Below are 222,393 nucleotides of genomic sequence, written 5' to 3' on the forward strand. Positions count from 1 at the left end.
TGGCATTCAAATCGATTAACGACAAGCGATTCTTGAGAAAATCACTCCTTTTCGGGCTTGCCGTCGCCATCGTCGAGCACCCGCCATGAGGCACCTTCGAGGTCTTCGTACTGGCCGCTCTTCAGCGCCCAGAGGAAGGCGACGAGGCCAAGCCCGCCCAGGAACAACGCAATCGGAATGAGATAGATCAGCGTGTTCATGAGGCGCTCCCGATCGCATCCATGGTCGCAGGCGCGGGCCGCGTTGCCGTCTCGGCCTTCTTCACGCTGGCGCCGCGCAGCCTGAGTGCGTTGGCAACGACGATCACCGACGACGTCGACATGGCAACGGCGGCAATCAGCGGCGTGGCATAACCCATGATGGCGATCGGCACGGCGATGATGTTGTAGCCGATCGCCAGCGCGAAGTTCTGGCGGATCAGGCGTCCCGCCTGGCGCGAGGTGTCGATCGCCATCGGCACGGCGTCGAGGCCCTGGTGCAGGAAGACGAAATCGGCGGCCTGCCGGCCGACATCGGCGGCCGTTGCCGGTGCCATCGACACATGCGCCGCGCGCAGCGCCGGCGCGTCGTTGATGCCGTCTCCGACCATCAGCACGCGGTGGCCGCCGTCTGCCGCAGACGCGCATTCGTCGACCTTGCCGCGCGGCGACAATTCCGAACGCCAGCGCGCGATGCCGAGTCTGAGGCCCAATGCGGAAACCACCGGCTCGCGGTCACCGGAGAGAATGCCGGTGGCAAAGCCCATGCGGGTGAGCTTGTCGACGCTTTCGCGCGCCTGTGGCCGCAGGCGATCCTCGAAGCGGAAGCAGGCGAGTTCACGCCCGTCGAGCGACAGGATAACCTCCGACTGGCCGCTCGCCTCACCGGCGTCGCCGCAGGCAAAGACGCGACTGCCGAGGCGGTAGACACCGTCCCGTGTCTGCGCCTCGATACCGGCACCGGGAATTTCGAGGATATCGCCGGAGACCACCGGCGCGATCGGCGCCGCATCGTGGATCGCCATCGCCAGCGGATGGCGCGAATGGACCGCAAGGCCGGCGGCAGTCGACAATACCGTCGGCTTGATGTCTGCGCCATTGACAAGGCGCGGCTCGCCCGAGGTCAGCGTGCCGGTCTTGTCGAACAGCACGGTATCGATTTCGGCCAGCCGCTCCATGGCAGAGCCATCCTTGACCATGACGCCGTTCTGGAAGAGCCGACCGGCGGCGATGACCTGCACCACCGGCACCGCCAGCCCGAGCGCGCAGGGGCAGGTGATGATCAGGACGGCAACGGCCACCAGCATGGCATGATGGAAATCGCCATCGATGAACATCCAGCCGGCAAAACTCAGGAAAGCCAGCAGATGCACCGCCGGCGAATAAAATTGCGCGGCGCGATCGGCGATGCGGCGATAGCGCGCCCTGCCCCCCTCGGCGGCCTCCATCAGCCCCATGATTTCGGCCAGCAGCGAATCGCGCGCGGCCGCGGTCGCCTCGATCGTCAGCGGCCCTGTCAGGTTGAGCGTGCCGGCTTCGACCGTGTCGCCTGCGTGAACCGGCGCCGGCGCGCTTTCGCCGTTGACGATCGACCGGTCGAGGTCGCTCGAGCCGAGAAGGATGCGGCCATCGACGGGAACGCGCTCGCCGGCCGATATCGCCAGCCGTTCACCCGGCTTGATTTCGTCGACCGGTCGGTATTCGCGATTGCCATCGCTATCGACCACCATCGCACCGCGCGGCGACAGGCGCGCGAGGCTGCTGATCGCAGAGCGGGCGCGGCCGCGCATCATGTGGTCGAGCGTGCGACCGATGAGCAGGAAGAACAGAAGCATCACCGTGCCGTCGAACCAGGCATGGGTGCCGTGCGTGATCGTCTCGTAGAGCGAGATGCCATAGGACAGCGTGATCGCCAGCGCGATCGGCACATCCATGTTGGTGCGGCCATGCTTCAGCGCGTTCCAGGCCGACGAATAGAAGAACCGCCCGGCATAGATCAGCGTCGGCGCGGCGATCAGCGCCGAAATCCAGTGGAAGAGATCGCGCGTTGCCGCCTCGGCGCCGGACCAGACCGAGACCGAAAGCAGCATGATGTTGGTGGAGGCAAAGCCGGCGACGGCGACAGCCCGCACCAGCTGTTTCAGATGCGTGTCGCCGTCTTCCTCGCCGGGGGCGAACAGGTGGGGCTCGTAGCCACGCTCACGGATGGCGCGCGCGAGTTCACGCGGATCTGTGCGCGTGCCTGCGACATCCTCCTTCCAGACGATCGAGACCCGGCGCGAGGACAGGTTGACGCGCGCGCGCTCCACCTCCGGCCGGGTCTTCAGTGCCGTCTCGATCGTGGTGATGCAGGCACCGCAATGAATGCCCGGCACGCTGAGGTCCGTCTGGCGCAGGCCACTGCCGAGCGCGCGGCTCGTCAGCCACAACTCTTCGGAGCTGGGCAACCCCTGCCCTGATCTGTCGATCTCCAGCGCGGTTTCGGCGCCGGCAGCACAGCAGCTCATGGACGCTCTCCCGGGGCGATGAAGCGAATGGCCTGGCGGTAGACCACCTTGTCGCCCGATGTCGCGGTGATATCGGCGATCCATTGCCCGCGCTTCAGGTCGGTGACTGCAACGAAGACACCTTCGCCCTGGTGCACCATTTCGATCGTCACGTCCTCGTGCTCCTCGACCGGACGCTTGAACACGGCGACCACCTTATCGGCCGAAGTCTCTGCCTTGCCCTGCCGCGTCAGCGTGTAGCGCACGGCGCCCTGCTCCAGTACGAGCTTGCCTTCGAGGCCACTTTGCGCAAAGGCGCGCGCTTCCTTGACCTTGCCGTTGAACTGCTGGCTGGCGACGTAGGTGTTCTGGACGACCAGCCCGCTCCAGCTGTGGCTGGCGTTCCAGGCCATGATCAGGTTGACGGTGATGATGGTGCCGAAGAACAGCACCATCACGCCCAGCATGTGCCAGCCGGTGAAGACACGGGGTTGCCTGCTTTGCTCAGCGGTCATTTCGCAGCTCCCGGGCTGTTGAAGTTGGCCTTGTAGACGTCGCGTTCATGGCTCGACGGGTCCTCCGCTATCAGGCTGAAGCCGTCTTCCGCTTCACCGAGTTTTTCCTTCGGCAGCGTCACGAACACCTTGAGTGCCGTTACCTTGTCCGGATCGACGCCGACTGCAAAGCTGCGCCCGTCCCCCGGCGCCTGGCCGGCGATGCGCATCGTCGCCGACGGCATGCCATCGATGGTGAGGCTGATCGTGCGCTGTTCGGGGATCATGTTCAAGAGCTTGACCATGTAGCCGTTGCGCACGGAGCCGTCGGATTCCACGACGAATTGCGGGTTGCGGTCGTGCAGCACGTTGAGTTCCAGCCGGTCGCGCGCCAGCAGCGCATAGAGCAGGCCGATACCGACAAGCGTCCAGACGCCGAGATAGAGCAGCACGCGCGGGCGGAAGACGATCTTCCAGTTGAAATGCCTGACCTTGTCGACGAACGTGCCGTCGGCATCGCGCACCCGGCCGGGATCGATCGCCGTCGTGCCGCCGTTGGTGGCGAGCGCCATATTGGCGGCGTAGTCGTTGAGCGTCGCATAGGCGATCAGCCCGCGCTCGCGGCCGAGCTTGTCCATGACGTTGTCGCAGGCGTCGATGCAGAGCGCGCAGGTGATGCATTCGAGCTGCTGGCCGTCGCGGATGTCGATGCCCATCGGACAGACGACGACGCAGGCGTTGCAGTCGACGCAATCGCCCACACTCTCGCCAGCCGCGGCCGCCTTCTTCTGGTGACGCGAGCGCGGTTCACCACGCCAGTCGTTATAGGTGACGACGAGCGAGTTTTCGTCGAGCATCGCCGCCTGGATGCGCGGCCACGGGCACATGTAGGTGCAGACCTGTTCGCGCATCAGGCCACCGAAGACATAGGTGGTGGCGGTCAGGATCGCGACGGTCATGTAGGCAATCGTCGGCGCCTCCAGCGACACGAAGCTTTTCAGAAGGGTCGGCGCGTCGGCAAAGTAGAAGATCCAGGCGCCGCCGGTGGCGATGCCGATCAGGATCCAGATCGAGTGTTTGGTCACCCTCTTGACGATCTTGGCGAGCGTCCACGGTCCGGCATCGAGCTTCATGCGGGCGTTGCGGTCACCCTCGATATAGCGCTCGACGACGAGGAACAGGTCGACCCAGACCGTCTGCGGACAGGTATAGCCGCACCACGCACGGCCGACCGCAGACGTGACGAGGAAAAGGCCGAAGCCCGCCATGACGAGCAGGCCGGCGACGAAGAAGAATTCCTGCGGCCAGATCTCGATGAAGAAGAAATAGAACCGGCGGGCGGCGATATCGACCAGCACCGCCTGGTCGGGTGCATGTTCGCCGCGATCCCAGCGGATCCATGGCGTCAGATAGTAGATGCCGAGCGTCACCAGCATCACCAGCCATTTGAACTGGCGGAACCGACCCTCGGCGCGCTTCGGGAAGATCTTCTTGCGCTTTTCGTAAAGCGGCTTTCGCACATGCGCCGCGTTGACCGCCTCGGCTTCGTGGCGTTCGACGGTGGGGGCGTTAGTGGCGGATTGAGGCTGCATGTGTGGGAAATCCCCGAATATATCGCGTAGTGGGCTTTGTTTTGCCCGATTTGCCCGCCGAAAACGTTGATCTGTGTCAAGTTTGCGGGCTAAAGCGGCGGGATGCGTCGAAACGTCCGGCCTTCGTGCCGCACGACCCTGATGGCGATCGCCACACCAAGACATTCAGCCAAACCAACGAGGACCGCATGGACACGATCATCGGCTTTCTGAACACGATTTTCTGGGGCTATGTCCTGATCTATGGCCTGCTCGCCGTCGGCATCTTTTTCACCATCCGGCTCGGCTTTCCGCAGATCCTGCATTTTGGCGAAATGTTCCGCGTCTTGAGCTCGGGCGGCTCCAAGGATGCCGCCGGCATCAGCCCGTTCCAGGCGCTGACCGTCAGCCTCGCCTCGCGTGTCGGCACCGGCAATCTCGCCGGCGTTGCAGTGGCCCTTTATCTCGGCGGCCCCGGCGCCACCTTCTGGATGTGGATGGTGGCCCTCGTCGGCATGGCGACCGCCTATGCGGAAAGCGCACTTGCCCAGCTCTACAAGGTCAAGAACGACAACGGCCAGTATCGCGGCGGTCCGGCCTTCTACATCGCCCGCGGCCTCAACGCGCCCTGGGCGGCGACGATCTTTTCCGTCTGCCTCATCCTCTCCTTCGGTCTGGTCTTCAACGCGGTCCAGGCCAATTCGATCGCCGACGCGGTCGAGGGCGCCTTCGGCGTTCCGAAGATCGCGGTCGGGATTGCCGTTGCCGCCCTTTCGGGCATCGTCATCTTCGGAGGCATCCGCCAGATCGCCCGGGTGGCCGAAATCGTCGTGCCGTTCATGGCTGGCGCCTACCTGCTGACGGCGGTCTGCGTGCTGATCGTCAACGCCTCGCTGGTTCCAGGCGTGCTGTGGACAATCGTTTCCAGCGCCTTCGGGCTGCAGGAAGCGGCTGGCGGCGTTGCCGGCGGCGTGACCGCCGCGATGATGAACGGCGTCAAGCGCGGCCTGTTCTCCAACGAGGCCGGCATGGGCTCGGCCCCGAATATCGCAGCCGTCGCCACCCCGGTTCCGCATCATCCGGCCTCGCAGGGCTTCGTGCAGTCTCTCGGCGTCTTCATCGATACCATCCTGATCTGCACCGCGACATCGGTGATGATCCTGCTGTCGGGCACGCTGGAGCCCGGCTCCGGCGTCACCGGAACACAGCTCACCCAGGCAGCGATGAACGCCCATATCGGCTGGGCGGGCAGCTACTTCATCGCCATCGCGATCTTCTTCTTCGCCTTCACCTCGATCATCGGCAACTATTCCTACGCCGAGAATGCGCTGACCTATCTCGGCGGCGCCAACCGGCTCGGCGTCACGCTCATGCGCTGCGCCGTTCTCGCCATGGTCGTCTGGGGTGCCTATGAGAGCATCGCCACCGTCTTCGATGCCGCAGACGCATCGATGGGCCTGATGGCGACGATCAACCTGATTGCCATCCTGCTCCTGTCCGGTACCATTGCCAAGCTGACGAAGGACTATTTCGCCCAGCGCAAGCAAGGCGTGGAACCGGTCTTCCATGCCGCCGACTACCCGGAACTGCAGGGCCAGATCGATAGCGAAATCTGGTCGCGCGACTAGGCGGACAGGGCCCCGGACCGGGTGCGCCGCCAATGGAGGGCAAGGCATGCACGGTTCGCTCCGGCCGATGATGCTGGCCAAGCGCTGCGGCACCTATCGGGAGCAACCGGCGCCGCTGTCGCTTGCCGCGCACGTGGAGTGCCTGTGGAGCCACAGCCTGCCGCAGGCACAGCCCGCGCCGATGGCGGTCGTTCCCGATGGCTGCGTCGACATCATCTGGTCGCAGCGGGGGCTCGTGGTCGCGGGCCCCGACCGGACCGCCGCCTTTCCCGTCATCGATCCGGGCACGACACTGGTCGGCCTACGGTTTCGCGCCGGCATTGCATCGTCCTGGCTGAGCGCGCCGCTCGGGGCGCTCACCGGCAGCGTCGTGCCGCTCGATGCTTTCTGGGGCGCCGCCGCCCGCCAGTTGCACCAGCGGATGATCGATGCCGAAAACACCGCGGCGCGGGCATCCATCCTGGCCGAGGCAGCAGTGCACAGGCTCGCTGCCGTCACGCACCCCCCTGCCGATATCGTCGCCTGCCTCGCGCAGTTGCGCCGCCGGCACCCGCCCGAAAGCGACAACCCGATCCGGCTGCTGGCGGAGACGACCGGAACAAGCGCGCGAACGTTGCGCCGCCATTGCCACGAACATTTCGGCTATGGCGCAAAAACACTCGAGCGCATCCTGCGCCTGCAGCGTTTTCTCGCTGCCTGCGCAGCCGACAAACAACCGGGTCTGACAGCACTGGCGCTTGATGCCGGCTATGCCGACCAGGCTCACCTGTCGCGCGAGGCGCGGGAACTGACCTCGCTGTCGCCGCGTGAAATTCGCGCCCAGCTCGCCGGCTGACAGGTCGCCAGCGAATTGGCCGTTTCGTTCAAGACGGATGCGACGGCCGATGCTATCCCTCGACGGCAACAGCAAGGGCGACGCGACGCATGACGACATTGGCGGCAAGGATCATCCACATCTCGATTACGCGTGACTGGCGCGACGTCTATGCCTTCATGGCCAGGCCGGAAAACATGCCGCTCTGGGCATCGGGCCTTTCCTCCGGCCTGACACCCGACGGCGCGGACTGGATCGCACCCGGCCCGCTTGGAAATGCGCGGGTGCGTTTTGCGCCAGACAACGCCTTGGGCGTCGTCGACCATCTGGTAACGCTCGAAAACGGCCTGACGGTGCACAATGCGCTGCGCGTCGTGCCGAACGGCGACGGCGCCGAGGTGATGTTCACGCTGTTGCGGCAGCCCGATATGAGCGACGAACAGTTCGCCGGCGACGCCGAATGGGTGGCAAGGGATCTCGCCACGCTGAAATCAATTCTCGAACAGAAAAACGACGGGACACATCATGGGTAACAAGGGCAACGATCGCCGCATCGACTATGTCGAGTTCAACGTTTCAAACATCGCCGCCAGCAAAAGCTTCTATGGCGGCGCCTTCGGCTGGACTTTCACCGATTACGGTCCGGAATACTGCGAATTCCAGGATGGGCGGTTGACCGGCGGCTTTACCACGACAGGTCCGGTCAGGGCCGGCGGACCGTTGGTCATCATCTATGCCGACGAACTGGAGGCGTCCTTGAACAAGGTCCAGGCCGCGGGCGGAAAGATCCTGCAGCCGATTTACGCCTTCCCCGGCGGACGCCGCTTCCATTTCGCCGATCCCGACGGCTACGAACTGGCCGTCTGGTCGGCAAACTAAGCCAATCCCCCTCGCCGGCCTCCACGCCCTGTGGACAGCCGGCGCAGGCACGTCGCCATTTTACCGCGACTTAATCTTTGCACCCCAAGATTGCGCGCGAAGAGAGATCGCGGCAAAGGGTGCTGGGCAATGTCTTGCGAATACGAGTTTCTGCGCAATTCCGTCATCATCGGCGCCCATCCCGACGACGAACTCCTGTGGTTCACCTCGATCCTGAAAAAGGTCGACGAGGTCATCATCCTCTATCGCGACATCTGGTCGGAGCCGCAAATGGGCCAGGCGCGCGTTGCCGCGATCAAGGCCTACCCGCGCGACAATGTCCGCTTCCTCGAGATGGAGGAAACCGGCTCATTCGACTGCGCCGACTGGACGACCCCCAGACCCGGCCCTTTCGGCATGGAGTTCGGCACCGAGGGGACGCGGCGCGAAGCCAAGCGCGTGGTGAAAAAATCGCTGTCGCAACTGATGCCTGGCAGTTTCCGCCACTCGACGCGGCCGATCGCCCAGGCTTATCGCGACAACTACGAAACGCTTTACCGCACCTTGCTGCCGCTGCTGAAACCCGACATGAACGTCTTCACCCACAATCCCTGGGGCGAATATGGCCACGAGGATCACGTGCAGGTGTTTCGCGTGCTCGACCGGCTGCGCGACGAAATCGGCTTCAAGCTGTGGATGTCGAACTATTGCACCGAACGTTCGATGCCGCTGGCCATGCAGTATTTCAGCCGCAAGCCCGTCAACTACATCCGGATGCCGGCCGACAAGGCCTTTGCCGAGGAGGTCGCCGCCGTCTATCGCGACAATGGTTGCTGGACCTGGCGCGACGACTGGATCTGGTTCGATGACGAATGCTTCATGGAGGCCCCGCGCAGCAAGCCCGAGGGCAACGGCTTTCACCTCCTGCCGATGAACCTGTTCAACTTCGGAACCGTCGTGCGCCGGCCGGTCAGCGCGCCGCTCATTCTGGGTGCGGCCCTTTCGAGCGTCGTCGTCGGCGCCACCATCGCCGCAGCGCTGGAATGACAAAGGCCGCGTCGTTGGACGCGGCCATTTTCCAGAATTGCCGTATTTCTCGGTCTGCTTTTGGGCTTTGCCCCTCACTGTCCTGCCGGACATCTCTCCCCGCTGGCGGGGAGAGAAACGCTGGCGGCCCGGGCACCGCCCTACGGCCTATGTTGATGCCTGCCGAGCGCTCGCTCGTTGTTGCCTTCTCCCCGCGCGCGGGGAGAAGGTGCCGGCAGGCGGATGAGGGGCAATCCGCGGCGTAACAGCCTCGCGCGCCTTACTCGCCCCCACCCAGCGAATGAACGAACACGGCAAGCTGCTTGACCGTGGTGTCGCCAAGGCGCGGCAGCCAGGCGGGCATGACGCCGTGCTTGGGTGCCTTCATCTGCGCGATGATCGCCTGCTCGCTCGAACCGTTGAGCCAGAGCGCGTCGGCAAGATCGGGCGCGCCGAACTCGCGGTTGCCCTTGGCGTCGGCACCGTGGCACGAGGCGCAGTTGGCCTCGAACAGCGCCTTGCCGGGCTCGACCAGCGCCGCATTCGACGGCGTGCCAGTCAGGCTGACGACGTAGGCGGCAGTCTGCTTGATCTCTTCCGGCTTGAGGATCTCGGTGAACGACGGCATTTCAGAGACGCGGGTCTCGTCATCGCCGGCATAACGAATGCCATGTGCCACCGTCTGGTAGATCTCTTCGGGCTTGCCACCCCACAGCCAGTCGTCGTCATTGAGGTTGGGGAACCCGGCCGAACCGGCCGCGCCCGAACCGTGGCACTGGGCGCAGTTGACCTTGAAGGCCGAGGCGCCGGCTGCAACCGCGAACTGGTGAAGCTGCGGATCGGCGATGATCTGGTCGAGCGAGCTTGCGGCGATCTTTTCCAGATTGCCCGCCTGCGCCGCCTTGGCGTCGGCAAGCTCGACGCTGAGCTCACCCCGGCTGGAGTAGCCGATCACGCCCTTGGTCGCATCGGTCAAAAGCGGCACCGCCGGATAGACGATCATGTAGCCAACCGCCCACACGATGGTGGCGTAGAAGGTATAGACCCACCAGCGCGGCATCGGGTTGTTGAGCTCGCGGATCCCGTCCCATTCGTGGCCAGTGGTCTCGACGCCGCTGATCTCGTCGACGTGTTTGTCCGCCATTATCAGTCCTCCTTCAGGGGGATGGCTGCGGCATCTTCGGCGGCCTTCTTGGCGCCGGGCCGGAACATGAAAGCAACGACACCCAGGAAAAAGAGGGTCATGGCAAGGAGCGCCCAGCTGTCGGCAAACTGCCGCATGGCGGTGTAGGTTTCCATGTCCGTGCCTCCTCAGCGATAGCCGGTTGTGTCGTCATAGGTGGAGAAGTCGACCAGCGTGCCGAGCATCTGGAGATAGGCGACGAGCGCGTCCATCTCGGTCAGCTTCTGCGGATCGCCATCGAAATCGCCGAGCTTCGCCTTGGGGTAACGCGCCTCGACACCCGACGTGTCCGCGTTCGGATCGGCCTGCGCCTTGATGTCGGCCGTCGCGTTCTCGATCATCTCGTCGGTATAGGGCACGCCGACGGCCCTGTTGGCCTTCAGCTGCCCGGCGACGGTCCTGATGTCGAGTGGCGTCGACTTGAGGAACGCATAGCTCGGCATCACCGATTCCGGCACCACCGAGCGCGGCTCGATCATGTGCTGGACGTGCCACTCGTTGGAGTAGCGGTCGCCGACGCGGGCGAGATCCGGACCGGTGCGCTTGGAACCCCACTGGAACGGATGATCGTACATCGACTCCGCCGCCAGCGAGTAGTGACCGTAGCGTTCCACCTCGTCGCGGAACGGACGGATCATCTGGCTGTGACAGACGTAGCAGCCTTCGCGCACGTAGATGTCGCGGCCGGCGAGCTCCAGCGGCGAATAGGGCCGCATGCCTTCCACCTTCTCGATGGTGTTTTCGAGATAGAACAGCGGCGCGATTTCAACGATTCCGCCGATCGAGACGACGAGAAGCGAGCCGACGAGAAGCAGTGTCGCGTTGCGCTCGAGCGTGGCGTGTTTGTCGAGAATGGACATTGTCTATGCCCTCCTATTCCGCAGCCTTGAGCGCGGGCGTCGCACCGAAGATCGGAGCTTCGTCGCGCACGCGGCCAAGGATGGTCATTGTTACGTTGAAGGCCATGAGCAGAGCGCCGGCGAGGAACAGGGCACCGCCGAGTGCGCGCAGCACGTAGTAAGGCAGCATGGCCGCGACCGATTCCGCGAAGGAATAGACGAGGAAACCCTGGTCGTCGTATTCGCGCCACATCAGGCCCTGCTGGATGCCGGCGACCCACATGACGGCGGCGTAGACGACGATGCCGAGCGTGGCGAGCCAGAAGTGCCAGTTGACCATGCGCACGCTATAGAGCCGCTCGCGGTTCCACAGCTTGGGCGTGAGATAGTAGATGGCGCCGAAGGTGATCAGGCCGTTCCAGCCGAGCGCGCCGGAATGCACGTGGCCGATAGTCCAGTCCGTATAGTGGCTGAGCGAGTTGACCGTCTTGATCGACATCATCGGACCTTCGAAGGTCGCCATGCCGTAGAAGGCGACGGCCATGACCATCATGCGGATGATCGGGTCCGTACGGATCTTGTCCCAGGCGCCCGAAAGCGTCATCAGGCCGTTGATCATGCCACCCCACGAAGGCATCCACAGCATGATGGAGAACACCATGCCCAGCGTCTGCGCCCAGTCGGGCAGAGCGGTGTAATGCAGGTGGTGCGGGCCGGCCCAGATGTACATGAAGATCAGCGACCAGAAGTGGATGATCGACAGACGGTAGGAATAGACGGGACGGTTGGCCTGCTTGGGGATGAAGTAATACATCATGCCGAGGAAGCCGGCCGTCAGGAAGAAGCCGACGGCGTTATGCCCGTACCACCACTGCGTCAGCGCGTCCTGCACGCCGGCAAACGCCGAGTAGCTCTTGGAGCCGAGGAACGACACCGGGACCGCCAGGTTGTTGACGATGTGCAGCATCGCGATGGTGACGATGAAGGCGAGGTAGAACCAGTTCGCCACATAGATATGCGGCTCCTTGCGCCGAAGCAGCGTGCCCATGAACACCGCGAGATAGGCGACCCAGACGATCGTCAGCCACAGGTCGACATACCATTCCGGCTCGGCATATTCCTTCGACTGGGTGATGCCCAGCAGGTAGCCGGTGGCCGCCATGACGATGAACAGCTGGTAGCCCCAGAACACGAACCAGGCCAGATTGCCGCCGAAGAGGCGAGCGCGGCTGGTGCGCTGGACGATGTAGAACGAGGTGGCGATCAGCGCGTTGCCGCCGAAGGCGAAGATCACGGCCGAGGTGTGCAGCGGCCGCATGCGGCCGAAATTGAACCACGGCTCGATATTGAGATCCGGAAAGGCCAGCTGGAGTGCAACCACGACACCCACGAGGAAGCCGACGACGCCCCAGAAGACGGTGGCGATGACGCCATACTTCACCACGTCGTCAGAATATTCCGATTGCGGTGCGGCCGCCCTGCCCGCCGCCGCCGGGCTGAAATCCAGGCGGCGCAGCATGACGATCGTGCTGCCGAGCAGCACGAAGAACAGCACCCACATATGGGCTTCAAACTGCCGGTCCTGCGCAAAACCCGCGCCCAGAAGCGCGAGGAATGCACCGATCCCGAGCAGGATCGTCTCGAAAGAGTATTTCATGGTTGGGTCCCCAACTTTATCCGATGCAGACGCGTGCGCACACCTGGAGGTGGCATGGCAGCGCAGCTTGCCGGAACGTGGCAGAATCGGGGCACGCGCACCTTGATTCAGATCAAGGCCGGCGGTGCCGACTTGCATCACCCTCAGAAAACAATGAGGGAGCGCCATAGGAGCTGGCGTCAGAACAGCATGAAGAGAACGAACGACAATGGCCGGATCAGGCCGTGGACCGGTCTGCCGCCGCGCCCGGCCCTTTCCGGCGAACCGCGGGCCCTGCTTGCACGGGCACATCAGGAGCAGCTTGCGCTCTGCAACAGCCTGGAAGAAATCGCCGACAGCCTGCCGGCCGACATCGACCGGCAGAAATGTGCCTATGCCGCCAAGATGCTGGAGCCGCTGATCCGCGAGCTGCACTCCGGCGAGGAAAGTGCGGTGTTTCGCTGGGTCGAACTCAACTGCGGCGACGACCCTTCGATCGCGGCAACGCTGGCGCGGCTGAAATACGAGCACTGCGAGGACGAGTGCTTTGCCGAGGAGCTGGCGGAAATGCTGGTCAAGCTGGGTACGGCCGACGAGCGAGTGAACGCGGAGACCGCCGGCTACATGCTGCGCGGCTTCTTCACCAACCTGCGCCGGCATATCGGCTTCGAGCAGGAATGTCTTCGCACCTTGCTGCCCGCCGGTTCGGAGATCGTATCGGCCGACCTCAACTGACGGCACGGCAACACCCGATCGCACCCGATTGCGGGAGCGATGCGATTGCGGGGTGAAACAATGGACGTTGAAAACAATAGAGCGCCGCGCGTCACATTTGGCGCGCGGCGCATTTGCGCGCTTCGCAACCGGGCGGCATGAACCGGATCAGGCGGCGATCGCCCGGCGCCGGTCCGCATGTTCCTGGATCACCAGGATCGCGCCGATGAGCTTGCCGGTGCTTGACATGCACGGCGTCAGCTTGCAGCGCACGACCACGGTGCGCCCCTCGACGGTCTTGGCAAAGGTGTAATCCACCACCTCGCCGGCGAAACAGCGATCCAGATAGTTCCGGACCCGCTGCTCGAAGCGCTGGATGCCGATGAATTCGACGATATGCCGGCCGATGAGATCCATCGGGCGGCTTTCGAGATGGCTGGCGTTGAGCGGATTGGTATAGAGGTAGCGATAATCGGGCGTGATCACCGCGATACGATCGGGAAAACTGTCGAGGATCGCCTCGTTGAGCAGCCCCTCGTCGGCCCGACCCTTGGTGGGTGACGCAGGCGTGCGCTCCAGCCGCAACTCCGCGGCGTTGACGGCGCCCGTGGCCGCGAAATAGCGATTGATCAGCGACTGCAGCAGTTGCGAATGGCGCAGCACGCAGGAAATGTCGTCCGCCTCGACGCGCAGGATATCGATCAGAAACTGGAACTGAAGGCGGGCATCCTCGACGCTCACGGCCTTCTCGTCATAGACGGACTTCAGGATAGGATCGAGTTCACGATCCAGAAGTCCGATCAGATGCTCATCTGCAGTACGTACCGCATACTGCAGTTGTGAATACTTGAACCAGAACAGCTCAATCAGTGCGTTCAATTCGAAACCCCAATTCCCCCACGGCATGAAGCCGCGCCGATGCACTCAATAAGACAGGCTTTGATGGTGTAGATGCTGATCCAGGCTCTGACGGCGTTCCCCCACCCCTCGCGAAAACCGCCTGACTTTGGCCACCCAAAGCGCTTGCAGTCTGTTCCCCGCGACACAAGCCAGAGTTTACACTCATTGCCGTGCCGTTCAACATCAGAAAGGAAAGCTTGCACGCACGAAGCGCTGTGAACGGCGCAAAGACACCGAATTTCGCCAACAAATGCTTTAAGCATAGACAAAAAATGGCGCCGCAGCCTTCCGGCCGCAACGCCCTTTTGGGGGTCGTCAGGAGAATCAGTCTTTCAGGTGGCGCTTGATGTGCCAGCGATCGTGATACCAGAGCCACTGGCCCGGATACTCGCGCACCCAGCTCTCGACCTTGTCGTTGAGTACCTGCGCCGTGGCATTGACGTCGACGGCGCCTTCAGCGTTGCGCGGGATCTCGATCGCCGGCTCCAGCTCCAGCCGGAAGCGACCGCCGGGCAACCGGACGCAGCGCGCCGGATAGACCTCGCAATTGAACTGGCGCACCAGCTTGGCGAGCAGCGGATTGGTCTGGACGTCCTGGCCGAAGAATTTCGTCTTCAGCCCCTTGCGGAACTTCTGGTCGACAAGCACGCCGACGCCGTTGCCGCGCTCGAGCTGGCGTGCCAGCGCAAAGGACGAGCCCGCATGCGACGGCACGAGATTGCCCATGCGCTCCTTGCGGAACTCGAACACCTTCTCGGCAACGTAAGGGTTGTTCGGCGGGCGGAAGAGCACGGTGACTTCGAGGCCGAAGGCCGAGCCTGCCACCGGCAGCATTTCGAAATTGCCGCTGTGGGCGGTAAAGACGATGAAGGGCCGCGGATTGTCGCGCAACTCGAGAAAGAGCGGCACGCCGGAGACTTCGACGCGGCCGGGCGTGGTCGCCTCGGGGTCGAAATCGAACAGCCGGTCGAGAAAGACATATTCGGCCGCCATGCGGCCCATATTGCCCCAGCTCTCCATGGCGATCGCTTCGATCTCGGCCTCGCTCTTTTCGGGAAAGGCGTTGCGCAGATTGGTCAGCGTCAGCGTGTGGCGGCTGGTCTTCGGACCGATGAAGCGCGCGACGCGATCCATGAAACGGATCGCGCCGTCGGCCGGAAACAGCTTCAGCACCGTCAGGAGCAGGAAGACGAATTGCGCGATCAGCCACTGCCGGAAATGATCCGCCGCCAGAACCAGCCGTGTGATCAGCATGCGCACGGTGGTCAATCCATCTTCAGGATGATCTTGCCGAAGATCTGGCGCGATTCCATCCGCTCCAGAGCCCGGTCGATCTCATCGAAGCCGACCTGCGTATCGATGACGGGATGCACCAGGCCCCGCGCCATTTTCTGCATGGCGTTGGCCATGTTTTCCATGCGGCAGCCGAAGGAGCCGAGCAGCTTCAGCTGCTGCTGGAACAGCATCATCAGGTTCATGTCGGTCGACACGCCCGAAGTCGAGCCACAGGTGACGAGACGCCCGCCCCGCTTCATGCAGAGCATGGAGCCGGCCCATGTGTCCTTGCCGACGTGTTCGAACACGACGTCGACGCCCTTCTTCTTGGTGAGCTTGCGCACGACGCCTTCAAAGCGATCGGTGCGGTAGTTGATGACGTGATCGGCGCCGAGCGCCTTTGCCTTCTCGATCTTGTCGTCGGAACCAACCGTGGTGATGACGGTGCAGCCGATCTTCTTGGCGAGCTGGATGGCTGCCGAGCCGATGCCGGAGCCGCCGGCATGAACGAGGATGGTTTCACCCGGCTCAAGCTTGGCGTTATCGAACAGCATGTGCTCGACCGTGCCGAAGGTCACCGGCGCAAGCGCTGCGGCAACGGCGTCGATCCCCGGAGGTGCGGGCACCAGCAGGCGCGCCGGCAGGTTGATCTTCTCCTGCGCAAAGCCGTCGAGGTGGAAGCCGTGCACGCCGCCCACATGTTCGCAGAGATTGTCGCGGCCTTCGCGGCACGGGCGGCAAAGGCCGCAGGTGCGCGCGCCATAGATCGACACGAGCTGCCCCGGCAGGACGCTCGAAACGCCAGGGCCGATCGCGTCGACGACGCCCGCTGCCTCGGCGCCGATGACCAGCGGCATCTTGCGCTTGGCGAACGCCATGCCGCGCCAGCCCCAGACGTCGATATGGTTGAGCGCGACCGCCTTGACGCGGAGCGTCACTTCGCCCGGGCCTGGCGCTTCCGGCTCGGGAATGTCGGTGATTTCGAGCTTGCGGTCATCGAGCAGTTGCAGGGCGCGCATGGTCTTTCCTCTGCCTAGTGTGGCATCAATTCGTCTGGAGTTTCTGCGGCGCGGCCCTTGCTCAAACCGGATCCGGTTTCACGAGGGACCACGCTGCAGGTCTAATGCGTTTCAGCATCCTTCGCGCGCCCTATCGGCGCGCGACGCTGTCGCCGCCGGCTTAGGCCGGCTCGGCGGTCATGACAAGGCTGGCGTTCTGTCCGCCGAAGCCGAACGAATTCGACAGCACCGCAGAAACCTGCTGGCTGCGCTTCACGTTCGGCACGACATCGAGCACGATGGCCGGGTCCGGGTTCTGGTAGTTGATCGTCGGCGGCAGAGTGCCGGTCAGCATCGTCTGGATCGAGAACACCGCCTCGACGGCGCCGGCCGCCGTCAGCGTGTGGCCGATCATCGACTTGTTCGACGAGACCGGGATCGACGGCAGATGCTCGCCGAAGACGGCCGACATCGACAGATACTCCATCTTGTCGTTTTCCGGCGTCGAGGTGCCGTGGGCGTTGATGTAGCCGATGCCGCCTTCGTCGATGCCGGCGTCGGCAAGAGCCGCGCGGATCGTCGCGATCGCAGGGCCACCATCGGGCGAGGAGCGCGTGCGGTGGAAGAGATCGGCCTTCTCGCCGCAGCCCTTCAGGATACCGTAGACGCGGGCGCCACGGGCAACAGCTGCTTCCAGCGATTCCAGCACCAGGGTCGCTGCACCTTCGGCGATGACGAAGCCGTCACGGTCCTTGGTGAAGGGCTTGGAGGCCTTTTCCGGCGGGTCGTTCTGGGTCGACAGCGCCGACAGCAGCGCGAAGCGGATGAGTGCCTCGGCGCTGACGGAACCGTCGGTCGCGACCGTCAGCGCGCGATCGGTGCGACCCTGGCGGATCGCCTCGACGCCGAGCTGGATCGCGGTTGCGCCCGAGGCGCAAGCGGTCGATAGCGTCACCGGCAGGCCGCGGGTGCCGAACCGGTCGGCAAGACGCTCCGAAATCGCGCCGAACAGCACGGCTTCATGGAACGCGGGATCGGCCTTCTCGCGCATCGCCGTCAGGAAACGGTTATAGGCGTCGCCCGGCTGGGTCGACGGCGGCGAACGGTCGGCGAGTTCGAAACGCGCGCTCCATTCCGGCTCGATCGGCGGGGCGGCGAGAAACAGCGGGCCGTTGAAATCGCCGGAAAGGCCGGCCTGCGCCAGGGCTTCGAGCGTCGTCTCGCGCGCCATCGCATAGGAACGTTCGACCGAGTTGGCGACCGGAACCTCGATGAAATCGACCATGCCGGAGATGCGCGTGTTGAGGCCGTCGGTCGGAAACCGGGTGATCTTGCGCACGCCGGAGACGCCACCGGTCAGCGCCGACCAGTTGTCCTCGAGGCCCTGGCCGAGCGAGGTGATGACGCCCATGCCGGTGACGGCGACGATCGGACGACCGAGATGATCCTTGTAAGCGTTGCTCATCAATCGTTCCTCTTATTCGGCCGAAAGGACCGCGACGCCTTCGCCGCGTGAATGACCGACGGTGGTCACGACCGCCGACCGGGCAGCCGCCGTCATCGGCTTTTCAAAGCTGGCATCGAAGGCCGGAACCTTGGCGCCGTGGCCGAGCGTGAGTGCCGCAAGCGCGAGACCTGCCGGAAACTGTGCCTCGATGCTGTGGCCGACCACGCCGCCATAGGCGCGCACCGGCGCACCGGCAAGCCTTGTCTGCAGGAAGGCCTTTTCGCTGCCGACGAGGTCATGCAGCCCCGAGGTGCCGGAAAAGACCACCGTCTGTGCCGGATCGAGCGTCTCGGCCGGTTTTGCAAGGTCTGCAAGGCGCGCTTCGAGCTTGCCGTCGGCGCGGCTGCCGCGGTCGCTGCCGATCGCGTCGATCGTCGCGTAGATGCGGGCGCCACGGGCCTCGGCGTATTCGCGCGATTCCAGCACCAGGAAGGCGCCGACCGACCCGGGGATCATGCCGCCGCCGTTTTCACGGCTGCGCGACCAGATCGGGTGCCAGTCGCCGGTCGCCTGGCCCTGGATCGCCTCGATCATCAGCATGATGTCCAGACGCTCGGCCGAGAACGCACCGCCGACCAGCGTATGCGTCGACTGCCCGGCCTTGATCCGGAAGAAGGCCGTTTCGATCGCGGAAATGCCGGCCGCCTCTTCGCCCATGAAGGTGCGCGACGATCCCGTCACCTTGTGGACGATCGAGATATTGCCGGCGAGAAGATTGGAGAGCTGGGCCAGGAACAGCGTCGGACGCAGCTCGGTCGTCAGCTTCTCGTTGAGCAACTGCTCACGGTCGTTGCGCTTCAGCGCCTCGTCGACGATCAGCGAATCGACATTGATGTCGCGCTCGCCACCGCCGGCAGCCACGATCATGTCCATGCTGCCGCAGGCGTCGAGATTGTCCTTGAGGCCGGCATCGTCGAGCGCGAGCCCGGCGGCGAACACGCCGAGGCGCTGCCAGTTTTCCATCTGGCGCTGGTCGCCACGCTTGGCGATCTGCTGCGACCAGTCGATTTCCGGCAGCGGATGCACGGGATAGGGCTTGAACTTTTCCGTCTCGACGCGTGCCGCCGGCGTCTCGGCCGCGCTCAAAAGCGCGATATGCGGCTCGACGCCGACCCCAAGGCTCGTGACGATACCGACGCCGGTGATCACCACGTCGTTTGCGGATTTGCTCATCTTCACTTCTCCGAAGCGGCGTTTGCCGCAATTGCCGCCATCAGGCCAACCTCGACGGCGCGCTTGCGCACGATATCGCCGAGCGGCACCTGATCGAACGGCATCGTCCTGAGTTTCAACTGTGCGTCACAGACCTTCTTGCCCGCCGACGTGATCTTCGCCTTGGTCACGGCAAAGCCGGAACCGTCATGCTCGAGGAAGGCTTCGATATCGAGTTCGGCCGAGGGCTCGACGAAGGTCCGCATCTTGGCACCATCGACCGACATCAAAAACGGCATCGCTGCGAAATTGGTCGCCGCCAGCACGAGAAATCCCGAAGCCTGCGCCATCGTCTCGATCAAAAGCACGCCCGGCACCAGCGGATAGCCTGGAAAGTGGCCCTCGAATACCGGGCTCTTTTCGGGAACGACGGAACGCGCCGTCAGCCGGCCAGCCGAAAGATCGACCGTTTCGACACGATCGATCATCTGGAAATATTCAAGGAGCATGGAGGCTCACCCCGTTGGTTTCGGGCTCAAGTAAAAACGCCAATGCCGCCTGTCAAGCGCAGGGCGCGACCGGCGGCATTGGAAATCGAGTGAAAAGGCTTGAACCTTGGCCCGATCAGGCCTTGGCAGCCCGCAGCTCGTCGATCTTGGCGCAGAGGTTCTTCAGCACGAAGTACTCTTCGGTCGAAACCTTGCCTTCGTTGACTTCCTGCGTCCACTGTTCCAGCGGAATCTTGATGCCGAATTCCTTGTCGATCGCAAAGACGATGTCGAGGAAGTCCAGGCTGTCGATGCCCAGATCGTCGATCGTGTGGCTTTCCGGCGTAATCGTCTCGCGATCGATCTCGCTCGTTTCCGCGATGATGTCGGCAACCTTGTCGAATGTAGCAGTCACGCGCATACCTCTTTATTATTTTATTCCGAGTCTCGGCGATCCTATAGGTAAATGCGCCGCAAAAGCCAATGGCCTTGATCGCAACCTTGGCGTTTTGAAATGCGGTGTTGCTAAACAGCGACCGAATGGCGGCCCCTGCCGCTCTGCAGATGGGCGTCGAAAACCGCCGCCACCGACCGGGCAAAGGGCCGCCCGCGCGCGGTCAGCCGGAAGATGCCGTCCTCGATCGTCGTCAATCCGTCCACATCCCTGGCACGAAAGAGCTTTGCCTCCTCGATGACGGCGCCGCCACCTGGAAATTCGCCGGAGACCTCGGCAAAGGAGAAGGAGAAATCGCACATGATCGAGGCGATGACCCGCGCCCGCAGCCGATCGTCCGGTGTCAGCCGGTAGCCGCGTATGGCGGCGAGACCCGTCTGCTCGGCCTGGCGCAGATATTCACCGGTTGCCGGCATGTTCTGGACATAACCTTGACGAAACTGGCCGATCGACGAAGCGCCGAGGCCGATCAGGGTTTCGGCACTGTCGGTGGTGTAGCCTTGAAAATTCCGGCGCAGGCGCCCTTCCCGGCTGGCGATCGCAAGGCTGTCATCGGGCTTGGCGAAATGGTCGATGCCAACCGCCTCGTATCCGGCGGCGACAAGCATCTCGGCGGCCCGGCTCATCTGATCGAAGCGCTCGACGATGCCCGGCAGGCTTTCATCCGGTATCATCGACTGGTGCTTCTTCATCCATGGCACATGCGCATAGCCGAAGAGCGCGACACGGTCGGGAGCAAGCGACGTCACCGCGTCGATCGTTGCCTCCAGCGACGGCAGGCTCTGATACGGCAGGCCGTAAAGCACGTCGCAATTGACCGAGCGCACGCCGCGTGCCCGCGACGCCTCGATCGCGTCGCGCGTCTGCTCAAAGGTCTGGATACGGTTGATCGCCTTCTGAACCACGGGGTCGAAGTCCTGGACACCGAAACTCGCCCGCGTCATGCCGATCGCCGCCAGCGCGTCGTGGCGCGCCTCGTCGAGATCGTTCGGATCCATTTCGACGCTGATCTCGCAATCACCAGAAAACGCGAAATGGCGTGCGAACGCCTGCTTGAGCGCGATCAGGTCGTCCGGCCGGAGCAAGGTCGGCGATCCGCCGCCCAGATGCAGCGCCGTGACCTTCGCCTGGCCGTTCACCCGCCCGCCAATCGCCGCGATCTCACGGTGCAAACCGTTCAGATAGGTCGCCACGGGCTCATAGCGCAGCGTCTGCTTGGTGTGACAGGCGCAGAACCAGCAGAGCCGGTCGCAATAGGGAACATGGGCATAAATCGACAGCGCCTCGCCCGGCTCGATCGCCGAAAGCCAGGTCTCGTATTCGCTGCAGCCAACCGCTTCGGAAAAATGCGGCGCGGTCGGATAGCTGGTATAGCGCGGCACCGGCTTTGCGTTCTTCAGGATCAGGTCGTCGTCCATCGATTTCTCCGTCTGGTTGACAACGGCATAGGACGCGGAGCGAAGGGCGGCTTTGATTTTGATCAAGTTGCCGAATTAACACGTTAAATTTGACAATCCGCAATTTCGCATGAGACATTGTTTCGCGCCTCCGGAATTAGCAGCTGTCAACTCTTGATTTAACCGCCCTCATCCTCTTTGGTCCTCCCAACAGACCCGATGCAGGGAAGAAAGATTTGCAGATCGTGACCGAACAACGCCGCAAGGATATCCACAATTCGGACATTCCATCCGTATGCGCTGCCTGCGAGGCGCGCCACGGCGGCGTTTGCGGCACGCTGAGTGCCGATCAGCTTCTTGACCTCAGCCGGCATTCCACCCGGCGCCGGATCGAGCCCGGCCGCGAGGTCGTCGGACAGGGCGAAATGACCGACAGCTACGCCAACATCATCTCGGGCGTCGTCAAGCTGAGCAAGGTGCTGTCTGACGGGCGCCAGCAGATCGTCGGCCTGCAGTTCGCGCCGGATTTCATGGGCCGCCCCTTCACCCGCGAAAGCGCACTGACCGCAGAAGCGGCGATCGACACCGACATCTGTTCGTTCCCGCGCAACGTCATGGAGCGGCTCGTGACAGAGGCGCCGGGGCTTGAGCATCGCCTGCACGAGCAGGCCCTGAAGGAACTGGATGAAGCGCGCGACTGGATGCTGACGCTCGGCCGCAAGACCGCGCAGGAAAAGGTGGCGAGCTTCCTCTATATCATCGCCACCCACATCGATCCGGAAAACGGCACGGCGACCGCCTTCGACCTGCCGTTGTCGCGCGCCGACATCGCCGACTATCTCGGCCTGACGATCGAGACGGTCAGCCGGCAGATCACCAAGCTACGCAAGGATAACGTCATCCGCATTGAAAACAGCCGGCATGTGACCGTTCCGAGCATGGACCGGCTGATGCATGTGGCCGGGATCGACTGAAGCATTTCCAGGAAAAGTGCGAAGCGGTTTTCCGTCCGGAAATGCGCAAACACGTTTCCGGAAAATGCGAAGCGGTTTTCCTCCCGAGGTGCTGGGACGGAATCGGCGGCGCTCTGCCGCGCTCAGCGCGTGATCACGATCCGCGTGTTGCTGAGGCCATGCTCGCGGGCAAGCGCAAAGAACTCCGCAGCATTGTTGGGGTGCAGCCGGACGCAGCCATGCGAGGCGGGCCGGCCCAGCCGCTTGACGTCATAGGTCGCGTGCACGGCATAGCCGCCATTGAAGAAAACCGCGTAAGGCATTGGCGCATTGTCATATTTTCGCGAGCGATGATTTCGCGAAAGCCACTTCGCCTTCCAGCTTCCCTTGGGGGTGACGTAACCCTTGCGGGCGGTGGAAACCTTCCACCGATACATCACCACGCCGTTTTCTTTCACGACCATGGTCTGGGAAGACAGGCTGATATTGGCAACGAGATTGGCAGCGCTCAGCGGCTGCGCGGGAAACTGCATCAGTGCGGCCATCAGCACAGTCACGAATACATGTCGCATGCTTCACTCTCCGCATGCGCACCCTGTCGGGCGCACACCGCTGCATCAGGTGGAACCAAACGTCAGCAGAGAATAGCCGTCCCGTAATGCTACAAGTTTAATACACATGGAAAGCAAAGTCTTAACGCCATTATCAACTTGTCGTGGATCGACGGTCTCAGACGATCAATTCATGGCGATCAGATCGTGGCGATCAAGGCAACCATCAAGGTCATCGCCGAACAGGCGCCATAAAAGACAGAAACGCCGGCATCGATGTCTTCACGTGTCGCCACGGAGCGACCCGGGCCGTTGATCATCGGCTCGCTCACCTTGACGCCGCCATAGATGCGCGGGCCTGCAAGCTGCAGGTCGAGCGCACCGGCCATGGCAGCCTCCGGCCAGCCGGAGTTTGGAGAGCGGTGCAGGCCATGGTCACGCAACGCCACCGCAAGCGCATCGGCAGCCGCCGGCCGGCCCCGTCGGAAAAACGCACCCGCCGCGATCAACAGGATCGACAGCCGTGCCGCCGGCAGGTTGGCGACATCGTCGAGCCTTGCCGATGCCCAGCCGAAATGGAGATATCGCGGCGATTTGTGGCCGATCATCGAATCGGCGGTGTTCAGCATCTTGTAGGCGAAAAGCCCAGGAAGACCGGCGACCGCATACCAGAAGGCGGGCGCAACCACGCCGTCGGAAAAATTCTCGGCAAGGCTTTCGATTGCCGCCCGGCAGACGGCGGGCGCATCGAGCGTCTTCGGATCGCGCCCGACGATCATCGACACGGCAGCACGGCCGCCATCCAGCCCGTCCCGACGCAAACCGTCCGCAACGCGCAGGACATGATCGCCGAGGCTTTTTTGCGCCAGGAACACCGCGACGACGACGATCTCCAGCAGGTAACCGATGAGGCCGAGGAGGCCGAACGCCTTGTGCAGGATCGCGCCCGCAGCGACGCTTGCGAGCAGCAGCAGGCCGATCGTCAGCACGCCGCGAAGCTTCAACGCGGAGGGCTTCAGCGCCTGGTGCCGGTTGAGGGCGCCATCGAAGGCGGCGATCGCCTTGCCGAAATAAACGACCGGATGCGTCAGGCGCGACCAGAGCCAGTCCGGGTCGCCGACGAGACGGTCGAGCAGCAGCGCGGCGACGAGAATGAGAAGGATTTCGCTCGACACGTCAAATGGCCCCGGAAGGTCGCATCGCCACAGACCGCAACGCCTCCGCCAGCCGAAGGTCGCCATCGGCATCGGGCGCAAGCCCGATCCTCAGCCAGCGGGGGGCGTAGTCGAATTTGCGCGTCAGGATCCGCGCCTCGCAGAGCTGGCGATGAAGCGCGCCGGCTTCCGCATGCTCGACCAGCACGAACAGGCCGGTTCCGCCGATGCGCTTCAAGCCGGCATGGTCGAGCACCGCATCGAGGCCCGCGCGCCGCTCCAGGATGCCGGCCGCGATCACGCCGGTGTCGCCCGCCATCAGGGCGGTGGAGATCACCAGCGCCGGCCCGGACACCGCCCAGGGACCGAGCCATTCGCGAAACCCGTCGAGCACGGCATCGTTTGCCACCACGAACCCGAGGCGCAGGCCGGCAAGACCAAAGAATTTTCCGAAGGAACGGAAGACGATGAGGTTGTCGTTTTCACCCACACGGCCGGCCACGCTCAACTCAGGCTGCAGGTCGCCGAAAGCTTCGTCGACGACGAGCACGCCGCCGTTTGCCTTCATCAGCCCGGCGATCTCAAGGATGTGCCCCGGCGCAAAGGCCCGGCCGGTCGGATTGTTGGGATTGACCAGCACGGCAAGGCCGTGGTCGGGCGTAAGGTCTTCTGCGCGCTCGACCTGGTCGACGGCAAAGCCTGCCGCCAGGAGCACGCGCGTGTACTCGCCGTAGGTCGGCCCGAAGACCGCGACGCGGCGCCCGGCCGCAACCAGCCGGGGCAACAGCTGGATCACCGACTGGGTGCCGGGAACAGGCAGCGGCTGGACGCCGTTGGTTGCGTAGTGGCTGGCGGCGGCTTCCCGCGCGCGATCGACCGTCAGCCTGTCGGGCAGCCTGTGCCAGGCCTGCTGCGGCACGTCAGGCAGCGTTGCCGGACGCGGATTGATGCCGGTCGAAAGGTCGAGCCACTCCTCGAAGCGGCCGCCGAAGCGTGCGGCGGCTTCGGTGATGCCGCCGCCATGCACGATCGGCGCGCTCATGCGTTACTCGCGATGTCGATCAGATGCATGAACGAGCCGGCGACATTGCCCCGCCTCAGGCCCGCTTGCCCGAGATCGACGCTCGCCGCATCGCTGACGGAAAACAGCCGCTCGGCCGCACCTTCGGAAACGATGGTCGCGTAGTGGAATTCGTGCGCGGTCATGGGTCCATCGAAGAACGTGGTGTCGACAGGCACGACGCGGCGGTAGCCGAGGTGCCGCCTGCGTTCGGCAAAACTGGTGGTGAGCGGCAGCAGGCCGAGCATGTCGTAACGCGCGCCATCGGCCGCGACAAGCCCCTCGCCGAGCACCATGTAACCACCGCACTCGCCGAAGATCCGCGCACCGCGCTGTGCGGCCGCGCCCATGCCCGACCGGAACGAGCTGGCCGCCTGCAGCCGGCCGGCATGCAGCTCGGGATAGCCACCCGGAAGGTAGACGGCATCGGCTGCCGCATCCGGCGCCTCGTTGGCGAGCGGCGAAAAGAAGGAAATCTCCGCCCCGGCACCGCGCCAGCCGGCGAGCAGATGCTCGTAGCAGAAGGCAAAGGCCACATCGCGCGCGACCGAGATACGCTGGCCGAACGGTTTGAACCTGGCGACCTCGGGTCCTGCCCGCTCGCCGTTTGAGAGCGTCGCGGCTGCGCGGATGCCGTCGAGATCACAACTCGCCTCGACCCGGTCTGCGGCATTGTCGACGAAGGTATCGAGCGCGCCATGCTCTCCGGCCTGGACCAGGCCGAGATGCCGCTCGGGCAGCTTCAGGGCGCTATCGTGCCGCAGCACGCCGAAGACAGGCATGCCGACCCGGCTCAGCGCATCCCGCAGCATCATCTCGTGGCGGTCGCTGCCGACCTTGTTGAGAATGACGCCGGCAACGTGGATATCCCCCCTGTGATCGGCATAGCCGCGCACAAGGGCCGCCACCGAATGCGACATGCGGGCGCAATCCACCACCAGGATGACGGCGAGATCGAGCGCGGCCGCAAGGTCGGCCGGCGTGCCGGTTCCGTCGGCAGCGCCGTCGTGCAGCCCCATCATGGCTTCCACGACCAGAATGCGTCCGTCGGCGACGGCGTGGACCGCGTTGGCCGCAAGCAGTGCCGGCCGCATCGCCCAGGGGTCGTAGTTGAGGCACGGCTCGCCGCTTGCAAACGTATGGAACGCCGGATCGATATAGTCGGGGCCGGCCTTGCCCGGCGCGATCGCCATGCCGCGCCGGCGCATGGCGCGCATCAAGCCGAGTGTCACCGTGGTCTTGCCGGAGCCCGATGCGGGCGCGGCGATCAGCAAGCCGCTCATGCGGGATCCCTGAGTTCGCGGCTGGCGAAGGGGTCGGCGACGAGCGGACGCCCGCCGAGTGCCCCGATCCAGTCGAGCGAAGCCCTCAGCCGGACGACTTCGCCGACGACGACGATTGCGGGCGGCTGCAGGCCTGATGCCGTAACATCGGCTTCCGCGCGCGAAAGCGTCGTCTCGAGCACCGTCTGCTCCGCTGTCGCCGCGTTGCAGACGAAGGCGACCGGCTCGTCGGGCGAACGACCGGCAGCCATGAGATTGGCGGCAATCGCGCCGATATGCTTCATCGCCATGTACATGACGATGACAGGCGAGCCCGAGGCAATACCCTGCCAATTGATCCGGTCCGGCACGAGGCCCGAGGAATCATGCCCCGTCAGGAACGTGACGGCATGATTGACCTCCCGGTGGGTGACCGGGATGCCGGCATAGGCAAGTCCGCCGATCCCGGCGGTGATGCCCGGCACGATGCGAAACGGAATGCGGTTTTCCACCAGCGTCAGAGCTTCCTCGCCACCGCGCCCGAAAACGAAGGGATCGCCACCCTTCAGACGCAGAACGCGCTGGCCGGCGCGCGCCAGCTCGACGAGCCGGAGCGAAATATCGCGCTGTTTCGGTGACGGCTTGCCGCCGCGCTTGCCGGCAAACTCCAACACGGCGCCCGGCCGCGCGAGCTTCAGGCAATCCTCGTTGACCAGCGCATCATGGACGATGACATCGGCCTGGCGCAGCGCATTGGCGGCGTGAAGCGTCAAGAGCCCGGGGTCGCCGGGGCCGGCGCCGACAAGCCAGACGGTGCCGGGCTCAAGCGCCGGCAGGCCGGTAAAGATCGTGTCGCTCATGCCCCGCCTCCTGAAGCTTGCCCAGGGCCAGATGCTGCACTGCTTTGGCAAGACGCGGATTCGGATTGACAGAAAATCCGCATAGGCAATTGAATTCTTTGCGATATTATCAACGTTTCGGCCAAAGATATCTGCGTCATGGCGCGACCGCCATTTTCGCCGGCTCGCCGACAAGGCGGCGTTCGCCTGGCCCGGCAATGGCAGCCGTCGCATGCGACGAGGTGATCTTGGCAACCAGCAGCACGCTGTCCGGGCCCGCACCGACGAGCGCGGCACCCTCGGCGACCCCATGGCAGCCGGTATGGGCAAAGACGATCGCCGAAGGGGTCTCCAGCCGCGCGGCTTCCGCCTCAAGCGTCGCCGCATCGAAGAACCGGGCCTCCGCGGCAAAATGTTTCGCGGCTGCGTGGATCGCCGGCTCGTCGCGCCGTGCATCGAGCGAGGCGACGTAGCCGATATCGTCGCGCCGGGCGCCCGCCCTGGCCAAAGCCACTTGTGCAAGCGCGATGACTTCGTCGGCCGGCGTGCCGCGCTCGCAGCCGAGACCGAGGACGAGCGACCCCGGCGGCGCTATGCTGAATGAATTCATTGTCGACCCCGGCTCCCTTCGCGGCAATTCACACGAAGCGCCGTCCGGATAAAGGTCCGGATCGGTCTGGACAGCACCGGTCAAAGCCCCCTGCCTGGGTCGGCCGCACCGGACGCTCTTACAGTCCGCTCGAAGCGGACGCCGTCGCACATTCGTCATTTTTACCGGAGGCGGCCGCACGGGTCAAACCGGTTTGCGGCATGGACGTGTCGCAGCTGGCCAATTCCAGCCCTTTGCACCGATGTCGCGAACGGACCCGTCACCGGTGCGCGACACCCCGGAAACATGGGCTTTGCATTTCCGCTCATGCTCTGACACAAGGCGTTGACGCTCTCCCGCAACCGTTTTCTCCCTTTGAGTCCCTGCCGTGCAAGATCTCGCCTTTCACCTGCTCGTGTTCCTGTTCGTCGCCGCCTTCATTGCCGGCTTCATCGATTCGATCGCCGGCGGTGGCGGCATGATCACCATTCCCGCCATGCTGATTGCCGGCATCCCGCCGCTGCAGACACTCGGCACCAACAAGCTGCAGGGGTTGTTCGGCTCGGGTTCGGCAACGCTTTCCTATGCGCGCAAGGGCCATGTGAATCTGAAAGAGCAATTGCCGATGGCGCTGATGTCGATGGCGGGCTCAGTGCTTGGCGCGCTGCTCGCGACCATCGTTCCCGGCGATGTCCTGAAGGCGATACTGCCCTTCCTGCTGATTGCCATCGCGCTTTATTTCGGGCTGAAGCCCAACATGGGTGACGTCGATCAGCACCGCCGCATCACGCCTTTCCTCTTCACGCTGACGCTGGTGCCGCTCATCGGCTTCTATGACGGCGTGTTCGGTCCCGGCACCGGCTCGTTCTTCATGCTCGGCTTCGTCACGCTCGCCGGCTTCGGCGTGCTCAAGGCGACCGCGCACACGAAATTCCTGAACTTCGGCTCCAATATCGGCGCCTTCGCCGTCTTCCTGTTCTTCGGCGCCATCCTCTGGAAAGTCGGCCTGATGATGGGCGTCGGCCAGTTCCTCGGCGCCCAGGTCGGTTCACGCTACGCCATGGCCAAGGGCGCCAAGATCATCAAGCCGCTGCTGGTGGTCGTCTCCATCGCCCTTGCGATCCGCCTGCTCGCCGACCCGACGCATCCGCTGCGGATCTGGCTGGGGCTCTGAGCCGGAGCGGCGGCGTGGTTTGACAGAGCGCGGAGACCGGTCCTGCTGTCGCTCACAATGGTCGAGCGGCAGCCAGCGAAGAGGTCGCGGCCTTGCCCGTCACCTGAGGGCACCCATGGAGATTTCGTATAACCGGGCCGATGTCCGGTTTCTTTGTTCCGGCATGCGCGGGACGCCAGCGCCCGGTGATCGCCGCGTCCGCCGATCCGATGGGCTTGCCGGTTGAGATCATCATCAGGCAATGTTCGATTGCTAAGGGTGAAGCCTCGCACGACGATGTAACGCGACCGGGAAGCCAGGATGACCGCCGTGACGGAAGATCAGGTTCAGGCCGCTGGCCAGTCCGCAAAGTCCGCCAGCCGCCCCTTTTCCGCCTTCGAGCGCATGGTCGCCTGGCGCTACCTGCGCTCGCGGCGCAAGGAAGCCTTCATTTCGGTGATCGCCGGCTTCTCCTTCATCGGCATCATGCTCGGCGTTGCCACGCTGATCATCGTCATGGCGGTGATGAACGGCTTTCGCACCGAACTCATCTCGCGCATCCTCGGCATCAACGGTCACATGATCGTCCAGCCGATCGATGGTCCGCTCAACAACTATGCCGATCTTGCCACGCGCTTTTCCGGCGTGAAGGGCGTGACGATGGCGATCCCGCTCATCGAGGGCCAGGTGCTGGCGCAGGGGGTCGGCGACAGCTCGACAGGCGCGCTCGTGCGGGGCATCCGCGCCGATGATCTTGGCAAGATGAAGTCGGTCTCCGAGCAGATCAAGTCCGGCGACCTTGTCGGCTTTGCCGCAGGCACCGGTGTCGCGATCGGTTCGCGCATGGCAGAAAAACTCGGCATCCAGGTGGGCGGCTCCATTACACTCACTTCGGCCACCGGCGACGTAACGCTGCCGCTGGTGAAAGCCTATACCGTTTCGGCGATCTACGAGATCGGCATGTGGGAATACGATTCGACCATCATCTTCATGCCGCTCGAAGAGGCGCAGCAGGTCTTCAACGCAGAAGGGCTTGCGCAATCCATCGAGATCTTCGTCGAGCACCCCGACGCCGTCGACGAACTGCGCCAGCCGATCGAGGATGCTGCCGGGCGGCAGATCTTCATCAGCGACTGGCGCGACCGCAACCAGACCTTCTTCGCGACGATCGAGGTCCAGCGCAACGTGATGTTCATGATCCTGACGCTGATCGTGCTGGTCGCGGCGCTGAACATCATTTCGGGTCTGATCATGCTGGTGAAGGACAAGGGAAGCGACATCGCCATCCTGAGGACGATGGGCGCGACGTCGGGCTCGGTGATGCGGATCTTCTTCATGACTGGGGCCGCGATCGGCACGGCCGGAACCGTTGCAGGCGTGTTGCTCGGCGTAGTCGTCTGCCTCAACATCGAGGCGATCCGGCAGTTCTTCTCCTGGATTTCAGGAACCACCATCTTCAGCCCGGAACTCTACTTCCTCAACCAGCTCCCGGCCGACATGGACGCCGCCGAGACCATGCTCGTCATCGTCATGGCGCTGAGCCTTTCCTTCCTCGCCACGATCGTCCCGGCCTGGCGCGCCTCACGCCTCGATCCCGTGCAGGCCCTGCGCTACGAATGACAAACTGAGTTCAAGCGCCCGCGTTCGGCCGGCGTCGGGTTCGCTCTAAGAGAGAAACTGCAAAAAGGGAGCGACGGAGAACTGAGGAACCAGCCAAAGACGAGGCCCACAAAACCCAACGCCACCACGAGCCCATGGCTCTGCCAGAAGGGCCGCGCTCAACCTCCGGCTTCGGCACGACGTTGACCGACAAGGGTAAGATGCTGGCTTCACGCTCCTCTGGCCGGAGGCAAAGATCGCCGCGACCGATGTCGCCGGGTCTGAGCCTTCCGGCAATCATAGGTCAAGATCACGGGCTGTCGCACTGTCGAAATACGACACCTGGCGTATGTCGCCGGCGCGGCAATCATTCTAGGCCAAGTCTCCCGCACTCGGGCGGGAGGTTTGTATATAGGAGACGACCAATGAAGATCCTCATCGCCGTAGTGGCATCTCTCGCCATGGCGGGTTCCGCCTTTGCCGCCGTATCGTCGACGTCCCCGGAGAAGCGGGCATCGGTCAAGGCCAAGCAGGTCGAATTGGCATTGGGCAAGAACCGTTCGGGCCAGGCGACGCCTTCGAGCGGCAAGACCTTCCGCTGATCCGGCGCAATGCGGAAGGCGGGCCGAGGTCGTCCTGATCGGCGGCATCGTGCCACGAGGCGAAGACCCTCACGCCAACATCCTGCGGAACCAACCCTTCACCGGCCGCGCGCCGGTGAAAATCCGGCAACTGACCTTCCGGTAACCAAGACGAAAGTCGATCGCGCCACCCCCTTGAACCTCTAGTCACTAGAGATTGCACTCTGCGAAAAATGCGTCGCGCAGAGTGGGGGAGAGATCAGACAAGCCTCCCGCCCTGCAAGCGTCGTCCTGCCACTACGCTCAGCCGGAGATCCCGATGTTCACCACCCTGCCCGCTATCCTGATGCTTGTCGTCGGCCTTTCCACGCTGGCGCTCGCAATCCTGCGCCGCGCGCAATCCGGCCGCTCTCCCGTTGTCCTGACCTATGGCGACGATGCGGAAGGGTTTGCCGGAAAGCTCTTTCGCGTGATCGTGGTTGTGCTGGTGATCCATCTTCTGGCCGTCGCAGCCTTTCCCGAAGCGGTCAGCGCGTCGCTCGGCCGGATCCCGGCGCTCGACACGCCAATCGTGCATGCGGGCGGCCTTGCCCTCATGGTGCTTGGCGGCGGGCTGACAATGCTGTCGCAGTGGGCGATGCGACACTCTTGGAAGATCGGCATTCCCGAGGAGCAGGACGCGCCGCTGGTGACATCGGGCCTCTATGCCTTCTCGCGCAATCCGATCTATGTCGGCATGGTGGCGGCGCTGATCGGCACGGTCCTTGCGGTGCCCAATGTCGTCTCGGTCGCGCTTGCGCTTTCCGCCTGGATCTCGATCTCCTACCAGATCCGCATGGAGGAGACGCACCTCTCGCGCGTTTTTGGCGAGGCGTATGGCGCCTATCGCAAAAGCGTCCGCCGCTGGATCTGAAATCACGCGGCCGGACCTGCGGCCTTCATCAGAACACCGCCAACAGCAGTGCACCCGCAGCGATGAAGACCACGCCGAGCCAGTTCATCAGGTTGAGTTTTTCGCCGAGGAACAGGACGCCGAAGATCGCGACCATGACGATCGACAGTTTGTCGACCGGCGCCACACGCGCCGCATCGCCGAGCTTCAGCGCCCGGAAATAGGCAAGCCAGGAGGCGCCGGTGGCAAGGCCCGACAGCGCCAGGAACAGCCAGGTTCGGCCCGGGATTTCCGAGGGTTTTTGCCATTGCCCCGTTGCCGCCACGATGCCGGCGAGCACGAACAGGATGACGACGGTGCGGATCAGCGTGGCGAAGTCGGAGTTGATCTGCGCAACCCCGACCTTGGCAAAAACGGCCGTCAGCGCCGCAAAGGCCGCCGACAGCAACGCCCAGAACTGCCAGCTCTGGCTCATCAGAATTCGACGCCTTTCTGCGCCTTGATGCCGGAGCGGAACGGATGCTTGATCAGTTCCATTTCCGTCACCAGATCCGCAGCCTCGATCAGGTCTTCCTTGGCGTTGCGACCGGTGAGCACCACATGGGTCATGTGCGGCTTTTCCTCTTTCAGGAACCGCACGACCTCGGCAACGTCGATGTAATCGTAGCGCAGCGCGATGTTGATCTCGTCGAGCAGCACCATGGAATTGCGCTCGTCGCGGATCAGCTCCTTGGCCTTCTCCCAGGCCTTTTCCGCCATCGCCACGTCGCGGGCGCGGTCCTGCGTTTCCCAGGTAAAGCCTTCGCCGAGCGTATAGAACTGGCAGACATCGCCGAAATGCTTCTCGATCAGGTCGCGCTCGCCGGTCTCCCAGGCGCCCTTGATGAACTGCACGACGGCGCAGGGCATGCCATGGGCGATGTGGCGGAAGATCATGCCGAAGCCGGCGGTCGACTTGCCCTTGCCCTTGCCGGTATTGACGATGATGAGACCCTTTTCGTCGGTCTTCGTCGCCATGATCTTTTCACGCGCCGTCTTCTTCTTCGCCATCTTCATGGCGTGGCGCGCGTCGTCCTTCTCGGCAATTGCTTCGCCGCTGATTGTCGTCTCGTCCGTCATGATCACTCCCTCGATTCCGTTAGCGGGCTTCGGGCGGAAGCCACGCGCACGCTTCATCTCACGTCAGTCCATTTCCGCGTTGCACAGAACACCGAAAAGGAACCAGGTCTTTGCTTCCACGCAATTCCGGACGAGAACCGTCGCCCGGCACTGCCCTATTCATTGCCGGCGCGCAGCCGGGTCGCGCCATTGCCGATGCCGGCAAGCTCAAATCGCGCCGAGTTGGAACGCGGGGTCCACAGATTGCGGTCGATCGCCTCCAGCAGCCTTTCGGACAGCTCGGCGAGTGCCGCCGGGTTCTTGTCGCGCAGGAAGTTAGAGACCCGCTCGTCGACGATGAAGGCTTGATAGGCCGCCTCGAAATGGTGGTCGCGCACGGCACCCGTTGTCGCGGCAAAGGCGAACATGTAGTCGACCGTTGCGGCGATCTCGAAGGCGCCCTTGTAACCGTGGCGCATGACGCCATCGATCCACTTGGGATTGACGACGCGGGCGCGCACCACGCGGCCGATCTCTTCCTCGAGCGAACGGATGACGGGCTTTTCCGGGCGCGAATGGTCGTTGTGATAGATCGCCGGCCGCGCACCACCAAGATGCTCGGCAGCAAGGCTCATGCCGCCTTCGAACTGGTAGTAGTCGTCGCTGTCGAGCAGGTCGTGCTCGCGATTGTCCTGGTTCTGGACCACGGCCTCGATCGTGCGCAGCCGCTCCTCGAAGAGGTCCCGTTCCGCCTTGCCCTCCTCGCCGGCGCCATAGGCATAGGCGCCCCAGGTGAGATAGGCATCGGCGAGATCGGCTTTTCTGTCCCAACCCTTCTCGTCGATCAGCGCCTGCAGGCCGGCGCCATAGGCACCGGGCTTGGCGCCGAAGACGCGGTAGGAGGCGCGGCGCTCAGCTTCCGCTGCCTCGACACCAGACGCCTGCAGCCGCTGCGTCTCGGCGCGCATGCGCGCGGCGATCATGTTGTCGGCATCGTCCTCTTCAAGCGCACCGACGGCGCGGATCGCCTTGTCGAACAGCGCGATCTGGTCCGGGAAGGCATCGCGGAAGAATCCGGAGATCCTCAGCGTCACGTCGACGCGCGGCCGCCCGAGCACCGCAAGCGGCACGATCTCGTATCCCATCACCCGGCGCGAGATCATGTCCCAGGTGGGCTTGGTGCCGATCAGCGCCATGGCCTGGGCGATATCGTCGCCGCCGGTGCGCATGTTGGCCGTGCCCCAGGCCGTCAGCCCGAAGGAGGACGGCCATTCGCCATGATCCTGCAGGTAGCGGCGGATGAGCAGCTCGGCGGATTTCTTGCCAAGCTCGTAAGCGGCCGGCGTCGGCACGGAGCGGCTGTCGACGGAGTAGAAATTGCGCCCGGTCGGCAGAACGTCGGGCCGCCCTCGCGTCGGCGCGCCGGACGGCCCGGGCGCCACGAAGCGGCCATCGAGGCCGGTCAGGAAACCGGCCATCTCGGCAGCACCGGAATTGACGATCGACGGCTTTAGCCGTGTCTCGATTTCGCCGAGCACGGCGCTGGTGGCCGACCACGCCGCCGGTGCCGGCGCCTCGCCGCTCACGAAAGAGGCCGCCAGCAGCTCGATGCGCTCGACCGTATCGCCGGCCGTGCGCCAGGGCTGATCGCAAACCTCGGCAAGGATATCCGGCCGCAATCCGTCCCAAGGGTCAGACATCACGCAATCGAGCGGATCGAAGCCGAGGCCTGCATCCGCCGCGATCGCGCGCTGCAGGCTCTGGTCGACACCTTCGCCGAGGCCACGCGGCACGCGGGCGAGCGCCACCGTCAGATCGGTCAGAAGCCGCCCCTCCGGCGCCACGCCGAAGATGTGCAGGCCGTCGCGGATCTGCATCTCCTTGAGATCGCAGAGATAGGCGTCGAGCTTTTCCAGCGCCTTGTCGTCGCTGTCGCCCTTGTCGATGCCGGCGTCGTGGTCGAGGCCGATGTCGTGCACGAGATCGAGGATCTGCCGGCTCAGGAGCCTCAGCCGTCGCGGATCGCCGCCGGCGGCGTCGTAATATTCGTCGACCAGCGCCTCGAGGTCCTTCAGCGGCCCATAGGATTCCGCCCGGGTCAAAGGCGGCGTCAGGTGGTCGATGATGACGGCGCTGGTGCGGCGCTTTGCCTGCGTGCCCTCGCCGGGGTCGTTGACGATGAAGGGGTAGACATGCGGCAACGGCCCGAAGATCGCCTCGGGGTAACAGGTCTCCGATAGTGCCAGCGCCTTGCCCGGCAGCCATTCGAGATTGCCGTGTTTGCCCATGTGGACGATCGCCTGCGCTGCGAACTGGTTGCGCAGGAAAGCATAGAAAGCGAGATAGCCGTGCGGCGGCACGAGGTCCGGCGAGTGGTAGCTCTCCTTCGGATCGATGTTGTAGCCGCGCGCCGGCTGGATGCCGACGACGACCTCGCCGAAGCGGGCGAGCGGCAGCGCAAAGACGCCATCGAGGAAGAACGGATCGGCTTCCGGCGCGCCCCAGCGGCCGGTCACCTCATCCTTTATCTGTTTCGGAAGCGAATCGAAGAACGCTTTGTAATCGCTCAGCGAAATTGTCTCGCGGATCTCGCGGTCGTGGCTTACCGCATTGGTCGGCCCGGCCATGAGATAGCGGATCAGCGCGTCGCCATCTGCCGGCAAATCGGTGACGCCATAGCCTTCGACGGCCATGGCGCGCAGCACCTCAACTGTGCCGGCAGGCGTATCGAGCCCGACGCCATTGCCGAGCCTGCCGTCGCGGTTGGGGTAATTGGCCATGATGATGGCGATGCGGCGTTCAGCCGGCCTGGCGCGGCGCAACTTCGCCCAGTTGACGGCGAGCCGGGCTGCAAACCGCACCCGGTCGGCAAGCGGCTCATGGCCGACGATATTGGCTTCCACCCTGGGATCGTAGATCGAGGCCGCCTTGAAGGAGACGGCGCGCGCGAGAATGCGGCCATCGACCTCCGGGAGCGCGACATTCATGGCAAGGTCGCGGGCCATCAGCCCCTGCGGCGACGTCTCCCATTGCGCCCGCGACGAGCCGGAAAAGATCACCTGCAGCACCGGTGCGCCGGTCGATTCCAGCACCGTCGGCTGCCTGTCGGCGCCCGGCGACGAGACGGCAAAGCCGGTGGCGTTCATCACCACGTCGGGAGCCGCCTCGGCAAAGATCGATTGCAGCGTGCCGACCGAAACGGCATCCTTGAGGCTGGAAACGAACAGCGGCAGCACGCGCATGCCCTCGGCCGCAAGCGCGTCGATCAGCGCCTCGACCGGCCGCGTCTCGCCGCTCTGCACCAAGGCGCGATAGAAGCAGATCCCGATGGTCGGGGGTTCGGCTCCCTCCCCGGTAACCGTTCTTTCCCGGACACGAGCCCGCCATTCGCTGACGCCTATGACGCCCGCCCCCGGCCACCAGATGCCGGCCTTCAGAAGCGGCTTTGCCGGCTGCGGCTTCTCGCCCCCCGAGATCAGTGCCTCGGCATAATCGAGAAACAGACCTGCATTGTCGGCGCCACCTTCGGTGAAATAGGCCCAGAGGCGCTGGCGGTCGTCTGGCTCGACCGTGGAGAACGGTTCGAGGCCCGGATCCGGCTTGTCGTCGCCCGGCAGCACCGCGATCTGGAAGCGGTGGGTGACGGCGGCCGCATGCAATGCTTCCAGCACATAACGGAAATAGCTGGCGCCACCGAGCGGTCTCACCACGATGAGCTTTGCATGCCGCGCCGTGCGCTCGACATAAGTGTCGACCGACATCGGATGCATCAGGTTCATCAGGCTGGCGATGCGCAAGCTCGCTCCCTCGCCGCGCCGGCCATGGGCCGCAGCGATCGAGGAAAGCTCGGTGTCGGCGGCCGACAGGAAAAGCACGTCGGCCGGCGTTTGCCCCAGGTCGATCGCTTCGTTGCCGTCGGCGATCGTTCCTTTCTGGGCGAGAAGCAGATGCATTGTTCTATCCGTTCAGGCCGGTCCGGGTGTTCCCGGAACGGCGTTGATTCAAGGCGTCAGACGAGCGCGGTAATGGCAGCGCGCACGGCTGCTTCGTCCATATCGTGCAGGCCAATGACCACGAGGCGGGTGCCGCGCTTTTCGCCGGCCACCCAGGCCCGGTCGTAATACTGGTCGATGCGGGCGCCGACGGCCTGGATCAAAAGACGCATCGGCTTGCCGGGCACATCGGCAAAGCCCTTGAGACGCAGCACGTCGTGCTCCGCGATCACGCTCTTGAGGCGATCGATGAAGGCGGCGGGATCGGCAATCGCGCCGAGCTCGACGACGAAGCTGTCGAACTCGTCGTGAGAGTGCTCCTCGCCGGCCTCATGTTCCATCTCGTGGTGCGACTTGCGGTTGGCGATATCGCTTTCCGTGCCGACACCAAGGCCGAGCAGGATGGCAGCAGCCACTTCGCCGTTCTTGGCTTCGATCATCGCGGGCTTGCGGCTGGTGCGCGAGGCGACCTCGTCACGCACGGCCTTCAGGCCGGAGGCGTCGATCAGGTCGGTCTTGTTGAGCACGATCAGGTCGGCAGCCGTCAGCTGATCCTCGAACAGCTCCTCGATCGGGCTTTCGTGATCGAGATTGTCATCCTCGACGCGCAGCGCATCGACCTTGTCATGGTCGTCGGCAAAGCGGCCGGCGGCAACGGCCGCGCTGTCGACCACGGTGACGACGCCGTCGACGGTCACTTCGCTGCGGATATCCGGCCAGTTGAAGGCAGCGATCAGCGGCTGCGGCAGCGCCAGACCCGAGGTCTCGATGATGATGTGGTCAGGACGGTTTTCGCGCTCGAGCAGCTTGGTCATGGTCGGAATGAAATCGTCGGCAACCGTGCAGCAGATGCAGCCGTTGGTGAGTTCAATGATGTCGTCTTCCGAGCAGGCTTCAGCGCCGCAACCCTTCAGGACGTCGCCATCGACGCCGAGATCGCCGAACTCGTTGATGATGAGCGCGATGCGCTTGCCGTCGGCGTTCTGCAGCAGGTTGCGGATCATCGTCGTCTTGCCGGCGCCGAGGAAGCCGGTGATGACGGTCGCCGGGATCTTGCCCTGGTTGGCTCTCGCAGTGGTCATGGATCAACCCTTCATTTTCAGCGGCAATCCAGCCGCGACAAAGTAAACTTCCGCGGATTTCTCCGCAACGATCTGGTGAAGCCGGCCGGCATGGTCGCGGAAGTCGCGGGCCATGCGGTTCTCGGGCACGATGCCGAGGCCGACTTCGTTGGAAACAAGGATGAGGCGCGCCTGGGCCTCAGGCAGAAAGCCGGCAAGGGCAGCGAACTCCGCCGCCATGTCGCGCTCTTCCATCATCAGGTTGGTGACCCACAGTGTCAGGCAGTCGACGAGGACCACGCGGTTCTCACCGTCGATGCGCGTCAGCAGCGAGACGAGATCGAGCGGCTCCTCATGCGTGGTCCAGCCCTCGCCGCGCCTTTCCCGGTGATGGTCGATACGCTCGCGCATCTCGTCGTCCCAGGCACGCCCGGTCGCGACATAGTGCATGTCGAGACCCGAGGCTTCGACGAGCCGTTCGGAGAAGCTGGATTTGCCGGAACGGGCGCCACCGAGGACCAGAACCGGCCCGGCATGGGGAATGCTCATCTGCCTTGCCGCCTCACGTCGCCGCAGCGGGCGATTTTGAACGGCAACAGAAGCTCGGCGCGCTCAAGGCGCGTTCGGAAAATGGTCGATAAGCCAAGACAACCTCCGTGATGGCGTTGGGAAGCGGGCTTCCCTTCGGGCGGAATGCCCCTGTCGGACGGCAGGTCTCCTGGCTCACGGCGTCACGAGCCCATGGCATCGCTTCGCGTCGCGACGCGAAAACAATGCAAGGGCCCGAACGGCCCGCCTCACCTTCCCGGCGCTTTCCGGTGCCACAGCGAACCTTTGCACGTCGTTTCCGATGCGCGGCGCTGTGGCCGGTTTCGTGAAAGGCGGACGATTCGTAGAAGAAGAGGCGTCCAGCCCGGCTGATCACGAAGCCACGCCAGTGGCTTTTCCGGCTTGATCCCTGACCTGCCCCGATTGCCCATGCAACCGGCCGACAACCCGGCATCAAACCCGATGGCGAACCCTGACCGTTCTACAGTCGCGGGGTCGGCTGCGATAAGGATGCCCGGTTTGGGTCCATCCGTCACATTCCCAATTATTCCCCCGCATCGCCACGATCCGGGGAAACCATCCAACGCCAGATGATTAGGAAGCGGGGGGCGCAAAGTCAATCGACGCGTGCGACGGCCAACAACGCGATTGCGGCGCGCTGGCTAATTCCCGAGCAGCTGCTCCAGCCAACGCCTGTCGAGCACCGCCTCGAGTTCGCTCGCGACGTCGTCGAGCGCCGCGTCGACCGATTGACGATAATTGCCGATGCCGCCCTCGATCCCGAAGCTTCTCAGCAGTGCCGAGCGATAGGCATCGCTTGCAAACAGGCCGTGCAGATAGGTGCCCATCACCCGGCCATCGGCAGAAAGAGCACCATCGGCGCGGCCGTCGATGCTGACCGCAGGGCGGTCGCAATCGGCGCCCGTCGTCTTGCCCAGGTGGATCTCGTAGCCTTCGAGCGTCACGTCGTGCTCCAGCGACCAGGCGCGACTGTTGCGCACGGTCTTTTCCGGCGCCATCTCGGTTTCGATATCGAGCAGACCGAGCCCGGCGATTTCGTGGTCGCGCCCCTCGATCCCCAGCGGATCGGTGACGCGCCGGCCGAGCATCTGGTATCCGCCGCAGATGCCGATAACCCGGCCACCGCGCCGGACATGGCGCTTGATGTCGCCGTCCCAGCCCTGCGCGCGCAGATCCTTCAGGTCGGCAATGGTCGATTTCGACCCGGGAATGACGACGAGACCCGCATCTGCCGGGATCGGGTTGCCTGGCTTCACGAAGACGAGCTCGACCTCCGGCTCGGCGGCGAGCGGATCGAGATCGTCGAAATTGGCGATACGGGACAACACGGGAACGACGACCTTCAGCGCCCGCCCCTCGCCGCGCACGCGCTTTTCGAGCACGACGGAATCCTCCGCCGGCAGCCGGCCCGCCGCCTTCAACCACGGCACGACGCCAAAGCAGGGCCAGCCGGTGTAGCCGCCGATGGCGGCAATGCCGTCATTAAACAGGGTGACGTCGCCACGGAACTTGTTGATGAGATAGCCTGAGATCATGCGCCGGTCGTCCGCCGGCAGGATCGCATGCGTGCCGACCAGCGAGGCGATGACACCGCCGCGGTCGATGTCACCCACGAGGATGACAGGCACGTCCGCACGGGTCGCAAAGCCCATATTGGCGATGTCGCCGGCCCTCAGATTAATCTCGGCCGGAGACCCCGCGCCTTCGACGACGACAAGATCGACGCCGGCCGAAATCTGCTCGAAGCTGTCCATGACCACGCCGAGCAATTTCGGCTTCAGCGCCTGATATTCGCGCCCGCGCGCCTGCCCTGCGACCTTGCCCTGCACCACGATCTGGCTGCCGACATCCGACTGCGGCTTCAGGAGCACCGGGTTCATGTGCACGGAGGACGGCACGCGGGCAGCCAGCGCCTGCAGCCACTGCGCCCGGCCGATTTCGCCGCCGTCGTCAGACACCGCGGCATTGTTCGACATGTTCTGCGGCTTGAACGGCCTGACCTTCAACCCGCGATTGGAAGCGAGCCGGCAGAGGCCTGCCACCAATACCGATTTTCCGACATCCGAGCCGGTTCCCTGCAGCATGATCTTGCGTGTCATGGCGCCACGGGTAACATCGATTTGATCGGGCGCAAAGCCCTGCTTTGACAAGATTTCGCCGCATTTGCGGCGCGTCGATGACGGACTGTTTCGGTCGCTAATCAAGCTTGTCGAGTTTCTCTCCGAAACTAGCGTAATTGCGACATCCTGTGACGAGTTTGGCATTCAATTTCGCTTGCGGCGAGCCTATATCAGCGCCACCGAAACACATACCGGACCAATGGGGTCCGGCCTCTCAAGGTCCATGTCCATGCTGTACATCTTCAGCAAGCCCAATTTCGTTCAGATCGCCTGGAATTCCAAGGTCCCCGCCAGTCAGTCGCGCGTCCGCAACGTCGTTCTCGACGCTCCCTTCGGACCGCTCGGCTTCATCCGCACGTCCAACGTCGGCTGACCCGATGGCCCGGTCCCCGGGCGTCCTATTGGCCAAGGCTTCGCATTTCAGCAGCTAACGCCTCCTCCTCCAGCCGTCTCCCCTCGTGGAGACGGTTTTTTTTGGTCCGTCGATCACCGTCAACGGCCATAAACGCGAAAGCCGCATCGACCTCTCTCGAGGGATGCGGCTTCCAAAAAACACTGGTCACTCCGGAAATACACACCGGAGGCTCGCTTCAAACCCGGGACGCACTACCTTGATCCGGGTCGGCGGCCGTTTCCTGCCGCGCAACAACAATTAGCCGGACATCGTTACCGGATGGTTATTGAGGATTTAACGAAAGATGAATTCCGGCTTTTTTTGAATGTTTTTCGCGACATTCGCAAAATTTGCGCGTGACGCATTCGAGACAGGAAAGGTCCTCAATGCAACAGACCGGAAACCAGCATTGTGGCGAGCGCTAAATTTTGCGGCACTAATTGTCGCAAATGCTTAAATTTAGCCGCCGGGAGCCGAAAAATTCCGCTTGCGCCATGTCGCAGACAGACGCCGCTACCCTATCGGTCGCGCCCCTCTCCGATTGAAGAGGTTGATTTCTCAACGAGAATACTTAGGCTTGGCTTGCGGTATAGAGGAAATCCGGCCGGCGACAGGGTTCCGCGGCCAGGACCAGAACGAATTCCCATCACCGCCGCAGCGGGGCTACCCTTGGCGTGAACTGCGCCGAAGCCCAGGCTGCTTATTTGGGTCGGGTGACCGGGATGCAAGGGCGTCCCCATGACGCCCGTTCGATCGTTGGCTGCAGATAAAGACTGGGAGGTCTTGCAACATGAAGAAACTCCTCGCTTCCACCATTCTCGCCGCAGGCCTTTATGCCATGGCGGGTTCCGCGCAGGCCGCGGAATGCGGTGAAGTCAGCATTGCCGAAATGAACTGGGCATCTGCGGGCGTCGCTGCGCATGTGGACAAGTTCATTCTGGAAAACGGTTACGGTTGCACCGTGACGCTGGTTACCGGCGACACCATGCCGACCTTTGCCTCCATGAACGAAAAGGCTCAGCCGGACATGGCGCCGGAACTCTGGGTCAACGCCGTGCGCACGCCGCTCGACGCGGCGATCAAGGAAGGCCGGCTGATCGAGGCCGCCAAGATCTTGAGCGAAGGCGGCGTCGAAGGCTGGTGGATCCCGAAATTCCTCGCCGATGCCCACCCCGACATCAAGACGGTGCAGGACGCGCTGAAACACCCCGATCTCTTCCCGGCACCGGAAGACCCGTCCAAGGCCGCCGTGCACAATTGCCCGTCGGGCTGGAACTGCCAGGTTTCGACCGCCAACCTCTACAAGGCGATCGATGCCGAGAAGGCCGGCTTCCAGCTGGTCGACACCGGGTCTGCCGCTGGCCTCGACGGCTCGATCGCCAATGCCTTTGCCAAGAAGACCGGCTGGCTCGGCTACTACTGGGCACCGACCGCCATCCTCGGCAAATACGAGATGACCCGCCTCTCCTTCGGCGTCGACCACGACAAGAAGGAATGGGACGCCTGCTCGGCGGTTCCCGATTGCCCGAGCCCGAAGGTCAACTCCTACCCGGTCTCCGACGTGTTCACGGTCGTGACCAAGTCCTTCGCCGACAAGGCGGGCGTCGCCATGGACTACGTCAAGGCGCGCAAGTGGGACAACGGCACGGTCAACAAGGTTCTCGCCTGGATGGATGAGAACCAGGGCACCAACGAGGATGCGGCCAAGCATTTCCTCGCCGAGTTCCCCGACATGTGGACCACCTGGGTGAGCCCGGAAGTGGCCGAGAAGGTCAAGGCTGCGCTTTGATGCGATTGCCGATGCAGGCGCCCGCGAAAAAAGCGGTCGCCTGCATCGGCGTCTTCGCCGGCAGCCTGGGTAACCGGGCACGACGGCGACGCTTCCGACGACGAACGGGCTCGGTTCGCGTCGCATTCAGTAAAGCGGGCGACACGTTCCGCTGTCACATTTCTCACGCCGGGACCCGAAGAGGTCACTCGTCAAGTCTGCGCAGGAGATCGGCAACGACCGGTCCGGAGACGCAGTCGGCGTCATAAGACTTCCGGCCAAGAAGGGGAAAAATATGGCATCCATCTGCAGTGTCTTGCCAGCGTTGCTCTGCAAGTTCCCTGCCATCGACGACGGAACGATCCGGCTCGCGCGCAAGACCATCGACGATGGCTTCAAAGGGTTCGTCCGTTCCTATGGCGACGCCATCGATACGGTCGTACAGCCGCTTCAGTGGTTCCTGAATTATCTCGAGGGCGCGTTCGTGGCGTCGCCCTGGATCCTGGTGCTGATCGTCATGGTCGCCGTGGTCTATTACGGCAGCCGCAACATCAACATCACCATCGGCACGGCGCTGTCGATGATCGCCATCGGCCTCGTCGGTCTTTGGAACGACACGATGATTACGCTGGCGATGGTGACCGTCTGTACGCTGATCTCGATCCTGATCGGCATCCCGATCGGCATTCTGATGGCCCGCTCCGACCGGGTACAGTCGATCGTCAATCCGGTGCTCGACGTGATGCAGACGATGCCGAGCTTCGTTTATCTCATCCCCGTGGTCATGATCTTCGGCATCGGCAAGGTGCCGGGCCTGATCGCCGTCGTCATCTATGCCGTGCCGCCGATGATCCGGCTCACCAATCTCGGCATCCGCCTCGTCGACAAGGAAGTGCTCGAGGCGGCCGACGCCTTCGGGTCCTCTGCCTGGCAGAAACTGAAGAACGTGCAGATGCCCCTGGCGCTGCCGACCATCATGGCCGGCATCAACCAGACCATCATGATGTCGCTGGCCATGGTCGTCGTCGCATCGATGATCGGTGTCGGCGGTCTCGGCAAGAACGTGCTGCAGGCGATCGCCAACCAGTTCTTCACTGTCGGCTTCCTCAACGGCTTCGCCCTTGTCGGCATCGCCATCATTTTCGACCGGACCAGCCAGGCCTTCGGCAGGCGGCTGCAGAAGCATTCGGAGGTTATCCATGGCTAGTCACGCGATCGAGGTGAAGAACCTCTACAAGATCTTCGGCCCCAATGGCGGCGACTATGTCGATGCGGTCAAGCGGGGCCTTGGCAAGGCGGAGCTCAACGAGAAACACGGCCACGTGCTCGGCCTGCAGGACATCAACATCTCGATGCCGGCCGGCGGCGTTATGGTGGTCATGGGGCTTTCGGGCTCGGGCAAGTCGACGCTGATCCGCCACATCAACCGGCTGATCGACCCGACCGCGGGCGAAGTGCTCTATGACGGTGTCGACGTCTGCCAGATGAGCGACAACGACCTGCGCGAATTCCGTCGCCACAAGACGGCGATGGTGTTCCAGAAATTCGCGCTTTTGCCGCACCGCACCGTTCTCGACAACACGGTCTACGGCCTTGAGATCCAGGGCGTCGGCAAGGCCGAGAGCGAAAAGCGGGCGCGCGGCTGGATCGAGCGCGTCGGGCTGAAGGGGTTCGAGAATCACTATCCGAACCAGCTCTCGGGCGGCATGCAGCAGCGCGTGGGCCTTGCCCGGGCACTGACCAACGACGCCGACATCCTGCTGATGGACGAGGCCTATTCGGCGCTCGATCCGCTGATCCGTGTCGACATGCAGACCGTGCTTCTCGACCTGCAGAAGGAATTGAAGAAGACCGTCGTCTTCATCACCCACGATCTCGACGAGGCGCTCCGGCTCGGCGACAAGATCGCCATCCTGCGCGACGGCCGCGTCGTTCAGCAGGGCACGGGCCAGCAGATCGTGCTGTCGCCCGCCGACGACTACATCTCGGCCTTCGTCAAGGAAGTGAACCGCGGACGCGTCATCAATGTCGAGACGATCATGCGGCCGCTTGCCGGAAACCCGGAAGGCTTGCCGCTGGCGATGGGCACCGTGCTGGAATCGGCCGCCCGCGCCATGACCGGCGCCCACCTCAACACGGCCCATGTCGTCGACGAGAATGGTCGCCCGGTCGGTACGCTCGATCTGCAGACCATCATCTCGGCCATGGTGACGCCGACCAGCCATGAGGACAAGAGGGCTGCGTAAAGCGCCGCACGCGCTCTAAGGCCGGCGATCGCCAAACCGCCTCGCCGGCACGTTAACCCGGACGACGCGCTTGCCGTCAGGCAGGCGTGAGGCATCGGCCCCCGCGTTGACGCGAGGCCGATGCCAGCCGTCTTCAGTTGGTGGTCGTCGTTTCGGCTGCAGCCGGCTCGACGGCGCTTGCGGAAGACGCCGAGTCTTCACGTGCAGGGAAATACTTGTCGAGCAGGTCGATCATCTGATTGTCGCGCTTTTCGGCAGTCTCGCCGCCCATGACGACGCCGACGAGGCGCTTGCCGTCGCGGGTCGCCGAGGTGACCAGATTGTAGCCAGAGGCCTGCGTGTAACCGGTCTTGATGCCATCGGCACCGGCGTAGCGGTTCATCACATTGTTGTGGCCGCGAAGCTTCATGCCCCGGAACTCGATCCGGCGGTTGGAAAACAGCGTGAACTCCTGCGGAAAATCGCGCATCAGGGCAATGCCGAGCGTCGCCATGTCGCGCGCAGTCGTTACCTGTTCGGGATCCGGCAGGCCGTTGGCGTTCTTGAACACGGTGCTGGCCATGCCGAGCTGGCGTGCCTTACCCGTCATCATAGTGGCAAAAGCGGTTTCGGTGCCTGCCAGTTGCTCGCCGATGGCAATGGACGCATCGTTGGCCGACAGCACGATCATGCCCATGACGGCTTCGCGCACGGACACGGTGCGCCCGACACCGACCGCCAGCTTGAACGGCTCCTTGCTGTTGGCATTTTCCGACATCGTCAGCCGCTGATCCCAGGTCAACCGGCCATCGCGAAGGGCTTCGAACGCCAGGTAGATCGTCATCATCTTGGTGAGCGAGGCGGGATAGTTGAGCACGTCGGCGTTTTCGGCCTCAAGGACCGTGCCGGTCTGCGCGTCGAGAACCAGATGCGCCTTTCCGGCGAAGGCATGGGACGCACCGCCAAGCAGCAGACCAAGTGAAACGGCCGCCGACGCGAGTGTCCGGAGTTTGAAGTTCATGATGTTCTTCTCGTTTGAGGCTATCGATCAGCGCGCGATATCCGCGGGCACGCGAGCAACTACATAAGTTCGGCCTTTTACAGCGATAGCAGCCGGGCCGCAATCGCCTATAGGCTGCGGCTTTTCGTCGTGAGCGACCGCCGCGCTTCGGCCACAATGGCATTGACCGGTCGGATGACAGGGGCCAGGCGTGGCGACCGCGGTAACCTTCAGGCACCAGCGCATCGGCAGCCACCCGGCGGCAAGGCCCGTTTCATTCCGCTTTAACCCAATTGCGCCATGTTTGGTGGCTGGTCCCGGCCCGCTCGGTGCGAGTGCAGGCAGGACTGGAAACCGGAGGCGGCGCCGTGTCGGCGGCGCCCCGTCAAAGCGATCTCGGCGTTCTGATGCAAACACCCACCGCCACGGCAGTTTCTTCTACACGACGGTACCCGGTGCCGGCGCTGTCGAGCAGCGACGCCGGGCTGACGCAACTGACCCGTCACCTTGCATCGCTGTTGTCGGGCCTCGGGCTCTTCCTCATGGTCTTCACGCTGATGCCGTTTCAGGGTGCGGTGGAGGTCGACCCGAATGCCGGCAATGACGGCAACATCGTCAATCAGATCGGCTACCTCGTGCTCGGCGTCGTCTACCTGTCTGCCATGCTGCTCGTCGTCGACCGGCGGGTGCTGGCGCGGTTGATCTCACCGGCCTGGGTCGCCGTTTTCGCCATCGCCTATTTCTCCTGCCTGCAATCCTACGACCCCGCAGCCTCCGCCCGCGGCCTGACGCTCAGCCTCATCGCCATGATCATGGTGGCAGGCGTCCTGGTGCTGCCGCGCAGCGAGCAGGATTTCGTTCATGCCGGAGCCAATGCCATCCTGCTGATCGTGTTGATCGACTATGCGGCGCTGATCGTCGCGCCGGACCTTGCCATCCATTCGGCCGACGGCGGCGAGCCCTGGCATGCCGGCTTCTGGCGCGGCCATCTCCTGCACAAGAACGTCTCGGCCCCGGTCTTTTCGATCCTGTGCGTGTTCGGCATCTACTGCGCACGCTCCGGCGCCACGCTTCGCGGCTGGGCCATAGCGCTGCTGTCGTTCAATTTCGTGCTGCACACCGGCTCCAAGACCACCATAGGCTTCCTGCCCATCGCCATCGCGCTGGTGCTTGCCGGGCGCGCGCTGCGCAGCCCGGGCCTGATGATCGCCGCGCATATTGCCATGTCGGTGATGATCTTCGGCCTCACGCTCGGCACGATCTATTCCGACGCCCTGCTGGCGGCGACCCGCGCAATCATCGACGACGCCACCTTCACCGGTCGCGACGACATCTGGAAATTCGCAAGCGCCAGCATCGCCGATCACCCATGGTTCGGCCAGGGCTATTCCAGCTTCTGGCTCTCGCCTGTCATCATGGGCCTCGAGGCAAATTTCGAAGCCAGCTGGGACGTGCGCGGCATCGTGACCGGCCACAACAGCTATCTCGACGCCGCACTGATGTTCGGCCTGCCCGGCGGCATCCTCATGACGCTGCTATTGTTCGTCAAACCGCTGTTCGACTACATCCGCGCCGCGCGCCGCCCGCAAGGCGGCGCCTTTGCCGATTTCTGCGTCATGGTCGTCATCTTCATGACCTACAACGCCATGCTCGAAAGCTTCTTCCTCAACCGCGCCGACCCGATGTGGCTCCTGACGGCACTGGCGGTTTTCGGCCTCGGCCTTGCCGGCCGCATGGGCCTGCGCAGCGAACAATAGTCGCCTGCCCGCCGCACCAATGCTTGCAAAGACATAAAGATATCTTTATATCTTGTTTCATTCATTCTAGCCGGGAAAAGCCGATGACCCTTGCCGCCAATGTTCTCTCCGACCTCATCGCCGAAAAGGGCGTTCTTCTCGCCGATGGCGCCACCGGGACTTCGCTGTTCGCGATGGGTCTGGAAGCGGGCGAAGCGCCTGAGATCTGGAACGAGACCAGGCCGGAGAACATCACCAAGCTGCACCAGGACTTCGTCGATGCCGGCGCAGACATCATCCTGACCAATTCCTTCGGCGGCACGCGCCACCGGCTGAAGCTGCACCACGCCCAGGATCGCGTCTACGCGCTCAACAAGCGCGCAGCCGAAATCGCTCGCGCCGTCGCCGACAAGGCGTCGCGCAAGGTCATCACCGCCGGTTCCGTCGGTCCGACCGGCGAACTGCTGATCCCGCTCGGCGCGCTGTCCTATGAAGACGCGGTCCTCGCCTTCGTCGAGCAGATGGAAGGCCTGAAGGCCGGCGGCGCCGAAGTCGCCTGGATCGAGACGATGTCGTCCCCTGACGAGATCCGCGCCGCAGCTGAAGCCGCCGCCAAGGTCGGCCTGCCCTATGTCTACACCGGTTCCTTCGACACCGCCGGCAAGACGATGATGGGCCTGCACCCCAAGGACATCCACGATGTCGCCAAGGACCTGGGCGACGGCCCGGTCGCCGTCGGCGCCAATTGCGGCGTCGGCGCGTCCGACATCCTGTCCTCGCTGCTCGACATGACCTCGGCAAACCCGCAGGCAACCGTGATCGTCAAGGGCAATTGCGGCATTCCCGAATTCCGCGGCTCCGAGATCCATTACTCCGGCACGCCGCCGCTGATGGCGGAATATGCGCGCCTGGCCGCCGATGCCGGCGCGAAGATCATCGGCGGCTGCTGCGGCACCACCTGCGGCCACCTCGCCGCCATGCGCGTCGCGCTTGACGAGCATTCGCCGCGCGAGCGCCCGACGCTCGATGTGATCATCGAAAGGATCGGCCCGCTGCGCAACAAGACCGCCAACGAAGGCCCGTCGGCGCCTGCCCGCGAGCGCCGAGGCCGCCGGGGCTGACCGGCCCCTGAACCAACGATAAGAAAACGCTCCGGCATCACACGATCCGGAGCGTTTTTTTACCTGCGGCGCCTGATCGAGGCGCTTGCCGAAATTGCGGTACGCCTTCGGCATCATCCCCTGATGGCAAAGGCCGGCATGACGTGCGGACACCCATCAGGGTTCGCCGCTTCTGCGGGCTGCCCTGCGGGATTCAGGCGATGCGTTTCGCCACGCCACCCGCCAGAAGGTGCCGACGCCATGCCGCGAGCCCGGTCTTGATGTTCCGGCGGCCGAAGCCGACACGGAAGCGATCCTGGGCAACGGGCAGCAGATCGGAGACGAACAGGCTCGAAGGCAGCAGCAGGACGCCGGCCTCCTCCACCAGGCGACGGCAATGGCTCTCGACGCCGTCCGACCCGAGATAGCGGGCAAAGCCGACGCAACCACCGTCCGGCTCCCGCCATTCGTAGAGATCGGGGAAGTCGGCAAGGAAAGCGCCGAGCTTTTCCAGGTTCGTGGCGCAGAGAGCGCGGTTTCTGGCCAGCAGCGTCTCGCGCGCCTTGAGCGCGATGGTCGCCAGCACCTCCGACGGACGCGAATTGCAGATCGACAGATAGTGCTTCATCTTCTCCATGCGCTCGAGCAGGTGATGATCGCGGCAGGCGATCCAGCCGATGCGCAGGCCCGGCAGGCCATAGGCCTTGGACATGACATTGAGCGAGATTCCGCGCTCGAACAGCTCGGCCGCCTGCGGCAGCCGGAGCGCCGGGTCGCGTTCGAGGCCGCGATAGACCTCGTCGCTGAAGAGATGGATGCCGCGCTCGACGCAGAGCTCGGCCAGAGCCCTGTAGGTCTGCTGATCGGCGATCGAGCCTGTCGGATTGTTGGGAAAGTTGACGGCGATCAGTTTCGTGTTCGGCTGCAGCGCCGCGCGCACATCGGCTAGATCCAGCCGCCAGTTGTTTTCCGGGCGCAGCGGCACGCCGCTGACCGACGCGGCGATCGTTACCGGCAGCGTTTCCATCGACTGGTAGTTGGGCACGGTAACAATGGCGTGGTCTTCAGGCCCCAGCAGCGCCAGCATGGCGCAGTAGAGCCCCTCTTCCGCCCCGGCAAAGCAGAGGATGTCGTCGGCCGAAAGCCCGCTATAGGTCGAAGCGATGGCAGTCCGCAGCGCTGGCGCGCCGTAGGTCTCGGTGTAGCCGAGCGTGAGCTTGTCCCAGGCTTCCCGGTCGGCATCGTCTGCCAGCGCCAGCAATTCACCCATGGAGATGGTTTCGGCATCGCTCGCTGTCATGTGATGGCGCGCCTTGAACTCCCAGCGGGAGAAATGCGTTTCGAGGCGGAAGTCTGGCAGGGTTGTCATATCGGGTCCTCCGGTCGCTGCGTCCTTGGGACAGGCGACATGATTGTCTTCGTCGGGATCAGGAAGCATCGCTGCGGGCGGCAGCGAGATAATTGTAGATCGAGGCGCGCGAGGTGCCGATGAGGCTCGCCAGATGATCCACCGCGTTGCGGGTCTTGAACAGACCGCGCTCCTCAAGTGCGGCAACGAGCGCGACGCGATCCGCCCGCTTGAGCGCTGCAAGCGCGATGCCCCGCTCCTTCAGCCAATCATGCAGCGAGGCGTTGATCTCCTCGCGCCAGTCGCGCGAAAACAGCGCCTGAGGCCGCGGCTGCGCCGCGCCGGCAAAGGCGGATAGAAGTTGCAGCGCATTGTCGATCATCGAGACGTCGAGATTGATGCAGAGCAGCCCCGCGGCCTTGCCTCTGGCATCGCGCAGCACCGCCGAGACCGACTTGACGCGCCGGCCGTCGGCGCCGGTCTTTTCATAGGGGCCAAGCACGCTTTCCTCGCCCGAGACCGTGCCGAACGTATCCTCGATCAGAGAGTCCTCGCCGACGACGCGCCCCGAGGACGCATTCCATATGGCCGCCACCGTGCCGCTTCCCAGATCATGCAGCACGACCTCCGCATGCGGATAGAGCAAGGCGCTGATCGCTGCGGCCGAAGGCGCGTGCATGGCGATATCGAAGGGGATGGCAGGTTCCAGGTTCATGGCCAACGGAATGAACGATTCTGGAATTTTTGTCAATATTGGATGCTTAGTACAATTTCATCGACGCTTGCGCGCCCGGCGACCCTGTCCTATCCCGATTGAAACGAGATTCGCCTGGAGAGACCGACATGAACGCTGGCCCCGCTTCCTTTCCCGACCGGGACACCGTTGCCGAAAAGCTTTCCTCTTTCGGCGAAGCGGACCAGGCCTTCGTGCGGTTGCTGATGGAAAACCCCGAGCAGGACGACCGGCTGCTGGATGGGCTTTACCGCTATCTCGATATCGCCTCCGAAGCCCGCTTTCTCAACACGCTGAAGCTCGACAAGCTCGGACAGTGGCTCGGCAACGAGGCCCCGGCCCGGCTGCAGATGCGCCTGATGGAAGCCGCCCGCGCGAGCCAGCACCCGGCCTACCAGGCGTTCAAGATGGGCCTGACAAAATCCGGCGGCCTGGAGCGCGCCTTTCCGAAGGCGTGAGGCGACCGCGCCTGATACATCCCCTCACTGTCCTGCCGGACATCTCTCCCCGCACGCGGAGACAGAGCCGCTGTGCGCACCCTTGGGTGCCAAATCCCAGCGTTTCCCAAATCCCAGCGTTTCCCAAATCTCAGTGCTTCATTGTCAGATTTCGGCCGTCGCCATAGGCAATGCCGCAGCCGCTCGTCCCTTCTCCCCGCCGACGGGGAGAAGGTGGCGGCAGCCGGATGAGCGGCCGCGCGCGGGTGTCGGCGGAGCAGCGCCAAGGCCCTGCCGCCCCTCAGTTGGCCGAGTTGCCTCCGCCCGAAAGACCCTTGGCAAGCCTGACCAGATTGACGAACTCGCTGCGATAGCCGAACGGATCGGCTCCCTTTGCCGCGGCCGCGAGATCGACGACGGCGTCGTAGGAATAGTCCGAAAGCGCGCTGACGCCCGAAAGCTTCTGCCCGAAGGCGGCGACCGCCACCGAGAAGCGCACATCGGCCGGCGCCTCGGCGAGCGAGGGCACGGCGTTCGCCTCCGTGACCGGCGTCGTGATCAGCGCGCTGCTGTCGCCGTCCGGCTTCTTGTAACGGATTTTCAGGAAGGCGAGTTCGCCGGCGTTGGCGGTGGCATCGGCCGCGGTCTTCTGCGCCGCCTTGTAGCGCAGCTCGTCGGTGAGCACCGCCGGGCTGCCCTTCGGCGTCACCTCATAGATCGCGGTCACACTGTGGCCAGAACCGATGTCGCCGGCATCCACCTTGTCGTTGTTGAAATCCTCGCGCTTCAATGCCCGGGTCTCGTAGCCGATCAGCCGGTACTCAGCGATGGCAGCCGGATTGAACTCCACCTGCAGCTTGACGTCCTTGGCGATCGGGAAGAGTGATGCGCCCGCCTCCTCCACCAGTGTCTTCTGCGCCTCGGCCAGCGTGTCGATATAGGCGGCGGTGCCGTTGCCGTTCTGGGCGATCGTCTGCATCAGCGCGTCGTTGTAGTTGCCGCGGCCGAAGCCGAGCACCGACAGGAAGATGCCGCTCTTGCGCTTCGTCTCGATCATCGCCTTGAGGTCGTCGTCACTGGCCGGCCCGACATTGAAGTCACCGTCGGTTGCCAGCATCACCCGGTTGACGCCGCCCTTGACGAAAGCCTTTTCCGCCAGCCGATAGGCCGCATCGATGCCCTCGGCACCCGCCGTCGACCCGCCCGGCTGCAGCGTGTCGATCGCCTGCAGTATCCTAGCCTTGTCCTTGACGGCCGTCGGCTCCAGCACCGTGCCGGCATTGCCGGCATAGGTGACGATCGAGACGGTATCGTCCGGCTTCAGCGTCTCGACGAGCAGCCGGAAGGCGGCCTTCAGAAGCGGCAGCTTGTCGGGCTCGTCCATCGAGCCGGAAACGTCGATCAGGAACACCAGGTTCGCCTTCGGCGCCTCAGCCGGTACGACGTCATAGCCCTTGATCGCCACATGCATCAGCCGCGTGCCACCATTCCAGGGTGTCGGCGTCACCGTCACCGTCGCCTTGAACGGTTCGGCGGCAGAGGCCGGGCGCGGCCAGTCATAGGGGAAGTAATTGACCATCTCCTCCACCCGCACGGCATCGCGATCCGGCACCTGGCCCTCCATCAGCGAGCGGCGCACGAAGGCATAGGAAGCCGTGTCGACATCGACCGAGAAGGTCGATACCGGATCGGTGGCGACGCTTTTGACCGGATTGTTCTCGCCCTTGCCGAAGCGCTCGCGGTTTTCCGGCGGTGCCGGCTGCATGTCCGGCGATACGATCGGCGCGGCGACCGAAAGCTGTGCGGCGCTGTCGCTCATCATCTGGTTGGCCATGGCATCCGCTTCGGCCGCAGCCGTGGGCGCCGGGCTCCCAGCCTGCGGTGCGGATTGAACCTCGACGGTCTCCTGTTCACGGGCGCGTGTCAGCAACCGGGCAATTTCCGGCTCGTCGGCCGTTGCCTTCGCCTTGCTGTCGGTGTTTTCAGGTGCCGGCGAACCGGAGGCCTCCGACTTTTTGGCCGCAGCCAGGCTCTCGTCCACCGTCGCTGCCGTCGAGGACGGTTTCGCAAGTGGCACGGCCTTCTGTCTCGGCTCCTCCTTGACGGCGATTTCCGTGCCGCTCCCCCCCGGAAGCGCCGTGTTGCGCGTCAGTTCCAGCGTCAGGAAGGCGGCGGCAGGCACGACCAGCAGCGTGGCAAGTGCCGATCCAGCAAGCAGTTTCCTGTTCATGATGGGGCTCCATATCCGGTTGAAGATGGAGCTTTGACGAACCGGCGGCACCGATCCTTGGGTGCTGGTCGAATTTTCTTCGGCGAGGTCGAAGGCCTGCATGGCGGCCGAAAGCGCGCGGGCGCGTGCCTCGTTCGAAGCCTTTGGCGCAGTCCGCCCGGAGAGCTTGTCGAATTCGTCGGTCATGATCACACGGCCTCCTTGCCAAGCACTGTCTTCAGCCGCTTGCGCGCCTCATGCACGTGCCAGGAAACGGTTGATTCCGAGCATCCGAGCACGTCGGCGGCGGCGGCATGGCTCATCCCCTCGGCATAGACGAGCAGCACCGCGTCGCATTGCTTTTCCGGAAGCCCCCTGACCGCCGTCCAGAGCGCCTGCTCGCGCTCGTCCTCGCCGGTATCACCTGCGCCGAGAACCGCCTGCTCGCTGGCATAAGCCTGCATCCCGGTGCAATCCCGCGTCTGGCGGCGCCTGTGGTCGCGGGCGGCATTGAGGGTGAGCGTGTAGAGCCAGGTGCGAAACCGGCTGGTGCCGCGAAAGCCGCGAATGGCCGAGCCGAGCCGCACGCAGACATCCTGGGCGATATCCTCCGCATCCGCGGTGTTTCCCGACCAGCGCCAGGCGACGGCATGGACAAAATCATAGTGCCGCTCGACCAGTTGGCCGAACGCCTGTCTGTCGCCAGACACCGCTTTGTCGACAAGTTCAGCGTCCAATGGCGTGCCCGCTCCCAGCTGTTTCAGACCTTAGACGTTGCACGGCGGCAATTCCTTGGGGTCCCGCGCGAAAAAATCTTCGGCCCAGGAAAAACTAGCGTGGAAACGTTCCGACGACTGCGATCATCGGCCCCATCGGGAACAGCCGGTCGTGCCGGTTGATGTCGGGCGCGTAGAGACTGGAGATCGTGCCGTCGAGAAAGAGCGCATTGGGGCAATCGAGTTCGTCACGAAAGAGCGTGGCGAAGTCGTGAAACCGCACCGGCCGTTTCGAGACGGCGAACACCACCTCGCCGGTTTTCGTCACGCCGACGCCGTTTCGGGTCTTCAGGCTGGTGCTGTCGGGCAGGAAGCGCGGATGCAGCGCGCCGTCGATCACCAGCATCGGGCCGGACTGGGTGGCAAAGCGAGGGGTGATCCCTGCATCGCGATAGGCGTCCGCAGCCATCACGCCGGCCTTGCCGCCGTCGACATAGAAGACGCCGTTCGGCAGCAGATGGAAATTGCCCCAGCCGGTGTTGGTGTTGAGCGGCGCCTGCTCGCGCCCCTCCTCGACATGCAGGCCCACCGGCGACAGGTCGTCGTGATACATGCCACCGTTCATGGCAAACAGCATGTATTCGTCGCGGTGGCGCAGCTCCAGCGACAGCGCCCGGAACGAGCGGAAGGGAACGCCCGCCTGATCCTTGTTGTAGAGGCGGATGTCATTCTCCGCCGGATCGACGGTGCAGGCGATGTAGTCCTGCCCGAGATGGCTGACATCACGGCAGGCGCCGAGCGCCGGGCCGGCAAGTCCGGCGGAAAGAACGGCACCAACAAGAAAAGGCTTCGGAAACAGCGGCATGAAAAACACCCAATGGAATCAGTCGCCCAGCATCATCCAGATTGCGGCGGTTCTGGCGCAGGCGCGAGGAAAAAGCGGATAGCATGGTGAAGCCTGCCTGCAAGGCCGGCGGCCAGGCAGGCGGATTATCACCACCGCCGCCAACACCGCTGCGCCGTCCGTCTTCTCCCCTCACCCCTGTGCTCGTCACAGGGGTCCAGCCACGGCGCGTCCGCGGCGTGAAGGAAACCGCTCTGCGCCGCATCAATAGCTAGTCGTCTGGTGCCGCAGACGCGGCACCGCTGGATCTCTGTGACGAGCACAGAGATGAGGGTGGGGGAAGGTCGGTGCCACAACTGCCTCCAACACCGCCAACGCCGCCACCGCAACTGCCGCCAACGCCACTGCCCCCCTGCGCCGTCCGTCTTCTCCCCCTCACCCTGTGCTCGTCACAGGGGTCCAGCCACGGCGCGTCCGCGGCGTGAAGGAACCCGCACAGCGCCGTATCAATAGCTAGACCTATCGTACCGCAGACGTGGCACCGCTGGATCTCTGTGACGAGCACAGAGATGCGGGAGAGCAGAGGTCAGTGCCATGGCCGCAACCGAATGTGGCTTGTCGAACGCCTGCGCGTGTGCAGCGCCCCTCTTCCGGCGTGCGACGAATGCGAGCAACGTCACATCGCAACGCCCCCCGCATTCACACCCCGGGGAGAAATCCGGCAATGCTGGCCAGCACGAAACAACCGGCGGCCGCGGCCAGGCCAAAGATCGCCGAAAGGCAGGCAAGGCCGGCAACGCCACCACTGAGGTATGACTTGGGATCGCCGGGCAGGATCTCGCGCGACAATGTGGTCAGCAGACGCTTTTCCTGCAATGTGTAGCGCAGATTGCTCGCATGTTTGCGGCCGAGCCGTTGCACCTCGCCGTAATTGTTGGCGATGGCAAAGAAGGTGACGAGCAGCCCGATGCAGCTGACCACGAGCGCCGCCTTGCGTAGCAGGTCGATCGCCTGCGGCAGCAGATTGGCGCCCGTTCCGGAAGCCTCGAACAGCCCGCTGAAGCCGGCGATGCAGGCGGCAATGACGGCGGCATGGGCGCCGGCGATCGCCAGTAGGCGCTTGTACGCCTCGTCGAGAAGCTGCGAATTGGCGGCGTGAATGCTGTCCAGGCGCGAGACCTGCGCATCGACGTCCTCGCGCGACAAGCGCGGGGGGAAGTTGCTCGGCGATACCACTGGACTGCGTGTCATGAGATGGCCTCCAACGCCACACTGTCCAAAACGATATAAATCCGGAAATTTTGCGTTTCCAGAAAAGCTCGAATTTTAGTCATTCCCGGTATTTGCACGCTGTTCTTCCACAGCTTGGCGTCGGTGGACGGCGCTTAGAGGTGCAGGGCGGCCATGTGAAAGTGTAGCTGATCGGGCGGATAGCGAAAGTCCTGACCAATGGGACAGGCATCGCGGGAAAGGCAAGCGTGTGTAAGGCAGCCGCGCCTGCCCGCCTCCGTCGCGAGATGGCCGCGACAGCGTCCGACATCGAAATGCAGCCGTTCGAGCGCGCCGGCGGGACAGGCGGAGACACAGGGCTTTTCCACGCAACTGTCGCAAGGGTGCGCGGCCGATCGCGCGCCGCCCTCGGGCAAGGCGCTGTCGAAGGCCAGCGCGCCGCGATAGCCGTGCCATAGCCCGAAGCGCGGATGAATGAGGATGCCCAATGGCGAAGGTCTGAGGCCCTCCGCCCGCATCGCCCATTGCTGGAATGGCTGCCAGGGCGGATCCGACGGGAAATAGGCCGTGGCTCCATGGGCACGAGCGATCTCGCCGATGACCACCTTTGACCAGTGGTCGAGCGGATCGGCGCCGCCGCGGTCCGGCGCGCTTTCACGCCAGCGCACGAACGGCTGCCAGAGCGAACCGCCGATATTGCCGATCAACACCACGCCGGCCGCCGGGCGACCGTCTGCCAGAAGCGGCGCGGCGTCGTCGCGGGCGAAATTCAGCGTTCCGCGCAAAAAAAGTCCGTGCGGCCCAAGAGCCGCACGGACGGTTTCAAGTCGAGTGTCCGCAGATGCGGAAGGCGCCGTCATTTCGGTTTCGGCCCCTGTAGATCGTAATGCGGGCGCCAGACCTCCTTCTGGATCATGTCAGCCACCTGCGCCGCGCCGCCTTGCTCCCTGGCTCTCTCGGGACCCTTTCAGGTGAAAGCGTCGGGCATCGAATTCTTGCGCTGGTCGATGAAGGCCTTGAGCGCATCATCGATCGCAGGATCGAGGTAAGGCGCCTCGTAGTGTTCCAGCCAGCTGCGGCAAAGCGCATTGGCGCGCTGCTCGATGCGCTTTTCGCCTTCCACTTCCCACTGTTCGTAGGAATTGTTGTCGGCCAGCGGCGAGCGGTAGAACGCGGTCTGGAAATGGGCCTGGGTATGGGCGCAGCCGAGATAATGGCTGCCGGGGCCCACTTCGCGGATGGCGTCCAGCGCCTGCGCATCCTCGGAGAGATCGATGCCTTCGGCCATCTTCTGCATCATGCCGAGCTGGTCCTGGTCGATCATGAACTTCTCGTAGGACGAGATCAGACCGCCCTCGAGCCAGCCGGCCGCATGCAGCACGAAGTTGGTACCGGCAAGCAGCGTCATGTTGAGCGTATTGGCCGATTCGTGCGCCGCCTGGGCGTCCGGAACCTTCGAGCCGCAGAGCGACCCGCCGGTGCGGAACGGCAGCTTCAGACGTCGGGCGAGCTGTGCCGCACCATAGGAGACCAGCGACGGCTCCGGCGTGCCGAAGGTCGGCGCTCCCGACTGCATCGAGATCGAGGCGGCGAACGTCCCGAACAGCACCGGCGCGCCCTTGCGGATCAGCTGGGTGAAGGAGGCACCGGCCAGCACTTCGGCCAGGATCTGCGTCAGCGTGCCGGCCACCGTCACCGGGCTCATGGCGCCCGACAGGATGAACGGCGAGAGCACGCAGGCCTGGTTGTGGCGCGCATAGACCTTGAGCGCGCCCACCATGGTCTCGTCGAAGACCATCGGCGAGTTGGCGTTGATCAGGTTGAGCGTGACGCAATTGTTTTCGACGAACTCGTCGCCGAAGACGATCTTGGCCATGGCGATGGTGTCTTCGGCGCGCTCGGGCGCGGTCACCGAGCCCATGAACGGCTTGTCGGAATATTTGATGTGGCTGTAGACCATGTCGAGGTGACGCTTGTTCACCGGAATGTCCACGGGTTCGCAGACGGTGCCGCCGGACGAATGCATCGACGGCGCCATATAGGCGAGCTTCACGAAATTGCGGAAGTCCTCGATCGTTGCGTAGCGCCGGACACCTTCGAGGTCGCGCACGAAGGGCGGGCCGTAGACCGGCGCGAAGATCGTCGCCTTGCCGCCGACCTGCGCGCTGCGGGCCGGATTGCGGGCGTGCCAGGTAAATTCCGACGGCGCGGTCTTCAGGAGTTCGCGGCAAAGGCCCTTGGGAAAGTGAACGCGCTGGCCGCGCACGTCGGCGCCGGCCTGCTTCCAGAGCTCCAGCGCCTCGGCGTCGTCGCGGAATTCGATGCCGATTTCCTCGAGGATCGTATCGGCGTTGCGTTCGATCAGCTGGAGGCCTTCCTCGTCGAGGACCTCGTATTCCCTGATCTTGCGCTGGATATAGGGCAGAGATGGCCCCGGTCCGCCGCCGGTGCGCGAGGCACGCCGCGCTGCCGCTCCCCGCCCCTCGCCACGCGAGCGGCGACCGCCACCCTCAACCGCGTCCTGTTCTGTCACGTCGCTCATGTACTCATTCCTCTCCCGCGCATTTCGATATCCTGCGCCTTCAAGCACCGATTGGCCCTCATGCTACCAAGCCGCAGGGACTGTACGGGTCTCAATGCGCCAACGAGTGGCGCAACTCGAACACTGCCGACTGCGTCATTGCCGGCCAAAAACCGCATGGCGCGAATATATTGTTTTTGTTAAGAATATATAGGCCCCGAAAGAAGCGGCTCTCCGTCGCTTTTTGCCATATGCGACGTCGCTTTCGAAAACAGATTTTTACAGGTCGCCCGCTATTGATTGTTGAACGTGCCCGGATTTTTGCCCGGCCGTGCCAGGAACCGAGGAACCCTACTATGGCAGACGATGAAATCATTCTGGAGGACCTTTCCGACGAGGAACTCGTGCAGCAGATGCATGACGACCTCTATGACGGCCTCAAGGAAGAGATCGAGGACGGCACCAACATCCTGCTCAAGCGCGGTTGGACGCCCTACGACGTCCTGACCCAGGCACTGGTCGAAGGCATGCGCATCGTCGGCGTCGACTTCCGCGATGGCATCCTGTTCGTGCCGGAAGTCCTGTTGTCGGCCAATGCGATGAAGGCCGGCATGTTCATCCTGCGGCCGCTTCTGGCCGAAACCGGTGCCCCGAAGCTCGGCAAGATGGTGATCGGCACCGTCAAGGGCGACATTCACGACATCGGCAAGAACCTCGTCGGCATGATGATGGAAGGCGCCGGCTTCGACGTCGTCGACCTCGGCATCAACAATCCGGTCGAGAACTACCTCGAAGCAATCGAGCGCGAGCAGCCCGACATCCTCGGCATGTCGGCACTCCTGACCACCACCATGCCCTACATGAAGGTCGTCATCGATACCTTGAAGGAAAAGGGACTGCGTGACGACTATGTCGTGCTCGTCGGCGGCGCGCCGCTCAACGAAGAGTTCGGCAAGGCCGTCGGCGCCGACGCCTATTGCCGTGACGCGGCCATCGCGGTGGAGACGGCTAAGGATTTCATGAAGCGCAAGCACAACCTGCTCGCTGCCGGCTGAGCCTGCCCGAATACCATGAAAGCCGGCCGCAGCGACGATGTCTGCGGCCGGCTTTTTTCATCTGCGAAGGACGTCAGTTGGCGGCGTTCGCCACCTTCTTGCCGGCCGACTGTGTCGCGTTGACCGTGTTTGCGGTATCCTGACCGATGCCGCGGATCGTGTTGCCGCAGGCGCTGAGCGTCGTCAGCGCGATCAGGATGACACTGACGGTCGCAATGGTTTGTGCTTTCATGGCCAGCTTCCTTCACATTGGTGGGTAGTGGGATCGAGATGGAAATTGTATCGCGCACTATAGAACGCACAACGCCGGAAAAAGTTCACGTCATCGGTTGCGGCGCGATCGCGCGCGAAATTCTTGCCATATGTCAGGCAAACCGGCTCGACCATGTCGACCTTACCTGTCTTCCCGCCATCTGGCACAACACCCCCGACAGGATCACCCCCGGCGTGCGCGAGGCAATCGCCGCGGCCCGCCAGCGCGGTTTCGAGCGCATCTTCGTCGCCTATGCCGACTGCGGCACCGGCGGCCACCTCGACCGGCTGTGCGCGGAGGAAGGCGTCGAGCGCATCCCCGGTCCGCACTGTTATTCCTTCTTTGCCGGCAACGAGGCCTTTGCCAGCCGCTGGGACGACGATCTGACAGCCTTCTTCCTCACCGATTTCCTCGCCCGCCAGTTCGAGGCCTTCGTGATCGAGCCTCTTGGCCTGAAACGGCATCCGGAGCTCAGGGACATGTATTTCGGCCACTACCGCAAGCTCGTCTACCTCTCGCAGCAGGAGGACGAGGCGCTGAAGGAAAAGGCGAAGGAAGCGGCCGAATATCTCGGCCTCGAATACGAGTATCGCTTCACCGGCTATGGCGATCTGACGACATCGCTCCTGAGCGCCTGATCCAACCAGGGGCGCGCCAAGCCGCCATACCCGTCCGCAGAGGAACGGCCGACCGTCAGCTCGCCATCAGGATGGAGCGCGCATTGCCGTCTTTGCCGGCGGCTGCGCCACCTGGACCGCGCCACGCGCCGTCGAACATCGAAACCGTGTTCCGCCCGTCCCGCTTGGCCTGGTAGAGCGCAGCGTCGGCTGCGCGAAGCAGGTCTTCCAGCGTCGCTTCCGCCGGTTTGCCGAGGACGACGCCAAGGCTTGCGGTGACGGCCTGACCGTCGGCAAGGCCGCGATTGCGGATGCCGAGCGCCTCGATCGCCGCCCTGATCTTCTCGGCCATATCGCGCGCCTGCCGCCCTTCGACATCGCTCATCAGCACCAGGATCTCCTCGCCGCCAAAGCGGAAGGTCTCGCCGGCAGGGCCAACTTCCTTGAGAATGCTGTCGCAGACGGCGCGCAGGCATTCGTCGCCCTCGATGTGGCCGTGCACATCATTGAAGAGCTTGAAGCGGTCGATATCGAGCATGATCACGGCGAGCGTGGTGCCGGCGTCCGGCCCCGCCCACAGCGACTGGCGCACCCGCGCCAGCGAGTGGCGGTTGAAGAGCCCCGTCAGTTCGTCGCGCTCGGATTTGCGCTCCAGCTCGGCGTGCAACAGGCTGCCGCGCAGCTGGTTGAGGAAATTCAGCCGGTCCTTGTGCTCCATGACATAGGCGCTCATCGCCAGGAAGATCGCGAGCGTCACGTAGAAGGTGATAATGCCGGTATAGACGACGTCGTCGAAGGCGCCGCTCAGCTTCGTCGTCGTGAACTGCACGGCGCACATTACGAGGAGCCCGATCATGATCGTCGGGAATCGCGGCCTGAGCGCAATGACGAAGAACAGGAACGCCGCGACATTGCCGTTCTGGTAGACGAACAGATACGGGCTTTCACTGAAGACGGCGACCGACATCGGCAGCGACACGCCGAGCACGGCCACCGAGATTGCAAGCAGATCGTAGTTGCGCGCGCTCGGCCAGCGCCGCAGCGCCAGCACGCTGAAAAGCGCGAAGGGCGTGAAGATGCCGAACCGGACGACAACGAGCTCGAAGAACACATCCGGCATCATCGTCGCATCGCCGAAATAGACGCTGTCGTAGATCAACGTCCCGATGACGGCCCAGACGACCGCGAGACGAACGCGGCTGGCGGCATAATCGCGAAGGAATGCGGCCTCGATAGCGGGCGCAAAACGCAGGAACTTAAATCCGCGGCCGATCTGGCGGTCAACGTCTCCTAGCGTCACGACGCTCATCATCGGTTCTCCGGTCTCTTGAAACGGACAACCGACTGGTGACACAAATAACTGAAGATGCCCTAAAGAGACGCAACCCTCGTTGATACCTGCTCAAGCTCGAGCACGTTTCCCTCCGGGTCGCGCGCATAAGCGATCAGATATGGCTTTTCCGGCGTGCCGAAGTCGGTGATTTCACCGATCTGCGCTCCGCCGGCCTGGATGATGTCCGATAGCACGGCGCTGATATCTTCCATCTGAAATGACAGGTGCCCCAAACCGGGCTCGTTCACCCTTGGCTGATCCCGGTCATGCGTGACCTTATGCTCGTGTATCTCCAGGAAGGGCCGTTCGAGTTCGGGGAATTTGAGCCAGATCGTGTATATCTCGCAGCCCGAAAGACCATTGCCGCGCGACACTTTTTCGCCTGACAGCATCCTGGGCTCACGCAGCGGCTCGCACTTCAGGACATCGATGTAGAACCCCGCCAGCGCGTCCGCGTCTCGGGCGACCAGGTTGATGTGAGCAAGTCTCATGACGGTTGATTTCCTCGGCTATGAGGCAACCATATCCATGGGTGAAGGATGGCGAAAGACGCGCTTCGGCGCGGACTGCGGTCAGCGGCGCATTTCACCGACGTCGACCGCGAGGGAATGTCCATCGCGGTCGAAGAACAGCGGACAGTTATGTGTTGACCTGCGGCTACCCCGCCTTCTTCACCGCCGGGATGACCCACGAGCCATCGAGGATCGATGGCGGGCTGTCGTCCGGCCAGTAGAGCCGCATCATAAGGATGAATTTGTCCTTCGGCGCCGGCAGCCAGTTGCTTTCCTTGTCCGCGCCGGGGGATTCGTGCTGGATATAGATATCCGTCGAACCGTCCGCATTGGCCTTGAGGTTCTGCCGGGCGCTGATCGAGTAGCGATTGAGCGGATTGTCGACGAAAAAATACTGGTCGTTGTACATCGTGATCGACCAGAACCCCCGCACCGGCGGCAATTGTCCCTTGGGAAAGGTGACGACGTAGTTGTTCGACCCGTGATAGCCGCGCGCGATCAGGCCGTCCTTCGACTTCAGCGACGTCGGATAGACGGCATCCTGCGGCCTGTTGGCCCCAAGGCCGATGGCGGTGATCAAAGCGCGCTGGAGATAATTGGTGCCGTAGATCCCGGTGCTGGTGGTGTAGCCCCAGCCATTGACGTCCTTGATGTCGCCGTCGCTGAACTTGAAATGCAGCATGATGCGGTGAAACGCGAACTCCGGGACACGGCCGGCCCATGTGCCGTCCAGTTTGGTCTTGTCGAAATCCTGGCCGGGGACAATGCCGATCTGGGCGAATTTCGCCACCGTGCCCGCATCCGCTGCCGTTGGCGGGTTGGTCTTCATCAGTTCGCTTAGAAGCGTGAAGTATTCCACCGCATCCATGCGATTGACCTGCTCGCGCACGGCGGTCTTCATGTCGATATCAGGATCGACCTTGGCGGGCGGTGGCGTCCAGTCCTTGCCATAGGCGCTGAGCGGAACCAGCTTGCACTGGTCTTGCAGCGCGTGAACCAGCTTGTAGTCTTCCGGCGTGCCGTCGCAATAAATGCGGCCGAGAATCCAGACGAGGCTTGTCGGCGACCTGTATTCGGTGACGCCGTCCGGCACCTGACCTTTGAAGCCGGGGCCGGTTATCGCGTAGGAATGCGCAGCACCGCCCGTCGTTCTCTTGCCGGGCACCTGGAAAACCGTCGTCCATCCATCGAGCATCGGAAACAGGAAGAAACGATCCTTCATGTCCGGTATCGACAGCACCCAGGGCTCCTTGCCGACATCGACAAAGGCGGTGGTGTAGAGCGTGTCTGCATTCGGCGCGGTGACGTCCTTGAAGGCCGGGCCCGGATATTCGCGCAGCTTGATGATGTGACCCATCGGGCCTTTGCTTCCCACCGGCTTTTCGACATTGGTGACGACCCGGCGCGTCATCTCCGTCGTCACCAGCGGATAGCCGTAGATATAGGCTTCGACTGCCAGCCAGAATTCGTCGGCCGCCTCGATCGGATCGATCAGTGGAGATTCAAAGGCATTCGCGGTTGTAAACGATGCGCTGGCAAGCAGGCCAACGCCTCCCAGCGCAACGGCGCGGCGTGTCAGATCCATGGTTTCCTCCTCCTGTTTTCTCTTCGCGCCCGGACGTTAGCACATGCTAATTCATGCCACCAGGCATTGTGCGGCGCGCAATCACATCCTGAAAACGCCAGAGCTGGACGCCGTTTTTTGCTGGCCGGCATCGCGCGGTGCGGACCTGCCCGCCACCCGGGCAAGCAAACATGCACAACCGCCTCAATTGAAACTCAATCAACGCGCTATGGTGGAGCCAAGTTGATTTGGCCGAATGTGGCTTTCGCGGTATCAGAGCTTCGAACCGCCCCAATCCCCTGAATTCTCGACAGACTGGCAAGCTCGCTTTCGGTGCTTGCGGCCGACGCTTCGTCTCGAAGCCGATCTCTTTCGAGCCGTCTGTTCGTCCGCCCCGTTACAGCGAGGATCTTCCAACCGTCGGCAGCCGGCGCGAAAACGCGACATGGTTGTTCCCGCCGGTTGAACGTACCAACGCTTGAGGAGGACCAAGGCCATCATGAATGCCCTATCTTTCACGAAACGCAGTATCCGCACCCCGGCCGGCGCGCCGCCGATCCACCGCTTTCACGTTGGCCAGCTCGTGCGCACCAAAGACCCACTGACGCGGGAGTCCACCACCGGGGAAACCTATCGCATTACCGCGACGCTGCCGATCCGCGACAATGCGCTCCAGTATCGCATCCAGAGCAGCCGGGAAATTCATGAGCGAGTGGCGGACGAGAGCAATCTCGAAGTGGTTGCCAGCGGCGGCAAGGACGGTCCGGCCCTGGCCGACCGCACGTTCAGGAGAACGCATATCCTTTAGGGGTCAATGTGCTGTGATGGCGTTGCACGACGTCACATTGCCACCCGCGGGCTTGCGCCTGCGCCAACGACTACAGCCAAGAAGGATGACGCCATGCCACTGAGCTTCCCCAACCAGAGCCGAAGCTTCGACGACACGAGGAACGCCGTTCGCTTCCTCGGCCATGATGGCATGTTCGAAGTGCCTTTCTACGTGGAGGCGGCGGCGCTGTCGCGTGATGCCCCCACCCGTACGACCGAAGCGGCCTGCCTCCTGGCTTTCGACGCCGCACGCGGCAAGATCTACGAGGCGGCAAAGGCGACCTATGCCCATGGCCGCCGCACGATCTACGTCCTGACGGCCGCGGACTTCCGCTAGGGCCGAGCAAGCCATGTGTTGCCGATATCCGCCCTTAAGCCGGCGGTAACGGCGCAGCCGTCATATCTGGTGTGAGCAAAGCATCAGGGGCCGGCATGGCGGACGCAGACAAACAGAACAATACCTCGGCCAGGCAAGCAGGCCGCATCGTCGTGGTGACGGCTGGCGGGGAAAATCCCTGGATCATGATCAATGCGCTCGCCCAGCGCTTCGACGATATCGTCGTTTTCCAGGAACAGCCGGAACCGAAGGGTCCCTTCCTGCGCCGCCGGGCGAAAAAACTCGGCTGGCCGAATGCGATCGGGCAGCTGGCAACCATGGTTGCTTCGCGCTTCGGAAAGCGCTTCACCCGCAAACGGGCCGCAGAAATTCTCGCGCTCTACGGCGTCTCAGGCACGCCCGACGCGCGCGTGCCCGTTCGCCAGATCGTATCCGTCAACGACGAAGCCGCCGTTTCGCAGATCCGGGCCGTCGCCCCGCAGGTCGTCTTCCTCATCAGCTGCCGCATGCTGAAGCCGGCGACGCTGGCGCAGATCCCCTGCCCGGTCATCAATTTCCATGCCGGCATCAATCCCTTGTATCGCGGCCTGATGGGCGGCTACTGGGCGCGGATCAACGACGACGTCGGCAATTTTGGCGCCACCGTGCATCTCGTCGATGAAGGCGTCGACACCGGCAGCGTCCTCTACCAATCCCGACAGGTGCCAGCGCGCGCCGATACGATGCACACCTACCCGCTGCTGCAGACCGCCGCATCCACCGGCATCGCCATTGCCGCCGTCGAGGATGCGCTTAGGGGCCGGCTGCGCCCCGTCGATGTCGCAGGTCCGTCGCAACAATGGTATCACCCGCCGATCTGGACCTGGCTCGGCAACGGAATTCGCCGCGGCATCTGGTAGAAAAACAACAGACAGCCCGGCCCCGCGCGGCCCATGCTAGAGCGATGCGAAACGGCCGTAACACCCTGTAATGTCTTGATGTCACCGGCGACCGGATAACCCGGCGCGCGGGCTTGCCCGCGCCGTGCCAGCGCGTAGAGTGCGGCAAGCCCTGGAGCTTGCGGAGCGGCGTCGTTTTTGGACATATCCAACGTCGTGGCGAGGTGAGCCACCGCGTCGGGACATGCGCATTGTCTGACTTCGGGACCACGCATCGTTCAGGCGTGCAAAGGTCGCTGGAGCGCTTGGGAGTGCTGCATGTCCTTGGCCTTCGATCGGATCCGATCAAGGCAAACATGCAGGAAGAGGAGAACGACACCCGATGGCAGATCGCATTATCGTCTACTGGCGCGACATCCCGGCCCAGGTCATCATCAAGAAGGGCCGCACGACCGCCAAGCGCGAGCTGTCACTGCGCTTCACCGAGGCGATCGACATGTGCGCCATGCGCACCGGCGCTGCCGAAACCGACGATTATCTTGCCGAGTGGCGCAAGGCCGAGCCTCAGCCGGTCTCCGACGAGCTGGAGGCGGAAGCCGACCGGGCAGCAGCCGAACTCGAGGCCGCCTATGACCGCGAGCGGCTGGTCGCTCTCGTCAAGTCCGGAGGCCGCGACAATGGCTGAGCCGAAGGCCGCAGCCGCCGCGCAGCCGCCCATCGTCAAGGGCAATGCGGCCCCCGGCGCCAAGGCCGCAACGGGTGCCTTTACGCCTGCCGGCGTCTCGCCGAGCCGTCGCTCGCGCCACAAATACACGGTCCGCCTCTGGGCCGTGCGCAATTCGCGCTTCCTCGAATGGTTCTACCACCGCTTCGCCGACCTGTTCCTGCTTCTGCATCCGCTGTGGAAGGCGATCGGCTACAGCAGGGTGGAGCGACCCGTCACCTTCGTCGAGCGTCACGTCAAGGGCTTCCTCTTCGACTGTCGCATGTGCGGCCAGTGCGCGCTGTCGTCGACCGGCATGTCCTGCCCGATGAACTGTCCCAAGCAGTTGCGCAACGGCCCCTGTGGTGGCGTCAGGGCCAATGGCAACTGCGAGGTCGAGCCGGATATGCCGTGCGTCTGGGTTCAGGCGTGGAAAGGCTCGCAGAACATGACGAGGGGTGATGCGATCTTGAATGTGCAGCAGCCGGTGAACCAGTCGTTGCGCGAAACGTCTTCCTGGCTGCGGGTGACGGCGGAAGCAGCCGCCCGGCGCGAGGCCCAGGCGAAAGAGAACCAGGCATGAGCCCCGATTACAACCCATACGATCCCGGCGCGCCGCTCGATCCCCTGCCGGGACACTCCTCGCGCGGACGGCTCGAGCGCGTGCTGCGGCGCGGCGAATTTGCCGTGACCGCCGAGCTCAACCCGCCCGACAGCGCCAATCCGCAGGATGTCTATGAGCGCGCGGCGATCTTCGACGGCTGGGTCGACGGCATCAACGCGGTCGATGCGTCCGGCGCCAACTGCCACATGTCCTCGGTCGGCATCTGCGCCCTTTTGACCCGCATGGGCTATGCCCCGATCATGCAGATCGCCTGCCGCGACAAGAACCGCATCGCCATCCAGGGCGACGTGCTCGGCGCTTCCGCCATGGGCGTGCAGAACATCATGTGCCTGACGGGAGACGGCGTGCAGGCAGGCGACCAGCCGGGCGCCAAGCCGGTCTTCGACCTCGACTGCATGTCGCTGCTCGAAACCGTGCGCATCATGCGCGACAACTCGAAATTCCTGTCGGGCCGCAAGCTGACGACGCCGCCGCAGGTGTTTCTCGGCGCCGCCATCAACCCCTTTGCGCCGCCCTACGACTTCCGCCCCTATCGCCTCGCCAAGAAGATCGAGGCCGGCGCACAGTTCGTCCAGAGCCAGTACTGCTTCGACGTGCCGATGTTCCGCGAATACATGAAGAAAGTGCGCGACCTCGGGCTCGACGAAAAGTGCTTCATCCTCGTCGGCGTCGGGCCGATGGCATCGGCCAAGACAGCGCGCTGGATCCGCTCCAACGTGCCCGGCATCCACATTCCCGACAGCATCATCACGCGGCTCGAAGGCGCGCAGGACCAGAAGAAGGAAGGCAAGCAGCTCTGCATCGACATCATCAACGAGGTCAAGGAGATCAAGGGCGTCTCCGGCGTCCACGTCATGGCCTACCGGCAGGAAGAATATGTCGCAGAGATCGTGCATGAATCCGGCGTCTTGAAGGGCCGCCAGCCCTGGAAGCGCGAGACGCTGCCGGCCGATGCGCTGGTGGCCGAGCGGCTGGAGCACATTCGCGAAGGCAAGGAAGAAAACCAGCAGGAGATGGCGGGCGCTGCAGCCCACCACCCTCACTGACGACGTTCACAGACACACCGGCGCCGGCAAGCCCGGCCGCTTTCATCGATCAACGGGTGCGATAACGAAACCCGACGCCACAGGATCAAAGGATCTGACATGACCCGTACCATCGTCGCTTCCGCCACCCGCGAAATCATCATCGGCTTCGACCAGCCCTTTTGCGTCATCGGCGAGCGCATCAACCCGACCGGCCGCAAGAAGCTGGCCGCCGAAATGATCGAGGGCAATTTCGACACCGTGATCAAGGATGCGCTGGAACAGGTGGCAGCCGGTGCAACCATGCTCGACGTCAATGCCGGCGTCACCGCCGTCAACCCGAACGAGACCGAACCGCCGCTGCTCGTCAAGACGCTGGAAATCGTCCAGGGCCTCGTCGACGTGCCGCTGTCGATCGACAGCTCCGTGTCGGCGGCGATCGAGGCGGCCCTGCGCGTCGCCAAGGGGCGGCCGCTGGTCAACTCGGTGACGGGCGAAGAGGAAAAGCTCGAGGCGATCCTGCCGCTTTGCAAGAAATACGACGTGCCGGTGGTCGCCATCTCCAACGACGAGACCGGCATTTCGATGGATCCGGACGTGCGCTTTGCCGTTGCCAAGAAGATTGTCGAGCGCGCCATGGATCACGGCATCAAGCCGCACGACATCGTGGTCGATCCGCTGGTCATGCCGATTGGCGCGCTGGGCGACGCTGGCCGCCAGGTGTTTGCGCTGCTGCGCCGTCTGCGCGAGGAGCTGAAAGTCAACACCACCTGCGGCCTTTCCAACATCTCCTTCGGCCTGCCGCATCGCCACGGCATCAACGCCGGCTTCATCCCCATGGTCATCGGCGCCGGCATGACGTCGGCGATCATGAACCCCTGCCGCCCGCAGGAAATGGAGGCCGTTCGCGCCGCCAATGTGCTCAACGGCACCGACGCCAACTGCACCAACTGGATCAGGACCTACCGCGACCACAAGCCGGCAGAAGGCGGCCACGCCGTGGCGGCAGCAGCAGCACCGGCAGCCTCCGGCGGCCGTCGCGGCGGCCGCGCTGGACGCACCGGCGGGGCTGCGGCAAGCGAATAGTTTTTCGATCAGCGTCGAACCGCGACCAGAGGAACAATCCGTTGACGAGAAGCTACCTGCGCCTCTTTGCCGTGATCGTTCCCTTGGCCCTCATCGCATGTGCTGTTTGAGGATGCGGCCGAGTTCAAAAGGTTCTACGCTGCGCTCAGGATCTACGTTCTGCCGGTCCTGTTTGCAAACCTCGCCGTGCTTGCCGTCATACTACTGGCGGCATTCACCAAGAGGATCGACTTCGGCTCGCAGGAAAGAGTCATAAAGGTCTTTTCCCGGGCAAGCTCGATCACACTGGCGGCCGCGTTTGCCTGGGCAATCGCAGCCGTAAAGCTCACCACGGCATCATAGTCAGGCATCCGACCGCCGCTGTCGCGGCACAAGAGTAGGGATCAACGATGACAACGCGCCGACTTCACCTGGACACGTTCACGCTCTTTTTCGAGGCTCCATTCGTGATGGCACTTCGGCTGCACGAGATGCAGATGGCGGCCCTGACCGGCAAGAGCCAGGATTCGACCGAGATCACCCGCATGGTTTCGGAGAAGGTCGCGGCCACCGCCGAGAGCGCGATGGCGGTGAACATGGCGCTCTGGCGCGCCGCCTTCGACAACACGATGCGGCTGATGACCGGCGGCAACGCGTCGTTCGGCCTGGGCGGCACGGCGATCGCCGCCGCCGCGCTCAAGCCCTACGGCACACGCGTGCGCGGCAATGCACGGCGGCTGTCGCGCAAATCGTCGTGAACCGATAGGCCCGCGGGCGCACAACCCGCGGGAAATGATGCTCGCAGATCTTTCCATGTCGGGATCTGACAACTATCAGGCTGCATTCCGGTGCAGTCTGGAGCCGTTTACCCGTGCTTGGGCTCACCAGCCGAAGCGGGCTTTAGGAAAGACAGAACAGAATGCGCATCGAAGGCACTTCCGAGATCGAGACCAACATGACCGAAGCCGCGCATAAGGATCCCCTCGTTCTGTTCATGCCGTCGGGCAAGCGCGGCCGGTTTCCGGTCGGAACCCCGGTGCTCGATGCCGCCCGCTCGCTCGGCGTCTATGTCGAAAGCGTATGCGGCGGCCGCGCCACCTGCGGACGCTGTCAGATCGAGGTGCAGGAAGGCAACTTCGCCAAGCACAAGATCGTCTCCTCCAACGATCATATCTCGCCGCTCGGCCCCAAGGAGCAGCGCTACGCCTCCGTGCGCGACCTGCCGGACGGGCGGCGCCTGTCCTGTTCCGCCCAGATCCTCGGCGATCTCGTCATCGACGTGCCGCAGGACACCGTCATCAACGCGCAGGTGGTGCGCAAGGCTGCAACCGACCGCGTGATCGAGCGCAACGCCGCCATCCAGCTCTGCTATGTCGAGGTCGACGAGCCCGACATGCACAAGCCGCTCGGCGATCTCGACCGCCTCAAGGTGATGCTGGAAAAGGACTGGGGCTGGAAGGATCTGCTGATCGCGCCGCACCTGATCCCGCAGGTGCAGGGCATCCTGCGCAAGGGCAATTTTGCCGTCACCGCCGCCATCCATCGCGACATGGATTCCTCGCGCCCCTTCATCGTCGGCCTGTGGCCGGGCCTGAAGAACGAGGCCTATGGCATCGCCTGCGACATCGGCTCGACGACCATTGCCATGCATCTCGTCTCGCTGCTGTCGGGCCGTATCGTCGGCTCGTCGGGCACCTCGAACCCGCAGATCCGCTTCGGCGAGGATCTGATGAGCCGCGTTTCCTACGTGATGATGAACCCGGATGGCCGCGAGGCCATGACCAGGGCGGTGCGCGAGGCGGTCAACAGCCTGATCGGCAAGGTCTGCGCCGAAGGTGAGGTCGACCGCCACGACATTCTCGACATGGTCTTCGTCGGCAACCCGATCATGCACCATCTGTTCCTCGGCATCGACCCGACCGAACTCGGCCAGGCGCCGTTCGCGCTCGCCGTTTCCGGCGCGCTGCAGTACTGGGCGCACGAGATCGACATCGACGTCAATCGCGGCGCAAGGCTCTACATGCTGCCCTGCATCGCCGGCCATGTCGGCGCCGATGCCGCCGGCGCCACGCTTTCCGAAGGGCCGTACCGCCAGGACAAGATGATGCTGCTCGTCGATGTCGGCACCAATGCCGAGATCGTGCTCGGCAACAGGGAGCGTGTCGTCGCCGCCTCCTCGCCGACAGGACCCGCCTTCGAGGGGGCCGAGATCTCCTCGGGCCAGCGCGCAGCACCCGGCGCCATCGAGCGCGTGCGCATCGACCCCGAAACGCTCGAGCCGCGCTTCCGCGTCATCGGCGTCGACAAGTGGTCCGATGAGGAGGGATTTGCGGAAGCCGCAGCCTCCGTCGGCGTCACCGGCATCTGCGGCTCGGCGATCATCGAGATCGTCGCCGAGATGTATCTCTCCGGCATCATCTCGCAGGACGGCGTCGTCGACGGCGCGATGGCGGCAAAAAGCCCGCGCATCATCCCGAACGGCCGCACCTTCTCCTACCTGCTGCACGAGGGCCAGCAGCGCATCACCGTGACGCAGAACGACATCCGCGCCATCCAGCTCGCGAAAGCCGCCCTTTATGCCGGCATCAAGCTGCTGATGGAAAAGCTCGATATCGACCATGTCGACACCATCCGCTTTGCCGGCGCCTTCGGCTCCTTCATCGATCCGAAATACGCCATGGTGCTGGGCCTGATCCCGGACTGCGATCTCGAGGAAGTGAAGGCCGTCGGCAATGCCGCCGGCACCGGCGCGCTGATGGCGCTCCTGAACCGCGGCCACCGCCGCGAGATCGAGCAAACCGTCAGCAAAATCGAGAAGATAGAAACGGCTCTTGAATCAAAGTTTCAGGAGCATTTCATCAACGCCATGGCGATGCCGAACAAGGTCGACGCCTTCCCGAAGCTCTCTCAGGTCGTCACCTGGCCAGAACCCAAGGTGGCAGCGGACGATGGCGAAGGCGGCGGCCGCAGGCGCAGGCGCAGCCGGGAGTAACGACTGACCTCTTCCAGCTCCGAGCGGACACCTCGCCGAATTGACGGCTGGAATGGTTAAACAGTCGAGTGCGCCATCCCCTTCTCCCCGCCTGCGGAGAGAAGGTCGCGGCAGCGGGATGAAGGGCGGCCGCGACGGCCTACGATCACGTCAAACGCCCACCTCGCCGATCCCCCGATCAAGAAAGACGCCAACAGACCTCGCCTGCAACGTCCGGGACGGGATCAGGCAAGCGTCCGACCGAACCTTGAGAAGCCCTAACCACCCAGCGCGATCGTCACGGCGACGAGCACGGCGCCGATCGCCGCCATGGCGAAGGCCATCGGCCAGGGGCTTCGGCCCATGTACTGGCCGAGCCGTGCGCCGACGGCAAAGAGCATGACGAGCGCGATGGCGTTCGAAACGCGCATGGCGACATCGATCCGCTCTATGAACAGGAAGGGAATGCTTGGCGGCAGCGTCGAGATCGCGACCAGCGCAAAGATTGCAAGCGCTGCCTTGAGGTCTGCCCCCGTGACGACGGATTGGCGGCCGGTGCGCGGCAGATCCCGGGCGCGGAGAAGCAGGGCGTCGATCTCGGGCTCGGACGCAACCAACCTGACAGTGTCGGGCAGATTGTCCAAGAACCGCTGGCGCGACCGTTCGAGCGGCTCGCGCCGGAGCGCGTCAATGAAGCCGCGGCGCCTCACCCGCTCCACCGCGTTCGTCAGCACGTGCATGACGCCGTCGACGATGCCCCAGGCGAGATTGCAGCCGAAAGCGGCAACGAGGACGGCATTGACCTTCTCGCCGCCGCCGACGGCCGCACTCATCGTGCCGGTGAAGGACAACGCCATCAGCAGCCCGAAGATGATCTCCGACAGCCGATCGATCGGATCGAGTATGCCCCGCGGCCGGTCATCTTTTCCCATGCCACCCCCATGGCGAAGGTCAGCGGTTCACGCAGGGACCGCGACCTGACGTTCGGTCAGGCCACAGCGGATGCGAGCCGAACTTCACCCGCCTGTATCCTCAGTTCGGCGAACGCGTCGCGGACATGGTCGGCCACAGCCAGAACCGGCGCCGACGCACTGTCGATCACCTGCAGGCCGATATCATAGTGGCCGAGATCTGGAAGACCGTCACGTTCGCCCAGTTGCACCATGTCGCCCTGGACAAGGTAACGCGGCAGCGGCGCGATCGCGAGGCCGGCGAGAACGGCCGCACGCTGGCCCGTGGTATAGGCACTGAGGAAGGCGATGCGGAACTTGCGGCCGGCGCGCTGCAGCTTCTCCACCGCATCGGCCCGCCAGACGCAGCCATCCTCCCACATCGACACCGGCAGCGGGTCCTTGAGATGCGCATTGCCGCATTTGGCGCCGGCCCAGACCAGCTTCTCCTGCATCAGGATCTCTGCGTTCCTCGAGGACACAGCGGTCAGGCTGTTGAAGATGGCGATGTCCAGGCGGTGCTCGTCGACGCGCTTGCGCATGGCGGTGCTCATGCCGATCGAAACGTCGACCGTCACGTTCGGATAGGATTCGGCAAAGCGCTTGAGCACCTCCGGCAGAATGCGCTCGCCGACATCTTCCGGTGCCCCGACGCGCACGACGCCGTTCATGTCCGGCAGCAGGAAGCGCGACACCGTCTCGTTGTTGAGCGCCAGCAGGCGGCGGGCAAAGCCGAGCAGCAATTCGCCCTTCGGCGTCAGCGACACGGAGCGCGCATCGCGCAGGAACAGCGTACAGCCGAGCAGCTCCTCCAGCTTCTTGATCTGCATCGAGACGGCTGACGGCGTGCGGTAGACGGTCTCGGCAGCAGTGGTGAAGTTGCCGGTCTCGGCGATCGCGACAAAGGTCTTCAGCACATCCATTTCCAGAAGCGGAAGCGCGTGGCGCATCATCATGTTCATGGCGGCATCCTCGATCAATAAAACTGAAAGAAAGGTTCACATCATTTCGTTTGATTGAACATCAGCAAAGACCGATAGTCAAGCTGCAAGGACGCCAAAGGAAGGAAACCAGTCATGTCCGCGACAGCAATGGCCTTCGCCGCCCCGCTGGACATCCGGCACGCGAGCAAGGTGAAACCGAGGATGAACCACACGCCCGAACACGTGGTGGAGATCATTACGATCACGCCTGCCCTCAAGTCCAATCCCGACGGCGATCTGGTTCTCTCACTCCTCAACCGCGTGCAAGCGCTGATCGACGGCATTGCGCGCAAACGCCAGGCAAAACGCATCGCCCGAAATCGGGTGGAAGCTTACCGCGAACTGGCGAAACTGCCGAAGCGGGTCCGCAACGACCTCCTCTTCGGCGAGACACCAAATGATCACCAAGTTTGATGAAAAACATCAAACATATTCGTTTGAATGATGATTAGGGTTGCGACATATTCACATCGTGGTCGCGACCTCTGAGGCACTCAGAAGGAGCCATGAAATGTCTACCATCCATTTTTCCCAGACCTCGGAGCGGGCAACCTCCCACTCGTCCATCCCGGGTCTCTTCAATCTTCGTGCACGCGCCTGGGCTGCCTGGAAGCGCTTTGCCAACGAGCGTGCCCTTGAAAACCTGTCCTACGACACGTTGAAGGACATCGGCTTTCCCTCGGTCGACGATGCGGTGCACAAGACCGAACAATGAATGACCGCGTAACCTGTTTTCGGGGACCCAAGACCCCGAGACCGAACCGCTGAAGGGCATCGTCGACAAGACGGTGCCCTTCCTGCTTTCGGGGCCTGCCTTCTCGCTTTCGTTGGCGCTTTTCGCCACTTCGCGGCGCTTGCCCGCCCATCGTGCCAACTTGTCCGATACCGACACCCGGCGCCCTCACCGTTCCCGCGTCGCTTTCGGCAAACACAACCCAGGGACGTTATTTCCGAAAATTGCGCATCCCTGGCGTTTCTTGTCAGATTGCGTCAGTTGCCGCGGCAAATCTGTCGCATTCCTTACAAAGACCGCCAGGCCGGCCCAGCGGTGGCTTTCAGGCCCAATGTCGCAATGCGAAATCTCTTTGCGGTCGCGGGTTTCCATGTCAGTGTCGCAAACAGACAAGCTGCACGGTATCTTCCAAGCGACGAATATACGGCATCGCCAAGCATGGGAAGCCTCATGAACAAGCCCTTGACCAAAAAGCGTTCCATCGTCTTCTTCCTGGTTCCGAATTTTTCCATGCTGCCATTTTCGGCTGCCATCGAAACGCTCCGCATCGCCAACCGCATGCTCGGTTACGAGGCCTATACCTGGCGCCTCACTTCGACCGACGGCGAGAAGGTTCTCTCTTCGAGCGGCATCGGCCTCGAGGTCAACTCGTCTCTCGCCGACGAGCGCAAGTTCCTGGGCGGCGAAAACCGCCCGTCGATGGTGCTGGTCTGTTCCGGCATCTATGTCGAGGATTTCAACAACAAGTCGGTCAATGCCTGGCTTCGCGAAGTCTACAATCGCGGCGTCGCCGTCGGCAGCCTCTGTACGGGCGCCCATGTGCTGGCCTCTGCCGGCCTGCTGACGGGCAAGCGCTGCGCCATCCACTGGGAAAACCTGCCGGGCTTCTCCGAAAACTTCCCGCAGGTCGACGTCTATGCCGACCTCTACGAGATCGACAGCAACATCTACACCTGCGCCGGCGGCACCGCCTCGCTCGACATGATGCTGAACCTGATCGACCAGGATTTCGGCGAGAACCTCGTCAACCGCGTCTGCGAACAGGCGCTGACCGACCGCGTCCGCGGCCCCCACGATCGCCAGCGCCTGCCGCTGCGCGCCCGCCTCGGCGTCCAGAACGCCAAGGTGCTGTCGATCATCGAGCTGATGGAGGGCAACCTGGCCGAGCCGCTGTCGCTTCTGGAGATCGCCGAAGGCGCTGATCTTTCGCGCCGGCAGATCGAGCGGCTGTTCCGCCAGGAAATGGGCCGCTCCCCCGCCCGCTATTACCTGGAGATCCGGCTCGACCGGGCTCGCCACCTGCTGATCCAGTCGTCGATGCCGGTCGTCGAAGTGGCGGTCGCCTGCGGCTTCGTCTCCGCCTCGCACTTCTCCAAGTGTTATCGCGAACTCTACAACCGCTCGCCGCAGCAGGAGCGCGCCGACCGCAAGCTGACGCTGCAGATGGCGCGGTAACAACTGGTGCCGCAGAAGACACGGAAAGGGCGGGATTATCCGCCCTTTTTGCTGACATAAGTTGCGACGAACGCGATGACGAGCCACCTTCCCGGTAGCGGCCGCCTGCCCCCGAGTATCCGTCATACTCGCGCTTGACCCGAGCATCCAGATGCTCGTGTCCATCACGCAGCAAAGCGTGTTGCCAGGTCACGCCTGAGGACGTGGCGGATCGGCACTTCAAGCATTCGCATCCAAAACCGTCTCCCCCGCAGCTCCCTCGCCTCATCAGCCTCGCTCGCGCCATGGGTGGCTTGCCCGATCGCGGATTTGCCTTGAAAGTTGCATCCTGGGAATCGCTGCGGGCGCAGCGCCTCGCTTGAACTCGAAACACTGCACCGTCAGGAGCAACTCGCCCTATGGCACCCGTGATCATCGACCCTGCAAAAGTCCGTGAATTCGCGGACAAGGAACGCTTCTACGCCTGGCTCGGAGCCAACCACGAGAGCGAAACCGAGGTCTGGATCAAGATCCACAAGGTCGGCTCAGGGCTCGCCTCGATCACGCCGAAGGAGGCGATCGACGTGATCCTGTGCTGGGGCTGGATCGACGGCGTGCGCAAGGGCTTCGATGACAAGAGCTTCATGCAGCGCTACACCCCGCGCGGCAAGAAGAGCATCTGGAGCCAGATCAATGTCGACAATGTCGCAAGACTGATCACCGAGGGGCGCATGACCCCGCACGGGTTGAAAGAGGTCGAGGCCGCCAAGGCCGACGGCCGCTGGGACCGCGCCTATGGCAGCGGCAAGGACATGAAGATCCCCGACGACCTGCAGGCCGCAATCGACGCCGAGCCTGAGGCGAAGGCGATGCTGGCGAAACTCAGCGCCCAGAACCGTTTCGCGCTCGCCTTCCGCACCCACAACATGAAGACGGAGGCAGGTCGCAGAAAGAAGATCGAGACCTTCGTCGCGATGCTGAAGCGCGGCGAGACCATCTACCCGCAGGCGCAGAAATAGGCCCTGGCGCACCGGCACCTCAGGCTACAATCTTCTCGGCTCGGTGGCTCCGCTCAAGCTTCGGGGCGGAAGGCGCGCTCCAGTCCGGCAATGTCGAGCTTGATCATGCCGAGCATCGCCTCGGTCGCCCGCTTGGCGCGATCAAGATCGGGATGCGCGACCATATCGCCGAGCACGCTTGGCACGATCTGCCAGCAAAGCCCCCAGCGATCGCGGATCCACCCACATTGTTCGGCTTCACCGCCGTTTTCGAGCAACGCGTTCCAGAGGCGATCGATCTCTTGCTGAGTGTCGCACTGGATCATGATCGAAAACGAATGATTGAACGGATCAAGTGGCCCGGCCTCGAGCGCCAGGAAGTCCTGGCTGCCCAGTGTGAACTCGATCACCGTGACGCTGCCCGCCGGCCCGCTCGGCGATTCCGCCGGCATCACCGTCGTGCGGGTGATCGCTGAGCCGGGAACGAGCGAGATGTAGAATTCGACGGCCTTGAGCGCGTCCTTCTCGAACCAGAGATTTGAGACGACATTGGTCATATGCGGGCTCCTCCGTGCCAGCCTGGATCCTGCCCAGGTAACCGGAGGACGTTTCGCGGTCGGCGGATCCGACATGGGCTCAGGGTTTATTGCCTGCAAATGCAGAAAAGATTGGCCGATCCCGGCTTTCTAGGAAGCCAGCGCGTCGAGCAGCGCCAGCTCCGAGATCACCCGGTTTCGCCCGGCGTGCTTGGCCATGTAGAGAAACTGGTCGGCCGCATGCAGGTAATTGTCGAAAGATTCCGGCGTCTCGATGGTCGCAAGCCCGATCGAGACGGTGATCGAAAGCTCCTCGTCGTCGGCAAGGATGCGCGACCGCGCAAGCTCCATGCGCAGCTTCTCGCAGAAGGCAAAGGCCCGCTGCACGTCGAAGCCGTTGAACAGGATGCCGAACTCCTCGCCGCCGAGGCGGGCCAGCAGGTGTTCCTCGCCAACCAGCGTCGTCAACCGCTTGGCCACGTGCTTGAGGACGACGTCGCCGATCTCGTGGCCATAGGTGTCGTTCAGCCGCTTGAAATGGTCGATGTCGAGGATGGCGATCGCCGTCGTCTCCCCGCGCCGCAGGCACTGCTCGACGAGCCTCGGCCCAGTCAGGAAGAAATGGCGGCGATTGTAGATATCGGTCAGGTAGTCGCTCGCCGCCTGGCGCTGCAGCGTCTGCAGCCGCTTCTGGATGCCGGCGGCATAGGCGATGCGGCCGTTGAACTCGGCCTCCAGGAACGGCTTCTGGATGAAGTCGGTGCCACCGGCCTCGAGGAATTTCGCGCCGACCCGCCGGTCGCCGCTGTCGGAAAGCGCGATCACCGGCGGAGCCTCGTCGCCCTGTCGCCGGCGCACCTCGGCAAGGAGTGCAGCCCCGCTCATGTCCGAGAGATCCAGGTCGGTGACGACAAGATCGACCGCCTCGCCGGAATCGAGCACCTGCAGCGCTTCGGCGGCCGACGCCACCGCGCAGACGGATATCCGTTGCCGGCGCAGGATATCGGCAAGCTCGAGGCGCGACGGCGTGTCGGAATCGGCGAGCAATACCGTCGTCTTGCCGTTGGTGAGGGCCCGGTCGACGGCACCGATCAGGAGATTGATCGATTCCGGCTGGTTCTTGATCACGCAGTCAAGCGCGCCGCGACCGAGAATCTGGTCGCGCGTGCTGTCGTTGAACGCCGCGGTGAAGACCACGGCCGGCACGTTGTTGGCGAGGATGAAGTCGAGCGCTTCGCAATTGGGCGCATCGGGAAGATTGAGGTCGAGCACGGCGAGCGAGAAACTGCCCGGGGCCGCGGCCATTTCCTGGCGCAAAGCCTCGAGCGAGGCGCAGTGCGTGACGCGGATGCCATGCACCGTTTCAAGTCCGTATTTCAGCGCGGTGGCAAACATGCGGGAATCTTCGATGAGCAGCATGCGCTTGTCGCCGTGCTTCTGCACAGAATTCATCCGACCCGGCGTGCGGCGCAATCTCACGTCCCTGCAAATCCCGATTTCGAGCCGCAGGCGTGCTGTCCCGGAGGGCGACGCTGGCTCCCAATATACGATTATACCCGGCCCCGATCGCGCCAGACTTTGTGCCTTGGCCGACAGGATGGTACCGGGTTCCCCACTTTTATTGCGGCCGATTGAAGACGCTTGGGATTGCAATTTCGTTAATGCGGCAACCGTAAGGAGTCTTTTCTCGCGACCCGAGCAATTTTATGGGTCGCAAGCGCGGGAATGCCGTAAAAGCGCCGGCGCAGCTTGGCCGACGGACGAGCGACACCGCCTCGAAAGGGAGGCGGTGTGTGGTGTCCTTTGACGCAGCGATGCCGCGTCGGTGCTGTCAAACCTGCTGAACGCCGGCAAGCGTTATGCCGGAACTTTTACCTTTTCGCTCAGTGTCTTGATCTTGATCAGCGTGTCGAGGTTCTGGTTGACGCGGCAATAGAATTCCTCGTTGACGAACGGGCGCACGACGAAGTCGTTGCCGCCGGCCTTGAGGAAGCGCGCCGACAGAAGGCGGTTGGTCGAGGACGAGACGCCGATGATGCGCAACTGGTGCGGTCCATAGGTGCTGCGAATGCGCCGCGTCAGCTCGAAGCCGTCGATGTCGGGCATGTTGTAGTCGGTGATGACGAGGCCGATATCCGGGTTGTTCTTGAGGATTTCGAGCGCGGCCGCGCCGTTTTCCGCGGTGCTGGTGCGGAAATTGTAGCGTTTCAGCTGCGTCGTCAGAAGCGCGCGCGCCGTCGGGCTGTCATCGACCACCAGCACGTGGTGCTTGTGATTGGTCAGAAACCGGCAGACCGATTCCGCCAGCATGTCGACGGCAAAGACGCTGTCCTTGATGACGTAGTCGACGATCTCCTTGGCGAGGATCTTCTCGCGCGTGGATTCCTGGAACGAGCCGGTGAAGACCACCGTCGGCACGCTCATCTCGATGAGATAATTGAGCGCCTCGCCGTTCTCGGCACCGGGCAGATTGATGTTGGAAATGGCAAGCGAGGCCGGGAAAGTTGCATTTTCGACGGCAAACTGCAGATCGTCATAATCGCGGCAGACGATGACGTCGATGTCGAACAGCTCTTTCAGCCGCTTCGAGACCATCGACGAAAACAGGTTGGAGTCCTCGGCAAGCACGATGCGGTGCTCAGCAAGGGATTCGCCGGAATAGTACATCCCGGAAACGCCGAAAAATGACATTGGTCGCCTATAAGAAAGAGTGTCCCCGAAGCCATGCTAGAGGAGAAAGGCTTTCCCGGCTGTTAATGCCCGCCGCGCCGAAACGGCGCATCCCCCCGTCCGGCCGACGGCCGGCCACAGGCTGGCGAATGCCTTCGAGGACCGCCAGGACCGCTTCTCGCGAGAGCGGTTTCCTGAGAAAGGCCGCAGCACCGGCGGTAAGGCAGCGCTGGCGCATGCGCTCGTCGTGCGATCCGGTGATGCTCACGGCCGGAAGGGACGTATGGTGGGCACGCAGCCCTCGGCCAGCCTGCCGTGGGGATGACGCCCCATGACAATTCCCTGACCGCAGAACGGTTTCGGTATATGATGGCGGCATGAGCGAAACTCAGGCCCTCTTCGACGTGCTGCGGCAGTCCGCGGCCCCCGCCTTCGCCGATGCGTTGGAGCGCCACGTGCGCGATGCGCCGGATCACAAGCTTGGCCGTATCAACGCGCTCGCCTTTGCCGCCGCGCACGGTATCGACGAGGAAAGGACGATCGCCGGCTTCCTGCATGCCTCCCGCCTCGGCCTGTTCGAGCTGTCGTGGAATGTTCTGTGTCCGGGTTGCGGCGGCGTTCTCGATGCCAACACGTCGCTGAAGACCGTGCAGAGCGAGGCCTATACCTGCGCGCTCTGCGCGGCCGGCTACGAGCCGACGCTGGACGAGATGATCGAGGTGACGTTCACCGTCAGTCCGCGCGTCCGCCACATCGAGGCGCACAATCCGCACGAGCTGTCGGCCGCCGAATATTTCCGCCAGATCTACTGGGGCTCCGGCGTCGACCTGCCGGACGATGATTATGAACAGATGGTCGAAGAATTCCTTCTGGAGACGCTCGAACTGCCGCCCGGCGACAAGGCCGTCATCGCGTTGCAGCTTCCCGCCGAATTCGTCATCGTCTTCGAGCCGGTGACCCATGCCGCTCAGTTCATCGACGTATCGGGAGAGCCGACCAAGGAACGGCGTAACCTGTCCCTGGTGTTCGACCGCACGCACCGCCACAACGAAACCATCAGCCTGCAGCCGGGACCGCTGCGCATCCTGGTGGAAAATCACGCGGAAGTGCGCACGCTCCCGAGCGTCTGCGTCGCCGGCGAGGCACTGCACGCGCTGCTCGGCCGCCGGCGTCCGTTTCTGACGGCCAAGCGGCTCTTGTCCAACCAGACGTTCCGCGACATCTATCGCACCGACACCATCGACGTCGACCAGCGGCTGAAGATCACCAGCCTGACATTTCTGTTCACCGACCTGCGCGGGTCGACCGAGCTTTACGAGCGCGTCGGCGACCTTGCCGCCTTCGACCTGGTAAAAACCCATTTCAGCGTGCTCAACGAGATCGTTGCCGCCGAGGCCGGCGCCGTGGTCAAGACCATCGGCGACGCCGTGATGGCCACCTTCCCGACGCCCGACCGCGCCATTGCCGCCGCCATGCGGATGCGTGACGCCATGCGCAAGCTCAACCACGAGCGCAGCAGCGAGGATCTGCTGTTGAAGATCGGCATTCATGAAGGCCCTTGCATCGCCGTCAGCCTCAACGAGCGGCAGGATTACTTCGGCCAGACGGTCAACATCGCCTCGCGCGTCCAGCACCTTGCGACCGCTCACGAAATCTTTGCCACCGGCGCCGTGCTGCAGGATCCGGCCACGGCCGGCCTGCTCAGCGAACGCGGCCTTAATCCGATGACCCACAACGTGACGCTGCGCGGCATCACCAACGAGATCAGCATCTTTGCCATCCCGTGAGCGTGGAGGCAGGCTGCCTCAATCGGCCAGAAACGCCAGTAATCCGTACAAAAGGTCGAAGAACAAGGAGGGCGCCTGTGAGAGCAGCGCGCCGCTGCCAAAGCCGATGACGCCCCCTGTGGCCGCGCCCGTCCAACCGCCGGCTTCCCAGCCTGGAAAGATCCCTATGGCGGTCGCCATTCCGACGAGGCCGACGATCCAGAGACCGTAAATGAGCGATCGCAACGCCCTGTCCATGCCACCTCTCCTGCCTCACCCCGGGTGAGACGTGCCAGGGTCGTGCGCGCCGTAGCCCCCAAGGGCCGGTTCAGCGGCAGATTTCACCCTTGCATTGCAGATGGAAACGAAAACACGTCATTGCAAGTGGCATCGGAAAGGTGGTGGCTGAGACACTCGTGCGGCCTTCCGATTGAATGTGCGATCAACGTACCGGGCCGGCCGGGTCCGGTCGAGCAGCGTAAGGCATCGCGTGGCGGCGTGGATGGGCGCACGCGGATCTCGACTGTACCGCCACCGATCGCGGGGCCAAAAGGCTCAGCCGTTCCGTCGCGGCCGGCGGATGGCCCTCACCTTGCCGCTTGGACCGCCGCCGCAGAAGAAGCGGTCGCCGCCATCCGCCTCCAGTCCCGACACGCCCGTGCCCGCCGGCATGTCGAGGCGCTCCAGCACCGCGCCGGTCCCGGGGTCGATCCGCCTGATGTCGCTGTCGTCGCCTTCCCAGGTGCCATGCCAGAGGTCGCCGTCGACCCAGGTGACGCCGGTGACGACGCGGTTGGATTCGATCGTGCGCAGGATCGCGCCGGTTTCCGGATCGATCTGATGGATCTTTCGCCCGCGATGCTGCCCGACCCAGAGCGTGCCTTCGGCCCAGGCAAGGCCTGAATCGCCGCCGTGCCCGGGCGCCGGGATCGTCGAAAGGACCTGCCCGGTCTTCGGATCGATCTTGCGGATGCGATCCTCGGCGATCTGGTAGAGGTGCTGCCCATCGAAGGCCGTGCCCGCATGGGCTGCAACGTCAATCGAGCGCACCGTCTCGCCGCTCTCGGGGTCGAGCGCGTTCAGCCTGTCGCCCGTGGCAAACCAGACGTGGCGGCCGTCGAAGGTCACGCCATGCACCTGGTCGGCTCCGGGAAAGGGCCCGTATTCGCGGATGATTTCGGCCGTCCTGCGTTTCATCGTTTCATTCTCCTGCATACCGACTGGCATTGGGGATTGACGCGCGGCACCGACGCGAGCGCCGGCCCGAGCCATGCACTCTAATCGCTCGGCAGCGGACCGGGGAGTAACAACACTGTCGGGAAACCGGGCATCGGCGGCGTCATCCAACGGCGCGCGCGCCCCTGTCCGACCGGCAGCACCTTGCCTGCGGCCGACAGCGCATCCAGCGCGCGCAGCACCGTGCGCGGGCTCGCGCCCAGCGCCATCGCGAGCGCCGAACTCGCCCATGCCTCGCCGTCGGCAAGCAGGGCGAGCACGGCGCCATGTTGCCCCTCCTCCGGCGGCGTCATGACCGCGACATCGGCGGCACCGATCGGCACCAGGACGAAACCCCGCGTCGTTGCGCGTATCTCTGCGAGATCGCACAGTTCTGCCCGCAGCCGCCCGATCTCGACGCGCAGCCGCGCCCGGTGCGTCTCATCGGCATGGCGCGCTCCAAAGGCGCGGGCAAGAAGCGTCCCTCGCGACACATCATCCGGCCAGGCCTCGCCAAGCGTTCTCGCCAGCGCAAACAGGACCGGCCGGCTTGCAAGCGACACCACCCTGTCGCCAGCCCGCACGCCGTGGCGGCACGCATCGACGACGAGAGCGCCCGACGCCAGCAACGCCTCGACCTCCGCCAGCAGCAGAACTCGCTGCTCGCCGCGCGCAACCAGGCGCGCAGCCGGCGTCGCCAGAAAGGCCGATGCCTCCTCCACTTCCGCATCGAGTGCGGCAATCTTGGCCTCGCGCGCAGCCTCGCGTGCCTTGGCCAGCGCCTCGCGTGCCTGCTGTGTGCGCAGGCGGCGCATGGCAATACCCGCAACGATAAGGGCGTGAGCGGCCCGATGCGCCGGCGAAAACGCCGTCGGGTCGAGACCTGAAAGCGCCTTCTCCGCCTCGTCGAGGCGACCGACCAGCACCAGGCGACGGACCTGGAGATGGCGGGCATGCGCGGCGTTGATGCGGTCTTGATGGGCCTCGAGCGTGGCGCGCGCCGTCTCCAGCGCCTTTTCCGGAAAGCCGAGATCGCGCGAGACGAGGGCAATCTCGGCTTCGGCGACGACACACCGCGCCCGCGCAACCGCTTCGCGCGGGCCAAAGGCGCGCGCGGCAGTCTTCAGAAGGGCTTTTGCGCGCGCATAGTCGCCGAGTTGCGCCATCGCGATGCCGCGCAGCGCCAGCGCCGGCGGGTCGTCGCGCAGCGCCACACGCTTCAGCGCGCCGAGCAGATCGCCTGCCGCAAGCGCCCGCGCCGCAGCCGTGATCAGCGAATCCATGACAATCCCGCCAAACTTGTAACTCCCGTCCCGCGAGCAACCGGCGCTAACTGTATCTGCGGATCGGCAGCGACCGCGCCAGACCAGCCGCCAGACCAGCCAAGGAATGGATAGCCGAAAATGACGACGCACAGAACCGCAACGATCGATCGAGCCAGGAGGCCGATCATGCCGGTCATGGCTGATCGGCTCTCACTGCTTGCCGGCCCGATCTTCGCGATCATGGCGCTCTTCACCGCCTTCCTGCCTGCCGACGCAGCGGACATACTCTGCAGCACCTCGGCCGCCTCCCCGCTGACCGGAATGACGGCAATGTACGCCCTGATGTGCCTCTTCCACCTCCCGCCCTGGCTGAGACTGCTCGGCTCCTCGCAAGATGTGGAGCAGCAACCGTGACGCAGGACGGCCATGCCCCAGAACATTCGACACAAGGGAATAGACCCATGCAGAACGAAATCGTTTCACCTGACGCGTGGCTGAAGGCCCGCCTCGAGCTGCTTGCCGCCGAAAAGGAATTCTCCCGGCAAAGGGAGGCCCTGACGCGCCGCCGCATGGCGATGCCGTGGGAACGGGTGGAGAAATCCTACCGCTTCGAAGGGCCGACCGGCGCCCTGTCGCTGGCCGATCTCTTTGCCGGGCGCTCGCAACTGATCGTCTATCACTTCATGCTGGCTCCGGACTGGCAGGAAGGCTGCAAGCACTGTTCGTTCTGGGCCGACAATTTCGACGGCATTCCGGTCCATCTCAATCATCGCGACGTCACCTTCACGGCCGTATCGCGCGCACCGTTCGCCCAGATCGAGGCCTACAGAAAGCGCATGGGCTGGCGCTTTCCCTGGGTGTCGTCCTTCGAAAGCGACTTCAATTTCGACTTTCAGGTCTCACGCACGACCGAACAGCTCGCCAAGGGCGAGGCGTTTTACAATTACAGGATCCAGCCGAGCACCGTCTCGGAACAGGTCGGCATCAGCGTGTTCTTCAGGAACGACGAGAACGAGGTGTTCCACACCTACTCCTGCTACTCGCGCGGGGTGGAGATGGTGAACGGCGCCTATCATTACCTCGATCTCGTGCCCAAGGGGCGCGATGAGCACGACCTGGCCTACCCGATGGAATGGGTGCGCCGCCACGACCAGTACTGAGGGGCCGGTCAGTCGAGTGCGAGTGTCTCGCCATCGGCGGGGATTCGCAGCTTCGACGCCGAGATGCCCCGCGCCTTTGCGGCGGCGCTCAGGTCCTGCCGGCTGATCGTTGCATGGTCGAGCGCTTCCATGTGGGTGGCGATCACCACCGCATCGCCGGATTGCTCGCAGACGGCAACTGTCTGTTCGGCATCCATGACGATCAGGTCGCCATCCCAGCGCGCGCCGCAGGAATGGGTGACGATGATGTCGGGCTTCGTCTGCGCGATCGCATCTGCAACCGGCGGATAAAGGACAGTGTCCCCGGTCCAATAGATCGACGGCTCGCCTTCGGCCTCGATCGTCAAGCCCATCACCTGGCCCATCAGTTCGACAACGGGTCCAAGACCGTGGCTGCCTTCGCGCCGGGTCAGCGTCAGCCCCTGCCATGTGGCGCGATCGACGAGCGGCGTGACATCGGTAAAGCCCGCGGCGCGGATCTCGCCTTCGTCGCCCGGCTGACAGAAGATCGGCAGGTCTTTCGGCAGGCGCTGCTTGGCGACGTCGTCGAAATGGTCGGAATGCAGATGCGAGACGATCACCATTTCGACGCCGGCGAGGATCTGTTCGATCGCAACGGGAAGGTCGACCATCGGGTTTTCCGACCGGTTGGCAAAGGACGGCAGGCTGTGTTTTGGCGCGAGATAAGGATCGATCAGCACGGTCCGACCGGCATAGTCGAGCTTCAGGGTGGCGTTGCGGATCAACTGCAGTTTCATGGGGCGCATCCTCTGGCGACATCCGGCATTTGACGGTCGCCGGATCGTTGCCATTGCGACGACAAAATCAAGCCCCGAAATGCGGCTATCGCCAGTTGCAATCCCAAGGCTGTCCGCGTGCTGCCCTGGTGCAGGCAAAGGTGCGGCCGCAGGTATGGATGGCGCTCATCGACGTGCGGCCCCGGCCAGAGCGCCGGGCGAGCGTCTCGCGCGCGGCCATCTGGGCGCTCGCCGGGCAATTGGCATAGCTCTTCTTCTTGGCGTCATCGGGCGCCGTGATGGTGTTGGAAGGCGCCTTCCTGGCGGGCATCTCGTCGGTGCTGCGCGCCTTCGACGGTTCGGGCAGCTTGGCCTCGCGCTTGATGTCGACGCAACGGCCGCCCTTCAGTTGCTGGCTTTGCGTGCAGACGAGTGGACAGATCCGCGTCTTGTGCGCCCGCAATCGTTCCAGCACATCGCCGGTCGGCTCGAGCGCGGCAAGCTCGACCTTGGTGAGTTTGGAAAACTGCTCCAGCGCCCGGCGACTGCCGAGCCCCCAGAGCCCGTCTTCGCTGCCGGCGCGGCAGCCGATCCGATTGAGTTCCTTCTGCACGGAGCGCACCAGTTCGCGGTCCGGCTCGACGGCCTGAAGCGCCGTGGCAGCGGCTTGCGGTGGTGGCGTCAGCGCGGCCAGCTCATCCGGCTGCCCGGCCTGCGGCTGCGGTTTCATCGCGCCCTGCAGCGCAGCGGCAGCCTCGCCGCCGGCCGCGCGCTCGATGATCCGGATCTTCGCCCTTGCCAGCGAAGCAAAGGTACCATCGGGATATTGCTGGAGATAGGCATCGAAGAGATCGCGGTCGCTCGCCTCCTTGATCGTCTCCCAATAGGCAAGCTCGGCCGCACCGCCGCTGCCGGCCGTTGCGGCAAGCGGCGCTGTGGCCGGGTTCAGCACCACTTCGCCGGTCAGCGAAGAGCTGTCCCAGGGCACCTGCTTGCCATCGGTCGCCTCCAGCACGTCGCGGCGCACGTCGGTCAGTTCGCGGGTGATGTCCCGGCCGGGCTTGCCGAGGTGTCGCAACAGAGCGGCGGTGAAGGGCGAGTTGCGCCCGGCGCCATCGAGCGCGACATTGCCGGGCTGGGTGGCAAAGGCGATCAGCGAGCCGACGCCGGTGCCGACCTTGGCAAGCCCCCGGCCGATCGAGCTCGAGCGCGTACCCATCGAGCGGGCCAGGTTGACCGCCAGCGGATTGTCGCGGCAGGCATCGAGGAAGACTAGGTTGACCCGCGTCTCGCGCTCCATCGCCGAAAGCACGAGGTTCATCGGCACCGCCTCGAATTCGAGGTCGATATAGGAGGTGAGCCTGGCGTCGACGGGGGCGATATAGTTCTCCCCATTCACCTGCAGGCCGTGGCCGGCATAATAGAACAATGCAAGGTCTGCGCCGTCGAGCTTGCCGACGAAATCGCGAACCGTGCGGCGCACGCCGGAAAGGTCGAGGTCGCGCCCGACGACGACCTCGAAGCCGAGCGCCTTCAGCTTGGCGGCCATGTCGCCGGCGTCGTTGTCGGGGTTGGGCAGCATCGGCACATGCTGATAGGCGGAATTGCCGATGACCAGAGCGACCCGCTTGGCGGCAAGCGCCTGCGATGAGATCAGCATCAGGACGATCGTGATGACCATGCGAAGGCAATGCATGTCCTACACCCCCGGGGACATGGCACCCGTGCCCCCCATGAAAGTCGCCTGCCCCGCCGCTGCACATCGGCAGATCACCAGGAGCGTGCGATCCAATTCGCCCCCTGTCAATGCGGCCGGTCTGCGGCCGGGGCTGCGATCGTGAGACAAGATCCGGGCCCGCGTGCCTACAGGCAATAACGGGCGTTCGCGTCGTTTCATTCAATCGCCAAATGGAATTAGCGCGCCCTCGCCCATTCGGCCTAGGCATTGCAAGACAAGGCGCGAAACGGAAAACGGCGCCGGTTGCCCCCGACGCCGTTCTGAAATCCGTTGAAGAGTATGCGCTTACTTGACGATCGCCGAACCGTTGACGATCTCGACATTCTCGTCGCCCTGCAGGCCGATGCGGTCGCCGCTCGGCGTGGTCACGAAGCATCCGCTGGGGCAGATCATCTCGGTTGCACCCGAACCGATCGCCACTTCCATGCGGCTTTCGCCCTCGACGACAACCAGAACAGCGGTCTCGCCATCCTTGTTCGTGACGGTCGCGGCCGAAACCGCCCCTGCCGCCAGCACGCCGGAAAGCAAAGCAATCACAAATGTCTTCATCGCCCATCGACGCATGCAGCGCCGCCCTTTTGCACAGCAGGCCGCCCCGTCGGATCAGCGACGATGGCTCCTGCCACCTCTTCAGCCCCTGACAGCCTAGACCGTCAAAAGAAGAATTGCATGCTTTTTATCTCGGGCAGGCTGAATAGCGGCTGAACGCTCCGTTTATCAGCGGTTGGGGTTCGAGCGGCGGCTGGAGGCGCGGCGCTTGCTGCCTTCCGCCTCGCTGTCTTCGTCGAGCGGCGCTGCCGAAGCCGCTTCCTTTTTAGACGCGGCAGCCTTCTCGTCGGCGGACGTGGCGCCCTTGGGCTCTCCGACCGCTTCGGGTTCGTGGCTCTCGATACCGGTCTGGCTTTCGATCGGAACGTCCTCGATCTTTACCGGGAACGGCGCACCGATCCCCTCATCACGGAAGCGCTCGTAGATTGCGACACGCAGGTCGTTGCGCACGCCGCCGCCCGTCAGCACGTCGGCCACGTAGATCCGGAGTTCGAAGGTCATGCGGTCCTCGCCAAAGGCGGTGAAGCCGACGGTTGGCGACGGGTTCTTCAGCACCATCGGGTGCGCACCGGCGATTTCGGCGAGCAGATCCATGATCCGGCGCGGCTCGCTGGCATAGGTGACGGTGATGGCGATCTCGGAGCGGCCGAGCTTGTTGCGGTGCGTCCAGTTGCCGACCGACGCGTTGATCAGCAGCGAGTTCGGCATCATGATCGACTGGTGCTGGAAAGTCTCGATCTCGGTGGCGCGCACGGAGATGCGCTTGACGAAGCCTTCCGTCGTGCCGCTGACGATCCAGTCGCCGACCTTGAACGGGCGCTCGACCAACAGGATGAGGCCCGAGACGAAATTCGAGACGATGTTCTGCAGGCCGAAACCGACGCCGAGCGAGAGAGCACCGGCGACCAGCGCAAGGTTGGAAAGATCGATGCCGGCCGCCGACAGGCCGATGAGGCCCGCAAGGCCGACGCCGACATAGCCGATGCCGGTGCGGATCGAGTTCCTGACGCCGGCATCCACCCGGCTGCGCGCCATGATGTTGCCGTCGATCCAGCGCTGCACCCAGCGGGTGACGACATAGCCAAGCGCGAAGAACAGCACGCCCGCCATGATGCCCATGAGCGAGATGGTGATGGTGCCGATCTTGATCTCGGTGACGGCGCGATAGGTCCAGGATTCGATGTCTGCGACCTGGAAGCCCCACTGCAGGAGGATCAGCGGAATGAAGAAAAGGGCGACGAGCGCATAGATGCCGAGCCCGGCGGCCAGCCCCACCTGGTCGAGCCCGACCTGCTCGAGCTTGAAGCGGCGCTCGAGATAGCGCCCGGCCGCGGTTTCGGCAAAGGCGCCCTGGCGCGAGACCGCCTTGCCGGTGAGGAAGCCGATATACATCATCACCAGGATCGCGCCGGTGATGATGATCTGGGTGGCGATGAAGCGCGACAGGCCGACATAGCCGGTGGCGGCCGCGATGATCAGCGAAGCCCCCGTCAGCACCAGGATGATCGAGACGATGCGCGGCCAGGGATGTCCCGGCGCGTCGAACGGCTCGTCACGCTTCAGTGTCGGCTTGATCCAGGCCGAAGCGATGATGATAAGACCGATGACGACGGAGGCGATGAAGCTCTTGACGACGGTCAGCACCACCGGCGAGCCGAGCGCCTCGCTGATGCCGCCGAACATGTAGTCGAGCCCATTGACCAGCGCCATGGCGAAGATGGTGATCAGGAGGACATTGGCGCCGCGATCGGACACCCGCACCAGCCGCCAGCGCGAATCCTTCGGCGACAACACCGCATTGGCAAGCGTCGTGACGAAGAACCCGACGACCGTCACCGCAAGCGCGATCGCGATGATCGGCGTGATGTCGGAGCGCAGCACGTTGAAACTGCGCAGGAACAGGAAGCTCGAGACGGCAAAGGCAGCGGTCGACAGGGTCGGAATGAGCGTCGACCAGAAGGCGACCGACAGGCGCCTCATATAGCTCGGCTCCTCATCGGACTTGTCGTGATGGATATAGGGTGAAAACAGCCGATTGCTGCCGACAAGGAAGATGAGGGCTGCGCAGATCGACAGGAACAGCGCGGTCAGAAGCGGGATACGCTTGTAGTTCCACACGAATGTCAGCCAGCTCGTCGTGCTGCGCGACAAGACCTTGGTCTCGTTGATCGTCGCCGACAGAGCCTCGTCGAACATTTCGATCGAAACGTCGGTATTCTTGAGCAAGGTGTTGGAAAACAGCGCGCGCCGCGTCGCCGTGATCGCGTTCGACAGCTTGGTCGCCTGGACCGAGAGATTTTCAGCCTCGCCCGTCAGCGCATTGATCTCGCCGCGCTCGGCCAGGAGCCGCTTGCGTTCCGATGTGACGATGTCGGCCTCGGGCGGTTGTCCCTCGCCCGGCGGATCGCCGAGTTCGGTGAGCCGCGCCTTGATCTCGTCGAGCCGCGGACGCGTGGCGATCGAGGTCGCGATGATCTGCTTGGCAACGGCATCGACCTCCACCTTGTATCCGGCAAGCAGGGTATCGTCGTCGCTGGCCTTGGCGATCAGGTCCTTCAGGCGCTTCAGTTCCTTGGCAGCCGTGGCAAGCTGCTCGGCGGTCTGGCTCTGCCCGGCTTCGGCCGCACTGACCGCATCGCTCGGCTGCGCCGGTGTCGCAGGCGTTTGCGCCGGTTGGCCTGCGGCGGTCGCGGGCTGCTGCGCGGCCGGTGCCGGCTGACCCTTGTTGTCGGCGGCCGGTTGCGCGTTCTGAGCGGGCTGGGCACTGCCTTGCGCCGGCTGGGTGCTACCTTGAGCCGGTTGGGCATTGCCTTGCGCGGGCTGATTGCCGGCCTGGGCCGGTGCCTTTGCGGGGGTCTCGGCAGGTTGCGTCGTCTGCGCCGGCTGGGCGTTTTGCGCCACGACGGCGCCGGCACCGGCCAGCGACAGCAGGCAGACGGAAACGGCGAGCAACTTTCCCACGAAATGCAATTTCAAACCCCTCGAAAGCCCAGAGATGGCCCCGATGCGGAATCGCCGGAGCCGTCGTCACAATGCGGTTTGAATACGAAAGACGGCGGAAAGATGCAAAGGCATGGGAAAACATGCCTTCGCGCCCTCAGAAACCGTCAGAATCCTGCACCCGGCTGCGCCAGATACGCGAGCTCCGCCGCCGTCGATGTCCGCCCGACGAAGGCATTGCGATGCGGAAAGCGTCCGAACTGCTCGATCACCTCGCGATGCCGGATCGCATAGTCGATATACATGGGATCGCCGAGTTCGTTGAAGAGCTTCACCGCCATGGTCTGGTCGACAAGGTTCTCAGAATGCTCGAACGGCATGTAGAAGAACGCCCGCCACTCCGGCTTGACCGCCATGTCGGCACCGGCGCCGACGGCGAGCTTGGCCTCCCTGAGCGCCAGGCCGTCGGTGGCAAAGGCAAGCGGCGTGCCCCTGTACATGTTGCGCGGCAGCTGATCGAGAAGCACGATCGCCGCCAGCCGGTTTTCCGGCGTCGCCCGCCAGACATCGCCGATCTCCCTGGCGAGCGCCAGGTGCGACGCCTGGAAGCGCTGGTAGCAATGCTCGTCCAGCTCGCGCGTCGGCTTGAACCAGTGGTCGAGCGACAATTCCTCGAACCAGAATTTCAGGACTTCATCCGGAGTGCAGGCCTCAGCGTGATACGTCATTCGCTCCTCATGTCTTAAAGTAATCCGATTGCCGCCGGGGAGATGCCCCATGAGATAGGCGGCAATCGCGCCGTGTCCATCCCGATTGCCTTACACCACCTTGCGCTGCTTCAGAATGGCAATAAAGGCGATGCCGCCGACGAGCCCGGTGACGACGCCGATCGGCATGTCCTCGGGCGCCATGACGACGCGGGAAAACAGGTCCGCCCAGATCAGCACCAGGGCGCCGACAAAGGCCGAAAGCGGGATGACCCGGACATTGTCGCTGCCGGCAAACAACCGGACGAAATGCGGCACCATCAGGCCGACGAACCCGATCGCGCCCGAAAACGCCACCATCACGCCGGTCAGAAGTGCAGTGACGACGAAGAGCACCAGGCGAAACCGGCGCACGGGAATGCCGAGCGTCGTCGCCGTCTCGTCGCCCATGGCGAGCGCGTTGATCTCACGCGCCCGCAGCACCAGATAGCCGAGACAGGCGCAAAGCACCGCGGCGGGATAGATCAGATGCGGCCATTGCGCCAGCCCAAGACCGCCGAGCATCCAGAAGATCACTGTGTGCACCGCACGGGGATCTCCGAGGAAAATCATAAGGTTGCCGACCGAAGTCAAGGTGAAGGCGACGGCCACGCCCGACAGCACCAGCCTGTCGGCATTGCTGCCGAGCACCCGCGTCACCAATGCGACAAGCGCGGTGGCGACAAGGGCCCCGGCAAAGGCAAACAGCGGCACCGTGGCAAGGCCGAGGATGAGGCCGGTATGCAGCAGCGCTATGATGGCGCCGAGAGCGCCGCCGGAGGAAACGCCGAGCAGGTGCGGGTCTGCGAGCGGATTGCGGGTGACGGACTGCAGCACGGCGCCGGTCAGCGCCAGCCCCGCCCCCACCAGCCCGGCCAGCACGACGCGCGGCAGTCGCACGTCCCACACGATGCTTTCGCGCCCCGCCGACCAGGCGACCTCGACGCTGCCGGGAGACAGTTTCGAGGCGATGATCGACCAGACGGTCGAAACCGGGATGGGCGCCGAGCCGAGCGAGACGGCGGCGGTGATCGTCAGGCACAACAACAGCAGCGCCGCGAGAATGGCGGTCGTGATCTTCACAGTCTGTCCCAGATCCTGGATTGCCGATAGGGGGCGGACGTGAGCCGCATCGCGCACGCCCGCATGTTATCCCCGAGGTCGATATCCCCGGGGTCGATGCCGACCTTGGGGATCCTGCGCCAGCCGGTCGCTTACATCGCCTGCCCGTGAAACGCCTTGGCAAGGCGGGCGATGGCATCGATGTTGCGCGGGCCGGGCGTCGCCTCGACATAGTCGAGCACCACGAAGCGGTCGTTCTTGACGGCATCGATGGCTTTGAAGGCGGGATTGCTTTTCATGAAGGCAATCTTCTGCTCGGCGGTCACCTCGCCGTAGTTGACGATCACCACCACCTCCGGGTTCTTGTCGATCACCGGCTCCCAGGAAATCTCGGTCCAGCTCTTCTCCACGTCGTCCATGACGTTGACGCCGCCGGCCGCCTCGATCATCGCTGTGGGTATGCCGAAACGACCCGACGTGAACGGCTTCTCCTCGCCGGAATCATAGACGAAGACGCGCGTCGGCCGCTCGATCGCACCCACATCCGCAGTGATCTTGTCGAGATCGCGGCGATAGCCGTCGACGAGCGCCTTGGCCTGGTCCTCGACGCCGAAGATCAGGCCGAGATTGAGCAGGTCGACGAACATGTCGTCCATCGTTGGCTTGCCCTTGGCCATGATGTGGATGCAGGATTCGGTCAGCTCGTAGACATTGATCTTGAAAGGCTGAAGCGTGTCCGGCGTGACCTCGCCGCCGACCTTCATGCCGTAGTTCCAGCCGGCGAAGTAGAAGTCGGCATCCGCATTGAGCAGCACTTCCTTGGTCGGGTATTTTTCCGAAAGCTCCGGCAGCGCCTTGACGCCTTCGCGCAGCTTTTCATCCAGTGTCTTCCAGCCGGAGACCCCGGTATAGCCGACCATGCGGTCCTGCAGCTTCAGGGCCAGCATCATTTCGGTGAGGTTGACGTCGTTGGAGACGGCGCGCTTGGGTGCTGCATCGAAGGTCACGTCGCGATTGCAGCTCTTGACGGTGACGGGATAGGCGAGCGCCGGCGTGGCGGCGAGCGTCAGCAGCAAAAGGGCTGAACCGGCAAAAAGTGTCTTCATGAAATCAATTCCTGTCGAGCGAGTGAAAAGGAAAAACGCGCGCCGTTGGTAACGGCGTTGCTGTGCGCGGTGGCGGTGACGCCGAAGGCGGAGGAAAGTGCCTGCGGGTTGAGCACGTCTTCCGGCGCGCCGAAGACCGTCATGCGGCCCTCCGTCAGGATCGCCACGTCGGTGGCGAATTCGGCGGCCAGGTTGATGTCGTGCAGCGTGGTGACGATCGTCAGCTGCAGCGTCTGGAGCAGCTCGAGGATTTCGAGCTGGTGACGGATGTCGAGATGATTGGTCGGTTCGTCGAGGATGATGACGCGCGGCTCCTGGGCGAGCGCCCGGGCAATCAGCACGCGCTGCTTCTCGCCGCCCGAAAGCGTCGAGAATTGCCGCCCGGCAAGCTGGGTCAGATCGAGATGCTCGAGCGCATGCGCCACCGTCTCGCGGTCACGGGCAGTCCAGCCGCTCATGCCCTCGCGCCTGGGGATGCGGCCCATCATCACCACGTCACGCACGCTGAAGGGAAAATCGCTCGGCATTTCCTGCAGCACGACGGCGATGATCCTGGCCGCCTCGCGCGCCGTCATCGACCAGACGTCGACGCCATCGACCTCGACCACGCCGGCCGTCGGCCGGGCCGAGCGATAGAGGCAGCGCAACAGCGAGGTCTTGCCGGCACCGTTCGGGCCGAGAATGGCAAGCCGGCTGCCGGGCGCAATGGCAAAATCCACCTCGCGGACGAGCTTCAGGTCCGGGCGTGGGCCCCAGTCAAGGCAGCGAACCCGAAGGCCGGCCCCTCTTGCGGTGCAACTCATCGGCTCGTCCCCCCGTGCGCACTCATTGGAAGTGCCCGCCGCTGTCTTCTGAGACGAGCAGCGCTGCCGGAATGCGCGCCAGCGTCTTGCCGGAAAGCCCGCGCGGCCGCTCGGCCGCCCGCGTCATGCCGTCATCGCGCCCGGCATAGGTCGTCGCAAAGGAGACGAGATCGTCGATATCCTCATCGGGCGAGATGTCGCCGAAGAGATAGGTCGCCTTTCCGGTGGCCTGGAAGGCGACGGTGCACGGCCTGGTGCAGCCCGCCATGCAGACTGTGCCGGCAATGGAAAAATCCCGGTCAAGCGGCGCGCCGAGGGCCGCGATGCTGCGGTTCAGCCGCTGGATGAGATCCGCGCCCGGCCGGCAGGGGCCGCCGGTGAAGCGGCAATCGGTGCAGACCGTTATCTTGTGCTGTCGGGATGCCGGTGTCGCCATGCTTGCTCTCCGCCGGAGCGAGCCGGAGAGAATGTGGCATAGCGATGTGATGACGGATGGCCGTCGCGCAAAAACCAGTTCTTGTCCATCGGAACACCCCGTCCGTTGTGGTTGATCGGTTCGATGGCAGGTCTCCTGGCTCGCGGGTCTCTGCGCATCCACGTCTTCCCGGCTTAACGCCAGTGACAGGGTGTGAATGCGCTTTCCGCTCACAGTTGCGGGGGCAGCCACGGTTTCGGCCCCTATTGGGTCGTCCGCTCCGTGTTCCCTTTTCAGCCGCTTGCGCATTGTCGCGCTCGCAGCACCATCACGCCCTTCGTCGCACACTTCGACGGAGGTGACAACCGGCGGGACGGATCGGCTCGGGCCTATCAACATGCGGCATATTTTCATGCAGATTGGTTATGTAATATCATTACGATGCGCAAGCCTAAAATGCCTTTGTCGGGATAATGTCGACGCTCGGTCGGGCCGCCATGCCAAGCCGGCACGCCTCACCCTGACGACGAAAGGCTCGGGCTTCCCTAACGTGAACCGACGAAGGTTACGTCCAGGCGATCGGCGGGATGAACGACAAGAGCAGCCGACGCTCAGCGCGGCGCCGCATCACGTCGTGGCCCGACGAAGAGATAACGACGGCGGGACTTGCCGACCGTTCTGGCTGTGCGCCGCCCGCCTCCCCGGTAACGTCGTCCGTTACTGTTACGTACTTGAAGACAGCCACAATCAGTGATGTGCTTCCAGGTGAAAAGACCGTGCATCAGCAGACGCGCAACGACGTGGGCCGAGCTTGCCCGAGATCGCGCGGCAGCGAAACGAATGCGCCTGCGACGTAGCATCCAGCCTGTCCGCGTACCTCCCGAATACGACGAGTTTCTTGAAGGGGATGACGGTGAATCCGATAGACTTTTTTGTTGATACCCTGCGTACCTATCCGCCGGTCGCCGTTTTTCTGGCGCTCGGCATCGGCTTTCTGATCGGTCCGATCAAGATCGCCGGGTTCAATCTCGGAAATGTCACGGCCACGCTTCTGGCCGGCGTCGTCATCGGACAGCTGGGGATCCAGGTTTCGGGCGACCTGAAGTCGACCCTGTTCCTCCTCTTCCTGTTTGCCGTCGGCTACGGCGTCGGCCCGCAATTCGTTCGCGGCCTGAGCACGGATGGGCCGAAACAGATCCTCTTTGCGCTTTCGGTCCTCGTGCTGTGCCTGATCGTGCCCTATCTGTGCGCGCTCGTTGCCGGCCTGCCGCTTGGCTACGGCGCCGGCATGTATGCGGGTTCGCAGACGATTTCGGCGGCGATCGGCGTTGCCAGCGACCAGATCAACGCGATGGGGCTGACGCCCGAACAGGCCAAGACCTATACCGACCAGATCCCGATCGCCTATGCGGTCACCTACATCTGGGGCACGATCGGCTCGGCCATCATCCTGGCCCAGCTCGGGCCCAAGATGCTCGGCATCGACCTGCCGGCCGCCTGCCGGGAGTATGAGGCAAAGCTCGGTGGCGGCACCGTGGCGAGCGAACCGGGGATCACCCACGCCTATCACGATTTCGGCCTGAGGGCCTATCGCGTCGACGAGGCGAGCGGGCTCACGGGAACGCCGGTCAGGAACCTGCTGCCCGGCATCCGCGTCTTCGTCGAGCGCGTGCGTCGCGGCGGCCAGATCATCGAGGCGGACGGCAACACCGTGCTGCAGCCGGGCGACGTCGTCGCCTTCTCGGGCCGGCGCGCCCTGCTCGTCGAACACCTCGATTCCAAGCTCCTCGAGGTCGAGGACAAGGAACTGCTCAACGCCGAGGCCGAGGTGCTCGACGTCTACGTGACGAGCAAGGCGCTTGCCGGCAAGACGCTTGCCGAAGTCAGCACCATGGACTGGGCGCGCGGCGTCTACGCCCGCAAGATCGTTCGCTCGCTGGTCGAGATCCCGGTGCTGCCGGGAACGACCGTCGAACGGGGCGACATCGTCACCATCGGCGGCGCCAAGGCCCATGTCGAAGCGGCGATCAAGGCGCTGGGCTTTGCCGATCGCCCGGTCGAGACCACCGACATCGCCTTCCTCGGCTGGGGTCTCTTCGTCGGCGCCATGATCGGCGCCCTCACGATCACCATCGGCGGCATACCGATCGGCCTTTCGACCTCGGGCGGCGCGCTGCTTGCCGGCCTCGTCCTTGGGTGGCTGCGCACCACCTACCCTGCCTTCGGCCGCATTCCGAGCCCCGCCCTCTGGCTCCTCAATACGCTGGGCCTCAACATCTTCATCGCCGTCGTCGGCATCGGCGCCGGCCCCGGCTTCGTCGCCGGCTTGCAGGAAGTCGGCATATCCCTCCTGATCTGGGGCATCGTGGCGACCTCCGTACCGATGATCGCCTCGGTGCTGCTCGGCCACTACGTGTTCCGCTTCCATCCGGCGATCCTGTTTGGCGCCTGTGCCGGCGTGCGCACGACGACGGCCGCGCTCGGCATGATCCAGGAGGCTGCCAAGAGCAAGGTGCCGGCACTTGGCTACGGCATGCCCTATGCCATCGGCAATACACTTCTGACCATCTTCGGCCTGGTCATCGTCATCATGCTGGCTCCGTCAGGCGGGCCATGAGTTCGAGACAAACGTTCAAAGACACAAGACAACTTCGATTAGGGGAGTGTGATTCATGTTGGACAGAAAATTCTACGACAGTCTATCCGAGCTCAGCCCGTTCGAGATCAAGGACGAGCTGATCAAGCTCGCCAGGACGAACGCCGAAAAATCCGCCAAGGCATTCCTCAATGCCGGCCGCGGCAACCCCAACTGGACGGCGACCAGGGCGCGTGAAGCGTTCTTCCTGCTCGGCCAGTTCGCCATCACCGAGGCCAAGCGCACCTCCTTTGATCCGAAAGCCGGCGTGGCCGGCATGCCGGCGCGCGACGGCGCCTATCAACGGTTCCAGAAGTGGATCAAGAAGCAGCTCCAGATGGCCGCCCACTGGGACGAGGAAGACGACGGCGAACTGCCGGCCAAGACGCTTTCCGATGCCGTCGAATACGCCATCCGCGCCTTCAACTTCGACGCGGACGCCTTCGTGCACGAGCTCACCGACAGCATCATCGGCGACAACTACCCCGTTCCCGACCGGGCGCTCTACCACAATGAGAGGATCACCCACGAATACCTGATGTGGGCGATGTGCGCGGGCTTCAGGCCCGACGCGAAATTCGACCTCTATCCGGTCGAGGGCGGCACCGCCGCCATGTGCTACATCTTCAAGGCGCTGAAGAACGCGCGCCTGCTCAACGCCGGCGACACGATCGCGCTCGGCACGCCGATCTTCACGCCCTATCTCGAAATGCCGGAACTGGAGGATTACGACCTCAAGACCGTGCATATGAGCGCGGAGCAGGAGGACCGGTTCCAGTTTACCGACGAAGACATCAAGGCGCTGGAAGACCCCAAGGTGAAGGCGTTGTTCCTGGTCAACCCGGGCAACCCGTCTGCCGCCGCACTCGATCCCGATACGATCGGGCGCCTTGTCAACTTCGTCAACACCAAGCGGCCGGATCTGATGATCCTGACCGATGACGTCTACGGCACCTTCGTGCCCGGCTTCCAGTCGCTGCTCGGCCACCTGCCGCACAACACCATCGGCGTCTACTCCTACTCGAAATACTTCGGTTGCACCGGCTGGCGGCTGGGCGTGATCGCGGTTGCCCAGGACAACATCTTCGACAAGATGATCAAGGCGCATCCCGAGCCGCTGCAGAAGGTCCTGGAAAAGCGCTACAAGGCGATGACGCAGACGCCGCGCGCCGTCAAGTTCATCGACCGCATCGTCGCCGACAGCCGCGACGTGGCGCTCAACCACACCGCCGGCCTCTCGCTGCCGCAGCAGGTGATGATGTCGCTGTTCAGCCTGGTCGAACTGCAGGATGTCGACAAGCTCTACCAGAAGGCCTGCATCGCGATCTGCACCAAGCGGTTCCGCAACCTGGTCGACGGCATGGGCATCGAATCGAACCCCGGCATCTATTTCGACCACTATTACGGGATCATCGATTTCGAGTTCTGGCTGCGCAAATATGTCGGCCAGGACGTCGTCGACTGGGTCAAGGAGAACATCCACCCGCTCGACATCCCCTTCCGGCTGGCCGAGGACTACGGCATCGTTCTCTTGAACGGTTCGGGTTTCGATGCTCCGAACTGGTCGGCGCGCGTCTCCTTCGCCAACCTCAACGACGATGCCTATACCCAGATCGGCAGTGCCGTGCGCTCCGTGGCGCGTGGTTACGTTCAGGCCTACCGGGCGTCGAAGGGTCTTCCGATCAGTTGATCGCACGACGACGCCGGCCGCCGGGAGGTGGCCGGCGTCGTCGCCTCCCCACCTCGCTTGAAAGCCTCGTTTCGTCGACCGCGTTCCCGCGCGACCGAAAACCTGTCGCGGGCTGCAGGCGACCCATACCGTGGAATGCCCATCCCCATTCGGCGCGCGGCCCACCAGCCTCAGGCGCGCAACATCGAAGGATCGTCACGTGGTCGAACAGGCGTTCAGCATTCTGCGGGCTCATCCGGAACTCGCCCTGTTCCTGGCGCTCGGCATCGGCTATGCGGTCGGCAAGATCACCATCGCCGGCGTCACGATCGGCGCCGTTACCGGATGTCTGCTTGCCGGCGTGTTGATCGGCCAGACCGGCGCCGTGCTCTCCAATGACGTCAAGCAGGCGTTCTTCCTGCTCTTCCTCTTCGCCATCGGCTATCGCACCGGGCCACAGTTCTTCCAGAGCCTGAACGCCGACGCGCTGCCGCAAATCGCCGTCACGGTGACGCTCTGCGTGGTGGCGCTCGCAACCGCGATCGTGCTGTCGATCTTCTTCGGCTTCGACCTCGGCACGGCGGCCGGCGTGCTTGCCGGCGGTGCGACGGAATCGGCAACGGTCGGCGTCGCCATCGACACGTTCCGCAAGACCGCGCCGACGCCGGAGGCCGCCAGCCAGTTCGAATCCGCCATCGCGACCGGCTTTGCCGTCGCCTACCTCGTCGGCGTCGTCAGCGCCATCCTCGTGCAGTCGCAGCTCGCGCCCCGCATGTTCGGCCGCAGCCTGAAGGAGGCCTGCGCCGAACTCGAAGCCGAGCTCAACATCACTCCGAACGACACCGGCAACAGCGCCCGCCGCGAGATCGAGGCGCGCGCCTTCGTCGTTGGCGACAATCTCGTCGGCCTCACCGTGCAGGAGGCCGAGGCACGCGTTCCCGAGCGGCAGAAGGCCTATATCGAACAGATCAGGCGCGGTACCGAGATCATCACCCCGGCGCCCAAGGAGCGCCTCTACGCCGGCGACGTCATTGCCGTTGCCGGGCTTCGCGGTTTTCTGGTCGAATATGCCGACCGGATCGGCACAGAGATCGACGATCGCGAGTTGCTCGATATCCCCGTCGAGGTCCTCGACGTCGTGGTGACGAACAAGGAGGTCGCGGGCAGACGCCTGTGGGAGCTGAACCAGCGGCCTGAAGCGCGCTCCGTCTTCCTGCGCGGGATCCTTCGCGCCGGCCAGAAGATCCCGATCTTTCCCGGGCTGACGGTCAGGCGCGGCGACGTGATGTCCATCGCCGGCGCAAGGCGCCATGTCGAGGATGCCGCCGCCTTGCTCGGCTACGCCGATCGCGAGACGACCGCGACCGACATGGTTTTCGTCGGCGTCTTCATTTTTCTCGGCGGTCTGATCGGCATTCCCGCACTGAAACTGGGCGCGCTTGAAATCGGCCTCGGCGTCGCCGTCGGCGTGCTGATTGCCGGCCTCGTCGCCGGCTGGCTGCGCTCGACGCGGCGCACCTTCGGCTTCGTGCCGGAGGCAACGCTGTGGTTCTTCGATAGTGTCGGGCTCTGCGCCTTCATCGCCTGCGTCGGCATTTCGGCGGGGCCGAGTTTCGTCGCAGGTCTCGTGCAGTCCGGCCCGGCGCTGGTCGTCGCCAGCGCGCTGATCTGCGTGATCTCGCACGTGGCCGCCCTCGCGCTCGGCCGATGGGTCTTCCGGATGAACGAGGGCGTGCTCGCCGGCACCTGCTGCGGCGCCGGCACCTCGGCCCCGGCGCTCGCCGCCGTGCAGGAAGCAGCCGGAAGCCAGGTCCCCACCCTCGGCTACGGCCTCGGCTATGCCATCGGCAACGTGCTGCTGGCGCTCTGGGGCGCAGTTCTCGTCACCGTTCTCGCATAGGCAGAGGCCACTGTTGTCGCCATGCGAGGCGCACTATCCCACCCGCCCGCTCCACATCAGGCACGCAAGACCGCGTCGGTATTTCCGGATGGGCGTTAGGTGCCGCTCAGATAATGCGCCTTCTGCGCCGGGTAATAATCGTCGAAGGACGGCAGCGGCTTGCCCTCACGCGCAGCGACCAGCATGTCGAGATAGTATTCCCAGCCGGGTCCGACATCGCCGGCGAGCTTGGCGTCGCTCAGGCGCTGCACCAGGCGCAGCTCCGTCTCGTCGCCGGCCTGCGTAAACGTCAGCTCCATGCGCCAGTCGCCGAAGTCGTCCTTCATGGCGACCACCAGCCGGTGTGGCGCCTCGCACTCCTCGATCGCGACATTGGCAAAGGGCTGGCCCTTCTCATGGAGCAGTTGCAGCCGCACGGTCTTGCCGGGGCCGGCCTCGCCTTCCCAGCGACCGAACCAGAGCGCGGTGTTCTCGGACTTCGTCACGCTCCGCCAGACGTCGGCGACCGGGGCGCGAAACCTGCGCGTCAGGATCAGATCGTTGCCACTGAGGTGGCCGGTGGGCTGGGGGCTCATGTCGTCTCCTTGCCATCAGTCGTTTCGGATCTGCCAGCTTGCGGCGGATCGGCGCCGCGCGCTCCCTTGTACACCTTAAACGCACTCTCTGCGAGCGCCAGCAACCCGCGCATGCACGCGCGCCGCTTGTGGGGGCCCGGCTTCAGCGCCTCTAGCGCAAGGGCCAGACCAGCATCAGCGTCGGGATGCTGACGATGACGATCACGATCGAGAGCGGCAGGCCGAGGCGCGGATAGTCGCTGAAACGATAGCCACCCGGCCCCATGACCAGCGTGTTGCACTGGTGGCCGATCGGGGTCAGGAAGTCGCAGCCGGCGCCGATGGCGACCGCCATCAGGAACGCCTCCGGCCGATAGCCGAGCGCGGTCGCAAAGCTCGCGGCGATCGGCGCCATCACCAGCACGGTCGCGGCATTGTTGAGAAACGGCGTCACCGCCATGGCAGCCAGCAGGATCAGCGTCAGGGCGCCGGCCGGCGGCAGGCCGGTCGCAACCGTGCCGAGCCAGCTGGCAATGACGTCGGTTCCACCGGTGGTGCGCAAGGAGTCACTGACCGGGATCAGCGCTGCCAGCATCACAAGGATCGGCCCGTCGACCGAGCGGTAGACGTCGCGCAGCGGAATGATGCGGAAAATGACCATGGCAAGGGCTGCAGCGAAGAAGGCGATAGGGATCGGCACCAGGCCGAGCGCGGTCGAGCCCATGGCGGCCGCCAGGACAAGAAGCGGCAACGTCGCCTTGCGGATGGTGCCGAGCAGGATCTCGCGCTGGGCGAGCGGCAGGCAGCCGAAATCCTGCAGAAACGACGGCAACTCGCGCCGCGCGCCCTGCAGCACGACGATGTCGCCCGCCCTCAGGCGGATGCTGCCGAGCCGCTGCTTCAGCCGCTCGCCCTGGCGGCTGACGGCGAGCAGGTTGATGTTGTGGTTGTTGAACAGCGCCAGGCGCTGCGCTGTCATGCCTTCGAGCGGCGAGCCGCTGCCGATCACCGCCTCCACCGCCTCGATCTCGGCACCGGTCTTCTCGCTCGACGAGGGCGAGCGGTTGCCGGAGATCTTCAGCTTGGCCTGCGAGACGATGCGGTCGAGCGCATCCGGCCCGCCCTCGAGCAGCAGCACGTCTTCCGCCTCGAGCTTGATGTCGGGCAAGGGTGCCACATGCAGGCCGCGCCGGAACACGCCGATGACGGCGGCGCCGCCATCGCCGATCTTGACCAGCTGGCTCAGCGACTTGCCGATGACGGGAGAGCCGGCGGCGACCACGGCCTCGGACGTATAGTCGGTGATCTCGATTGCCGCCTGCATCGAGACGTGCTGGCTCGTGCGCTGCGGCACGAGCCTATAGGCAAACAGCAGGAAGACGACGCCGACGACGGCAAGCGTGGCGCCGACGGGCGTGAAATCGAACATGGTGAAACTCTCGCCCGTCAGTTCCTGGCGTACGCGCGAAACGACGATGTTGGGCGAGGTCCCGACCTGGGTCATCAGCCCGCCGATCAGCGAACCGAAGGCCATCGGCATCAGGAAGACCGAGGGCGTGACGCCCGAGCGGCGGGCAAACTGGAAGGCGACCGGGATCATGATCGCGAGCGCCCCGATATTCTTGATGAAGGCGGAAAGAACCGTGACCGTGATCACCAGCAGCGCCAGCTGCGCCCGCACCGACGAGATATTGGGCAGAAACCGCTGGATTGCCGCATCGACGATGCCCGAGCGCGCCACGCCGGCACTGACGATGAGGGCGCTGCCGACGATGATGACGATATCGTCACTGAAGCCGTCGAAGGCGTGATCATAGGGGACGATGCCGACGGCAACCGCGAGCATCAGCGCGGAACAGGCGATCACGTCGTATCGAAACCGCCCCCAGATGAAGAAGGCCATCATGGCGCCGATGACGATAAACGCGAGAGACTGTTCGGCGGTCATGCAATACCTGGATCTGGCATAGGGACTGGAAGGAAGGTCTGGCAGGCGACGCACGCGATCGGCGCACGAGCCTAACGCGCGATCCGACAGGAAGTTCAGCCAAGACCTACCGCATGTTTTGCCAAATCGGAATTCGCACCGGCGACAAATCTGGGTATGAGCGTGAAACGGTTGCGCGTCATCGCCAAGACCTGCCTCGTTTCCCGTACCTGTCCGGGGAAAGGCGAGCAAGCCCAAGTCCTTGGGCCGAGGGGTTCCTTGACCCGACCGACGTCAGGTCGCTGGTCTCAGGCACAAGGCCGGAATGAGGGAGATCGGGATGGGGCTTCCGTCAAACCGGCGTTATCGACGTCGAAAGGCTCCACATTCGCCAAGCTCTCCTCATTCCTGTGCCTATCACAGGAATCCAGCAAGCCCAAGTCCTTGGGCTGAAAGACTTTTTGACCTGACCGACGTCAGGTCGCTGGTTTCAGGAACAAGGCCGGAACGAGGGAGATCGGGATGGGGCGCGGTCAAACAGGCGATTGCCGAAGACCTCGGCAGTCGCAGGCCCGGAAGATCGCTCTTCCGGGCCTCGAATTGTTTGCCTGAATGGCTCGAATGTCTGCCCTCACTGAGCGGTTTGCGCCGCCTTTTCGATGAGATCGGCGACAGCCTTCGGATTGGAGACATAGATCGCGTGGCTGCCGGGCACTTCGACGACGGTCGCGCCGGCGCGCTTGGCCATCATTTGCTGGGCCGCCGGCGGGATCATGCGATCGTCGCCCGCAACCAGGTAGTAGCTCGGCTTGACCTTCCATGCCGGCGCGGTGACGGCGCCCGTCAGGGCCGCGACGTTCCAGGGAACCTGGGAATCGGCCATGAAGGCCGCGGTCTCGGCATCGACGTCGGCGGCAAAGGAGGCTGCAAACTTTGCCTTGTCGAGGAAGAGGAAGCCGTCGACCGGCGGCAGGATCGGCGGCACCGGCGCGCCTGCCGGCGGGTTGGCGATCAGCGACGAGACGGACTCACCCTTATCCGGCGCGAAGGCGGCGATGTAGACGACGGACTGGACCTTCTCATCGGTGCCGGCCTCGCTGATGACGACGCCGCCATAGGAATGGCCGACCAATACGACCGGCCCGTCGAGCTTGTCGATCGCCTGTTTGGTGGCCGCGACGTCGGCTGCAAGCGACGTCGTCGTGTTCTGGACGATGCTGACGGTGTAGCCGTCCTTCTTCAGGATGTCATAGACCCCTCTCCATCCGGTGCCATCGGCAAAGGCGCCATGAACGAGGACAACATTCTTTGCCCCCTGTTCGGCAGCGGATGCGGTGGTGCCGGCGGCAAACAGGGCGAGCGAGGCGGCAGCGGCAAGCAGAGATTTCTTCAACATGTGCGCAACTCCTTAATTGATTAGCGCGATATTCTTTATCGCAATAATCATTAAATACGCCTCCGCTCGAACGCTGTCCAGCATTTTCGTTATCGCGATAATGGTTTCCGTGCTAAGGTCATGAAAAGCCGGCAATATAAATTGGAGACGACCATGCCCGAACCCAAACCGCTGCCGCTCGACAGCCAGCTCTGCTTCTCGATCTATTCGACGGCGCTCGCCATCAATCGCGCCTATAAGCCGATGCTCGATGCGCTCGGCGTCACCTACACGCAGTATCTGGCCGTGAGCGCGCTGTGGGAACAGGACGGGCTCAGCATATCGGCGATTGCCGAGCGGCTGGGGCTGGAGCCGAGCACGATTACGCCGGCCGTCAAGCGCCTCGAGACGGCCGGCTTCCTTTCCCGGCGAAGGAGCACAGCCGACGAGCGGCTGGTCGAGGTGTTTCTGACGCAGAAGGGCAAGGAGCTGCACCCCAAGACCGCCTGCCTCACCGATACGCTGCTCGCCCGTTCGGGTTTCACCGTACCGGAAATGGTGGCGCTCAACGAAAAGGTTCAGCGCCTGCGTGACGGCCTTGCCCACGAAGAAAAGCCGAGGCGGCGCGCGGAGGCCTAGATCCGGCAGCCAGCAGATCCGCATCGCCGCTATTCGCGCGGCCCGAACTTGGAAATTTCCTTTGGCGCGCTACACTTTAGAGAAAGATGTTGGACAAGCGCACGCGCAAGCCGGAATAAATCGCGTCATCTGGGAGTCGCGCATGGCATCGGGCAGAAATTCACGCCACTTCCCGCATCATCGAGGCCCGCTATATCGAGGATCGTCGACATGAAACACGCCCTTGCCGCCCTTGCCGTCGTCACGCTGCTGAGCGGCTGCACGACCGGCGTCCAGACCTACGGCTACTCGCCGAACCTCGAGCCCATCCCGGGCAGCATCACCTACGGCGGCCAGCCGCGCACCAAGCTGACCAAGTCGCCGATCGGCAGCATCGTGCCGCACCAGTTCCGCGACCAGTTCGGTCGCCAGGTGTTTGAAACCTATGTCATCCAGCCGGATCGCTCGCTGCGCCTCGTCAGCCGCCGCTGGAGAAACTACGACGTCTTCGGCGACTTCGACTGAGCGTCAGAAGGTGTCGCGTCGACGCCGTTAAACTGCGCGTGTACCCAATCGCGAAGCACGCGGGTCGCGGGCCGCTCGGCCATGCGTGGGCTGTAGACAAGGTCATAGCGGTCGCCGTCCAGCGTCAGCTCGAAAGGCTGGACGAGAATGCCGGAGGCAAGCTCCTGCGCAACGAGCGTCAGGCTCAGGAGCGCGATGCCCTGCCCGGCAACCGCCGCCTGGACGGCATGTATCTCATCGGTAAAGGATAGTCGCGCGCCGGCATCGACATCGGATGCACCCGCGCGCTCCAGCCAATGCCGCCAGACGGGCGCGCGATGATCGTTGCGGCGTGCGGGGCCCCAATCGAAGTGAATGAGCGTTGCCAGTTTGAGATCGGCCAGGCCGGTCGGCGCCAGCCTCGGTGTGCAGACGGGCGCAAAACGATCGGCAAACAATGCCTCGGTAACGAGCCCCGGATAGTGACCGCCGCCTAGCCGGATCGCCGCATCCGCATCCGCCTCGAGGTCGACCGTGCGGTTCGAGGCATCGAGCCGCAGTGTCCATTCGGGATAGGCTTCGCGGAACGAACCGGCAAGCGGCGCAAGCCTTTTGGCGACGAAGGCAACGGTGGAGGTCAGGCGCGCGACCTTGCCCGCCTCCTGGCGGCGCACATCGGCAATCGCCTGCTCGAAACGATCCAGACCATCGCGCAGCACCGGAAACAACGCCTTGCCTGCGGCGGTGAGATGCACCTGCCGTGTCTCACGCTCGAAGAGCTTAACCTCCAGCATCTCCTCAAGCTGCCGGATCTGGTGGCTGACCGCGGTCGCCGAAACGTTCAGCTCCTCGGCCGCATGCTTGAAACTCAGCCGGCGGGCAGCCGCCTCGAAAACCCGCAATGAACCGAGTGGCGGCAATTTCCTCATGACACCCTATACATGAACTGAATTCATCCATCGGCTGAAAAATCGTCTTTTGTCAGCCGCGTTAGGCCACATCATATTGGTCTCAACAGCCAAGGCAATGACGCCAAGCTGAGAAAAACTCAAGCATGAGGCAACACGCCATGTTTCTCGAACAGGTCATCACCAAGCCGGATCCCTATGCGCCGTTTCTGCTGTCGCAGGCGATCAAGGCCAATGGCTTCGTCTTCGTCTCCGGCCAGGCCGCCATCGGCGACGATGGCGAAATCGTCGGCGAGGACGATTTCGACCGCCAGGCCGAGCAGGCCTTCCGTAATCTCGACCGTGTGCTCGTCGCCGCCGGCTCCAGCCTGTCCAAGGTGGTGAAGGTGACGATCTTCCTGCGCTCGATGGAAAACTTCGCAAAGATCGTCGAGCTGCGCCGCAAGTGGTTTTCGGCCCCCTATCCCGCCGACAGCATCATCGAGGTCTCCTCGCTCTATTCGCCGAAGGCGATGATCGAGATCGAGGCGGTCGCGCTCACCGGGGAGCGTTGAGATGACCGTGCACGCCGCAGTCGCCTCGTCGGTGCTATCAGCAACAACACTCAAGGGCCTGGCCTTTGCCAACAGGCTGTCCGTCGCGCCGATGACCCGCATCAGCGCCACCGCCGAGGGCGTGCCGACCGAACGCATGCTGCGCTACTACGAGCGTTTCGCGCGGGGTGGGTTCAGCCTGCTGACCACGGAAGGCATCTACACCGACAAGGCCTATGCGCAGACCTACAAGGGCCAGCCGGGGCTGACCGACCGGCAACAGGCGGAAGGCTGGAAATCGGTCGTCGATGCCGTGCATGCGGCCGGCGGGCGGATCTTCGCCCAGCTGATGCATGGCGGCGCGCTTGCCCAGGGCAATGGCTATCGCGGCGACACGGTCGGCCCGTCTGCCCTTGAGCCGAGAGGCCAGCAGATGGTCTCCTACCACGGCGAGGGTCTCTATGCCGTGCCGCGCGAAATGGACGAGGCGGATATCGCCGAGGCGATCGCAGGCTTCGCCCAGGCGGCGCGGCTTGCAATCGAGGTCGCCGGCTTCGACGGCGTCGAGATCCATGGCGCCAACGGCTATCTGCTCGACCAGTTCTTCACCGATTACACCAACCGGCGGCAGGACCGCTGGGGCGGCGACATCGGCAAGCGGCTCAGCCTCAGCCTCGCGGTACTCGACGCTGTTCGCGCCGCAGTCGGCAACGCGGTACCCGTTGGCCTCAGGCTTTCCCAGGGCAAGGTCAACGATCTCAGGCACAAATGGGCGGAGGGCGAAGAAGGTGCAGCGGTGGTCTTCAAGGCCTTGGCCGAAAGCGCCGCCGACTTCGTGCACCTGACCGAGTTCGAAGCCTGGCAACCGGCCTTTTCGGAGACCGGAAAGTCGCTGGTAGCGCTGGCCCGCCAGCATGCGCCGGATCTGTTCGTCATCGCCAATGGCGGCCTGCACGACATCATCAGGGCCGAACAGGTGCTGGACGCCGGCGCCAACATGATCGCGCTCGGCCGCGGCGCGCTCACCAATCCCGACTGGCCGCGCATCACCGCCGCAAGTGGTGCGCTCCGCCCCCTGGCGCTCGACATGCTGTCGCCGATCAGCGACATCAAGGATAGCGAGCTTGCGTATTGATACGACAAGGACGGCGCCACGCAGGTGACGCCGTCCTTGGGCTCTCGCAATCGAACCGGCCGCTTTGCGTGCCGAAGCATCCCCACCCTCATTCCGGCCCCGTGCCGTAATCCAGCGACCCGACATCTGTCGGGTCAGATAACCTATTTAAACCCAAAGACTTGGGCGGACTTGATTCCTGTGACGTGCTGAGGAACGAGGGACGTTTGGCGCCAACCAAACTTGCCCTTACGTCCCGGAGACGAAACGATAGGCCGCGCCGTTCCGCTCTGCCCGGCCGATACCCGGATAGCTCCAGTGGTAGCCGAGCAGCGTCAGCTTTTCGCTTGCCGCCCGGTCGATCAGCATCTTGCGGGTCTTCAGCGCCAGGTCCGGATCGGTATCAAAGCCGAAGTGCCAGTCCGGGTGTTCGAAGAAGACGATGTTGCTCGTCGCCGCATCGCCTGAGATCACCAGCCCATCGCCACCTTCGAGTTCCAGCGAGATATGGCCGGGGGTGTGGCCGCGCGTGTCGAGCACCTGCATGCCGCTGACAATCTCGTCGCCGGGCTTCACCAGCGTCAGCCGCTCCCTGACCGCGAAGAGATCGCGCTGCGCGCCGCGGGCAAAACCATGCAGCACTTTCGGCATGGCCTTTTCGTAGTCGGGGTTCGTCCAGAACGCCCATTCACGCTCCGAGACGAAATACTGCGCATTGGGAAAGGTGAGCTTGCCATCTGTCCCGATCGTGCCGCCTGCATGATCCGGATGCACATGCGTGAAGACCACCTTGGTCACGTCGGCCGGATCGATGCCGGCCGTTGCCAGATTGGCCGCAAGCTTGCCCGCACTTGCCTGGAAATTGCCGCCAGATCCGTTGTCGACGACGATCAGGTCGCTGCCGGTGCGGATGAACGGAATGTTGGTGTGGAAGGGCGCACCTTCCGGCGTGCCGCCGAGCCGACGCATGATGCCGTCGCGTTCTTCAGGTGCTGCGTCCGGCAAGACGATGCCGACCGGCAATGTCAGGAAGCCGTCGCTGACGACGGCGATATCGAACTTGCCATGGTTGAACCGGTGGATGTCGGCGGCATAGACGCCCTTCGGCAGCAGCGGCAGGGCAGCGCCCGCCGCCGAGCCGGCGAGAAAGGTACGGCGGTCGAGGCTCGAGGTCTTGTCGTCGGTGCGGGTCATGGGATCGGTTCCTTCTGTTTTCGAGGAAAAGCATACGGCCAGTGGCGCTTGCGGCGGCACCGGCCGAAAAGGGTCAAGACCGGGCGAATTCGAGCAGGTCGGCGTTGAGCTGATCCTTATGGGTGTCGGTGATGCCATGCGGCGCGCCGGGATAGACCTTGAGGATCGCGCTCGGCACCAGCTGCTTCGAGGCACGGGCCGCCGCATCGATCGGCACGATCTGGTCGTCGTCGCCATGGATGATCAGCGTCGGCACGTCGAACCGCTTCAGGTCCTCGGTAAAATCGGTCTGCGAGAAGGCGACGATGGAATCGTAGGTGTTCTTGTGCCCGCCCATCATGCCCTGCAGCCAGAAACTGTCGATCATGCCCTGCGAGGTCGTGGCACCGGGCCGGTTGAAACCGAAGAACGGGCCGGAGGCGATATCGCGATAGAGCTTGGACCGATCCTTGAGGCTCGCCGCCTGCAGCCCGTCGAACACGTCCTTCGGCAGGCCGCCGGGGTTCTTGTCGGTCTTCACCATAAGCGGCGGCACCGCCGAGATCAGCCCGGCCTTGGCCACACGGCCCGTGCCATGCCGGCCGATATAGCGGGTGATTTCGCCGCCGCCGGTGGAGAATCCGGCAAGGAAAATGTCGTTCAGGTCGAGCGCATTGATGAGGTCGGCGAGATCGTCGGCATAGTGATCCATGTCGTTGCCGTCCCAGGGCTGGGAGGAGCGACCATGGCCGCGGCGGTCATGGGTGATGACGCGAAAGCCGTTATTGGCGAGGTGGAAGGCCTGCGCCTCCCAGCTGTCCGACGAAAGCGGCCAGCCGTGGCTGAGCACGACCACCGGGCCATCCTTCGAACCCCAGTCCTTGTAGTAGATCTCGACGCCATCGCGCGTGGTGATGCGGCTGCCCATGGTGGTTGCTCCCGGTGTCTGGGTTGTGTTGTTGGTTTCGGCCTGCGCCGGACGAATGACGGCCGGGGCGGCAGCGGCGGTGGCTGCAGCGCCAAAGGCTGCCGAAAGAACGGTGCGGCGCGAAAGGCCGGTGGAGACTGCTGCGGAAGTTGCGGAAACGGCCTGTGCTTCAATCATTGTCCTGCCCTCTTTGATCTTGGTTGCTCGGCTCACTCCGTTCCGGAGCGCTGGTTGAATTGATAGAACGACCGTCCTAACCTCTCGACCGGCAAAGCTGACAACGATGGGGGCAAAAGTGACAAAGCCGCTTGAAAGCGAACCGGCGGAGATCGGGATCGTCGTCTATCCGCGTGCGCTGAAGTCGGCCGTCCACGGGCTGACCGACATGTTCCAGGTGGCTTGCATGCAGGCAAGCGAACAGGGTGGTGCCAACGCGCCGCGCATCCGCATCAGCCACTGGCAGCTACAGGAGGATGGCTCCGTCACCAGGACCCTCGACACCCACCCCGGCCCCTCCTCCGGTCTCGTCGCGCTGATCCTGCCGCCGACGCTCGCCGAGTTGCCCGTTGGCGGGCGCATGGGCCAGCTGCCCGCCTTCGTGCGCGAAAAACATGCCGCCGGCACCACCATCTGCTCCGTGTGCGGCGGTGCCTATCTGCTGGCGGAGTCGGGGCTTGCAGCCGGCCGCACCATCACCACCCACTGGTCGCATCAGGATCTGATCGCCGACCGTTACCCCGACGTGCGCATCGACACCGACAAGCTGCTGATCGACGAGGGCGACATCCTCACCGCCGGCGGCATGATGGCCTGGATCGACCTGGGGCTGAAACTCGTGGACCGGTTTCTCGGAACGGACGTGATGCTGGCAACCGCCCGCTTCATGATTATCGATCCCGGCGCCCGCGAACAGAGCTACTACAGCGTTTTTGCGCCCAAGCTCGACCATGGCGACAGCATCATCCTGAAGATCCAGCACTGGCTGCACGGCGCCAGCACCAAGGGCGTGACGCTGCAAACGATGGCCGATCGCGCCGGCCTCGGCGAGCGCACGTTCCTCAGGCGCTTTCAGAAGGCGACCGGCCTCAACCCCACCGAATATTGCCAGCGGCTGAGAATCGCCAAGTCGCGCGATCTTCTCGAGCGCTCGCACATGTCGATCGAGCAGGTCGCCTGGCAAAGCGGGTATGACGACACCAACGCCTATCGCAAGATCTTCCGCAAGATTCTCGGCCTCTCGCCGCGCGAGTATCGCCAGCGCTTCTTCGTGTCGGACAGCGCCCGCCGTCCGGCCACGGCAGAGCTTGCCGGCGCCCTGCCCGCCTGAGGGTTGCGGCGGGCTCGCAGATAACGGCGCCTCAGTCGACGCCTGGCTTTCGCCCCAGGATCTGCCGCACGCCGCTCCTGGAAAAGGGTTGAACCAGTTGGCCGAGCAGGCTGCGCGACACCTTGCCGGTGATACCGATGTCGGTCGACGACGGTCGATCAGGGTTGAAGTAGGTGCCGAATACGTGATCCCACAGCACGATGTTCTCACCGTAGTTGCTGTTTCCCTCCGCAAGATCCTTCGAATGGTGCCAGCGGTGCAGCCGCGGCGTCGAGAAGATCCAGTCGAGCGGGCCGGTGCGCATCTCGACATTGCAGTGCGTCAGCAGGCCGGCAAAGGCAGTCGTCGCACCAACCCACAGAAAGACCTGCAATGGAGCGCCCAGCAGATAGAGTGGCAATTGGCTGAGCGTCACCTTCAGCAGGGAATCGACGACGTGGAAGCGCCCGGTATTGAGCACCCAGAGCCGGCTGACGCTGTGATGCAGCGCATGGAAGCGCCAGAGCTCCAGCCGCTCATGTGCCAGCCGGTGCGCCGAGTAGAGCCCGAACTCGGCGATGACGAGGCCCAAAACGACCTGGGACAGCATCGACCAATGTTGCGGCCAGATATGCGGCTGCGATCCGAAGAATGGCTGGGCGAAAACGGCGACCAGCATCGGAAAAGATGCGCCGAACGCGGCTGCGATCTGCACAACACCTTTTGTCAGCAACGTGTGGCCGAGATTGTTGAACGTTTCGCCATCGGCTGTAAGCCATGTCGGCTCGTAGGGCATGATGCGTTCAAAAACAGCGATGATCGCGGCCACCGAGACATAGACGACGTTGAACCAGAGCACCGGCGTGGATGTGGCGAAAGCAAGCCCGGTCGAGGCCAGTCCGCCGAAGAAGAGCGCCGGCCATAACAGGATCGAAGCCAGGTAACGCAATTGCGTGGAAGTTTTTCCTTGAACAGGTTTCATGTGCTTACTCGAAGAATTATTGTTGAAAATCATAGAGGCTGACGGAGCGTGCCGTGCGAAAGGCTCAAGCCCGCGCCTCATCGTCAGTACCGATCGGTAGGCTCGTCGCAGTCGTTGGCATCGCCGTTGTTGAAGCCGCGATCCCGGCAGTGCACCGGGCGATGCTGGACGAAATGCTGCTCAAGCGCGAAGCGATCGTCGCCACGCAAGTCCAGGCGGCCGTGCTCGATCGGGGATGATATCCCGATGATGTGACAGGCCAGAAAACCGATGTTGAGAAGACACATGAGCTGTCGCCAATCCTCGCCGTTGCGATCGTGGTGACAGACTTCGCTGATTTCATTACAGCAGCATTGCACTCAGGCGATGCCGTCGGTTTAACCCGCGCCGCTTGCCGTCGACCCGGGCTGCCCTTTGCGAGCATCGGCATAGCCGATGCCGTTCACCTTGAAGCTTGCCAGGCAAGGAATAGTTGGACCGCAGCGCTCCGCGGATTGTTGGCCGAGCAGACCGCAGCTGCAGGCCTCGCCGAGTGTTGCAGAACATGGCGCCCTGCCGTCCAGGGAGCAGAGGTGCGCCCACTTTCAGGAACGGCAACGTCAGGCTTTACACTTGACGCAGCGACGAACGCCTGCCCCCGCGCCTAGATCCAGCGATCGTTTGCAGCCGTGCGCTCTCCGCCTGCGTTGCCCGTGTTCAATACGCCACGTGGCTCGATCAGCAACAGTCGCACCTCACGCTCCGCATATGGCTTATGCTCGACGCCGCGGGGCACGACGAACATCTCCCCCGGCCCCAGGCGCACGAAACCGTCGCGAAAATCGATGCGCAGGATGCCGTCGATGACGATGAAGGTTTCATCGGTCTCAGGGTGATCGTGCCAGACAAAGTCGCCTTCGATGCGCACCAGCTTGAACTGGTAGTCGTTCATCTCGGCAACCACGCGCGGCTGCCAGAGGTCGTCAATCAGATCCAGCTTCTGGGAAAAGTTGATCGGCATGCGCTCTGGCGTCTCGGTGCTGTTCGTCATGGCTATCCTCGTGTTGGTCGAGCGACATTATGGACGGGGTCTGCGGCCCGATATTGAATGATCGTGCGGGCGTCCGGAAGCGATTTAGGCCCGATCGAACGCCACCCGCCGGAAGCAGGCGACTAATTCCGTATTGCCCGATGCAGTAACTACTGTATCTTGTTTCGCTTCGGCACTGGCTATGGACGTCCATGAAGGAGGTTCGAATGCAAGATCTCCCGCATAACTCGGGCAGGCAGTTGAGTCCGGATGACATCGAAATGCTGCAGCGGGTGTTCGACGCCACCTGCTTTGCGGCGCGCGTCCCACGCCGCGGCGAACGCGCCAACCGCCTCGCCAAGTTCATCATGGATGAATTTCGCATTGGCAATGGCAGCGAACGCGCGCTGCTCGAATGCGCGCTGTGGCGCGAACGTCGCCGCCTGCCTCCACGAACACCGGAGGCAGAGACCGTCGACATCTGGGTCGCCAGACCTGGGCAGAGGGGCCAACAGCCTCGCTGAAGGCCTTCACAAAAAAATGCGGCCTCTCCGTGGACAATCGAGACCGCATTCAAGCTGATGTGTAATGGCCTATTGTATGCCTGTCGCAACGATCGGACCACAATCCTGCCGTGTTGCCTGTGGCGATATTTGACCTATGGGAACATTCCGTCGCGCCTGATCAGCATCGCCTGTGCCGGCGGCGATTTCCGGACGCGGAAAAGCCGGCGGGGTTGCGACGCAACCCCGCCCCCACATCGCCATCCGTGTAAAACCGCACCTTTGATGATGGCTGACGATGGCGCTACAGACCGCCGTCGTGCTCGACACCTGGCGTGCCTGAGCACGGAATTTTCAGCACCATGGAACCACCCGTCACGCTGAGAATTTAGCCTTCAGAACGGGAGGTTCATCATGTTTGCATCAGATACGAAAGGACAGATCGGTCGGGTCGTCAAAAACTGGAACACGCGATACGACCTGGAAGAATTCATCGCCGCTTCCGGCCTGCCGCCGCTTGAGGCGCGCGAAATCTTCGCGAAACACGGGCCGTACAAGGCCGACCTCGATCATTTGATACCAGCGCGCAGGCACCGGCCGGCGGTGTCGAAATAGCCCTGCGCAACAGACGTGGGAGGCTCAGGTGCAACATCGCTCCAGCCACTTTGATTGCGCATTCAGCCCGGCCGAGATCGCCATGCTCCAACGGGTTCTCAACACGGCCTGCCTGGCCGCGGGAATGCCGCGCAGCGACTATCGCGCTGACCGTCTGGCGAAATTCATCATCGGCGAATTTCGCTCCGGCATACGCGCCGAGGCGGCGCTTTGCGAGCGAGCCTTGTGGTTCGAGCGTCGAAGCGCGCCGTGGTCGTCAGCGCGCGACCATTGACGTCCAGGGCCGGCGACGCACAGGGCGGGCCACGGGCTGGGCAGCATGGAGGCCATGTGATCGATCGCGGTCATGCCAGTATCGCGACGCGCAAAAGCGGCCGGGGTTGCAAAGCAACCCCGGCCGTACCTATCCTATTGTATGCTCATAGCCTTTCGGCCTATCAAGGGAAAAATCCGCTGCCTCGAGATCAACAGTCGGGGCGCGGTTCCGGCTCGCGGCAACGGCCAGGGAACCCTGCGGGATTGGTTCGCTCACTCAGGACATGTTATAAACGCTCATGACCCAAACAGAAGAAGACCTCGAGCTTTCGGAATTGTCCGGTGAGTTTACCGACGACGACGTCATCGTCCATATCCGCATTTCCCGCCCCATGGGCTCCAACCTCGATTGGACGCTGGAAGTGATCGACGAGGAGGGATACTCCACCGTCTGGGAAGATTCCTTCCCCACCGATCGCGAAGCCTATGAGGAATTTCTTGCCACGATCGAGCGCGACGGCATCCAGACATTCACCGAACACCCGGTGCAGACGCTTCACTGACGATCCGATTTTGTCGGGGCGATCCTGTGCGGATGGCGGCTTCGCCGTTCGAGGATCGCATCATCCCCCTCTGCCGACGATGGCGAACGCGACGCGCCTCAGCGCCTCGGCGAAGCTGACGCCGAGCGCCATGGCAGCAATCCCGGTGACGCCGAGGGCGCCGATGCCCATCAGCTTCCAGCGCCTGACGTCGTCGGTCACCGACTTCACTTCCGCGAAATCTCCCCCAAGCGTCGCGACCGTCGCCTCGAGATCGCCGACACGGTCCACCAGCTGATCCATCCGCTGATGAACGCTAGCGCGGCTGCTCGTGGCCTTGTCCTCGGCACGCAGCGCGCCTTCCTCGATACGGCGGATCGATTCCTGCAATCCGCGCATGCCCGCGACCAGCTCGCCGAGCTGGCGGTGGACGCCGACATCAATCTCAACCGGAGACATCGTGATGATCTCCGTGCCTGACACAGTCTCGGTTGGTCCAGACGTTTGCGGCACACAGGCCGACGACGGTGCGATCGATCTTGCGCTGATCTGCAGCCGTCGTCCCACGCGCGCCGACGAGATCGGTACCGACGACGCTTCTAAGGCCCGTGACATTTTTGGGTGCGGAAGTCCCACAGCCCGCCAGCATCAATGCAAGAATCGTAAGCGAGGCGCTTTTCCCGGGCCCGGTTCGCAGCTTCATTGTTCTGCCTTTCGATGGTGTGAAGGACCGACCGGGCGCCATCGGCCCGGATCTCGAGCACGGCCCAGCTGATGGCGGCAATCAGCAGCGCTGCGCACGTCAATTTCAGCCAGGCGCTCATGCCGGATCGAGCCGCCTGCGCAGGAAAAGAACGGCACCGATGAGAAATGCTGCGGCAATGATGCCGGCAAATGCCCACTGCAGCGGGCCATTTCCCGTAAACGCAAAGCCGAGGGACGAGAGAATGCCGGCAAGCCACGAGATATTCTCCTTGCTGACAACGTCGACTGGCGTCGGCACGGCGATAACCGTATTGGACGACACGAATTCGCCCTTTGCCCAAAGCCCGGCTTCGGCCGAGCGCCGGTTGACCAGCCCCTTGATGCGCTTGCCGCCGGCATGGACCCATTTCATCAGCTCGATCGGCACCGCCTCGTAATCGCCGGCGTTCAACTTTTTCAGCAGGGTCGACTTGTGCAGCCTGCCGGTGTTGAAGTCGAAGGAAACAAGCGCTGCGAACTGGTTGTCGCTCAACGGCACCGTGACCAGGCGCGACACGCGCTCTTCAAAGACGGCAAGGTCCGTCCTCAGGATCTCTTCCGCCTGAGACGCGGCGATTGCCATTCCGGGCTCGACCGCCGGTTTGCCCGCAGCACTGGTATGGCCATAGCCGATGGTCCAGATGCCGCCGACATCCCGATAGGCCTTCGTCTTCAGGCCCTCCCACTGCTTGACGAGCGAAAGGCCCGTCGCATTGATGCGTCGGTTCATGTTCATGTCGTTTATCCTGTTTAGGTTGGGAACCAGAGGGAACGATGATGCGTTGCTGGGGCGTAACGGCCCTGTCGAGACCGACAGGCATAGACGCAAGCAGTTCAATGCCCTCCAGCCTTTGTGCATCCGCACGGATGCGCGTGGCGGTCGGCGATCAAAGGGGGAATTACGCTATGGTGGACGCCGCATTCGTGAAGATGACCGCTCTCGCCATCGTGCTCATCAGCTGTGTCGTTATGGTACAGCCTTACTGACAGGCGTAGATGCCGTGACAGACGTCACGAGACGGAAGGCGGTTTCGGGGGAGACAGGGACGCGAGCAAGCTCTTGAGGCTCTCGTTATCTGCGAGCAATGCTTTTTCGCCACGATCGTCACTGCACCTCGAGCGCAGGCTGCGAAGAAAGACGGCGACGTCGTAGAGTTCGCCGATCTCGACCCGCACCTGAGCTTCGATTGTCGCGTAGATTTCTTCCAGTTCTGCCGCGCCGGCATCGCTGCCGGCGCCGGAAAGCGCCGAGGCCTTCATCTTGAAATCATCGAGCAGGCCATGGAACTCGTTGGCATCGCGTCCAGCCTTGGCTTCCAGGCTTGCAATCAGCATTTCAAGGATATCCAGGTGTCGGCGCTCGACCGATTGCAGATCGAAGGCCACGCGGAGATCCTTGCGGGTGCGCTCGCCCTTGCGCAAATGCGCCTTGAGGCGAACGCCATTCTCGGCGCAGCGCCTCATGATTTCACCGATCGAGAGTTGCCCCTCCACGAGCCGGTCAAGCAGGGGACGAATGAGCGAAGGCGGAGATGTGACATTGAGCGCGGCCGAGTAGAGCGCCAGGTCGATCGAAGCATCCGGCATAAGCTCCCTCCGCCTCATCTGGGGCCTCGTGAAGCGACAGTACCAGTATCCCGGATGTCTGGCCGCGATTTCAGCCCCAATGCTTTCCTGTTGGTTAAATCGAACCATTGAGCGCCGGCGGCGCCTAGCGGAACGCGCCGACCAAAACGACGGTTCGGACCGGACCGGCAAACGCCGCCGTTTCAACGGATCAGAACTTGTGCGAGGTCAGATTTGCGCCGCGCCGGCCCACATGACGTCGATCTGGGCATCTCCCAAACCGATCGCAGTGCCAACGATCGCAATCAGCGGATCCGTCCGGCTAAATGTGGTCGCATATTCCCATTCGATTTCTGCTGTCTCTTTCTGCTGTCCGGCCGGCATGGCACGGAGCGCCTGGGTCACCTCGGCCGGCGTGTGTCCAGCCGCGAGCAGGCCAAGACGAAACTGCCGGGCCGTCAAACGAGGCATTTTCGCCCGAAGCTCCTCGGCTGTCGGCGGCACATGCACCCATTCGCCGAGAATGTAATGATGGTCGGCCGATGGCTTCAGCGCCACCTCGATCGTACCCTCACGATAGGAAGCGAGAATGTCATCCGTTGGTTTTGTGTTCGTCTGCCAATATCCATCGACGGGATTGTAGAAGCCTTTTCCCTCATCCATCGTCCTAGTTCCTCGCCTCGAATACATTTAACGTCGCGCTGAATGAGTAATACCAGCCAGGCGGCACAAGACCGAACGTCGAGAAATCGTTTCCGCCACTATAGCCTGCATAATGCGCTGAAGTTGCCGTCGCGGCAGTTGGACCGTAAAGGATCGCAATGCCGTTGTTGCCACCACTCGCCGATATCGGGAGCCAGCGCCCTGTTGTGTTTTGATAGACAGTGCCGCCGATCCGGGACGCGCCAATCCATGTCCCTGCCCAGCCCGACCAGTTCGACAAGGTCGCCGCGCTGCCGGCCGAATTCGCGTAGTTCACATTGAAGTTGGAAGGGTTGTAGACATACATTTCCTGGCCGTCGTTACCACCCCAGAGCCAACTTGGCTGGCCGCCCTGACCGGACCAATGGAAATTGATAGGCGCGCCCCCAACACGCCGTGGATAAGACCGACCATCGGCTGTAATCTTGCTGTCGAGTACATTGGATAAATAATTTCCGTACATCGGCATGTATATATTGCCATCGTTTTGAAATAAGGCACTACTTCCGAGACGTATATTACCACCCCATTGTATTTCCGACGATGCACCTCCAATGTAAAGATCTCTATACCAAGATCCCGCGGAATTAAACGTGCTAATTATTACAGCATCATTGGCTTGATCATGACGAACCATACCGCGAGTAGTCCCCGCGATCGTGCGAAATTGAAGCACCCTGTCAGAGTTATTATCAATGTATTCGGCCGTCGACTTAAGTGAACCAGCGCCTACTTGACCCGCGAATGAGCCACTGGCAGCGGAGAGCGCCCCATTCGCGGCAAATGTTGCTGCGGTGAGAGAAAGAGTACCCAATCCGTTTCCAACAGCGCCCCCCGATGCGATGAGGCGCACGTCAAAGTCGTTGACCGTTCCAGCAGAATGGAAATCTATGAAGGGACTGTTGATAACGTCAGGCTTCCCAATTTCAAGCGCGGAGTTTCCTGAGGAGGAATAGAGATACACAGGGCCAGAAAATATCTTGCTCGACATGGTTCCGGGCAGGCGCGCGTCGGCCACCGTGCCTGTCGTGAAGTTGGAAGCGTTATTCGCCCCGAAAGTTGAACGTGCCGTCGCAGCATCCCCGTCGTCCAACACCGTTTTCATGAAATCAGATACGCCTAGAGTACTAAGGGCAGAAGACGAATTGCCGTCGTCAAGCAACGTGCGCGCGAAAGGCGTGAGCGCCGTCGTGGCATAAACATCGGCCGCCGTCGTATAGATCATCTGATCAGCAGACGTGACAAGGCCGGAGATCGATTGCAAGCCGGCATCGTAGGCTTGCACGTTCGTGCCGACCTCGACGCCAAGTGCTGCTCGCGCGCCGCTGGCTGATGTCGCCCCCGTACCGCCGGCTGTCACCGGCCTCGGAGCGTTGGCATCGGCTGCAAGGTCGTCGATCAGCGTGTTGTAGGGGACGCTCTGGATGGTTGCGTTCGGCACGCCTTTGGTGCCGGCGGGGGGCGAATAGACGCCGCCTGTTCTGGGCATGGCTTTTCTCCATAGAAGCACCCCATGCTCGGGGTTTCCAAGTCGTCGAATGGTGATGAGAGGTTTTCGCGGGCGAGCATTCGTCGGTCGCGCGGGCGCCGAGCGACATGCCCCTGGCGATGCGCTGCAAGCGCCAGCCTGGTTTTGCTTGCGGATGAAAGCCCCCGGCCCCATCGGGCCAGGGATAGTCGACGCCACTTCAGACGCGTCGCGCCGGCTCCCTCGCGGGTAGCGCTGCAACATGCAAGCAGTCGCGAGGGCACCGCCCTGGATCTTGCCCGGCCTTGACATCGACCGCGCGGACAAGCGGACGTTAGCCGCGTGTCGAAGCCCGTTGTCGCGACCGCCCCGGTTCCTGGGCCGCGAATGTGGACCCTAACGCCTTTTTCGTCCGGCGGAAAACAGCCGACCATAGTCGACGCGGCGCATGCCGTCCGGATCGCGGCTGACGACGTCGGGGCGGGTTTTTTCCACTTCCTGCGCCATCACGCCAATGTGCTTGTCGCTGTGCTGGGGCTCGCCCTTGTACCGGTATTCGTAGAGCGAATGCCCCTCGAGTTTGCCAACCTGCTTGATGTCCTTCTTGAGACGACGATCGGAAGGCTTCGGCAAAGCACCAAGAATGTTGCCAAGAAGGCTGCTGATGCCTTCGCGCTTCTGGTTGTGGGCAGCGACCCGGTTCTGATAGTCCTGTTGTACCAGCCCGGCATAGTTCACCGGTTCGATCCTCTGCCCCTGGGTTGGCACGAAGTTGGGGCTGCTCACCTGCGCCCCGGAAAGAAGGCTGGAGATTTCGTTGATCGGCTGATTGCGCTGTGCGTACATCTCGTTGAGATATTGCGCCCGTGCCGCGTTCTGGGCCGCGACCTGCGCCTGCTGTGCGTTGTAGGTCTGGTCTTTCAGCGCATTGTTGGCGGCCGTCGCCGATTGGCCGTTCTGGTGCATTTGCTGCTGCGCGTCATTGCTGAACCCGGCCGCCGCCAACGCCTGATTGAAGTTCTGCTGTTGGGCGGCGTTCATCGCCTGCTGTTGTGCCTGGTTCTGGGCAAAAAGCTGTGCCTGTGCGGCATTCGCCTGCTGCATGCTGTTGGCGTTCTGGGTGTATTGCTGGTTCTGCGCCTGGTTGGCGAACTGGCCGCTCGTCAGCGCCTGGTTATAGGACTGCTGCTGCGCGTTGTTCTGGAATCCGGCCGCGTCGCGCGCCAGCCCCACGAGCCTGGATTGCTCCTGCCCGGCATTGAGGATGGCGCCGAAGCGAGCATCGTTTGCCTGACGGCTCGCCTGGTCGACCGCCCGATTGTAGGCTTCCGATCCCGGCTGCAGGCCCTGGTTGGCCAGTTGCGTTTCCAGCGCCGCCCGATCCCGGTCGAGTTGCGGGTTCATCCGCGCCATCAGCGCATCCTCGTAGCGCCTGGTGTCGAAGTTGGTCTCATAGGAGCGGGTGATATCGCCGGCATTGCCGAGCGATGTCTGGATGGCGCCGGAATTGCCGACAGCCTTCTGGATGTCGCCGGCGCCCGCAATCGCGTTCTGAGTGGTTCCGGTGTTGCCGAGGCTCGTCTGCAGGTTCGGTCCGCCGCCATGTTGCGCATAGCTCGGCAGATTGATGGCGGCAGGGTTGCCCGCCGCCGGCGCGCCGGAAAGGTCGATCGGCCTGCCGAGCAGGTCGTTCAGTCGTCCCGACTGGGTGTTGGCGAGTGTCGCAAGGTTTTTTTCGGCGGCATCCGTCTGATCCTTGATCGCCTGTTGCGCCGCGGACAGTGTCTGCGTCGCCGTCCAGATCGGCAGATCATAGTTTGCGCCGTTCATCGGATCGGTCCATTTGCGGGTGCCGGTCTGCGAATAGGTCAGGCTCCCGTCGGGTGTCACCTGGTTGATGTTGCTCAAGGTACCGTTTGCAACGGCCGTTCCGATGTTTGTCGAGGTTTGCGCCGCCGCGGTTTCGCGCGGATCCGGCGGTTTTGGTGCTTTGGACTTGCCCATGTTACCTACCCTTGGCCATGTTGATTAGCTTTGCGATCTTGGCTGGCGCCGGTTGATTGCATGCGCCCGCCAGTCATCGTCCGTGAGTGTGAAGAGGATTTCCGCCTCGTCGCGCCCGCGCAGGCGCGGGATGCGGTGGCTGTCAAAGCCGAAGCGGTTCGCGATCGCGATCATGCCGGCGTTGCGCTCGGAAACACGCAGCACGAGCATCTGGCATCCGACCTCATTTAGCGGATAGCCGAACATCGCTTTCAGCACCGGCCGCGTCAGCCAGCGCTTGCTGGTTGCCGCGGCAGAAAGCTCGATGACATCGGCCTCCGGCGCATAATTGTGAAAAACCACGCCGGCGATCAGCCTGTCGGCCTCCGTCACCCCCATCGTGGTGAAGTCGGCAAAGCCACGTTCGCATCCGTCGATGTGGCAGGCGACGAAGTCGGCAATCGCCCGGTTCGTTTCCGGGTTGCCGGCGCCACCCCAGATGATGGTCATGTGCTCGCCTCGCCTGCTGCCACCTGCAATGTCGACAGGTCCACCTCAAGGTCGAGCTTCGCCGGCCCGCCGGAGGTTATGACGCAGCCGACGGCAAGCATGTCGCCGCCCGCGCGCACGTTCTGTCGAAAACTGTAGCGCTGCTGCTGCGACACGCCATCCCAAACGCCGACATCCCAGCGCCCGACGTCCCACTCCGAAGACTTCGCGTCGCCAGATGTCACGGCGGTAAAACTCGGTATCGCCTTGTCGAAATCCGCTCGGGCAAAGAGACGGACCTTGGGCTCGGATTTTGCCCGGAAATACATGTGCGCCATTGTCACTGTCGTGCGCTGGCCAAATCGGCTGGCAGGCGCAAATTGCGAAAGATAGGCCGCCGTGAAGCTCAACCCGTCGTCCGTACCCGTGGTATCGCCCTGCCAGCAAAAACCGTTGAGCGAACCGTAGAAGAGCCCGCCTTGCAGCGTCTCGTAACAGCTCGCCTGCCAGTTGCTGATGGTCGACCAGCGGCCGCTCAGGACATTGAGCACGAAGGTCGTGTCGCTGACCACGGCATTGGCGGGAAAGGCGACGAAGACAAGGTTCTGCTCGGGCCATTGCTTCATCACCCAGCCAGCACCCGTTGCGTTTGCCGCCCTTCGCCAGTCATCCTCGATCGGTCGCGACACCGACACCTGGCTCAGTGCCTGCCGGTCGCGCTGGAACACCTGCGAGATCGGCGTCAGGCCATCGGTGGTGGCAATGAGAATGTCGCCGCCGGCCCTGATCCAGGCATTCCTGCCGAGCGGCCGGCCGATCTGGTAGACGCCCTTCAGGCCGAAGTTGTTGGCGTCGCTGGGGTCGGACCCGGCATAGACCGCCACCTCGCCCTCGCTCGAGACGAACACGCAGAGATCGGAGAGACCGTCACCGCTCTCGAGCGACCAGGAAAAACCCGTGAGAAGCGAGCCGCCCTTTTTCATCACTCCGCCGAGCGGAAACACCGCCGCCGCTCCGCCGATCGAATTGACCGGGAGGTAGTAGGCGTCGAGCGTCGCGTTCTTCAGCAGAAACTGCCGGTTCTTGAACAACCATCCGTAGTTCAGCTGTGCAGCCGTCGTCGCATCGGTAAAGGTGATCGCCGGCGTCGTCGCCCATGTGCTGCCGTTGTAGACCCGACGCTGGTCGGTACCGTTGAGGCAGATCAGGAAGGAGTTGCCGGCGTTGGTATGCTGGAAGGTGCACCAGTCGCCGCTTGTCAGGCCGCCCGTTGCCGCCGCGGTCGTCGCCGGCGGCGGTGCCGGCGAGGTCATGTCGTAGATCGCGGTGGCCGTTGCCATGAACAGCTTCTCGACCGCGCCATATTTGTATTTGAAGGCGCTGCGGATCGTTCCTCCGTCGGCTGCCCGCCCACGCTTCTGCGAGCCGCCACGGATGCGGCAGCCTACCAGCGTCGGCAGGAAGTTACGCAAAACGGTCGCCGAACCCGGTTGTTGCGCGGCCATGTCAGCCGTCGTCACCAGGCCGTTCTTCGGCGCCGGAAAGGTGATCGGCTGCGAGGTCTGCTGGCGCCCTATCGCGACCGCCCCACGGTTGCTCTGCCCGGTGCGACCGGGCCGGATATCCATTCTCATGATGCCCCCCGGTCGGCGTTGATTTCCTGGATCAGGTCGGCCTCGAATTCGGCGAGGCTGTCGTCATAGGCCAGTCCCTTCTGGCGCTTCCATCGCCAGAGGATGCCCTTGGCCAGCAGCCGCTCGGCAAAGAGCGGCCGATCGTCGTCGGCTTTCAGCGTATCGCGCTGCTCGAAAGGGTCGCCGAGCACCCAGTTCTTCGACACATAGTCGATAATGGTACCCGGGCCTGCGGACGCTGGTGACAGCAGGAGCAGGTCATCCCTGATGAAGAAGTAGGGTTGGGGCTGAGGTTGAGCCTGGGCTGCGGCTGAAACGACGGCCCACTGCGAGCCGTTGGTGATCGGCCGGAAGAAGTCGCCGGCGGCCGTGCGGATCGCTCCGCCCGGTGCCAGGCGCTGGAAATCCGCCGGCAGCTTTTGCGGCAAGGCAATCACCAGATGCTGCTTCAGCATGCGCTGCCAGTCGCCACGCCGCGAGATCTCCTCGCCCGCTTCCTGCGCCAGCGCCACCATCGTCTGGGCGTTCGGATCGTTCGATCCGTAGACGCTGTCGAACTGGTCGAGTGAAACGATGTCGCAAACCTCGTTGATCGCGGTAATCAGGGTCATGGCGTTGCACCTCCGACCGTCATTTGTGCATCGCCCCAGCGGGCGCGTTCGTCGCCAATCTTGAGGCCCGATAGCGCCATGAGCTTCAGCTCCTTTGCCGCGCCCGCCTTGCCGGCGTCGCGCTCCCACACGGCGATTTCCTCGACGAGTGCATAGAGATAGACGTCGGCCGCCTTCTCCAGGAGCCAGTTGGTCGGGTTGGCCGGCGAGAGCGGCGGGATCTTGCGATAATAGGTCATCGTCAGCCCATGGTCGCCGGCAGGGCGAACCGTGATGCGGTTGCCGACGATGGCATAGCCATGCGGCGGCCCTGCCCCGTCCCCGCCTTGAGCATTGATGGCAAGCTGCTGCAGCGCGACGGCGCGGATTGGCAAGCCACTTGCCGAAAGCACCTGTCGCGCCTCGATGAAATCTGCCGGCAACGGCGCTTCGCCGTCGACGACGGCGATGATCGCCTTATGCTCCATCTCGCTCACCCGCAGCACGCGATTGAGCTTCAGCTCGGCAAGGCCAAGGAACCGTGGAAAGAGATGGGCGACATCGTTGCGCCCGCTGTATTCGCCCGCGTCGACGAGCAGGGAAGCATGGTCGGATATTGTCATAGCTGTCCGTCCTTCGTGCGCCAGGCACGGTTGTCGCCGTCGTTGAGAAAGCGTTTGACGAACCGGTCGTCACCTTGGGAATGCGCGGCGACAAGGCCGGAGGAATGCGCGACATTGAGCGGGATGGAGGCAACGCGATGCCAATCGCCGCGCCAGGCCTTTTCAGCGCTGTTGCGCACGCCCTGGTTTTCGCTGATCAGATTGTCGACGGGATAGTCGACGCGAAACACGTCCTTCTCCCCGTCGAAGTGATGCCAGACGCACCGGCCGCTTGCCATGTCGTGGTCATGGAGCGTCCACGCCCCGTCACGGATCACCATGGGTCATTCCCCCGGCAGCGGGTCGGCGCGCACGGCCTTGCCCGCGGCGATCAGCAGCTTGGCTTCCTCCAGGCCAAGCGGCACCACCGTACCCGCATCCGTGCGTTCGCCTTCCTGGAACCAGACGTCATAGACCAGACGAACCGGCACCAGTTTCTTTGTTTCGGACATCAGAATTCTCCATGAAAAATGGCGGCCCCGAAGAACCGCCTTGCCAAGATTTGTTCGTTTGAAAGGCAGACGCTGCCACGCAATCGTCCCGGCGGCGGCATAACGCCCAACCACCAAAGGTGACGGATGAAAGCCCACCGCAAAGCGGCCTGGCGACGTCAGGCGCGCGATGTCACCATCGTCGCCTGCGTCGGGCGATTTCGGCCGGATCGGCCCAGGGCGAAAACCAGGCCTTGGTATCGCCTCCAAGTGACATGAGAAGCGAGACTATAATCGCTGGTCGGACGTGAGTAAGTCCGCGAACCGGTCCATCTGATCCATGAGGTCAGGCAACCAGCCGGACCAAGGCTCGAACCTATCGAGCCTTTGCTCACGGGATGCTCAATTCAGCCAACCACCGATCCACGCGAGCCATCGACTCTGGCTGTCCCAAGTCTCGAAAAAAAGATCCTCGACTTCAGGCAAGGGCTCGACGTCGCCAAGGTCATTTCGTCCCGTATGACATTCCATATAGGCACCAGTTTCCCCGGCCTGTGTCGGCTTGACAAACGCGAAGAGTTTTCCCGGTTGCCCCGGAAAACCCCGTGTGGCCTCCAGCATGTTCATGGTACCGCGGAAAGGCGTCTCGCCGGGGAAGTACTTCGAAAGGGCGAGTGCAGCCCCTGCTGGCGTCTCATCAACCTGAAATCCCCACGAAAAAGAGGACGGTTGAAGGCCATAGTTAAGCCCTAGCGCCTGCCGATAACCAGTGAGGCGGAGACCAAGCACCTCGACCGGTGGATCAAACTTGACAATGTCGATGCGCTGGTGCTCGTAAAAGAAGGTCCTGACTTCCTGAGAACGAAAGGCCGCCCGCTCGCGGCTCAACACTTCGAAGAAGGTGCGGTCACAGGCAAACAAGGCTTCAACTGCTCGCTCTGCCCCAGCGACGGCCGGTGACGCAAACCCCGCAGACCACAGAGCAATCAGGATTGGCACCACCACTCGAAACAAAATTCCCTCCCGCCGACTCCGAACGCCCTTTGCTAAATCCAGGGTGCTTTTGCACGGCGCCCCAACAATGCTACCTGCGCTTTTGCCAGCCATGGAATGCTCGCTCCACCTGTAGAACATTACATGAACATTTGCAAGCTGGCCGCCGCAAACGTCATTCGAAAATCGGCAGGGCAACCCTCAACGAAAAGCTACGCGGGTTTCGAGCACCTTCCGGTTTCCAGCGGCTAGCGCGGAAGACCGCAGGCCCAGACAGATCAGCCGCGATGCCGAGGCCCTTTTCGTTGTGCACCGTCAGCGTGCCCTCGCCGATGATCACGCCCCGTCGGCGTCGCCGGTCTTGGCCACGGCCCTGTCTTCCTGGATCTGGCGCAGCCACAGGAAGGAGAGCATGTCGGTATCCAGGAAGAAGGCGTTGCGTGCGAGCTTGCCATTGCCAGCCTGCACCCGGTTCGGGTGGATCATCACCGTGCCGAATGGGCCTTCGCAATAGTCGGCCGTGGCAACGATCGTGTTTCGCTCGCCGCCCTGCGAAACCGCATAGCGGAACGGCGCGACATTGGCGTCGGACATGAAGGTCACGAACACCGATTTCACATAGGGCGAAACCGAAACATGACGGAAGTTGGCGCCGTTCTGGTAGCCGGTCTGCATCACCTGGTCGAGGATCGCCTTGGTGAAGGGGCGCTGGGCGCCATCGGTCGGCGCGACGGTCAGCCCCCTCTTTCGAAAGACCTCGCCTTATCTTTATTGCCTGTACGCGGTCCGAAAGAGGTCCGCCGGGTCCGGCAGCGCCTTGGCGGATGCGAGAGATGTCGTGCAACCGATGAACCCGTCGGTAAAGTCGAGAGCCTCGGAGGGCGTGTAGCCGGTCGCTTCGGCGTTGAGGTCGAGCGTCCAACCATCCGAACCGTCGTAGCTGCTTCCCGTGCGGTTCTCGGCCACACGAACAAGGCCGTCTTCATTGGCCGGCGTCTGGAACCCCCAGAGCAGTTTCGGCTGTCCGGCGACATCGACGCGGCGCTGGATGTATCCGGTCAGCATAAGTCCCGAGACATAGACGGGCTTTTCGAACGCCACGCGCTGCGCCACCCGCGCACCGTGCCCGGGATCTCGGTATGGCCCCATGGCATCCAGGAGCGTCACCTTGCCGAAGGCGTCCTTCTCCTCACCGAGTGCCGCGAAGAAATCCGGCCGGCATTGGAGCAGCGCGTTCACCAGCCTGTTGCCGCGCAACAGCGGCGGCGGCCCAAGCTCGGCCAATCCGAACGTCTCCTCCGCCCACGGCAAGCGGAAGTCCGTCGTTTCGCTTTCGTCGGGTTCGCAGGTTATGGTTGCCTGCTCGTCAGGGTCAAAATAGGAGGCAATGTCCAGGTGTTTCGAGACCGGGCCGGCGGCAGCATCCTTCGCGCTCAGCGAAGAATAATCCCCCCAGAACCGCACTCGATATCGCTCAGCAATGGCGCGCGCGACAGCACCGGGCGGTGCGTTGACCTGAAAGGCCCAGGCAAAACGTGTCGGCTTGCCCTCCTCCATCGTCCTTCGCTGAAAGAAGCGCACCACGGCAAAATCGCCGATTTTGACGGGACGCTCGAACGTCACGCTTTCGTTGTAGGTATTCACGGCCTGGGGAACATGAGGCATATTGCCCGGGCTTTCAAAAGCTTCGACGCGAACGCGCGGAAAGGCCTTTCTTTCGTCCCGCAGCACATTGAAGAACGAGGGCTTGCACGCGACGAAAGCGTCGAGAATTTTATCGGCTTTGGCCGGGGCCCTTATCGACGGAAACAGGTCCTCCGGTGAAGGCAGGCGCTTCCTTCCCGTCTCCTTGTCCGTTGCCAGACCCGACATCCGATCCTTGGAAGCGTCGCACATCAAAAGTGTACGCGTGGGATCGTTCGCCTGACGAATGACGATTTTCCTGTAGCTGTCCTGCGCTGCGACCGTTGTGTCGCTGCGCTTTGCCTCCTGCTCGGTGCTGAGCTTCAACTCGAGCAGATGGCGATCTTTGGCAACGAAGCTGGCGCCTGGCAGCAGCGCCTCGATCGCATTGGTAACCTCAGGCAGACCCCGCTCCACCTCGAAGCCCCACGCAAAGTGCGGAACCGCAATCCCGACCGCCTCGAACTGGACATACCTGCCAAGCGGCAGTCCAGAAGCAACGACAGGCGCCGCGAACGCGATATAGTGCCCGTTTACGCCGTCCGTCTCTTGGTCGTAAGGGGTGATCGCAATTGCACGGAAGTCTGCCCTGTCGCTCGTGAGCAGGGGAAAAATGTCGGCCTTGCAGGCCAGGAATGTTGCGAACACGTCTTCCGCATCCGCCCGCTCAACCGCCGCTGCGGGCGTAGCAAATACGAGCAGATAGAAGACCGCGCAAAGGCGCGTGAGAATGTTGGACCGCATCTGCCGAACTTGCCTTGTGACCTGCATTGGTGATGCCCGAACGCGTCGGACAAGCGCTTCGAAACTGCCTGTGACGGTTGGCGGACCGTCATTTCCCGACATCCCGCCAACACAACCAGAGAATATTTCCATCGATTGATGGCTCGCTCCACTTGTAGAACATTACAGGAACGAGAGCAACGGAAATTTGGCGATGAACCTCGGCGTCTCCTGACGGGGAGCGACGCGCGATGAACGGTATAGCGCCCCTTTAGCCGTTACCTTTCGGCACGACGGCTACCAGTGCCTACTGTCGAGGGGCGCCGGGTCGGCACGGGTGGCTCATAGTCCGGAAGGCTCATGGCACGGCGCGCCAGCCTTTGCCGTTCCTCAAGCCTCGGTTCACCTGACCTCAGATATCCCCGCTCGATGATGTGTGCAGCCTCCTCGGCGTTGGTCGCCTGCTTGAGGCTCTTCAGGACTTTCTTTTCCGGCGTGTCGGTGAGCTCGTGCTCCAGAAAGCCGAAGCTCGGCCGGTACGACTGTTCGATCGACTGCTGGTCGTAACCGTTCTCCGCAGCCCAATTCTGCAAATCCTTCCGCCGTACTCCGTCCCATTGAAATGCGCCGAGAGCGTTGCCATTGTCCCGGCCTGTGTCGCGGCCCTGTTGCCACAGATTGCCTCGCAATCGTCCAAATCCACCACTCTCATGGTCAGCATTCCCGACAAATCCTGCCGCGACGTGTTCGGGCATCAAGCCATCCTCCAGGCCGGCGCCCCCCCTCCAACAGACGCAGTTGGAGATCTCGTTTCATTCGTGCGGCGATATTGTCCGAGAGTTTGTCGCGCGCGCCTGTCTCCTTGAGACGCTCGGCCGGCAACACATCGTGGTTGCCGCTGAATCTGGTTGTATCGGTAAACGTACCTCGATAATGCATCGGCGCCTTGCGAAAATCGCCACTCATCATTTCGCCTGCAGGCGGGTGACGAAACTGCGGCACCTGCTCGCGCGACCCATCCGCTTGGGCAATCGGCGTGTTGGCCGTCAGTGCCGGATTCTCGTCGAAATATTTGATCGCATCGCGAACGGAATGAATTCGCGTGGGCATTCCCATCGAGTTGAGGAATTTGTCTTCGAGGTTCATTTTCAGACCTAACGTGCTGGAGATTTGTTCTGCCTTCCTCGACCCGGTCGCCGCATGCGTGACAGTCATCGGGCCTGACGAAAGAGAGCGGCTCGTTGGAGCCGCTCTGATGCCAAGGGTCGGAACACCCGATCGGACGGGCGTCCCCTCCTTGTTCAGCTCGCAGCACTCAGCCCGAACAGGTCGGCCGCGATGCCGAGGCCCTTTTCGTTGTGCACCTTCAGCGTGCCCTCGCCGATGATCACGCCCTTGTCGGCGTCGCCGGTCTTGGCCACGGCCTTGTCCTCCTGGATCTGGCGCAGCCACAGGAAGGAGAGCATGTCGGTATCGAGGAAGAAAGCGTTGCGCGCCAGCTTGCCATTGCCAGCCTGCACCCGGTTCGGGTGGATCATCACCGTGCCGAATGGGCCTTCGCAATAGTCGGCCGTGGCAACGATCGTGTTTCGCTCGCCGCCCTGCGAAACCGCATAGCGGAACGGCGCGACATTGGCGTCGGACATGAAGGTCACGAACACCGATTTCACATAGGGCGAAACCGAAACATGACGGAAGTTGGCGCCGTTCTGGTAGCCGGTCTGCATCACCTGGTCGAGGATCGCCTTGGTGAAGGGGCGCTGGGCGCCATCGGTCGGCGCGACGGTCAGCCCCGTCGTCGGGTTGTAGCCGCCATTGGCGCCGCCGGCCCCGCGCGAAACGTTGGTCGCAAGCCAGGTCGGCAGCGAGCCGAGCTCACGGGTTGCGCCCGAGACCGAAGCATTGGTGTCGACGATGGCGTATTCCAGGTCCTTGCGGATCTCCACGCCCTTCTTCAGCTTCTGGTACTTGCGCTTCTGCACGTTGCCGGCCTCGGCCACCACTTCCTGGGTGGCCGAAATGATCCAGTCCTTGCGCAGGATCTGGGTGTAGTTGCCGAGCCGCGTCGGCGCGATGATGGTGCCGAAGGTGTAGTCGTCGCCTTCCTGGCGAATGTTTTCGCCGGGTGACGCGAGTTCGTCGGTCTCCCATTCCGGGTGGTGCGTCTTGCACTTGCCCTTTTCGATCAGCGAGTAGATCGGCGTGTCTTCCGGCGTGATGCGGGAAACGACGTCGGAGAGATCCTCGCGGTTGCCCACGGCCTGCGAGGTGGTGAAGGTGTTTGCTACAACTGCCATGTTGGTGTCCTTGAATGTTGGGATGGGTCGCACGCGCGGCCTCAGGCGGGCGCGGGCGATGCGGATCGGTTTTGGTCGGATGCGCAGGTCGCCGGCAGAGCGGGCAACGCCTGCAAGGGCGCCCTGCCAAAAGTCATGCAAAGACAAGACGCTGGGCACGTTTCCGGATTCTGTTTGTGTGCGTCTTGAAGGCATCGGTCAGTCGAAGTCGATGGCCATCGCGTCGCGGATCGAGCCGGTTTTCGACAGGCGTTTCATTGCCTCCAGGCTTTCGCGCGGCGACCGCTCGGCTTTCGCCGCCGGCCTTGGCCGCGCCACTGGTGACGGCGCCCGTTTCAGCTTGGCCATCGCCCGCATCTTTGCCTGTTCGGCCGCAAAGCCGAGCCGGGCATAATGGGCGAGCTTGAACATGCGGTGGTCGGCGACCTCGCGCACTTCCTCTTCGGAAAAGCCGAGCACCCGCGCCACTTCGAAAGCCCCGGCAAAGAAGGCAAGACGGCCTTCCTCGTCGGCCGTCTCAGGAAAGGCTTCCATCAGCTTGGCGTTTTCGGCCTCGAGGGCCTCGTCGCTGGCCACCGATGCCATGGTGTCGACGATCTCCGCCGGTCCTTCTGCAATCGCGAGGATCTCGTCGATGCGTGCCAGCCCCGCCTGGTGCAGCCCCCATTGGCGGCGATAGCCGTCGGGGTCGAGCACCGCCATGTGTTCGGGCGGCTCCGGCGGTATCTGGCTTGCGAGCAGGTTGGCAAAGGCATTGGCGGATTGCGCGACGCGGTTGGCCATGCCTTCGAGCGCCCGCCCGCGGTTGGCGATGTCCTGCGTCTTGTGGCGGTAGTCGCGATCCCGCATGTATCCGAGCTTCAGCTCGGAGAACGGCACGTCTTCGCCGCCCTTCAGCCGCACCAGGAAATCCTCGGCTTCGTTGGCCGCCGTGTCCTCGTCAGGCTCGGTCGGCTCGTCATCAAGGGATGCGGGTTCGCCGGATGTCAGGCCATCGTCGATGGCCGCATCGCTCTCGCCGTCATGGTCGGCTCCATAGGCCTCGGGGTTGGCCCTGTCATCGACATCGGGCTCCCGGAAGTTGAGGTTTTCGGGGTCGTCGAGATCGGTCGAGCGGTCAACGGTTTTGCTCCCGCCGTAAGGCAGGTTGGCACTATCGTTCGTCATGGGGTGACCTTCTTGAAAGCTGGTTCAATGCGTAAGGTCGTTCCGGCGAATGCCTGGAGCGACCATGGAAAGCGCTTGCCCTCAGGCGGGTGCGCCCTTGCCGTCAGCCTTGGCTTGTTCCGTCAGGAACTTGAGCTTGGCCCGGAAATTTCGAATGGCACGGGTCTCCGCGGCATAGGCCGCGCGCCCGGCGTCGTCGGTCGGGCCGGCGTGGATGCAGCCATTGATCGCCGCCCACTCCAGCTCGCTCATCAATTCTTCGAAAAATGGCACGTCGAGAATGGCACGCGCGGCGGCTGCCCGTTCCTCTGGTTTCATGCTTCTGACCTCGGTTGGAGAATGGCGCTTTCGATCGATATTTTGCGTCGAACGCCGCCTTGATTCTGCTTTTGTTCCGCGCTACCGATGTGCGAAAAGCCGCAATTTGCCACCCTGAGTCGCTTTCGCGAATACCAAACGAGATTTTGCCTGCCCGGCCATTTCAGCGTCAGATGCCTCGCTCAAGGTTGCCCGCCCCAGCGCAAGGCCCGACCGCAGCAGATGGCCGGCGACGCCACCGATACGCGCGCGTCTATCGAATGAGGAACCCGTGAGAAGATTATCGAGCTTGATACTGTCCGCCCTGCTTCTCGCTGCCACAGCTTCGCCGGTCAACGCGATCGGCCAGTCGGGCGAGCCGCGCTTCCTCGTCAAGGCCTTCCTGTTGAAGACCGACAAGACCTTCGATCATGCGACGGGCTGGTGCGGCCATGACAGCGTCTGCAGCCTCACGGTCGGCGATTACAAGGTCGGCTTACGCTTCTTCTTGAGCGGCAGTAGCTACCGCCTGCGTGTTGCGCCATCCTGGGATGGCGCCGATCCCTGCTGTGTCTTCAAGGATGGAAGCGACGAGACCTCTGTACCGAACGGCCAACCGCACGACGTAGAACTCTATTACAGGAAAGCCTCTGGCCGCCAGGAACTTGGCACACTCTACATCGCGCTCGAGAGCCTCGAATAGCTCAAGGCGGTCACTCCCTCCATATGTCGAGCGCTTTCCTTAGGGAAACGGGCTGCTCCCGTGTTGGATTGTTCCAGGGCATGTCTTGCCCGTTCAACTGCGGGTGGTTCCTGAAGGGATCCTCGTAGAAGCTCTGGTATTCCTTCAAGCTCAGCCCTTCTTGCAACGATTGAATGGACGAGACGATGTCCTTCAAAGCTGCCAAACCATCGCCGTTTGAAACCTTGGACTGCATCAGGTCGAGCTCGGTCTTTACGTCTTCAAGATTTTTCTGCATTCCGCTCAGGCCCTTGCGCCGTCCGGCAATGTGGGCATCGTCGCCACGTGGATCCTTCGACAATGCGCCCAAAGGTTTCCGCGATCCCTCCGCCGTATAGGCTTCGGGCCCCTCGCGAGCGCTGCGCAAAAGCTCGTAGGCATAGGCTTTCGCATCTTCGGGACTTAGATAGCCCGCGCGAAGGCTCGGCAGATTGCGTCTCTCGACAGCTCCGGAACCCGGCTTGGCTCGACCCGGAAAAATGAAATCATCCATACCTTTGTCCTTTCCAAATGGCCGTTACAGGCCAGGATTTCCTTGCGCTCCCGCGCGCAACACCTGCCAGGCTGTATTGCCTGGCGGAGCATAACGGTGTGTGCGGGATTGATTCTGCTTTTGTTCCGCGCTACCGATGTGCGAAACGAGATAATGCGCTACCCTAGGTAGCTTTCGCGACTACCAGACGAATTGCTGGCTCCCGGCTGTTCAGCGTCAGCGGTCCCTGCTCGGATTGCCAGCGCTTGGCACAAATGGCGCGAGCGGTCGTGCACCAGTCACCGACACGCGCGCGTCTATCGAATGAGGAACCCGTGAGAAGATTATCGAGCTTGATATTGTCCGCAGCACTTCTGGCCGCAGCGGTTTCGCCCGCATCGGCGATCGGCCAGTCGGGAAAACCGCGTGTCCTCGTCAAGGCCTTCCTGCTCAAGACCGACAAGACCTTCGATCACGCGACCAGTTGGTGCGATTATGACACGATTTGCACCCTCACCGTCGGCGATTATGATGTCGGCCTACGCTTCTTCGCTACAGGCTTCACGATCGACAGCAGCTACCGCCTGCGTGTCGCGGCGTCCCGGGAAAACGCCGAGCCCTGCTGCTTCTTCGAAGATGGACACTACGAGACCTCCGTCGCAAGTGGCCTGCCGCATGCCGAAACGCTCTATTACAGAACAAGCTCTGGCCTCCAGGCGTTCGGCACATTCTATATCGCTCTCGAGGGCCTTAAGTAGCGGATCGCCAGCCGGCGCCGGGGCGTTTCTGACCAAGTCTGATGGTGACGCCCGTCCATGCACGGGGCCGCTTTTTCGGTGGCCAATCGCACGGATCCGGATTGCCTGGGGGACGCCCCTCGCACGTTGCAGCCGTCGCCGTCAGCGGATATTGCCTGGACGGGATGGGCCAGCCCGGATGCGCATCATCTGCCTACATTCCGTAATACGGCGCCTGCTTGCGGTGATCGCGGCCGAGTTTTCCCGGTGCGTTGTTCCGCTCATATTCCTGCCGGGAGAGCCCATAGGCGCGCTTGAGTTCGTCTTCCTTCGACAGGAGCTGTTCGTGCGGCGGCAGCACCGCCGGGTCGTCCGCCGCTTCACGAAGCGTCATTCGCCCCGGATAGTCCGTGGTCGAGTTCATGCCGTGCGAGGAAGCGGGACCGAGGTCATCGGCCGCCGGCGCCCCGCCCCAACCGGTGCGACCTGGCGATTGTTTGGTGACGCCCTTATGCATCTTTCCCAAGGGGAGCATCCCGAACAGTCCTTCGGCAGCACCCAGATAATTGCCTTGTATCGCGTCCGAAAGCGCTTCTTCGGCGCCGAGATACGTTCCCGCACCGGGTATGAAGTCCACGATACCGGTGCCGCGGCCAAGCCCGGTCGTACCCATGATGCCCTCGACCAATCGCCCTCTGAGCGATGTCGCCTTCTCATCGCCCATCAATGTCTGAGCGATGCGCTCCCGCGTTTCCGGATGGTATTGCCGCAGCACGGCCTGGGGTCGCGACCCTCCAAGATTGTTGCGATCGTTCCAGTCGATGACCTCGCGTGGCGGCTCGATAAGCTCTCTCACATCAGGCGGCGTCGCAGCGCGGCGCGCCGGGGAGATGTATTCGCCCGAACTGAAGGTGTTCGGCAACCCACGTTTCTTTAAGTCCATTGTTCAGCGTCCTATTGTTCGATTGAGGTTCGGCCGTACAGCACGGCCGATTGGTCGAAGCTTTCAATCCGAATGCGAGGCTGTATTCACACGACACCAACCACCGGTGCCGGCTCGGGAGCCGAGATACCGCCCTGCCCCCTTGCCAAACTCGCCCGACGGAAGCTTGCTGCCGTGGACACCGTCCAACCAACCGCCAGCAAGGCCGGTCGTCGGCCCCCGGGGCAACCCTCAGCAATCTCCATGGCTCTAGTGCACCTGCGCCCATCGCTGTTTTCTCGCCAGAGTTCGGCGAGCGGTTACTCACAGTCAGCGGCGTGGCTTTGGCCCTTGTGGCGGATTTTCCGGTGTTTTGATTGTTTTCTGCCAGTGCCCGTCAAAGCTTCAGCGTATCGGTTTTCAACTTTTAGGGTCGAAGTGCGTGTCAACCGGATTTCGACCAGGGACGCTGCTACCTCCCGCGTGTGGCGCCGCCGTTAAGGATGTTACGCGACCGCCGGACAGAACCGCCGCACGAGGCGGGTTTCCAGGAAAACATAGGTGAGCACGAAGACCAGGTAGTTGGGGCCGATCCAGCTATGCAGGGAATACAGGAACAGGCCCCGCACAAACGACTCGCTGTCAAAAGTGCCATCAGCCACGAATGTCCAATGAAATGCGCGCGCAGCGATCGTCAAAAGCATGAAGACGGTGATGAGTAAGACGCGGTTGCGAAGCGAGACTGTGTGAAGCGGGACAAATGCCACAAGAAAATAGGTCGTGGCATAGGGCGCCATATACCACTGGAAGAAACGCCCATAGAGCAGTTTCGCAACAAGCAGCATAGCCGCATAGCAAACGAGAACGCGGACGGTATTCCATAGCGTGTATTGCATCCGTTCTCGTATCTGCTGTTGAGTAGGTGAACGTTGAGGCCAGCGATTTCTACTCTAGAGATTGCGGCGCATTTGCGCCACCCTGAGTTTAAGAAGCGGATTTAGGGCTTCCGCAGCACACGGCGCAAGCTTTCCAAGTCGGTGGCCTCGTCCACATGCCTGTTCAGACCGCGCAACTGCCATCTCCAGCTTCCGCCTTGCGTTTTCGCCGTCCATGCGCGCCTCCTCGTTCGCCAGCTGCATGTGCATCTGCAGTTGCTGCATGCCCACGTCAGGCTGTTGCTGCGGCTCAGCCGCCTGCATCCGCTTCTGGATGTCCTCTGATGTCGGCTTGGTGAAGTAGAGGTCAGGTGATTTCAGCCCCGCCGCCTCAACGGTCTTGGCAATACCGTTGTAGAGATTGTCGGGCGAGACATAAGGGTTGTCGGGGCTCAAGCGTCGCGTGGTACTACGCGTCTTGCAAGACGCACAAGGTCTCCTTCGCGCACGGACTAGCCCAATCTACCCTGGTTCTGACCGGTGTTGATCAATCAAGCCAGCCCAGGTTTTCAGCGGGAGTTCGAGGCACAGATAACTTGTCAGGAACACCACATAATGTGGCCCGAACAATGCAATAGCAAAGATGAGTGCGCCCTCGTCGAGGTTGGGGGGCAAATGGCCGGTGCTCAGGTAAACGTAGACGGTGACGCTTGCGAGGTAAAGCGCGAGCAATCCTGCAACCGTTAACGTGATCAGCAATATCCTCTTAAGAACACCGATGCCCGGGAGATGAATGAAGGAGAAGGCATAGAAGGCAAAAACAAACGCAACCGCCTGAAAACTGAAGAGGCGTGGATAGAAGAACCAGCAGAAAACCGCCGTGACCGTATACGCCAGCAAAACGCGAACTGCATTCATCGCGGCGTACTGCATCATGACCCTCCCTCCAACAGCGAAACCCGCTCGTCGACGCATCGTCGATACAAGCCGTTCATCGCTACCTTTGCGTGCAATGCGGCCTTTGTATTGCAGGTAACCGATTCAAGCCGCAGAATATCCGTATCAGAATTTATCTTTGTATCTTTTCGCTCGTTCCAGAGCGTCATTCAGCCGGCTCGGAAACGCGGTTTTCTCAACTGGCCCGAACGGGCCAATACGATCTCCTTTGCGATTGAGAATGACGACACCGCTGTGTCCTTTGTCTCCCCAGCCAGGAACCTTGTTCTCAGGGTTGGTGTTTGAGATTACATAGGTGTCCGCCACCTCGATGCCTTTGTCGCGCCCACGCTCCTTGCCCCAGTTCTGCAATCGGCTGTTGGCCTCTTCACCGAAAACGCGCAGCTCCAGCGCTGTAGTCGACCTTTGGCCAGTCTCGTAGGCGTCGTCGTCCGGCGTAAGACCGAAGGTGTTGAAGCCCCGCCTGGTATTTCTGATCATCCCGGCATCCCTCCGATATGCGCTGTGGTCAGTGCCGTGCCGCCGGCCATCTCGGCCAGGTTCTGCTCGCGCTTGAGGTTGAGTTCGGCGTCGATCTGGTAGCGTTTGAGCGCACCGTTCTGCTGGATCTCGGTTAGCTTCAGCTCGCGCTCCATCTCCAGCTTCCGCCTTGCGTTTTCACCGTCCATGCGCGCCTTCTCGTTCGCCAGCTGCATGTGCATCTGCAGTTGCTGCATACCCACGTCAGGCTGTTGCTGCGGCTCAGCCGCCTGCATCCGCTTCTGGATGTCCTCTGATGTCGGCTTGGTGAAGTAGAGGTCAGGTGATTTCAGCCCCGCCGCCTCAACGGTCTTGGCAATACCGTTGTAGAGATTGTCGGGCGAGACATAAGGGTTGTCGGGCCCAAGCGTCGTCAGCAGTTTTTCCTGCAATTGCTGGATCATCTGGATCATCAGCATGTCGCGCTCACGCGTGCCCGCCCCAAGGCCGGTGTTGACGGTCGCATCCATGCCGGCGTTCCAGTGGCGCGGGTCGAACGTCACCCATTTGCCGCGAAGCCTCACTGCCCGCGGCCGGTCCTGGTGTTTGATGACGAGGCCGAGCAGGCCCTTGAACACACGGGCAAGCCCTTGCGCGAAGGTGCGCACCATCAGCTCCGTCTGGCCGATGCCCGCCTGTTCGACGAGCGCCGTCGCCTTCGCCGTCATGTTCTGCAGCGCGTCCGGCGCCATGCCGCTGGAGGCATCGGAAATGCCGGTGCGGTCCGTCGCCTCCTGGTCGAGATAGCCGAGCATGGAAAAGGATTCCCGCGCCACGAACGGCACTGCCGTGTAGCCGACGGCGCCGCGCACATCGACGCCCTGGCCGACGCGGATCGGCTGGCCGAACTTCGGGTTCAGCACCGATTCCGGGTTCTGGATCACCCCTTCCTGCACGATCGGCTGCTGGTTGTTCTGCCAGTAGAGATTGTCGAGCGTCTGGCGCAGAAGCACGGTCTTGACCCGCTGGATCTCGGCCATGTCGTCGGTGACGGCGTTGCCCTCGCGCTGGTGCGGGCGCCTTTCGATGATGAGATCGGCAAAGGGCACCTCGTCCCATTCCTCGTCGGAAAGCAGGTTCTCCGGCCCGGTGCCGCCGGCAAAGACCAGGCGCCGGAGTTCGGCGATACCGTCGTCGTCGGCGTCCACCTTCACGTAGAGCTCGTAATATTCCACTTCCTGCAACGCCGTGGCCGTCGCCTCGCCCTCGCTGAAGATGTCGCGGCGGCGGCTGAATGCCTCGTCGTCGCCATCATCGTCGCCGGCGACCGTAAAGCCCTCGACCTTTGCCCGGTCATAGCCCATGGCGACCAGGTCGGAGCGGCGCATGCGCCGGTTGATGCCGGTGATCGGGCTGTCGTCGATCGAGATTGCATCGGGATGAATGAGGAATTCTTCCAGCGGCACCGCAGCAAGCCGCGTCGTGCCGCGCTCGCCGGTGCGGCGGATCTTCACGTTGAAGACGGGCTCTTCCACCCGGCCGGTCGGCAGCTCGATCGCCTCGACCGACTGCGATTGCTCCAGCACCTCCACCGCGTCATCGGCGATCAGCTGCACCAGCGCCTGCTCGTCGAGCCCGCTATGGCTCGAGACCTCGACCGTCTTTCGCTTTTCGTACCACCAGCGGATCACGCCGTTCCTGAGCTTCAGCGCATCGTGCGCCGCATCCTGCACCGCGTCGTAGCCGTCGCTTTCGGGAAAGACGATGTAGTTGATGTAGTCGGTCGCCTGCTCGGCGCCTGCCTCGTCGCCCTGGTTGACGGGCTGGTACTCCACCACCTTGTCGTTGCCGAGCACGGTGCGGATGAGTGAAGGCAACACCTTCTTGACCGCCGCGCGCACATCGCGCGAAACCACCTTGGAGCGGTTGGCATCGGAAGGCACGTCCTTCATCACCCCGTCGTAATATTCCATCGCCCTGATGCGATCGATCGACAGCGCGTCGCGATAGCTCTCGCAATCCTTGACGAGCTGGCCGACGAGGTCCGCCAGCGCCTGTTTTGTCATTGCAGCCATTACACAACCTTCCGATCCATGAATTTCCAGGCGGCCTCGTCGGCCTTCGCCCGGGCAAAGCGTTTCATCATCAGCGCATAGCGACAGGCCGAGAGCACGTCGTCGCGTTCCTTGACGATCCGGCCGTCCTTGCGGTGGTAGAGCCTGAATTCCTCGAACCATTCGCAACAGGTGGAAAACACCTTGAAGCGCCCGGTCTGCATCCTTTGCAGCATGTCGGAAATCCCGGCCTCGACACCGTTGGTGCCGTCGTCGAAGGTCGCCCGCTCCTGGAGCATGGCGAGCCCCTGCCCGCGATACTGCGCCGCCAGTTGCTCGCCCGAGCCCTTGTCGTGCTGCAGGCCGTCATGCGGCCATGACCAGGGCAGCCAGGCCCCCCAGGGCTTCAGCGCCGCCGCGTGAATGATCGGCGTCGCCTCGCGCTCGCGATAGACCTTCGTCACATAGAAGACGTCGGCGTCCCGGTCCCAGGCGCAGGCGGTCGCCGCAAAGGGGTGGTCCCAGCCAAAGTCGAGCCCGCCGATCTGCACCCAATGTTTCGGGATCTCGAACGGGTCGATGCGAACCTGCTCCTCGGTCACCGGGAAGATCCGGCCCGAGCCCAGCGTCGGCACGCCCTTGGTGCGCGCTTCCTTTTCGTGCGCCGGGTAACTGGCAATGATCTTTGCGCGCTCGCCGGCCGTATAGTGCTCGGCATCGTCGATCGTCATCGTCACCACCGTCCTGTCATCGGAGGGTTCAAGCAGATAGCGGCTGACTACGGAGCTCATGCCCTTGAGCGGCGTAAACGTCACGGCGACCGAGCCTCCGGTCGCATTGGTGCGGGTGATGCCCTCGAAATAGACGTCCTCCGGCGGCTCCTCGTCGAACCAGACATAGTCCACGGTGTTGGCCTGCCACTTGGCGCGGCCCTGCTCATAGGCCTTCAGAAGCAGCGTCGAGGTTGCGCCCGAAGCGTGGCGCACCGTCACGCTGTCGAGCGCGCCCGAGGCGCTCGATCGGCGCGTATGGGAGACGATCGCCGCCTTCGGGATATAGCCGGTGCCCCAGTCCTCTTCGCTCATTGGCGGGCCGACGAGCAGCCGCTGCACGCCATCGCGTGTCAGCTCGTGCGATTCCGAACCACCGATCATCGTGATCGGTCGGTCGAAGCGTCGGCCCGCCCACCATTCCGGGTAGTCGCCAGTCAGGTGCATGGCCGCTTCGGCCGCTCCTGCCAGCGTCTTGCCCAGCTGGTTTCCGGCCATGAAAAGCCGTTCGCGAAAGGTGGCGCCCGCCAGATGAAAGGCGGCCTGCCTGGCATAGGGCCGGTAGTAGCGCAGCCTATTCGTGCTCTGCCTGCGCCCGATCTCCATCGCCAGCTCCATCCGCTCCCGAAGCAGCAAGGAAAGGCTTGATCTTGGCGTCGAGCTTGCGGATCCTCTCGAGGAGTTGCTCATCCGTCATCTCCCCTATCTGGTTGACGTTGACGGTGACGTCCTTCGGCATCAGCGATGCCACGGCCTTCAGGAAGTCATGGGGGTTCTTCTCGATCAGGGCGTGGATCGCAGCCGCGCCCCGGCTCTCCCAGGCGCAAAGCATGTCTTCGAGAAAGAGTTCGCCGAGCTTCGAGCGCACCGCCTTGCGGGCGCGTGTCCGAGAAGGCGGCGCGGTGCCTGCCGGTGCTTCAGCCCGCCCCTCGCGCGGCAGGAATCGTCCGGTCTTCGGATCCTTGGCTGGCCCGGTGATGCTCATGAAAGCCCCTCCGATATTTTGTTCCCGGTGCCTCCAGGCCATGCGAAATGGTCCGGATGCCATCCGCCCGGCGCGGATGCATCTGCAACAGACAATCTAAAAGTCGGGGGAAACGCGATTGGGCACTTGACCTTAGGTTGCATTCAGTCACCAATGCTGCTTGACGCGCCGTGTGTCGGTGGCACGCCCGGCGCGGGAAGCGCCGCCAACCGGACAACGCTCGCCGAAGGCGCCGCCAACCGGAGATCGCAGACAGGCTTGAGGAATAACACTTTCAAATCGCAGCATATTAATCCGTTCGATCGATCCCGACTTTAAGGAACCATGCGATGAATGAGACGGGTGGCTGATGATCCAGAACGCAGTCAGAAAGTTGAAGACCATTTTCACGCCGCGGCTCTCCGCCGCAAATGTCTCGCCAACGTTGCTCGAGCTCGCCACGTCGGGAAACCTGGATGCCCAGGCGGCGCTCGGAGAAATCTATTTCAACGACGGCCGCGAGGAGAACTACGCCGCATCCTATCACTGGAACGGCCAGGCCGCCCGGCAGGGCCATGCAGCCTCGCAGGCTCGGCTCGCGACAATCTACAATAACGGCCTCGGCATCGAGCCTGACCCTCAGGAGGCCAGCCGCTGGTTGCGCAGCGCCGCACGCAAGAGTCACGACAGCGCCTGCCGGATTACAGGCAGGCGCAATCCGGACGACCGCGACATCGACTTGAACACCGCGACAGCCGGCGTCCGGGCGCTATCCGATCCCAAGGGGCGCCACCATCGCCCGATCGAAACCAGGCCGGCGGAAAGCCTTGCAAGTCAGGTGCCGGACATGGCTGAAGACGAGCGGCGGGATACCGAGCCCCACTGAGCAGGCAAAGGGCGGCGCGCGCACGCTGCCGCTCGGGGGCGGCGCGCGTCAAAAACACCCAATGGCTGCACACTGTGCGCCCTTCGTTTGCGCATCGTTAATAAATTCCCTCGATAGTTGCATTCATATCAGCAATCACAATCCTTGCTTCGCGCATGACGCCTGAACAGTAGATTGATTTTCGGCCGCAATGCTGGCGGATCGAGATCCGGGGAACGAACCATGACGCCGATATCGTCCGTCAACAGCACGGCACTCTTGATCCTGCAGCAGGCAAGTGCATCCAGAGGCGCCCAGCAGGCTGCGGGCGGCGAAACGGACATTCTCAAGGTCGCCAACGGAATTTCCAGCGAACCATCGGCGGGAAAGAAGTCGGCGGCGGCGGCGATCGGCAAGTTCGCAATCGATACCGCGCCCAGCAAAGGCAAGATCGTCATGGCCGAGCTCGGAGCCGCTGACAGTTGGGAGGAAATGCGCGAACGCGTCGACAACAACGCCAAATTCACGGACGGCGAGAAGAAGACGTGGCATGCCAGGATTACCGAGCTTCAGGAACTGTTTGCCTCTGCCGAGGAATTCAAGGCGTCGGACCTCTACCAATCCCTGGTATCGGGAGAGCTGAAGCCGCCACCGATCGATGATCTGCCCACGGCGATGTCGGAGGAATTGGCACAGCGAAAGGCCGGCCCGCTGAGCGATTTTCTGGCCACGATCGGACGGGACCCGTTGCACGAGCGCACCCGGGCGTCGCTGATCATGCGCCTCTGAGCGTCGGCTTGCAGCGTGGGGGCACAACAGGGTCACGAAATGACGGGCAAGGGTTGCTGAGCTTATCAACGGGCCACCTGACCAACGGTCGCACGCAAAACACGAACGTCAACAACGCAACCGGCACGCCCCTCTCCGGAAACAAAAAAGGCCGCTTCGATTACGAAACGACCATCCTGAAATATCCTTAGCCCGCTTCCGGTTCGATGACAAGCCCTTCGGACAAGATTTGTTCTTTATTCGTTCTTTTTCTTCAGTGGCCTTCGACCGCGCCAGTTTTCGGGAAAAACGCCGCGATGCAGGCCTGCACCCACGTTAGAAGGCGCGTTCGCATCGGGCGACGCGGTAAAGCCGGCGCGCATCGCCTGACAGACGCCGACCCTCCCTGATAACAGGCGAAACCGTCTCCCTCTCCTTTCGGTCAAAGCCGGCCCGGCGCTACCGCCGTTCTGATCGCGTGGGAATAATTCCACCGCGCCCGGAACAACCCGAGCGTGGCCATCGTTGACCCACGGGTGCTTGCCGGCCCTGCGTCATGCTTATGGATAAGCTCCAGGTATTTGGTTGTGCGCGTCCGATTGTGTTATCATCCCTGTCGGGAGGAGAATGTCATGGAGAATTTCTTCGCACTGCTCGCCATCGTCGTCGGTTCCGCCGTGCTGGGGCTTGCCCTCGCCTACGGCATGCGCCGCCAGAAGGAAGCGCACCCGCCGCCCAAACACGACGATGCCACGCTGAAATTCTAGCCGCGCGCGTCATGTCCGTCCCCTCCAGGTTGCGCACCGGCCGCTCCCTGAGCGAAGCCATGCCCTCGCGCCACGCTTGAGCCGCTCCCCATACTGCACGATATCCGCAAGACATGACCCATTCGCGACCGGCTGAGGAACCATTCGGCCGCTCGCAGCTTAAGCCTTGGTCACCACCAAGGAGATGCGACCATGCCCCGAACAACGCTGAAGCCACGCCTGATCCCGGATAGCCAAGGCAATGATCTGCCGGATGTGCCCGCCGACCAGATCCCCGATGGTGGCGATCTGCCACCGCCAGACCAGGGCCGCGTGCCCCCGGTTCCGAGCCGCGACGAGGCAAATCTGGAGAGCGACGAGGCCCTGCCGGATGACGCGGAAGAAGAAGCCCTCGAGCGGGATCCGTCGCGGCAAGCCACCCGCTTCGATGAAACCCTGCCCGATCAGGACTGATACGGCCGGGCCGTCTTCAAGGCTGAGACGCCAGATCCGGTCTCGAGGCAACCTCGATCAAGGCGGGCGGCGAAGCCGGCAGGCAGGCGCCGCCCCCGCAAAGGCCTGCCCGCTCCCGTTTGCTCGCCATTCCGGCCCATTTACCTCTCCGGCCGTTCACCTGTCGGCATGCTTCATCCATCGCCAGGCAAAGCCTCGGCGCCTTCCGGCGGTCTGTCCGTCGGCGTTCCCTGGTGAAACAGCATCTGCCATCGGCCTGCCGTCCGCTTCCAGATGGAGGATCGCAGCGCCCGCCGTTCCGACCCGTCACCACCGCGGCGAACGGTCCTGTAGGTCAGCAACACGGCGTCGGGAGAGATCGGCGTCAGCGCGAAGTCTGTCGCCTCGAGCGCGCCGTCGTCGGGCGCATCATCCTCCTCACAGAGAAGCTCGATCGTCTCGGCGCGCCGATAGGTCGTGCCCGACGCGCCGAATTCGAAGAAACCGTCGGCAAGCAACGCCTCGACCGCCGCTCTCGAGCGGCGCACCTCCGGCCGGTGCAGCGCCTCCTCCAGCGCCCGGATGTCATCAAGTTGGACGGGAAGACCAGCCATATCGCACACGCTTTCCTTCAAGGGCCACACACGATCTCATGCGCCGGCACATGTCTGCGGCACGCACACGCTTCGACACAAGTGCCCGGCCGAAAAATCCGAGAAAGGCCCCGCCAGCGGCCCATGCTGGCGGGCCAAAGACCGGGCAGATGTCCGATCCCGGTCACGGCCCGCCGCAAGGCCAGAGCGGTAAACCTTCGCTAACCAAGCTGTGCGGCTTCCTGCCGTCTTGCGGTCGAAATACGGCATCTGCCGTATTCCCGGCCGCCCGCCCGGGCCGTAGGTGCGAAGAGCCGCGTCAACGCGCCGGCGGCCAGCTGGGGCCGAAACCCCGCCTGGGCCGAAACCAAGTGTAAGGAAACAGCGATGAAGACAATCATTCTCGCCGCCGCCGCCTCGTTCGCCCTGGCGGCGAGCGCCATGGCCGCAACGCCCCCGAGCTCAACCGTGAAAGCCAAGCCTGCGAAGGCCGAGCAGGCTGGCCCCGCCGCAATCGAACTGGCAGCCGGCCCCGGCCGGATCGGCAGACCCTCGCCGGCAACCGGCAACAAGGGCTACGCATTCTGAGCGCACGCACGGGCGATCGTCAGCTTGTCGGTCATCGGACCGTTGGCCGAACCTTTGTTCGCTCAGCGTTTTTGCGACGTTGAGGCCTTGTCTCTCGACACGGCGATTTCTCAAATGAATATCGGCGCGCCCGACAGGGCTCCGTTGTCCCAGGGCGGATGATCTCTCCGACAAAGATCCCGCCGGTCGCAGCCGATCGGCGGGGCTCGCCCTGCCTTAATAGTAAGGCGAGTAGCACTGCTGCCGCGGCCCGCCATAAGGCTGGAACGAGTTGTCCCAGGCCCGGTACGAGCGGTAGCGGTCATAGCACCAGCTGGCATGGCGCGGGTTCACGCCGGATTCGACCCGGCGCGGCGGAGGAGCGGCAATCGCGCCGCCGATGATGGCGCCCGCCCCGAAGGCCGCCAGCGGATACCACCAGCCATCGTCGTGGCGACGGTATCCGTCGCGATAACCCCGGTAGCCGCGATGGCCGTTGTACCAGCCGTAGCGGTATCCGCCGCTGCCGTGCCAGCCCGGCCGTGGACGATACCCGCCCTCCCAGTGGGGTCGCGGACGGTAGCCACCATCCCAGCCCGGTCGTGGGCGGTAGCCCCCATCCCAGCCGGGACGTGGTCGATATCCACCATGGTTCCAGCCCGGTCGTGGGCGGTGACGGTCGCCACCCCACTCGCGATATTGCACGTTTTCGATATCGCTCTGTTGTCTCAGCTGGACGGCTGCAACCGGCATGGCATTCGCGGGCGCATAGCTCGTCAGAGCGGTCACCGCTGCCAGGATCACAATGCCTATCTTCTTCATCTCGACACCTATCCGTTTCGAACAGGTGCAAGCTTTCGCCCCTTGACGTGAACCCATGGTGAATGCGTTTATCGTCATATTAGCACATTAATACATAGAGCTATCAGCGACAGCTCATCTGACCGATGAAGCACGCCCCGGCGCCAAGGGTTCCCACACCCCGAATATCAAGCCGTCGGCGCCGGTCGAGAATTCTTTGCCGGCAGGCCTTCCCGCGCCTTGCCGGCGACACCACCTCAGCATGCGACCAGGCATTGCGGACCCTTGGGGGCGCCTCCTTGATCGAGGCTCCTCGCGGGCACGACGGTTTCCGGAAAAAAGTTTCCGGCAGACTGTCGGCCCTGCTGCAGCCCGTTCGTCATTTAGGCATGAGAGGCCGTTTTGGCCTTGTCGATCAAAGGAGAAAAGACCATGCGCGTGATAGTTATGGTGAAGGCGACCGAGGACAGCGAAGCGGGCAAGATGCCCTCGACCGAACTGCTCGACGCCATGGGCAAGTTCAATGAAGAGCTGGTCAATGCCGGCATCATGCAGGCGGGCGAAGGCCTTCATCCCTCCTCCAGGGGCAAACGCGTCGCCTTCGACGGCGCAAACCGCCTTGTCATCGACGGCCCGTTCACCGAGACCAAGGAACTGGTCGCCGGCTTCTGGATCTGGCAGGTCAAGGACATGGACGAGGCCGTCGCCTGGGTGAAGCGCTGCCCCAATCCGATGCCGGGCCCGAGCGAAATCGAAATCCGCCCGGTCTTCGAGGCCGCCGATTTCGGTGACGCGCTCACCCCCGAAATCATCGAACGCGACGACCGCCTGCGCGAGCGCATCGGCGGCAACTGAGCCGGAAGACAGCGTGCCGACGGCCGGGTTGCCACCCTTCCCGGCTGTCGGATCAGCCGGCAGCGACGACCCCCACGGTATCTGTCGCGTCCCTCCCGCCAGCCCCTCGCCCCCCCGGCGGCAGGCCCCACCGGCAGCCAGGCGGCAATCTTGCAGGTGCCAGCGACGATCGGGTTCAACCGTCCCTTGCCTCACCCGGTATTCCACCTTCGGCTGGCTCCCTTTCATGCCGACAGCATGCTTCGCTCCCGAGCCTGTGAACGCATCAGGGACGATCCAGCGTGTTCTTGTAGATGACGCCGTCCTTCATGATGATCTTGAAATTCTTGGCCGCGTCGGCCACCAGTTCCATGGTCTCCAGCGGGTTGCCGTCGACCAGCAGCAGGTCGGCAAGCGCGCCTTCCTCGATCACGCCGAGCCTTCCCGGATAGGGATTGCGCGGGCCGGAAAGCGCCAGGAGTTCCGCATTGGTCCCCGTCGCCATCGAAAGCGCTTCGGCAGGCGTGTACCAACGGGTGAGCGAGGCGAGGATCGCGCCCTGCTGCTGCGCCAGCGCGCGGGAAAACAGCACATCCGTGCCCCACGCCGTCTTGATCTTGTATTTCTTGGCCAGTTCGTAGGTCCTGGCGATGCCGGGCCACACCTCGTCCGCCTTGGCGCGCTCGACCGTGCCTTCCGCAAATCCCTGTCGCAACAGTTCGGGCAGCGGTTGCAGGCTCAGCCAGATGCCCTTGTCGGCAATCAGCCGGGCGGTCTCCTCGTCCATCAGGAAACCATGCTCGATGCACTTCACGCCGGCGGCAATCGCCACCCTGATCGCATGGGAGGTGAAGGCGTGCGCCGCGACATAGGTGCCCCAATTGTCGGCGATCTCGACGGCGGCGCGCAATTCGGGCTCGGTAAAGGTGGTCACATCCAGCGGGCTGTGCGGTGACGACACTCCGCCGCCCGCCGTCACCTTGATCAGTGCGGCCCCTTGCATGAATTGCTCGCGCGCCCGCAGGCGCACCTCGTCGGGGCTGTCGACCACGATGCTGCCGCCGACCACCTCCATGCGGGTGAACGGGCCGCCGATCGCCCGCGGCAGGTCACTCATCTGGCGGAAGTCGCCATGTCCGCTGGTGACCGTGATCATGGCGCCGGAAGGGTAGATGCGCGGCCCCACGACGATGCCGGTGTCGATCGCCCGTTTGAGCCCGAACACCGGCCCTCCCACGTCGCGCACGGTGGTAAAGCCGCGCATCAGCGTGTCCTTCGCCTCGTCGGCGGCCACGAGATTGTTGAAACCGACGTCGCCGAACGATTCCGCAGGCGTCGCGCGCGCCAGCATCGCATGCCAGTGCGCATCGATCAGTCCCGGCATCAGCGTTCGGCCGTTGCCGGCAATGCGCAGGGCACCGTCCGCCTCGACAGGCTCGGTCGAGATGCGCGCGATCCTGTTGCCCCTGACGAGCACATGGGACGGTGCCGACAGGGATGTCGCGCCCTTCCCGTCGAAGATCCTGATATTCTCGAAGAGGACGTCATCCGCCCATGCGGGCGGACACGCTGCGAGCGCGACGAGGGCCCAAAGCCACCGCCCGCCTGGCGCCAGCCTTGTTAAGCCCCTCCACCTGAGAGAGCCGGCGCCCAGGGCACGCAACCAGACGCGCGCCACGGACGCTGCCACCATCAAAGCCTGCGATGCAAAGGACCTGATACACACGGCAAGTCTCCAGCCTTGAGGAAGGGATGGGGCGTGGCACGCGAGAAAGCTGCTGCATTCGTTGCAATTGGGGCCGAGGCGCACCGCGCCTCTCGTCTACGCTTTTGCAGGACAATCACCGCCGTCGGGCCGGTCGCGCCGCGGCAGGAAAGAATACCAACGTCTGCCGCCAGGGACAAGCAGACGTTGAAGGCAGGGGACGAAGCGCGGCCGGGTTCGGCAAGCGCCAGGATCCGCGCGGTATTATCCGCCGCGTCCGGGAGCGCACATCTCTAAGCTGAAGGCGCGCCCGCAGCCAGCCGCCGCCAACGCGGCGGCAAGGGTTGTATCGGGTGGGGCCGGTGACCGGCCCGCAAAGCGGCTACGCCCTCACGCATCAACCGCCGCCGCCTTCTCCCGGGAAAGCCCGAGGTGCCAGTGCAGTTCGGTCAGGCCACGCTTCAGCCAGGCCAGTTGTGGGTCCGGCATGCTGCGCAGCGCCTCATAATCCATCACGCAGACATTGAAGACCGTGGTCTTCACGCGCGGGCCCTCCGGCAGTTTCAGGAGCACGCCTTCGAGCTCCATCATCCGGTTGGCGGCCGCCCTTGCCGCCCGCGTGCGCTCGGCTGTCGTTTCGCCCTCGAAACCCTTGACGCTGAAGAGCGATTGCGCCCGGACGCTCGGAAAAGGGATGCCGGTCAGGCTGTAATAGCGCGCCATCTGCCGGGCATATTCGTCGCCCGCCTCGCGTTCATGCGCCGTCAGCTTGCCGTCGAGAAACATCCGGCCGAGCGTGTAGCCGGCTAATGGACTGCCGGCATCCACGCCCCTTGCACCGGCAAAATGCTGGCGCTGTCGCGCGGCGATCGCCACCGATCGCACCTCCCTTTCCGTTTCCCCATGCTTGATCTGCCCGCCGGGATAGCGCGCCACGTCGGCCTTGCGCGGCCGACCGGCCTTGCTGGCCCGCTTGATGCGCATGCGTTCCGCCCTGGATGTCATCGTGCTTTTCCTTCTGTTCGTCCGTCCGCCATCGTCGATGCGCCTGCGCCCCGCAGGCTGCGGCTGGCTCTGCGCCTATCGCCATGCTCATGCCCGGCGCTGAGAGGGTCGCTCGAGAGCCGGCTCATCGTTTTGCCCTGCCCTTGTTGACCGCATGCAGCACAGAGGAGTGGTCTCGCTGAAAGATGCGGCCGAGCGCCGGCAGCGACAGGTCCTCGCGCTCCTCATAGACGGCCGCCATGCAGGCGTGGCGCGGCTCGACCAGACGGCGTTCGCGGCGAACGCCGATGATGTCGGCCCAGCCGACGCCGGGATAGGCCGCCAGCACCTCCTCCACGATCTCACGCACCGGACGGCGGCCAAAAAATCCACCCTTGCCGCCGGCAGCCGTGCCGCACAGCAATTGCGCCTGTGAAAGCAGCCGCGCCTGCGTGTCGGCGAGCGCCAGCTCCAGTTCCAGCACCCGCAGCCGCTGCGCCTTCACATGGGCGCAAAGGGCGCCGAGCAGATCTTCGGGCACCGGCGGCGCCGCAGCCGCGGTCCTGTCCTCGTCCAGCCGCATCTTTCCGCCATCCGCATCGCCTCGCGCATCGGCCATGTCGCCGATCAGGGCCATCTCGGGTGCTGATGTCGTGCTGCTTCTCGTCATCGGTTCCATCGCGCTTGCTCCACTTGTCAAAGGTCTCATTGCCAAAGGTCTCGGTTCAGACTGCATCGCTTGCCACCTCCACGGTCAGATCGTTGCCGACCCTGCGCCTAGCGCCATCGGCCATGGCGCATGCCGCCCTGGCCGCCGCGTGCTCGGCATGGAACTGCCGAAGTCTTGTCCGCACGCGCTCGCGGATCTCGGGCGAGCGCTCTGTTTGCGACGAAGCCGGGTTCAATGCCGCGGTGATCTCGCGCTTGCGCGCCAGTTCGGCCCGCGTCGTCGCAGCCTCGCGCCGCGCCAGCGCCGCCAGCACCGGAGGCTTCGGAATGGTGCCGAGCAGCACATTGGCGTTCTCGGCATAGTCGCCTCGGATCAGCTTCTGCGTGACGACCGAAAGGCCGCAGGCCGGCACGCCACATAGGGCGTAGCGGTAGACCGGCAGCAGCTTCGCCGGCTCGATGCCCGCCGGCATGGTCATGCCGGCCGCCTGCATCGCGCTCAGGCTGCGCAGGATCGCATCGTCGCCGGCTGGCGCCAGCCGTTCAGTGAGCGCGGTAATCTCGCGGCTCAAGGTCGAATGTCGGTGTTGTGTCGGTAGGTTCATCATTGTCTCGGTTTCCATTGAGTTCGCGCTCTATCGCGTGTCGGCACGCCCGCTGATGGCGGGCAAAGGCGCTTTCGCGCGGCGGCGCATGAGGTCGGTGGCTCTTGCGCGGCCCTTTGGCGTTGCGCATCCAGTTGCGCCACGTGGCAGGCCAGTCGAGCTTGGCCGCGTCCCGTCCGGATTTCGCCGTCCAGTAGTCGCGGAATTTTTCAAGCTCCGTCTCCACCTCGGCCGCACCGAAGCCGAGCCGCGCGGCAAAATCCCGGTCCGGCTCGAACTGCTCGGGAAGCCGCACGGCGCGCTTGTGAGCGGGCAAACGGTGCTCGCGCTGAAGGGTTTGTGTGTTGTCGGGAGAGTTAATTTCTTTAGGGGGTGTGGGGGACCTTTCTTTATCAGAGAGGGGTGTCGCGTTCGTCGCCGTGAGCGCCTGTGACGTCACGTGAGCGCGACGACGCTGCTGCCGTTCGCGATCGCTCGCCCGCCGCCTGTCGATATCGGATTGCAGCCCGGCTTCCGCCGCCCGCACGGCGCAGAGGATCATCTCCGGCGTCGCACCGCTTTCAACCAGGGCTTCGACGATCGATGTGATGTGCATCGCCTAGCCCTCGACTACAGTCGCGGGGATCCGCTGGCCGAAAACCCGACCTGCAAAGGTCACAGCTGTCGGCAACAGCGCCGCCATCGCGAACCTTGGCGCAGCCAAACGCCGTCCCTTGGCCACACACGGCCCATTGCACAGAACGCCCGCCGAAGGGCTGGCGGCATCGTGCAACGCCCGGTCCGCCCGGCGCTTGCCGCAAGGGGCAGAGGCCTGCACCCTGCCTTCGCCCTGCGCGAGCGCCAGTCCGCGGCCCGTGCCCCGGCCCCTCTCCCGGCCTGGGCGCCAGCCGGCCAAAATCAACCACCATTGCCGCAATGCCGGCTGCCTCGCGCACGCCCGTCCCGTTAATGTTTCTTCCCGCATTCCGTTGTCTCCTCTTTGTGTGTCGCGCGGGCAGGCCTCGCCCAAAACGACGATCGCCCTACCGTGTGCAACGCACCTGATCTGATTGACTGCCGCGCGGCGCCGGCACGCCGCCCCCCAGGCCACGATTGAAAGGCCACGATCGAAAGCCGCGATCGAAAGCGTTCGCCCCGGAGGCGCCGTCGCCGGGTCCCGCCAAGATCGCTGCCGATCGCGGGCCCGCCACAGTGGCCTTAGGGGCTAAGCCAAGGGGCCGCCGGAAAGAGACATAACGCCCAAGCCGTCATCGCCGCTCGACTGTGCCTGCACGACTCCCGGCATCGCCATCGAAACCGGCGAGCCACGCAGAAACGCGACACGTTACAGTGCGCCTGCCAACGGCGCATGCCGGGCGGCGCGCCCGGGCGCCTCTCCCCGTCCCCCGCAGAACCGCGTATCCTCACGCTTTCGGGCCGTGCCCATGTCGGCGCGCGTGATCGCCCTCGTCTCGCCGCCTGCCACGGCGCTGGGCCGAGCGACCGGCGCGCGCTGCGCCCCGCTTTGCCTGATGCAATTCCCCTGACAATCATCGGTTCACTCCAGCATCCGTTCAGTCATCGAAAAGGCGAAGCACTTGAGCGCCCATCGGTTGCATTCAGGCCGCTCGGATCCAGGGACCCGGCCGAAATACCGGGCTTTCCGGGTGGTATTGACTTGCTCGCTTCCGTTCATATCCTATCAATAATAGGAACAGTTTCGTTTATCAAGAGGAAAAATCCTATTGGACGTAGGAAGCGAAATCTGGGATGCCAGCATCATGGATCAGTTGCGGCGCCTTATCCGGGAAGCAGTCGAAGCGAAGAGGACGACCTACAAGGATCTGTCCGTCGCGATCGGGAAGAACCACGCCTATATCCAGCAATTCGTCGAGCGCGAGAGCCCCCGCGAGCTGCGTGAGCGCGATGTGCGCGCCATCACCGACCTGATCGGCGTGGCGCCGGACGCCGGCGCGCCCGGCCAGCCGCGCAACATCACCGGCTTCAATCCCCAGATCGTTCCCGGCGAGCAGCTCGTCGGCCATCGCGACCTGCCGATCTTCGTCGCCGCCCAGGGCGGCGATGGCCATGTGATCGTGACCTTCGATGCGGTCGAATACGTCAAGCGCCCGTCCGTGCTCGAAGGGGTCAAGGGCGCCTATGGCATCTACCTCACCGGCACCTCGATGATCCCGGCCTATGAACCCGGAGACATGGCGCTGGTGCATCCGCACCTGCCGCCCGCCCGCGACAAGGATGTCGTGCTCTATCACGTGCCACCCGCCAACGATGCCGAGGCGATCATCAAGCGCCTGGTATCGTTCAATGACCGGGAATGGACGCTGAAGCAGTACAACCCCTACCTGGAGTTCACCGAGAGCCGGGTGGAGTGGTCCTTCTGCCACCGGGTCGTGGGAAAATACAGCGCCCGCTGAGGCGCGCCATTGGCGTCACGGAGCGTGCTCAAGGCGAAGATCGAAACGGTCACGCGCCTGGAAAAGAAAATTAAATCAACAATATGCGGCACATAGTACTTTTGTCGGAAACCGGAAGCACCTGACATCGGCGCTGCAAGAGCAGGCAGCCGTATCGCACGACAGCCCTCTTCCCGGACATCTCGACGCCAGCCCGGACTAGGCGGCAGGACGTGCCCGCCACCCCCAAAAAAGGCGCCGCCGGTCCGGCGCCATCGATCGAACCCCTCTGCCGATTCGGCGAAAAGCCGGCCACCAGCCCGGACCGCGTTTTCCGGCGCACCCGGACCGGCGCGCAACGCGCCCTGCAACGCTCGACACTGGATACATCCGGATCAACAAACGGAAGGGACCGAGCCCATCGGGACTGGCAACGCGATCCTCGCCCGGGCTCGGGCAAGCATTCAGGCATAGCGCCTGCGCCGCGCCGCACAGGTTGCCCGGCGCATGACCTCAATCGCCTCGCGCACGCCTTCGGCCGCTACGCGGCCATGATCTCCTGCATCTCGCTCGGCAGGTCGCCGCCGAGGTAAAGGATGGTCGCATCCTCGAACTCGCCGGTTGCAAGATCACCTGTACGACTGAACGCCACGACACCCACCTTGGTCGACGCCAGCCTCTCGGCAAGCCGGAGCGCGTGGTCGGCTCCCGTCGCCTGCACCGGAGTGTCGGCAAGCAAGGCGCCCCGATTTCCCCGCGTAAAGCTCTGAACGACGAAGTATGTGACCATGTCATGCTCCTCTCCGCCACTTGCGATGGCAGCCTTAAGCTGGCGCAATTTGGCGAACAAAACAAGAACAAATCAGAGGCTATCGACAGCCCAGTCATAAAAATCCTGCCGGATGTAAATTTCCTATTGACCCATCAATAGGATTTTCCCTATCATGCAGCCAACAGTTGAAACCGTAGCCGAGGGGCGGCGACAGATGGCAGTTGCCATCGCCTCGCCTCGCCGCCGTGCATCAGGGAGAAGGCATGACATCGACCAGTGGCAGCAGGTGCCCGCCCCCCTTGACCCAGAGCAGCGAGGTCATCCTCGTGGTCTCCACCTTCGGGCGCGGCAGCTTCATCGAAGAAAGCGATTGTTTCGGCGCGACCTACGCCACCGCCGCCGATTGGCTGAAGACACATGACGGAGAGCAGGCGGTCCGACTGATCCGTTTCGATCTTGACGCCCTCTCCGGCGAAGACATTTCGGAGACCGTGGCCGACGCCTGGCTCGACGGTTTCGACAGGACGCCGGACGAGGAACACCTCGTGCCCATCTTCGTGCGCACCTCCGAGGCCTGGGAACGATGGCGTGCGGATTTCGAGGCAGTGCCCGGCGGCCCTCCTCACACCGCCCCCTTCGGGCAGCGGGATCACGGCACGCTCAACCACCGCCAGCAATTTGGAGCTTGAGGCCGCGATGACCGTCTCGCTCGACAAATCGGCGCTCTTTGCCGCCATGGAAGCGTTCTGGCAGTCGGAAACGGGCAACGACAGGGGTGTGGAGGCGGCCGTCTCCACCTATATCGAGCGAATGGGCCTTGCCCCCTTCCACGAGATGGCCACCCGCAAGCGCGCAGCCCTTGCTGCGGCCACGGCGCGCCGGTGATCGCCCACACAATCTTTCGTGGCAAACCCGTCGATCACCGCGTAATGTCAGGATGTCCAGTCGCCCGTCGTTCGGGCGCAATCTTTCCATCCCCTGGCGCGACCATATCCGGACCCTTCATGCCCATCCGACAAGCCACCATGACCGACCTCGAAAGTCTGGTCGCCCTCGACACCATTGCCGCCACCTCGCCTGAGCGGCAGGCGCATATCCGGTCCTGGATCGACGCCGGTTCCTGCCATGTCGTTGAAACCAACGGCATCGTGGCCGCCTATGGCGTCCTGACCTACCATTTCTTTTCCACCGGCTTCATCGAACTGATCATGGTCGGCGCGCAGTTTCGCCGCCAAGGGCATGGTGCGGCGCTCGTTGCGCATTTCAAGGCGATCTGCCAGACACCGAAACTCTTCACATCGACGAACCTGTCCAATCAGGGCATGCAGACGCTGTTGCGTTCGGCCGGCTTCCGCACCAGTGGTTACATCGACGATCTCGACGAGGGCGACCCGGAAATCGTGTTCTGCTTGCGCGCCGGATAGGCGTTCCCAACGCATCCCTTTCGCCTTGATCTGGCCTTGCGCCTTTGACATCACTTTCGTCCCGGTCAACGGAGGAATCCCATGGAAGTCGCAGAGCGCCAGACCCCCTATTTCAGCCAGTGGGAAAGCCCCGACATGACGCTGGCGGTGCTTTCGCAAGGGGCAGCAGCACTGCACCGCGATCCGCTCTGGCGCAATTCCGGCGCCGAGACCATTGAGGAATATGCCCGCTGGGCCGTGAATGTCTGCGGCATGGCCTGCCTGAAGATGATCCTTGCCGCGCGCGGCGAGGTGCATCCGATCCTCTCGCTTGCGCGCGCCTGCACCGGCTATGGCGGCTATGTCGTCAATACGGCCGACGCCTCGATCAAGGGCTTGATCTATGCCCCGTTCGTCACCTTCGTCGCCGATCGTTTCGGACTGTCAGCCGAAACCTTGACGAATGTCGAGACAGCGGACATTCCCGGCGTGCTCGCCCGGCGCCGCTACTTCATCGCCTCGGTCAGCAGCGCGGTCAGATGGCCCGAGCGCGAGCCGCCGTCGAAGGGCGGGCATCTGGTGCTGGTCACGGCCGCCTCGGGTGATCGCGTGCGTTTTCACAATCCCTCCGGCCATGACCCGGCCAGCCAGAGCGATGTCGACATGCCGCTTGCCACCTTCGATCGCTTCTTCGCCAATCGCGGCATCGCCGTCGACGCGTGATCCCACGGGCCGGCTGCAACCTACCCAATATAGGCAGGCAGCATTCACGTGCATAAATGCTAATAATAAAGCGGGGCAGGAATCGAAGGGGAGTTTTTCCATGCCGCGCCTGGCACAATTGTATTTCAAGACGGCCATCGTCTTTCTGATCATCGGCATCGCCATGGGCCTGCATATGGCCATCGGGCAGGATCATAGCGCGATCGGCGCCCATGCCCATGCCAATCTGCTAGGATGGGTCACGATGGCGATCTTCGGTGGCTATCACGCGCTGAACCCGGCCAAGGCGCAAAAGCGCCTGGCGATGCTGCAGTACTGCGTCTACACCGCCGGCGTCGCCCTGCTGGTGCCGTCGCTGTATCTGATGCTCACCGGCAGCCCGCAGCTCGAGCCGGTCGTCGCCATCGCGTCGATCATCACGTTCGTCGGCGTGCTGATGTTCGCGGTCATCATCTTCGGCAGCGGTGAAACCCGCTCGCGCCCGACGGCCGTGCCCTCGCGCTAGCCGCAGGGCTGCTGGCCTTCGCCCGCGCAGATCGGCGCCATCAGGAAAAAGGCGCGCCGATACCGCACTTCGGGCGGCCATGCCGGGCCTGCCGCAGCGGTGCGTGCGGCGTCGCGTTCCTCATCCTTGAACCGTGGCGCGCGGCGACACTCGACACCTCCCAAAACTTGGCGCACTCTGGATTGCATCCGCTCGAGAGGACTTCATGATCAGGTTCACGCAAAAAAGCGGAGCCCCGCTTGATCTAGACGCAAGCCGGGTGCTGCGCATCCGCCGGTCCGACCCGCGCCTCGACGACGATCTCGGCAACACGCTGATCAATGCCGACGCGACCTTGTTTGCCCAGGAGGAAGCGGCCGGCGTTGCCGCCGCCGTCAAGGCCGAGCTGCCGTCGCTCTATCGTTTCACCCATCGCCTGGGCGCGCCGGTATGGGTCAATCTCCAGGCGGCCAAGGGGCCGATGCCGCTTGCGCCCAATCACCACGTGCCCGGTCTCAGCTCGGCGCTCGATATCGGCGGCAAGCGCCAATATGTGCGCGAAAGTCCCGAGGAAGTCAGAAGCGCGATCGCAGCTGCCGGCGGCGATGCCCAGCCCATTCCCGAAGAAGGGCTCTGGGTCCAGGGACGCGAGACCCTGCGAGAAATCCTCGGCAGCCTGGAAGCCTGGGACGAGGAACTGTCGACCCTGGAATAGCCGGCCAGGCGTCGTGTCGACCCCGCGCCGGCGCCTCGGCTTTTTTTATTTTGCCAGGCGTACCGGAATCGCGGAATCGGACCTTCCCCAGCGGCGGGACCGCATAGTATTAACCGTACCGCGCAGTACGTTCCATTATGGCCTGCGCTTCCCCGCACCTGAGCCATTTTGGGTGCTTGCTTGCCCCGCCATCGCGCGGGGCTTTTTCTTGTTCGGAAATACCGGCTGATCAATCGACCTTGAAAACCGCATCGCCGACGAAGACGATGACATATTGCCCTGTCGTTCCGGGCTGGCGCGCCCAGCTCGAAAGCTGCTGCGCATAGGGCTCGCGTTTCCACATGTCGGGAAAATCGGGATCGACCAGCACGGTGATCTGCGGCCCCTGCCGGTAGATCATCATGTGCGATTGCGCCGGATCCCACGCGGGCAACAGCGCCTCATCCGTCATCCACAGACAGAGGAAATCCCGGCAGAGCTGCGGCCGCTGCTCGTAGATGCGGCAGCCCTGTCCCTCGATGCAATTTCGGCACCATTCATTGGCCGGCTTGTCCAGCGCGTCGATATCCGGCAGCCGGCAACAGAGCGTGCAGGTGCCGCAGGCGCGGTTGACAGGAGAGATCTGTTGCATGGGCGCGTCCGTATCATCTCGAACGCGCCGGCAACAGAAAATTCAACCGCGCCGATGCGAGAAACGCCGTCACACGACGGCGCTACCGGCCATGAACGCCAGCACCAGGAAGATCAGGAAGATGATCAGGGCGATATAGAACAGGATCTTGGCGATCCCGGCCGTTGCCGCCGACACGCCGGAGAAGCCGAGAAAACCGGCGATCAGCGAAACCACGAAAAAGATGAGCGCCCATTTGAGCATAACGATACCCTCGTTTCGAGTTGTCGCTACAAGAAGTCCGAACGCGCTGAAAAGTTCCCGCAGGCTGGATGCCATTCGCGACAGATCCCGGCTTTGCCTGCGCTCAGGCGACGGGTCGCCGGTGCCTCATGCTGCAGGCTTAGTCAGGGTGCGCGGCCGATACTTCCATAGGGCTAATGTCCCGTCCCCTGCCCGCATTGTAGGATGCGCCTGTTGTTTGCGACCTTGGGGGCGGCAATGTTTCTGCAACGGACCGAAATTCGCGAGCCGACGGTCGAGCTGCGGGAATTCGTCGGCGAAGGCAGGGTCGAGATCGACGAGCGCATCCTCTTCGACGATGAGGGCTCCCATATCGTCCTGCTGCTCGAGATCCTGGAAGGAGACGTCACCTTCACCCTGCGCGGACCGGATGTCGAGAACCTGGCAAGGGGCGGCGACGATCGCACGTGGCTCTATGTCATGCCGCCCGCAAGGCGCGCCTATGATGCGTTCCTGGAAGTGCGCGCCCGGGCCGGCAGCCGCTTCCGCTTCATCATCGCCCGCATCGGCAGCACATTTGCCGACGTTGCGGGCGAATTGTCCTGCCGCGCCTGCAAGGAGGTCTGCAAGCTGCTGGTTTCCACGGTTCTCGCCTATGTCGGCGTCTCGCGCCCGGATGATCTCGCGCCCGGCGATCTCCTGCAGATGACCGCGCAACAGTCGCAGCATCTCGACGAGGCGCTGAGCTATGCCGGTGTCTACGGACCGCTTGCCGACGGCGCGATCGGAACCTTCCTTTCGCTGTTCACCGATACGATCAGGGGCATCGTCTGGTCTGCCCTGCAGGCGGCACGACAGGTGTTCCAGCCGTCCGACCGGATCTACGCCGCCGCCTGCGTGCGCCTCGGCTGCTGCCCCCGGGGGTAAGACGCCGTTTGCGCCAGAAAAAACCTCGCCGACCGGAACAGGTTGGCGAGGTTTCTATCTGTTCCATCCAGGGGAAGGCCCGATCCGGATGGTGGAGCGGGGGACAGGCGGGCCTTCGTACTTGCCATTGAAACGCCGCTGCGGCGCTTTGGTTCCGGTCGCGCGGTCCAACCCCTGACGCCTCACCTGCCTAGACCTTCAAGCGCTCGGCCCGCTGCTGCAGAAATGCGGCGTCGGACGGCGAAGCGGCAAGCGCGATCGCGGTCGCGTAGGCCCTGGCAGCCCGGTCCGCGTCGCCGGACCGTGAGAAAAGCTCCGCCCGCGCCGCATGATAGGGCTGGTAGTCGGCAAGCTCGCCGGCCAACCCATCGAGCGCCCGCATCGCCGGCTCCGGCCACCCGGCCTCAAACAGCGCCACCGCCCGGTTGAGACGGATGACGGCGGTCGGTTCGAGCCTGAGCAGGCTGTCGTAGAGCAGAACGATTTGTGCCCAGTCGGAGGTCTCCCCCTGGACATGGCAGGCCGCGATCGCCGCCTTGATCTGGTAGGGCCCCGGCGCGCGGCGTCGCATGGCGACGTCGATCAGCCCAAGGCCTTCGTCGATCAGCGCGCGGTTCCACCGTGTGCGGTCCTGTTCGGCAAGCGGCACGGTGACGCCGTCGCCATCGATGCGGGCGCGGCAACGGGCATGGGTGATCAGCACCAGCGCCAGGCACCCCTCGATCTCGGGATCGTCAGGGCGCAGCCGATCGAGCATCCGGCACAGAAACACCGCCTCCTCGGCCAGATCGCGGCCCTGCCCCGGTCCCGCGGCATAGCCGGCGGTGAAGATCAGATAGATGACGGCCAGGACCGATTGCAGCCTTTCGGCCCATTCCTCCGGCCCCGGCACGGCATAGGCGATGCGCGCCGCCGCGATCTTGGCCTTGGCCCGCGACAGCCGCTGCCCCATAGTCGGCTCGGCGTCGAGAAAGGCCCGCGCGATCTCCGTGGTCGACAGGCCGCCGATCGTACGCAGTGTCAGCGCCACCCGGGACTTCGGCTCCAGCGCCGGATGGCAGCAGGTGAAGATCAGTCGCAACCGTTCGTCGGGGATGTCGTCCGGCTCGTCGGCCGCCTCGTGCGGTACGAGCGGCCGCAGATCGACCGATTTGCGGATTTCGGATTTGTTCTTGCGGATGCGGTCGATCGCCTTGCGATAGGCGGCCTGCAACAGCCAGCCCTCCGGCGCGTGCGGAACGCCGTTGCGGCCCCAGTGGGAAACGGCCGAAACAAGGGCGTCCTGAAGCGCGTCTTCGGCCAGCTGAAAGCTGCCGAGCCTGGCGATCAGCGCCGCGATCAGCCGCCCCCGATCGTTGCGAACCAGGCCATCGAGGGCCCTGGTCGCGGCAACGGCACCGGAGACGGCTGATTGCATGTCACTGCTCCACCAGTAAGGGCTATTCCGCGGCGGGATTGTAATCCATCAGCGGGCGGACCTCGACGGTGCCCCAGGCGACGGATGGCACCAGGGCCGCATAACGCAACGCGCTGTCGAGATCGGGAACCTCGATGACGTAATAGCCGCCCAGATGTTCGCGCGTCTCGGCAAAGGGACCATCCATCGTCTCGACCTTGCCTGCGCGCACGCGCACCGACGTTGCCGTCTCGACGCCCTGCAGCCCCTCGCCCGAAACGAGCACGTTGTCGGCCTTCATCCGCTCGTTCAGCGCGAAAAAGCCGCCCATCATGGCTTCGAATTCCGGCGTGCCATAGGCCGGTTCGAGCGTCGGGTCGTTATAGATCAACAGCATATACTGCATTTTCGTGTCTCCTCTCGTTGCGGTTATGGCCGTTTGGGCCTGCAGCGGCAACGTCGCTGCGATCGTGAAGATGAGTGAGGTCAGCAAAAGAGCGCGGCGCCGGAAAAGGCGAGCGGAAGCATCCCGAAAAATCAGGGTCATGAACGGCTCCATTCTTTTGGCTGGTTGGGGATCAGATCCCGGTGAGGATCCGGATCAGCGCGATTGCAAGGATCGCCACGGCGAGAATGTTGGTGCCGTTGCCCAGATAGCGCAGCGGATGTCCGGCATTGTCGACCGGCAGGCCGAACGGATGGGCAAGCCGCCCGATGATGAGAAGCACGCCGGCGGCATGCAGCCACAGCGCATCCGTGCCTTGCGCTTCCGCCAGCACCATCAGCACAAGCACGAACGGCACCCATTCGATGAAGTTGCCGTGCTGGCGGATCCGCTGCAGCAGCTTGGGGTCGCCCCCATCGCCGATCGAGCAGGAAAGAGCCGTCCGGGCCGAACTGACCCGCATCCAGAGCACGAACCAGATGGCGCTGAGCAGGAGGGCATAAAGGGAAGTCGTCGCAAGTGTCATGGAAATATCACCGGTTTGAGTTGTCTACGGCCCAAGAACGCAAGCCATTCCCGGATTTCGACATGGCGCAGAAAATTTTTTGAGAGAACTGAAAAGAAGGATGGAAGGCTCCCCGCAGCCGCGTCGAGCACTCGCCATTTGCAGCCGGCCTGGCCGCGCCGGGACCATGCTCCGTCGAGGGTCATGCTCCACTGGATCGCTTCTCCCGGCCGGCGCGCGCCGGTCAATTCTTCGCTGAAAATGCCTTGAAACAGGATCGGTTGCAAGGACGCAAACCCATACAACCCGATTGTTAATGGGCAATTACGCAGGCCGAAAATGAGCAGTGCGATACGACCACAAGTTGGCTATTCTCCGCACAATCGACGGAGGAGCGAAAATGAGCGACCAGCAGGCAAACGACCCATTCGATGGCCCACAAATGCAGGGGACGCGTTACGAGCGTGCCGATCTGTCAGGCGCTGACTTCGACGGCGTAAATCTCGCGGACGCACGATTTCACGCTGTTTTGACGAACGCAAAATTCATCGACACCAACTTGTGCGAAGCGGAATTTGACGATGTGAACCTTGCGGGAGCACGGTTCGATAACGTCAATCTGTCCGGAGCCGCTGTCACGAATGCAAATCTGTCGCGACTAACCATAAGCGGTGTCACATTGGCCGATTCGGACATCAAGGATGCCGATTTGACCGGAACGCGGATCAATGGAGTTCTCGTTACCGATCTATTCGAGGCCTATAACCAGGCGAAAAGCTGACGATCAGATGTCCGCATGGGCCACAGGCAGGCAAGGTGGCAGTTGCCACAGAATGCCTCAAAAAAGCCCCACCAGCCGGGGCCGATGGGGCAGAGGGACCGTTTGATGGAAAACGGCCATAGGTGGTTCAGTAATAGGGCGACATGCACTGCGCCCTGACTCCGGCTCTCGGCACGTAGGTGTTGTCATAGGGCCGATAGCTGCGGTAGCGCTGCAGGCACCAGTCGACATGGGCGGAACTGTACTCGCCCTGGACTGGACGGTATTGCGGCTCGCGATACTGCGGTTCGCGATACTGGGGCTGGCTCGCGATCGCGCCGCCGATGAGCGCGCCGGCGCCGAACGCCGCCAGCGGATACCACCAGCCGTCGTCGCCGCGGCGATAGCCCGGACGGCGATCCTCATAGCCGCGATAGCCGTTGTAATAGCCGCGCCGCCTGTCACCGCGATCCCACTGGCGATCGTCGCGCCGGTACTGCACGGCCTGAACGTCCGCCTGCGAAAGCACCGGGCTCTTGGGGATGGCGAGCGGCGCGGCCTGAGCCGGCACCATGCCGGACGCCGCCGTGATCACGGCGACAAGTGTGAGCAAACTCTTCTTCATGACATTCCTCCGGAAACCTCTGTTTCGCATCTGCGCATGAGGACCAAACGCCAGGGCGCGCCAATGGTTCCTGACAGTCCGGGCGATCGTCGCGGCGGCACGGAGAGACTGGAGGAGAAAAAGCGGTCGTCGCACCGGCCGTCGAGGCGCGCGCCACAGCGGCCGAATCCAGCACCGATTTCAACGGGAAACGGGCCGGAAAACGTCGGGGGATGCTGATGGAAGGGTGATACGGAGCCCTGGACTCGATCTGTCCGGCGGCGAGAGTGTCGTTTGACGTCGAGCCATGGCGCTCAGGCTTGCACAGCCTGAGGCAGACGCTCCGTCTCGACGACTTGTCCCGCCATGGCTACTTTATGGTCACGCCGAGTTCGGGGGATCCTTCGGTCGACCAGCACGAACAGGGTTCGCCAGCCGGGCCAGCGCCGTAGCTGCACTGCTTCTTCGGCGTCTTGCACTGTCTCGGGCTGCGCGCATCCGCCAGCACCTTGGCCTCGGCCTCAGCCTGAGCCTTGGCCTTCCGGCTGCTCGCAGGCTTGGCCTTGGCCGCCTGGCTCAGATGGGCCTTTTCAACACCTGGGCGCGCGCTCCCCGACGGGCCTGTTTCGCTGCAGGACGAAACAAACATGAGGGCGGCGATGGCAAGGGCAATTCCAGCAACGATCTTCATGAACATCCGGTAATCCGCCCGTCGAAAATTTTCAAGATGGGTCGTGCGTGGATTTTTGCGCCGCCCTCAGACCCACGTCGCAACTCAAAGCCACCTCGCCTGTTGGCAGAACGCCGCAACGTGTGCGGATCTTGAATACCTGCATAGATTGTCTTACGACGCGCAAGCAACTTGCGCAACGTGAGGGCATGATGAATTTCCGCCTCGTGGCCGCCAGCATGGTGATCGGGCTTTTCTGCACGATCGCACTCTACCTGTTTGCGCCGCACACGGCGGCAAAGCCGCGCACGGATGCCGAGTACCGGCAGGCCGTGAGCGCCCTTATCAAGCGCCCCGGCGCAATCGACAAATGGCTCGACGGGTGCATGCCGCTGTTCGCACCGCTCCCGACCGCAGCGGCCGAGGATATCTGCCGACGGATGTTGACGGTGCTCGCCGATGGCCGGCTGAAGATGAGTGAAATCTACGACCACAAGGATGCGTTGGCGGTCGCGGTCATCGAAAATGCCGAGCGCCGGCCACTGCCCGTCAATCGTCCCTAGCCCCAGCATCCAAGGCCCGCGCCGATTGCCACCGATCGGTTGCACGCCGCGTTCTCCCATCGGAAAACGGCCGTCGCCTGCCGACGCCTGTCGCTCAAGCCGGAATGCCGAATCACACAGTCGAATGCGCGAACGTATTTATCTCGCGGCAAGCCGATGACACTGGCCAGCGGTGCCGAGAAAAACGCCTGAGGCGAAGTCGATATTGAGGTTGGTAGAAGTCTCACCAGGGATTTGTTTTGGTGGGTGATCACGGGCTCGAACCGTGGACCCGCTGATTAAGAGTCAGCTGCTCTACCAACTGAGCTAATCACCCATCCGGACCGCTTCGATATCTGTCGCGAACGACCGTGAGAAGAAGACAATCACGAAGTTGATGCGAGGTTCGTACAAATCTCGCCAAGTCGTTGTTTTGGTGGGTGATCACGGGCTCGAACCGTGGACCCGCTGATTAAGAGTCAGCTGCTCTACCAACTGAGCTAATCACCCATCCGGACCGCTTCGATGTTCGTCGCTGCGGTCTGGAGGGGCGTATAAAGGCGTTCCCTCACCTTGTCTAGCGCCCATTGTAAAATTTCTGAGAAAAAATTCCAGAGGCCTGGAAAACCGGCTTTTTCCACAGCAACGATCTCAGACTGCCCCCGAACCTGCGGTCGCAACGCGCCCCGAGCTCCGAAACATTCCGCTATCCGCTTTGCCGGACCTCAAAAAAATTCTGCGTCAGAGCAAAAGTTCGCCGGCGGCCATCTTCACCGCGTGGCCGCCGATGCGCGCCGAGTTGATCTGGCCGGCAACCACGTCGAGATGCAGATGGATGAAGGACGGGCGACCCATTTCCACCCCCTGCTCGATCAGGAACGGATGGTGGCCGTCGACCAGCTGGTCGAAATGATGGATGGCTCCGGAAAGGGCTGCCGCCGCCGAGCCCGTTGCCGGATCCTCGGTGATGCCCATCTCGGGCGCGAACATGCGGGTATGAAAGCGGGCGGTGTGGTTGATGCCGCCGCGACAATAGAGATAGGCCGATGCGAGCCGCCCTTCGGCAAGCGGCGCCAGTTGCTCCCAGCGCTGCGGATCGAATTCGACGTTGGCTGCGGCCGAAACGTCGTGCAGCGGCACCATGACGAAAGGAACGCCGGCGCTCCAGAAAGACGGCGCATGGTTTTCGAAGCCGATCTGCGATGTCTTGAGGCTCAGCGCGTCGGCGAGCGCCTGCCGGTCGAGGCGGACGTCGAGGCGGGCGGATTTGCGCGGCAGGTCGAACTCGGCAAAGCTCGCCTCGCCCGGCTTGATGCGCACGGCGCAGCGCACCGGCCCCACCTTCTCCTCCAGCACCTGGACGAGATCGGCGCTCTCCGTCGATCCGCCATGCGCGGCCTCGGCGATCGCCACGGCGGCGCCGACCGTCGGGTGTCCGGCAAAGGGAAGCTCATGGCCGGGTGTGAAGATGCGCAGCCGCGCCGTATGCGCCGCCCCGCCCGGTCTGCGGATGAATACCGTTTCCGAAAGATTGAATTCCTGCGCGATCGCCTGCATCGCCTGATCGTCGAGCGCATCCGCCCCGAAGACGACGGCCAGCGGATTGCCCTCCAGCCGGTTCTGCGTGAAGACATCGTAGATCGCGTAACTGAGCGGCATCTATTTCCCCTTGCGCATATACTTCGCCACGAACTTGCAATGCCATTGCGCGGGCGGCAAGCGCAAAAAACACCGCCAGCCGCCCCGCCCACCGTTCTCGATATGCCGCTGCCGCGCCCGATCGCGCCTGCGGCCGCCATGGGCTTGCGCCGGTTCACCGGCAGCCGCATCGCTTGCGCCGGCCGCTGCCGGTGACGGAAAAGTGATCGCTGCCGATGACGGGGCTCGACCGGACGTTGCTTTTGGTGTTGATCTCACGCCTGCCGTAACTCCCCCTCTCGCCGGGGCATATGAGGCACCACGCAGGGAGCCGTCGAGCAATGCACGAGATCCGATCTGAAGACGAGGTTCTGAGGCATGGGACACCCGGGATGGCGCATGCCGGTCGTACCAAGGCTTTGAATCCGAAGCGTCATTTCCTCCCCGGCTTCGCTTTGCCTGGCGAAACGGCACGTTAGCCGATGCAGCAGCTGGCGCGACCGAGGGACGACCGGACGATCTGCTGGGCGCTGGGGCTTGCGCTGCTGTTGCACGCCCTCGCCTTCGTCGCCCTTTCGCGCCTGCCGCCAGAGACCATGGCCTTGCCGGCCGCCGAAGGCAGCGTCGACGTCGAGATCGTGGCGCAAATGCCGGAAATGCCGAAGCCGCCGCCGCAAACCGCTGAAGCGACCAAGAAGGCAGGCGAGCCGAGCCGGAGCGAGCCAGAGGCGCGGGCAGTGTCCGACGGGCAAGCCACCACACCCGTTGCGGGTCAACCGGCCGCAAGGCAGCCGGATACGGCGAATGCTTCCGCGAGGCAAACGCCCACGGAACAACCGGGATCGTCGGCAGCGGGCATGATCCGGGCCGCAAAGCTTTATTCGAAGGACGTGCTCGCCGCGCCGCGCAGCCGACAGGCGCGCAAGGGGCTGGCGCAGCTCGACCCGCAAGAGCGTGTGGTGCAGCTCTGCAATCTCGAAGCGATGGAACAGGTCCAGCGCTGGAAGGCCGATTTCGAACCAGACTTTGTTGTCGCCTACGCTCTTGGCCGCGTGAAGATTTCAGGCGGAACGCTGACGGCCAGCGGCGCGGCGTTTCGCAGCAAGCGAAAATGGTGGCGCATCGCCTATTCCTGCACGGTGACAGCCGATCGCGATGCCGTCGTGGATTTCGCTTTCAGGGTCGGCGACGCCATCCCCAGCACCCGATGGCAGGACCTCGGGCTTTCCGTCGCCGACGCCGACGACTGACACCTGACAACCGGCGGCCGGCGGCGCGCGACTTTCCACCGGGCCCACCCCCGTCATGATCCATCTCGGCTGCCATGTGCGCAACGCCCGCTTGGACGCCCCGCAAAGAGAGAAAGCCAGATGCGACGGTGCATGAAGGCACGCACGGAATTCCTTGAATCGATTCAAGGAATTGCTGGCTCGCACGTGGCTCGCACAAACCCGATCGCCGGCAACGGCACCTGCCTTCCACATCGCCGATCTCGCACATGTCCGCCCCGCCGAGACAGCGCAGATTCGCCCCTTGCGCATTGATGCCGAGCGCCCTCGTCGGCAGCCTGAGCGATGCAGTCGTGAAGTCGCGCGATACGCCGCCTTGCGCCTGTAAGCGCCTGTCAATGCAATGTCCTTGACACATACCGACCGTTTGGTATGTTGAGAACATGCCCAGACCGACCAGAAACGCCCCAGAACGCGGCAATGCCAGAATCCGGCTCCTCGAGGCGGCGCGCGACATCATCCGCGCCAAGGGGTTTGCCGCCACCAGCGTCGACGACCTCTGCCGCGCGGCGGGTGTCACCAAGGGCGCGTTCTTCCACCATTTCGCCGGCAAGGAGGCGCTCGGCGTCGCTGCCGCCGAGCACTGGGCGGAAACGACCACCGCCTTCTTCGCAGCCGCGCCGTATCACGCCCCACCCGACCCGCTTGCGCGCGTTCTTGCCTATGTCGCCTTTCGCAAGGCGATCATTGTCGGCGAGATCGCGGAATTCACCTGCCTGGTCGGCACGCTGGCGCAGGAGGTTTATGCCAGCGCGCCCGACATGCGCGATGCCTGCGGCCGCAGCATCTTCGGCCACACCGCCACGCTCGTGGACGATATCGAGGCCGCGCGCCTCGACCGCGGCGTTGCCGGCAACTGGACGGCCGAAAGCCTGGCGCGCCACACGCAGGCGGTCATCCAGGGCGGCTTCGTGCTTGCCAAGGCCGGCAACGATCCGGAGCTGGCGCGCGAGAGCCTTGACCATCTCGACCGGTACATCCGGCACCTGTTCCACGTCACCTGAGGAGGATGCGACATGAGCGATGCCACCCACATCGGATGCGCCTGCGGACAGACACTGCTGAAGGTAGAGGGAGCGCCGATCCTGGTGTCGGAATGCCTCTGCGACAGCTGCCGGGCGGCCGCAAGCCGGCTCGCTGGCTTGCCCGGCGCCCGCAACATGCTGACGTCCTATCAAGCCACCCCGGCGGCGGAATACCGCAAGGACCGGATCACGATCGTCTCCGGCGAGGAAAACCTCAGCGAATTCCGCCTCTCTCCGGACGCCGGCTCACGCCGCGTCGTCGCCACCTGCTGCAACACGCCCATGTTCCTGGAGATGAAGGGCGCCCATTGGCTGAGCCTCTACCTGCACCTCTGGCCCGCCGACACACGGCCAAGGGCAGAGCTGCGCACCATGGTCGGCGACCTTACCGACACCTCCCGGCTGCCGAAGGACATTCCCAACCTGAAGACCCACACCGTGTCCTTCTATGCCAAGCTGCTCTGGGCCTGGATCGCCATGGGCTTCCGCAACCCGAAGATCGCGATCGCCCGCAAGGTCGAGGCCTGACGGCGAAAGGCGGGATGGTACAGGGCCGTGCCCCCGCCTCGCTTGAAGCTGCCTTCGTGGCGTTGAACAAAGCCGGCTACCCTTTCTGGATCCGGATGCGCCCGACGCACCTGTAATGCCGCGCCGGGACGATGCGCATTGCGCCCATCCTCCGGCCATGCCATGTCCCGGCCATGGACAAGACCACGACATTCCCGCTCTCGTTTTCCGGCTATGAAATCGAAGGCTTGACCGAGGCGGACGCACAGCGGCTGCTACCGCTCTATCAAAGCTGCTCGGATTATGTGGTGCTGGAGCGCGGCCACGGGCCGGACGCTGCCATCGCGCTCGAAGAGTTTCAAAGCTTCCCGCCTGATCGAACCGAGGCCGACAAGTTCGTCTTCGGCCTGAAGGCGGCCACGGGCGCGCTCGTCGGCATGCTCGCCTGCGACCGCGATTACCCCAGGGAGAAATCCTGGTGGATCGCGCTTCTGATGATCGACCCGGCCGTGCGCCGGCACGGCGTGGCCAAAACCCTGTGCGAGGATTTCTTCCGCTTCCTGAAGACACAAGGGGCCGACCGCGTCGAGCTCGCCGTCTTCGAGGAGAACGTGGCCGGTCTTCGCTTCTGGGAGAGCCAGGGCTTTAACCCGGTTCGAACCGCAGGGCCGGTCGATATAGGGACGAAGCAACACAGCCTGCAGGTTCTTGCTCGGCAGCTGTGAGTGGCTCGACGCTGCCAAGCTCACCCTCCAGCCTCCGGACAGTTGCCGCGACCGCGGCAAGGCCCGACCAATGCCGACCCCGGCATCCAACTCGGCGCCCCCAGGGCTCACCCCTTGCCGTCGAACAGCCAGGTGAGGATCGGCAGGATGAAGGGCGGGTAGTTGTGCGCCTCCGGGTCCGGGCCCCAGATGGCGATCGCCTCGTCGATCTCCGGTTCGGGATCGCCGGCGATGTGGGCTGCCACCTTGTCGACCAGCGCCTCGGCCGTTTCAGCGACGTGATAGAGCCGAAAAACGGTGACGGCCCGGCCCATGTGCAGCACGTGGTAGCCCGGTTCGGCTATCGCCTGGTCTAGGTCGATGCCGGTCTCCTCCAGCGCCTCTCGGCGGATATTGCCGGCGATGTCGCAGCGCCCGTCGACGATATCGTCAGGCTCGAGCGAGCCCGAGGGGCTGTAGACGCGCGCCGGATTGGCCGTGTGCGACCCCATGCGCACCAGGATCAGGGCACCGTCCGAAGACACGATCACCGGCATGGCAAACAGATGAAAGGCCGCGTCCGTGCGGGTCTTCCGCCACCACAGGAACGTCGAATAGGGCACCACATGCCCCTCGCCCACCACGCGACCATCAGCGATGCGCAGCGCCCGCTGCAGCACCATGCGCCCGTCGAAGAGATGCGGGTTGGCGGCAATCTCGCCCCGCCAGTTTTCCCGGGCTGCCCCCACCTGATCGAGGTGGAAGGGATGCGGCGCGTCCTCGACGCGGATATCGACGCCCGAGATCGCCACGATCTCGCCTTCGTCGGGCCAGTCGGCAAAGTTGCTTTCGAATGCGTTCATGATCACACGTCCAGCGTCATCGCCACGGGGCAATGGTCGGAGGCCTTCGGCCTATCCCAGCCGGTGCGCGGATAGCGCTCCACCTCCTGGCCCGGCGGAAAGATGGTGCGGAAAGGCTGGCCGCCGCGGATGATCTCCGGCACCCGGCCCTCGTTGCGCCGGGCGAGCGCCGGCGACAGCCAGATGTAGTCGAGCTGGCAGAGGTGCCGCTCCTGCGGCCCGCGGCTGTGAAACAGCGTCCAGCGATCGAGCACCGGCCGGCGCAGCATCGGATTTTCGACGAAACCGTCCGCCGTCAGCGCGTCGAGCGCGCTTTGCTCCTCCTCGCGCGGCACGAACTCGTAGCCGTTGCGCCGGTCGCCGAGAATATCGACCTTCTCCTGGTAGTCGTTCATGTCGCCGCAGATCGCAAACATCTTGTCGGCCGTATGCCCGCGGCCGAAGCGGCTCTCGATGATGTGGCGCACCGCCTTCGCTTCCGCCTCGCGCACCGGCATGGTCGCCTGTCGCCCGTCCATCCCGTCGCGCGCCGGCCCCATGGATTTGAAATGCACCACATAAAGCGTCAGCGGCCGCCCGCCGATGCGCAGGTCCAGCTCCAGACAGTCGCGCTTGAAGATCCGGTCGTTCGGCCGGTTGTTGGACGCCAGCGCATCGTTGAAGATGTCGAGATCCGCATAGGTCAGCCCCGCATGGCTTTTCACCTCAAGGCACTCGATGGGCTGGCCGTCGCGCGTTTCCTCGCGCATCAGCACCGCGACATCGATCCCGCGCGAATCATTGCCTTCGATCAGGTATTTCTGGCGATAGCCGTTGCCGACCATGCGGAAGAGATAGTTGTATTCGAAGGCCTGCAGCGACGCCATGTTGTCGGCCTCCTGCAGGCAGAGGATATCCGCATCGCAATCGGCAATCGCAAGCGCGGACATCTGCCTTGTGTCATCCGTATGCGCGATCGTGCGTGCCTCCTCCAGCCGCTGATACTCGGCCTCCGTCTTCACCTCGAAGAGCCTGAGCACCCGATCCTGCTTGAGCTGGTTGCGAAAGCCGGAAAAATCGAAGCGGCTCATGAGATTTTCAATATTGAAGGTGGCAAGGCGAAGGGACATCAAGCAATTCCATGACTGAAGTGTCGCGGAGATTAGGCATTGAGCCGCAAATGTCGAGGATGATTTGGCCGGGGGCGGCCGCGAGGAAGGACGCCGTGCCGGAGGCTGGCATTGACGCCGTGGCGCCCTGTGTCTTCTGTTGACATATAAGGGGCAGCCCATAAGCTGCGCGCACGCCTTTGAGATCGATACCGTTTTCCGGAGACAGGGATCATGCAGGTGCCCCGCAGACACGTAAGGCCTAGCGCATGAGACGTTTTCTGCTCGTGAGCCTCGCCCTTTTCTTTTCGGCCCTGGCGACCACCGCCGCAACGCTCGACACCATCGCGAAGCGTGGCACCCTGCGGATCGGTTACATCGCCGATCAAGCGCCATTTTCCTCCGCGGAGCCAGGGGCCGAGCCGGTGGGATATGCCATCGACCTCTGCCGCAGGATTGCCGACGAGATCGAACATCAATCTCCGCAGCTGAAACGCGAGTTTGTCGAGATGACGCTTGCCGGCGGCTTCGATGCCGTCGAGAATGAAGATATCGACCTGCTTTGCGGCTCCATCACCGTAAACCTGAAGCGGCGGGAAATCGTCGATTTCTCGCAGCCGATCTTCCTCACCGGCGCGAGCGCGCTGCTGCGCAAGGATTCGCCCGAATACCTGCAGGCGCTCTTTCGCACCGCACCGGCCATTCACGCCGTCAGCGCGCGCGCTGCCACGAACGTCATCGGCATGCGCGCCAACACCACGACGGCGGGCACGCTTCGCGAGCAGCTCGCAGTCCAGGAATCGACGACCAAGCTTGCCGATTTCGAGACCCATGAGGACGGGCTCAGGGCGCTGGAGGACCGACGCATCGATGCCTACATCGCCGATCAGGTGCTGCTCATCAACCTTGCCAAGCGGGCGCGCGATCCTTCCTCGCTCGCGGTCGGCGATCGCCTGATCACGCATGAACCCTATGCGATCGCCTTGCGCCGCAACGACGCCGACTTCCGTCTGCTGGCAGACCGCGCGCTGACGGACTTCTACCTTTCGGACGAGTTTCTGCCGCTGCTGGAGAGCTATTTCGGAGCCGAAGCGCCGATGTTGCACACGCAAATCATCATGCAACACGTGCCATAGCGGCGTGTGCGGCGGGCGGATACCACGCCAATCGGAGAGCGTCCGGTCGGAAGAAGCAAGGCTGGCGCCGGTCGCGCGCAGCGCATGGTCGTTGAACAAATCCTGGAACGCGTCGGGATTATCCCCCCCGTTACATCTCCGGCAGGCCGGCCTTTCTGAAGCCGTCGACAAAATGGTCTCGTACCGTTGCATCGCGCAGCGGCTGGGAGTTCAGCCAATGGCCGATCGTGAAATGAGGGTGGGCGATCAGGAACAATTCTGCTTCGCGCCGTGCCTCCTCGCGGTGCCCCAGCTGCGCAAGCGTAGCCGCCAGGAACTTGCGTGAGTTGGTGCGATAGGTGTCTTTCCGGCGCAGTGTAGCGGTTGCCGCCTCGTAGTCGCGCGCGGCGTATTGCGCCTGCCCAAGATGACAAAGATACCAGCAGGCCGGATAGGGATTGAGGCGCAGCGCTTTTTCGATCTGCCCCAGTCCGTCGGCCACCCGGCCGTCGAGCACGGACATGTCCGACATGGCGGCCCAGGTGTCTGCGTGGTTCGGGTCTAGCTCCAGCGCCTTGGCGAAGGCGGTCTCCGATTCCTCCCATCGCCGCTCATAAGCCAGAATGGTCCCCAGGATGTAACGGCAGCCGGCATCGTTGGGATCGAGGTCGATCGCCTTCTGCGCGAGCGTCACCGCCATCCGGCGGTTGGGATCTTCCGGCTCGCCGAAATGCGTCCAGGCAAGCCAGCGGTTGTAGGCGAGCAGACCCACCGCCTCCGCATAGGATGGCTCGAGCTCGACCGCCCGCTGAAGCAGCAGATGGGCCTCACGCTCGGTTTGCGGCGACTCTTCCGTCAGCAGGCGGGCGCGCACGCACAGCTCGTATGCCTCGAAATTCTTCGGCCGCTTGCGCTGCGTCGGGATGGTCAGCCGGCCGACAAGGGCGTCGACAATCTTGGCGTTCACTTCATCCTGTAATTCGAAAACATCTTCCACCGTCCTGTCGAACCGGTCGGCCCACAAATGCTGGCCGCCGAGCGCATCGATCAACTGGGCATTGATGCGCACACGGCCCATGGCGCGCCGGGCGCTCCCCTCAAGCACGTAGCGGACGCCGAGTTCCTGGGCGACCAGCCTGATGTCGACCGGCTTGCCCTTGTAGCCCTGCACGGAATTGCGCGCGATGACGAACAGGCCGGCAGTGCGGGAAAGGTCGGTGATCAGGTCTTCGGTCAAGCCATCGACGAAAGGCGCGTCCGCTTCATCCCCGCTCATGTTCGTGAACGGCAACACGGCGATCGAGGGACATTCGGGCAGCGGCAACTTGCTCTGCAGCGCATCCGGCCAATGCCATACGTGGACCGGGCGCGTGAGGTTCTTCAGGTAGCGCTCGCCCGCATCGAAGAACCGCTCGCCGATCTTGCCGACGATCTCGCCGTGAACCTTGGCTGAGATGCAGATGCCGCCCGGTTCGGCCTGCGTCTCCAGGCGCGCCGCGACATTGACGCCGTCGCCGAGCACGTCCGACCCGTCGTCGATGACATCGCCCAGATTGACGCCGACACGCAAAAGCAGGCGCCGGTCTGCGGAAGGCCCGACGGAAACTTTGGGTCGTTGCATTTCCAGCGCCGCTGCGACCGCGTCGACCGCGCTCCCGAATTCGATCAGGAACCCGTCGCCCATGACCTTGAAGATACGGCCGTTGTGGCGCATTACGGCTGGCTCGATAACGCCGGAACGCAGTTCCCTGAGGCTCGCCAGCGTTGCGACTTCATCAGCCTCCATCAGGCGTGAATATCCCACCACATCGGCAACGACGATGGCGGCAAGGCGACGCTGAAGAGATTGATCCGTCATGTGAGGACAAGCCTAACGACCGAATTGGCAGGGTATTGTTCGACCGCAGGTGAGTCAACAAGTGGCACGAGGCGTGCCCGGGCGATCTCCACCTCCGTCACGCGGCCATCCCTGCTTGTGACCGACGCCGCCGAAGCGGGCGACGCCCTTGCCCCGGCGCATGCGCGCCGCCGCCGAAACGGGCCCAGGCGCAATTCCGACCGCTTGACAGTCGAACGAGCCGACAATAGAGACGCATGCAGGTCCACAGGGTGACCTGCCGCTCGCATGGCGTTATCGCCAGTGGTTAACCCCTGTCTTGGACGTGCTGATCGCCATTTCCCTTAAGGGGGCAGTTGGAGCGATGGCAATGCGAGCCCCATCAAAATCATCCGACTTGCCCATGACGGGAGTTTTTGATGAGCGACCAATCGTCGTTGCCGGCTGAGCCGAAAAATTCACTCTTGAGCGGATCGGTCCGATCCGCCTTCATTCGAACCAGCCTGCCAATCATCGTCGTAACGACGATAAGCGGCCTGCTGACCGTGGCCGATGCCATGCTGCTGGGCGCATTTGTGGGGGCGGATGCCCTGAGCGCGGTGACGTCGGTGTTTCCGATCTCGATGTTATTGCTGGCCGTTTCGACGATGGTCGGCATCGGCATGGCCAGCATTCTGGGACGTCGCCTCGGTGCCAAAGACATGGCTGGGGCCGTCAGTACCCTCGCTTCGGCCCAGGGCCTTGCCCTTGCTGTCGCTGCCCTGGCAATGCTGACTTTTTTCGGACTGGGTACCCATGTCGTTAGCTTGGCGGCGGGCGGCAACGCCCACCTCGGCGAGATGGGCTGGACTTTCCTTGCTGTTTCCTTTGCGACCGCACCGGCCGGGTTTCTGCTCTCGGTGCAGGTCGACGCGCTGCGCATGGAGGGGCGGGTTGGGTTCATGGCCATGGCAGGCGTTTTGGTGACGCTCGCCAATATCGGTTTCAACGCATTGCTGATCGTCGTGTTTGATTTCGGCGTAGCCGGGTCGGCCTGGGGTACGGCCCTGGCGCAGATATTGGGGCTGGGTGTCGTTGTCATCTATCGCATGAGCGGCAGAGCACGCCTGCCGATGGTCGGTATGAAATGCGACGGTGAATGGCGGGAAATGCTGGCCCTCGGGGCACCGCGCAGCCTCAATTTCATCGGCATTTCGCTCGGCTCGGCCGCGGTTCTGTTCACCCTGCGACGGCTGGAGCTGCCGCAACCCGACATGACGATCGCAGCCTATGGGGTGGTGATGCGCTTGATGACATTTGCCTTCCTGCCGCTGATGGGCATGAGCCTGGCCCTGCAGGCGATTGTCGGCAATGCGGTGGGTGCCAGGCAAGATGAGCGTGCAAAGCAGACGCTCTATTTTTCGCTTGCCGTAAGCGGAGCCTACTGCCTGCTGGTGCAACTGCTGCTGTTTGGTGCACGCGGCTGGCTGGGCGGACTTTTCGTGCCCGATGCCCCTGTTGGGCTGGAGGTGGCCCGCATTGTACCACTGTACCTTGCAGCATATGTCGCTTTTGGCCCGGTCATGATGGCCGCCAGCTATGCGCAAGCCATGGGCAGCGCACGGCGAGCCGCTATTCTCTCGCTGGGGCGAGCCTATCTGTTCGCAATCCCACTGACCTTGGCCTTGCCCCACATTTGGGGCGAGACCGGCGTGTGGGTCGCCGCTCCGATAGCCGATATCTTGATGTTGATGCTCAGCATGCTGGTTTGGTGGCGTGCCCGCACGTACACCGCGCGAAAGGCCGGCGGCTTCGGATCAAACTCCCTCACGCCATAAGGGGCTCATGCGCCGCGTCGCCAGATGCACGGTCATGGCTGATCTCACTGATGCCTTGCGCCGGACGGAAGCTCTGGGGATTTTGCACGGGGGTGATCTCGGTGGCTGGCGCAATCGTTCGATGGCCACGCCCTCCCGGCGCCGCGTCCTGGCGCATCTCGCAAGATGCGCAAGCTCGAGGTCCCGCTTGGCGGCGGGACCTCCTGATGTCCTGCCCGGACCATCCCGGAGATTGCCAAGGCAGCTTTCCACCACGATCTTCGGCTGCTGCCATGACCAGTTGAGGATCCCGCGCCTGCCTCGCGGCTCTACTTCAGTTCGATCTGGACCTCCTTCAGGCCGCCGTTGAACGCAAACGGCGGCTTGTAGTCCGATGTCACTGGCTGGCCCGTATCGGCGCCGATGCCGAAGGTGTCGATGCCAAAGCGCCCGGCGACCGTCTTTTCGATTTTGCCCTCGGCCACCTTCTTGTCGTTCACGAAGATGGCGGCCGACGCGGCTTTGCCGAGCTCCTTGCCGCCTTCATAATCGAAATCGAGGCGAACGACCGCATCACCTGTTGGCAGTGGGGTGTCGGACTTGATCACGTAGTGGTCCTCGAACCAGTTGTAGTCGAACACCGGCTTGCCGTCCTTGACATAGAAGACCATGCCTGCCGAAACCCCGCCGAACGCCATGATCGCGCCTTGCGTATCCGCGCCCGAAGAAGTGACCTTGGCGGTAAGCGACCAGGAGCGATTTTTCATTTGCGGCGCGGCCGTCTCCGCAAGGCGCGTTGCGCCCTGGTAGAATGTAAAGGTCATCGCCTTGTCGTCATGCCCGGGCGCGCTTGGCTTTGCGATCGCCAGTCTCGCCGCGCCACGGTCGTCCAGCGGGTAGACGTGATACTGCCTTGCCACCTCGTCGAAGCGAGCCTTCATCTCGGAAAGCTTTTCCGGCATGTCCTTGGCGAGGTCGTTCGCTTCGGAAAAGTCCTTGTCGAGATTGTAAAGCTCCCAGCGGTCTTCGTCCCATTTCCCAGGCGCGAGGTCCTGGCGCCAGGGAAGCGTATGCTGAGCGTTTGCCTTCCACCCCTCGAAGTAGATCGAACGGTTGCTGAGGATCTCGAAATACTGCTCCGTGCGGGCCTTGGCTTTCGGATCGGTAAAGCTCGGCATGAAGGACTCGCCGGCCAGAGGCAGCTGGGTGATGCCGTTGACGGCCCGTGGCATGTCCACATGTGCGGCTTCAAGGATCGTCGGCGTGACGTCGACCAGATGCAGGAACTGGTCGCGCGGCTTTGCGTCGTGCTTGATCTTGGCTGGCCAGGAAACGACCATGCCCGTGCGTGATCCGCCGAGGTGCGACGCAACCTGCTTGACCCACTGGAATGGGGTATTGCCTGCCCAGGCCCAGCCGACCGGATAGTGCGGCTCAGTATCCGGATTGCCGATATCGTTGATGCGCTTCAGCGTATCTTCGATCTTGGCAGGCTCGCCGCTCAAGGATTTGATTTCGTTGAGCGTGCCATCCGGACCGCCTTCGGAGGAGGCTCCGTTGTCGCCTGCGATGTAGATGACCAGCGTGTTGTCCGCGTCCGGAAGCTCGTGGATCGCATCCGTCAGACGGCCAACCTCATGGTCCGTGAAGGCAAAGTAGCCGGCATAGTTCTCCATCAGCCGGTTATAGAGCTTCTTCTGGTCGGCGCTCAGCGTATCCCATGCAGGAACCCAGTCGGGGCGAGGCGTGAGTTTGGTGTCGGGCGGAATGATGCCCATATCGATCTGCCGCTTGTAGACCTGCTCGCGGTACTTCTCCCAACCCATGTCGAACTTGCCCTTGAACTTGTCTCGCCATTCGGCCGTGACATGGTGTGGGGCGTGCATCGCACCGGGCGCGAAATACATGAAGAACGGTTTCTTGGGCGACACGGACTTGAAGTACTTCATTCGCGCGATCGCCCTGTCGGTCATGTCCGTCATCAGGTGATAGCCTTGTTCAGGCGTCTTGTCGGGCTCGACGGGCGTCGTGTTTTCAAAGAGAACCGGATAGAACTGGTGCGTCTCGCCGGCATTGAACCCATAGAAGTATTCGAAGCCGAGCCCCGTCGGCCAGCGCGTGAAGGGTCCGGCGACCGACGTTTCCCAATCGGGCGTGTTGTGGTTCTTGCCATACCACCAGGTCGAATATCCGTTTTCCTTCAACACTTCCGCGACCGTTGCCGTTTCTGGCGGGATCATCGTGCTGTAGTTGGGAAAACCGGTCGCCCATTCCATGAGGAAGCCATTGCCGGTGTCGTGATGGTTGCGGCCGGTCAGAAGCGCCGCACGCGACGGGCCGCAGATCGCAGTTGTGTGGAACCGGTTGTATTTCAGCCCCTGATCCGCGAGCTTGTCGAGGTTCGGGGTCGGGATCAGGCCACCAAATGTCGACGGCTGCCCGAAGCCAACGTCATCGAGCAGGATGACGACCACGTTGGGCGCGCCCTCCTCGGCCGTCGGGATCTGGGGCCAGGCCGGCGTCGAATCCTTGTAGGTCTTGCCGATGACGCCTTTGAACGCCTCGCTCGGACGCGGGATCGGATCGTTCCCCGCCGCATGCGCAGCCACGGCCATCACGACCGCGAACCCCATGCTGAACAAGACCGTCGTATGTCTGAATGGCTTCGTCATGGAATGCGTTCCTCTTGTCGGTGGCGAGTGCGGTCGCTGCCGCAAGCAATGCGAAACCTCGCCTCGTGCTTGTCTCCTCATGTATCGAAGGACGCATCTGAACCGGCGTCGTCGACGACCGCTTCTGACGGCAATCCTCAGCGTGCCGGTGCATTGAGCGGCCGGATCGAACCGAACATTGATCACGGCGCGCCGGCCGAAGGCGCTTCGTCGCACCGACGCGTCAAAGGAGAAGATTAAAAAGGAATCGTGCAAGTACGTAACGGTAACGATCAGCGTCAGGACAGGCACATGCTGATCCGACGGCCCGCTCTCGCGACAAGGTCTGCCGCAGGCAGGCAGCTGGCGCCTCTGGCCGTAGCGCTGCTGCGAAGCCACCGCAAGTGGGCGAGGCAGGGCAGCCGTTGCCGCGATGCCCCGCTGGCGACCTCAGGAGATCGCGGTGATCTCCAGCTCCTGCCCACCGACTGTCGCCACGTCGCCGACGCCCTTGCCCATCAGTGCTCTTGCCACCGGCGATACATAGGAGATCGATCCGGTCTTCGGATCCGCCTCGTCCTCGCCGACGATGCGGTAGGTCTGCACCCGGCCGTCGTCGCGGCTGAAGGTGACGGTGCTGCCGAAGGCCACGATATCGGTGGCGGTCGGGGCAGAGACGAGTTCGGCGGTGCGCAGCCGTTCGGCAAGATAGCGCAGGTCCCGCAAGGGACCGGCCGCCTGTCGCCGGCGCTCGTTGACGTCGTCGATGCCGCTCACCGCCTCATAGGCCGCGCGCGCCTCGCGCTGCTGCTCTTCCAGCGCCTTCAGCCCCACTTCAGTCACCAGGTTCGGATGCGGAGAAACCGGACGGTCGGGCAGAAGGGTTTCGGCCGCGGTTTCGGCACTTTCTTCCTTGGTAAAGGCAACGCTCACGATCGAACTCCGTTTTTGACGCGGCAGGCTTTTACAATGCATCCGGGGCCGGACGGAAGCGGTGGATGCGGGATTCAAACGCGCATTGTGCCTGATCGGTTGCCTCCGGTCACCGGCATATTCGCATCGCCACACGCACGGGCGGTCCTCGCGGGCGATCGCTGCCGATCGCTTCGGCCGTATGGTTGTCCCCACAAAAAATCCCCCGCGGCAGTCCTCGCACGGGGGGATTTTGATCGAATGGCAAGATGCGTCAGGGCTGCCGCAACCGGGCAGTGCCAATGCCGCCAGTTACTGCAGCGTGCGGGTCGGCGCCTGGCCGGGCTGGCCCGCCGATGCCGCCGCGCCCGCCGGGTCTGCCGTGTTGCGCTGGCCATCGAGGCCTGTCGCCACCACCGACACGCGGAAGGTGCCATCGAGCGTGCGGTCGAAGATCGAGCCGACGACGATGTCGGCCTCGTCGTAGACCTCCTCGCGAATGCGGGTCGCCGCTTCGTCGACTTCGAACAGCGTCATGTCCATGCCGCCGGAGATCGAGATCAGCACACCCTTGGCGCCGCGCATCGACACTTCGTCGAGCAGCGGGTTGGCGATCGCGGCTTCCGCCGCCATCAGCGCGCGGCCCTCGCCGGTCGCCTCGCCGGTGCCCATCATCGCCCGGCCCATGCCCTTCATGACGGATTTCACGTCGGCGAAGTCGAGGTTGATCAGGCCTTCCTTGACGATCAGGTCGGTGATGCAGCCGACGCCCGAATAGAGCACGCGGTCGGCGATCACGAAGGCGTCGGCAAAGGTGGTCTTGGCGTCGGCGATGCGGAAGAGGTTCTGGTTGGGGATGACGATGACGGTGTCGGCCGCCTCGCGCAGGCGCTCGACGCCCTCTTCAGCCATCTGCATGCGGCGCTTGCCTTCGAAGCTGAACGGCTTGGTGACGACGCCGACGGTCAGGATGCCGGCCTTGCGGGCGGCTGCCGCAATCACAGGCGCTGCCCCGGTGCCCGTGCCGCCGCCCATGCCGGCGGTGACGAAACACATATGCGTACCACCCAGGTGATCCATGATCTCGTCGATCGATTCTTCCGCGGCCGCCCGTCCGACTTCCGGCAGCGAGCCGGCGCCCAGTCCCTCGGTCACCTGCGCGCCGAGCTGGATCAGCCGCGATGCCTTCGACATCGCCAGCGCCTGCGCATCCGTGTTGGCCACGATGAAATCGACGCCCTGCAAGCCCTCGGCGATCATGTTGTTGATGGCGTTGCCGCCACCGCCGCCGACACCGATCACGGTGATCTTCGGGCGCATCTCGGTGATCGTCGGCTTCTTGAAATCGTTCATGGCTTTGTCTCCTAGGGCGAACGCCGCCAAAACAACGGATCGGGGCGAATCGGGCAGCTGTTATTTTAGGAATTGAAAAAAGCCACGGAGAAGGCAAGCGAAAAGGCCACGGCCACTTTCCACACATGATTTGTCTTTTGCCGGCTTGGCGAGATTGCCGGCTGCCGGGCAATTCGCATGGATTGGCCAATTAAGCCATCTTATCAGAGACTTGCTTCAGCTCCTCCGCAGCGACCATCATTGCCGGAGACGAAGGCGGCCGTGCTCTTTTCTGGCTTCAATAGACCGAGTTGGCGCGGCGCATCTCTCTCCGCTCCCTGTCATTTGGGCAAATCCGGTCATCGCAGCGCCCGAACGGCGCAAACGCGAACGCCAGAATTATGGCGAGGCTTTGCCCCTCACCCCAACCCTCTCCTCGCCTGCGGGGCGAGGGAGACCCGAGATTGCAGCCGCCTCACGCTCCTGCCGACAGGTCCTGTTCCAGTTTCGCCGCCCTCGACAATGTCCCCGAGCGAGCGCCCCAACGTCCCTTCTCCCCGCCCCGCGGGGAGAAGGTCGCGGCAGCGGGATGAGGGGCCAACCCGGGAGCAACAATGCCCTCTAGCGCGATCCTCAAGCCGCAAAGCTCGGCCGCGCCCGCACCCGCTCCAGCCAGCGCTGCACATTGGCAAGATCGCCCGGCACCTCCATGCCGAAGACATCGCCGAGCCACGCGCAGACGCCGGCGGTGATGTCGGCGATCGAGAAGGCGTCGCCGGCGAGATACGGCCGGCCATCGCCGAGCTCGCGGTCGAGCCAGGCCCATTTCTTCGGCACCGCCAGCCGCTCGGTCTCGGCAAAAGCCGGAAACTGCGTCAGCCGCTCCTTGAAGAAGGCGTCCGAATGCAGCGCCACATTGCCGATCGTGCCGAAGATCACCAGCTCGGCGCGTCGGTTCCACATCTCCACCTTCGCGCGACTGACGGCGTCGCTGCCGAAAAGCTGCGGCTCGCGGTGCGTCTCCTCGAGATAGCGGCAGATGGCGACGCTCTCGGTGATGACGGTGCCGTCATCGAGTTCCAGCACCGGGATCTGGCCGAGCGAGTTGAGCGCCAGGAACGCAGGCGCCCGGTGTTCCGCCTTGGCGAAATCGACATCGACCATCGGCACCTCGATCCCCTTCTCCGCCATGAAGATGCGCACCCGGTACGAATTCGGTCCCATGCCCTGATAGAGTTTCATCGCGTCCTCCCATCGGCTTGCGCGACACCATCGTCGCTCCGTCCCATGCCAGGCACTATGCCATACCAGTTGCTTTTAGCAACCGGTTTTATTTAACTCAACGGTTTAGATGTTGACATGCTTGGGGGGACGCAGCCGTGGCGAAATGACCTGGCGCCATGGCAAAGCACCTTGCGGACCGTGCGAGCCCATGGTCTGTGTCCTTCGACACACAGGAGCCGCCCATGCCGATTAGAGCCCTTGTCCTTGCCGCCACCATGCTTTGCGGCGCCAGCGCTGCCCATGCCGCCCTTGCGCCGAACTTCCAGCGCGCCAACGAGCTGACGGCGATCATCGGCGCGGTCGCCGAGGCCGTGCCGCAATACCCGATCGACAAGATCATCCATCAGGGCCGCGACCGCTACGCGGTCATCGCCGGCAAGTGCACCGTCATTGCCCGCATCGTTGCCCTGCCGCCCAAACCCGGCCTCGTCGGGCCGAAGCAGTTCAAGGTTGAACTCGAAAGACCGCGCTGCGACTGATGGTTTCGCCTGCAGATAGAGCCGTTGCCGATCGCATGGCCCGACCGTCGCGTTCGGCGTCTATCCCCAGCCGTCAAAGCCGCCAGCCGCTGACAACGGCAAAGTTCGCCTTCTGACCCACGGGTATCGCCGTGTCGCCGAAAGCCTTCAGCGCCTGCCCGTCCGGCAGCGCGAGCGTCAGGGCGAAGCGCTCGCCCTCGTAGACGCAGGCCGTGACCTCGAGCGCCATGCCGAGAGGATCCGGCCGGACATGCTCCGGTCGCACCAGCACGTCGCAGCGATGGCCCACGCCCGGCGCAGAGCCGATCGCCTCGCGCAGCTGCGGCCAGGCGAGCGCGCGCGGCGCATGCTCGGCCAGCGGAACCTTCAGGATCGAGCCGCGGCCGATCAGCCCGCCGACGACGGTGCCTTCCGGGCGCGCATAGATTTCGGAAGGTGCGGCCATCTGCACCAGCCTGCCCTCCGACATCACGGCGACATCGGTTGCCAGCGCCATCGCCTCCGACTGGTCGTGCGTCACATAGACCATCGTCGCGCCGGAGCGTTCGTGAAAGATGCGGAACGTCTCCTCCATCGACTTGCGCAGGTGCTGGTCGAGATTGGCGAGCGGCTCGTCGAGCAGCACCACGTCGGGCGACGTCACCAGGCAGCGCGCCAGCGCCACCCGTTGCCGCTGGCCGCCGGATAAGGCCGCCGGCCGGCGCTCGGCGTAGTCGGTGAGCTTCACCAGTGCCAGCGCCTCGCCCACCTTGCGCCGCCAGGTCTCGCCGGAGACGCCGCGCACCTTCAGGGGATAGCCGACATTTTCCGCCACCGTCATATGCGGCCAGAGCGCATAGGACTGGAACACCATCGCCATGTTGCGCTTTTCCGGCGGCAGCGCCCGCGCGGCATCCGAGAGCCGGCGCTCGCCATAGTCGATCGAGCCGTCGCTCGGCTGCTCGAAGCCGGCGATCATGCGCAGCACCGTGGTCTTGCCGCAGCCCGACGGGCCGAGCAGCGCCAGGAAACCGCCTTCGCGCACCGTCAGCGACACGTCCGAGACGGCAGGCCGGCCGCCGCCGAAATCCTTGGTCAGGTGATTGAGGATCAGTTGCGCCACGGCAGCACGCCTTCCGGAAGGTAGTTTGCAAGGGTTTCGAGCGCCGCCATCAGCGCCATCACCATGAGGACGACCAGCACCGACAGCGCCGAGGCCAGATCGGACGAGCCGCTGTCGTCGAGATTGAAGATCGCCACGCCCAGCGTCTGCGTGCCCGCCGACCATAAAAGCGCCGAGACCGTCAACTCGTTGGCGGCGATCAGGAACACGAGGATGATCGAGGCACCGGCCGCCGGCGCCACCAGCGGCAGGATCACGTCGCGCATGCGCCGGAAGAAACCGGCACCCGACAGCCGTGCCGCCTCTTCCAGCGAAGGGTCCATCTGCAGGAAGGCGCTCATGACAGGCTTCAGGCTGACGGCAAGGAAAGAGGAGAAATAGGCGATCAGGATGATCCAGATGGTGCCATAGAGCGACACGTTGAGGATTGGCAGCGGGGCCGCGAAGGTGAGGATGAAGGCGACCGCCAGCACGATGCCGGGCAGCGCATAGGGAATTTCGATCAGGATGCCGAGCGTATTTGCCAGCACGCCCTTGCGCCGGTTCATGAGATAGGCGGCCGGCACGGCAACGACGAGCAGCCCGAGGGCGGCGGAACTGGCAAGGAACAGCGAATTGGTAAAAGCGCTCAGCGTCATCGTCTGGCGAAAGAGGATTTCCTCATAGGCGCGCAGGGACACGGTCTTGAGCGTGAGCGGCACGCCATAGGCCGGCACCAGCGAACTGGCGATCAGTGCCGCAAGCGGCGCCACCAGCACCAGGAACAGGATTGCCGCAAGGGCCAGTTCGACAGCCACGCGAAACCGGCCGAGCGAAAAGGCGGCATTGGCGCCGGAAAGGCCGATGATGCGGTAATCTTTGCCCGAAAGCGCCCGCTGCTGCAGGATCAGCCCCATGGCCGCGATCGCCGCGATCAGGCTGGAGATCAGCGCGATCTCGCCGAAGGTGCCCGAGCCGAAGCTTGCAAGCCGCGTGTAGATCAGTGTCGGAAGCACCGTAATCCCGGCGGGAATTCCGAGGATCGCCGGAATGCCGAAATTGCCGACGCCGGAGACGAAGGCGATCGCCGCACCGGCGATCAGCCCGGGGGCTGCCAGTGGCGCGACGATATCGCGGAAGACGCGAAACGGCGATGCGCCGGAAAGCCTTGCCGCCTCCACCCCGTCGCGCGGCGAGGCCGAAAGCCCCGCCTTCAGCGCCAGGAACACCAGCGGCGCGTGCTGCACGCCGAGAAGCAGGGAAATACCGAAGAGCGAATAGAGCGGCTGGGGGCTTCCGAGCGGCGGCGCGATGCCCAGCGTCTTCAGAAGCGGGCTCGCCGGCCCGGTCATTTCCACCCAGGCAAGCGCCGTCACCTGCGGCGGGATCATCATCGGCAGCATGAAGGCGAAGCTCAGGGTCAGCTTGCCCCGGATATCGGTCAGCGCCACGGCAAAGGCAAACAGCGCGCCGATTGCGACCGAGATCAGCATGCCGCCCGTCGCAGTTATCAGCGTGTTGCGGATGGCGGCATAGGTCGCGGGCTCGGTGAGCACGCCGATGGAATGGCCGCTCGCAAGCCCCGAAAAACCGGCTTTGGCGAGGCTGATCAGCGGCAGCGCGCAGAGCAGGAAAAGGCAGGCGAGCACGAAGGGCACGAGCCAGCGCGGCTCGCCGGCCGGCGATGCGCCGGGCTTTGCCCGCCTCAGGCGCAAGAGGCCGCCATTGGAAATGCGCAGCCAGCGGGGCCGGCTGCGCATGGTTTCTGCCTGTTTCAACATTCAGGCGATCAGTTCGTGCCGAAGATGCCGGAGAAGGTCTTGAGGTCGGCGTCGGAATTCTTCACCGCCGCGGCCGCATCGATCGGCAGCACCTTGATCGTCTCGCGGGCCGGATAGCCCTCCGGCAGCGCCACGCCGTTGCGCGCCGGGATATAGCCCATCTTCACCGCCGTCTTCTGGCCCTCTTCCGAAATCAGGAAGTCGACGAACTTCTTGGCGGCTTCCGGGTTCTTGGCGGTCTTCAGGATGCCGACCGGCTCGGTGACGGCCGACACGCCTTCCGCCGGGAAGACGAACTCGACCGGCGCGCCCTTGGCCTTCTCGCGGATCGCCATGAAATCGACGATCATGCCATAGGCCTTCTCGCCGGTGGCGACCGCCTTCAGCACGCCGCCATTGCCGCCGGCAGCCGTCGCGCCGTTTTCGGCGAGCGCCTTGTAATAGTCCCAGCCGAGGCCGTCGATGCCGGCAAGCGTCTGCGCATGGATGAGCGCCGCACCCGAGGTCAGCGGGCTCGGCATCGTCACCAGGCCCTTGGCGTCGGCCTTGGCGAGATCCTGCCAGCCAGCGGGCTTGGTCGGGGCCGAGGTGTTGTAGATGATGCCGGTGGTAATCATCTTGGTGGAATAGTAGGCGCCGTCGGCATCATAGAGTGCCGCATCGTAGCTTGCCGCTTCCGGCGACTTGTAGGCGAGCAGCTGGCCGGCTTCCTTCAGGCGCTGCATCGTCACGGTGTCGGCGATGAGCAGCACGTCGGCAACCGGGTTGCCGGCTTCGATTTCTGCCATCAGCTTGGCCATCAGCTTGGTCGTGCCCTCGCGCACCCACTCCACCTCGACGCCGGGATTGGCCGCCTTGAAGGCATCGACCGTCGCCTGCGCATCCTCGTTCGGCTGGCTGGTGTAGAGCACCAGGCTCTCGGCAAAGGCGGCGGTTGAAAGTAGCGTGGCGACAAGCGCACCGGCAACGACGGAGACAAACGATTTCATCGACATATCCTCGGTTCAAGATGGCGCCGAGCCTTAGAGCCGATGTTTTACAGCCATGTGACAGGCGAGAGGCGGTTCCACCTTGACAGCACGTGCGCGTCGGGAAATCGTGCCCGCCAAACGGGAGGAGATGCATTGATGGATACTGTTCTGAAAATCGTCGGCGCTCTGGTCATTCTCGGAGCGCTGGGCATGGAAATGTCCCAAACGGTGCCGGCCTTCGGCACGGTGGGCATGCTCATGGCGCTGCAGTCGGCCCTGCCCGGCATCGGCATCGGCATCGCCCTTGTCGCCTTCGGCTCGATGCTCGGCGAGTTGAAGGGCATCCGGCTCGCCTCCGAGCGCAAGGCCGATCTGTACAAGTCGATCCTGGATAGCCGCCAGCCGGCCAAGTAACGGATGCCGCCGGCCTGGATGTCATCCGGCTTCTAACGATGCTGGGGGCTGGATGGCGGCTCCGCGGTACGCGTTGGCCCCTTCCGTCTGTGCCGGAAAAGATTCTTTCGAAAAATTCGGCCCCGATGTCACACCGGCCGATCCTGTCTCGTCATGGTAGTGGAACCAACGAAAGGAAACGGAACCATGACTGCCAAGATCGACCTTTTCGCCGCTGCCCCGCAACTGATGAAGAGCTGGACCAGCGTCTCCATGGCCATCGCCGCCAGCCTCGAGCCCGACCTGATCGAACTCGTCAAGATCCGTGCCTCGCAGATCAACGCCTGCGCCAACTGCATCAACATGCACACCCAGGAAGCCCGCGCCAAGGGCGAGACCGAGCAGCGCATCTACCTGCTTTCGGCCTGGCGCGAGGCGCCCTGCTACTCCGAACGCGAGCGTGCCGCACTCGGCTGGACCGAAGCCCTCACACGCCTTTCGGAAGGCCACAGCCATGAAAGCGCCCGCCAGGCGCTGGCCGAACAGTTCACCGAGGAGGAACAGGTGAAGCTCACGCTCATGATCAACGTCATCAACGGCTGGAACAGGCTGGCCGTCGGCTTCGGCCTGTGGATGGAGCCGGCTGCGGCAAAGTCCGCCCAGGCGGCCGCCTGATGGCGGGCAACGCCGAGGAGAACGCAGCGGCCGGTTTTGACCCGCTGCGTCCAAAGCTCATCCGCGTCGCCTACCGCATGCTCGGCTCGGTCGCCGATGCCGAGGATATGGTGCAGGAGGCCTTCATCCGCTGGATGGGGGCCGACCGCTCTGCCGTGCGCGAGCCCGAAGCGTTCCTGCGCCGCACCGTCACCCGGCTCTGCCTCGACCAGCTGAAGTCGGCGCGGCTGAAGCGCGAAACCTATGTCGGCCCATGGCTTCCCGACCCCGTCGTCGAGGAGGAGCCGGAGGAAGACGTCACCCTGCCCCTGATGCTCGCTTTGGAGCGCCTGTCGCCGCTCGAGCGCGCCGCCTTTCTGCTGCACGACGTCTTCGGGCTCGGTTTCGAGGAAGTCGCCGCCACCATCGACCGCGACCCGGCCGCCTGCCGGCAACTCGCCGCCCGCGCCCGCACCCATGTGCGCGAGGGTCGCCCCCGCTTCCAGGTCGAGCAGCAGCGCGGCATCGAGCTTGCGGAAGCCTTTTTCACCGCTTCGCGCAGCGGCGACCTCAAGGCGCTCGGCGCCATGCTCGCCTCCGACGTCAGCATCCACGCCGATGGCGGCGGCAAGCGCTCGGCCGCCATGCACCCGATCCTCGGCTTCGAGGCCGTTATCAAGGTGCACGAACAGCTGGCAAAACTCTTCCGCGAGCACGGATCGAACCTCGTGCGCGCCGGCTTCATCAACGGCCTACCGGGCTTCGTCACCCGCGAGGCCGACGGCGAGCTTCAGTCGACAGCACTCGAGATCGAGGACGGCAAGGTGGTGGCGATCTACATCGTGCGCAATCCGGACAAGCTGGGGCATCTGCACTAGGCGCGTGACCGCCGGCGGCATGAAACGGTTGCCCACGTGCACTCAAGCGTATGCGCCCTGATGTCGGTACGGTCGGCGCGACAGCGCCGGCTCAGCCGTCCGTTCCCGCATCCGGCCTATTGCCCGATGCGGCGCTCCTGCATCTCTTCGCCGACGAAGCAATTGTAGCCTGTTTGCGCGGCAACCGGCCGCACCGCCGTCTCGGATCGCTGAAGCCGAGCAACGTTCGGCCCCAGGATCTCGACGATCAGCTTGGCGAGGATCGCCTGCGCAAATGCGCGCGTATCCGAGATTTTCAGGAGAAAGGCGCCATCGCCACCGATCACGCAATTCTCGTAATAGGCGTCGAGGTCCGGGATCGACTCTGCATCCCGACGCGGCAACAGGATCGGCAACCCGTCGATGACGATGCCCTGCGCCACGGTGGAGTTGCGGGCGACGGGCGCCGGCACGCCGGAATTGTTCGGCCCGTCCCCCGATATGTCGATCACGCGCCGCACGCCGCGAAACCGGCTTAAGGGGAAGAGTTTGCGGGAAAACGCAAGCGCATTGGAAATCGAGGTGAACGAGATCCGCCGCATCGGTTCCCGTTGCAATGCCTCGGAAAACTGGCGGGCGCTGCCGGTGCCGTCGATCAGCGTCCAGGGCAAGACCTGCGCGGCCGACCCGCCCCACTCGACATAGGTCACCGCGATCCGGCCGATCGGGCCGCTGCGGATGGCAGCGACAAGCGCGGGCTGGAGAAAGGCATTCACATAGCCTTGGCGCTGCAACTGCTGTTCGTCTGCCTCCATCGAATAGGACACGTCGACGGCCAGCACCAGGGCGAGATCGACGTCGAAGGGAGAGGCCCGGGCGGGCGTGCTGCCCGCCAGGAGACCGATGCAGACAAGAAGGGCACAGCGCAGTGTCATCGCGGTCGCAAGCCCGTTGCCCGACGATACTACGCCTCTTCGGCTCGCCCGCAATGCAGGGGCGGCGCTGGCCACGCAGTTCGACGCGCGTGCAAAGGCATACGATCCGCCACCGAAAGCATGCCCCGCGGTTGAAAGGCATCGCAGCTTCACACCGGAAGGGTCTTTCAAGAGAGGCTTACCGCAACATCGATGCCGCCATACGCTTCATGTGTTCGGGGCGGAGATCAGATTTCCTTGAGCGTCCTCGGGCTGCCGAGACTTCCGATCAGAGTTGCGCTCGCCTCGTTCAACCCCAGGACCGTGGTGGCGATATCATGGACTCTAAAACGCCCGACGACCTTATCGAGTGCCGCCACAGCCGTAATATCCCAGAAATTGGCCTGCGAAACATCGATGACCACGCTCTTGCCTGCGGCTTGCTCGATGTCGAACGCGTCGATGAAGACATCGGCCGAAGCGAAGAACACCTGCCCCGAGACGCGATATCTTATCTGCCCGCGACCGGCGTCGGTCTCTGTTTCCACCTTCATCAGGCGGGCGACCTTGAAGGTGAAGAACACGCCGCTCAGAAGAACGCCGATGGTGACGCCGAGAGCAAGGTTGGCACTGAACACCGTCACGAGAACGGTCACCACCATGACAACGCTGGACATCTTCGGATGAACGACCAGCGTTTTCAACGACGACCAATCGAACGTATCGATGGACACCATCACCATGATGGCGACGAGGGCAGCGACGGGAACCTGGGAGACCCATGGCTTCAGGAGAACCATGAGGACGAGCAGGAATGCGCCGGCGAACAGCGTGGACAGCCGGCCCCGTCCGCCATATTTCACGTTGCTGACGGTCTGGCCGATCATGCCGCAGCCGGCGATCCCGCCGAACAGGCTCGCGGCCGTGTTCGCGATGCCAAGGCCCGTACATTCCCTGTTCTTCGAGCTTGGCGTCCCCGTGAGATCGTCGACGACACTCGCCGTCATCATCGATTCCAGGAGGCCAACCATGGCTATGGCAAGTGCCGGCCCGGCGATGATCGTCAGCGTTTCCAGCGTCATCGGCACAGCGGACCAGCCGAAGACCGGCAGGGAATCAGGCATTTTTCCGAGATCCGCAATCGTCATGACCGGAAGCTGCAGGGCGATCGATGCGACAGTCAGGACGATGATGCAGATCAGCGGCGACGGGATGGCGGTCGTGATCCGCGGTGCGAGGTAGATGACCGCGAGGCCCGCCGCCAGCATGCCGTAGGCGAACCAGTCTCCCCCGATGATATGCGGCAGTTGCGCTGCGAAGATCAGGATCGCCAACGCGTTGACGAATCCCGTGCGCACGGATTTCGAAACGAAGCGCATCAGGACCCCGAGACGGAGAAGCCCGAAGACGATCTGGATCACGCCTGCCAGCAGACCGGCGGCGAGGAGATGGGCAAGTCCGTGCGCATGAACCAGCGGCGCCGCGACAAGGGCGACCGAGCCCGCAGCGGCAGAGATCATGGCCGGACGGCCCCCCGTGAAGGCGATGACGATGCCGATGATGAAGGACGCAAACAGGCCGACCTGGGGATCGACGCCGGCCACGAAGGAAAACGCGATAACCTCTGGAATGAGCGCGAACGTCGCGACGGCCCCAGCGAGCATTTCGCGCATGGGATTGGCGGACCAATCCCGGCGGATCGAAGAAAATTGCATCTGGTGAGTTCTCGCAAAGCATGGCGAACGCGCTCTGTCGAGCGGTCGTTTGAGTGGCATGCAGGTTTTGCGTGGTCTGGCGGATCGGCGGCCAGAAGAGCCACCCGGAATTTCACCGGGTCCGTGGTGAGTAGATTCGTAATATCGCAAACGCCCCGCATTGCAATATGAAACTGCAACGGCGATCGACGCGAAACGGCCGTTCACACGATGAACGGCTGCTTCTCCATGCGTATGGGTCGAGGCAGGAACTGTCCGGCTACCGCCAATCGGCGATCAGGCGAGGACCTCCACAGAGGTGGACTTCGCGACGATCTCCCCCTCCCGATCCAGCGGATAGACGGGCCGGCGGACGCTGCGGTAGGTGCGCGCGCCGATATTGGCGGTGCTCAGGCCATCGGCGTCGACCTCGATGATAGCGGACGCAATGGGCCCGAAGGCGGCGCGGAAGTGCTGCTGCGACTTCACGACGACGATGTCGTAGGTGGCCGGCTCGATGCCGACGGCGCGAAAGAGGTTCTGGTCGAGCATCTGCTGGCGCTCGCTCGAAATCAGGATGTCGATGCCCGAGACGTGGAAACGCACGCTCGGGCCGAGCGACGCCGGCAGGCCCTGAAACATCGGCCCTTCGAAGATGATCCGCCCGTCGGAGATCGCCTGCACCGTGCCCCTCACCCGGATCGGCCCGCCGCCGACGGCGGGATCGATCTTGCAGCCGAGCGTCACTTCGCGCTCGGCGCCAAGGCCGGCCGCGATCAGTTCGGCAACGACCGCCGGGTCGCACAGAGCCCCGAAGGCGGCATTGGCCACACCCGCCTGCAACAGGCCGGTGAGCAGGCGGGTGGAATCGGCATAGGCGCCGCTGCCGGGATTGTCCGAGAAATCGGCGATCACCAGCGGGCCGGGCCCGCGCTGGCGGCCCGAATGCTCGGCAATGGCGCCGGCCAGTGCGCTCAGCGGCAATTGCTCGTCCTGATGTTCGCGCCGCTGCCAGATCTCGTCGCAGAGGCGCTCCGCATGGGCGATCGCCACGGCGTCGGCCACCTTCCCCTTGTCGTAGCAGATGACGGCTGAAGGGCCGGTGTTCAGGATATCGGCATCGTAGAAGCCGGCATTGATGGAGGTGGCGAGAATGCCGTTTTCGCTCGCAATCGCATCGGCGATCTCCAGCAGCTCGGTCATGGCGCAGGCGTGGGTGGTGCGCCCATCGTTGCAGCCGTTGATCATCGGCGGCTGGCGAATGGCGATGGCGGGCACGATCTCGCCGCGCATCGCCGCCTGAAGCAGCGCGCCGGCTTTCAGCGCGCAGTCGGCCATGTCGACATGCGGATAGGTTCGAAACGACACGGCGATATCGAGAAGGTCCGCCATTTCAGGCGCCGAATTGGCATGCAGGTCGAAGGTCGCGGCAATCGGCAGGTCGGACCCGACGATGCTTCTGACCACCTGGAGCAGCTGGATCTGGGCGTCGTCCGCCGTCTGCGTGCACATGGCGCCGTGAAAGACGATGAAGACGCCATCGAGCTTTTCGCCCGCAAGCGCCGCCGTCACGTCCGCCACGAAGCGCAACCGCGTCGCCTCGTCGACCCGGCCGCCCGGCTCAGCCCGCGCCGCCACCGTATAGACCGGCTGCCAGCCGTAACGATCGCAACAGGCGATGAAGCCGCCGATTTCCGAATTGGTGCCGCGGCAATTGTCCTCGATCGCAGCCCCCTTGAAATAGTGGCACGCCTCGAAGTCCTTGAAGCCGGTCTTCAGCTTGGAGAACGTGTTGGTTTCCTGGTTGAATTCGAGAACGGCGACCTTGAAGCTCATGGCATGCACTTTCATTCGGGAAATGGGAGATGGTCGTGGAACCGGGCGCCGGGGAAGCGCGAACACCCCGGCGCCCGCTCGCCGCCTGCTGCGCGCTGCATTGCATGCAGCCCGTAGCAGACGAATTCCTTGGGAGAGGCTTGGCTTGCACGTTGCGGCTTGCCCCTTACGCGTTGCTGTGCGGTCATCCCCTCACAGCGTTCATGTGGGGCTTGCCCCACACGCATTCTCTGCCTGGATTGCCCCTCACCCTAACCCTCTCCCCGCAGGCGGGGAGAGGGGACGAGGTCGGCCACGAGCGTGTCGCGTTGTGGATGCCGTGGTGCGAACAGGGAGAGTGTGGTTGCAGTTCATCCGTCACCCTGGAATGAGACATCCACCACTTGGGCCAGACGAGTGAAGGGCTGAGAGATTTCGAGGAAGCGAGCGGCTGCCTCACCGTCCCTTCTCCCCGCTTGCGGGGAGAAGGTGGCCGGCAGGCCGGATGAGGGGTTTAGTCAAGCCGGCAACCACCCCGCTCCTTAGCGAAAATACTCGCTCGTGCTCTTCGGCCGCGCCATGATGTCGAAGTCGAAATACTGCTTGCGGATCGTCTCGTAGGTGCCGTTGGCCATGATCGCGTCCAGCCCGGCGTTAAGCTTGGCCAGCAGTTCGTCATTGCCCTTGCGCACCGCCATGGCGTTACCCTGCGCCGTGTCGAGGATGAAGCTGTCGCCGACGAAATCGCAGCAGCCGCTGTCGTCCTTGGCCAGCCAGTCCGTCAGCGCCATCTGGCCCTCGAGGATCAGGTCGAGACGGCCGTTGGCCATGTCGAGGAACACTTCGCTGAGCGTCGGATAGAGCTTGACCTCGCTGTCGGGAAAGAACTCCTGCAACGCTTCGACGGCGACCGATCCGGATTGCGTGCCGATCACCTTGCCCTTCAGCGCCTCGGGCGAGACGTCCGTCAGCCCCAGGTCCTTGCGGGCGATGAAGCGCATGGCGTTGAAGTAATAGGGCTTGGTGAAATCCACTTCCTTCTTGCGGTCCTCGTTGATCGCCATCGAGGCGATCATGACGTCGAATTTCCGGGCCTGGAGGGCGGGGATGATGCCCGACCATTCATTGGTGCTCCAGGCGCATTCCACCTTGATTTCGGCGCAGACCGCCTGGCCGATATCGTAGTCGAAACCCTTGATCTCGCCACCTGATGTCACATAGTTGAAGGGCGCATAGTCACCTTCCGTGCCGATCGAAAGCGTGTCGGCCGCAAGGCTGGTGCCCGACAGCGCGCAGGCGAGGAAGAATGCCGCCACACCCATGAACTTCTTTTGCATCTCGTTCCCTTTGTAATCCGTCCGGCATCTACAGAGGTCGCGCGCGGCACAGTCGTATCGGGCGGTGCCCAACGCTGATTTCGCGTGCTATTCCTTGATTTTACAGCCGATCGTTGTTGCGTTATCGCTTTATTATTCGTCGACAATGGGCGACGTTCCGGCACTTCGCAATGCCAAAGAAATAATCTCAGCCATCCAAAAAATTCATATATGGTGGAAGGGTCGGACTGCCTCCCGGAGAAGCCCATGCGCGACCTGCCGAGCCTCAAATCCCTGCGCGCCTTCGAGGCGGCGGCCCGCAACGGCAGCCTGACGGCGGCGGCAAACGAGCTGTGCATCGGCCAGGGCGCCATCAGCCACCAGATCCGCATACTCGAGGACAATCTCGGCCTCAGCGTCTTCGTCAGGAAGCAGCACGGCGTCGAGCTGACGCCGGAAGGCGCCCTGCTTTATGCCTCCTGCAACCGCGCCTTCGACGATCTCGAGGGCGTCGTCCAGCACATTCGGCCGCGCAACACCCAGAAGATCCTGCGCGTCAAGGTCGGGCCGTTCTTCTCGATGAAGCTGATCGCGCCGAGGATCTCCGGGTTCCTCGGCGAAAACCCCGGCCTGCAGATCCACCTCTCGCATCTGGAAACCAACGCGCCCGCCACCGGCACGGCCGATGTCATCATCGACTATTGCCTGCACCCGCCGCCCGCCCGCTTTTCGCAGCGACTGTTGCGCGAGCGCCTTGTGCCGGTCTGCGGCAAGAGCATCTCGGATGCTGCGCGCGACAAGCACGACCTGCTTTCGGGAAACCGCCTGCACTATCGCGGCCTGCAGGAATGGCAGAGCTGGATCGCCTCCTCGGGCCTGAAGCTCCCCCCGAGCCGCCAGGACCTGATCTTCGACGATCAGCACATCATTCTGGAGGCGGTGAAGGAAGGACAGGGCGTGGCGCTGATCGACCGCACCCTGGTGGAATACGAGCTCAGGTCCGGCCAGGTCTGCCTGGTGCACGACCACTATTATGAGCCCAGCGAGACCTACCAGTTCGTCTGCCTGGAAGAGCTGTTCCGTACCAAGCCGGTAACGAAAAGCTTTCTCGCCTGGCTGTTGCAGGAAATCGACGACCGCCAGCGCCGCTATGCGCAGATCGCCTCCGACCACGCCGGCGCCTGAGGCAGCCCCCGCTTCACGAGCCGACGCGACGACATTGCGGCCGGGGCTTCAGCCCACCCGTTCGAAATCGGCGAGCTTGAAGCTCCTGTCGTTGAAGGCCTCGGTCGGGCCATAAAAGCGCACGGCCGGCAACGGCCGCTTTCCTGCAGTCGGTATCCAGTTCGCCTCGAGCCCATCCGGCGCCTTCGGCCCGACATAGATGCTCACGCCGCCATCGGCGTTCTTCTTCATCTTCTCCACGTCGTAGGACGATAGCGTCGTTCGGTTGAGGTCGCTGTAGATGAACGACATCGTGGCGCGGTCATAGACCGTCAGCGCCCAGAATTGCTTGACCGGCATCTCGGCCGGCAAGTCGAGCCTGTAGAGCGAGCCCGCTTCCAGCAGACGCCCCTCATTGTCGGCCATCGCCATCATATATTGGGTCGCCGGCGTATCGCTGAGCACCTTCGGCATGTAGGTGCACCAGAAATATTCGGCAGCCCGCGGTATCAGGTCGATATAGTCGTCGTAGATGAACGAGAAGGTCTTGTTGTCGTCTGCCTGCAGCAACGACACATAATGGCGATCCGGCCAGTAGCGCATGCTATCCGGCGTGTGGTCGAACCAGTCCTGAAGGTAGAACCAGACGTCGATCACGGCCTGGTTCATGGCACGCTTGGCCGTTTCATCCGGCGAAAACGGCTTGCCCTTTTCGATCCCGAGCGATTTCAACATGCCCATCATGACCTTGTCGTGCTCGCGCACGGGCTCGACGCTCATGATTTCATGCATGTCCTCGAAGTGACGCCCGTCGTAGAAGGGAAGCGTCGGATAGCGCTGGTCGATCGGGTCGACGAACTTCTGCTCCGGCGGATTGGCGGCTTCGCTGAGATAGTACATGCGCAGGCGCTTGGCATAGGCATAGGCGTCCGCCGTCGATTTGCCCGCCGCCGGCACGGAGCGGAAGGCGAAGGCGACACGGTAATTCGGCGATGCCACCTGGATGTAGCCCTCAGGAACGGCATCCGCGTAGCCGGGCGGCGTGAACAGCAGCTTTCCGCCCTTGCCCTGGTCAACACCGGCCGGGCCGACATCGGCAATCGTGAACTGCCACGCATCGACGACCTGTCCGTAGAGGCTGCCGTCGGCGCCGGCGATCGGCACCTCCAGCACCACCGGCCCCTTCTGCAGGTCGGTGAAGGCGGAGATATAGGGTGTCGTGCTGTTGGCCGTGATCGCTTCGAGCTTGGGCGTCGCCACCGCCGAATAGGCGATGATGTCGTTGTCCTTCATGCCGAGGTCGGTGAAGGCCGCACGGCGGAACGAATAGATCGCGATCGCCGGCATGTTCCACAGCACCGCCTCGAAAGCCCGCTGGTACTTGATCTGGTAGTCGAAGTCCTTGATCGAGGGTGCGGCACCCTTATCGGGCTGGCCCCCGAGCGGGTTTTCGCCATCCCTGGCGAAGGAAGGCGTTGGGATAGCCAGCGTCGGGATTGCCGCGGCAAGGGCCACGGCCGAGACCGTCGCCACCCCCTGCTTGAGAACATCGCGACGGTTGAAGAGCCACCCGGCAAAATCATCGCTGCGCATCTGAAATTCTCCCGTTCAATGGCCTGGGTCGATTATGGAATGCCCTGTTTGCTTGTCGGGAACGGCAGGGTCGATCTCCCCGGCCGCAAGCACATGCCCGACCGCCAGGACCCGCATTCGCCGGCTGGCATCAGGCAATGCATGAAGCTGTCTTCACAGACTGCAGCCCGGATGCTTGTAGAGATCGGCCTGGGACAGATCGGGTGGGCATTGCGTCTTGCTGCCGCCGCTCTCGCCACATGCCGCCGCCTTGATCTGGGAGATCGCCGAATACTTGCCCTGGGAAACATGCACCCGCACGCAGACCTTGGTGCCGGCGTTCCACCAGGTATTGTTGCCGCCGACATCGACATAGCCGCGCGCCTGCATTTCGCTTTCCGCCCCAGGGGCGCGCGCGCCGACGAGATCCGCGATGTCGGACGGCGATTTGGCCAAGGCGCCTTGCGCGAAGACGAGTGACGACGCCAGGAAAATCATCGAACTTTTCAGCATGTGATCTACCCTCCATGGTGGGTTTCGAAGACCCTTCAACTTGGCTGTGCGGCGCCGCGGCCTGCTTGAAGCAATGGGCCCGCGAGCCGGGTGCCGACGATGATCGCCCGCCGCCCCTGAAGGCGGCGGGCAAATCGGCGGCCGTTAAGGCGTGACGATGTTGAACCAGAAGTCGAAGCTGTCGAGCATCGAGACGAGCTGGTTGAGCTTGGCGCTGTCGCCCGTGAGCTTCACCTTGCCGTCGGTCACGGCCTGGTCGAGCTTGGTTTCGCCGAGCACGATGCTGTCGAGTTCGGCGCGCGCAAGCGTGATCGTCGCGTCGGCCTTCTCGGCCTGCCGGTCCTTGGTGTTGTTCAACACGCCGTTTTCGAGTTCGACCAGGTACTTGCCGTCGGCACCGAAATCGAAGTTGAGCACGATGTGCGCGTCGGCGGCCTTTTCGGCATTGAGACGCACGCCGAGATAATCGAAGAACAGGTCGAGCGACATCGCCTTCACCGTATCCGGGCTTGCCGTGTTCGGCGTCGGCAGCTTCTTCACGCCTTCGCGCAGTTCCTTCGCACCCGTCAGGTAGAAGTTGCGCCAGGGGCCGGACTCGGCCTGATAGCCGAGCTGTTCCAGCGCATCGGCGACAAGGTCCTTGGCCGGCTGGTTGTTCGGGTCGGCAAAGACCACGTGGTTGGCGACCTGGGCCACCCAGCGATAGTCGCCGTCGGCGAAGGATTTCTTGGCCTTTTCGAGCACCGCGTCTGCGCCGCCCATGTACTCGACGTATTTCTTGCTCGCCTCGACCGGCGGCAGCTCATGCAGCGTCGAGGGGTTGCCGTCGAACCAGCCGAGATAGAGCACGTAGGTCGCGGCCACATCGTGGTAGATAGAGCCGTAATAGCCGCGGTTCGCCCAGAAATTGTCGAGGCTCGGTGGCAGTTTGAAGGTTTCGGCGATCTCCCGCATGGTCATGCCGTGGTTGACCATGCGCAGCGTCTCGTCGTTGATGTAGCGATAGAGATCACGCTGCTTTTCGAGCAGGTTTACCACCTTGGCGTTCGTCCAGGTCGGCCAGTGGTGCTGGGCGAACATCACCTCCGCCTTGTCGCCCCACATGACCAGCGCCTGGTTCAGGTATTTCGACCAGGGCAGCGGCTCGCGGATCTTGGCGCCGCGCAGCGAATAGGTGTTGTGCAGCGTGTGGGTCGCATCTTCCGCGGCCGAGATCGCCTTCTTCTCCTCGATGTACCAGAGCATTTCCGAAGGCGCTTCCGAGCCCGGCGCCATCATGAACTCGTAGGTTAGCCCGTCGATCGTCTCCTTCTGGCCGGTCTTGGTGATGATGTCAGTCGGCGCAATCAGCGTTACAGTACCGGCTGAGGTCGTGGTGCCAAGACCGGCACCCACCTGCCCCTTGGGATCGGGGTTGAGGAGATTGCCGTACATGTAGCTCGCCCGGCGGCTCATCGCCGTGCCCGCCATCACGTTTTCGGCGACCGCCGCCTCCAGGAAGCCTTCCGGCGCGTAGATCTTCACCTTGCCGGCAGCGACATCCTCTTCCGAGACCACCCCGCGCACGCCGCCATAGTGGTCGACATGGCTATGGGTGTAGATCACCGCCTTCACCGGTTTGGTGCCCCGGTTCTTGTAATAGAGGTCGATCGCCACCTTCGCGGTCTCGGCCGAAACCAGCGGATCGACGATGGTGATGCCTTCCTTGCCTTCGATGATCGTCATGTTGGAGAGGTCGAGATTGCGCACCTGGTAGATACCGTCCGTCACCTCGAACAGGCCGCTCATGGTGATCAGCTGGGATTGCCGCCACAGGCTCGGATTGACGGTCGCCGGCGCCGCCATACCCTCCTTGATGAAGCCGTACTGCTCCGGATTCCAGATCGCGTTGCCGCTCTCACCCTTGATAAGCTCGCTCGGCAGCGGTGCAATCAGACCCTTCTTGGCGTCATCGAAATCGCTGGTGTCGTTGAAGGGAAGCTGCTTGAGCAATTGGTCGTTTGCAGCCTTCGTCGCTTCGGTCGCATCTTTGGACGCCTGCTGGGCCTGTGCTGAAACTGCACCGGTTGCAATGAGGGCGATGATCGAGAGGCCTGATAGATATCGTTGAATTCGCATTCTCACTTCTCCTGCATGTATCCGGATGAAATGGCCGAGGCGGACTTGCCACCGTCGATGAGACTGCATTCGGCGAAAGCGTCAGAGCGCTTCCCGACAACGGTTCCTGCCGTCGAGGTCATTTACCTAGGCCTCCGGTGCGGATGAGGAAGTACGTAACTGTTAATTGTAACCATACGAATTCGTGATCAGGAGATGCGCGCTTCGGCCATCGGCGCCGCCTTCGGCTGCAATCGCAGGCCGAAGACCAGCGGCACCGCGATCGCATAGACGGCGACGACCGACAGCCAGATGGCGCCCGGCCATTGCGCGCGCACGACGAAATAGAGGCTCGAAAACGCCAGCGGGCTGATGATCGAGGCGAGGCTGACGACCGAGGCGAGCACGCCCTGGAGCTGGCCTTGCTCGCCGCCATCGACCTTGGAGGTCGCCAGCACCTGCAGCGCCGGCACGCCGATGCCGCCGAGCGCAAAGAGCGGCATGATCGCAAAGATCATCCAGCTATCGCGTGCGAGCGCCATGACGACGAGCGCTGCCGAGACCGCGGCGATCCCGATGAGGATCGTTGCGCGCGCGCCGAACAGCCTGACCGCCGGCCCCGGAAGGAAAGCCTGGGCAAGAGTCTGGCAGACGCCGAAGGTGCCGAGCGAAAGGCCGATCCAGAGACCGTTCCACTGGAAGGTATCGCTGCCCCAGAGCGCCCAGCAGGTGCCATAGGCCTCGCCGGTGGCGCTGAACAGGAAGAAGATGGCGACGATGGGCAGCAGGCCCCTGCCCGCAAGCACCGATCGCAAGGGCTTGAGCGGGTTGAGCGCCGAAAGATCGAGCGCCTCGCGACTGGGCGTGCGCGATTCCGGCAGCATGAAGAAGGCAAGCAGCAGGTTCAAGCCGTTGAGCGCGGCGGCAGCGACGAAAGGCAGCCGCAGCCAGGTATCGCCGAGCGCGCCGCCGATGACCGGGCCGATGATGAAGCCGATGCCGAACATGGCGTTGAACAGGCCGAAGCGGCGGGCGCGCTTCTCTTCCGGCGAAATGTCGGTGATGTAGGCCATCGCCACCGAGATGTTGGCGCTCGTCAGGCCCGCGATCGCCCGGCCGACGAACAGCAGCACGAGGTTGGGCGCAAAGGCGAGCAGCAGGTAGTTGACGGCAGCGCCCGCAAGCGAAATCAGAAGCACCGGCCGGCGGCCGAGCCGGTCGCTGAGCGCGCCGAGCACCGGCGCGAAGACGAACTGCATGGCCGCGTAAAGCGCGGTCATGGCGCCGATATAGGGCGCGACATTGTCGGTGTGCGCCACTTGCCTTAGCAGCGCCGGCAGGATGGGAAAGATGAGGCCGATGCCGACGGCATCGAGCACGATGGCAAGGAAAATGACGATAAGGGGTCTGGTCATGGCACGCTCCGGCGACCGCGTGGCCGCGGGCGCTCGACGGCACCGACGGCTCGCGTTCAGGGCTGGCGCACGATTGCCCTTCGTCGCAACGAGGAGAAATCATGCAGCGAATTGAAAGGCTTGCAGCGCATGGAACGCCATAGGCGACGCACGCGTGCTGCAAGGTGTCAGCTATCGATTTTGGGAGCCGCTGGCAGATCCCTGCTGGACGCAGGGATGAGATGTGCTTGACCGCCTGGACGCCAATTCGTCCACCTGTTTACTCCGCCACTGAGCGGATCAAGGGAAGCGGTCGCTTTTCGCGACGGGCGATAGATACGCCTGTCGGCGGCGGCGGGCAAGCCTCTTTTTGTGCGCCGGCCGGGAGATCGTCGCTGCGCCCGCCGGCGAAGCCTTCGGCCTGAGTGCGCTCCATCAGCCGTGTCGCCAGACCTTAACCGCCGCGACCAGCAGGATCACGGCGAGCAGATCGAGCACGATGGGCCGGTTTTCCCCGATCGCTGCAAACGGGACGGTTGCGGCCCGGAAGGGAAGAGCGGTCGCTACGTCGACGAGGCTTATCGCCTTGTTGAAGATGGCGGCGTCCAGAGCGGAAAAATGGAACAGGCCAATGAGCGGCGGCAGGCGGAACTCGGCGCCGCCGAGGCCGATAAGGTCCCCGTATGCACCGATCAGCGCGCCTGCGCCGAATGCGGCCGGGGCGCTGCGCGCAGGCGCGGACGATGTGTTGGCAGACGTTTCCATGGACGATACATATGTCCGAGTGCAAAGTTTCGCATCGTCAGCGGGTGCGAACAGATCGGCCGCTTTGGCGGTGGTCGATCTCGTCAGCGAAGGGACCTCTTTGTGAATAGCAAGCTACGCCGCGTCGTGCTCGTCGTCGCCCTGTTGAACCTTTGCTATTTCGGGGTCGAGTTCCTCGTGGCACTTGCGATCGGCTCCGTGTCGCTGATCGCCGATAGCGTCGACTTCCTGGAAGATGCGTCCGTCAACATCCTGATTTTCTTCGCCCTGGCCTGGACGGTGCGCAGCCGCGCACGGGTCGGCATGGCCATGGCGTTCATTCTGCTCGTCCCCGCGCTCGCCTTCCTGTGGACCGCCTGGGCGAAATTCATGGACCCGATCCCTCCGGAGCCGTTTGCCCTGTCGCTGACCGGCTTCGGCGCGCTTGTCGTCAACCTCTTCTGCGCATACCTGCTCGCCCAGTACCGCCATACCAGCGGCAGCCTGACGCGGGCGGCATTCCTGTCTGCCCGCAACGATGCCTTCGCCAACGTGGCGATCATTGGCGCGGGCCTGGCAACGGCTTACCTCTGGCATTCGGCCTGGCCGGATCTGATCGTGGGGCTCGGGATCGCGCTCATGAACATGGATGCGGCGCGGGAAGTCTGGGAAGCTGCGCGCGAGGAACACGACGCCGTGGCGTAATTCGCCGAGGCTCGAGCGAGCGACGGACGCGACGGCACAACAAGTGCATGCCCGCGCGCCGCTTACCGCGCAAGACCGGGTTCCATGCCAGACAGTACCGCCGCGCCAGGCGTTGCGCGGGAAACAATCACTTCAACTTGACGAGCGCCGGCGGCCAATAGGTGCCGTTCGCCACGCCGTCCTGCGGCCCGTAGAAGCGGAAGGTCAGGCGAAACGCCTGCCCCTTGGGGATCGGCAGCCAGTTTCCGTCAGGCGCGTCGGCCGGCTTGTCGGTGGCGAAATAGAGCGTCAGCGAGCCGTCCTGACCGAATTCCGGGTGCGTCTGCTCATTGAGCAGGAAGCGGTTCTTAGGGTTCGGCAACACCCGGTAGTGAAGGTTGTCGACGGCGATGACAGACCAGAAATATTTGGCGAAACGCGACGGCAACGCGTCCTTCGGGAAGGTCATCTTGTAGGCGTGGTCGCCATTGAGATCGCTGCCGCTGTCGTCCTTGCCGCCGCGATAATAGAGCACCTCTGGCTTGATGTTCGCCCAGATGCCGCCGCTGTTGATCAGCGTGCGCGCCAGATAGTCGAGGCCGTATTCGCCGACGACGCCGGGGCGTGCCCATCCGTTCTCCACGACGCCGTGCCCGATCGTCTGGCCGGCCTTGCCGATCTCGGCCACGGCATTCGCCTTGATGACCCCATCGACGCGGGCGTGCTCCTTCACGCTGTCCTTGACGGCGGCGGCGATCTTGCGCACGTCCGCCTGCCGCTTTTCAAGCCCGACGCTCAAGTCCGGCTCGCCGTCGAGCGCCGCGCCAGCGGCCTCGAAGGCCTCGACACCCGGAGGCTTGTCGAGATCGAAAATCGGCGTCTTGGCGATTTCGGGCAATTTCGGCGTTCCGGTCACGCGCAGCTTGAACTGATGCTGCAGCTCGACCGCCCGCTCCGGGTCGCTGCCGAGCGCCACCCGCGACAACACGCGCGCATGGCCAACCGGCAGGTCGATGCGCTTGATGTTTTCAGGCAGCTCCACCTTCGCGCCGCGCAGGCACACGGCAAAATCGCCCGAAGCCTTGCCCGGGAACAGCCGCTCGTTGATGTTGGCGAGCGTCTCGCCCCAGCCGTTCAGGAACTGGACGGTGAAATAACGGTCGCTGATGACAGGCACCGTGACGATGGTGCAGCTACTGTCGTCGACCGCAACCCATGCCTCGGAATAGGCGACATCCAGATTGGGGTTCGGCCAGTCGACGGCGCCGGGCTTCCTGTGGACCAGCTCGTTCCACTTGAAGCCCTCCTGGAAATCGAGCTGCTGCTGGCGCGTGATCAACAGGCGGCCGAGCAGATAGATATAGGCCTCGCTGATCTCCTCGTCGCTCGCCCGCCCGGCGCGCACCTCGCCGTCGGCAAGGGCGACCGCGCTGCCAAACACAGGCGCGCCCCCGAGCGCGAGGCCGCAAAGGAGCAAGAGACGGGTGGTGTGTTGCAGTCGTTTCACGGTCGCTTCTCCCTCTGTTGTCTCAAGGACGATGCGCCACGCCCGGCGACAAGAAAAGGATGTTACGGTTACGGCGTGGCCTGGCGAGCCGCCAGATGCGATGGCCCGCGCCGGCTCCAAGTGCCGGCGCCCCTGTTCGCCCCTCTGTCATCCGGCCTGCGGCGAACCATGCGCATGGATCACCGCATCCGCCTCCTTGCCGTAGAGCTCCTCGAAATGGTCGAAGCTCTTGGAGAAATAGCCGATCCCCTGCGTTGCCGAGCGTAGCGCGCGGGCAAGCTCGTCGAGTGCCGCACCCGGCACCAGCGCGCGAAAGACGTCCCAGCCCTTGGCCGCCTCGTCGCGGTCGAAGCCCAGCACCTGGCCCTTGAAGGTGGAAACCACCGGCACCAGGCTCCCGGAATAGATCGAGGGGATGTGGATCTCGACGCGCGCCACCGGCTGCATCAGGACGGCGGAGGCCTGCGACAGCGCCTGGCGCACGCCCATCTTGGCGGCGGCGCGAAAGGCAAATTCCGAGCTGTCGACCTGGTGGTGCTGACCGTCCGTCAGCGTCACGCCGACGTCGATCACCTGGAAGCCGAGCGGCCCTTTTTCCATCGCCTCGCGCGCGCCCGCCTCGATCGCGGGAATGAAGTTGCGCGGCACAGCGCCACCTTTCACCGTCTCGTTGAAGCTGAAGCCGCCGCCGCGCTCGTTCGGATGCACGCTGAGCTTGACGTCGGCAAACTGCCCCGCCCCGCCCGTCTGCTTGCGATGGCGGTAATGCACGTCGGAGGGTTTCAGCACGGTCTCGCGATAGGTCGGGCTCGGCGGCCGGTCGGTGACGCCGACATGGAAGACGTCGGCGAGCGTCTTGCAGAGATCGCGCAGATGCACCGGCCCCTGCACGCAGATCAGCTGCGCGCCCGTACCCTCCTCCTGCATCACCTTCAGGCTGCGATCGGTCTCGGCGAGCTTGGCGAGCGTGCCGGAAAGCTTGGTCTCGTCGCGCTCGCTGTCGGGCACGAGGATGCGCTCCAGCATCGGCGTCGGCGGCACCGTCCAGTCCGGAGCCTCGGCCGCAGCCGTCGCGCTCAGAAGGGCCGGCACCGGCAGGTGATCGGATTTGACCGCGGCAAAGATCGTGCCGGGTTCGGGCGTGCCGGTCGAAAGCGGCTTGCCGGTCGCCGGGTCCTGCACCGAGCCGAGGCCGCCGCCGCCGAGCGGCGCGCCCTGCTTGATACCGGCCGTAAGCGCCCTCACCAGCACGGTCTTGCCGACATTCTGACGGTGATAGGCGTGGAAGCTGACGGCCGAAAGCCCCGATACCGGGATCTTGCCCGCTTCGGCGAGCCGTTTTGTCAGCGCATCGACCGCGGGCGCCTCGTGCCTCAGCGCCTTCATCAGCCGCAGGATGCCGTTGCTGTGGCTGGCGGCGCCGACGAGTACCGGGATGATCCGGTTTTCCCGAAGCAGCCGTGAGGAAATGGCGTAGATCGTGTCGCTGGCCGGCTCCCGATCCTCGATCAGTTCTTCCAGCAGCCAGTCGTCGAATTCGGAGAGATGCTCGAGCAGCTCCGCGCGCGCTTCCTTCTCGCGCTCCAGCGCCCCATCGGGGATCTCGATCAGTGCCGAGGTCTGGCCCTCGCGGTAGCGCCAGGCGCGCTCCGAGATCAGGTCGCAACTGCCGACGATCTTGTCGCCCTCGCGGATCGGCACCTGGCGCAGGATCAGCATGTGGCTGGAATAGTCCTGGAGCGCCGCGATGACATCGCGCAACCGTCCGCGCGGCTCGTCCATGCGGTTGATGAAGATGATGCACGGCGTGCCCGACGCCTCGATCACCTTGAGATAGGGTGCTGCCAGCACCGCCTCTTCCGGCGCCGGCGAGACGCAGAGCACGCAGGCATCGCTCGCCAGCAGCGCGTGCTGGGCGTGGGCCAGCGCCTCGGTGCCGCCGGGCGCGTCCAGCGCGCACCAGGGCTCCTTGCCGATCTCGAATTCCGTGATGTTCAATCCGTATGGTGACGTGGCCTTTCTGGAGCTTTCCCCCAGCGCAGCCAGTTTTTCCACCAGCGTGGATTTTCCGGTCTGCGAAGGCCCAACTACCGTGAAGCAGCGCATCGGCGATCCTCCCCTATCGAGATCGCGAGAGCGCCCATGCGTTGCAACGCCCCGCCTTCTCTTAATTCTAGGGCAGCTTTGCGACTTTCAAAGGCATGGCGCCAAAACGCGCGCATCGGACCGGCGCGGTGACATGGCAGTGCCCGATAAACCGATTGCGAAACCGCATCAGTTTTGCCATAACTTCCTTCGTGAAGTCCGGGCCACCGGCATTGCGCCCGACGAAACCCTGTCCCAGGTCAAACGCACCGGAGATCGTTCGCATGTCGCTCACGCTCTACTATCATCCGCTCGCCTCCTTCTGCCACAAGGTGCTGATCGTGCTCTACGAGAACGAGACCCCCTTCGACGCGAGCCTGGTCGACCTGCTCGATCCCGCCGAGGCGGCGCGCTTTGCCGAGATGTGGCCGGCCGGCAAGATGCCGGTCCTGCGCGACAGCGACCGCGATGTCGTCGTGCCGGAAACCTCCGTCATCATCGAGTATCTCGATCGTCATTATCCGGGCAGCCACCCGCTGATCCCGTCTGACGGGAACGCGGCGCTGCAGGCAAGGCTCTGGGATCGCTTCTTCGATCTCTACATCCATGTGCCGATGCAGAAGATCGTCACCGATACCTTGCGCGCCAACGGAGAAAACGACCATCGCGGCGTCGCCGACGCCCGCGCTACGCTCGCCACCGCCTATGCCATGGCCGACCGGCATTTTTCCGCCAACGCCTTCGCCGGCGGGCCTGCCTTCAGCCTTGCCGATTGCGCGGCCGCGCCGGCGCTCTTTTATGCGGGGATCGTCGAACCTTTCGCCGACAGGCACCCGCATCTGTCAGCCTATTTCGAGCGGCTGCTCGAACGCCCGTCGATGCGCCGCGTGCTCGCCGAGGCGCAGCCCTACTTCCACATGTTTCCCTATAAGGATCTCATGCCAAAGCGGTTTCTGGCCGCCGGCTAACGTCCGTCACTGCCGCGCGACGAGCCGGGCCCCGCGCTGCGGCTTCGGGCGCAGCCAGCGGGTCCGGGCTATTCGACCGGCTTCGGCGGCGTGCCGATCGGGAACGACACGGTCACCAGACCGGCGGTGCCTTCGGCGCGGTTCTTTGCCGCAAACTCCTGGAACACCTTCAGGCGCAGCGACACCGGGGTCTCGCCCATCTTGAAATTGTAGCCGACCGTGCCGCCGAGTGCCGCCACCCGGCCCTTGAAATCGCCGAGCCGCGCGCCCGGGCCACTGTCGCCCGTGACCTGCTGGTAGAAGTAACCGACGATACCGGCCGAAAATGCCGGGGTGAACTGCTTGGAGAGCGCCCATTCCGCGTGGAATTCGGTGCCGGTGCGGTAGTCCGTCGCCGGGTTCTCGCCGTTGAAGGTGAAGCCGGCGGCGCCCGAGAGGTCGATACCGGTTTCCGGGTTGAACCAGGTTCCGGCAAAGGTCAGGTCGGCCGCCCAGCGGTTGAAGGAAAGATTGGCGATCTCGCCCTTCTGGTAGTCGCCGATCGGCACGTTGACGGCAAGGTTGGTCGACCAGTGGAAATCGCCTTCTTGCCAGCCGAGCGAGGCGCCGATCACCGGGTCGCCGATGGTGAAGATCGAATCCTCGACGCTACGGCTCAATCCGCCCAGGGATGCGGTCGCGTCGACTTTGGGGCCGCCAAAGGGAAGAATGGCGCTGAAGCCGAGATTGCCGCCCAGGACCTCCTCAGGCAAGACCCAGAGGCCGGTCACGAAATCAGCGATCAGCTTGACTTCGACGTCGGCGACCACCTGGCCGCCGACCGGCAGCTGGCGATTGCCGCCGAGCTCGCCGAAATAGAAATAGGTGTCGTTCTGCACATAGGTGCCGGGAGGGGCGAGCAGGCCCGCCAGCGGACCGCGCGCGCCGAGCAGATAGAAACCGGCGCCGTTTTCCGCCGCCTGCGCCACCTGAGGGCCAAGCAGGCCGGATGAAAATGCACAGGCGCCAAGGCCGACGGTTGCGAGCAGACGCGCAGCTGATCTCATGTGATTCCCCTCTTTCACAAAGCGGAGGTTATCACTTTAACGTGCACAAGCTACCCCTAAGACATGGGAGCAAGATGTCGCCCTGCCCGCGCCGTTGCGCCCCTAAGCCGGACGCGCAATGACGGGTTGCACGACGGTTTTGCCGGCGAGAACGTGCGGCGCGCTCCGCCCCAGCCGGCCCCGCGCTAGAATTGCGGCTGAAGCGCGCCCTCTTCGCTGTCTTCCGGTCCGCTGTCGCTCACCTTCGCAAGCTCCAGAACCTCGAGCACGCGGGCCAGTTCGAAGGCGGCCTGAAGATCGGTTTCAAACAGGGCGATGCTGACGTCGATCGGCTCCAGCCCCCCGCGTTCGGACGGCATTTCCCTTCTCCCGATCTCGTCCTGCACCCGGTAGAGATCGGCGCGGAGCGCATTGATATCGACGCCAAGGGTGTGCAGCACGATGTTGATCTTGCGTTGCAGGTAGCGCCGGGGCCCGGCCCCGAGTTCGGAGCGCAGGCCGAGGATCGACAGGAAGTTGACGAGGAACAGGTAGCCGTCTGTGCCGAGATCCGCATCGGGATAGCGCGGCAGGGCCCTGATGATCTCGCCGAAGCGCGGGCGCGAGCACAGGAAGATGTCGACGCGCAAGGCGGTGTCGATGAGATCGGTCCACTGCGCCTCGTCGAGCGGCCCAAGCGCGTCGAGTTCATGGTCGACATTGAAATAGGGCATGGCGCGCCGTGTGAGAATGAGCGCCAGCCGCAGCACCATGGGTGACATGGCCGCACCATCTGCGGCTTCGCTGCGCGCCATGCGAACGATGTCGGCATCGACGGTGCCGGATGCCATGCCGCGCATGCGGATGTGGTATTCCCGGCGCAGCATCCAGGTCTGGAGATAGGCAAGCCAGGCGATCCTGACCGGCTGCGACAGGGACCGGCGCAAGAGAAGATAGGCCGGCCCGATGACAGGCAGGCGGTAAAGGCGCAGGTCGTGCCGCTCGAAGCAATTGTGCTCGAAGCCCGCGAAAGGCTCGGCGAACAAGCGGGGGGCTTCCGCTTCGCTCACCGCAGGCACTCCTCGAGATCGTCGAGCACCCGCCGATAGCCGGCATCGCTCTTGCACACATCCGTGTGGTTGCGGCGATCGACCGTATAGAAGGGCGGATCCTGCGCGAAATCGCCGGGCTCGACGATGTTTTCATACTGGCCGATCGAGATCTTGGTCGCGACCAGGCATTTCAGCCGGCCGCGCGTCAGCCGTGTCAGAGTGCCGGCCTCCGCATCCCGCAGGAATTCCGATTTCGGCTTGAGGTCCTCGAGGATAGGCGCCCTGTAGAGCGCGCCTGCCCTCAGCGCCCCGAGCAGACCGGGTCCCTCCACCACGCCGCTCGCATTCTGCAACGCATTCGATCCCTTGTGGGCCGGCGCGAACAGCACGAGGTGGATATGGTCCGCATAGGCATCGTTGGCACGCGCCAGGTCCAGCGCCACCTGCCGCATGATCGCGCCGCCCAGCGAGTGCGCCACCACGACAACCCGTTCGTAGAGGAAGGGCTCGCGTTTGCGCCCGTGGTAGATGTAGCGATTGGAGAATTCGGCCGGGTCGGACAGCAGTCTGCGGAAAAGATCGAGCACCGAGCGGCTGATGACCTTTGCCCGGCTGCGCACGCTGTCATAGCCGACGAAGAGCACGTCGGCCCCGGAAAACAGCGCATCCCCGCGGATATAGGCACTGGCATTGTGCCAGGTCGCTTCGGCCGCACCGGTGAAGCCGTGCACGAAAACGACGAGCGTTCCCGGCGTGTCGAGGCACCAGAAGGCCGAACTGCCCACGCCGAAATCGATCCGGCCGAGACAATAGTGATTGCTCATTGCCCGCCCTTCCAACGCCTCTCTGCGCGCGATTATACAAGGCATTGCTCAAACACGCGATGCCTCCATTAGAAGTCGTATCGGCGTTGCACAGGCGGACGCGCACGGCCCGATCGTCACGCCTTGCGCTTGATCCGCTTGCCACCTTGCTCCGACCGCATCCGCCCCTAGTTTGTCATCGGACAGGACAGACAAAGGGGACAGCCAGATGGAATATCGACTGCTCGGCCGCTCCGGCCTGAAGATCTCGACGCTGACAATGGGAACCATGACGATCGGCGGCGGCGGCAAGTTCGCCCAGGTCGGCAATGTCGGCCTCGACGAGGCCCGCCGCTATGTCGACATGTGCCTCGATGCCGGCGTCAACCTGATCGACACGGCCGACATCTATTCCACCGGCGGCTCGGAGGAGATCATCGGCGATATCCTCGGGACCAAGCGCAAGAACGGCGTGCTTGTTGCCACCAAGGCGCGCTTCAACATGGGACCGGGCCCGAACGACGGCGGGCTCTCGCGCCACCACCTGATTGCCGCCTGCGAGGCGAGCCTGAAGCGGCTGAAGACCGACGTCATCGACCTCTACCAGGTGCATGAATGGGACGGCCAGACGCCGCTCGAGGAAACGATGGAAGCGCTCGATACGCTCGTGCGCCACGGCAAGGTGCGCTACATCGGCTGCTCCAATTATTCCGGCTGGCACATCATGAAGGCGCTCGGCGTGAGCGCGCTCGAGCGGCGCCACCGCTTCGTCAGCCAGCAGATCCACTATACGCTCGAGGCACGCGAGGCCGAGTACGAACTCCTGCCGATCGGCATCGACCAGGGGCTGGGCGTGCTCGTCTGGAGCCCGCTCGCCGGCGGTCTTCTCTCGGGCAAGCACCGGCGCAACCAGACGCCGGATGGAACCCGCCAGCTTGCCGGCTGGAACGAGCCGCCGATCCGCGACGAGGAGCGGCTGTGGAAGATCGTCGACATGCTCGTGGCGATCGCAAGCGAACGCGGCGTCTCGCCCGCGCAGATCGCGCTCGCCTGGCTGATCGACCGCAAGGGCGTGACCTCGGTGATCATCGGCGGCCGCCGCGAGGAACAGTTCCGCGACAATCTCGCCGCCGCCAGCCTGAAGCTATCGGACGAGGAACGCGAGCTGCTGGACGCCGTCAGCCTGCCACCGGTCATCTATCCCTATTGGCACCAGCTGCGCAGCGCCAAGGACAGGCTCGGCGAGGCCGACCTGTCGCTGCTGGCCCCGCATGTCTGAAGCGGGCAGCCCGGGCAAGGCGTTTGGCGCGACCTGCTGCCCAACGACGGGGGCGGCGCGGATGGCCGCCCGTGCCATTTGCCCCTGCGTCACCCTGTTTACGTAACGTCAAGCGCCATCAGCACGCTATCCCGGTAGACGCCATCGTGCTTCCATTCCCGGTGCCGGCGCCCTTCGACAACGAAGCCGAGCCTCGCGTAGAGACCGATTGCCGCGTCGTTGTCGTGCAGCACCGACAACTGGATCCGCTCGAGTTTCCGTGTCCTTGCCTGCTCCAGCGCCAGCACCAGCATGCCCTTTCCAATGCCCCGTCCCCGGTAGCCGGGCACGAGCCCCATGCCGAGCGTGCCGATATGCGCGTTGAGCGGGTTGTCGCGAGGCGCGATATCGCACCATCCGACGATGGCACCTTCCGCCGTCGCCACCACCTGTGGCGCCTGCATCTTCCGCAGGGACTGCCAGAAGGAGGCGTACCCATCGGCTGAAGGCGCCGTCAGGCGGGACAGCCAGCGTCCCTCATCGACGACAACGGCCAGGGCACGGTGGCAGCCTTCCATATCGGCATCGGCGGCGGGGCGTATATTGAGGCTCATTCGGGGGCTCGCATCCATCGGTTCATTTTATCCGGCACCACGCAGCGAGGCCTGCGCTCGGCTTCAGGATCTTTCGCGTTGATTTCGCGCCCGTGCAAGGCGGCGGGTTGTGAAAAGCAGCCTGAACGATCCACGTCATGCGGAACATTTGCTGGAACCGGCGGCATTGCGCCGTCCGTCGCTTCCGTGAGCCGGTTCTTTGGCATTGGTGCCCCCTTGCCACACGCAGCGCCCCTCATCCGGCCTGCCGGCCACCTTCTCCCCGCAAGCGGGGAGAAGGAAACCTGTCGCAGCCGGTCGTAATGAAAGTAAGGTCAGACAGCGCGTCCCCGCTCGGCAGCCAATGTGGTTTGGAGAAGCAGCCGTATTGCACGTCACCTCTCCCCGCCTGCGGGGAGAGGGTTAGGATGAGGGGCAAACCGGAAGTGAGCGGCAATCCACCGCCCCTTGACTTCCCGCCGAAACCCTCCATTTTATATCATATGATACGGCAGGCGACTTCATAGGAGATGACCATGGCCAATGCACAGCCAGCCTTTTCCCCCGACCGCGACGCGGAACGGCACGAGGAAGCCGTGATCGTCAAGGCGGTGGTCAAGGCCTGCGACCTCTGGAAGCTGACCAACAGGGAAGCATCGCAGCTGTTCGACGTGCCGATCGCCACCTGGAACCGGATGAAGGCCGGCGATTTCAAGGGCAGGCTCGACCAGGACAAGCGCATGCGCGCCAGTCTCATCGTCGGCATCTTCAAGGGCCTGCGGCTCTATTTCAACGGGCCGCTGACCTATCAGTGGCCGAAAGCGGTCAACACCGGCCCGGTGTTCGACGGCCAGTCGCCGGTCGACCTGATGATCGAGGGCGGCATCCCCGCGATGATGACCGTGCGGCGCTATCTCGACGGCCTGCGCGGCGGCCTATGATCCCTGAGATCGACTTCACCGATCCGGCCACCATCCGGCTGATCTCGACCGCCTATATCGACGAGCCGGCCGTGGCCCCGCTCTGCGACGACGATGACGACATCGAGATCCTCAACCGGCTGGAAGCCTTGACGTCGGCACGGCTGAGCCCGCTGGCCCTGCCCGCGGGCGTCAGCCCCGCCGAACTTTTGAATGACACGTTCGGCTATGGCTGGTCGCTGATCAACGCCGCCTTCTGCCACGCCCGCCCGCCGGGCAACCGCTTCAACACCGAGGATCGCGGCGCCTGGTACTGCGCCTTCGGCGACAACGCGCTCGAAACCTGCCAGGCGGAAATCGTCTATCATCGCACCCGGGCGCTTGCCGACGTCGGCATCTTCCAGGATATCGGCGCCTATCGCGAGCTGATCGCCGGCTTCACCTGCCGCTTTCACGATGTGCGCGGCAAAACCGGCGCCGCCTATCTCGGCCCCGACCCTGCCCTTGCCTATCCCGCCGGCCAGGCGCTCGCCGCCACCATCTTTGCAAGTGGCGGCAACGGCCTGATCTACCCCTCCGCCCGCCATCCCCAGGGCGAGTGCATCGCCGTCTTCCGCCCTGCCGTCATCCAGAACATCCGCCAGGGCCGCACCATCACCTTCGAATGGAAGGGCGCGCCGACGCCGACGATCCGGCACGAAGGCTGAAGCTTCCGCTTGCAGCCTCTTCCGACTTGGTCAGGGCATCATTTTTGAGCGGCCTGGCACGCCCTCAGCGCCTTGAAGGCGGCATCGGTGCCAGCCAGTTTGACGATGATCGGATTGCCGCCTGCGGGTGTAATCGTCACCGCCGTCTTCTTGGCCAGTTCGTAGATGAAGTCAGGATTGTTCACCCACACAAACGCGCCGCGGTAGCCGTCCATGACCTGGCCCTTGGCCTCGCCGCTGAATTTCTGGCCATCGACATCAAACAGAACCGCAAGCTTCTCGTTGGCAGCAACCTTGGCATCGGCTTTCGTGTAGAGCGCCATGTAGCCACGCAAGGCTGCGGTCGCATCGAGCCCCATCTGAATTTGCGTTCCGTCCGCGTTTGATTTGGTGATCAGGCATCCCGGCCCCATGTCTTCCTTCACCAGGATATCCCAGCCGGCCTCGGATCCGTATTTGCTCTGCGCTATCGCGCCCGTTGCAAACAAAGCCGAAAAAGCCACCGTAAGTCCAATTGCAATCGGCATTTTCATAGCAATCTCCTTTGGTTATCAGGAATTACCAAGCCAGATGCGGAGGAAGACGTCTGCAACAGCGCCCGATATGCTGCGCAGCAACGGCTTCAACACGAAGTTGCGCGCAGGAGAAAAGCGAGCAACTGCGGCTTTCTAATGGAAGCCGGAGAAATACTCTTGAGAGCCGCCGCTGGATTTGCACGCAAGATGCAATATCTCCCTGGATGGGCAGACGCTAAACTTGGAATGACTGGGGATGGCAAAGTGAAGCTGGCCGCTTGTGTCGGTCGGCGCCGCCCCTCGCAGCCTAGCGCGGCCCGCGATAGCGCAGCGCGTCGGCCACCAGCTGGAAGGCGGGCGACGTCTGGCGGCGGCTCGGGTAATAGAGGTGGTAGCCGGCAAAAGGCGGGCACCAGTCTGCCAGAACCTCCACCAGAAGGCCCGAAGCAAGGTGCGGCGCCACGGCGTCTTCCGGCAGATAGGCAAGGCCGAGCCCCTCCAGCGCCGCGTTCAGCCGGAGCGCGATGTTGTTGAATACGAGCTGGCCTTCGACGCGCACCTTCACCTCGCGGCCATCTTTCTCGAACTCCCAGGCATAGATGCCGCCATGGGTCGGCAGACGCAGGTTGATGCAATTGTGCTCCGTCAGCGCCTGCGGCGTCAGCGGCGTTTTGCGGGTGGCGAAATAGGCGGGTGCACCGACCACGACCATGCGCATGTCAGGCCCTATGCGCACGGCGATCATGTCTTTGGCCACCTGCTCGCCAAGGCGCACCCCGGCGTCGTAGCGCTCGGTGACGATATCGGTGAGGCCGTAGTCGACGATCACCTCGACATTCACGTCCGGATAGTCGGGCAATAGCCGGGCAAGCGCCGGAAAGAGGATGTGTTCGGCCGCATGTTCGCCGGCGGTGATGCGGATCGTGCCCGCCGGCTTGTCGCGCAGTTCGCTGAGCGCCGCCAGCTCCCGGTCGATCTCGTCGAGCCGCGGCCCGATCGACAGGAGCAGTCTTTCACCCGCCTCGGTCGGCGAAACGCTGCGCGTGGTGCGCGTCAAAAGCCTCAGGCCCAGCCGCGCCTCGAGCCCGCGGATCGTGTGGCTGAGCGCCGATTGCGAGACGCCGAGCTGCGCTGCCGCCTTGGTAAAGCTGCGTTCCCGTGCGACGGCAAGGAAGGCGATGAGGTCGCTGATCGGCTGGCGCGGCATTCATGAATTCCTCTCATAAGCGCTTGCGACATTTACCATCTAATCCCGATCAATCCCACGCCTTAAATTGCCTGAGACGACGCGGCCACAGCGGCCCGGACATCGGGCCCGATTGCGGGGCCCGCGCATTTGCAAGGGATCGACACCATGGACATCAAAAGAAGCGGCTCTGCCGCCTCGACCACGGGACCATCGGACTATTTCACCGGCACCGTGCGCATCGACGCCCCCTTCAGCGGTTCGCCGCCGGCGCGCATCGGTGGCGCCACCGTCACCTTCGAGCCCGGCGCACGCACCGCCTGGCACACACACCCGCTCGGCCAGACGCTGATCGTTCTTTCCGGCCTTGGCCGCGCCCAGCGCGAGGGCGGGCCGATTGAAGAAATCCGCCCCGGCGATATCGTCTGGTTCGCCCCGGGCGAAAAGCACTGGCACGGCGCCTCGCCGGCCGCCGCCATGACCCATATCGCGATCGCCGAAGCCCTCGACGGCAAGGTCGTCGACTGGCTGGAAAAGGTCAGCGACACGGACTATGCGGCGCAAACCAAGGCCGGCTGATCGCCGGCCGTCTGAGCGCGCTGGCCAATCCGGCCGCGCGCGCCATCTCTATCCCCGACACATCGGCACTCGAGACAAGGACCACCCCATGGAAAAGCGCACACTCGGCAAAAGCGGCCTTGACGTCTCCGCCCTCGGCCTCGGCTGCATGGGCCTGAGCTACGGCTACGGCCCGGCCACCGAAAAGCAGGCGGCCATCACCCTCATCCGCACCGCCTTCGAGCGCGGCGTCACCTTCTTCGACACCGCCGAGGCCTACGGCCCCTACAGGAACGAAGAGCTTCTCGGCGAAGCGCTCGCACCCATCCGCGACAAGGTGGTGATCGCCACCAAGTTCGGCTTCGACTTCAATGCGGAAGGCGGCCAGAGCGGCATGAACAGCCGGCCCGAGCAGATCCGCAAGGTCGCGGACGCAGCACTGAAGCGCCTGAAGACCGACGTGATCGATCTGTTCTACCAGCATCGCGTCGACCCCAACGTGCCGATCGAGGATGTCGCCGGCACCGTGAGACGGCTGATCGAAGAGGGCAAGGTCCGGCACTTCGGCCTCTCGGAGGCCGGCGCGCAGACGATCCGCAAGGCCCATGCGGAACAGAGGGTCGCAGCGCTGCAGAGCGAATATTCGCTGTGGTGGCGCGAGCCCGAGGCAGAGATCCTGCCGCTGCTCGAAGAGCTCGGCATCGGCCTCGTGCCCTTCAGCCCGCTCGGCAAGGGGTTCCTCACCGGCGCCATCAATGCCGAGACCACCTTCGACGCCAAGGATTTCCGCAATTCCGTGCCGCGCTTTACGCCTGAAGCGCGAAAGGCCAACCAGGCGCTGGTCGATCTGCTTGGCCAGATCGCCGCACGCAAGGAGGCGACATCGGCACAGGTAGCACTTGCCTGGCTGCTGGCGCAGAAGCCTTGGATCGTGCCGATCCCCGGCACCACCAAGCTTGGCCGGCTCGATGAAAACATCGGCGCTGCCGGCTTGCATCTCACTGCGGGCGATCTCGGCGAAATCGCCGAGGCGCTGGCCACGGTCACCATCGAGGGTGCGCGCTATCCGGCGCATCTGCAGGCCCGCGTCGGCCGCTGACGCCGTTTCGGCAAGAGGAAAAGCGATGACAGAGAACATCCGCGACAAGGTCGTCGTCATCACCGGCGCCAGCAGCGGCCTCGGCGAGGCGACGGTTCGCCGGCTTGCCCGCGAGGGCGCCCGGCTGGTGCTCGGCGCCCGCCGCATCGACAGGCTGCAGGCGCTCGCCCGCGAACTTTCCCTCGGCGAGGAGGCAGCGCTTCAGACCGACGTTACGTCGTTCGATGAGGTCAAGCGCCTGGTCGACCACGCGGTCAGGCTCCATGGCCGCATCGACGTCCTGCTCAACAACGCCGGCCTGATGCCGCACTCGCCGCTCGAGCGCTGCAAGGTCGAGGACTGGGACCGCACCATCGACGTCAACCTCAAGGGCGTGCTCTATGGCATCGGCGCCGCACTGCCGCACATGAAGGCGCAGAAGAGCGGCCACATCATCAACGTCTCCTCCGTCGCCGGCCACAAGGTCAATCCAGGCGGCGCGGTCTATGCCGCAACCAAGCACGGCGTGCGCGTCATCTCGGAAGGGCTGCGCCAGGAGGTGAAGCCCTACAACATCCGCACCACCATCATTTCGCCCGGCGCGGTGGCAACCGAGCTGCCCGACAGCGTCACGGAGACGGACGTCGCGGAAAATGTGCGCGCCCTCTACCAGCGTGTGGCGATCCCGGCCGACAGTTTTGCCCGCGCCGTGGTCTTCGCCATGAGCCAGCCTGAGGATGTGGATATCAACGAGATCCTGTTCCGGCCGACCGCGCAGGAATACTGAGGCGTTCTTCTTCTCGCCTGCACAAAAACAGACGGCCGGCGCCAGGCGCCGGCCGTCGATTTCGCTTCAGGATGAGACCGGGTCGCCCGGCCTTAGCGCGGCGCCAGGCTCTCCAGTTCGCCGAGCCGCTTCATCGCCGCCTGCTGCGCCAGCCAGCTGTAGCCGATGCCGCTGGCATTGAGCGTGCTGCCGCTCTGGAACGGATAATCGTTGAAGTCCTGGAAGAACTCCTTGATCTTGGCCTGGATTGGCACCAGCAACCACATGTTCCTGGCGACGAACTCCATGGACTCGCCGCCTTCCTTGATGCCGCGCTCGTAGGGATCCATCCTCAGGTTGGTGATGTTGGCCCAGCTCGGCACTTCGCGCGTCGCTGTCGCGATATTGCCTTCGCTGTTGACCGCGAAGCTGAGCTTCCAGTCGTTCCATCTGATCGCGTTGAGGTTGCCGCCCTGGTCGAAATAGTAGACCGCATCACGCGCCGGCTGCTTGGCTTCACCCTTGAGCGTACTCGTCAGGTCGTAGCCGTCGAGATGCACCTTGAAGGTCTTGGACGTGCCCTTGAAGCCCGCCTTCATCTCTTCCTTGACGTCGGCGATGCCGGCGGCCGTCGCAAACGTCGGCAACCAGTCCATCAGCGTCACGGGGTCGTTGATCTGCGTGCCCGGCTTCACCACGCCCGGCCAGCGCACCATCATCGGGATGCGGAAGCCGCCTTCCCAGGTCGTGCCCTTTTCGCCGTGGAACATGGTCATGGCACCATCGGGCCAAAGAGCGATCTCGGCGCCGTTGTCGGTGGTGTAGAGCACGATGGTATTTTCGGTAATGCCGAGGTCGTCGAGCTGCTGCAGCAACTGCCCGACGTGACCGTCATGCTCGACCATGCCGTCGGCATGAATGCCCTTGCCGGTCTTGCCCATCGACTCCGCCTTCAGATGCGTGAAGACGTGCATGCGGGTCGAGTTGAACCAGCAGAAGAACGGCTTGTCGGCCTTGACCTGGCGGTCGATGTAATCCTTGGCAGCGGCGAGGAACTCCTCGTCGATGGTTTCCATGCGCTTGGTGTTGAGCGCGCCTGTGTCTTCGATCTTGCCGTCGGCGCTGGACTTGATGACCCCGCGCGGGCCGAACTTCTTCTTGAACTCCGGATCCTTCGGATAGAAGTAACCTTCCGGCTCCTCCTCGGCGTTGAGGTGGTAGAGGTTGCCGAAGAATTCGTCGAAGCCGTGTTTGGTCGGCAGGTGCTCGTCGCGGTCGCCCAGGTGGTTCTTGCCGAACTGGCCGGTGGAGTAGCCCTTGGCCTTCAGGACGTCGGCGATCGTCGGCATCCAGTCCTGGATGCCATGCGGGTCGCCGGGCATGCCGATGGTGAGCAGGCCGGTGCGGAACGGCTCCTGGCCGAGAATGAACGAGGCGCGCCCCGCCGTGCAGCTGTTCTGACCGTAGCTGTCGGTGAAGATCGCACCCTCGGCCGCGATGCGGTCGATATTGGGCGTGCGATAGCCCATCAGGCCCATCGTATAGGCGCTGATCTGCGGAATGCCGATGTCGTCGCCGAAGATGACGAGGATGTTCGGCGGCTTGCCGCTTCCGGCAGCAGGCTGCTGCTGGGCCTTGGCCGCATTCAGCGGCGCGCCCGAGCCGACCATGGCGGCAGCGGCAAAGATCGTGCCGCCAAGAAGCAGGCTGCGACGATCGACGTCGAGCGTGTTCTGGGTCTCGTTGCTGGATGGCTTATCGACATTCTCAACCATGCTCATCGTCTCCTGTTCGCGAGGACTGCGGTCGTCGATTGCATTGAAACTCTGGTGTTCGAACGTGTCTGAAAGGGCCGCGAGGGATGACCGAGCCCAACTTTGCGTTATCGGTCCGGGCACGGATCATGGCCCGCCGATCACGATTGGAAAATTACCACGTCAAAGACCGCAGGCAGGAGTACGTAACAGTTACGTAGCGGCGATAAGCCGTCACGAAGGCGGCGCACCGCGATGCCTGAGCGGGGCGAGACCGGCTTCAGGCCGAAGCGGCAAGGGCCGGCGCCGCCGGCTGGTCTTTCCGCTCAACCTCTTCGAGCATCCATGCGCAAAAGGAACGAACCCGCGGATCGTCCACAGCGTTTTCCGGGTAGACCAGATGATAGGCATAATCGTCGGCGACGCTGACGCCGAGATCGAACAGCTGTACCAGCCGCCCCTCGGAAAGCTCGTTGCGGATCATCGCGAGGTCCACCAGCCCGACGGCGCCGCCGTCGATCACGGCCTCGACCACA

The 222,393-nt window shown here is 63.6% G+C and carries 229 protein-coding genes, 2 tRNA genes, 2 pseudogenes, 2 riboswitches and 1 other annotated feature (1 of these 236 only partly in view); of the genes and pseudogenes, 87 read left to right on the top strand and 146 right to left on the bottom strand.

The window, feature by feature from the left end; all coding sequences use genetic code 11:
• Positions 1-41 precede the first annotated feature (41 nt).
• From ccoS to ccoG, 4 genes are read right to left on the bottom strand one after another with little or no spacing between them, the layout of a single operon-like run.
• Positions 42-200 (bottom strand): cbb3-type cytochrome oxidase assembly protein CcoS, encoded by a 159-nt coding sequence (gene ccoS / locus RTP54_RS10150; protein ID WP_077503804.1) that lies wholly within the window; start codon positions 198-200, stop codon positions 42-44.
• Positions 197-2,485 (bottom strand): cation-translocating P-type ATPase, encoded by a 2,289-nt coding sequence (locus RTP54_RS10155; RefSeq protein WP_312362333.1) that lies wholly within the window; start codon positions 2,483-2,485, stop codon positions 197-199. The genes ccoS and RTP54_RS10155 overlap by 4 nt, the downstream gene beginning before the upstream one ends.
• Complete coding sequence (locus tag RTP54_RS10160) at positions 2,482-2,979, bottom strand: FixH family protein (RefSeq protein ID WP_312362335.1); 498 nt, start codon at positions 2,977-2,979, stop codon at positions 2,482-2,484. The genes RTP54_RS10155 and RTP54_RS10160 overlap by 4 nt, the downstream gene beginning before the upstream one ends.
• Complete coding sequence (gene ccoG / locus RTP54_RS10165) at positions 2,976-4,550, bottom strand: cytochrome c oxidase accessory protein CcoG (RefSeq protein ID WP_112810140.1); 1,575 nt, start codon at positions 4,548-4,550, stop codon at positions 2,976-2,978. The genes RTP54_RS10160 and ccoG overlap by 4 nt, the downstream gene beginning before the upstream one ends.
• A 188-nt stretch (positions 4,551-4,738) precedes the next feature.
• Here ccoG and RTP54_RS10170 point away from each other — a divergent pair, with 188 nt between their 5' ends.
• From RTP54_RS10170 to RTP54_RS10190, 5 genes are all read left to right on the top strand, one after another.
• The gene (locus tag RTP54_RS10170) at positions 4,739-6,157 is read left to right on the top strand and encodes a sodium:alanine symporter family protein (RefSeq protein WP_312362337.1); all 1,419 of its coding nucleotides are present in this window, start codon (positions 4,739-4,741) and stop codon (positions 6,155-6,157) included.
• Between the two features lie 46 nt (positions 6,158-6,203).
• Entirely contained in the window at positions 6,204-6,992 is a 789-nt protein-coding gene (locus tag RTP54_RS10175; protein ID WP_409517097.1) for a helix-turn-helix domain-containing protein, read from the top strand.
• Between the two features lie 89 nt (positions 6,993-7,081).
• On the top strand, positions 7,082-7,504 hold the full coding sequence (locus RTP54_RS10180; protein WP_312362338.1) for an SRPBCC family protein: 423 nt from the start codon (positions 7,082-7,084) through the stop codon (positions 7,502-7,504).
• On the top strand, positions 7,497-7,850 hold the full coding sequence (locus RTP54_RS10185) for a VOC family protein (RefSeq protein WP_112815641.1): 354 nt from the start codon (positions 7,497-7,499) through the stop codon (positions 7,848-7,850). The genes RTP54_RS10180 and RTP54_RS10185 overlap by 8 nt, the downstream gene beginning before the upstream one ends.
• Before the next feature lie 129 nt (positions 7,851-7,979).
• Complete coding sequence (locus RTP54_RS10190; RefSeq protein WP_112810143.1) at positions 7,980-8,876, top strand: hypothetical protein; 897 nt, start codon at positions 7,980-7,982, stop codon at positions 8,874-8,876.
• A 259-nt stretch (positions 8,877-9,135) separates the two neighbouring features.
• Here RTP54_RS10190 and ccoP read toward each other — a convergent pair whose 3' ends face one another.
• From ccoP to ccoN, 4 genes are read right to left on the bottom strand one after another with little or no spacing between them, the layout of a single operon-like run.
• Entirely contained in the window at positions 9,136-9,999 is an 864-nt protein-coding gene (gene ccoP / locus RTP54_RS10195; RefSeq protein WP_112815642.1) for a cytochrome-c oxidase, cbb3-type subunit III, read from the bottom strand.
• Between the two features lie 2 nt (positions 10,000-10,001).
• Positions 10,002-10,154 carry a cbb3-type cytochrome c oxidase subunit 3 gene (locus tag RTP54_RS10200; protein WP_112810145.1) on the bottom strand — a complete coding sequence of 51 codons (153 nt, stop codon included), beginning with the start codon at positions 10,152-10,154 and terminating at the stop codon, positions 10,002-10,004.
• 12 nt (positions 10,155-10,166) lie between these two features.
• On the bottom strand, positions 10,167-10,898 hold the full coding sequence (ccoO, locus tag RTP54_RS10205; protein ID WP_112810146.1) for a cytochrome-c oxidase, cbb3-type subunit II: 732 nt from the start codon (positions 10,896-10,898) through the stop codon (positions 10,167-10,169).
• 13 nt (positions 10,899-10,911) lie between these two features.
• Positions 10,912-12,534, bottom strand: coding sequence for a cytochrome-c oxidase, cbb3-type subunit I (gene ccoN / locus RTP54_RS10210; RefSeq protein ID WP_112810147.1), 1,623 nt, complete (start codon positions 12,532-12,534; stop codon positions 10,912-10,914).
• A gap of 189 nt (positions 12,535-12,723) precedes the next feature.
• Here ccoN and RTP54_RS10215 point away from each other — a divergent pair, with 189 nt between their 5' ends.
• Positions 12,724-13,248, top strand: coding sequence for a hemerythrin domain-containing protein (locus RTP54_RS10215; protein WP_112810167.1), 525 nt, complete (start codon positions 12,724-12,726; stop codon positions 13,246-13,248).
• Between the two features lie 147 nt (positions 13,249-13,395).
• Here RTP54_RS10215 and RTP54_RS10220 read toward each other — a convergent pair whose 3' ends face one another.
• The 8 genes from RTP54_RS10220 to hemN all read right to left on the bottom strand — a co-directional run bounded on the left by RTP54_RS10220 (position 13,396) and on the right by hemN (position 21,419).
• Entirely contained in the window at positions 13,396-14,106 is a 711-nt protein-coding gene (locus RTP54_RS10220) for a PAS domain-containing protein (protein WP_112810168.1), read from the bottom strand.
• Between the two features lie 345 nt (positions 14,107-14,451).
• Positions 14,452-15,381, bottom strand: a complete 930-nt coding sequence (locus RTP54_RS10225; protein ID WP_112810169.1) for a lipid A biosynthesis lauroyl acyltransferase — start codon at positions 15,379-15,381, stop codon at positions 14,452-14,454.
• Between the two features lie 11 nt (positions 15,382-15,392).
• Positions 15,393-16,421, bottom strand: coding sequence for a zinc-binding dehydrogenase (locus RTP54_RS10230; RefSeq protein WP_077503817.1), 1,029 nt, complete (start codon positions 16,419-16,421; stop codon positions 15,393-15,395).
• Positions 16,422-16,581: 160 nt separating this feature from the next.
• A complete protein-coding gene (locus RTP54_RS10235; protein ID WP_112810148.1) occupies positions 16,582-17,865 on the bottom strand; it encodes a beta-ketoacyl-ACP synthase in 1,284 nt (427 codons plus the stop codon).
• Between the two features lie 12 nt (positions 17,866-17,877).
• On the bottom strand, positions 17,878-19,080 hold the full coding sequence (locus tag RTP54_RS10240; protein WP_112833542.1) for a beta-ketoacyl-ACP synthase: 1,203 nt from the start codon (positions 19,078-19,080) through the stop codon (positions 17,878-17,880).
• Between the two features lie 2 nt (positions 19,081-19,082).
• A complete protein-coding gene (locus tag RTP54_RS10245; RefSeq protein ID WP_112810150.1) occupies positions 19,083-19,568 on the bottom strand; it encodes a 3-hydroxyacyl-ACP dehydratase FabZ family protein in 486 nt (161 codons plus the stop codon).
• Positions 19,569-19,683: 115 nt separating this feature from the next.
• Complete coding sequence (locus RTP54_RS10250; protein ID WP_112810151.1) at positions 19,684-19,968, bottom strand: acyl carrier protein; 285 nt, start codon at positions 19,966-19,968, stop codon at positions 19,684-19,686.
• Positions 19,969-20,072: 104 nt separating this feature from the next.
• Entirely contained in the window at positions 20,073-21,419 is a 1,347-nt protein-coding gene (gene hemN, locus RTP54_RS10255) for an oxygen-independent coproporphyrinogen III oxidase (protein ID WP_312362352.1), read from the bottom strand.
• Positions 21,420-21,634: 215 nt separating this feature from the next.
• On the opposite strand from hemN, the gene RTP54_RS10260 reads away from it, so the two are divergent.
• A complete protein-coding gene (locus RTP54_RS10260; protein WP_112810152.1) occupies positions 21,635-22,372 on the top strand; it encodes a Crp/Fnr family transcriptional regulator in 738 nt (245 codons plus the stop codon).
• Between the two features lie 122 nt (positions 22,373-22,494).
• Here RTP54_RS10260 and RTP54_RS10265 read toward each other — a convergent pair whose 3' ends face one another.
• The 6 genes from RTP54_RS10265 to RTP54_RS10290 form a co-directional block, all read right to left on the bottom strand.
• Positions 22,495-22,896, bottom strand: coding sequence for a L,D-transpeptidase (locus tag RTP54_RS10265; protein ID WP_312363232.1), 402 nt, complete (start codon positions 22,894-22,896; stop codon positions 22,495-22,497).
• Between the two features lie 206 nt (positions 22,897-23,102).
• Positions 23,103-24,077 (bottom strand): adenosylcobinamide-phosphate synthase CbiB, encoded by a 975-nt coding sequence (gene cbiB / locus RTP54_RS10270; protein WP_312362355.1) that lies wholly within the window; start codon positions 24,075-24,077, stop codon positions 23,103-23,105.
• Between the two features lies 1 nt (position 24,078).
• Positions 24,079-25,098, bottom strand: a complete 1,020-nt coding sequence (gene cobD / locus RTP54_RS10275; RefSeq protein ID WP_312362357.1) for a threonine-phosphate decarboxylase CobD — start codon at positions 25,096-25,098, stop codon at positions 24,079-24,081.
• Positions 25,095-26,399: a cobyrinate a,c-diamide synthase gene (locus RTP54_RS10280; RefSeq protein WP_312362359.1), complete on the bottom strand. Its 1,305-nt coding sequence runs from the start codon at positions 26,397-26,399 to the stop codon at positions 25,095-25,097. Before RTP54_RS10280 ends, cobD begins: the two co-directional genes overlap by 4 nt.
• Positions 26,396-27,238 carry a uroporphyrinogen-III C-methyltransferase gene (gene cobA / locus RTP54_RS10285; protein WP_112815649.1) on the bottom strand — a complete coding sequence of 281 codons (843 nt, stop codon included), beginning with the start codon at positions 27,236-27,238 and terminating at the stop codon, positions 26,396-26,398. Before cobA ends, RTP54_RS10280 begins: the two co-directional genes overlap by 4 nt.
• Positions 27,239-27,374: 136 nt before the next feature.
• Positions 27,375-27,827 carry a cobalamin biosynthesis protein gene (locus RTP54_RS10290; protein WP_312362362.1) on the bottom strand — a complete coding sequence of 151 codons (453 nt, stop codon included), beginning with the start codon at positions 27,825-27,827 and terminating at the stop codon, positions 27,375-27,377.
• Positions 27,828-28,194: 367 nt separating this feature from the next.
• Between RTP54_RS10290 and RTP54_RS10295 the strand changes: the two genes are divergently transcribed.
• From RTP54_RS10295 to RTP54_RS10310, 4 genes are all read left to right on the top strand, one after another.
• Positions 28,195-28,980 carry a TSUP family transporter gene (locus tag RTP54_RS10295; RefSeq protein ID WP_112810159.1) on the top strand — a complete coding sequence of 262 codons (786 nt, stop codon included), beginning with the start codon at positions 28,195-28,197 and terminating at the stop codon, positions 28,978-28,980.
• A gap of 300 nt (positions 28,981-29,280) precedes the next feature.
• A complete protein-coding gene (locus tag RTP54_RS10300; protein ID WP_312362366.1) occupies positions 29,281-30,579 on the top strand; it encodes a lipoprotein-releasing ABC transporter permease subunit in 1,299 nt (432 codons plus the stop codon).
• A gap of 404 nt (positions 30,580-30,983) precedes the next feature.
• On the top strand, positions 30,984-31,160 hold the full coding sequence (locus RTP54_RS10305; RefSeq protein WP_162703634.1) for a hypothetical protein: 177 nt from the start codon (positions 30,984-30,986) through the stop codon (positions 31,158-31,160).
• A 298-nt stretch (positions 31,161-31,458) separates the two neighbouring features.
• Positions 31,459-32,052: an isoprenylcysteine carboxylmethyltransferase family protein gene (locus RTP54_RS10310; protein WP_312362370.1), complete on the top strand. Its 594-nt coding sequence runs from the start codon at positions 31,459-31,461 to the stop codon at positions 32,050-32,052.
• Positions 32,053-32,080: 28 nt separating this feature from the next.
• Here RTP54_RS10310 and RTP54_RS10315 read toward each other — a convergent pair whose 3' ends face one another.
• The 6 genes from RTP54_RS10315 to RTP54_RS10340 all read right to left on the bottom strand — a co-directional run bounded on the left by RTP54_RS10315 (position 32,081) and on the right by RTP54_RS10340 (position 40,851).
• A complete protein-coding gene (locus RTP54_RS10315; RefSeq protein WP_112815654.1) occupies positions 32,081-32,506 on the bottom strand; it encodes an EamA family transporter in 426 nt (141 codons plus the stop codon).
• Entirely contained in the window at positions 32,506-33,150 is a 645-nt protein-coding gene (gene cobO / locus RTP54_RS10320; RefSeq protein WP_112811117.1) for a cob(I)yrinic acid a,c-diamide adenosyltransferase, read from the bottom strand. Before cobO ends, RTP54_RS10315 begins: the two co-directional genes overlap by 1 nt.
• A gap of 155 nt (positions 33,151-33,305) precedes the next feature.
• Entirely contained in the window at positions 33,306-37,082 is a 3,777-nt protein-coding gene (gene cobN, locus RTP54_RS10325; protein ID WP_312362378.1) for a cobaltochelatase subunit CobN, read from the bottom strand.
• Positions 37,083-37,138: 56 nt separating this feature from the next.
• Positions 37,139-38,203 carry a cobalamin biosynthesis protein CobW gene (gene cobW, locus RTP54_RS10330; RefSeq protein WP_312362380.1) on the bottom strand — a complete coding sequence of 355 codons (1,065 nt, stop codon included), beginning with the start codon at positions 38,201-38,203 and terminating at the stop codon, positions 37,139-37,141.
• A 3-nt stretch (positions 38,204-38,206) separates the two neighbouring features.
• Positions 38,207-38,731, bottom strand: a complete 525-nt coding sequence (gene cobU, locus RTP54_RS10335) for a bifunctional adenosylcobinamide kinase/adenosylcobinamide-phosphate guanylyltransferase (protein WP_112815658.1) — start codon at positions 38,729-38,731, stop codon at positions 38,207-38,209.
• 141 nt (positions 38,732-38,872) lie between these two features.
• Positions 38,873-39,327, bottom strand: a riboswitch (cobalamin riboswitch).
• Positions 39,328-39,393: 66 nt separating this feature from the next.
• Positions 39,394-40,851: a cobyric acid synthase gene (locus RTP54_RS10340; protein WP_312362383.1), complete on the bottom strand. Its 1,458-nt coding sequence runs from the start codon at positions 40,849-40,851 to the stop codon at positions 39,394-39,396.
• 250 nt (positions 40,852-41,101) lie between these two features.
• Between RTP54_RS10340 and RTP54_RS10345 the strand changes: the two genes are divergently transcribed.
• From RTP54_RS10345 to RTP54_RS10360, 4 genes are all read left to right on the top strand, one after another.
• On the top strand, positions 41,102-41,245 hold the full coding sequence (locus RTP54_RS10345) for a hypothetical protein (RefSeq protein ID WP_112811119.1): 144 nt from the start codon (positions 41,102-41,104) through the stop codon (positions 41,243-41,245).
• Between the two features lie 811 nt (positions 41,246-42,056).
• Positions 42,057-43,055, top strand: coding sequence for an ABC transporter substrate-binding protein (locus RTP54_RS10350; protein WP_112811044.1), 999 nt, complete (start codon positions 42,057-42,059; stop codon positions 43,053-43,055).
• Positions 43,056-43,329: 274 nt separating this feature from the next.
• On the top strand, positions 43,330-44,241 hold the full coding sequence (locus RTP54_RS10355) for an ABC transporter permease (RefSeq protein ID WP_112811045.1): 912 nt from the start codon (positions 43,330-43,332) through the stop codon (positions 44,239-44,241).
• On the top strand, positions 44,234-45,280 hold the full coding sequence (locus RTP54_RS10360; protein WP_312362389.1) for a glycine betaine/L-proline ABC transporter ATP-binding protein: 1,047 nt from the start codon (positions 44,234-44,236) through the stop codon (positions 45,278-45,280). Before RTP54_RS10355 ends, RTP54_RS10360 begins: the two co-directional genes overlap by 8 nt.
• Positions 45,281-45,413: 133 nt before the next feature.
• On the opposite strand, the gene RTP54_RS10365 is transcribed toward RTP54_RS10360, so the two are convergent.
• The gene (locus RTP54_RS10365) at positions 45,414-46,280 is read right to left on the bottom strand and encodes a D-alanyl-D-alanine carboxypeptidase family protein (protein ID WP_112811047.1); all 867 of its coding nucleotides are present in this window, start codon (positions 46,278-46,280) and stop codon (positions 45,414-45,416) included.
• Positions 46,281-46,666: 386 nt separating this feature from the next.
• On the opposite strand from RTP54_RS10365, the gene RTP54_RS10370 reads away from it, so the two are divergent.
• Together RTP54_RS10370 and bmt are read left to right on the top strand one after the other, a co-directional pair.
• A complete protein-coding gene (locus tag RTP54_RS10370) occupies positions 46,667-48,016 on the top strand; it encodes an O-antigen ligase (RefSeq protein ID WP_312362392.1) in 1,350 nt (449 codons plus the stop codon).
• Between the two features lie 83 nt (positions 48,017-48,099).
• Positions 48,100-49,116, top strand: coding sequence for a betaine--homocysteine S-methyltransferase (gene bmt / locus RTP54_RS10375; RefSeq protein WP_312362394.1), 1,017 nt, complete (start codon positions 48,100-48,102; stop codon positions 49,114-49,116).
• A gap of 193 nt (positions 49,117-49,309) precedes the next feature.
• On the opposite strand, the gene RTP54_RS10380 is transcribed toward bmt, so the two are convergent.
• Together RTP54_RS10380 and RTP54_RS10385 are read right to left on the bottom strand one after the other, a co-directional pair.
• Positions 49,310-50,464 (bottom strand): pyridoxal phosphate-dependent aminotransferase, encoded by a 1,155-nt coding sequence (locus RTP54_RS10380; protein WP_312362396.1) that lies wholly within the window; start codon positions 50,462-50,464, stop codon positions 49,310-49,312.
• A gap of 58 nt (positions 50,465-50,522) precedes the next feature.
• Positions 50,523-51,158 (bottom strand): PAS domain-containing protein, encoded by a 636-nt coding sequence (locus RTP54_RS10385; RefSeq protein WP_312363234.1) that lies wholly within the window; start codon positions 51,156-51,158, stop codon positions 50,523-50,525.
• Positions 51,159-51,286: 128 nt separating this feature from the next.
• Here RTP54_RS10385 and RTP54_RS10390 point away from each other — a divergent pair, with 128 nt between their 5' ends.
• Entirely contained in the window at positions 51,287-51,634 is a 348-nt protein-coding gene (locus tag RTP54_RS10390; protein ID WP_312362398.1) for a hypothetical protein, read from the top strand.
• 280 nt (positions 51,635-51,914) lie between these two features.
• Here RTP54_RS10390 and RTP54_RS10395 read toward each other — a convergent pair whose 3' ends face one another.
• The 6 genes from RTP54_RS10395 to RTP54_RS10420 all read right to left on the bottom strand — a co-directional run bounded on the left by RTP54_RS10395 (position 51,915) and on the right by RTP54_RS10420 (position 59,154).
• Positions 51,915-54,029, bottom strand: a complete 2,115-nt coding sequence (locus RTP54_RS10395; protein ID WP_409517098.1) for a vWA domain-containing protein — start codon at positions 54,027-54,029, stop codon at positions 51,915-51,917.
• 2 nt (positions 54,030-54,031) lie between these two features.
• A complete protein-coding gene (locus tag RTP54_RS10400; RefSeq protein ID WP_112811052.1) occupies positions 54,032-54,559 on the bottom strand; it encodes an RNA polymerase sigma factor in 528 nt (175 codons plus the stop codon).
• A gap of 94 nt (positions 54,560-54,653) precedes the next feature.
• The gene (locus RTP54_RS10405) at positions 54,654-55,403 is read right to left on the bottom strand and encodes a phosphodiester glycosidase family protein (protein ID WP_112811122.1); all 750 of its coding nucleotides are present in this window, start codon (positions 55,401-55,403) and stop codon (positions 54,654-54,656) included.
• Positions 55,404-56,081: 678 nt separating this feature from the next.
• Complete coding sequence (locus RTP54_RS10410; RefSeq protein WP_312362404.1) at positions 56,082-56,633, bottom strand: hypothetical protein; 552 nt, start codon at positions 56,631-56,633, stop codon at positions 56,082-56,084.
• 134 nt (positions 56,634-56,767) lie between these two features.
• Positions 56,768-57,472 carry a 4Fe-4S dicluster domain-containing protein gene (locus RTP54_RS10415; RefSeq protein WP_112815667.1) on the bottom strand — a complete coding sequence of 235 codons (705 nt, stop codon included), beginning with the start codon at positions 57,470-57,472 and terminating at the stop codon, positions 56,768-56,770.
• Positions 57,473-57,579: 107 nt separating this feature from the next.
• Positions 57,580-59,154 carry a trimethylamine methyltransferase family protein gene (locus tag RTP54_RS10420; RefSeq protein ID WP_112811056.1) on the bottom strand — a complete coding sequence of 525 codons (1,575 nt, stop codon included), beginning with the start codon at positions 59,152-59,154 and terminating at the stop codon, positions 57,580-57,582.
• A gap of 335 nt (positions 59,155-59,489) precedes the next feature.
• Here RTP54_RS10420 and RTP54_RS10425 point away from each other — a divergent pair, with 335 nt between their 5' ends.
• Positions 59,490-60,188: a corrinoid protein gene (locus RTP54_RS10425; protein WP_053252923.1), complete on the top strand. Its 699-nt coding sequence runs from the start codon at positions 59,490-59,492 to the stop codon at positions 60,186-60,188.
• Between the two features lie 73 nt (positions 60,189-60,261).
• Here RTP54_RS10425 and RTP54_RS10430 read toward each other — a convergent pair whose 3' ends face one another.
• Positions 60,262-60,420 carry an entericidin gene (locus RTP54_RS10430; protein WP_112811057.1) on the bottom strand — a complete coding sequence of 53 codons (159 nt, stop codon included), beginning with the start codon at positions 60,418-60,420 and terminating at the stop codon, positions 60,262-60,264.
• A gap of 38 nt (positions 60,421-60,458) precedes the next feature.
• Here RTP54_RS10430 and RTP54_RS10435 point away from each other — a divergent pair, with 38 nt between their 5' ends.
• The gene (locus tag RTP54_RS10435; protein ID WP_312362417.1) at positions 60,459-61,079 is read left to right on the top strand and encodes a DUF1638 domain-containing protein; all 621 of its coding nucleotides are present in this window, start codon (positions 60,459-60,461) and stop codon (positions 61,077-61,079) included.
• Between the two features lie 55 nt (positions 61,080-61,134).
• Here the strand turns inward: RTP54_RS10435 and RTP54_RS10440 are convergent, their stop codons facing one another.
• The 3 genes from RTP54_RS10440 to RTP54_RS10450 form a co-directional block, all read right to left on the bottom strand.
• A complete protein-coding gene (locus RTP54_RS10440) occupies positions 61,135-62,367 on the bottom strand; it encodes a GGDEF domain-containing protein (protein WP_312362419.1) in 1,233 nt (410 codons plus the stop codon).
• A gap of 62 nt (positions 62,368-62,429) precedes the next feature.
• Positions 62,430-62,882 (bottom strand): VOC family protein, encoded by a 453-nt coding sequence (locus RTP54_RS10445; RefSeq protein WP_312362421.1) that lies wholly within the window; start codon positions 62,880-62,882, stop codon positions 62,430-62,432.
• Between the two features lie 166 nt (positions 62,883-63,048).
• Positions 63,049-64,488, bottom strand: coding sequence for a DUF1254 domain-containing protein (locus RTP54_RS10450; RefSeq protein WP_312362423.1), 1,440 nt, complete (start codon positions 64,486-64,488; stop codon positions 63,049-63,051).
• 478 nt (positions 64,489-64,966) lie between these two features.
• Between RTP54_RS10450 and RTP54_RS10455 the strand changes: the two genes are divergently transcribed.
• The 10 genes from RTP54_RS10455 to RTP54_RS10500 all read left to right on the top strand — a co-directional run bounded on the left by RTP54_RS10455 (position 64,967) and on the right by RTP54_RS10500 (position 72,920).
• On the top strand, positions 64,967-65,275 hold the full coding sequence (locus tag RTP54_RS10455) for a hypothetical protein (protein ID WP_112815676.1): 309 nt from the start codon (positions 64,967-64,969) through the stop codon (positions 65,273-65,275).
• A gap of 93 nt (positions 65,276-65,368) precedes the next feature.
• Positions 65,369-65,632 (top strand): DUF1488 domain-containing protein, encoded by a 264-nt coding sequence (locus RTP54_RS10460; protein ID WP_312362426.1) that lies wholly within the window; start codon positions 65,369-65,371, stop codon positions 65,630-65,632.
• A gap of 95 nt (positions 65,633-65,727) precedes the next feature.
• Positions 65,728-66,531: a formyl transferase gene (locus RTP54_RS10465; protein ID WP_312362428.1), complete on the top strand. Its 804-nt coding sequence runs from the start codon at positions 65,728-65,730 to the stop codon at positions 66,529-66,531.
• A 361-nt stretch (positions 66,532-66,892) separates the two neighbouring features.
• Positions 66,893-67,195, top strand: coding sequence for a virulence factor (locus RTP54_RS10470; RefSeq protein WP_112815678.1), 303 nt, complete (start codon positions 66,893-66,895; stop codon positions 67,193-67,195).
• Positions 67,188-67,796 carry a methylenetetrahydrofolate reductase C-terminal domain-containing protein gene (locus tag RTP54_RS10475; protein WP_312362432.1) on the top strand — a complete coding sequence of 203 codons (609 nt, stop codon included), beginning with the start codon at positions 67,188-67,190 and terminating at the stop codon, positions 67,794-67,796. The genes RTP54_RS10470 and RTP54_RS10475 overlap by 8 nt, the downstream gene beginning before the upstream one ends.
• A complete protein-coding gene (locus RTP54_RS10480; RefSeq protein WP_112811065.1) occupies positions 67,793-68,884 on the top strand; it encodes a methylenetetrahydrofolate reductase in 1,092 nt (363 codons plus the stop codon). The genes RTP54_RS10475 and RTP54_RS10480 overlap by 4 nt, the downstream gene beginning before the upstream one ends.
• A gap of 99 nt (positions 68,885-68,983) precedes the next feature.
• Positions 68,984-69,949, top strand: a complete 966-nt coding sequence (locus tag RTP54_RS10485) for a methyltetrahydrofolate cobalamin methyltransferase (RefSeq protein WP_312362434.1) — start codon at positions 68,984-68,986, stop codon at positions 69,947-69,949.
• Positions 69,950-70,048: 99 nt separating this feature from the next.
• Positions 70,049-70,291, top strand: a complete 243-nt coding sequence (locus RTP54_RS10490) for a hypothetical protein (RefSeq protein ID WP_312362436.1) — start codon at positions 70,049-70,051, stop codon at positions 70,289-70,291.
• A 47-nt stretch (positions 70,292-70,338) separates the two neighbouring features.
• Positions 70,339-70,686: a hypothetical protein gene (locus RTP54_RS10495; RefSeq protein ID WP_112811068.1), complete on the top strand. Its 348-nt coding sequence runs from the start codon at positions 70,339-70,341 to the stop codon at positions 70,684-70,686.
• Between the two features lie 161 nt (positions 70,687-70,847).
• Entirely contained in the window at positions 70,848-72,920 is a 2,073-nt protein-coding gene (locus RTP54_RS10500) for an ASKHA domain-containing protein (protein ID WP_312362438.1), read from the top strand.
• Between the two features lie 257 nt (positions 72,921-73,177).
• On the opposite strand, the gene RTP54_RS10505 is transcribed toward RTP54_RS10500, so the two are convergent.
• Both RTP54_RS10505 and RTP54_RS10510 read right to left on the bottom strand, forming a co-directional pair.
• Positions 73,178-73,831, bottom strand: a complete 654-nt coding sequence (locus RTP54_RS10505; RefSeq protein WP_112811070.1) for a VIT1/CCC1 transporter family protein — start codon at positions 73,829-73,831, stop codon at positions 73,178-73,180.
• Between the two features lie 56 nt (positions 73,832-73,887).
• Positions 73,888-74,811, bottom strand: a complete 924-nt coding sequence (locus RTP54_RS10510; protein ID WP_112811125.1) for a LysR substrate-binding domain-containing protein — start codon at positions 74,809-74,811, stop codon at positions 73,888-73,890.
• A gap of 114 nt (positions 74,812-74,925) precedes the next feature.
• Between RTP54_RS10510 and RTP54_RS10515 the strand changes: the two genes are divergently transcribed.
• The 4 genes from RTP54_RS10515 (at position 74,926) to RTP54_RS10530 (ending at position 78,018) form a co-directional block, all read left to right on the top strand.
• Positions 74,926-75,246: a hypothetical protein gene (locus RTP54_RS10515; protein ID WP_312362442.1), complete on the top strand. Its 321-nt coding sequence runs from the start codon at positions 74,926-74,928 to the stop codon at positions 75,244-75,246.
• Between the two features lie 97 nt (positions 75,247-75,343).
• Positions 75,344-75,547, top strand: a complete 204-nt coding sequence (locus RTP54_RS10520) for a hypothetical protein (protein ID WP_112811072.1) — start codon at positions 75,344-75,346, stop codon at positions 75,545-75,547.
• A gap of 468 nt (positions 75,548-76,015) precedes the next feature.
• Positions 76,016-77,020: a GlxA family transcriptional regulator gene (locus tag RTP54_RS10525; RefSeq protein ID WP_077503882.1), complete on the top strand. Its 1,005-nt coding sequence runs from the start codon at positions 76,016-76,018 to the stop codon at positions 77,018-77,020.
• Positions 77,021-77,418: 398 nt separating this feature from the next.
• The gene (locus RTP54_RS10530) at positions 77,419-78,018 is read left to right on the top strand and encodes a YdeI/OmpD-associated family protein (protein WP_312362444.1); all 600 of its coding nucleotides are present in this window, start codon (positions 77,419-77,421) and stop codon (positions 78,016-78,018) included.
• Positions 78,019-78,071: 53 nt separating this feature from the next.
• On the opposite strand, the gene RTP54_RS10535 is transcribed toward RTP54_RS10530, so the two are convergent.
• From RTP54_RS10535 to RTP54_RS10545, 3 genes are all read right to left on the bottom strand, one after another.
• Entirely contained in the window at positions 78,072-78,554 is a 483-nt protein-coding gene (locus RTP54_RS10535) for a VOC family protein (RefSeq protein WP_312362446.1), read from the bottom strand.
• A gap of 129 nt (positions 78,555-78,683) precedes the next feature.
• Complete coding sequence (locus RTP54_RS10540) at positions 78,684-79,985, bottom strand: sensor domain-containing diguanylate cyclase (RefSeq protein WP_112833552.1); 1,302 nt, start codon at positions 79,983-79,985, stop codon at positions 78,684-78,686.
• Positions 79,986-80,390: 405 nt separating this feature from the next.
• Positions 80,391-81,224: a response regulator gene (locus RTP54_RS10545; RefSeq protein WP_112811076.1), complete on the bottom strand. Its 834-nt coding sequence runs from the start codon at positions 81,222-81,224 to the stop codon at positions 80,391-80,393.
• A 356-nt stretch (positions 81,225-81,580) separates the two neighbouring features.
• Between RTP54_RS10545 and RTP54_RS10550 the strand changes: the two genes are divergently transcribed.
• Positions 81,581-82,990, top strand: a complete 1,410-nt coding sequence (locus tag RTP54_RS10550) for an adenylate/guanylate cyclase domain-containing protein (RefSeq protein WP_112811081.1) — start codon at positions 81,581-81,583, stop codon at positions 82,988-82,990.
• 18 nt (positions 82,991-83,008) lie between these two features.
• On the opposite strand, the gene RTP54_RS10555 is transcribed toward RTP54_RS10550, so the two are convergent.
• From RTP54_RS10555 to RTP54_RS10565, 3 genes are all read right to left on the bottom strand, one after another.
• Positions 83,009-83,227, bottom strand: coding sequence for a hypothetical protein (locus tag RTP54_RS10555; protein ID WP_312362450.1), 219 nt, complete (start codon positions 83,225-83,227; stop codon positions 83,009-83,011).
• Between the two features lie 297 nt (positions 83,228-83,524).
• Positions 83,525-84,166 (bottom strand): DUF5074 domain-containing protein, encoded by a 642-nt coding sequence (locus RTP54_RS10560; RefSeq protein ID WP_112811083.1) that lies wholly within the window; start codon positions 84,164-84,166, stop codon positions 83,525-83,527.
• 80 nt (positions 84,167-84,246) lie between these two features.
• A complete protein-coding gene (locus tag RTP54_RS10565; protein ID WP_312362454.1) occupies positions 84,247-85,467 on the bottom strand; it encodes a helix-turn-helix domain-containing protein in 1,221 nt (406 codons plus the stop codon).
• Positions 85,468-85,635: 168 nt separating this feature from the next.
• Here RTP54_RS10565 and RTP54_RS10570 point away from each other — a divergent pair, with 168 nt between their 5' ends.
• Together RTP54_RS10570 and RTP54_RS10575 are read left to right on the top strand one after the other, a co-directional pair.
• The gene (locus RTP54_RS10570; protein ID WP_312362456.1) at positions 85,636-85,863 is read left to right on the top strand and encodes a hypothetical protein; all 228 of its coding nucleotides are present in this window, start codon (positions 85,636-85,638) and stop codon (positions 85,861-85,863) included.
• Between the two features lie 47 nt (positions 85,864-85,910).
• A complete protein-coding gene (locus tag RTP54_RS10575) occupies positions 85,911-86,609 on the top strand; it encodes a DUF899 domain-containing protein (protein WP_312362458.1) in 699 nt (232 codons plus the stop codon).
• Positions 86,610-86,617: 8 nt separating this feature from the next.
• Here RTP54_RS10575 and RTP54_RS10580 read toward each other — a convergent pair whose 3' ends face one another.
• The 9 genes from RTP54_RS10580 to RTP54_RS10620 all read right to left on the bottom strand — a co-directional run bounded on the left by RTP54_RS10580 (position 86,618) and on the right by RTP54_RS10620 (position 96,726).
• A complete protein-coding gene (locus RTP54_RS10580) occupies positions 86,618-87,367 on the bottom strand; it encodes an MBL fold metallo-hydrolase (RefSeq protein ID WP_312362460.1) in 750 nt (249 codons plus the stop codon).
• A gap of 85 nt (positions 87,368-87,452) precedes the next feature.
• Positions 87,453-89,042 (bottom strand): caspase domain-containing protein, encoded by a 1,590-nt coding sequence (locus RTP54_RS10585; protein WP_312362462.1) that lies wholly within the window; start codon positions 89,040-89,042, stop codon positions 87,453-87,455.
• 327 nt (positions 89,043-89,369) lie between these two features.
• Positions 89,370-89,633 carry a hypothetical protein gene (locus tag RTP54_RS10590; protein WP_112811087.1) on the bottom strand — a complete coding sequence of 88 codons (264 nt, stop codon included), beginning with the start codon at positions 89,631-89,633 and terminating at the stop codon, positions 89,370-89,372.
• A 168-nt stretch (positions 89,634-89,801) separates the two neighbouring features.
• Positions 89,802-92,603 (bottom strand): mechanosensitive ion channel domain-containing protein, encoded by a 2,802-nt coding sequence (locus RTP54_RS10595; RefSeq protein WP_409517099.1) that lies wholly within the window; start codon positions 92,601-92,603, stop codon positions 89,802-89,804.
• A gap of 137 nt (positions 92,604-92,740) precedes the next feature.
• A complete protein-coding gene (locus RTP54_RS10600) occupies positions 92,741-93,301 on the bottom strand; it encodes a DUF924 family protein (RefSeq protein ID WP_112811088.1) in 561 nt (186 codons plus the stop codon).
• A 90-nt stretch (positions 93,302-93,391) separates the two neighbouring features.
• Entirely contained in the window at positions 93,392-94,402 is a 1,011-nt protein-coding gene (locus tag RTP54_RS10605) for an iron ABC transporter permease (protein WP_312362468.1), read from the bottom strand.
• A 131-nt stretch (positions 94,403-94,533) separates the two neighbouring features.
• Positions 94,534-95,487: an ABC transporter substrate-binding protein gene (locus RTP54_RS10610; protein WP_312362470.1), complete on the bottom strand. Its 954-nt coding sequence runs from the start codon at positions 95,485-95,487 to the stop codon at positions 94,534-94,536.
• Entirely contained in the window at positions 95,484-96,290 is an 807-nt protein-coding gene (locus RTP54_RS10615) for an ABC transporter ATP-binding protein (RefSeq protein ID WP_112833559.1), read from the bottom strand. Before RTP54_RS10615 ends, RTP54_RS10610 begins: the two co-directional genes overlap by 4 nt.
• A 22-nt stretch (positions 96,291-96,312) precedes the next feature.
• Positions 96,313-96,726: a DUF1636 domain-containing protein gene (locus RTP54_RS10620; RefSeq protein WP_312362473.1), complete on the bottom strand. Its 414-nt coding sequence runs from the start codon at positions 96,724-96,726 to the stop codon at positions 96,313-96,315.
• A 107-nt stretch (positions 96,727-96,833) separates the two neighbouring features.
• A riboswitch (cobalamin riboswitch) is annotated at positions 96,834-97,050 on the bottom strand.
• 568 nt (positions 97,051-97,618) lie between these two features.
• Between RTP54_RS10620 and aspT the strand changes: the two genes are divergently transcribed.
• The 3 genes from aspT (at position 97,619) to RTP54_RS10635 (ending at position 102,909) form a co-directional block, all read left to right on the top strand.
• Complete coding sequence (aspT, locus tag RTP54_RS10625) at positions 97,619-99,322, top strand: aspartate-alanine antiporter (protein ID WP_312362475.1); 1,704 nt, start codon at positions 97,619-97,621, stop codon at positions 99,320-99,322.
• Between the two features lie 55 nt (positions 99,323-99,377).
• Positions 99,378-101,030, top strand: coding sequence for a bifunctional aspartate transaminase/aspartate 4-decarboxylase (locus tag RTP54_RS10630; protein WP_112815688.1), 1,653 nt, complete (start codon positions 99,378-99,380; stop codon positions 101,028-101,030).
• Between the two features lie 199 nt (positions 101,031-101,229).
• Entirely contained in the window at positions 101,230-102,909 is a 1,680-nt protein-coding gene (locus RTP54_RS10635) for an aspartate:alanine exchanger family transporter (RefSeq protein ID WP_112811094.1), read from the top strand.
• Positions 102,910-103,004: 95 nt separating this feature from the next.
• Here RTP54_RS10635 and RTP54_RS10640 read toward each other — a convergent pair whose 3' ends face one another.
• From RTP54_RS10640 to RTP54_RS10650, 3 genes are all read right to left on the bottom strand, one after another.
• Positions 103,005-103,484 (bottom strand): SRPBCC family protein, encoded by a 480-nt coding sequence (locus RTP54_RS10640; protein ID WP_112811095.1) that lies wholly within the window; start codon positions 103,482-103,484, stop codon positions 103,005-103,007.
• Positions 103,485-103,635: 151 nt separating this feature from the next.
• Entirely contained in the window at positions 103,636-105,411 is a 1,776-nt protein-coding gene (locus tag RTP54_RS10645) for an SLC13 family permease (protein ID WP_112811096.1), read from the bottom strand.
• Positions 105,412-106,021: 610 nt separating this feature from the next.
• The gene (locus RTP54_RS10650; protein WP_312362480.1) at positions 106,022-106,786 is read right to left on the bottom strand and encodes an alpha/beta hydrolase; all 765 of its coding nucleotides are present in this window, start codon (positions 106,784-106,786) and stop codon (positions 106,022-106,024) included.
• Between the two features lie 153 nt (positions 106,787-106,939).
• On the opposite strand from RTP54_RS10650, the gene RTP54_RS10655 reads away from it, so the two are divergent.
• Together RTP54_RS10655 and RTP54_RS10660 are read left to right on the top strand one after the other, a co-directional pair.
• Positions 106,940-107,404 carry a MarR family winged helix-turn-helix transcriptional regulator gene (locus tag RTP54_RS10655; protein WP_112811130.1) on the top strand — a complete coding sequence of 155 codons (465 nt, stop codon included), beginning with the start codon at positions 106,940-106,942 and terminating at the stop codon, positions 107,402-107,404.
• Between the two features lie 210 nt (positions 107,405-107,614).
• Positions 107,615-107,908 (top strand): hypothetical protein, encoded by a 294-nt coding sequence (locus tag RTP54_RS10660; protein ID WP_112811098.1) that lies wholly within the window; start codon positions 107,615-107,617, stop codon positions 107,906-107,908.
• Here the strand turns inward: RTP54_RS10660 and RTP54_RS10665 are convergent.
• Complete coding sequence (locus RTP54_RS10665; protein ID WP_312362481.1) at positions 107,881-108,816, bottom strand: LysR substrate-binding domain-containing protein; 936 nt, start codon at positions 108,814-108,816, stop codon at positions 107,881-107,883. The two genes, RTP54_RS10660 and RTP54_RS10665, sit on opposite strands and share 28 nt — an antisense overlap.
• A gap of 140 nt (positions 108,817-108,956) precedes the next feature.
• Here RTP54_RS10665 and RTP54_RS10670 point away from each other — a divergent pair, with 140 nt between their 5' ends.
• Together RTP54_RS10670 and RTP54_RS10675 are read left to right on the top strand one after the other, a co-directional pair.
• Positions 108,957-109,349: a RidA family protein gene (locus tag RTP54_RS10670; RefSeq protein WP_112811100.1), complete on the top strand. Its 393-nt coding sequence runs from the start codon at positions 108,957-108,959 to the stop codon at positions 109,347-109,349.
• Position 109,350: 1 nt separating this feature from the next.
• Positions 109,351-110,463, top strand: a complete 1,113-nt coding sequence (locus RTP54_RS10675) for an NADH:flavin oxidoreductase (RefSeq protein WP_312362484.1) — start codon at positions 109,351-109,353, stop codon at positions 110,461-110,463.
• A 228-nt stretch (positions 110,464-110,691) separates the two neighbouring features.
• Here RTP54_RS10675 and RTP54_RS10680 read toward each other — a convergent pair whose 3' ends face one another.
• Both RTP54_RS10680 and RTP54_RS10685 read right to left on the bottom strand, forming a co-directional pair.
• A complete protein-coding gene (locus tag RTP54_RS10680; protein ID WP_312362486.1) occupies positions 110,692-111,636 on the bottom strand; it encodes an MBL fold metallo-hydrolase in 945 nt (314 codons plus the stop codon).
• Positions 111,637-111,709: 73 nt separating this feature from the next.
• Positions 111,710-112,720 (bottom strand): alpha/beta hydrolase, encoded by a 1,011-nt coding sequence (locus tag RTP54_RS10685; RefSeq protein WP_312362487.1) that lies wholly within the window; start codon positions 112,718-112,720, stop codon positions 111,710-111,712.
• Between the two features lie 118 nt (positions 112,721-112,838).
• Here RTP54_RS10685 and RTP54_RS10690 point away from each other — a divergent pair, with 118 nt between their 5' ends.
• Positions 112,839-113,870, top strand: coding sequence for a helix-turn-helix domain-containing protein (locus RTP54_RS10690; RefSeq protein ID WP_312362488.1), 1,032 nt, complete (start codon positions 112,839-112,841; stop codon positions 113,868-113,870).
• 31 nt (positions 113,871-113,901) lie between these two features.
• Here the strand turns inward: RTP54_RS10690 and RTP54_RS10695 are convergent, their stop codons facing one another.
• On the bottom strand, positions 113,902-114,831 hold the full coding sequence (locus RTP54_RS10695; protein WP_312362490.1) for a sterol desaturase family protein: 930 nt from the start codon (positions 114,829-114,831) through the stop codon (positions 113,902-113,904).
• Positions 114,832-114,884: 53 nt separating this feature from the next.
• Between RTP54_RS10695 and RTP54_RS10700 the strand changes: the two genes are divergently transcribed.
• Positions 114,885-115,070, top strand: a complete 186-nt coding sequence (locus RTP54_RS10700; RefSeq protein ID WP_162704191.1) for a hypothetical protein — start codon at positions 114,885-114,887, stop codon at positions 115,068-115,070.
• 404 nt (positions 115,071-115,474) lie between these two features.
• Here the strand turns inward: RTP54_RS10700 and RTP54_RS10705 are convergent, their stop codons facing one another.
• Complete coding sequence (locus tag RTP54_RS10705; protein WP_312362491.1) at positions 115,475-115,861, bottom strand: cupin domain-containing protein; 387 nt, start codon at positions 115,859-115,861, stop codon at positions 115,475-115,477.
• A 206-nt stretch (positions 115,862-116,067) separates the two neighbouring features.
• Here RTP54_RS10705 and RTP54_RS10710 point away from each other — a divergent pair, with 206 nt between their 5' ends.
• The 4 genes from RTP54_RS10710 to RTP54_RS10725 all read left to right on the top strand — a co-directional run bounded on the left by RTP54_RS10710 (position 116,068) and on the right by RTP54_RS10725 (position 117,776).
• Positions 116,068-116,364, top strand: a complete 297-nt coding sequence (locus RTP54_RS10710; RefSeq protein WP_112833570.1) for a hypothetical protein — start codon at positions 116,068-116,070, stop codon at positions 116,362-116,364.
• A 393-nt stretch (positions 116,365-116,757) separates the two neighbouring features.
• On the top strand, positions 116,758-116,958 hold the full coding sequence (locus tag RTP54_RS10715; RefSeq protein ID WP_312362493.1) for a hypothetical protein: 201 nt from the start codon (positions 116,758-116,760) through the stop codon (positions 116,956-116,958).
• A 28-nt stretch (positions 116,959-116,986) separates the two neighbouring features.
• The gene (locus tag RTP54_RS10720) at positions 116,987-117,232 is read left to right on the top strand and encodes a hypothetical protein (RefSeq protein WP_312362495.1); all 246 of its coding nucleotides are present in this window, start codon (positions 116,987-116,989) and stop codon (positions 117,230-117,232) included.
• 280 nt (positions 117,233-117,512) lie between these two features.
• Positions 117,513-117,776, top strand: a complete 264-nt coding sequence (locus tag RTP54_RS10725) for a hypothetical protein (RefSeq protein WP_312362496.1) — start codon at positions 117,513-117,515, stop codon at positions 117,774-117,776.
• A gap of 60 nt (positions 117,777-117,836) precedes the next feature.
• Here RTP54_RS10725 and RTP54_RS10730 read toward each other — a convergent pair whose 3' ends face one another.
• The 22 genes and pseudogenes from RTP54_RS10730 to RTP54_RS10835 form a co-directional block, all read right to left on the bottom strand.
• Complete coding sequence (locus RTP54_RS10730; protein WP_112815701.1) at positions 117,837-118,214, bottom strand: DUF1515 family protein; 378 nt, start codon at positions 118,212-118,214, stop codon at positions 117,837-117,839.
• On the bottom strand, positions 118,201-118,458 hold the full coding sequence (locus RTP54_RS10735) for a hypothetical protein (RefSeq protein ID WP_312362499.1): 258 nt from the start codon (positions 118,456-118,458) through the stop codon (positions 118,201-118,203). Before RTP54_RS10735 ends, RTP54_RS10730 begins: the two co-directional genes overlap by 14 nt.
• Complete coding sequence (locus RTP54_RS10740) at positions 118,355-118,579, bottom strand: hypothetical protein (RefSeq protein ID WP_112815703.1); 225 nt, start codon at positions 118,577-118,579, stop codon at positions 118,355-118,357. Before RTP54_RS10740 ends, RTP54_RS10735 begins: the two co-directional genes overlap by 104 nt.
• Entirely contained in the window at positions 118,576-119,229 is a 654-nt protein-coding gene (locus tag RTP54_RS10745) for a lysozyme (protein WP_409517121.1), read from the bottom strand. The genes RTP54_RS10740 and RTP54_RS10745 overlap by 4 nt, the downstream gene beginning before the upstream one ends.
• A 281-nt stretch (positions 119,230-119,510) precedes the next feature.
• Complete coding sequence (locus tag RTP54_RS10750) at positions 119,511-120,086, bottom strand: hypothetical protein (RefSeq protein ID WP_312362503.1); 576 nt, start codon at positions 120,084-120,086, stop codon at positions 119,511-119,513.
• A 207-nt stretch (positions 120,087-120,293) separates the two neighbouring features.
• A complete protein-coding gene (locus RTP54_RS10755; protein WP_312362504.1) occupies positions 120,294-120,728 on the bottom strand; it encodes a hypothetical protein in 435 nt (144 codons plus the stop codon).
• 4 nt (positions 120,729-120,732) lie between these two features.
• Positions 120,733-122,256 (bottom strand): hypothetical protein, encoded by a 1,524-nt coding sequence (locus tag RTP54_RS10760; RefSeq protein WP_312362506.1) that lies wholly within the window; start codon positions 122,254-122,256, stop codon positions 120,733-120,735.
• A 375-nt stretch (positions 122,257-122,631) separates the two neighbouring features.
• The gene (locus tag RTP54_RS10765; RefSeq protein WP_312362507.1) at positions 122,632-124,239 is read right to left on the bottom strand and encodes a tail fiber domain-containing protein; all 1,608 of its coding nucleotides are present in this window, start codon (positions 124,237-124,239) and stop codon (positions 122,632-122,634) included.
• 24 nt (positions 124,240-124,263) lie between these two features.
• On the bottom strand, positions 124,264-124,728 hold the full coding sequence (locus RTP54_RS10770) for a GNAT family protein (RefSeq protein ID WP_312362508.1): 465 nt from the start codon (positions 124,726-124,728) through the stop codon (positions 124,264-124,266).
• A complete protein-coding gene (locus RTP54_RS10775; RefSeq protein WP_409517122.1) occupies positions 124,725-126,335 on the bottom strand; it encodes a hypothetical protein in 1,611 nt (536 codons plus the stop codon). The genes RTP54_RS10770 and RTP54_RS10775 overlap by 4 nt, the downstream gene beginning before the upstream one ends.
• Positions 126,336-126,337: 2 nt before the next feature.
• Positions 126,338-126,952, bottom strand: coding sequence for a hypothetical protein (locus tag RTP54_RS10780; protein ID WP_312362511.1), 615 nt, complete (start codon positions 126,950-126,952; stop codon positions 126,338-126,340).
• Positions 126,949-127,554: a hypothetical protein gene (locus RTP54_RS10785; protein WP_312362513.1), complete on the bottom strand. Its 606-nt coding sequence runs from the start codon at positions 127,552-127,554 to the stop codon at positions 126,949-126,951. The genes RTP54_RS10780 and RTP54_RS10785 overlap by 4 nt, the downstream gene beginning before the upstream one ends.
• Positions 127,551-127,874: a hypothetical protein gene (locus RTP54_RS10790; protein WP_312362515.1), complete on the bottom strand. Its 324-nt coding sequence runs from the start codon at positions 127,872-127,874 to the stop codon at positions 127,551-127,553. The genes RTP54_RS10785 and RTP54_RS10790 overlap by 4 nt, the downstream gene beginning before the upstream one ends.
• A gap of 3 nt (positions 127,875-127,877) precedes the next feature.
• Positions 127,878-128,045 carry a hypothetical protein gene (locus tag RTP54_RS10795; RefSeq protein WP_312362517.1) on the bottom strand — a complete coding sequence of 56 codons (168 nt, stop codon included), beginning with the start codon at positions 128,043-128,045 and terminating at the stop codon, positions 127,878-127,880.
• 381 nt (positions 128,046-128,426) lie between these two features.
• Positions 128,427-129,131 carry a hypothetical protein gene (locus RTP54_RS10800; protein WP_312362519.1) on the bottom strand — a complete coding sequence of 235 codons (705 nt, stop codon included), beginning with the start codon at positions 129,129-129,131 and terminating at the stop codon, positions 128,427-128,429.
• A gap of 154 nt (positions 129,132-129,285) precedes the next feature.
• A pseudogene (locus RTP54_RS10805) lies at positions 129,286-129,758 on the bottom strand (DUF5309 family protein); the annotation flags it as partial.
• A 27-nt stretch (positions 129,759-129,785) separates the two neighbouring features.
• The gene (locus RTP54_RS10810) at positions 129,786-131,444 is read right to left on the bottom strand and encodes a hypothetical protein (RefSeq protein WP_312362520.1); all 1,659 of its coding nucleotides are present in this window, start codon (positions 131,442-131,444) and stop codon (positions 129,786-129,788) included.
• Positions 131,445-131,701: 257 nt separating this feature from the next.
• Positions 131,702-132,178, bottom strand: coding sequence for a phage tail tip lysozyme (locus RTP54_RS10815; RefSeq protein WP_312362521.1), 477 nt, complete (start codon positions 132,176-132,178; stop codon positions 131,702-131,704).
• On the bottom strand, positions 132,138-132,569 hold the full coding sequence (locus RTP54_RS10820; RefSeq protein ID WP_312362523.1) for a hypothetical protein: 432 nt from the start codon (positions 132,567-132,569) through the stop codon (positions 132,138-132,140). Before RTP54_RS10820 ends, RTP54_RS10815 begins: the two co-directional genes overlap by 41 nt.
• Positions 132,570-132,724: 155 nt before the next feature.
• On the bottom strand, positions 132,725-133,720 hold the full coding sequence (locus RTP54_RS10825) for a DUF5309 domain-containing protein (RefSeq protein ID WP_312362525.1): 996 nt from the start codon (positions 133,718-133,720) through the stop codon (positions 132,725-132,727).
• Positions 133,721-133,918: 198 nt separating this feature from the next.
• Positions 133,919-134,887 carry a hypothetical protein gene (locus RTP54_RS10830; protein WP_312362527.1) on the bottom strand — a complete coding sequence of 323 codons (969 nt, stop codon included), beginning with the start codon at positions 134,885-134,887 and terminating at the stop codon, positions 133,919-133,921.
• An 81-nt stretch (positions 134,888-134,968) separates the two neighbouring features.
• Positions 134,969-135,205, bottom strand: coding sequence for a hypothetical protein (locus RTP54_RS10835; RefSeq protein WP_112818665.1), 237 nt, complete (start codon positions 135,203-135,205; stop codon positions 134,969-134,971).
• 289 nt (positions 135,206-135,494) lie between these two features.
• Between RTP54_RS10835 and RTP54_RS10840 the strand changes: the two genes are divergently transcribed.
• Positions 135,495-135,887, top strand: a complete 393-nt coding sequence (locus RTP54_RS10840) for a hypothetical protein (protein ID WP_312362529.1) — start codon at positions 135,495-135,497, stop codon at positions 135,885-135,887.
• A 10-nt stretch (positions 135,888-135,897) separates the two neighbouring features.
• Here the strand turns inward: RTP54_RS10840 and RTP54_RS10845 are convergent, their stop codons facing one another.
• The gene (locus tag RTP54_RS10845) at positions 135,898-136,419 is read right to left on the bottom strand and encodes a hypothetical protein (RefSeq protein WP_312362531.1); all 522 of its coding nucleotides are present in this window, start codon (positions 136,417-136,419) and stop codon (positions 135,898-135,900) included.
• Positions 136,420-136,751: 332 nt separating this feature from the next.
• Here RTP54_RS10845 and RTP54_RS10850 point away from each other — a divergent pair, with 332 nt between their 5' ends.
• Positions 136,752-137,156 (top strand): hypothetical protein, encoded by a 405-nt coding sequence (locus tag RTP54_RS10850; RefSeq protein ID WP_312362533.1) that lies wholly within the window; start codon positions 136,752-136,754, stop codon positions 137,154-137,156.
• Between the two features lie 193 nt (positions 137,157-137,349).
• Here the strand turns inward: RTP54_RS10850 and RTP54_RS10855 are convergent, their stop codons facing one another.
• The 8 genes from RTP54_RS10855 to RTP54_RS10890 all read right to left on the bottom strand — a co-directional run bounded on the left by RTP54_RS10855 (position 137,350) and on the right by RTP54_RS10890 (position 144,157).
• Complete coding sequence (locus RTP54_RS10855) at positions 137,350-138,078, bottom strand: hypothetical protein (protein WP_312362535.1); 729 nt, start codon at positions 138,076-138,078, stop codon at positions 137,350-137,352.
• A 485-nt stretch (positions 138,079-138,563) separates the two neighbouring features.
• Positions 138,564-138,953, bottom strand: a complete 390-nt coding sequence (locus RTP54_RS10860) for a hypothetical protein (protein ID WP_312362536.1) — start codon at positions 138,951-138,953, stop codon at positions 138,564-138,566.
• Between the two features lie 54 nt (positions 138,954-139,007).
• Positions 139,008-139,388, bottom strand: coding sequence for a hypothetical protein (locus RTP54_RS10865; protein ID WP_312362537.1), 381 nt, complete (start codon positions 139,386-139,388; stop codon positions 139,008-139,010).
• A 66-nt stretch (positions 139,389-139,454) separates the two neighbouring features.
• Positions 139,455-139,868, bottom strand: coding sequence for a hypothetical protein (locus tag RTP54_RS10870; protein ID WP_312362539.1), 414 nt, complete (start codon positions 139,866-139,868; stop codon positions 139,455-139,457).
• A 126-nt stretch (positions 139,869-139,994) separates the two neighbouring features.
• Positions 139,995-140,369 (bottom strand): hypothetical protein, encoded by a 375-nt coding sequence (locus tag RTP54_RS10875; RefSeq protein WP_312362541.1) that lies wholly within the window; start codon positions 140,367-140,369, stop codon positions 139,995-139,997.
• Positions 140,366-142,423 (bottom strand): phage portal protein, encoded by a 2,058-nt coding sequence (locus tag RTP54_RS10880; RefSeq protein WP_312362543.1) that lies wholly within the window; start codon positions 142,421-142,423, stop codon positions 140,366-140,368. The genes RTP54_RS10875 and RTP54_RS10880 overlap by 4 nt, the downstream gene beginning before the upstream one ends.
• Positions 142,423-143,862: a terminase large subunit domain-containing protein gene (locus tag RTP54_RS10885; protein ID WP_312362545.1), complete on the bottom strand. Its 1,440-nt coding sequence runs from the start codon at positions 143,860-143,862 to the stop codon at positions 142,423-142,425. Before RTP54_RS10885 ends, RTP54_RS10880 begins: the two co-directional genes overlap by 1 nt.
• Positions 143,747-144,157, bottom strand: coding sequence for a hypothetical protein (locus RTP54_RS10890; RefSeq protein ID WP_312362547.1), 411 nt, complete (start codon positions 144,155-144,157; stop codon positions 143,747-143,749). Before RTP54_RS10890 ends, RTP54_RS10885 begins: the two co-directional genes overlap by 116 nt.
• A 349-nt stretch (positions 144,158-144,506) precedes the next feature.
• Here RTP54_RS10890 and RTP54_RS10895 point away from each other — a divergent pair, with 349 nt between their 5' ends.
• The 4 genes from RTP54_RS10895 (at position 144,507) to RTP54_RS10910 (ending at position 146,989) form a co-directional block, all read left to right on the top strand.
• Positions 144,507-145,022, top strand: a complete 516-nt coding sequence (locus RTP54_RS10895) for a tetratricopeptide repeat protein (protein WP_312362549.1) — start codon at positions 144,507-144,509, stop codon at positions 145,020-145,022.
• Between the two features lie 222 nt (positions 145,023-145,244).
• The gene (locus RTP54_RS10900) at positions 145,245-145,790 is read left to right on the top strand and encodes a hypothetical protein (RefSeq protein ID WP_312362550.1); all 546 of its coding nucleotides are present in this window, start codon (positions 145,245-145,247) and stop codon (positions 145,788-145,790) included.
• Positions 145,791-146,401: 611 nt separating this feature from the next.
• Positions 146,402-146,536, top strand: coding sequence for a hypothetical protein (locus RTP54_RS10905; RefSeq protein ID WP_312362551.1), 135 nt, complete (start codon positions 146,402-146,404; stop codon positions 146,534-146,536).
• 192 nt (positions 146,537-146,728) lie between these two features.
• Positions 146,729-146,989: a hypothetical protein gene (locus RTP54_RS10910; protein WP_112833577.1), complete on the top strand. Its 261-nt coding sequence runs from the start codon at positions 146,729-146,731 to the stop codon at positions 146,987-146,989.
• Positions 146,990-147,162: 173 nt separating this feature from the next.
• On the opposite strand, the gene RTP54_RS10915 is transcribed toward RTP54_RS10910, so the two are convergent.
• Positions 147,163-147,582 (bottom strand): DUF4440 domain-containing protein, encoded by a 420-nt coding sequence (locus tag RTP54_RS10915; protein WP_112833578.1) that lies wholly within the window; start codon positions 147,580-147,582, stop codon positions 147,163-147,165.
• A 366-nt stretch (positions 147,583-147,948) separates the two neighbouring features.
• On the opposite strand from RTP54_RS10915, the gene RTP54_RS10920 reads away from it, so the two are divergent.
• Positions 147,949-148,149: a hypothetical protein gene (locus RTP54_RS10920; protein WP_312362554.1), complete on the top strand. Its 201-nt coding sequence runs from the start codon at positions 147,949-147,951 to the stop codon at positions 148,147-148,149.
• A gap of 216 nt (positions 148,150-148,365) precedes the next feature.
• On the opposite strand, the gene RTP54_RS10925 is transcribed toward RTP54_RS10920, so the two are convergent.
• Positions 148,366-148,950 (bottom strand): BA14K family protein, encoded by a 585-nt coding sequence (locus tag RTP54_RS10925; RefSeq protein ID WP_162703767.1) that lies wholly within the window; start codon positions 148,948-148,950, stop codon positions 148,366-148,368.
• A gap of 411 nt (positions 148,951-149,361) precedes the next feature.
• On the opposite strand from RTP54_RS10925, the gene RTP54_RS10930 reads away from it, so the two are divergent.
• Positions 149,362-149,784 (top strand): YciI family protein, encoded by a 423-nt coding sequence (locus RTP54_RS10930; protein ID WP_112812281.1) that lies wholly within the window; start codon positions 149,362-149,364, stop codon positions 149,782-149,784.
• Between the two features lie 265 nt (positions 149,785-150,049).
• Here RTP54_RS10930 and RTP54_RS10935 read toward each other — a convergent pair whose 3' ends face one another.
• From RTP54_RS10935 to RTP54_RS10955, 5 genes are all read right to left on the bottom strand, one after another.
• Complete coding sequence (locus tag RTP54_RS10935; RefSeq protein WP_409517123.1) at positions 150,050-151,456, bottom strand: amidohydrolase family protein; 1,407 nt, start codon at positions 151,454-151,456, stop codon at positions 150,050-150,052.
• Between the two features lie 402 nt (positions 151,457-151,858).
• Entirely contained in the window at positions 151,859-152,473 is a 615-nt protein-coding gene (locus RTP54_RS10940) for a hypothetical protein (RefSeq protein WP_312362560.1), read from the bottom strand.
• A 124-nt stretch (positions 152,474-152,597) separates the two neighbouring features.
• A complete protein-coding gene (locus tag RTP54_RS10945) occupies positions 152,598-153,131 on the bottom strand; it encodes a helix-turn-helix domain-containing protein (RefSeq protein ID WP_312362562.1) in 534 nt (177 codons plus the stop codon).
• 46 nt (positions 153,132-153,177) lie between these two features.
• Complete coding sequence (locus RTP54_RS10950; protein ID WP_312362563.1) at positions 153,178-153,693, bottom strand: hypothetical protein; 516 nt, start codon at positions 153,691-153,693, stop codon at positions 153,178-153,180.
• Positions 153,665-154,321 (bottom strand): hypothetical protein, encoded by a 657-nt coding sequence (locus RTP54_RS10955; protein ID WP_312362565.1) that lies wholly within the window; start codon positions 154,319-154,321, stop codon positions 153,665-153,667. Before RTP54_RS10955 ends, RTP54_RS10950 begins: the two co-directional genes overlap by 29 nt.
• 1,129 nt (positions 154,322-155,450) lie before the next feature.
• Between RTP54_RS10955 and RTP54_RS10960 the strand changes: the two genes are divergently transcribed.
• A complete protein-coding gene (locus tag RTP54_RS10960) occupies positions 155,451-156,140 on the top strand; it encodes a S24 family peptidase (protein WP_312362567.1) in 690 nt (229 codons plus the stop codon).
• Positions 156,141-156,660: 520 nt separating this feature from the next.
• Here RTP54_RS10960 and RTP54_RS10965 read toward each other — a convergent pair.
• Positions 156,661-156,909: a hypothetical protein gene (locus RTP54_RS10965; protein ID WP_112810940.1), complete on the bottom strand. Its 249-nt coding sequence runs from the start codon at positions 156,907-156,909 to the stop codon at positions 156,661-156,663.
• Between the two features lie 245 nt (positions 156,910-157,154).
• Here RTP54_RS10965 and RTP54_RS10970 point away from each other — a divergent pair, with 245 nt between their 5' ends.
• From RTP54_RS10970 to RTP54_RS10995, 6 genes are all read left to right on the top strand, one after another.
• A complete protein-coding gene (locus RTP54_RS10970) occupies positions 157,155-157,580 on the top strand; it encodes a hypothetical protein (protein WP_312362571.1) in 426 nt (141 codons plus the stop codon).
• 7 nt (positions 157,581-157,587) lie between these two features.
• Positions 157,588-157,776: a hypothetical protein gene (locus tag RTP54_RS10975; protein ID WP_312362572.1), complete on the top strand. Its 189-nt coding sequence runs from the start codon at positions 157,588-157,590 to the stop codon at positions 157,774-157,776.
• 119 nt (positions 157,777-157,895) lie between these two features.
• Entirely contained in the window at positions 157,896-158,315 is a 420-nt protein-coding gene (locus RTP54_RS10980; protein ID WP_312362574.1) for a GNAT family N-acetyltransferase, read from the top strand.
• 81 nt (positions 158,316-158,396) lie between these two features.
• Positions 158,397-159,017, top strand: coding sequence for a C39 family peptidase (locus tag RTP54_RS10985; protein WP_112810936.1), 621 nt, complete (start codon positions 158,397-158,399; stop codon positions 159,015-159,017).
• Positions 159,018-159,117: 100 nt separating this feature from the next.
• The gene (locus RTP54_RS10990) at positions 159,118-159,522 is read left to right on the top strand and encodes a hypothetical protein (protein ID WP_112810935.1); all 405 of its coding nucleotides are present in this window, start codon (positions 159,118-159,120) and stop codon (positions 159,520-159,522) included.
• Between the two features lie 205 nt (positions 159,523-159,727).
• On the top strand, positions 159,728-160,216 hold the full coding sequence (locus RTP54_RS10995) for a hypothetical protein (protein ID WP_312362577.1): 489 nt from the start codon (positions 159,728-159,730) through the stop codon (positions 160,214-160,216).
• Between the two features lie 229 nt (positions 160,217-160,445).
• On the opposite strand, the gene RTP54_RS11000 is transcribed toward RTP54_RS10995, so the two are convergent.
• Complete coding sequence (locus tag RTP54_RS11000) at positions 160,446-160,847, bottom strand: hypothetical protein (protein WP_312362578.1); 402 nt, start codon at positions 160,845-160,847, stop codon at positions 160,446-160,448.
• A 69-nt stretch (positions 160,848-160,916) separates the two neighbouring features.
• A complete protein-coding gene (locus RTP54_RS11005; protein ID WP_112810932.1) occupies positions 160,917-161,090 on the bottom strand; it encodes a DUF1328 domain-containing protein in 174 nt (57 codons plus the stop codon).
• A gap of 237 nt (positions 161,091-161,327) precedes the next feature.
• Here RTP54_RS11005 and RTP54_RS11010 point away from each other — a divergent pair, with 237 nt between their 5' ends.
• On the top strand, positions 161,328-161,996 hold the full coding sequence (locus RTP54_RS11010) for a hypothetical protein (RefSeq protein WP_112810931.1): 669 nt from the start codon (positions 161,328-161,330) through the stop codon (positions 161,994-161,996).
• A gap of 190 nt (positions 161,997-162,186) precedes the next feature.
• On the opposite strand, the gene RTP54_RS11015 is transcribed toward RTP54_RS11010, so the two are convergent.
• From RTP54_RS11015 to RTP54_RS11030, 4 genes are all read right to left on the bottom strand, one after another.
• Positions 162,187-163,413, bottom strand: a complete 1,227-nt coding sequence (locus RTP54_RS11015; protein ID WP_312362579.1) for an RNA polymerase sigma factor — start codon at positions 163,411-163,413, stop codon at positions 162,187-162,189.
• A 22-nt stretch (positions 163,414-163,435) separates the two neighbouring features.
• A complete protein-coding gene (locus tag RTP54_RS11020; protein WP_112810929.1) occupies positions 163,436-163,798 on the bottom strand; it encodes a YciI family protein in 363 nt (120 codons plus the stop codon).
• Between the two features lie 172 nt (positions 163,799-163,970).
• Positions 163,971-164,363 carry an MAPEG family protein gene (locus RTP54_RS11025; protein WP_112810928.1) on the bottom strand — a complete coding sequence of 131 codons (393 nt, stop codon included), beginning with the start codon at positions 164,361-164,363 and terminating at the stop codon, positions 163,971-163,973.
• The gene (locus tag RTP54_RS11030) at positions 164,360-164,629 is read right to left on the bottom strand and encodes a hypothetical protein (protein WP_162719428.1); all 270 of its coding nucleotides are present in this window, start codon (positions 164,627-164,629) and stop codon (positions 164,360-164,362) included. The genes RTP54_RS11025 and RTP54_RS11030 overlap by 4 nt, the downstream gene beginning before the upstream one ends.
• 113 nt (positions 164,630-164,742) lie before the next feature.
• Here RTP54_RS11030 and RTP54_RS11035 point away from each other — a divergent pair, with 113 nt between their 5' ends.
• On the top strand, positions 164,743-165,123 hold the full coding sequence (locus RTP54_RS11035; RefSeq protein ID WP_112810927.1) for a pentapeptide repeat-containing protein: 381 nt from the start codon (positions 164,743-164,745) through the stop codon (positions 165,121-165,123).
• A 127-nt stretch (positions 165,124-165,250) separates the two neighbouring features.
• On the opposite strand, the gene RTP54_RS11040 is transcribed toward RTP54_RS11035, so the two are convergent.
• Both RTP54_RS11040 and RTP54_RS11045 read right to left on the bottom strand, forming a co-directional pair.
• Positions 165,251-165,727 (bottom strand): BA14K family protein, encoded by a 477-nt coding sequence (locus RTP54_RS11040; protein WP_112810926.1) that lies wholly within the window; start codon positions 165,725-165,727, stop codon positions 165,251-165,253.
• 349 nt (positions 165,728-166,076) lie between these two features.
• Entirely contained in the window at positions 166,077-166,403 is a 327-nt protein-coding gene (locus tag RTP54_RS11045) for a hypothetical protein (RefSeq protein WP_112810925.1), read from the bottom strand.
• A gap of 185 nt (positions 166,404-166,588) precedes the next feature.
• On the opposite strand from RTP54_RS11045, the gene RTP54_RS11050 reads away from it, so the two are divergent.
• A complete protein-coding gene (locus RTP54_RS11050) occupies positions 166,589-166,939 on the top strand; it encodes a hypothetical protein (protein ID WP_162703622.1) in 351 nt (116 codons plus the stop codon).
• A gap of 240 nt (positions 166,940-167,179) precedes the next feature.
• On the opposite strand, the gene RTP54_RS11055 is transcribed toward RTP54_RS11050, so the two are convergent.
• The 3 genes from RTP54_RS11055 to RTP54_RS11065 all read right to left on the bottom strand — a co-directional run bounded on the left by RTP54_RS11055 (position 167,180) and on the right by RTP54_RS11065 (position 168,577).
• Positions 167,180-167,255 (bottom strand) — tRNA-Lys (locus tag RTP54_RS11055).
• A gap of 97 nt (positions 167,256-167,352) precedes the next feature.
• Positions 167,353-167,428 (bottom strand) — tRNA-Lys (locus RTP54_RS11060).
• Positions 167,429-167,659: 231 nt separating this feature from the next.
• Entirely contained in the window at positions 167,660-168,577 is a 918-nt protein-coding gene (locus RTP54_RS11065) for a PhzF family phenazine biosynthesis protein (RefSeq protein WP_312362585.1), read from the bottom strand.
• 461 nt (positions 168,578-169,038) lie between these two features.
• Between RTP54_RS11065 and RTP54_RS11070 the strand changes: the two genes are divergently transcribed.
• The 4 genes from RTP54_RS11070 to RTP54_RS11085 all read left to right on the top strand — a co-directional run bounded on the left by RTP54_RS11070 (position 169,039) and on the right by RTP54_RS11085 (position 172,102).
• Positions 169,039-169,806 carry a DUF930 domain-containing protein gene (locus RTP54_RS11070; RefSeq protein WP_312362587.1) on the top strand — a complete coding sequence of 256 codons (768 nt, stop codon included), beginning with the start codon at positions 169,039-169,041 and terminating at the stop codon, positions 169,804-169,806.
• A gap of 422 nt (positions 169,807-170,228) precedes the next feature.
• Positions 170,229-170,849 carry a TetR/AcrR family transcriptional regulator gene (locus RTP54_RS11075; RefSeq protein ID WP_312362588.1) on the top strand — a complete coding sequence of 207 codons (621 nt, stop codon included), beginning with the start codon at positions 170,229-170,231 and terminating at the stop codon, positions 170,847-170,849.
• A 12-nt stretch (positions 170,850-170,861) separates the two neighbouring features.
• On the top strand, positions 170,862-171,398 hold the full coding sequence (locus tag RTP54_RS11080; protein ID WP_312362590.1) for a GFA family protein: 537 nt from the start codon (positions 170,862-170,864) through the stop codon (positions 171,396-171,398).
• Between the two features lie 173 nt (positions 171,399-171,571).
• A complete protein-coding gene (locus tag RTP54_RS11085) occupies positions 171,572-172,102 on the top strand; it encodes a GNAT family N-acetyltransferase (protein ID WP_312362591.1) in 531 nt (176 codons plus the stop codon).
• Between the two features lie 107 nt (positions 172,103-172,209).
• Here RTP54_RS11085 and RTP54_RS11090 read toward each other — a convergent pair whose 3' ends face one another.
• Both RTP54_RS11090 and RTP54_RS11095 read right to left on the bottom strand, forming a co-directional pair.
• Positions 172,210-172,944: an NUDIX hydrolase gene (locus RTP54_RS11090; protein ID WP_112810917.1), complete on the bottom strand. Its 735-nt coding sequence runs from the start codon at positions 172,942-172,944 to the stop codon at positions 172,210-172,212.
• 2 nt (positions 172,945-172,946) lie between these two features.
• On the bottom strand, positions 172,947-174,053 hold the full coding sequence (locus tag RTP54_RS11095) for an endonuclease/exonuclease/phosphatase family protein (RefSeq protein WP_112810916.1): 1,107 nt from the start codon (positions 174,051-174,053) through the stop codon (positions 172,947-172,949).
• Positions 174,054-174,301: 248 nt separating this feature from the next.
• On the opposite strand from RTP54_RS11095, the gene RTP54_RS11100 reads away from it, so the two are divergent.
• Complete coding sequence (locus RTP54_RS11100; RefSeq protein ID WP_312362596.1) at positions 174,302-175,168, top strand: amino acid ABC transporter substrate-binding protein; 867 nt, start codon at positions 174,302-174,304, stop codon at positions 175,166-175,168.
• Between the two features lie 130 nt (positions 175,169-175,298).
• Here RTP54_RS11100 and RTP54_RS11105 read toward each other — a convergent pair whose 3' ends face one another.
• Entirely contained in the window at positions 175,299-177,005 is a 1,707-nt protein-coding gene (locus RTP54_RS11105) for an adenylate/guanylate cyclase domain-containing protein (protein ID WP_312362598.1), read from the bottom strand.
• A gap of 398 nt (positions 177,006-177,403) precedes the next feature.
• On the opposite strand from RTP54_RS11105, the gene RTP54_RS11110 reads away from it, so the two are divergent.
• Complete coding sequence (locus RTP54_RS11110) at positions 177,404-178,801, top strand: MATE family efflux transporter (protein WP_312362600.1); 1,398 nt, start codon at positions 177,404-177,406, stop codon at positions 178,799-178,801.
• Between the two features lie 308 nt (positions 178,802-179,109).
• Here the strand turns inward: RTP54_RS11110 and RTP54_RS11115 are convergent, their stop codons facing one another.
• From RTP54_RS11115 to RTP54_RS11130, 4 genes are all read right to left on the bottom strand, one after another.
• Positions 179,110-181,452, bottom strand: coding sequence for an arylsulfatase (locus tag RTP54_RS11115; protein WP_312362602.1), 2,343 nt, complete (start codon positions 181,450-181,452; stop codon positions 179,110-179,112).
• Positions 181,453-181,881: 429 nt separating this feature from the next.
• The gene (gene greA / locus RTP54_RS11120) at positions 181,882-182,364 is read right to left on the bottom strand and encodes a transcription elongation factor GreA (RefSeq protein WP_312362604.1); all 483 of its coding nucleotides are present in this window, start codon (positions 182,362-182,364) and stop codon (positions 181,882-181,884) included.
• Between the two features lie 291 nt (positions 182,365-182,655).
• A complete protein-coding gene (ftsZ, locus tag RTP54_RS11125) occupies positions 182,656-183,696 on the bottom strand; it encodes a cell division protein FtsZ (protein WP_112810910.1) in 1,041 nt (346 codons plus the stop codon).
• 612 nt (positions 183,697-184,308) lie between these two features.
• The gene (locus RTP54_RS11130; RefSeq protein WP_312362609.1) at positions 184,309-184,917 is read right to left on the bottom strand and encodes a glutathione S-transferase family protein; all 609 of its coding nucleotides are present in this window, start codon (positions 184,915-184,917) and stop codon (positions 184,309-184,311) included.
• 224 nt (positions 184,918-185,141) lie between these two features.
• Here RTP54_RS11130 and RTP54_RS11135 point away from each other — a divergent pair, with 224 nt between their 5' ends.
• Positions 185,142-185,438, top strand: a complete 297-nt coding sequence (locus RTP54_RS11135; protein ID WP_112816258.1) for a hypothetical protein — start codon at positions 185,142-185,144, stop codon at positions 185,436-185,438.
• Positions 185,439-185,511: 73 nt separating this feature from the next.
• Here the strand turns inward: RTP54_RS11135 and RTP54_RS11140 are convergent, their stop codons facing one another.
• Genes RTP54_RS11140 through RTP54_RS11150 form a run of 3 tightly spaced genes read right to left on the bottom strand, consistent with a single transcriptional unit; the run spans position 185,512 to position 189,289 of the window.
• The gene (locus RTP54_RS11140; RefSeq protein WP_112816257.1) at positions 185,512-186,540 is read right to left on the bottom strand and encodes an ABC transporter ATP-binding protein; all 1,029 of its coding nucleotides are present in this window, start codon (positions 186,538-186,540) and stop codon (positions 185,512-185,514) included.
• Positions 186,528-188,279, bottom strand: a complete 1,752-nt coding sequence (locus RTP54_RS11145; protein ID WP_312362614.1) for an iron ABC transporter permease — start codon at positions 188,277-188,279, stop codon at positions 186,528-186,530. Before RTP54_RS11145 ends, RTP54_RS11140 begins: the two co-directional genes overlap by 13 nt.
• 29 nt (positions 188,280-188,308) lie before the next feature.
• Positions 188,309-189,289 (bottom strand): ABC transporter substrate-binding protein, encoded by a 981-nt coding sequence (locus RTP54_RS11150; protein WP_312362615.1) that lies wholly within the window; start codon positions 189,287-189,289, stop codon positions 188,309-188,311.
• 138 nt (positions 189,290-189,427) lie between these two features.
• Here RTP54_RS11150 and RTP54_RS11155 point away from each other — a divergent pair, with 138 nt between their 5' ends.
• The 3 genes from RTP54_RS11155 (at position 189,428) to RTP54_RS11165 (ending at position 191,196) form a co-directional block, all read left to right on the top strand.
• Entirely contained in the window at positions 189,428-189,685 is a 258-nt protein-coding gene (locus RTP54_RS11155) for a hypothetical protein (protein ID WP_112810905.1), read from the top strand.
• Positions 189,686-189,871: 186 nt separating this feature from the next.
• On the top strand, positions 189,872-190,339 hold the full coding sequence (locus RTP54_RS11160) for a carboxymuconolactone decarboxylase family protein (protein ID WP_112810904.1): 468 nt from the start codon (positions 189,872-189,874) through the stop codon (positions 190,337-190,339).
• The gene (locus RTP54_RS11165; RefSeq protein ID WP_312362617.1) at positions 190,339-191,196 is read left to right on the top strand and encodes a sigma-70 family RNA polymerase sigma factor; all 858 of its coding nucleotides are present in this window, start codon (positions 190,339-190,341) and stop codon (positions 191,194-191,196) included. The genes RTP54_RS11160 and RTP54_RS11165 overlap by 1 nt, the downstream gene beginning before the upstream one ends.
• Before the next feature lie 116 nt (positions 191,197-191,312).
• Here RTP54_RS11165 and RTP54_RS11170 read toward each other — a convergent pair whose 3' ends face one another.
• From RTP54_RS11170 to RTP54_RS11185, 4 genes are all read right to left on the bottom strand, one after another.
• Entirely contained in the window at positions 191,313-192,110 is a 798-nt protein-coding gene (locus RTP54_RS11170) for a DUF1194 domain-containing protein (protein ID WP_312362619.1), read from the bottom strand.
• Between the two features lie 227 nt (positions 192,111-192,337).
• A complete protein-coding gene (locus RTP54_RS11175) occupies positions 192,338-193,804 on the bottom strand; it encodes a SulP family inorganic anion transporter (protein ID WP_312362621.1) in 1,467 nt (488 codons plus the stop codon).
• A 70-nt stretch (positions 193,805-193,874) separates the two neighbouring features.
• Positions 193,875-193,930 (bottom strand) — a sequence feature (sul1 is cis-regulatory element that is thought to sense ions involved in sulfur or methionine metabolism; They are found in Alphaproteobacteria).
• A 150-nt stretch (positions 193,931-194,080) separates the two neighbouring features.
• Positions 194,081-195,619 (bottom strand): M81 family metallopeptidase, encoded by a 1,539-nt coding sequence (locus RTP54_RS11180; protein WP_312362623.1) that lies wholly within the window; start codon positions 195,617-195,619, stop codon positions 194,081-194,083.
• Between the two features lie 521 nt (positions 195,620-196,140).
• The gene (locus tag RTP54_RS11185; protein WP_162703620.1) at positions 196,141-196,935 is read right to left on the bottom strand and encodes a transporter substrate-binding domain-containing protein; all 795 of its coding nucleotides are present in this window, start codon (positions 196,933-196,935) and stop codon (positions 196,141-196,143) included.
• Positions 196,936-197,181: 246 nt separating this feature from the next.
• Between RTP54_RS11185 and RTP54_RS11190 the strand changes: the two genes are divergently transcribed.
• Positions 197,182-198,099 (top strand): LysR family transcriptional regulator, encoded by a 918-nt coding sequence (locus RTP54_RS11190; RefSeq protein ID WP_312362625.1) that lies wholly within the window; start codon positions 197,182-197,184, stop codon positions 198,097-198,099.
• Positions 198,100-198,147: 48 nt separating this feature from the next.
• Here RTP54_RS11190 and RTP54_RS11195 read toward each other — a convergent pair whose 3' ends face one another.
• From RTP54_RS11195 to RTP54_RS11215, 5 genes and pseudogenes are all read right to left on the bottom strand, one after another.
• Positions 198,148-199,671, bottom strand: a complete 1,524-nt coding sequence (locus tag RTP54_RS11195) for a DUF1214 domain-containing protein (RefSeq protein ID WP_312362627.1) — start codon at positions 199,669-199,671, stop codon at positions 198,148-198,150.
• Positions 199,672-199,824: 153 nt separating this feature from the next.
• Positions 199,825-200,163, bottom strand: coding sequence for a hypothetical protein (locus tag RTP54_RS11200; protein WP_312362629.1), 339 nt, complete (start codon positions 200,161-200,163; stop codon positions 199,825-199,827).
• Between the two features lie 144 nt (positions 200,164-200,307).
• The gene (locus tag RTP54_RS11205) at positions 200,308-202,281 is read right to left on the bottom strand and encodes an alkyl sulfatase dimerization domain-containing protein (protein WP_312362631.1); all 1,974 of its coding nucleotides are present in this window, start codon (positions 202,279-202,281) and stop codon (positions 200,308-200,310) included.
• Between the two features lie 188 nt (positions 202,282-202,469).
• Positions 202,470-203,675, bottom strand: coding sequence for a TCR/Tet family MFS transporter (locus RTP54_RS11210; protein ID WP_409517100.1), 1,206 nt, complete (start codon positions 203,673-203,675; stop codon positions 202,470-202,472).
• A 441-nt stretch (positions 203,676-204,116) separates the two neighbouring features.
• Positions 204,117-204,419, bottom strand: a pseudogene (locus tag RTP54_RS11215) (sulfite exporter TauE/SafE family protein); the annotation flags it as partial.
• Between the two features lie 102 nt (positions 204,420-204,521).
• Here RTP54_RS11215 and RTP54_RS11220 point away from each other — a divergent pair.
• Entirely contained in the window at positions 204,522-205,103 is a 582-nt protein-coding gene (locus tag RTP54_RS11220; RefSeq protein WP_112810896.1) for a cation transporter, read from the top strand.
• Between the two features lie 127 nt (positions 205,104-205,230).
• On the opposite strand, the gene RTP54_RS11225 is transcribed toward RTP54_RS11220, so the two are convergent.
• The 3 genes from RTP54_RS11225 to RTP54_RS11235 form a co-directional block, all read right to left on the bottom strand.
• Complete coding sequence (locus RTP54_RS11225) at positions 205,231-206,589, bottom strand: DUF1214 domain-containing protein (RefSeq protein ID WP_312362636.1); 1,359 nt, start codon at positions 206,587-206,589, stop codon at positions 205,231-205,233.
• Between the two features lie 147 nt (positions 206,590-206,736).
• Complete coding sequence (locus tag RTP54_RS11230; protein ID WP_112816246.1) at positions 206,737-208,695, bottom strand: elongation factor G; 1,959 nt, start codon at positions 208,693-208,695, stop codon at positions 206,737-206,739.
• Positions 208,696-208,762: 67 nt separating this feature from the next.
• Positions 208,763-208,969, bottom strand: coding sequence for a hypothetical protein (locus RTP54_RS11235; protein ID WP_312362638.1), 207 nt, complete (start codon positions 208,967-208,969; stop codon positions 208,763-208,765).
• On the opposite strand from RTP54_RS11235, the gene RTP54_RS11240 reads away from it, so the two are divergent.
• Positions 208,959-209,642, top strand: a complete 684-nt coding sequence (locus RTP54_RS11240) for a glutathione S-transferase family protein (protein WP_312362640.1) — start codon at positions 208,959-208,961, stop codon at positions 209,640-209,642. The two genes, RTP54_RS11235 and RTP54_RS11240, sit on opposite strands and share 11 nt — an antisense overlap.
• A gap of 68 nt (positions 209,643-209,710) precedes the next feature.
• On the opposite strand, the gene RTP54_RS11245 is transcribed toward RTP54_RS11240, so the two are convergent.
• From RTP54_RS11245 to RTP54_RS11255, 3 genes are all read right to left on the bottom strand, one after another.
• Positions 209,711-210,688, bottom strand: coding sequence for a transporter (locus RTP54_RS11245; protein ID WP_312362641.1), 978 nt, complete (start codon positions 210,686-210,688; stop codon positions 209,711-209,713).
• Positions 210,689-210,873: 185 nt separating this feature from the next.
• The gene (locus RTP54_RS11250) at positions 210,874-211,737 is read right to left on the bottom strand and encodes a hypothetical protein (protein WP_162703618.1); all 864 of its coding nucleotides are present in this window, start codon (positions 211,735-211,737) and stop codon (positions 210,874-210,876) included.
• On the bottom strand, positions 211,734-212,543 hold the full coding sequence (locus tag RTP54_RS11255) for an esterase/lipase family protein (protein ID WP_162703617.1): 810 nt from the start codon (positions 212,541-212,543) through the stop codon (positions 211,734-211,736). Before RTP54_RS11255 ends, RTP54_RS11250 begins: the two co-directional genes overlap by 4 nt.
• Before the next feature lie 208 nt (positions 212,544-212,751).
• Between RTP54_RS11255 and RTP54_RS11260 the strand changes: the two genes are divergently transcribed.
• Positions 212,752-213,801, top strand: coding sequence for an aldo/keto reductase (locus RTP54_RS11260; RefSeq protein ID WP_312362643.1), 1,050 nt, complete (start codon positions 212,752-212,754; stop codon positions 213,799-213,801).
• 98 nt (positions 213,802-213,899) lie between these two features.
• Here the strand turns inward: RTP54_RS11260 and RTP54_RS11265 are convergent, their stop codons facing one another.
• On the bottom strand, positions 213,900-214,394 hold the full coding sequence (locus tag RTP54_RS11265) for a GNAT family protein (RefSeq protein WP_312362645.1): 495 nt from the start codon (positions 214,392-214,394) through the stop codon (positions 213,900-213,902).
• Between the two features lie 515 nt (positions 214,395-214,909).
• Between RTP54_RS11265 and RTP54_RS11270 the strand changes: the two genes are divergently transcribed.
• Both RTP54_RS11270 and RTP54_RS11275 read left to right on the top strand, forming a co-directional pair.
• Entirely contained in the window at positions 214,910-215,314 is a 405-nt protein-coding gene (locus RTP54_RS11270; RefSeq protein WP_312362647.1) for an antitoxin Xre-like helix-turn-helix domain-containing protein, read from the top strand.
• Entirely contained in the window at positions 215,311-216,000 is a 690-nt protein-coding gene (locus RTP54_RS11275; RefSeq protein WP_312362649.1) for an RES family NAD+ phosphorylase, read from the top strand. Before RTP54_RS11270 ends, RTP54_RS11275 begins: the two co-directional genes overlap by 4 nt.
• Before the next feature lie 38 nt (positions 216,001-216,038).
• Here RTP54_RS11275 and RTP54_RS11280 read toward each other — a convergent pair whose 3' ends face one another.
• Together RTP54_RS11280 and RTP54_RS11285 are read right to left on the bottom strand one after the other, a co-directional pair.
• Complete coding sequence (locus tag RTP54_RS11280) at positions 216,039-216,533, bottom strand: hypothetical protein (RefSeq protein WP_312362650.1); 495 nt, start codon at positions 216,531-216,533, stop codon at positions 216,039-216,041.
• Positions 216,534-216,822: 289 nt separating this feature from the next.
• Positions 216,823-217,722: a LysR family transcriptional regulator gene (locus tag RTP54_RS11285; protein ID WP_312362652.1), complete on the bottom strand. Its 900-nt coding sequence runs from the start codon at positions 217,720-217,722 to the stop codon at positions 216,823-216,825.
• Positions 217,723-217,869: 147 nt separating this feature from the next.
• Here RTP54_RS11285 and RTP54_RS11290 point away from each other — a divergent pair, with 147 nt between their 5' ends.
• The 3 genes from RTP54_RS11290 (at position 217,870) to RTP54_RS11300 (ending at position 220,124) form a co-directional block, all read left to right on the top strand.
• Positions 217,870-218,280: a cupin domain-containing protein gene (locus RTP54_RS11290; protein ID WP_312362654.1), complete on the top strand. Its 411-nt coding sequence runs from the start codon at positions 217,870-217,872 to the stop codon at positions 218,278-218,280.
• An 88-nt stretch (positions 218,281-218,368) separates the two neighbouring features.
• Complete coding sequence (locus RTP54_RS11295) at positions 218,369-219,358, top strand: aldo/keto reductase (protein WP_112833111.1); 990 nt, start codon at positions 218,369-218,371, stop codon at positions 219,356-219,358.
• Between the two features lie 25 nt (positions 219,359-219,383).
• The gene (locus tag RTP54_RS11300) at positions 219,384-220,124 is read left to right on the top strand and encodes an SDR family oxidoreductase (protein ID WP_112833112.1); all 741 of its coding nucleotides are present in this window, start codon (positions 219,384-219,386) and stop codon (positions 220,122-220,124) included.
• 92 nt (positions 220,125-220,216) lie between these two features.
• Here RTP54_RS11300 and RTP54_RS11305 read toward each other — a convergent pair whose 3' ends face one another.
• Positions 220,217-221,878, bottom strand: coding sequence for an arylsulfatase (locus tag RTP54_RS11305; protein ID WP_112816234.1), 1,662 nt, complete (start codon positions 221,876-221,878; stop codon positions 220,217-220,219).
• A 259-nt stretch (positions 221,879-222,137) separates the two neighbouring features.
• Positions 222,138-222,393, bottom strand: the end of a protein-coding gene (locus RTP54_RS11310) for a LysR substrate-binding domain-containing protein (protein WP_312362659.1). The gene runs 695 nt beyond the window's last position; the window shows 256 of its 951 coding nt (coding positions 696-951); its start codon lies off the right edge, out of view — the gene reads right to left on this strand; its stop codon occupies positions 222,138-222,140.

Origin of the sequence: Ensifer sp. (genome assembly GCF_031989085.1) — a bacterium.
Lineage (GTDB): Bacteria > Pseudomonadota > Alphaproteobacteria > Rhizobiales > Rhizobiaceae > Ensifer.

Bases quoted from the DNA above. Each gene is read 5' to 3' on its own strand.
- ccoS (WP_077503804.1), bottom strand. From the start codon at position 200: ATGAACACGCTGATCTATCTCATTCCGATTGCGTTGTTCCTGGGCGGG.
- RTP54_RS10155 (WP_312362333.1), bottom strand. From the start codon at position 2,485: ATGAGCTGCTGTGCTGCCGGCGCCGAAACCGCGCTGGAGATCGACAGA.
- RTP54_RS10160 (WP_312362335.1), bottom strand. From the start codon at position 2,979: ATGACCGCTGAGCAAAGCAGGCAACCCCGTGTCTTCACCGGCTGGCAC.
- ccoG (WP_112810140.1), bottom strand. From the start codon at position 4,550: ATGCAGCCTCAATCCGCCACTAACGCCCCCACCGTCGAACGCCACGAA.
- RTP54_RS10170 (WP_312362337.1), top strand. From the start codon at position 4,739: ATGGACACGATCATCGGCTTTCTGAACACGATTTTCTGGGGCTATGTC.
- RTP54_RS10175 (WP_409517097.1), top strand. From the start codon at position 6,204: ATGCACGGTTCGCTCCGGCCGATGATGCTGGCCAAGCGCTGCGGCACC.
- RTP54_RS10180 (WP_312362338.1), top strand. From the start codon at position 7,082: ATGACGACATTGGCGGCAAGGATCATCCACATCTCGATTACGCGTGAC.
- RTP54_RS10185 (WP_112815641.1), top strand. From the start codon at position 7,497: ATGGGTAACAAGGGCAACGATCGCCGCATCGACTATGTCGAGTTCAAC.
- RTP54_RS10190 (WP_112810143.1), top strand. From the start codon at position 7,980: ATGTCTTGCGAATACGAGTTTCTGCGCAATTCCGTCATCATCGGCGCC.
- ccoP (WP_112815642.1), bottom strand. From the start codon at position 9,999: ATGGCGGACAAACACGTCGACGAGATCAGCGGCGTCGAGACCACTGGC.
- RTP54_RS10200 (WP_112810145.1), bottom strand. From the start codon at position 10,154: ATGGAAACCTACACCGCCATGCGGCAGTTTGCCGACAGCTGGGCGCTC.
- ccoO (WP_112810146.1), bottom strand. From the start codon at position 10,898: ATGTCCATTCTCGACAAACACGCCACGCTCGAGCGCAACGCGACACTG.
- ccoN (WP_112810147.1), bottom strand. From the start codon at position 12,534: ATGAAATACTCTTTCGAGACGATCCTGCTCGGGATCGGTGCATTCCTC.
- RTP54_RS10215 (WP_112810167.1), top strand. From the start codon at position 12,724: ATGAAGAGAACGAACGACAATGGCCGGATCAGGCCGTGGACCGGTCTG.
- RTP54_RS10225 (WP_112810169.1), bottom strand. From the start codon at position 15,381: ATGCTGATCACACGGCTGGTTCTGGCGGCGGATCATTTCCGGCAGTGG.
- RTP54_RS10230 (WP_077503817.1), bottom strand. From the start codon at position 16,421: ATGCGCGCCCTGCAACTGCTCGATGACCGCAAGCTCGAAATCACCGAC.
- RTP54_RS10235 (WP_112810148.1), bottom strand. From the start codon at position 17,865: ATGAGCAACGCTTACAAGGATCATCTCGGTCGTCCGATCGTCGCCGTC.
- RTP54_RS10240 (WP_112833542.1), bottom strand. From the start codon at position 19,080: ATGAGCAAATCCGCAAACGACGTGGTGATCACCGGCGTCGGTATCGTC.
- RTP54_RS10245 (WP_112810150.1), bottom strand. From the start codon at position 19,568: ATGCTCCTTGAATATTTCCAGATGATCGATCGTGTCGAAACGGTCGAT.
- RTP54_RS10250 (WP_112810151.1), bottom strand. From the start codon at position 19,968: ATGCGCGTGACTGCTACATTCGACAAGGTTGCCGACATCATCGCGGAA.
- hemN (WP_312362352.1), bottom strand. From the start codon at position 21,419: ATGGACGACGACCTGATCCTGAAGAACGCAAAGCCGGTGCCGCGCTAT.
- RTP54_RS10265 (WP_312363232.1), bottom strand. From the start codon at position 22,896: ATGGCCGCACTGATGCAGTTTCCCGCGCAGCCGCTGAGCGCTGCCAAT.
- cobD (WP_312362357.1), bottom strand. From the start codon at position 25,098: ATGAGCGCGCCGATCGTGCATGGCGGCGGCATCACCGAAGCCGCCGCA.
- RTP54_RS10280 (WP_312362359.1), bottom strand. From the start codon at position 26,399: ATGAGCGGCTTGCTGATCGCCGCGCCCGCATCGGGCTCCGGCAAGACC.
- cobA (WP_112815649.1), bottom strand. From the start codon at position 27,238: ATGAGCGACACGATCTTTACCGGCCTGCCGGCGCTTGAGCCCGGCACC.
- RTP54_RS10290 (WP_312362362.1), bottom strand. From the start codon at position 27,827: ATGAATTCATTCAGCATAGCGCCGCCGGGGTCGCTCGTCCTCGGTCTC.
- RTP54_RS10300 (WP_312362366.1), top strand. From the start codon at position 29,281: ATGACCGCCGTGACGGAAGATCAGGTTCAGGCCGCTGGCCAGTCCGCA.
- RTP54_RS10305 (WP_162703634.1), top strand. From the start codon at position 30,984: ATGAAGATCCTCATCGCCGTAGTGGCATCTCTCGCCATGGCGGGTTCC.
- RTP54_RS10310 (WP_312362370.1), top strand. From the start codon at position 31,459: ATGTTCACCACCCTGCCCGCTATCCTGATGCTTGTCGTCGGCCTTTCC.
- RTP54_RS10315 (WP_112815654.1), bottom strand. From the start codon at position 32,506: ATGAGCCAGAGCTGGCAGTTCTGGGCGTTGCTGTCGGCGGCCTTTGCG.
- cobO (WP_112811117.1), bottom strand. From the start codon at position 33,150: ATGACGGACGAGACGACAATCAGCGGCGAAGCAATTGCCGAGAAGGAC.
- cobN (WP_312362378.1), bottom strand. From the start codon at position 37,082: ATGCATCTGCTTCTCGCCCAGAAAGGAACGATCGCCGACGGCAACGAA.
- cobW (WP_312362380.1), bottom strand. From the start codon at position 38,203: ATGACCACTGCGAGAGCCAACCAGGGCAAGATCCCGGCGACCGTCATC.
- cobU (WP_112815658.1), bottom strand. From the start codon at position 38,731: ATGAGCATTCCCCATGCCGGGCCGGTTCTGGTCCTCGGTGGCGCCCGT.
- RTP54_RS10340 (WP_312362383.1), bottom strand. From the start codon at position 40,851: ATGACACGCAAGATCATGCTGCAGGGAACCGGCTCGGATGTCGGAAAA.
- RTP54_RS10345 (WP_112811119.1), top strand. From the start codon at position 41,102: ATGCTGTACATCTTCAGCAAGCCCAATTTCGTTCAGATCGCCTGGAAT.
- RTP54_RS10350 (WP_112811044.1), top strand. From the start codon at position 42,057: ATGAAGAAACTCCTCGCTTCCACCATTCTCGCCGCAGGCCTTTATGCC.
- RTP54_RS10355 (WP_112811045.1), top strand. From the start codon at position 43,330: ATGGCATCCATCTGCAGTGTCTTGCCAGCGTTGCTCTGCAAGTTCCCT.
- RTP54_RS10360 (WP_312362389.1), top strand. From the start codon at position 44,234: ATGGCTAGTCACGCGATCGAGGTGAAGAACCTCTACAAGATCTTCGGC.
- RTP54_RS10365 (WP_112811047.1), bottom strand. From the start codon at position 46,280: ATGAACTTCAAACTCCGGACACTCGCGTCGGCGGCCGTTTCACTTGGT.
- RTP54_RS10370 (WP_312362392.1), top strand. From the start codon at position 46,667: ATGCAAACACCCACCGCCACGGCAGTTTCTTCTACACGACGGTACCCG.
- bmt (WP_312362394.1), top strand. From the start codon at position 48,100: ATGACCCTTGCCGCCAATGTTCTCTCCGACCTCATCGCCGAAAAGGGC.
- RTP54_RS10380 (WP_312362396.1), bottom strand. From the start codon at position 50,464: ATGACAACCCTGCCAGACTTCCGCCTCGAAACGCATTTCTCCCGCTGG.
- RTP54_RS10385 (WP_312363234.1), bottom strand. From the start codon at position 51,158: ATGAACCTGGAACCTGCCATCCCCTTCGATATCGCCATGCACGCGCCT.
- RTP54_RS10390 (WP_312362398.1), top strand. From the start codon at position 51,287: ATGAACGCTGGCCCCGCTTCCTTTCCCGACCGGGACACCGTTGCCGAA.
- RTP54_RS10395 (WP_409517098.1), bottom strand. From the start codon at position 54,029: ATGACCGACGAATTCGACAAGCTCTCCGGGCGGACTGCGCCAAAGGCT.
- RTP54_RS10405 (WP_112811122.1), bottom strand. From the start codon at position 55,403: ATGCCGCTGTTTCCGAAGCCTTTTCTTGTTGGTGCCGTTCTTTCCGCC.
- RTP54_RS10410 (WP_312362404.1), bottom strand. From the start codon at position 56,633: ATGACACGCAGTCCAGTGGTATCGCCGAGCAACTTCCCCCCGCGCTTG.
- RTP54_RS10415 (WP_112815667.1), bottom strand. From the start codon at position 57,472: ATGACGGCGCCTTCCGCATCTGCGGACACTCGACTTGAAACCGTCCGT.
- RTP54_RS10420 (WP_112811056.1), bottom strand. From the start codon at position 59,154: ATGAGCGACGTGACAGAACAGGACGCGGTTGAGGGTGGCGGTCGCCGC.
- RTP54_RS10425 (WP_053252923.1), top strand. From the start codon at position 59,490: ATGGCAGACGATGAAATCATTCTGGAGGACCTTTCCGACGAGGAACTC.
- RTP54_RS10430 (WP_112811057.1), bottom strand. From the start codon at position 60,420: ATGAAAGCACAAACCATTGCGACCGTCAGTGTCATCCTGATCGCGCTG.
- RTP54_RS10435 (WP_312362417.1), top strand. From the start codon at position 60,459: ATGGAAATTGTATCGCGCACTATAGAACGCACAACGCCGGAAAAAGTT.
- RTP54_RS10440 (WP_312362419.1), bottom strand. From the start codon at position 62,367: ATGAGCGTCGTGACGCTAGGAGACGTTGACCGCCAGATCGGCCGCGGA.
- RTP54_RS10445 (WP_312362421.1), bottom strand. From the start codon at position 62,882: ATGAGACTTGCTCACATCAACCTGGTCGCCCGAGACGCGGACGCGCTG.
- RTP54_RS10450 (WP_312362423.1), bottom strand. From the start codon at position 64,488: ATGGATCTGACACGCCGCGCCGTTGCGCTGGGAGGCGTTGGCCTGCTT.
- RTP54_RS10455 (WP_112815676.1), top strand. From the start codon at position 64,967: ATGAATGCCCTATCTTTCACGAAACGCAGTATCCGCACCCCGGCCGGC.
- RTP54_RS10460 (WP_312362426.1), top strand. From the start codon at position 65,369: ATGCCACTGAGCTTCCCCAACCAGAGCCGAAGCTTCGACGACACGAGG.
- RTP54_RS10465 (WP_312362428.1), top strand. From the start codon at position 65,728: ATGGCGGACGCAGACAAACAGAACAATACCTCGGCCAGGCAAGCAGGC.
- RTP54_RS10470 (WP_112815678.1), top strand. From the start codon at position 66,893: ATGGCAGATCGCATTATCGTCTACTGGCGCGACATCCCGGCCCAGGTC.
- RTP54_RS10475 (WP_312362432.1), top strand. From the start codon at position 67,188: ATGGCTGAGCCGAAGGCCGCAGCCGCCGCGCAGCCGCCCATCGTCAAG.
- RTP54_RS10480 (WP_112811065.1), top strand. From the start codon at position 67,793: ATGAGCCCCGATTACAACCCATACGATCCCGGCGCGCCGCTCGATCCC.
- RTP54_RS10485 (WP_312362434.1), top strand. From the start codon at position 68,984: ATGACCCGTACCATCGTCGCTTCCGCCACCCGCGAAATCATCATCGGC.
- RTP54_RS10495 (WP_112811068.1), top strand. From the start codon at position 70,339: ATGACAACGCGCCGACTTCACCTGGACACGTTCACGCTCTTTTTCGAG.
- RTP54_RS10500 (WP_312362438.1), top strand. From the start codon at position 70,848: ATGCGCATCGAAGGCACTTCCGAGATCGAGACCAACATGACCGAAGCC.
- RTP54_RS10505 (WP_112811070.1), bottom strand. From the start codon at position 73,831: ATGGGAAAAGATGACCGGCCGCGGGGCATACTCGATCCGATCGATCGG.
- RTP54_RS10510 (WP_112811125.1), bottom strand. From the start codon at position 74,811: ATGAACATGATGATGCGCCACGCGCTTCCGCTTCTGGAAATGGATGTG.
- RTP54_RS10515 (WP_312362442.1), top strand. From the start codon at position 74,926: ATGTCCGCGACAGCAATGGCCTTCGCCGCCCCGCTGGACATCCGGCAC.
- RTP54_RS10520 (WP_112811072.1), top strand. From the start codon at position 75,344: ATGTCTACCATCCATTTTTCCCAGACCTCGGAGCGGGCAACCTCCCAC.
- RTP54_RS10525 (WP_077503882.1), top strand. From the start codon at position 76,016: ATGAACAAGCCCTTGACCAAAAAGCGTTCCATCGTCTTCTTCCTGGTT.
- RTP54_RS10530 (WP_312362444.1), top strand. From the start codon at position 77,419: ATGGCACCCGTGATCATCGACCCTGCAAAAGTCCGTGAATTCGCGGAC.
- RTP54_RS10535 (WP_312362446.1), bottom strand. From the start codon at position 78,554: ATGACCAATGTCGTCTCAAATCTCTGGTTCGAGAAGGACGCGCTCAAG.
- RTP54_RS10540 (WP_112833552.1), bottom strand. From the start codon at position 79,985: ATGAATTCTGTGCAGAAGCACGGCGACAAGCGCATGCTGCTCATCGAA.
- RTP54_RS10545 (WP_112811076.1), bottom strand. From the start codon at position 81,224: ATGTCATTTTTCGGCGTTTCCGGGATGTACTATTCCGGCGAATCCCTT.
- RTP54_RS10550 (WP_112811081.1), top strand. From the start codon at position 81,581: ATGAGCGAAACTCAGGCCCTCTTCGACGTGCTGCGGCAGTCCGCGGCC.
- RTP54_RS10555 (WP_312362450.1), bottom strand. From the start codon at position 83,227: ATGGACAGGGCGTTGCGATCGCTCATTTACGGTCTCTGGATCGTCGGC.
- RTP54_RS10560 (WP_112811083.1), bottom strand. From the start codon at position 84,166: ATGAAACGCAGGACGGCCGAAATCATCCGCGAATACGGGCCCTTTCCC.
- RTP54_RS10565 (WP_312362454.1), bottom strand. From the start codon at position 85,467: ATGGATTCGCTGATCACGGCTGCGGCGCGGGCGCTTGCGGCAGGCGAT.
- RTP54_RS10570 (WP_312362456.1), top strand. From the start codon at position 85,636: ATGCCGGTCATGGCTGATCGGCTCTCACTGCTTGCCGGCCCGATCTTC.
- RTP54_RS10575 (WP_312362458.1), top strand. From the start codon at position 85,911: ATGCAGAACGAAATCGTTTCACCTGACGCGTGGCTGAAGGCCCGCCTC.
- RTP54_RS10580 (WP_312362460.1), bottom strand. From the start codon at position 87,367: ATGAAACTGCAGTTGATCCGCAACGCCACCCTGAAGCTCGACTATGCC.
- RTP54_RS10585 (WP_312362462.1), bottom strand. From the start codon at position 89,042: ATGCATTGCCTTCGCATGGTCATCACGATCGTCCTGATGCTGATCTCA.
- RTP54_RS10590 (WP_112811087.1), bottom strand. From the start codon at position 89,633: ATGAAGACATTTGTGATTGCTTTGCTTTCCGGCGTGCTGGCGGCAGGG.
- RTP54_RS10600 (WP_112811088.1), bottom strand. From the start codon at position 93,301: ATGACGTATCACGCTGAGGCCTGCACTCCGGATGAAGTCCTGAAATTC.
- RTP54_RS10610 (WP_312362470.1), bottom strand. From the start codon at position 95,487: ATGAAGACACTTTTTGCCGGTTCAGCCCTTTTGCTGCTGACGCTCGCC.
- RTP54_RS10615 (WP_112833559.1), bottom strand. From the start codon at position 96,290: ATGAGTTGCACCGCAAGAGGGGCCGGCCTTCGGGTTCGCTGCCTTGAC.
- RTP54_RS10620 (WP_312362473.1), bottom strand. From the start codon at position 96,726: ATGGCGACACCGGCATCCCGACAGCACAAGATAACGGTCTGCACCGAT.
- RTP54_RS10630 (WP_112815688.1), top strand. From the start codon at position 99,378: ATGTTGGACAGAAAATTCTACGACAGTCTATCCGAGCTCAGCCCGTTC.
- RTP54_RS10640 (WP_112811095.1), bottom strand. From the start codon at position 103,484: ATGAGCCCCCAGCCCACCGGCCACCTCAGTGGCAACGATCTGATCCTG.
- RTP54_RS10645 (WP_112811096.1), bottom strand. From the start codon at position 105,411: ATGACCGCCGAACAGTCTCTCGCGTTTATCGTCATCGGCGCCATGATG.
- RTP54_RS10650 (WP_312362480.1), bottom strand. From the start codon at position 106,786: ATGTTGAAGAAATCTCTGCTTGCCGCTGCCGCCTCGCTCGCCCTGTTT.
- RTP54_RS10655 (WP_112811130.1), top strand. From the start codon at position 106,940: ATGCCCGAACCCAAACCGCTGCCGCTCGACAGCCAGCTCTGCTTCTCG.
- RTP54_RS10660 (WP_112811098.1), top strand. From the start codon at position 107,615: ATGAAACACGCCCTTGCCGCCCTTGCCGTCGTCACGCTGCTGAGCGGC.
- RTP54_RS10665 (WP_312362481.1), bottom strand. From the start codon at position 108,816: ATGAGGAAATTGCCGCCACTCGGTTCATTGCGGGTTTTCGAGGCGGCT.
- RTP54_RS10670 (WP_112811100.1), top strand. From the start codon at position 108,957: ATGTTTCTCGAACAGGTCATCACCAAGCCGGATCCCTATGCGCCGTTT.
- RTP54_RS10675 (WP_312362484.1), top strand. From the start codon at position 109,351: ATGACCGTGCACGCCGCAGTCGCCTCGTCGGTGCTATCAGCAACAACA.
- RTP54_RS10680 (WP_312362486.1), bottom strand. From the start codon at position 111,636: ATGACCCGCACCGACGACAAGACCTCGAGCCTCGACCGCCGTACCTTT.
- RTP54_RS10685 (WP_312362487.1), bottom strand. From the start codon at position 112,720: ATGATTGAAGCACAGGCCGTTTCCGCAACTTCCGCAGCAGTCTCCACC.
- RTP54_RS10695 (WP_312362490.1), bottom strand. From the start codon at position 114,831: ATGAAACCTGTTCAAGGAAAAACTTCCACGCAATTGCGTTACCTGGCT.
- RTP54_RS10705 (WP_312362491.1), bottom strand. From the start codon at position 115,861: ATGACGAACAGCACCGAGACGCCAGAGCGCATGCCGATCAACTTTTCC.
- RTP54_RS10710 (WP_112833570.1), top strand. From the start codon at position 116,068: ATGCAAGATCTCCCGCATAACTCGGGCAGGCAGTTGAGTCCGGATGAC.
- RTP54_RS10715 (WP_312362493.1), top strand. From the start codon at position 116,758: ATGTTTGCATCAGATACGAAAGGACAGATCGGTCGGGTCGTCAAAAAC.
- RTP54_RS10725 (WP_312362496.1), top strand. From the start codon at position 117,513: ATGACCCAAACAGAAGAAGACCTCGAGCTTTCGGAATTGTCCGGTGAG.
- RTP54_RS10730 (WP_112815701.1), bottom strand. From the start codon at position 118,214: ATGTCTCCGGTTGAGATTGATGTCGGCGTCCACCGCCAGCTCGGCGAG.
- RTP54_RS10735 (WP_312362499.1), bottom strand. From the start codon at position 118,458: ATGAAGCTGCGAACCGGGCCCGGGAAAAGCGCCTCGCTTACGATTCTT.
- RTP54_RS10740 (WP_112815703.1), bottom strand. From the start codon at position 118,579: ATGAGCGCCTGGCTGAAATTGACGTGCGCAGCGCTGCTGATTGCCGCC.
- RTP54_RS10745 (WP_409517121.1), bottom strand. From the start codon at position 119,229: ATGAACCGACGCATCAATGCGACGGGCCTTTCGCTCGTCAAGCAGTGG.
- RTP54_RS10750 (WP_312362503.1), bottom strand. From the start codon at position 120,086: ATGCCGGATGCTTCGATCGACCTGGCGCTCTACTCGGCCGCGCTCAAT.
- RTP54_RS10755 (WP_312362504.1), bottom strand. From the start codon at position 120,728: ATGGATGAGGGAAAAGGCTTCTACAATCCCGTCGATGGATATTGGCAG.
- RTP54_RS10760 (WP_312362506.1), bottom strand. From the start codon at position 122,256: ATGCCCAGAACAGGCGGCGTCTATTCGCCCCCCGCCGGCACCAAAGGC.
- RTP54_RS10765 (WP_312362507.1), bottom strand. From the start codon at position 124,239: ATGGGCAAGTCCAAAGCACCAAAACCGCCGGATCCGCGCGAAACCGCG.
- RTP54_RS10770 (WP_312362508.1), bottom strand. From the start codon at position 124,728: ATGACCATCATCTGGGGTGGCGCCGGCAACCCGGAAACGAACCGGGCG.
- RTP54_RS10775 (WP_409517122.1), bottom strand. From the start codon at position 126,335: ATGGATATCCGGCCCGGTCGCACCGGGCAGAGCAACCGTGGGGCGGTC.
- RTP54_RS10780 (WP_312362511.1), bottom strand. From the start codon at position 126,952: ATGACCCTGATTACCGCGATCAACGAGGTTTGCGACATCGTTTCACTC.
- RTP54_RS10785 (WP_312362513.1), bottom strand. From the start codon at position 127,554: ATGACAATATCCGACCATGCTTCCCTGCTCGTCGACGCGGGCGAATAC.
- RTP54_RS10790 (WP_312362515.1), bottom strand. From the start codon at position 127,874: ATGGTGATCCGTGACGGGGCGTGGACGCTCCATGACCACGACATGGCA.
- RTP54_RS10795 (WP_312362517.1), bottom strand. From the start codon at position 128,045: ATGTCCGAAACAAAGAAACTGGTGCCGGTTCGTCTGGTCTATGACGTC.
- RTP54_RS10800 (WP_312362519.1), bottom strand. From the start codon at position 129,131: ATGGCTGGCAAAAGCGCAGGTAGCATTGTTGGGGCGCCGTGCAAAAGC.
- RTP54_RS10810 (WP_312362520.1), bottom strand. From the start codon at position 131,444: ATGCGGTCCAACATTCTCACGCGCCTTTGCGCGGTCTTCTATCTGCTC.
- RTP54_RS10815 (WP_312362521.1), bottom strand. From the start codon at position 132,178: ATGCCCGAACACGTCGCGGCAGGATTTGTCGGGAATGCTGACCATGAG.
- RTP54_RS10820 (WP_312362523.1), bottom strand. From the start codon at position 132,569: ATGAACCTCGAAGACAAATTCCTCAACTCGATGGGAATGCCCACGCGA.
- RTP54_RS10825 (WP_312362525.1), bottom strand. From the start codon at position 133,720: ATGGCAGTTGTAGCAAACACCTTCACCACCTCGCAGGCCGTGGGCAAC.
- RTP54_RS10830 (WP_312362527.1), bottom strand. From the start codon at position 134,887: ATGACGAACGATAGTGCCAACCTGCCTTACGGCGGGAGCAAAACCGTT.
- RTP54_RS10835 (WP_112818665.1), bottom strand. From the start codon at position 135,205: ATGAAACCAGAGGAACGGGCAGCCGCCGCGCGTGCCATTCTCGACGTG.
- RTP54_RS10845 (WP_312362531.1), bottom strand. From the start codon at position 136,419: ATGGATGATTTCATTTTTCCGGGTCGAGCCAAGCCGGGTTCCGGAGCT.
- RTP54_RS10855 (WP_312362535.1), bottom strand. From the start codon at position 138,078: ATGGACTTAAAGAAACGTGGGTTGCCGAACACCTTCAGTTCGGGCGAA.
- RTP54_RS10860 (WP_312362536.1), bottom strand. From the start codon at position 138,953: ATGCAATACACGCTATGGAATACCGTCCGCGTTCTCGTTTGCTATGCG.
- RTP54_RS10870 (WP_312362539.1), bottom strand. From the start codon at position 139,868: ATGATGCAGTACGCCGCGATGAATGCAGTTCGCGTTTTGCTGGCGTAT.
- RTP54_RS10875 (WP_312362541.1), bottom strand. From the start codon at position 140,369: ATGATCAGAAATACCAGGCGGGGCTTCAACACCTTCGGTCTTACGCCG.
- RTP54_RS10880 (WP_312362543.1), bottom strand. From the start codon at position 142,423: ATGGCTGCAATGACAAAACAGGCGCTGGCGGACCTCGTCGGCCAGCTC.
- RTP54_RS10885 (WP_312362545.1), bottom strand. From the start codon at position 143,862: ATGAGCAACTCCTCGAGAGGATCCGCAAGCTCGACGCCAAGATCAAGC.
- RTP54_RS10890 (WP_312362547.1), bottom strand. From the start codon at position 144,157: ATGAGCATCACCGGGCCAGCCAAGGATCCGAAGACCGGACGATTCCTG.
- RTP54_RS10895 (WP_312362549.1), top strand. From the start codon at position 144,507: ATGATCCAGAACGCAGTCAGAAAGTTGAAGACCATTTTCACGCCGCGG.
- RTP54_RS10900 (WP_312362550.1), top strand. From the start codon at position 145,245: ATGACGCCGATATCGTCCGTCAACAGCACGGCACTCTTGATCCTGCAG.
- RTP54_RS10905 (WP_312362551.1), top strand. From the start codon at position 146,402: ATGGAGAATTTCTTCGCACTGCTCGCCATCGTCGTCGGTTCCGCCGTG.
- RTP54_RS10910 (WP_112833577.1), top strand. From the start codon at position 146,729: ATGCCCCGAACAACGCTGAAGCCACGCCTGATCCCGGATAGCCAAGGC.
- RTP54_RS10915 (WP_112833578.1), bottom strand. From the start codon at position 147,582: ATGGCTGGTCTTCCCGTCCAACTTGATGACATCCGGGCGCTGGAGGAG.
- RTP54_RS10920 (WP_312362554.1), top strand. From the start codon at position 147,949: ATGAAGACAATCATTCTCGCCGCCGCCGCCTCGTTCGCCCTGGCGGCG.
- RTP54_RS10925 (WP_162703767.1), bottom strand. From the start codon at position 148,950: ATGAAGAAGATAGGCATTGTGATCCTGGCAGCGGTGACCGCTCTGACG.
- RTP54_RS10930 (WP_112812281.1), top strand. From the start codon at position 149,362: ATGCGCGTGATAGTTATGGTGAAGGCGACCGAGGACAGCGAAGCGGGC.
- RTP54_RS10935 (WP_409517123.1), bottom strand. From the start codon at position 151,456: ATGGTGGCAGCGTCCGTGGCGCGCGTCTGGTTGCGTGCCCTGGGCGCC.
- RTP54_RS10940 (WP_312362560.1), bottom strand. From the start codon at position 152,473: ATGACATCCAGGGCGGAACGCATGCGCATCAAGCGGGCCAGCAAGGCC.
- RTP54_RS10945 (WP_312362562.1), bottom strand. From the start codon at position 153,131: ATGGAACCGATGACGAGAAGCAGCACGACATCAGCACCCGAGATGGCC.
- RTP54_RS10955 (WP_312362565.1), bottom strand. From the start codon at position 154,321: ATGCACATCACATCGATCGTCGAAGCCCTGGTTGAAAGCGGTGCGACG.
- RTP54_RS10965 (WP_112810940.1), bottom strand. From the start codon at position 156,909: ATGGTCACATACTTCGTCGTTCAGAGCTTTACGCGGGGAAATCGGGGC.
- RTP54_RS10970 (WP_312362571.1), top strand. From the start codon at position 157,155: ATGACATCGACCAGTGGCAGCAGGTGCCCGCCCCCCTTGACCCAGAGC.
- RTP54_RS10975 (WP_312362572.1), top strand. From the start codon at position 157,588: ATGACCGTCTCGCTCGACAAATCGGCGCTCTTTGCCGCCATGGAAGCG.
- RTP54_RS10980 (WP_312362574.1), top strand. From the start codon at position 157,896: ATGCCCATCCGACAAGCCACCATGACCGACCTCGAAAGTCTGGTCGCC.
- RTP54_RS10985 (WP_112810936.1), top strand. From the start codon at position 158,397: ATGGAAGTCGCAGAGCGCCAGACCCCCTATTTCAGCCAGTGGGAAAGC.
- RTP54_RS10990 (WP_112810935.1), top strand. From the start codon at position 159,118: ATGCCGCGCCTGGCACAATTGTATTTCAAGACGGCCATCGTCTTTCTG.
- RTP54_RS10995 (WP_312362577.1), top strand. From the start codon at position 159,728: ATGATCAGGTTCACGCAAAAAAGCGGAGCCCCGCTTGATCTAGACGCA.
- RTP54_RS11000 (WP_312362578.1), bottom strand. From the start codon at position 160,847: ATGCAACAGATCTCTCCTGTCAACCGCGCCTGCGGCACCTGCACGCTC.
- RTP54_RS11005 (WP_112810932.1), bottom strand. From the start codon at position 161,090: ATGCTCAAATGGGCGCTCATCTTTTTCGTGGTTTCGCTGATCGCCGGT.
- RTP54_RS11010 (WP_112810931.1), top strand. From the start codon at position 161,328: ATGTTTCTGCAACGGACCGAAATTCGCGAGCCGACGGTCGAGCTGCGG.
- RTP54_RS11015 (WP_312362579.1), bottom strand. From the start codon at position 163,413: ATGCAATCAGCCGTCTCCGGTGCCGTTGCCGCGACCAGGGCCCTCGAT.
- RTP54_RS11020 (WP_112810929.1), bottom strand. From the start codon at position 163,798: ATGCAGTATATGCTGTTGATCTATAACGACCCGACGCTCGAACCGGCC.
- RTP54_RS11025 (WP_112810928.1), bottom strand. From the start codon at position 164,363: ATGACACTTGCGACGACTTCCCTTTATGCCCTCCTGCTCAGCGCCATC.
- RTP54_RS11035 (WP_112810927.1), top strand. From the start codon at position 164,743: ATGAGCGACCAGCAGGCAAACGACCCATTCGATGGCCCACAAATGCAG.
- RTP54_RS11040 (WP_112810926.1), bottom strand. From the start codon at position 165,727: ATGAAGAAGAGTTTGCTCACACTTGTCGCCGTGATCACGGCGGCGTCC.
- RTP54_RS11045 (WP_112810925.1), bottom strand. From the start codon at position 166,403: ATGTTCATGAAGATCGTTGCTGGAATTGCCCTTGCCATCGCCGCCCTC.
- RTP54_RS11050 (WP_162703622.1), top strand. From the start codon at position 166,589: ATGAATTTCCGCCTCGTGGCCGCCAGCATGGTGATCGGGCTTTTCTGC.
- RTP54_RS11065 (WP_312362585.1), bottom strand. From the start codon at position 168,577: ATGCCGCTCAGTTACGCGATCTACGATGTCTTCACGCAGAACCGGCTG.
- RTP54_RS11070 (WP_312362587.1), top strand. From the start codon at position 169,039: ATGCAGCAGCTGGCGCGACCGAGGGACGACCGGACGATCTGCTGGGCG.
- RTP54_RS11075 (WP_312362588.1), top strand. From the start codon at position 170,229: ATGCCCAGACCGACCAGAAACGCCCCAGAACGCGGCAATGCCAGAATC.
- RTP54_RS11080 (WP_312362590.1), top strand. From the start codon at position 170,862: ATGAGCGATGCCACCCACATCGGATGCGCCTGCGGACAGACACTGCTG.
- RTP54_RS11085 (WP_312362591.1), top strand. From the start codon at position 171,572: ATGGACAAGACCACGACATTCCCGCTCTCGTTTTCCGGCTATGAAATC.
- RTP54_RS11090 (WP_112810917.1), bottom strand. From the start codon at position 172,944: ATGAACGCATTCGAAAGCAACTTTGCCGACTGGCCCGACGAAGGCGAG.
- RTP54_RS11095 (WP_112810916.1), bottom strand. From the start codon at position 174,053: ATGTCCCTTCGCCTTGCCACCTTCAATATTGAAAATCTCATGAGCCGC.
- RTP54_RS11100 (WP_312362596.1), top strand. From the start codon at position 174,302: ATGAGACGTTTTCTGCTCGTGAGCCTCGCCCTTTTCTTTTCGGCCCTG.
- RTP54_RS11105 (WP_312362598.1), bottom strand. From the start codon at position 177,005: ATGACGGATCAATCTCTTCAGCGTCGCCTTGCCGCCATCGTCGTTGCC.
- RTP54_RS11110 (WP_312362600.1), top strand. From the start codon at position 177,404: ATGAGCGACCAATCGTCGTTGCCGGCTGAGCCGAAAAATTCACTCTTG.
- RTP54_RS11115 (WP_312362602.1), bottom strand. From the start codon at position 181,452: ATGACGAAGCCATTCAGACATACGACGGTCTTGTTCAGCATGGGGTTC.
- ftsZ (WP_112810910.1), bottom strand. From the start codon at position 183,696: ATGAACGATTTCAAGAAGCCGACGATCACCGAGATGCGCCCGAAGATC.
- RTP54_RS11130 (WP_312362609.1), bottom strand. From the start codon at position 184,917: ATGAAACTCTATCAGGGCATGGGACCGAATTCGTACCGGGTGCGCATC.
- RTP54_RS11135 (WP_112816258.1), top strand. From the start codon at position 185,142: ATGCCGATTAGAGCCCTTGTCCTTGCCGCCACCATGCTTTGCGGCGCC.
- RTP54_RS11145 (WP_312362614.1), bottom strand. From the start codon at position 188,279: ATGCGCAGCCGGCCCCGCTGGCTGCGCATTTCCAATGGCGGCCTCTTG.
- RTP54_RS11150 (WP_312362615.1), bottom strand. From the start codon at position 189,289: ATGAAATCGTTTGTCTCCGTCGTTGCCGGTGCGCTTGTCGCCACGCTA.
- RTP54_RS11155 (WP_112810905.1), top strand. From the start codon at position 189,428: ATGGATACTGTTCTGAAAATCGTCGGCGCTCTGGTCATTCTCGGAGCG.
- RTP54_RS11160 (WP_112810904.1), top strand. From the start codon at position 189,872: ATGACTGCCAAGATCGACCTTTTCGCCGCTGCCCCGCAACTGATGAAG.
- RTP54_RS11165 (WP_312362617.1), top strand. From the start codon at position 190,339: ATGGCGGGCAACGCCGAGGAGAACGCAGCGGCCGGTTTTGACCCGCTG.
- RTP54_RS11170 (WP_312362619.1), bottom strand. From the start codon at position 192,110: ATGACACTGCGCTGTGCCCTTCTTGTCTGCATCGGTCTCCTGGCGGGC.
- RTP54_RS11175 (WP_312362621.1), bottom strand. From the start codon at position 193,804: ATGCAATTTTCTTCGATCCGCCGGGATTGGTCCGCCAATCCCATGCGC.
- RTP54_RS11180 (WP_312362623.1), bottom strand. From the start codon at position 195,619: ATGAGCTTCAAGGTCGCCGTTCTCGAATTCAACCAGGAAACCAACACG.
- RTP54_RS11185 (WP_162703620.1), bottom strand. From the start codon at position 196,935: ATGCAAAAGAAGTTCATGGGTGTGGCGGCATTCTTCCTCGCCTGCGCG.
- RTP54_RS11190 (WP_312362625.1), top strand. From the start codon at position 197,182: ATGCGCGACCTGCCGAGCCTCAAATCCCTGCGCGCCTTCGAGGCGGCG.
- RTP54_RS11195 (WP_312362627.1), bottom strand. From the start codon at position 199,671: ATGCGCAGCGATGATTTTGCCGGGTGGCTCTTCAACCGTCGCGATGTT.
- RTP54_RS11200 (WP_312362629.1), bottom strand. From the start codon at position 200,163: ATGCTGAAAAGTTCGATGATTTTCCTGGCGTCGTCACTCGTCTTCGCG.
- RTP54_RS11205 (WP_312362631.1), bottom strand. From the start codon at position 202,281: ATGCGAATTCAACGATATCTATCAGGCCTCTCGATCATCGCCCTCATT.
- RTP54_RS11210 (WP_409517100.1), bottom strand. From the start codon at position 203,675: ATGACCAGACCCCTTATCGTCATTTTCCTTGCCATCGTGCTCGATGCC.
- RTP54_RS11230 (WP_112816246.1), bottom strand. From the start codon at position 208,695: ATGCGCTGCTTCACGGTAGTTGGGCCTTCGCAGACCGGAAAATCCACG.
- RTP54_RS11240 (WP_312362640.1), top strand. From the start codon at position 208,959: ATGTCGCTCACGCTCTACTATCATCCGCTCGCCTCCTTCTGCCACAAG.
- RTP54_RS11245 (WP_312362641.1), bottom strand. From the start codon at position 210,688: ATGAGATCAGCTGCGCGTCTGCTCGCAACCGTCGGCCTTGGCGCCTGT.
- RTP54_RS11255 (WP_162703617.1), bottom strand. From the start codon at position 212,543: ATGAGCAATCACTATTGTCTCGGCCGGATCGATTTCGGCGTGGGCAGT.
- RTP54_RS11260 (WP_312362643.1), top strand. From the start codon at position 212,752: ATGGAATATCGACTGCTCGGCCGCTCCGGCCTGAAGATCTCGACGCTG.
- RTP54_RS11265 (WP_312362645.1), bottom strand. From the start codon at position 214,394: ATGAGCCTCAATATACGCCCCGCCGCCGATGCCGATATGGAAGGCTGC.
- RTP54_RS11270 (WP_312362647.1), top strand. From the start codon at position 214,910: ATGGCCAATGCACAGCCAGCCTTTTCCCCCGACCGCGACGCGGAACGG.
- RTP54_RS11275 (WP_312362649.1), top strand. From the start codon at position 215,311: ATGATCCCTGAGATCGACTTCACCGATCCGGCCACCATCCGGCTGATC.
- RTP54_RS11280 (WP_312362650.1), bottom strand. From the start codon at position 216,533: ATGAAAATGCCGATTGCAATTGGACTTACGGTGGCTTTTTCGGCTTTG.
- RTP54_RS11285 (WP_312362652.1), bottom strand. From the start codon at position 217,722: ATGCCGCGCCAGCCGATCAGCGACCTCATCGCCTTCCTTGCCGTCGCA.
- RTP54_RS11290 (WP_312362654.1), top strand. From the start codon at position 217,870: ATGGACATCAAAAGAAGCGGCTCTGCCGCCTCGACCACGGGACCATCG.
- RTP54_RS11295 (WP_112833111.1), top strand. From the start codon at position 218,369: ATGGAAAAGCGCACACTCGGCAAAAGCGGCCTTGACGTCTCCGCCCTC.
- RTP54_RS11300 (WP_112833112.1), top strand. From the start codon at position 219,384: ATGACAGAGAACATCCGCGACAAGGTCGTCGTCATCACCGGCGCCAGC.
- RTP54_RS11305 (WP_112816234.1), bottom strand. From the start codon at position 221,878: ATGGTTGAGAATGTCGATAAGCCATCCAGCAACGAGACCCAGAACACG.